We start from the raw sequence: 230686 nt of genomic DNA on the forward strand, positions 1-230686 counted from the left end.
GGGGATTGACCGCCTCTCGGAGTGGATGAGCAAATTTGGCTACGGCCACTACACGGGCGTGGATCTCTCGGAAGAGCGCTCAGGCAACATGCCAACGCGCGAGTGGAAGCTGAAACGCTTTAAAAAGCCGTGGTATCAGGGCGACACCATTCCGGTCGGTATCGGCCAGGGTTACTGGACAGCTACGCCAATCCAGATGAACAAAGCCATGATGATCCTCATCAACGACGGCGTGGTGAAAGTACCGCACCTGCTGATGAGCACCGTCGAAGATGGCAAACAGGTTCCATGGTCGCAGCCCCATGAAGCACCGGTGGGTGATATCCACTCCGGCTTCTGGGAAATCGCCAAAGACGGGATGTACGGCGTCGCCAACCGTCCAAACGGCACCGCCCATAAGTATTTTGCGGGCGCACCGTATAAAGTGGCGGCGAAATCCGGTACCGCACAGGTCTTCGGCCTGAAAGCCAACGAAACCTATAATGCGCATAAAATCGCTGAACGTCTGCGTGACCATAAACTCATGACCGCATTTGCGCCTTATGATAAGCCTCAGGTGGCGGTAGCGATTATTCTCGAAAACGGCGGCGCTGGTCCGGCGGTAGGTACGATTATGCGCCAGATCCTCGACCACATTATGCTGGGCGACAACAACACCGACCTGCCGGCTGAAACCCCAGCCGCCTCTGCGGCGGAGGACCAATAATCATGACGGATAATCCAAATAAGAAATCGCTGTGGGACAAAATCCACATCGACCCGGCCATGCTGCTGATCCTGCTGGCATTGCTGACCTACAGCGCCCTCGTTATCTGGAGCGCCAGCGGCCAGGATATTGGCATGATGGAGCGCAAGATTGGCCAGATCGCGATGGGGCTGGTGATCATGGTGGTGATGGCGCAAATCCCGCCGCGCGTCTATGAAGGCTGGGCGCCCTACCTCTATTTTATCTGTATTATTTTGCTGATCGCCGTGGATGCATTCGGGGCGATTTCGAAAGGTGCGCAGCGCTGGCTCGATCTCGGGATTGTGCGTTTCCAGCCCTCCGAGATTGCGAAAATCGCCGTTCCGCTGATGGTCGCACGCTTTATCAACCGTGACGTCTGTCCGCCGTCGCTGAAAAATACCGCCATTGCGCTGGTGCTGATCTTCCTCCCGACCCTGCTGGTTGCGGCGCAGCCCGATCTGGGAACGTCGATTCTGGTGGCGCTGTCCGGCCTGTTCGTGCTGTTCCTGTCCGGCCTGAGCTGGCGATTAATCGGTATCGCGGTGGTGCTGGTGGCCGCCTTTATCCCGATACTCTGGTTCTTCCTGATGCATGACTATCAACGTCAGCGCGTCATGATGTTGCTCGATCCGGAAACCGATCCGCTGGGCGCGGGCTATCATATTATTCAGTCTAAGATTGCAATTGGCTCGGGTGGTTTGCGCGGTAAAGGCTGGCTGCACGGAACACAGTCACAGCTGGAGTTCTTGCCGGAACGCCATACGGACTTTATTTTTGCCGTTCTGGCGGAAGAGCTTGGCCTGGTCGGTATTTTGATTTTGCTGGCCCTGTACCTCCTGCTGATCATGCGTGGACTGTGGATTGCCGCGCGCGCGCAGACCACCTTCGGTCGCGTCATGGCAGGCGGTTTGATGCTGATTTTATTCGTTTATGTCTTCGTAAATATTGGTATGGTGAGTGGGATTCTGCCGGTTGTAGGCGTGCCATTACCGCTGGTGAGTTACGGAGGCTCGGCACTGATCGTGTTGATGGCCGGGTTTGGGATAGTGATGTCTATCCATACCCACAGAAAAATGTTGTCCAAAAGCGTATAAAAATAAGGGGATCGCCATGCGTAAGCAGTGGCTGGGTATCTGCATCGCAGCAAGTTTACTTGCAGCTTGTTCAAGTGATGATGGTCAGCAACAGGCAACCATCGCGCCGCCGCAGCCTGCGGTCTGTAACGGTCCGGTTGTTGAAATCAGTGGCGCGGACCCGATTTATGAGCCGCTGAACGCGGGCGCCAATCAGAATTACGAACGCGACGGCAAAAGCTATAAGATCGTTCAGGACCCGTCCCGTTTCAGTCAGGCCGGTTTTGCCGCCATCTATGACGCAGAGCCAGGCAGCAACCTGACTGCCTCTGGCGAGACCTTCGACCCGGCGCAAATCACAGCCGCACACCCGACGCTGCCTATCCCAAGCTATGTCCGCGTCACCAACCTGGCGAATGGCCGCATGATTGTGGTGCGTATTAACGATCGTGGCCCTTACGGTAACGATCGCGTGATTTCGCTCTCCCGCGCGGCTGCCGATCGTCTGAATACCTCCAACAATACTAAAGTCCGCATCGATCCGATTATCGTGGCCCAGGACGGAACGCTGTCTGGCCCTGGAACCGTGTGTACGACCGTCGCCAAACAGACCTATGCCCTGCCCGCTCGTCCGGATTTGAACGGAGGAATGGGGAGCGCCTCTTCCCTGCCGCAAGACACCACGCCACCGGACAATGTGCGCGCCATCAGCAACGATACGCTGAAAAGTGACGACTCCACCGGTGCGCCGGTGAGCAGCAGCGGTTTCCTGGGCGCAGCGACACCGCTGGCCTCCGGCGTGCTGGAAGGCAGTGAACCAACACCAGCCCCCGTTGCGGCCACACCTGTCACTCAGCCAGCGCCGGTGACCGCGCCTGCCGCGGTGACGCCGCCAGCGGCGACCTCTGCCAGCGGCAATTTTGTGGTTCAGGTCGGTGCGGTAAGCGAGCAAGCGCGTGCGCAGCAGTATCAGCAGCAGCTGAGCCAGAAATTTGGCGTACCTGGTCGCGTTGAGCAAAACGGTGCCGTCTGGCGTATCCAGATGGGGCCGTTTGCCAGCAAATCGCAGGCCGCGTCGTTGCAGCAGCGTCTGCAAAACGAAGCGCAGTTACAGTCGTTTATCGCTGTTGCGAAGTAATGAATCGGCGGTATCCGAATTGTCAGTTTGTGTAACCAACGTTCACAATCTCATGCTGAAAGTCGGATGCCTGCCTGTATAGCATTTGCTATAGTAAGGCACTTTTTTTAATTCCATCACGGATGTCGTAGTTCTGACCATGAAGACCACTCTCTCCGCTCGATTCTTGCAGCGCATGGCGCTGACCACGGCCCTTTGCGCAGCCGCTCTCTCAGCCGCTCACGCCGATGACCTGAATATCAAGACCATGATCCCTGGCGTTCCGCAAATTGACGCGGAATCCTACATCCTGATCGACTACAACTCCGGCAAAGTGCTGGCAGAACAGAACGCTGATTCGCGCCGTGACCCTGCGAGCCTGACCAAAATGATGACCAGCTACGTCATCGGCCAGGCGATGAAAGCGGGTAAATTCAAAGAGACTGACCTGGTCACCGTGGGTAACGATGCCTGGGCGACCGGTAACCCGGTGTTTAAAGGCTCTTCCCTGATGTTCCTGAAACCAGGGATGCAGGTGCCCGTTTCTCAGCTGATCCGTGGCATTAACCTGCAGTCCGGTAACGACGCCTGTGTGGCCATGGCCGATTTCGCCGCCGGTAGCCAGGACGCCTTTGTTGGCCTGATGAACAGCTACGTTTCCGCGCTGGGCCTGAAAAACAGCCACTTCCAGACCGTACACGGCCTGGACGCAGACGGTCAGTACAGCTCCGCACGTGATATGGCGCTGATTGGCCAGGCGCTGATTCGTGACGTGCCGAACGAATACACCATCTATAAAGAAAAAGAGTTCACCTTTAACGGTATCCGCCAGACCAACCGTAACGGTCTGCTGTGGGATAACAGCCTGAACGTCGACGGCATCAAAACCGGTCATACGGATAAAGCGGGCTACAACCTGGTGGCCTCCGCGACTGAAGGCCAGATGCGTCTGATCTCTGCGGTGATGGGCGGTCGTACCTTTAAAGGCCGTGAGACGGAAAGTAAAAAACTGCTGACCTGGGGCTTCCGTTTCTTCGAAACCGTGAATCCGCTGAAAGCCGGTAAAGAATTTGCGTCAGAGCCAGTGTGGTTTGGCGACAACGACCGCGCATCCCTGGGCGTAGATAAAGATCTGTACCTGACCATTCCTCGTGGTCGCATGAAAGACCTGAAAGCCAGCTACGTGCTGAACACCAGCGAACTTCACGCGCCGCTACAGAAGAACCAGGTGGTGGGAACCATCAACTTCCAGCTCGACGGTAAAACCATCGATCAGCGTCCGCTGGTGGTGCTGGATGAAATTCCTGAAGGCAATTTCTTCGGCAAAATCATTGATTACATTAAATTGATGTTCCATCACTGGTTTGGATAAAAATTGAACACTTGAAAGTGTGATTTTGATCCCCATATACTAGGTATCCTGATAACTCCCACCCTCACGTGGGAGTTATTATTTTTTTGATGTAATGCCGGAGCTGACATGAAAACCAAACTTAACGAACTGCTTGAATTCCCTACCCCGTTTACTTACAAAGTAATGGGTCAGGCGTTGCCGGAGCTGGTTGACCAGGTGGTTGAAGTGGTACAGCGCCATGCGCCGGGTGACTACTCTCCGACGGTAAAACCAAGCAGCAAGGGCAACTACCACTCGGTTTCCATCACCATTACTGCCACGCATATTGAGCAGGTCGAAACCCTGTACGAAGAGCTCGGCAATATCGAAATCGTCCGTATGGTGCTGTAGTCCCCTCGTGGTTACCCGCTTTGCCGGGTAACCCGCTCCCCTCTCTGTGATATACTCCCCACACCCTTTTCTCGCTACCTCCCCCGGAGTTGCTGTTTTGTATCAGGATAAAATTCTTGTCCGCCATCTCGGGCTGCAACCTTATGAGCCTGTCTCTCAGGCTATGCATGATTTCACTGACTCACGCGATGACAACACGCCCGATGAGATCTGGCTGGTCGAGCACCTGCCGGTTTTCACTCAGGGGCAGGCAGGTAAAGCAGAGCATGTGCTGGTTCCCGGTGATATCCCGGTTATTCAAAGCGATCGCGGCGGGCAAGTGACCTACCACGGACCGGGTCAGCAAGTGATGTATGTCCTGCTGAATCTGAAACGCCGCAAACTCGGGGTACGCGAACTGGTCACGCTGCTGGAGCAAACCGTAGTGGATACGCTGGCAGAATACGGCATCGATGCCCATCCGCGTGCCGATGCGCCGGGGGTGTATGTCGGGGAGATGAAGATCTGTTCGCTCGGGTTGCGCATCCGCAAGGGCTGCTCATTCCACGGCCTTGCGCTCAATATCAATATGGATCTTTCGCCTTTCCTGCGCATCAATCCGTGTGGTTATGCGGGAATGGAAATGACCCAAATGCACCATTGGGTAGAAAATGTCACCCCAGATATTATTCGCCCGACGCTGGTAAGTAATCTTTTAGCGCTGCTAAACAATCCACCACACGAATATATTCCCGCTTAATATATTATACATGATGGTCCATTTATTTTATGGACCTTCGCGTATTTACCGCATTTACGCTTTACAATAATCCATTGTTTCTATATTTTCGAAGCGCTTGAGCAGGTTCACATATTTTGCTGCGTTTAATTTCAGTACGTGAATACCACCTTGCGAACTGGCCTTCATTTGATTGAAAATTACACAGTTAGTTGATTTCCCTAAACAATTGACATCCACAAAATACTTTACCAATCACTACAAGCACAATATATAAATTCAACTATCATTCATATTGTGAATGAATACGGAGTGACAGCGTGGATTATAATAATTTACCGGCTAAACGACTGAATGAGCCAGGCGGTCAGGACAAGCCGCAAGTTTTTCGGACTTTGCGTAATATTGACCTCAATTTATTGACGATCTTTGAGGCCGTATATGTCCATAAGGGTATCGTTAATGCTGCGAAAATTCTTAATCTCACCCCCTCAGCAATTAGCCAGTCAATTCAGAAATTGCGCGCTATATTTCCTGACCCGCTGTTTATTCGTAAAGGCCAGGGTGTCACCCCTACCGCTTACGCCACGCACCTTCACGAGTACATCAGCCAAGGGCTGGAGTCGATTCTCGGTGCACTGGATCTCACTGGCAGCTATGACAAACAACGCACCATTACGATAGGCACATCGCCTTCCGTCGGCGCGATGGTCTTGCCGATTATCTATCAGGCGGTTAAGCGTGAAGCCCCGCAGCTGATGCTGCGCAATATTCCGGTTAACGACACGGAAACCCAGCTCGCGCAGTTCCAGACTGACCTGATTATCGACAGCAATGCTTTTGGCGCACGATCGCTGGCCCACAGCGTGCTGTATGCCGACGGGCTGCTGCTGGTATGTCGCAAAAATCATCCGGCCCTCAGCCAGACGGCAACGGCTGAAAATCTGCGTGAGTATGAGTACGCCCTGTTCATGAATGACGGGCACAACCTGAATCAGCTGCACCAGCGCGTTAACGAACTGTTCCCGGATCGCCTGGTGAACTTCAGCAGTTACAATATGTTTACGATTGCGGCGCTGGTGGGCAACAGCGACATGATCACCATTATGCCTTCGCGCCTTTATACCCTGCTGCGCCAGTGCTGGCCACTGGAACAGATCCCCTACGCGCCGCTAAATGCTGAATCTATTGAGATTGCGCTGCATTACAATAAACTGAGCCTGCGCGACCCGGTTCTGGAAAACGTGATTAACATTATCCGTCAGGCGTTTTAAAGCCCCTTCCAGCGCAAGCCCCTGCCCCGCAGGGGACAAAGGGCACAAAACAACAACTATTTTACAATTTGGCGACCTCACAGGCTGCTTTATCGCCCTTATCAATGATATACTGCCTGTCGTTCGTTCAAAAATAGTTGATAAATACAACATTCCCTTGAATTGAAACGCTTTCCCTCGAATTTCGCAACTGGAACACGCACGCTATGAGTAAACCCATTGTGATGGAACGCGGTGTTAAGTACCGCGACGCCGATAAAATGGCCCTTATCCCGGTTAAAAACGTGGTTACGGAGCGCGAAGCGCTGTTAAGAAAACCGGAATGGATGAAAATCAAACTTCCGGCTGACTCGTCACGCATTCAGGGTATCAAAGCGGCGATGCGTAAGAACGGCCTTCACTCTGTCTGTGAAGAAGCGTCTTGCCCGAACCTTGCGGAATGTTTCAACCACGGTACGGCCACCTTCATGATTCTGGGAGCGATTTGCACCCGTCGCTGCCCGTTCTGCGACGTGGCACACGGTCGCCCGGTCGCCCCTGACGCCAACGAGCCGCTGAAGCTGGCCCAGACCATTGCCGACATGGCATTGCGTTACGTGGTGATTACCTCCGTTGACCGTGACGATCTCCGCGACGGCGGTGCGCAGCACTTTGCAGATTGCATCACCGCCATCCGTGAGAAAAGCCCGAACATTAAGATTGAAACGCTGGTGCCCGATTTCCGTGGTCGTATGGATCGCGCGCTGGATATTCTCACCGCCACGCCACCGGATGTGTTCAACCACAACCTAGAAAACGTGCCGCGCGTTTACCGTCAGGTCCGTCCGGGCGCAGACTACAACTGGTCACTGAAGCTGCTGGAACGCTTTAAAGAAGCGCATCCGCACATTCCAACCAAATCTGGTTTGATGGTCGGTCTGGGTGAAACAAACGCCGAAATTATCGAAGTGATGCGCGATCTGCGCCGCCATGGCGTGACGATGCTGACCCTGGGCCAGTATCTGCAGCCTAGCCGTCATCACCTGCCGGTACAGCGCTACGTCAGCCCAGATGAGTTCGATGAAATGAAAGCCGAAGCGATGGCGATGGGCTTTACCCACGCGGCTTGTGGTCCATTCGTTCGCTCTTCCTACCATGCGGATATGCAGGCGAAAGGCGAAGAAGTGAAGTAATAATTTATTACACTTCACCCATAAAAAAACCGGCTATTACGCCGGTTTTTTTCTTTCCAGAGAACTGGAAGGACAGTGCCATTACTCTTTGTGCGACAGCTTCTCAGCCGGGACGTCGCCCTCTGCCGTTTTCTTAGCAGTGGTGTCGTCATCGTTCATCGCTTTTTTGAAGCCTTTAATGGCTGTACCCAGGTCTCCGCCCAGAGTACGTAACTTCTTGGTACCAAACAGCAGGACGACCAGCGCCGCAACCACCAGCAGTTTAGTAATACTAATCTCACCCATAGATACCTTCTTCACTTAAAACAGGCTGCAAACAGCGCCAGAAAACCTGATGTTATTAACGGACATTCGACGCGCGCACACAATAGCAATCTGTAACAAGGTGAATCAAGCTCTGATGAAAAAAACATCACATTAATTGCGGTGGCGCAAACCGTCGGTTGGTCAGAACCGGTAATTGCCGCCGCGCCTGAGCGATTCGCTCAGAAGAGATCTCGGCCATAAATAGGCCTGGCGCTTCACCCGCTGCCGCAATCGTCACGCCCAGGGGATCAACAATCCGGCTCTGGCCGATATTCTTATTACCGCACTCTCCGGCGGCAACGATGTAGCAGGTGGTGTCCAGCGCGCGTGCGGTTAATAACGTCGCCCAGTGATGCTCTTTGAGCGGCCCTCTGACCCACGCGGCGGGCAGCACTAAGACTTCCGCCCCGGCCAGCGCCAGGTTCAGCGCCATCTCCGGGAAGCGTAAATCGTAGCAGGTCATCAGCCCCAGCTTGATGCCCTCGACGTCTATCAGCGGTGGGATCTGGCTGCCGGGATCAACCAGGCGGGATTCCTGAACAGTAAACGCATCATAGAGATGGAGCTTGGCGTAATCCGCGATGATTTTCCCCTCGCGCAGTACGACCAGGGTATTGGCTGCCCTGCCCTCGGTCGTCGGGACATGCACCGTCAGCACCGTGGTGAGCCGGTTGCGCTGGCTCTCATCCAGCAACAGCTGTAAAAAGCCGCCGTCCAGGGGCTGCGCCGACTTTACCGAAAGGTCCGGGTCCTGATCATGACGTGCCAGAAGCGCCTCCGGGAGAACCAGCAGCGCGGCTCCTTGGCGCGCCGCTTGTGCCATCAATGAGACACACTGTCGGGCGTTTTCCTCCCAGAATGGGCTAACCGCGAACTGTCCAACCGCAACATACATATTTTCCCCCTGCTTCACTTAGCGATACACTCAATACTTTGACTCATTCAATAGCAGGAATTGACAGTGTTACAACTCCTTTTAGCCGTGTTTATTGGCGGCGGCACGGGCAGCGTTGCGCGATGGTTTCTCAGCATGCGCTTTAACCCCATGCATCAGGCCATTCCGATGGGTACACTCGCCGCGAACCTGATCGGCGCGTTTATCATTGGTATGGGATTAGCGTGGTTTAACCGCATGACTCACATCGATCCGATGTGGAAATTATTGATCACCACCGGTTTTTGCGGCGGGTTAACGACCTTTTCCACCTTCTCGGCTGAAGTGGTATTTCTGCTCCAGGACGGGCGTTTTGGCTGGGCACTGACAAACATTGCCGTCAACATGCTCGGCTCGTTTGCGATGACCGCGCTCGCATTTTGGTTATTTTCTGCCGCCAGCGCGCATTAATCACTGGCATATTAATGTTAGCTTAATTTTTCTCTGTCACGCTTGTCGACAAATCGACCAGGGGTGATGAGATGAAAGAAAAAGTGATGAGCGCAGGCATGATGTTACTGAGCGTACTTATCGTCGCCAGCTTTCTGAAAATGTATCTGTTTTAGCTCTAAAAAAAGCACAAAAAAAACCCGCTCAATGAGCGGGTTTTGGAGTTCTTGCTGAACGGCTCGAATTACAGAGCAGTTACGTTAGCAGCAGAAGGACCTTTGGCACCGTTAGTGATTTCGAACTCAACGCGCTGGCCTTCAGCCAGGGTTTTGAAACCATTAGTCTGGATTGCAGAGAAGTGTACGAACACGTCTTTGCTGCCATCTTCCGGAGTAATGAAACCGAATCCTTTGGACTCATTAAACCACTTAACGTTACCTTTAATCTTAGACATCAAAATTACCTTTACATGAAAAATGGACACAAATGCTGTGTCGGGTATCAGTACAACAATTGTGGGCCGTTTTGTCCAGCGGTTCTTTGTTAAAAAGTGACAAAAGTCGCGTTAATTTTATCGACTGGCTGTTTGTGCTTTGCGATTCAAAAAGCGTGCATTTTTCAGCCAATCGACAGTTTTTTTTCAGTTAAAACTGGAAGCGCATCCAGGCGAAGTAAACGTTACCGTTGTTGTAGGTACCCGGAATATAAGTCATCTGGAATGTGGCCGGGCCGTAGCCGATTGACGCCAGCGGCAGCAGCACAGGAATCGGGATGTATTTCCAGTTATCACGCGCCGTAAAGCCCGCCGTGTACCCCAGGCCCATGTGGAAATTATCATCCGCCAGCGGACGCCAGGTCTTCTCCCACCCGTAACCACCAATCGGCTCCCATTTGTTATAGGAGTCTTTAAACGCCATCAGGTAAAGGCCGTGCCAGTTGCCTTTATCATCCCAGCGGGATTGACCAAAACCGGCCCCCCACGGGCGTTCGTTGTAACGATCCGTTTTCTCTTTGTCGTAAGCAAAACGGGCGTGCCAGGTGATTGCCGGAACATACAGGTCATAATGCTCAGGTTCGTTCCAGGTCTGCGCTACGTTGTCGGTGAAGGTTGAGAACCACCCTTTATCAGCCGTTTTCTCATCTGCCATCGCCGAAGCCGATAAGGTGAGCTGAGCAAAAACAAACAACATAACCAGGAAAATATTATTTCTTATCGTCACAATGAAATTACCATTTTTCGTATTCGGGGCGATTTTAACAAATATTAATTAAATGAAGACTGAATAACATCGCCCTTAATCCGAATTATTTACTTTCAAAAGTGGGAATATTCCTGGCGAATAACAGCAAAACGCCCCGAAATAATCGGGGCGCAAAGATTAATTAACGCTTATGTAACAATTTATACAAAGCAGGAATAACCAGCATGGATAATAAGGGTGCTGTGACCATACCGCCGATCATCGGTGCCGCAATGCGCTGCATCACCTCAGAGCCGCTTCCGCCGCCCCACATGATGGGTAGCAATCCCGCCATGATCGTGGCAACCGTCATCACTTTTGGCCGCACGCGCAGCACTGCACCTTCATGAATCGCACGCATCAGTTGCGTGTTTCCCCCCTCAGGATATTTATCCAGAGCCTGATTGAGATACAGCACCATAATAACGCCGAATTCCGCAGCCACCCCGGCGAGGGCTATAAATCCGACAGCACCCGCGACGGAAAGATTATATCCCAGCAGCCACAACAGCCATACGCCACCTATAAGCGCAAACGGTAAAGTCCCCATTATTAATAAGACATCCGCGATCCGCTTAAACGTCAGCCACAACAAAATAAAGATAATCATCAACGTCACCGGAAGCACCAGTTTCAGTTTTTCCGTGGCGCGTTCCAGATATTCAAATTGCCCGGACCACGACAGAGAAACACCCTGCGGCAATGTGACCTGTTCGGCGACGCGCTGCTGCATCTCTTCAACAGCGGACTTCAAATCCCGCCCGCGCAGGTCGACATAAATCCAGTTCGAGAGCCGTGCGTTCTCGCTTTTCAGCATCGGCGGCCCTTCTGTCACCTGGATATCCGCCAGTTCTCCCAGCGCGATCTGGCTGCCATTTGCCGTCACTACTGGCAGAACCCGCAGCTTATCGACGTTATCCCTAAGATCGCGGGGATAGCGCACGTTGATGGGATAGCGCTCGCGCCCCTGAATCACCTCTCCGATGTTGTCACCGCCCACCAGCGTCGAGACCATACTCTGCAGCTCATCGACGGAGACACCGTAGCGCGCCGCTTTTTGCCGGTCGATACGAATATCGACATAGCGCCCGCCCGCCAACCGTTCTGCCAGCGCAGACGTCACGCCCGGCACCTGCTTCACAATCGACTCAATCTGCCCGGCGACGCGTTCGATATCGGCAATATTGTTGCCGTTCACCTTAATCCCCACCGGACTCTTGATCCCCGTCGCCAGCATGTCCAGACGGTTACGAATCGGCGGCACCCAGACGTTGGCAATACCAGGGACCGAGACGGTTTTATCCAGCTCCTCCACCAGTTTTTCAGGCGTCATGCCAGGCCGCCACTGGTCGCGCGGCTTAAAGTGGATCGTGGTTTCTATCATCGTCAGCGGCGCCGGATCCGTTGCCGTGTCCGCTCGTCCGGCTTTACCAAACACGCTCGCGACTTCCGGTACGCTCTTAATCAGCCGATCGGTTTGCTGCACCAGACGACTGGCCTCGCGCGCTGAAATGCCCGGCAGCGTCGACGGCATATACAGCAGATCCCCCTCATTGAGCGGCGGCATAAACTCGCTGCCCAGCCGACTGAGTGGCCACAGCGTCACCAGTAAAAGCACCAGCGCCAGCGCCAGGGTTGTTTTGGGAAAGCGCAGAACGTTATCGAGCAGCGGCTCATACAGCCGAATCAAAAAGCGGTTTATTGGGTTGGCCTTTTCATCCGGGATTTTGCCGCGAATGAAATAGCCCATCAGCACCGGAACCAGCGTGATCCCAAGCCCTGCCGCCACCGCCATCGACCAGGTTTTGGTGAAAGCCAGCGGCGAGAACATGCGGCCCTCTTGCGCTTCGAGGGAAAAGACCGGGATGAACGACAGCGTAATAATCAGCAGGCTGCAAAACAGCGCCGGTCCCACTTCGACCGCCGCCCGCTCGGCCAGATGCCAGTAATCGCCGGAGGTAGGCTCCTGATCCGGATGATCGTGTCGCCACTGCTCCAGCACTTTGTGCATGTTTTCAATCATCACAATCGCCGCATCGACCATCGCGCCAATCGCAATCGCAATCCCACCCAACGACATAATATTGGCGTTGATGCCCTGGTAGTGCATCACCACGAACGCCCCCAGAATCCCTAAGGGTAACGAGACGATCGCCACCAGCGCCGAGCGGAAATGAAAGAGGAATAACGCGCACACCAGCACCACTACCGCAAACTCTTCCAGCAGTTTATGGGTCAGGGTTTTGACCGACTCTTCAATCAGCGTTGAGCGATCGTAAACCGGCACAATCTCCACCCCTTCCGGCAGCGTTTTTTGCAGCGCCTGGAGTTTATCTTTCACCGCATGAATAGTTTCCAGCGCATTTTGCCCGTAGCGCATCACCACCACGCCGCCCGCCACTTCACCTTCACCGTTTAGTTCCGCTACTCCACGACGGATTTCAGGCCCGTAGCCCACCGTCGCGACATCGCTGAGCAGCACCGGTTTGCCGTCACGCGACGTAAGCACCACATTGCGGAAATCATCCAGCGAGCGCAGATAACCGGTGGTGCGCACCATGTATTCCGCCTCCCCCATCTCCAGCAGCGCGCCGCCGCTCTCCTTATTCGCCGCCTGAATGGCACTCACCAGCTGACCGTGAGTGATATTCAGCGCACGCATTTTTTCGGGCGAGGCCACTATTTGATACTGACGCACCATACCGCCGATGCTGGCGACTTCAGAGACGTTCGGGACGGTTTTAAGCTCAAACTTTAAGGTCCAGTCCTGCAGCGCCCGCAAATCGGCGAGGCTGTGCTTGCCGGTGCGGTCGATCAGCGCATATTCATAAATCCAGCCGACCCCTGTCGCATCCGGCCCAAGAGAGACTTTCACTCCCGCCGGGAATTGCGACTGCACCTGGCTCAGATACTCCAGCACCCTTGAACGCGCCCAGTACAGATCGGTGCCATCTTCGAACAGCACATAGACATAGGCATCGCCAAACATTGAAAAACCACGCACGGTTTTGGCCCCCGGCACGGAGAGCATCGAAGTGGTGAGCGGCCAGGTCACTTGATCCTCAATGACCTGCGGCGCTTTGCCTGGATAGCTGGCTTTGACGATCACCTGCACGTCCGAGAGATCCGGCAGCGCGTCCAGCGGCGCGCGCTGGACCGCCCACCAGCCCCAGCCAGCCATGATCGCGGCTGCGAGGATCACCAGCAGCCGGTTGCGTAATGAAGCACGAATGACGGCGGCAATCATGGCGTCACCTCCGGCAGCGCGCTGCGCAGGCTCGCTTCCGAGTCGATCAGGAATTGCCCGGAGGTCACCACGATATCGCCCTCCTGCACGCCAGAGGTGATTTCGGTCCAGCCTTCAGCCGTCATTCCCGTTGTCACCTTAACCGGGCGGAAATAGCCATCGCCCGTTGCCAGCAAAACACGCTGCGATTCACCGCTGTTAATCACCGCCTCTTCCGGGACAGCAAGCACCGCAGCACCGCGCGTTTGCTCTGCGCGAGAAACATTCAGGAACATGCCTGGCTTCAGTTTATTGCCTGGGTTTTCCAGTACGATTCGCGCCTGAAGCGTGCGCGTGGTCGCTTCCATTTGCGGCAGCAGTTCGCTGACGGTGCCGTGAAAACGCTCGCCCGGCCAGCTTTCGGACGTGGCACTCATTTCGCTGCCCACCGTCAGGGATTGCGCCTGGGTTTGCGGATAATCCACAACCAGCCAGACCGTATCCAGCGCGGCGATCTCAAATAATGGCGCGGTGGCCGCCACCTGCGCCCCTTCCCGCGCGTCCAGCTTGACGACATACCCGGCGCGGTCGGCGCGCAGGGTTAATCGGGTTTGCGGTTTCCCGCTGCGCTCGACGGCGCGAATAGTCTCTTCCGGCATAAACTGTAGCGCCAGCCGCTCCCGCGCCGCGCGGGTGAGCGTCGCGTCCCCAAGCTGACGTACGGCCAGATACTCCTGCTGCGCCGTTGTCCACTGGGGAACCCAGATCTCTGCCAGCGGTTCACCGGCTTTGACCTGCTGCTGCTGCGCACGCACGTAGAGTTTTGCGATCACGCCCGCAGCGGGTGCCGGATAAATTGTCAGGCTGCGTTCATTAGTCGAGACCGTCGCATAGGCCGAGAAAGGCTGCGCCAGCGCGCGCTTCTGCGCTTTACCCGTTTTCATCCCGAGGTTTTGCTGCTGCTCGGCACTGATCCCCACGCCCGTCGCCGCTTTCTCTTCGTCGGCGTAACGCGGCACCAGATCCATATCCATGAAAGGCGATTTCCCGGGCTTATCGAAACGCTGGCCCGGCATCATCGGGTCGTACCAGTAGAGCACTTTGCGCTCGGCCGGTTTTGCCTCGTCGGGAGCGGTGTGCATCGTGCGCTGCCCCGCGTAATAGCCGCCGCCCGCAGCCAGCAGAACGGCCAGTGCGGTTGCGCTTAACGTCAGTATTTTCATTGTGTGATGTCCTGCGGGATCAGCCATTGAATTGCCGCCCAGGTCCGCGCCATCTCGCGCTCGGCCTGATTGGCAGCCAGTTCGGTATCGAGCACGCTGCGACGTGCCTCAAGGAGCGCCGGGAGTTCCGACTGCCCGGAACGGTACTGTGCGGCCAGCACCGCCAGCCGTTGATGCTGGAGCGGCAGAAGATCATCGCGCTGGCGCTGCCACAGGGTCTGCGCGGCCTGATATTGCGCCACCAGCGACTGCACCTGCGCGACATGCTCGCGCTGAATCAACGTCAGCTGATCCACGGCCTGCATCGATCGCGACACCTCGGCGGCATAGTCCTTGTCCTGTCGGCGCGACTGGAACAGCGGCAGATCGACGGTAAACATCACGCCCGCCATATCGTCATACCCTTCGGCGCGATGAGCGTAGAACACCTCCACATCAACGTCGGGGATCGCCGCTATCGCCGACTGGGCCGAGCGGGCTTTTGCCGTTTCCGACTCGCGCTGCGCGGCTTCCACTTCCGGATGCCGCACAATCGCCTCCTCCAGCGTCTTTTCGTCGGCAGGTAAACGTTGATAGCGCGGCAGCGGGCCTTGCACATCGGTAATAGCTTGCCCGGTGAGCTGGAACAGGCGGCTTTGCGCCAGCTGAACATCCCGGCTCGCGAGCGTCACTTTGTCGCGCATTGCGCTCAGAGTCATCTGCAACGAGAGCACGCTGTCGGGCGATGCACTTCCTGCGCCGACGCTGGCCTTTTGCACGCCCTGCTGACGCTCGGTTTCACTCACCAGATTTTTGGCGGTTGTGAGTGCCTGCTTTGATAACGCAAGATCGAGCCACGCCTGCGCCGTATCACGCTGGAGCGCGGCGCGAATGGCCTCGGACTTCGCCTCCACACCCCGCGCCTGGGCCTGTAACGTTTGCGATTTACGCTCCCGCTTTTCCGCACTCACGTAGCTTTGCATGACGCCAATGCGCTGCATCGTCATCCCTTCGCGGCTAAACCGCTGGTCATTACTCCCCTGCACCGGCACGTTTTCGATGCCGAATTTGAGTTTAGGGTCGGGCAGCTGAGTAGCGGAATCCGCCATCATATCCAGCGCCTGCGCTTCGTTGCGGCTGGCAGAAAGCTCCGCAGAATAGCGCTGGGCTTCGGTCAGGGTTTGCGCGAGCGTCCAGGACTGGGCCTGAACCGCTGAGCTTAAAAAGCCGAGCAGCACCCCACCGAGCCACAGGCTCAGTGTCTGATATTTCATGGTCTTCTCCCTTAGCGCAGCGGCGTCAGGGAGATAATCTGGAAGCCGTCACCCGCGCGTTCGAGCGTAAAGGTGACGCGATCGCCGGACTTCAGCGAAGCGGTATCCACATTTTTCGCCAGCACAAACGGCATGGTCATCGCGGGCCACTGCAGTTCAGGAATGGCCTGATGCTGGAGGATGATTTGGGGTGGTGCGATCTCCTGAACCACGCCCTGGCCTTGCCAGTGTTGGGCTGCAGATGACGGATCGGTGGCCTGAACGGAAAGAGAGATAAGGGAAAACAGCACGCCCGTAAGCGCAGAGACAAAAATTGCACGCATGATAAAACTCCTGTTAATCGTAAAAGAAAAATAAATTCAACGAATTAACAGAGAGCTATTCCCGGAACCGGCAAAAACGGATCGTTGCCGGCGGCCCCGCTGCGGGAGGGGTGAGTGACCATGCGGACGGCGAAACGTCGCTGCATGAAGGGGTGTTTAAGCTGATAGTCATGGTCGCAGGAAGCGCGACCACCTGCGTCTGCCCGGGATCTTTTTGCGCCTGATCCGGAACGCAGTGTTTTTCACACAGAGGCGAAATATTGCTGAGCTCGTGATGAAGCGGCGTGGTCATCATGTCCATATGCTGGATCATGGCGCTTTCGCCGCGCGGGCTCAGGGAGCAATCATGGGACGCAACCGCGACCTGGCTCTGAATCAGCAGCCAGCCGAACGCGAACAAAAACATCAGCAGATGTTTTTTTAGAAAGCGCAGGCGGTAACTCCAGCTGGCATGCATATTCGCGTCGTCGGGTGGCAAAATGAAGCCGAGTATAAGAACAGCGCGTGTTGAAATTAAAGCTATTTTAAATAGTTTTACGTTCTAAATCCTTTCACGGATAAAACCCTCTAAATATCACAACAATTAATTATCATTTTAATGACATATAATAATCATAGCTGCGGTCAATAGTGTGGTGACACAAATGACGTAGTGGTGGCAAAATATCGTTGATGGCCATTTTAGTAGTCATTTTATTGATTTTAGTCAGCAAGAACTGCCCATTTATTCGGCACATTTCAACACTTCATTTTTTTGATTTTCCGTGCTCTCTGGGGAGCGCACGTACAGGGGAAACCATGCTTACCGTTATCGAACTCCTCATCGGAGTGGTCGTCATTGTCGGCGTTGCGCGCTACATCATTAAAGGCTATTCCGCCACCGGGGTATTATTCGTCGGCGGTTTAACGCTGCTTATTATTAGTGCGCTAATGGGCCACCAGGTGTTACCGGCCAGCGAAACCAGCACCGGTTATACCGCCACCGATATTGTGGAATATATTAAAATTCTGCTGATGAGCCGCGGTGGCGATCTCGGCATGATGATTATGATGCTGTGTGGTTTCGCCGCGTATATGACCCATATCGGCGCCAATGATATGGTTGTCAAACTGGCCTCAAAGCCGCTGCAATATATTAACTCCCCCTACATTCTGATGATTGCCGCCTATTTCGTGGCGTGCCTGATGTCGCTGGCGGTCTCCTCCGCTACCGGTCTCGGCGTTCTGCTGATGGCGACGTTGTTCCCGGTGATGGTGAACGTGGGTATCAGCCGCGGTGCCGCGGCGGCGATTTGCGCCTCCCCTGCCGCGATTATCCTCTCCCCAACGTCCGGTGACGTGGTATTAGCTGCAAAAGCCGCCGAAATGCCGCTGATAGATTTCGCCTTTAAAACTACCCTGCCGATCTCTATCGCCGCCATTATCGGTATGGCAGTTGCGCACTATTTCTGGCAGAAGTATCTCGATAAAAAAGAAAACATCAGCCACGAGATGCTGGACGTGAGTGAAATCACCACCACCGCGCCATCGTTCTACGCCATTCTGCCGTTTACGCCGATCATTGGCGTACTGATTTTCGATGGTAAATGGGGCCCACAGCTGCACATTATTACCATTCTGGTGATCTGCATGCTGCTGGCGGCGGTGCTGGAATTCGTACGCGGCTTTAATACTCAGAAAGTGTTCTCCGGCCTGGAAGTGGCGTATCGCGGGATGGCTGACGCCTTTGCGGGCGTGGTGATGCTGCTGGTCGCGGCGGGCGTTTTCGCCCAGGGTCTGAGCACCATCGGCTTTATTCAGAGCCTGATCTCCATCGCTACCTCCTTCGGCTCTGCCAGCATTATCCTGATGCTGGTGCTGGTTGTCCTGACGATGCTGGCCGCCATGACGACCGGCTCCGGTAACGCCCCGTTCTATGCGTTCGTCGAGATGATTCCAAAACTGGCACACTCGTCCGGAATCAACCCGGCCTACCTTTCGATTCCAATGCTGCAGGCCTCCAACCTGGGCCGTACTATCTCCCCGGTTTCCGGCGTGGTGGTTGCGGTCGCCGGTATGGCCAAAATTTCCCCGTTCGAAGTGGTGAAACGCACCTCTGTTCCGGTGCTGGTCGGCCTGGTCATTGTGATTATCGCAACAGAAATCCTCGTGCCGGGTACGGTCGCGGGATAAAAGAATGGGCCTGGCGGCGCTGCGCTAGCCAGGCCTGCCTTACCCTCAGCCCGCGTCGCCGGGCACAAAAAGCGCCTGCGGGCGCTTTTTGTGCTTTAATAAGTTCCTGGAATTAATTTCCCTTTAATCATCAGGAATTCAAATGTTCAGGAAGGATATCGTTCTCCGGTTCAGTGCAACCGCCCTTACCCTGTGCGCCTTCTCAGCACATGCCGCGTCGCTTCAGGCCACTCAATATGCCGATTTTGATCGCTACGTCCTTGCCCTCTCCTGGCAGACCGGTTTTTGCCAGAGCATGCACGACCGCAACCGCAATGAGCCTGACGAGTGCCGCCTGCAAAAAGAGAGCACAACCAAAACGGATTTTCTGACGGTTCACGGCCTGTGGCCGAGCCTGCCCAAATCTATCGCCTCACGCGGAGTGGACGATCGCCGCTGGATGCGATTTGGCTGCGCCACTCGCCCCGTCCCCAACATGCCAGAAGCCAGAGCCAGCCGTAAATGCGCCGCTGCCGAAACCGGGCTTTCCTTTGAAGCCGCCGCAAAACTCAACGGCGTAATGCCGGGCGCGGGCGGAGAGTCTTGTCTGGAACGCTATGAATACGCCAAGCACGGCGTCTGCTTTGGGTTCGATCCTGACGCCTATTTTGGCACCATGGTGCGCATGAATCAGGAGGTGAAAAGCAGCGCGCTGGGGAACTTCCTTGCTGATCACTACGGCAAAACGGTTTCTCGCCGCGATTTTGACGAGGCCGTCGCCAAAAGCTGGGGCAACGAATCCGTTAAAGCCGTCAAGCTGACCTGCAACAATAACCCGGCGTATCTCACCGAACTGCAGCTTTCACTCAAGGCCACAACCATCAACGCACCGCTCTCATCGGCGTCGTTTGCGCCCCAGCCGCACCCTGGCAACTGTGGCAAACAGTTTGTCATTGATAAAGTCGGCTACTGATCCTCTGCCGGGGGCACCCGCACCCGGCGTTTCATCCTTTTCCCTTATATGACGATAAGCGTCACACTTCTGATCTCACGCCTCATCTCTCCAGCTAATGCATCATTTATCCGGTAAACAACCTGGAAACCTCCCCGCCATAATCGCGGTGTCATCTACAGGAGAATGTTCACATGGCTAAAAAACTGATTGCGTTGTGCGCCTGCCCGATGGGCCTGGCACATACCTTTATGGCGGCTCAGGCGCTGGAAGAGGCCGCGGTAGAAGCAGGCTACGAAGTCAAAATTGAAACCCAGGGGGCGGATGGCATCCAGAACCGCTTAACGCCACAGGATATCGCCGGGGCGGACATTATTATTCACGCCATCGCGATCACACCGGAAGACAACGAACGCTTTGAAACGCGGGACGTGTACGAAATTACCCTTCAGGACGCCATTAAAAACGCGGCGGGAACCCTGAAAGAAATCGAAGAAATGATTGCTGCAGAACAACAATAATCCTCCACCTCAGGGGTCCTGGTTATGGCAATTAAAAAACGCAGTGCGGTTCGGTCGGACGGTCACGAAGGCGATACCCTCGCACTCACCCCCGCGCCCGCCGCAACGGGCAATACCTTCTGGAAAGAACTTCCACAGCACATTATGTCGGGAATTTCCCGCATGGTACCTACGCTGATCATGGGCGGGGTGATCCTCGCCATTTCGCAGCTCATCGCCTATGTCTGGCTGGAGATCCCGCCGGACACCGTCATTCTGGATGCGCTGAACTCCGGCCACTTCACAGGTTTTAATCTGTCGATGCTGAAGTTTGGTTACCTGACGGAATCCTTCGGCGGGCTGCTGTTCAGCTTCGCGATCCCGATGTTTTCTGCCTTTGTCGCCAACTCTATCGGCGGCAAGCTGGCCTTCCCGGCAGGTTTTATCGGCGGGCTGGTCTCCACCCAGCCGACGCTGGTGCTAAATTTCGACCCGGAAAAACTCACCTGGCTTGCCACCAAACCTGTGCCTTCTACCTTTATTGGCGCGTTGATTATCGCTATTGCGGCAGGCTATCTGGTCAAATGGCTGAACAACAAAATTAACCTTCCTCAGTATCTGCTGGCGTTTAAAAGCACCTTTCTGATTCCAATTCTCTCCGCGCTGTTTGTGATGCTGGCGATGTATTACGTCATTACGCCTGTTGGCGGCTGGCTGAACGCAGGCATGCGCACGCTGTTGCTGGCTGCAGGCGAGTCTGGCTCGATGATGTACGCCATCGGCATGGCGGCGGCGACCGCCATTGATCTCGGTGGGCCGATCAACAAAGCGGCGGGATTTGTCGGGCTTGGGCTAACCACCGATCACGTATTACCGATCACCTCCCGCGCCGTCGCGATTGTTATCCCGCCGATTGGTCTGGGGCTGGCGACGTTAATCGACCATCGTCTGACCGGCAAACTTCTGTTTAGCCCGCAGCTTTACCCGCAGGGAAAAACGGCAATGTTTCTGGCGTTCATGGGTATCAGTGAAGGGGCAATCCCCTTCCTGCTGGAAAACCCGCTCGCCACGCTACCGGCCTATATGGTGGGCGCAATTGCCGGAGCGATGACGGCAACAGCGCTCGGTGCCGTGCAGTGGTTCCCGGAATCCGCTATCTGGGCATGGCCGCTGGTTACCAACCTGGGAGCTTACATGCTCAGCATTCTGGTTGGCGCGACGATCACCGCCCTGCTGGTGGTGCTGATACGTAACAACATGCATAAGCGCGGAAAACTGTCCGTCGATACGCTGTAACGAGGTCATGAGATGGAATTACTGACACAGCTGCGCGCCTGGCTTGCAGCAGAAAATCTGGACGGAGTGCTGATCTCCTCGCGCCAGAACAAGCAGCCGCATCTGGGTATTTCAACCGGTTCCGGTTTTGTTCTGATAACCCACAAAAGTGCGCATATTCTGACGGATTTTCGCTATTACAGCGACATCGCCTCCCGTGTGAGCGGCTATCACATGCACCTGCTGGATGCAGAAAACCCGCTCACCAGGGTAGTGAACCGGCTGATTGCCCGCGAAGGGATCGCCACACTGGGTTTTGAAGGCGAACAGGTCAGCTGGCAGACCGGAACCCACTGGCGTAATACGCTGGATGCGAAGCTTTGCAGTATCTCCCTCGACGTCTTACGGCAGATCAAAACCGCTGAGGAGATCGCCTCGATTCGCGCGGCCTGCCGGATTGCCGATAGCGCGGCGCAGCATATTCGTCGCGTGATTCAGCCCGGTATGCGCGAGCGCGAGGTGGCAGCGGAACTGGAATGGTTTATGAAGCAACAGGGGGCAGATAAACCCTCCTTCGATACCATCGTCGCCAGCGGAACGCGCGGTGCGCTGCCGCATGGTAAGGCCTCCGACAAAGTGATAAACGCAGGAGAGATGGTCACTCTCGATTTTGGCGCCCAACACCAGGGATATTGCTCGGACATGACGAGGACATTCCTTGTCGCCGGACACGGCCAGAAGCCTGAGGACCATCCTCTCTATTACGTGTATCAGACGGTGCTTGAGGCACAGCTCACCGCCATCGCCACCATTCGCCCCGGCGTCGCCTGTCACCAGGTTGATACTGCAGCCAGAACGATTATCGAACGCGCAGGGTACGGCCCGCAGTTTGGTCATAATACCGGGCACGCGATTGGTATCGATGTGCATGAGAATCCGAGATTCTCTCCCACCGACACCACCCTGCTTCAGCCCGGTATGCTGCTGACCGTTGAGCCGGGGATCTACCTTGACGGCCTGGGCGGGGTGCGTATTGAGGATGTGGTACTGGTGACGCCCACTGGCGCTGAGGTTCTCTACACCATGGACAAAACGCTACTGACAACAGGGGAACGTTAATGGACACAGAACTTCTGCGCAAACTGAGTGAGGCCGATGCCATCGCCGCCTCTGAACAAGAGGTGCGCGATATCCTGCTGGCTGAAGCGCAACGTTACGCGAAAGAGGTCCGGTTTGACGGGCTAGGCTCGGTGCTCATTCGCGTCAACCGCAGCGACGGGCCGAAGGTAATGGTGTGCGCTCATATGGATGAAGTGGGTTTTATCGTGCGCTCCGTGACAAAAGAGGGGGCCATCGAGGTGTTGCCTGTCGGCAATGTCCGCATGATGGCCCGCACTCTGCAGCCTGTCAGAATCACTACGCGCGACGGGCGGAAAATCCCCGGATTACTGGACGGCGAGACGAAAGGCGAGACGGTAGAGAATTTGCGCGTTGATATCGGGGCGACCTGCGCCGACGAGGTGCTGACGGCAGGCATTGATGCGGGCGATCGGGTGACTTTCGACACCCTTTTTCAGCCCCTTCCTCACGGCCGGGTGATGGGCAAAGCGTTTGACGACCGTCTCGGCTGCTATCTGCTGATTACCCTTTTGCGTGAACTGCACGCCATACCGCTGGACTGTGAAGTGTGGCTGGTTGCCAGCTCAAGCGAGGAGGTCGGGCTACGCGGCGGACAGACGGCATGCAGGGTCGTGAATCCTGACCTCGCCCTGGTGCTGGACACCGCCTGCTGGTCCAAAAACTTCGACTACAGCTCTGCAAATCACCGTCAGACGGGGGCCGGACCCATGCTGGTGCTGTATGACAAATCACACATTGCCCCGCCGAAGCTCACCGCTTTCGTTAAGGAGGTGGCTCTGGCTCAGAGCATTGCGCTGCAAAAAGATATGTTCAGCAACGGCGGCACCGACGCAGGCGCAATCCATCTTTGCGGAACCGGCGTCCCGGCGGTGGTACTCGGGCCGCCGACCCGGCACGGTCATTGTGCTGCATCCATTGCTGACATCCAGGATATTGACCATACCCACCAGCTGCTGGTTGCCCTGCTGGCTCGTCTGAATCGTGAGACCGTGGATCATCTGACGGACTTCAGATGCTGATCTCACGTTGAACGGAGGTAAACATGTTATCGATTGAATTTTGTTGTCCGTTGCCAAACGGCCTGCACGCTCGCCCGGCCTGGGCGCTGAAAGAGCAGTGCAGCGCATGGCGCAGCGACATCCGCTTTATCAACAAGCGCCTGAACACCCACGCGGATGCCAAAAGCTCGCTTGCGCTTATCAGTACCGGTACGCTCTTTAACGACAGCTGTGTGCTTGAAATCAACGGTAGCGACGAAGAGCAGGCCAGACGCGTGCTGGAGCATTATCTCAATGTCGCGTTTATCGATAGCGACAGCATCCCGTCGGGCGATGCGCCTCATATCGCGCATCCTCTTCCCCGCTCGCTGGTGCGGCTCAATCCCCATTTACGCGAGGCCATTACGCTTGCCAGCGGCATTGGCTCGGGCACCCTTCGCCGCTTGCAAAGCGATAACCTCGAGCGCTATCGCCAGCGTCCGGCAAGCCCGGAAGATATCACGCGGCTGGAGCACAGCCTGGCGACCCTCGCTGAACAGCTCAACCAGCGCCTGCGTGGGCTTGATGGAGAGAGTAAAACCATCATCAGTGCTCATCTGTCACTTATTCAGGATGACGAGTTTGGTGCGAATATCCGTCGTCTGATTGTCGAAGAACGCCTGAGCCTGGCGAATGCCATCATTCGCAATATGGAGCAGATCTGCGACAAACTCTCGCTTTCCGCCAGTGACTATCTTCGCGAGCGGGTCAGCGATATCCGCGACATCAGCGAACAACTGCTGAGTATTACCTGGCCTGAGCTTCAGCAAACAACCCCCTTTACCCTCGAGACGCCGACCATTCTGGCGGCAGAGGACCTCACGCCCAGCCAGTTTTTAAGCCTCGACACCCGCCAGCTTAAGGGGATGATCCTAGAGAAAACCGGGCGCACCTCGCATACCCTGATTCTGGCGCGTGCGGCATCAGTGCCGGTGATGAGCGGGATCACGGTGGCATCGCTGGCTGCGGATATCGGCAAAGAGGTGATTCTGGACGGCGTGTGCAGCGTGCTGGTGGTAGCCCCTGACGAGGCCGTCAGCCAGTACTACAGCGTGGCGCAGCGCCTCGCCGACAAACGTCATCATCAGCAGATCAAAGACGCCGGGCTTCCCGCAGTGACGCGGGATAATATCCCGGTGGCGATCGCCGCCAATATCGGCAGCGCGCTGGAGGCACCCGGCGCATTTGCCAATGGCGCGCAGGGCGTAGGACTGTTTCGCACAGAAATGCTGTATATGGATCGCGACGCCGCCCCGGACGAGCAGGAGCAGTTTGAAGCCTACCAGCAGGTGCTATTGTCTGCCGAAGGCAAGCCGGTCATCTTCCGCACCATGGATATCGGCGGGGATAAGCAGATCCCCTGGCTCAATATTCCGCCAGAGGAGAACCCATTTCTCGGCTACCGCGCGGTGCGTATTTACCCTGAGTTTGTCGACCTTTTCCGCACGCAGCTGCGCGCCATTTTGCGGGCCGGTGCGAGCGGTAACGCCCTGCTGATGATCCCCATGGTGCACAGCCTCGATCAGATTTTATGGGTGAAACAGGAGTTGCGAAACGTGCAGGAAGCGCTGAAAGCACAAGGGCTACGCCATACCTCCCACCTGCCGCTGGGCATTATGGTCGAGGTGCCTTCGGTCTGCTATATCATCGATCACTTCTGCGATGAGGTGGATTTTTTCAGCATCGGATCGAATGATATGACCCAGTATCTCTACGCGGTGGATCGCAACAACCCGCGCGTGTCGCCGCTCTATAATCCGATCACGCCTTCATTTTTACGCATGGTGCGCCAGATCGTTACCACCGCCCACCGCCACGGAAAATGGGTGGGAATTTGCGGAGAACTCGCCGGAGAACGCCGCTATCTTCCACTGCTTTTGGGGCTGGGGATTGATGAGTTCAGTATGAGCGGCCCGCGCATTCCGCCGGTAAAAGCGCAGCTACGCCAGCTTGAGAGCGGTGCCTGCCAGGCGCTGGCCGACAGTGCCTGCGAATGCCGCAGCGCCGAGGAGATAGAGACGCTGCTCGCCGAATTTACACCGCAAGAGCCGGCCCGCCCGCTGCTGGCGCTTCAGAATATCGTGGTGAACGAACCGCTCGCGTCAAAGGAGCAGGTTCTGCAGTTTCTGTGCGGCAATCTGGCTATTCAGGGGCGCACGGAGAATCCGCTGGAGCTGGAAGAAGATCTCTGGCAGCGCGAAGAAATTGTGACCACCGCCGTGGGCTTCGGCGTGGCCATTCCGCATACCAAATCCCAGTGGATACGCCACTCCAGCATTAGCATCGCACGCCTGGAAAAGCCCATCGACTGGGAGTCAGATATGGGCGAGGTGGAACTGGTGATTATGCTGACGCTTGGCGCGCAGGAAGGGATAAACCATGTAAAAGTCTTCTCTCAGCTCGCGCGAAAACTGGTGAACAAAGCATTCCGCGAATCTTTGTTTGCGGCAAATACCCCGCAGCAGATCCTCGATTTGCTCAATGCTGAACTCAGCTTCTGACCGCTACTGAAAACGTGCGCGGTACTCACCCGGCGTCAGGCCAAACTGGCGCCGGAACAGTCGACAAAAATAGTCGCTGTCGGGGTAGCCGCAGCGTTTCGCCACTTCGCCCACGGGCAGGTGGTACTTTTGTAAAATCGTACGCGCTTTTGCCATCCGCACCCAGCGCACATAATCGACAAAACTCATGGTTCCATGCTGCGAAAACAGCCGGGAGAGATGATTAGGGGTGATGGTAAACAGCGCGGCGACGCTCTCACGCGCTACCGGCCCGGCATAATTTTCCTGTACCCAGTTGCAGATGCTCTGATAGAGAAAATCGCCGCGCGATAAACCCGCCTCGGGCCTCGTGGACACCACCTTACGGCACCAGTGCAATACGCTCAGCGTCAGGGGCTGAATAATGGCCTGGTCCTGCGGCGAGGCGCTCAGATGAGTCAGCGCCATCAGCATCGCCGTGCGCTCGCCCCGCTCCGGATGCGGCAACTCTATTTTTCGCTGCGGATACCCGGTCTGCCCGCTACGGGAGTCGTGAAATGCCAGACCGAGCCAGGAAGGGGCAAAGACAATACTCAGCAGCATGACCGGCTTTTCAAACGTCGACATCGTCACGGCACGTGCGGGAAGAAACAGCATCTCCCCCTGCCCAATCAGCTTTTGCTCCGCGATAAGCCGGTTCTCGTATTCACCACGCAGCACCACCTCCAGCCGTGGCCACTCAATACTCACACTGCCCGCAGGCAGCGTGGCAGGTCGATGCGCGAACCAGACGCGGCCCAGCTGCTGCGGATTGAGTACCAGACCGCTCAACAGGTCGGCAAAAAACTGCTGGTCGGCAGGCAAGGGGCGCTCAGCCATACTATCCCCTGCGCGCATCCGGGCGCACCAGATCCAGGCGGTGGTCTTCGCTTATCGAATAGTAAGCCGTTGGGCCTCCCGCTCGCAGAATCGGGTTGGCCTTCGCGGTCTGAAAGATGCCCTCTTCCAGCAGCGACTCGGCGATATGGATCCCGACGACCTCACCCAGTACCAGCCAGCTATCGATCGCCGTTCCATCTGCGCCGGTCAACTGAATACATTGCGAAAGCCTGCACTCAAAGTTCACCGGACTTTCCGCCACGCGCGGCACCTTGACCAGCGTGCTATCGGCTTTTGTCAGCCCGGCAAAGGCAAATTCGTCTTCTCCGTGAGGAAGGCTGGCCGAGGTTTCGTTCATCGCCTCTGCAAGCTCACGTGTGGCAAGGTTCCAGACAAACTCTTTTGTCTCGACGATATTTCGCACGCTGTCCTTCCAGCCGCTGCTGGCAAAACCAATAATGGGCGGACGGTAATTAAAACAGTTAAAGAAACTGTAGGGCGCGAGATTGGTTTGCCCCGACGCATTCTGCGAGGCAATCCAGCCGATGGGCCGAGGGCCGATAATGGCGTTCAGAGGATCGTGCGGTAAACCATGTCCCTGCGAAGGCTGATAAAAGTACATTACGCTCTCCGGTGAGTAGTCAGAACCTCATTATGCCGTGAGATTTGGCCCGGTACAGCAGCCGCGATGAAATCATTCCAATCATAAAATTCATCTGCGCAACGAATGTGACATTGATCACTTCAAAGTTGCGTGCACAGCCAGTATCATCAGAACAGATAAAACCCTCGCTGCCAGACGGCGAGGGTTTTCTTTTGGATTGGTTTCTGCGGTACACGCAGCATTAACGACATGGAGTAATAAATGTCCAGACCCACAATTATCATTAATGAACTCGACGCAGAACGTATCGACCGCCTTCTGGAAAAACCAGAGTTTGCTTCACTGCCGGTTGCCGACGCCCTGAACGCGGAGCTGGACCGGGCACAGATGTGTACCCCGGAAACCATGCCGCATGACGTCGTGACGATGAACAGCCAGGTGAAATTCCGCGATCTGACCACCGGCGATGAGCGCACGCGTACCCTGGTCTATCCTGCGCAGATGACCGACAGCAGCACGCAGCTTTCCGTTCTCGCCCCCGTCGGCGCCGCGCTGCTGGGCCTGCGTACCGGCGACACCATTCACTGGGAGTTACCGGGCGGCGCCTCCGCGCATCTGGAAGTGCTGGAACTGCTCTACCAGCCAGAAGCGGCCGGCGATTACCTTCGTTAATCTCATCTGAATAAGCGCATAACCGCGTTTCCCAGAGGATGCACCCGCATCCTCTTTCCGTAAAATCACCTTTATTTCCTATAGAAGCCAAAATTATCTTCATCCAGGCTTAATCCGTTTCAACGGCCCAGGGTCTTCTATGGATGAGATAGAAGTCATTTCTCTTATCTATTTCATTTTACTGGCGATTATCGTCACGGCCGTGCTATATCTTGAACGTCACTGGTAACCTTTCCCCCCGCCTGAATTCCGCAAAGAAACGTCAAATAACGCCACGATATGAAAAGTGTCTGACAGATATCAGAAAACCATATTATTTTGTGATTGAATGAATCGAGCGTTTATAAACAAGGAGAAACGGGTATGTATCAGACAATTATTATGCCGGTTGATGTTTTCGAAATGGAACTGAGCGACAAAGCCGTCCGCCATGCTGAGTTTCTGGCGCAGCAGGATGGCGTGATTCACCTCTTGCACGTCCTGCCCGGTTCGGCCAGCCTGAGCCTGCACCGCTTTGCAGCCGATGTTCGCCGCTTTGAAGAGCATCTTCAGCACGAAGCCGAAGCGCGGCTGCAAACCATGGTCGGCCATTTCACCCTCGATCCGTCACGGATTAAAACCCACGTGCGTTTCGGCAGCGTTCGCGATGCGGTCAATGAAATGGCGAACGAACTGAAAGCCGATGTGGTGGTGATCGGCTCGCGTAATCCGTCCATCAGCACCCACCTGCTCGGCTCGAATGCCTCAAGCGTGATTCGCCACACCCATATTCCGGTGATGGTCGTTCGCTAACGCCCAAAAGAAAAACCCCGCTTGCGCGGGGTTTTGTCTGATGCAGGTGGTGCCTTACTTTCTTTTATTATGCTGTTTTGGTGCGAATCAGATAATCAAACGAGCTTAATGACGCTTTCGCCCCTTCGCCGGTGGCGATGATAATCTGTTTGTACGGCACCGTCGTGCAGTCGCCTGCCGCAAAGACACCCTTCACGCTGGTTTCACACTTGGCGTCGATGATGATTTCGCCCATACGGTTACGCTCAACGGAGCCTTCCAGCCAGGTGGTGTTTGGCAACAGACCAATCTGGACGAAAATCCCGGACAGCGGCACGCTGTGCACATCGCCGCTGACGCGGTCGCGATACTCGAGGCCGGTCACTTTGCTGCCGTCGCCTTTCACTTCCGTCGTCTGCGCGTTCAGCACGATATCGACGTTCTTCAGGCTGCGCACTTTATCCTGCAGCACCTGATCGGCTTTCATTTCCGGGGCAAATTCCAGCAGGGTAACGTGTTCCACAATACCCGCCAGATCGATAGCCGCTTCAACGCCGGAGTTACCGCCGCCAATCACCGCAACGCGTTTACCTTTAAACAGCGGGCCGTCGCAGTGCGGGCAGTAGGTCACGCCTTTGGTGCGATACTGATCTTCGCCAGGGACGTTCATGTTGCGCCACTTCGCGCCGGTGGCGATGATCACGCTGCGCGCTTTCAGCACCGCGCCGGAAGCCGTTTCAATCTGGTGTAAGCCACCTTCCTGCGCAGCCGGAACCAGTTTGCTGGCACTTTGGCTATCAATCACATCCACTTCATAATCGCTAACGTGCGCTTTCAGGGCACCCGCCAGCTTTTGACCTTCGGTTTTCGGGACCGAGATGTAGTTTTCGATGTCGACAGTGTCGAGCACCTGGCCACCGAAACGCTCACCCATCAGGCCGGTACGAATGCCTTTACGGGCGGAATAGACCGCCGCCGCCGCACCCGCCGGGCCGGAACCGACAATCAGCACGTCGTAAACATCGCGTTTATTCAGCTCTTCGGCCGCACGTTTTTCGGCACCGGTATCAATTTTGGCGACAATTTCCGTCAGCGTCATACGCCCCTGGCCGAACTCCTGACCATTGACGAACACCGCCGGAACACCCATCACGTTGCGATCGGTGATTTCGTTCTGGAATACGCCGCCGTCGATGGCCGTATGTTTGATGCGTGGGTTAAGCACCGCCATCAGGTTCAGCGCCTGCACCACGTCCGGGCAGTTATGGCACGAGAGCGAGTAATAGGTTTCAAATTCAAAATCGCCGTCGATGTTGCTGATTTGCTCCAGCAGAGACTGTGCCTCTTTCGACGGATGCCCACCGGTCCACAGCAGCGCCAGTACCAGGGAGGTAAATTCGTGCCCCAGCGGAGAACCTGCAAAGCGCGGCCCTTTGTCAGAACCTGGGTTAGTAATCAGGAATGACGGCTTGCGTACTGCGAGGCTGTTATCTTCTTTAAAGGTCACTTTTGGTGACAGTTCGGCGATTTCCGCCAGCAGTTCCTTGATTTCTGCCGATTTAGCGCCGTCATCCAGCGTGGCAATCAGCTCAACAGGTTTGGTCAGTTTCTCAAGGTAGGCCTTGAGCTGGGTTTTCATGTTGGTGTCGAGCATCGTTAATCTCCTGCTTTACGTTTCCTCATGTAAACCGCCTCTTTGCTGGCGGCCTTCGCGCCCCGGTCACTTATTCCTGGGATTCGCTTAGCGCCGCCGCGATGCGACTTACATGAGATAACGTAAAAATTTCAAAAAAGCGGGTGCCACAATGCACCCGCCAATCGTCGTCAATGTCCTTTGGATTTCGCGCCTGAGCGTGAAAAAGAGGGAAATCTTAGATTTTGCCAACCAGGTCCAGAGATGGAGCCAGCGTCGCTTCGCCTTCTTTCCATTTAGCCGGGCACACTTCACCTGGGTGAGACGCCACGTACTGTGCTGCTTTGATTTTACGCAGCAGGTCAGATGCATCACGGCCGATACCTTCAGCGGTAACTTCGATAGCCTGGATAATGCCCTGCGGGTCAACGACGAAGGTGGCGCGGTCAGCCAAGCCTTCATCTTCACGCATGTTGTCGAAGTTACGGGTCAGGGCGCCAGTCGGGTCGCCGATCATCGCGTATTTGATTTTCGCGATGGTTTCAGAGCTGCCATGCCATGCTTTGTGAGTGAAGTGGGTGTCGGTAGAAACAGAGTAAACGTCCACGCCCAGTTTCTGCAGTTCGTCGTAATGATCCGCTACGTCGCCCAGTTCGGTCGGGCAAACGAAGGTGAAATCTGCCGGATAGAAGAAGAACACGCTCCAGCGACCTTCGGTATCTTTCTCGGTCACTTCGACGAATTCACCGTTTTTGAACGCCTGGTTTTTGAAAGGTTTAATTTTAGTGTTAATCAAAGACATCTGTACTTCCTCCGTGTTTTCGTTGAGATGTAAGGTAACGAACTTTGACGGATGGGGCTAATGCGTTTGCCGTATCAAATCAATCAGTCATACCTTACAACCCGAACCGACAACGTTGTGAATGGTGTTGGGTAGCCCAAAAGTAAAAAGGCCGCCCCAACGGGCGGCCCTGATACCTGAATTCCCCGTAGGTACCTTCAGTGCCAGCCGGAGCTGGCGTTGCGTTGCGCTCTACAGAACCTGAGTCAGGTCGTAACAGCGGTATCGATTACACCACCCGCGCAGGCATTGAGCAATCCACGACCGGGTCATTCCTGTCTATGGCTGTGATAGGTTTTTCCGAATAACGATGTTGACGGTCCTTTCCCCTCTATTCTCGTGAGGAAATAAAATTACCCTTGATGCTGTATTTACCCATTTAAAAATACAAAATAATTATTAACACACCGCAATTCATGCAGCCCAATTATTATTAATAGTCAGAAACATTTTCATGGATGCATTTTATTTAACGCATATTGTGAAACATAATATTTCAGTCAGCACAAAACCGAGTGTTATCACAAAACACCAGGGCACTATCCAATCAAATTTTATTTAAGGACAACTTTCTTTTTACATGCAGGGGAATTGCTTTATTATCACCACGTCATTCCCGACGAAGTAATGATATGGCAGAAAAAGTCATAAAGAGATTGATTATGTCCATCTATAAATATCCTCTTAAACTGAATGTTCTCGACGCCGCAATAGAGAGAATCGACTGGACGCTCGAAAACTTATCGAAAGTCTGCGTCTCTTTTTCCGGTGGAAAAGATTCCACCATTATGTTGCATCTTACGGCGCAGCGGGCGCGTAAACAGAAACGGAAAATTAGCGTTCTGTTTATCGACTGGGAGGCGCAATTTACTTACACCATCGAACATGTCGAGAACATGCGGGCGCACTATTCCGACGTCATCGATCACTTTTACTGGGTGGCACTGCCCCTCACCACGCAAAACTCCCTGTCACAATTTCAGCCTGAGTGGCAGTGCTGGGAGCCGGGCACCGACTGGGTCCGCCAGCCGCCGGAAGACGCCATTACCGATCCCCACTATTTTGATTTCTATCAGCAAGGGATGACCTTCGAATCGTTCGTCAGAGCCTTTTCCGACTGGTATGCGCAAAAACGCCCTGCTGCCGTGCTGATCGGCATTCGCGCCGACGAGTCCTATAACCGCTTTCTGAGTATCGCCAGCGCCCGCAAACAGCGGTTCGCGGACGACAAACCCTGGACCACCTTCGCCCCCGGCGGCCACGCCTGGTACATGTATCCCATCTACGACTGGAAAACCGCCGATATCTGGACCTGGTTTGCCAAAACCGGCTGCAGCTATAACCCCCTGTACAATCTGATGTACCAGGCGGGCGTCCCCCTTCGCTATATGCGCATTTGCGAACCCTTTGGCCCGGAGCAGCGCCAGGGATTATGGCTCTACCATGTGCTGGAGCCGGAACGCTGGGCGGCGATGTGCGAGCGGGTCAGCGGTGTGCGCAGCGGAGGCATTTACGCGGGTCATGACAACCATTTTTACGGCCACCGTAAAATTCTCAAACCCGATCATCTTTGCTGGCAGGAATATGCCCTGTTATTACTCGACAGTATGCCTGTCGCCACGGCAGAACATTATCGCAACAAAATCGCCGTCTATTTGCACTGGTATCAAAAACAGGGCATGGAAAATATACCGGACACTCAGGACGCGGATATTGGCTCAAAAGACATTCCCTCCTGGCGGCGAATTTGTAAGGTACTTCTTAATAATGATTATTGGTGCCGGGCGTTATCATTTAGCCCAAATAAACCTAAGCATTACCAGCGCTACAGTGACCGAATGAAAACCAAACGCCAGCAGTGGGGAATTTTATGCAACAACGATTAATTAACGATATGGAGCACTATCTGCAATCGCTTTCTGAAGAAAAGAAAATAGAGGCCATCAACGCGTTTCGTCAGGCGATTCACCAGTTCAGCCCCTTTCACGAACAGCCCGTCGACTGCGTACTGTGGATTAAACAAGAAGAGATCAGCGCTAACGACTACAACCCCAATACCGTGGCCCCGCCGGAAAAACGCTTGCTCAGCAAATCGCTGGAGCTGGATGGTTTTACGCAGCCGATCCTGGTCACTGAAAACGGCCCGCATAATTACGAGATCGTGGACGGTTTCCATCGGCGTGAGCTTGGCAGCCACCGGGCGGCGTTAAAACGGCAGTTGAAGGGCTATCTGCCCGTCACCTGCCTGCGTAAAGAACGGCAGGAGAAGTTCGACCGGATGGCCGCCACCATTCGTCACAACCGTGCGCGCGGGCGCCATCAAATCCACTCGATGTCGGAGATTGTCCGGGAACTGGTGTTGCTCGGCTGGGACAATGAGAAAATCGGGCTGGAGCTTGGAATGGACAGCGACGAAGTGCTGCGCCTGAAACAGATCAACGGCCTGCTGGAACTGTTCGCAGACCGTCGTTATTCAGACGCCTGGACCGTTAAATAATCACAGCGCGTTCAGGTGCTCGGCCGCCGCTAACAGCGTCGATTCCTGCTTCGCAAAACAGAGACGAATCAGTTTATGCGGGAAGGGATCGGCGCAAAATACCGACAGCGGTATCGCGGCGACGCCCGCCTCTTTGGTCAGCCACTGGCAAAAACTGACGTCGTCCAGATCGGAAATCGCGCTGTAATCCGCCAGCAGGAAGTAAGTCCCTTCGCACGGCAGAATTTCCAGCCGACTGTTGCTCAGCGCATTCACAAACCGATCCCGTCGCGCGCGATAAAATGCCGGTAATTCACGATAGTGCTCCGGTTCGGCGCGGAGCATATCCGCCAGCGCCAGCTGCGCAGGGGTGTTTACAGCAAACGTCAGATACTGATGCACTTTACGCAACTCGGCGCTGATCGCCGCAGGCGCGACGCAATAGCCCACTTTCCAGCCGGTCATGTGATAGGTTTTACCAAACGATGACACCGCGATGGCGCGTTCGCGAAGCTGCGGATGGGCGAGCACGCTGGCGTGCCCCTCGTCTGCAAAACAGATGTGCTCGTAGACTTCGTCGCTCAGCACATAGATTTCACGTTCAGCAATCGCCTGCCACAGCGCCGCGAAATCCGCTTTGCGCCAGACGGTCGCGGACGGGTTGTGAGGCGTATTAAGGATAACCAGACGGGTTTTCTCACTCAGCAGCGCGGCGAAAGCCTGCCAGTCGGGGCGAAAATGCGGCGGCTGAAGCGCAACACGTTTGACCACGCCGCCGGAGAGTTCAATGGCTGGCGCGTAGCTGTCGTAGCTCGGATCGAAGCAAATTACCTCATCACCGGTACGCACCAGCGCGGTAATCGCCGCATACAGCGCCTCTGTCGCCCCCGCCGTCACCGTCACTTCACTGTTGGCATCCGGCTTGTAGCCATAGAGTTCAGCCGTTTTATCGGCAATCGCCTCCCGCAGAGGCTGCGCGCCCGTCATCGGCGCATACTGATTGGCCCCTTGCGCCACGTGGTGCGCCAGGCGCTCCTGCAGATAGGTTGGGCCGTCAAAGTCAGGGAATCCCTGCGAAAGGTTGATGGCGTTATGCGCCTGGGCCAGCGCGCTCATCTGCGTAAAGATGGTGGTACCGAGATTAGGGAGTTTGCTTTGCGGAATCAACGGGTTATTGCTCATTGTGTCGTGCCTGCATGTAATACTTATGTTGCTGCCACTATAACACGATGTTAGTCTTTGGCAATCAAGACGCTTAGACGTCTAAATCATATAATTATTCCTGCCGAGAGGGTAAAGGAAAATGACAGACCACCTGCAACTCACACAACTCGTCGACGCCTGCCGCTGGATTGGCGCCAAAGGCTGGGCCCCCGCGACGGGCGGGAACATGTCCGTGCGACAGGACGACACGCTGTGCTGGCTGAGCGAATCCGGCAAAGACAAGGGCAGCCTGACGACAGATGATTTCCTGCAAGTGGAGATCGCCACCAACCGCGCGCCGTCCGGGCGCAAACCGTCGGCGGAAACGGGCCTGCACACGCTGATTTATCGCCTGTTTCCGCAGGCCAACGCGGTGCTGCACGTGCATACGGTCAATGCCACCGTGCTATCGCGCCTGACCAAAACGGCCGAGCTGCGCATCAGCGGTTTTGAGATGCAAAAATCCCTCAGCGGGCAGACCACCCATCTGGATACCCTCGTTATTCCGGTGTTCGACAACGACCAGGATATTGACGCCCTCGCCTCGCGAATCGCCCATTACGCACAGGAAACCCCACTTAATTATGGTTTTCTTCTGCGCGGTCATGGCTTAACCTGCTGGGGACGCGATGTGGCCGAAGCCCGCCGTCACCTTGAAGGCCTTGAATTCTTATTTGAATGCGAAATGCGTTTACGACAACTGGAGAGATTATGATTCGCGCGATTGTGACGGATATTGAAGGGACCACCAGCGATATTCGTTTTGTCCACAATGTGCTATTCCCCTATGCGCGCGAGCGGCTGGCGGCGTTTGTCACCGCCCAGCAGTACGCCGAACCGGTGAAATCCATTCTGGACAATCTGCGTGATGAAATTGCCAGCCCCCACGCCAGCATCAGCGAGCTTATCGACACCCTGTTTACGTTTATGGATGAAGACAGGAAATCCACCGCCCTGAAGGCCCTGCAAGGGATCATCTGGCAGGACGGATACGTCAACGGCGATTTCACGGGCCATCTCTACCCGGACGTTTTGCCTGCGCTGGAAAAATGGAAAGCGCAAGGCATTGATCTCTATGTTTATTCCTCTGGCTCTGTCGCAGCGCAGAAACTGTTATTTGGCTACAGCGACGAAGGTGATATTACTCATCTGTTCAGCGGTTATTTCGATACCCACGTGGGCGCTAAACGTGATGTGCAGTCCTACACCACCATTGCCGCGCAGATCGGCGCCGCCCCGTCGCAAATCCTGTTCCTCTCGGACATTCACCAGGAGCTGGACGCCGCTGAGCAGGCAGGTTTTCGTACCCTGCAGCTGATTCGCGGTGATGACGATGGCGCGAGCCACCACCATCAGGTACACCAATTCGACGAGATTAATCCGGAGCAGATCCCTTCATGAGCGCTTTGACCATTTATTCCGACACCGACACCCGCGCCCCGCTGTGGCACAGCACCGATGCCCGTGATATCGCTGAAAAGCTCAACGCCCGCGGTGTGCGTTTTGAACGCTGGGAAGCCGACCGCGATTTAGGCCGCGATCCCGCACCGGAAACGGTGATTAATGCGTATCAGCACGCGATCGATAAACTGGTGGCGGAGAAAGGCTATCAGAGCTGGGATGTTATCAGCCTGCGCGCGGATAACCCGCAGAAAGAGGCGCTGCGCGCGAAGTTTCTCAACGAACATACTCACGGCGAAGATGAAGTGCGTTTCTTTGTCGAGGGGGCCGGGCTGTTTTGTCTGCACATCGAAGACCAGGTGTACCAGGTGCTGTGCGAGAAAAATGACCTCATCTCCGTACCCGCCGGCACGCCGCACTGGTTTGATATGGGTTCCGAACCTAACTTCACCGCGATCCGCATTTTCGATAACCCGGAAGGATGGATTGCGCAGTTCACGGGAAGTGAAATTGCGGATGGCTATCCGCGACTGGCTTAAGCGCATTGCCGGGCGGCGTCTACCGCTGACCCGGCTTGTTCAGCGGTAGATGCCTTCAGCGCTTCAGTCCGTTCGCATCAACAACCAGCCGCTCCAGCACGATGCCCCATCCTTCATGCATTCGAGCGTTAAAGCAGGATCACGGGTCACGTTTCTTTCCTCCCAAGGGGATGCCCTAAAGGATAACCGCTCTCAGGCGAATTCCCCTTTTGCCACCGCTTCCGGCCACACTACGCCCGTATCCAGCACCCACCCGCTGATCAGCGCCGCAGGCGTTACGTCAAACGCCGGGTTGTAGACTTTTGCCTCTTCCGGTGCCCACTGCACCGCGCCAAAACTGCCGGCAACACCCGTTACTTCGCTGGCCGCGCGCTGCTCGATAGGGATGGCATCGCCGTTCGGACAGTTCGGGTCCAGCGTGGTTTGCGGTGCTGCGACATAAAAGGGAATGCCGTGGAATTTCGCCAGTACCGCCAGTGAGTAAGTGCCGATTTTGTTCGCCACATCGCCGTTGGCGGCAATGCGATCCGCCCCGACCCACACTGCGTCCACCAGCCCTTTCGCCATCAGGCTGGCGGCCATGGAGTCGGTGATCAGCTGATACGGCACGCCCAGCTCGCCCAGTTCCCAGGCGGTGAGTCTGCCTCCCTGCAACAGCGGGCGCGTTTCATCCACCCAGACATTAGCGATTTTTCCCTGCTGATGGGCAACCGCAATCACGCCCAGTGCCGTACCGACGCCCGCAGTCGCCAGCCCACCGGTATTGCAATGGGTCAGCAGACGGCTTCCAGGCTTCACCAGTTCGCTTCCGGCGCGGGCGATGGCGTCGCAAAGCTGCTTATCCTCATCGATCAGCCGCAGGGCCTCAGCGCTCAGCGCAGGGACAAAATCCTCCTGCCACAGCGCCTGCTTCATGCGATCGAGATTGTTCATCAGGTTCACGGCCGTTGGGCGTGACGCCCGCAGGGTGTCGAGGGCCAGTGCCAGCTCGTCGCGGCTTTTCCCTGCCTCGGCCAGCAGCGCCAGCAAAAGGCTCGCAGACAGCCCAATCAGCGGTGCGCCGCGCACTCTGAGCGCGTGAATGTGGCCGACCAGCGCCTCTACCGTAGAGGCATCCAGCCAGCGTTTCTCCTGCGGAAGCGCCTGTTGGTCGAGAATAAATAGCTGATTACCCGCCACCCGCAGGCTTGTCGTCTGTAATGTCTGCATGTCGTTAATTCTCTGTTGCGTTGTTGTATCACATTGTGTCAGGATAAAATTCAGATGTATAGACGTCTAAATGTCTTTATTACCAGAACTGATGAGGAACAGGCAATGTCGCAATACCGTACCTTTACCGCCCAGGATGCCGTGGAATATGCAAAGCAGTTCGGCGGCCTTGATGACCCATCATCGCTGATGGAGGCGCAGGAAGTGGGCGACGGCAACCTCAATCTGGTATTTAAAATTTTCGATGCCGACGGCGTCAGCCGTATCATCGTCAAGCAGGCGCTGCCTTACGTGCGCTGCGTGGGTGAGTCCTGGCCACTGACGCTGGATCGCGCCCGCCTCGAAGCGCAAACCCTGGTCGAGCACTACCAGCACAGCCCGCAGCACACGGTCAAAATCCACCATTACGATCCGGAGCTGGCGGTGATGGTGATGGAAGATCTCTCCAGTCATAAAATCTGGCGCGGCGAGCTGATTAACGGCGTCTGGTACCCGCAGGCTTCGCGCCAACTGGGGGAATATCTCGCTCACACCCTGTTCCACACCAGCGATTTTTACCTCCATCCGCACGTCAAAAAGGCGCAGGTGGCGAAGTACATCAACCCGGAAATGTGTGAGATCACCGAGGATCTGTTCTTTAACGATCCGTACCAGATCCACGAGCGCAATAACTATCCGGCGGCGCTGGAAGCGGACGTGGCCGCCCTGCGCAGTGACGATCGGCTGAAAATTGCCGTCGCCTCGCTCAAGCACCGTTTCTTCTCGCAGGCCGAAGCGCTGCTGCACGGCGATATTCACAGCGGCTCGATTTTTGTCGCAGAGGGCAGCCTGAAGGCGATTGACGCCGAGTTCGGCTATTACGGGCCGATCGGTTTCGATATCGGCACCGCCATCGGCAATCTGCTGCTGAACTTCTGCGGTCTGCCGGGCCATCTGGGTATTCGCGATGCCGCTGCCGCCCGCGAGCAGCGCCTGACGGATATTCAGGAGCTGTGGAACACCTTCGCGGAACGTTTCCAGGCCCTGGCGCGTGAAAAAACCCGCGATGCGGCCCTGAGCGTGCCGGGCTATGCGTCAGAATTTCTGAAAAAGGTCTGGACCGATGCCATCGGTTTTTGCGGCACCGAGCTGATTCGCCGAAGCGTTGGGCTGTCGCACGTGGCGGATATCGACACCATTGCGGACGAAGCAATGCGCCACGAGTGCCTGCGCCACGCCATTACGCTCGGCAGAGCATTGATTGTGATTGCCGACCGAATCGACAGCGCCGAAGAACTCGTGGCGCGTGTTCGCCAGTACAGCTGATTCCGTAACTCTTGCCGGGTGGCGATGTCGCCTGCCCGGCCTGTCACACTTATCCCAGATACTCAATCACCGACAGCCCGCCGTTGTAATCCGTGCTGTAGATAATCCCCTGCGCATCCACAAACACGTCGCATGACTGAATCACCTGCGGGCGATGAGGGCGCGTGTCCATCATCTTCTCCGGCGCAGCCGGAACCAGCGCGCCGGTTTCCACCGGGCGGTACGGATTCGAAATGTCGTACGCGCGCACGCCTGCATTCTGGTAGGTGGCGAATATCAGCGTCGAACTGATAAAACTCCCGGGTCGGTTTTCATGCAGATTGTGCGGCCCGAAGTGCGCCCCTTTCGCCACGTAATCTGTCTCTTCCGGCTGCGGGAAGGTCGAGATACTGACCGGGTTCGACGGCTCGCGGATATCAAACAGCCAGATCAACTTTTCACCGTCCTCCTGGTTATCGAGCACCGCTTCGTCCAGCACCACCAGCAGGTCCCGGTCGGGCAGCGGCAGCGCGGTATGCGTACCACCGCCAAACGGCGGGCTCCAGTTGCGATGGCTAATCAGCTTCGGCTGGGTTCTGTCCTTCACATCCAGCAGGGTCAGCCCGCCGTCGCGCCAGCTGCCGTAGGCGGTATCGCCTGCGATGATCGCATGATGCAGCGCGTAGCGTTTGCCCTCCGGCCAGCCCGGTTGTTCGCCTGCCGCCTGATTCATCCCCGGCAGCCACCAGCGGCCTGCCACTTCCGGTTTGCGCGGATCGGCAAGATCGATAGTCAGGAAAATGTAGTCGGTAAAGCCGTCAATCAGCGCCGAGACATACGCCCAGCGCCCGCCGACGTACCAGATGCGATGAATGCCGATCCCGTCGAGTGACAAGAAGCTGATTTCACGCGGTTTGTCCGGCGTGGAGATATCAAAAATTCGCAGCCCTGCGCTCCAGCCTTTGTCCTGCACGTCGCTGACGGTGTGCCCTACCTGGCGGGTGTAGTAGACCTTTTCATCGGCAAAACGGGCGTCGGCAAACAGATCGCGGGCGTTGATGACCAGTAACAGATCGTCATGGGCCTGGAGATGCACATTCCAGGTGCCGGGCGGCGCAGCCACGTAGCCCGCCGCTTTGGGATTTTTCGGGTCACGTACGTCGACGATGGAAAAGCCCTGCGACACCATATGCCCGATGTAGGCAAAGCCGCGATGGACCATCAGCTGAACGCCGTCCGGGCGACCGCCCTGATCGCTGTGACCGATGAGCCGCATATTGCGGCTGTATTCCGGTGTAGGTAATTGAGAGGACATATCCGTTCCTTTTGCCGGATGGCGGCTACGCCTTCTCCGGCCTACAGAACGTAGGCCCGGTTAGCGCAGCGCCACCGGGCAATATTATTTGCTCTTCGCTTCCAGGGTCGCAAACCACGGCGCGACGAAATCTTCGGTCTGGCCCCAGCCCGGAATGATTTTTCCGAGTGATGCCACATTGACCGCACCCGGCTGGGCCGCCAGCAGCGCCTGCGGAATTGCCGCCGCTTTAAAGTCGTAGGTCGCTGGCGTGGTTTCACCTGCGATTTTATTGGCGATCAAGCGCACGTTTGTGGCGCCAATCAGTTTCGGGTCAACCGCCACGCTCACTTTCCACGGGCTGCCGGATTCACGCATCAGCTGCAAATCCTGGTTCGAAATATCGATGCTGTAGAGTTTGATCTCGGTGCGGCCATTCTCTTTCAGCGCTTTGTAAGCGCCCTGGCTGAAGGCATCCCAGGTTCCCCAGATCGCATCGATTTGGCCTTTCGGGTACTTCGCCAGCACCGCGCCCACTTTGTTCGCCGTATCGCCCTGCACGTCAGAGGACACCGCACCAATCGACTCCAGCTCTTTGATGCCCGGATACTCTTTTTGCAGCGCCTGGTACGCCGCCTGACGGCGCTCCATCGGCGGGAAACCCGCGACCCACAGCTTGATAATATTGGCTTTGCCGTTGAAATCTTTCGCCAACTGGCCGAAGGAGAGATTCGTCAGGGAGGCATCATCCTGCTGAGTGACGGTCACGCCCGGAATCTCACCGTTGACGGCCGTATCAAACACCGCCACTTTGATCCCGGCATCCACGGCCTTTTTCACCAGCGCCGTGGAGTAAGGATCGCGGCCCTGGGAGAGAATAATCCCGTCATATTTCTGGCTGATGGCCTGGTTGACGAAATCCTGGAATTTGGCGTCATCGCCGTTGCTTAAAAAGGTGCTGACTTTAAAGCCGAGCTTTTTCCCTTCCTGAATCGCGCCCGAGACAAACTGCGTGGTGTTGTCGTCGGAGCCAAGGTTGCGGATCACCGCGATACGAATCGGGCCGTCATGATTGGCAATCGCCGCCGGAACGGGTGCTGGGGTGGCCGCGTAACCCGGTAACGCGGTCAGTAACCCCAGCGCCACCAAAGAGAGTGCTATTTTTTTCATTCTGTTATCCCATTGTGTTGTTAACGTTTTTGTATGTAGGTAATCGCCAGTGCCACTGCCAGCACCAGCCCTTTTATAATGTCCATGGCGTAATACGGAACCGAGAGCATCACCAGCCCGTTCGACAGCACGCCTAAAATCACCGCCCCCACCAGAGTTCCCAGCGCGTTAGGTTTGCCGGAACCCGCCAGCGAGAAGCCAATCCACGCCGCGGCTACCGCGTCCATCAGATAACCGCCGCCCGCATTGACCTGAGAAGATCCAATGCGTGACGCCAGCAAAATGCCGCCTAAACCGGCCAGCAGAGAGGCAATCACATACGCCGCCACTTTGTAGCGCGTGGTGCGAATTCCAGACAGGCGCGCCGCTTCCGGGTTTCCGCCGATGGCGTACATGCGTCGTCCGTGGGTGGTCAGGGAGAGACCCAGTTGCGCCAGCACCGTCACCACCAGCATGATGATCACAATGGTCGGCACCTGACCGAGCAGCCCGAACGCCGCCGGAATGGTCCCTTCAGCCATGTCGCCGCTCGGCAGTACCATGTTTTCGGTAATCGATCCGCCGTAGCTGTAGGTCATCGCCACGCCCTGAATCACAAACAGACTGGCGAGGGTCGCCAGCATGTCCGGAATCCGCAGGATGACAATCAGGAAGGCGTTAAACAGCCCGACCAGCGTACAGAGCGCCAGGGTGATCAGAATCGATTCGGTGGTGCCGAAGCCGTGCCAGACGAAGAGTGAAATCACCAGCGCATTGGCCAGCGACGCCGTCGAGCCTACGGAGAGATCAAACCCGCCGACAGTCAGGGAGATCGACACCCCGATGGCAATCACCGTCACGATGGCGATGGAGCGTAAAATATTGATGATGTTAAAAGGATCGAGGAAGTTGTCCGATGCGATGCCAAAAATCGCCACCAGCGCGACAACGGTCAGCAACATGCCCCATTTGTAGAGAAAATCGAAAAACTGCTGACGGCCCGACGCCGTCGCATTCACTGAAAGGGCCTTGCTCACGACGCCGTACCTCCGGTTGAATAATAAAGTAATGTCTCTTCGCGGGCCTGTGCCCCGGCGACTTCCGCCACGATACGCCCGTCCCACAGCACGCAGATGCGATCGCACAATCCCACCAGCTCGGCGAATTCGCCGGAGGCATAAATCACCCCTTTGCCTTCGCGCGCCAGGCCATCAATCAGCTGGAACAGATCGGTTTTGGCCTTCACGTCCACGCCTTTGGTCGGCTCGTCAAAAATCAGTACGCTGGCGTTGCCGCGCAGCCATTTGCCAATCGCCACTTTCTGCTGATTGCCGCCTGACAGACGACGTAAAACCTGCCCCGGCCCCCGCGCACGAATACCGACGCGGGCGATCACCTCCTCAGCCCAGCGCCACGCCTGACGATGTCCAAACAGGCTCCAGCGCGAGAAGCTGTGATCTGCGCTAACGGCCAGATTCATGCTCACCGGCTCGTCGATAAAAATGCCCTCTTTGCGCCGCTCTTCCGGCACCAGCGCCAGCCCGCGCAGTACAGAATCCGCCGGATCGCGCGGCTGCCACGGCTGATGGTTCAGCTCTGCGCGATCGACACGGCTTTTCGAGGCGCCAAACAGCGCTTTGCACAGCTCGGTTTTACCCGCCCCGGCAAGCCCGGCAATGCCAAGAATTTCGCCCTTGCGCAGGTGCAGGGAGATATCTTTCAGCAGCGCTTCGTCGTGCAGCCCTTCCACGCGCAACAAAGTTTCGTCACTGTGCGGCGGTCGCGCAGGCGGATAGATGTCGCTCAGCTCATGGCCGAGCATCTTCTCGACGATATCTTCGCCGGAGAGTGACGCCATCGGCCCGGACTCAATCAGCTTGCCGTCGCGCAGCACCGTTAAGGTGTCGCAAATGGCTTTCAGCTCATGAATGCGATGGGAGATAAACACCACGCCGATCCCCTGCTGTTGCAGGCGTCGGACCACCGCGAACAGGCGCTCGCTTTCGTGCGTGTCCAGCGGTGCGGTCGGCTCATCCAGAATCAGAAAACGGCAGTGATGCGACAACGCCCGCGCCAGCAGAATTTGCTGCTTTTCGGCGAGGGTGCAGCTATCGATGGAACGACGGACATTAAGGGAGATATCCAGCTGCGCCAGGGCCTGCTGCGCCTGCTCGCGAATCGCGCGCCAGCGATAGCGATGACCCGGCTGCGCCAGATTATCGAGCATAATGTTTTCGGCGATACTCAGGCCCGGGATCAGCGCCACATCCACCTCCTGCTGCACCAGGTGAATGCCCAGCCGTTTGGCGTCCAGCGGTTCACGAATGGCCACCGGCTGATTGTTAATGCTGATTTCGCCCTCGTAGTGGTCATGCGTGCCGCAGAGCACCGCCATCAGCGTCGATTTTCCCGCCCCGTTGGCCCCCGTCAGCGCATGGACAGAGCCGCCCGTTAGGGTGAAATCCACGCGCGATAGCGCCTGAAAGCCGGAAAAGGCCAGGCTGATACCACGCATCTCAAGGCGACTGGAACCCATCCGCTGTCATTCCTTCTTATTTAATATTTTGATTTATGGAATTTTTCACAGCTCGGGTTGACTGGCAATGATAGAAAAGGCATAAGATAAAGCTAAATATTATTAGCCATCCGGATGTCCAGACATAACATCGGGTTAGCGCTTCGCAAAAAGGACACCCTCATGAGTCACACTGATATTCGCGTCGTACCCGGCCCGGCAAACTACTTCTCCCACAACGGCAGCCTCGCGCGCCTGAGCGATTTCTTCACCCCGGAACAGCTGTCCCGCGCGGTGTGGATTTACGGTGAACGCGCCATCGAAGGTGCCCGTCCGTTCCTGCCTGACAGCTTCCACGCCGCTGGCGCGAAGCATCTGCTGTTTAAAGGCCACTGCAGCGAGCGAGATGTCACCCATCTGGTGAATGACGCGGGCGATGACGTCAGCGTGGTGATCGGCGTGGGCGGCGGCGCAGTGATAGACACGGTCAAAGCCGTGGCGCGTCGTCTGGGTGCGCCGTTCGTCGGCATTCCGACTATCGCCGCCACCTGCGCGGCCTGGACGCCGCTGTCCGTGTGGTACAACGACGCCGGTCAGGCGCTTCAGTTTGAGATTTTCGATGACGCCAACTTCCTGGTGCTGGTCGAGCCACAGATTATCCTCAACGCCCCGGCGGAATACCTGCTGGCGGGTATCGGTGATACGCTGGCGAAATGGTACGAAGCGGTGGTGCTGGCACCGAAACCGGAAGCGCTGCCTCTGACAGTGCGGCTTGGCATTAACGGCGCGCTGGCGATCCGCGACGTGCTGCTGGAGAGCAGCGAGCAGGCGCTGGCCGATCAGGCGCGCGGCGAACAAACCCAGGCGTTTCGCGATGTGGTCGACGCCATTATCGCCGGTGGCGGGATGGTTGGCGGGCTGGGCGAGCGCTATACTCGCGTGGCGGCTGCACATGCGGTGCATAACGGTTTAACGGTTCTGCCGCAGACCGAAAAATTCCTCCACGGCACCAAAGTGGCCTACGGCATTCTGGTGCAGAGCGCCCTGCTCGGTCAGGACGATGTGCTCGCGCAGTTAATTGCGTCGTATCAGCGTTTTCATCTGCCAACGACCCTTCGCGAACTGGAGGTGGATATTAACAACCGCGCTGAACTGGATAAGGTGATCGCCCATACGCTGCGCCCGGTGGAGTCGATTCACTCTCTGCCGGTGACGCTTACGCCCGAGTCGCTTTACGCCGCATTGGTGAAGGTGGAAAACCTCAGCCGCTAATCGCTTCGACCGTCTATACCTAATGATGATTCTCACCACTCTCGCAACGAGGTCATCATGCAGATCGATTTAACGGGTAAGAAGGCGCTGGTTACTGGCGCCAGTCGTGGTTTGGGCCGTGCCATCGCGCTATCCCTGGCTCAGGCCGGGGCCGACGTGGTTATTACGTATGAAAAATCCGCCGATAAAGCCCAGGCCGTCGCCGCAGAGATAGCGGCGCTGGGGCGCAACAGCGAGGCCATTCAGGCAGACAGCGCCAGCGCAGAGGCCATTCAGGATGCCGTTACGCAGGCGGCACGCACGCTCGGTGGGCTGGATATTCTGGTCAATAACGCCGGGATTGCGCGCGGCGGTCCGCTGGAGTCCATGACGCTGGCGGACATTGATGCCCTTATCAACGTCAACATTCGCGGCGTGGTGATCGCCACCCAGGCCGCGCTGGTCCATCTGTCTGACGGCGGGCGCATCATCAATATCGGCAGTTGTCTCGCCAACCGCGTCGCCCAGCCGGGTATTGCGGTCTATTCCATGACGAAATCGGCGCTTAACTCCCTGACCCGAGGTCTGGCCCGCGATCTGGGACCGCGCGGCATCACCGTTAATCTGGTCCATCCCGGCCCTACCAACAGCGATATGAATCCGGAAGATGGCGAGCAGGCCGACTCCCAGCGCCAGCTGATCGCCATCGGTCATTACGGCCAGCCGGAAGATATCGCGGCGGCGGTCACCTTCCTGGCAAGCCCGGCGGCAGGGCAAATCTCCGGCACCGGTCTGGATGTGGATGGCGGCCTCAATGCCTGAGACTTTTTTGCCGCCCTGATTCCAGGTTTTTTGCACGCCTCTGTCGCCTGACGGAGGCGCTTGCGAGGGGTCTCGCAGCCTTCTATTTTGCCTCTTTCACCAGCAAATTCTGTGCCTTACAGTGCCCAAAAGAAATTCGGAAATTGTCTAATAGTCTTATTATTTCCTTATAAAAACTGTGGGTGTAAAGTGCGTAGATTCAAATCGATTTGTTGGTCAAAAAACGCAGAAAGAGAGCTCGCCAGGATTGAACCTCATGCGAAGAAACGCATTCTTCATAAGTTCTCTGAATTCAATGATCGATCGGCTCCCCCTCCGGACATCAGAAAATTAACGATTCCGGAAAATCACTACCGCCTGAGAGTGGGCAATTACAGGATTGTTTTCACCATAAGAGGTGATGCGTATGACGAGTGCCTGGTCATATCCGTTAAACGCAGAACCTCAACCACTTATCTGCATGAGGAGATTGTGCCCTATGGCTGTTCAGCTAATTCAGGATGATGAAGGAACAACGCAGTTTGTGGTGATCCCCTGGCATGAATATTCGCGCATGTGTTTACAGCTGTCGGAAAACGATGACGAGAGGGATAGCGATCTGGAAGATATCGAGTGTGAGCACGATACCTATGATGATGTCGAGCTACCGGGTGATGTCTGCGACGTGATGCATAAAGAAAATGTCAGTCTGCAGGCTGCATGGCGTATTTTGCGCGGCTTATCTCAACAGGACGTTGCCGACAAACTGGGCATCAGTCAGTCTGCCGTTTCACAGCTCGAGGCGCTCGACTCACGCCCGCAAAAGCGCACGCGTGAAAAACTTGCGGCCATTTACGGCTGCACGCAGGAGCAGATCAGTCTGTATCACCCGAAAGAGGGTTAACAGCATTTCGCCCCGCCTTTGCTGCCGTAACGGGCGTCCTGACGATCGCGGAAAAATTCCTCGTAGGTCATTGGCGTCTGGTCCGGATGCGTAACCCGCATATGCTCGACATAATTGTCATAGTCTGGCACGCCGATCATCATTTTGGCCGCCTGGCCGAGGTATTTCCCTGCTTTGGATAAGGTATCGAACATGATTCGGTTCCCGGAGTGGTGAAAATAGCAGGCCGGGTGAGCGCAAGCCCCACCCGGCATGATGATTAATGTGCCCCTTTTGCCTGAACCACAATCTCATCCAGATTTTCTGGCATCGGCTCGTATGGCGTCTCTTTCGCGGTCGGCTTGTCTTCTTTCAGTGCCGCCAGCGCGGTCTTCAGAGAGTACAACGCCAGCACAACAACCACCACCATAAAGAAGATTGTCAGCCCGGCATCCAGACGATTGTTAAACACCAGCTGTGACAGCTGCGACTCCGTGTACTGCGCCGGGATCTTGCCGCTGTCGATCATCGCCTGGAATTTATTGGCGATCGCGAGGAAACCGACTTTGTTGTCCGGGCTAAACGCTTTCTGCCAGCCTGCGGTGAGCGTACAGATCAGCAGCCACGCCGTTGGCAGCAGCGCCACCCACGCGTAACGCTGACGCTTCATTTTGAACAGCACCACCGCGCAGAGCATCAGCGCCATGCCTGCCAGCATCTGGTTAGCGATACCGAACAGCGGCCACAGGGTATTGATCCCGCCGAGCGGATCGACGACCCCCTGATGGAGGAAGTAACCCCACGCCAGCACGCACAGCGCCGTTGCCAGCAGGTTGGCGGGCAGCGAATCCGTGCGTTTGAGGTTCGGCGAAATCACCCCCAGCAGATCCTGCAGCATAAAGCGCGCCGCGCGCGTCCCCGCATCCACCGCCGTCAGAATAAACAGCGCCTCGAACAGAATGGCGAAGTGATACCAGAACGACACATCCATCAATCCGCCGAGCGCGCCGTGCAGAATATAGGCCATCCCCACCGCCAGCGTCGGCGCACCACCCGCACGGGAGATAATCGATTGTTCCCCCACTTCGTTAGCGATATGGGTCAGGGTTTCCGGTGTAATCGCAAAGCCCCAGCCGCTCACCACCTGCGCCGCAGAGGCTACCACGTCAACGGTTCCGGCCGGCGCCAGCACCGCCATCGGGCTGTTCATCGCAAAGTACACGCCCGGATCGATAATGCAGGCAGAGACCAGCGCCATAATCGCGACGAAGGACTCCATCAGCATACCGCCGTAGCCAATCAGGCAGGCCTGATTTTCATTGGCCAGCATCTTCGGCGTGGTGCCAGATGCGATCAGGGCATGGAAGCCCGAGACGGCACCACAGGCGATAGTGATAAACAGGAACGGGAACAGGTTACCGGTCCAGACCGGGCCGGTGCCGTCGATAAATTTGGTCAGCGCCGGCATCGTCAGGGTCGGGCGCATGATCAGAATCCCGATCGCCAGCCCCACGATCGTACCGATTTTGAGGAAGGTGGAGAGGTAATCGCGCGGGGCCAGCAGCAGCCAGACCGGCAGAACCGCCGCCACAAAACCGTAGCCCACCAGCATCCAGGTCAGCTGCACGCCAGTAAAATCAAAGTACGGCGCCCAGGTCGGGCTTTCCGCTACCCAGCCGCCGGAGATAATCGCGAAGACCAGGAAGAACAGGCCAATCACCGACACTTCACCAATGCGCCCAGGGCGGATATAGCGAATGTAGATCCCCATGAAAATCGCCAGTGGGATGGTAAAGGCTACGGTGTACGTTCCCCACGGGCTGTGGGTCAGGGCTTTCACCACGATCATCGCCAGCACCGCCAGAATGATCACCATGATCATAAAGGTGGCGATCAGGGCGATCACCCCGGCCGTTGCGCCCATCTCCTCTCTCACCAGCTCACCGAGCGAGCGCCCATCGCGGCGGGTCGAGACGAACAGCACCATAAAATCCTGCACCGCACCGGCCAGCACCACGCCCGCGAGGATCCAGATCATCCCAGGGAGATAGCCCATCTGCGCCGCCAGCACCGGCCCGACGAGCGGCCCCGCCCCGGCAATCGCCGCAAAATGGTGGCCGAACAGCACTTTTTTATCCGTCGGGACGTAGTCCAGCCCGTCGTTATGACGAACCGCAGGTGTCATGCGCGTGCCATCTACCGCCAACACTTTGTCAGCAATAAAGCGCCCGTAAAAACGATACGCGATCAGATAAATGCAGACGGAAGCGACGACAATCCATAGCGCATTGATCTGTTCACCACGGTTGAGGGCGATATAGCCCAGAGCAAATGCGCCCACAACGGAGAGCACTGCCCAGATGAGGTATTTCCCTGAGTTGTTCATAGTTGTTGTCCGTTAGCGTGAAACAGTGAGATGTTACATTTTGTTTCTAGATCACTGCTTAAAATTTAACAACTCTGAAACGCAATAATGTGTGGTCAAACCAGATATTTACGCCACAGTGTTAAGCGGATCACTTTCGTGCCTTCCGCGTACGTTTTCCTCTCTCCTCCCCCGTCACATTTTTGGTTTTTTCCTGGCAAAGCTCCCTGTCGAAATGATTTGAATCATCTTATCTGAGCAAATAATCAACAAAATACCCTTGTGTATTCGCACGTTAACAAGGAAAAGGATATGAAAAGTTCAATACCTCAGGACTATAAGGTAGGGCCCGGCGCCTATTTTGCGCTGGCTTTCGCCGCCGTTTTCTTCTCCGGCCTGTTAGGGGGAAAAGAGTGGTACGGCGTGTTTGATTTCACCACGCTCAACGGGGCTTTCGGCAAAGTGGTCAGCAAAGCCAGCCTCGAAGACGGTACCCTGACCACGGCGACCAGCGCCTTTCGCGGTACCGGCGGCAGCGGCGCGATGGACGGGTTTCTGTTTGCACTGGGGCTGATTCCGGCGGTGATGTTCGCACTCGGCATGATCAACGTGCTGGAACATTACGGCGCGCTGCGGGCGGCGCGTAAACTGCTGACCCCTCTGCTGCGCCCGCTGATTGGCATTCCGGGCACCACCGGACTGGCGCTGATCGGCAGCCTGCAAAGTACCGATGTCGGCGCGTCGCTCACCCGTAATCTCGCCGATGAAGGGCAAATCAGCGAAAACGAGAAAGACGTCTTTGCGATGTTCCAGTTCTCGGCCGGGGCGATGATCACTAACTTCTTCTCCTCCGGCGCCATTTTATTCACCCTGATCGCGATAGACGGCACCGCCGCCGTCCCGACCTCCATCGGCACTTGTGTCGCCGTGATGTTCATCATGAAAATCGTCGGCGCCAACATCCTGCGCCTGATCCTCTTACTCACCGGTAACAAAGCCGCCGTGGCCCAACAGGCAGAAGGAGAAGCCTCATGAGTGCACCGCAATCCAATCCCGTCATTACCGATGTTTTTGTCGAGGGCGCGCGTAAAGGCTGGAGCATCGCCACCAGCAGTACCCTGCCGAACGTGGTGATGGCTTTTATCATCATTAAAGCGCTGGAGATCACCGGCGCACTCAAAGGGCTGGGGATGATTTTCGCCCCGCTGATGGGGCTGTTCGGCCTGCCGGGTGAAGCGGCCGCAGTGCTGATTGGCGGCTGGATGTCGATGGGCGGCGGTATTGGTGTCGCTATCGGCTTGTTTGATAAAGGCATTCTGAGCGGCGAACATCTGGCGATCCTCGCCCCGGCCATCTATCTGATGGGTTCTCAGGTCCAGTATCTGGGCCGCATTCTTGGCGTGATCGGAACCCGCGCCAAACGTATTCCTCTGATGATTGCCATTTCGGTCATCAACGCCTTCTTAGCCATGCTGCTGATGCGCATTATTCTCTGAACAGGACGGAACCATGAATCTTGACCATTACATCAACGAACTGAAAACCCTGGTGAACGTAGACTGCGGGACCCAGACTCTGGCGGGCGTTGCCACCGTTGCCGGCATTATGGAATCACTGTGGCAGCAGGAGGGCTGGCACACCGAGCGGGTGAATCTTGGCGAGCAGGTCGGCCCCGGCGTGCTGGTCTGCAATAAACCCGACGCAGAAAAGCTGGATGTCCTGCTGGTGGGCCATCTGGATACGGTCTTTGCGCCGGGTACCGTCGCGGAGCGCCCGATGAGCGAGGATGATACTCGTCTGTACGGGCCGGGCGTCTCGGACATGAAAAGCGGGTTACTCAATATTCTGTGGGCGGTGCGCGAGCTGGATGCCGCCGACAAAGCGCGCCTTTCTATTGCCGTGGCGATGAATCCGGACGAAGAGACCGGCTCAGTTTACTCTCACGAATGGATCGGCGGGCTGGCGAAACGCGCCCGCTGCGTGCTAGTGTGCGAAGCCGCCCGCGCCGACGGTTCACTGGTGAAAGCCCGTAAAGGGATGGCCGGATATCATCTGACGTTTAGCGGCGTGGCGGCGCACGCGGGGAACGATCCGGAGAAAGGCCGTTCGGCGATCACCGCCCTCGCTAACAGCGTTATCGCCATCAATGCCCTGGCAGACTGGGATCGCGGCACCACCCTCAACGTCGGGGTGATCAACGGCGGAAGCGCGGCAAACGTGGTGGCGGAGAGCGCCGTTGCGGAGCTTGATGTGCGTTTCTGGGAAAATGACGAAGACACCCGTGTGCATCGCGCGCTCACCGCCCTGTGCGAAAACGGTTTTCTGAAGGGAGTGACGACCACGCTTACCCGCGTTAATCACAAGCCTGCGATGGCGGCCAGCGAAGCGACTCAGGCGCTGATGCAGCAGGTGGAAAAGGCTGGCAAAGAGGAAGGTATCGACATCACCTGGCAGGCCGTGGGCGGAGGCAGCGATGCCAACCATACGGCAGCACTCGGCATTCCGACTCTCGACGGCTTCGGGCCGATCGGTGCCGGTTTCCATAGCCCTGCCGAGTGGCTGGATAAAGCCTCGATTGAGCCACGCATTCGCCTGTTAAAGCGGGTGATTTCAATGCTGTAAGACGAAGATTGCCCGGTAGCAGTGCGCTTACCGGGCAATCCCACGCAACCAAATTACCCGAGCACCATCGTACTTAACCGGCAGGTACAGCAGCGCCGCCCCTGCTCGTCAAAGATCGCGATCTCCCAGCTTTGGTTCTGACGCCCGAGGTGCAGCGGCTGACACACACCGCGCACTTTGCCCTGTGACACGGCGCGATGATGGGTGGCGTTCAGCTCTGTACCCACCACGTTTTGCCCGTCGCGGGTCATCAGAAAACCGGCCATTGAACCGAGCGTCTCCGCCAGCGCCGCCGAAGCCCCGCCGTGCAGCAGACCAAACGGCTGATGCGTTCGCGCATCGACCGGCATTTCCGCTTCCAGCGTGTCGTCACCGATACGCGTGTAAACCATCCCGAGATGCGCCACCATGGTGTTGTGACTGGTGGCGTTCAGCTCTTCGAGGGACAAATGACGTTTCCAGATCATCTACGCCCCCAGGGTTGAACCGCCGTCCACCACGATATCCTGCAGCGTGATGTGGCTGGCCAGATCCGAGGCGAGGAACAGAATGGTGTTGGCAATTTCATGGGGACGCGCGATTTTACCCAGCGGAATGCCAAGCTTAAACTGCTCGCCAAACCCACGAATGCGCTGCTGCTCGGCGTCGTCACTCACCCACAATGTGCGTTGCATGTCCGTATCCGTCGAGCCAGGCGAGACAATATTGCAGCGCACGCCGCTGCCCGCCAGCTCCAGCCCGACCGTCAGGGCCAGGCTTTTCAGCGCCGCTTTCGACGCGCCATACACGCTCATGCCGATCCGCGGCGTATGCGCAGCGTCAGAAGCGACCGTCACAATTGTCCCGCCCTGCTGACGGCGGAACTGGCCCATCGTCTGCTGGAAAAGATTGAACGCCCCACCGACGTTAACCGCAAAAGTCTGCTGCCAGTCGTCCTGAGAGAGCTGATCCGTCGCCCCCATGCGCAAAATCCCTGCCGCGTTAACCAGCACGTCGAGGCGATCGATGGTCGCCAGCACGCGCCCGCAAACCTCGTTCACCTCGGTGGCATCCGCCACGTTCAGCACTTCAGTGGCAAACGGGTAATCCTGCTCGGGGAATGCGAGATCAAAGCCCGTCACCCGCGCCCCCGCGTCCACAAAGGCCTGCGCGGTGGCGTACCCGATGCCTTTTCCGGCCCCCGTCACCCAGACGGTTTTGCCGGTAAAATCGAATCCGGCCATCACTTCACCTCGCGGGAAAGCAGTGCCCACCAGGCATCAATGGTCGGGTTTTTCGCCAGCATCACGAAGTCGATATCGCCATGCACTTTGCGCCAGCGAGCCGCGAGAGCCATCATGCGCACGGAGTCCAGACCGTAATCGATCAGGTTTTCGTCATCCATCGGCTCGTCGGACTCATCCAGCAGCGGCAGCACGACGGCGCGCAGAGCCGCTTTGCTTGCCGGCACGGACGGCAGCAGTTCGTCAGTCATCACCACGCGACCGGTTCGGCCCGCCACGTATTTGAGGGACATCAGGTGCTCTTCGCGGCTGAAATCGGCCAGTGCATCCGCGATAAAGAACGGTTTGATATCGCGCATGAAAGCGTCGGTCGCGGTCGTCATACAACCGATGTGCGCGTACACACCGGTGATCAGCAGCTGATTGCGCCCCGTCTCTTTGAGCATCTGTTCCAGCGGCGAGCGGTGGAACGCGCTGTAGCGCCATTTCACCAGCACCGTATCGGCTTCGTCCGGGGTCAGCGCCGCGACAATGCGCTGCTGCTCCGGTGAACGGGTCAGGCCCGGTCCCCACATGTCGTTCAGCAGGGCGCGATCTTCATCGCTCTGCTCTTTCGGCTGCGCGGTGTAGTAGACCGGAATGTTGTGCTTTTTGCAGTAATCGCGCAGTTGGGCGATGTTCGCCACCACTTGCTCCATCATCGGGCAGTTATCGCCCCAGAAGTTGAGGAAATATTCCTGCATATCGTGGATCAGCAGCGCCGCGCGCTCCGGCTCAAACGCCCAGCTCACTTTGTTGTCTGGCAGATCGGCCGCCGTTGGCAGCGCATAACTGGTTAATTTTGGAATTGCCATTTTTAACTCCTCAGCCCTGGGCGCGTTCGGCCAGCCACAGGCGCAATTGTTTCTTGTCCACTTTTCCTACCGGCGTCAGCGGCAGCGCATCCACGCTTTCGACACGATCCGGCAGCTTGAAATCCGCCACGCCCTGCTCACGCAGGAAACGCCGCACCTCCACCGCCCGCAGCGGGGTTTTCACCACCAGATACGCGCAGCTTTTCTCGCCGAGCAGGCTGTCTTCCATGCTGACGAGCGCCGCATGAATGACCGCGTCGTGGCGCAGAAGCAGGTTTTCGATCTCTTCGGCGGCAATCTTCTCGCCCCCGCGGTTGATCTGATCTTTTTCGCGCCCCTGAACGGTGATGTAACCCTGTTCATCGATGGCGATCAGATCGCCGGAGCAGTAAAAACCGTCGGCGTCAAAGGCGCTGGCGTTGTGCTCCGGGCTGTTGAAATAGCCACGGAACGTGTACGGCCCGCGCGTCATCAGACGTCCCACTTCGCCGCTTGGCAGAGGATTGCCCTGTTCATCCGCCACCCACACTTCATCGTCCGGACACATCGGACGGCCCTGGGTGTTCATGATTTTTTCCGGGGAATCGTCGAGCGCCGTGTAGTTCACCAGCCCTTCCGCCATGCCAAACACCTGCTGCAGCTGGCAGCCAATCTCCGCCGGAATACGTGCGGCAAGGGTCGCAGACAAACGCGCCCCGCCCACCTGCAGCAGCGCCAGCGAGGCGAGCTGTGCATTGCCCGCCCCTTCGGCAATCGCCTGCAGCCACAGGCTGACCGCTGGAGGCACCAGCGAGGTGACGTTAATCTGATGTTTTTCGATCAGCGGGAAGCAGAGCGTGGCGCTCGGATCGTTGGCCAGCACCACGCAGCCACCCGCGAGGAACACGCCAAGGGAACCAGGGGAACTCATGGCGTAGTTATGCGCGGCAGGCAGCGCGTTCAGATAGCGCGTCTGGCTGTTGATGGCGCAAATCTCGTTGCTGCGACGAATGCTGTAGTAGTAATCGTTGTGCGTGCGCGGGATGAGCTTCGGCGTGCCGGTACTGCCGCCGGAGAGCTGGAAAAAGGCCACTTCGTCGGCCGGAGTTGGGCTGGCGATAAAGTTATCGGCCGGGCGCGCAATCGCGGCTTCCAGCGCATGTTCGCCCGTATCGCCGCGCAGCAACACCACGCGCACGGAGCGGTGCTGGTCGACAAAGGTATTCAGGAATTCATCGCCCGCGAACAGCGCGTGCTGGCGATCGGCAATCAGCAGCACCGGTTCAATCTGCGCGGCGTAGGCGTTCAGTTCGCTGCGCTGATGGCTGAACAGGGCATTTACGGGCGCAACGCCCACCTGCAGCAGCGCGAAGAAGGTCACGTAAAACTCGGCGACATTGCCGAGCTGCACCAGCGCCGTTTCACCGCGTTTCACGCCCTGCGCCTGCAACGCGGAGGCAAGATTGTTCACGGCCTGATGGAACTGTCGATAAGTGTACTGACGCTCGCCGTCAATAATCGCCGTCGCCTCGCTCCCGGCGTGGCGGGTCAAAATATCGGTCAGAGGCAGATCCTGCCAGTAGCCTTTTTCGCGGTAGCGCCGGGCAAAGTCTTCGGGCCAGCGGGTAAAGGGAATGCTCATGATGGTTCCTCAGTGCAGACCAAAAACGTTCAGCATGGTGGAGAGTTTCACCCCGGTTTCGCGCCACTCACCGACCGGTGAAGAGGCCGGGACAATGCCCGCGCCCGCGAACAGGCGAACAGAATTCTGATGAATGCGCGCGCAGCGGATCGTCACCACCCACTCGCCGTTACCTTCGCTGTCGCACCAGCCGACGATGCCGCCAAACAGTTCGCGATCGAACGGCTCCAGCTCCGCGATCAGCTGTTTCGCCGCCTGATGCGGGAAACCGCTCAGGGCGGGCGTCGGGTGTAGCAGGCAGGCCAGCGTCAGGGCATTTTCGTTGTCGTGCGCTTCGCCCTCCACCGGCGTCGCCAGATGCCAGAGCGTCGGCGTCGTCACCAGCTGCGGCGAAGAGGGCATGGTCAGATGATGGCTGCGTTTTTCGAGCACGGTTTTCATCGCCTGCGTGACCAGGTCATGCTCGTGGCGATCTTTTTCTGAGGCCAGCAGCTTGTTTCCGGCTTCGCGATCCAGCATGTCGTCCGGCTGACGACGCGCGGAACCGGCCAGCGGCAGAGAGCTAAAATGCGCCCCCTCTTTGCGCAGCAGCAGCTCTGGGCTTGCGCCCAGCAGCACGCCGCCGTCTTCGAGCGGCACGTGGAAGTTAAAACTCGCCGGGTTCTGTGCGATCAGGCGCTCGAGCAGCGCCCCGCTGTCAATCTTCTGGTCAGCGGCGATATCAATCAGGCGCGAAAGCACCACTTTATTGACCTGCGGCGTAGCGGTGAGCGCAGCGGCACGGGCCACCATCTCTTCGAAAACGGGCTGAGGGGGAATTTCGGTGCGTCGGGTGACGGACAGCTCCTGCGCCCCTGGGAGATAGCGCGCGGATTTTTGTCGCGCCGGGCGGGAAAAGGTCTGCCAGTTTTGCGGAATAAACAGTGACGACGGTTTGCGGGTATCGAACGGAATAGCGCCGACCATAATCGGATGGCTTATTCCGCTGTCTTTGGCATGCTGAAACGCCTGCGCCAGCTTTTGCTGGAAGGCACCTGCCGGATCGTCGCCGCCAACGGCGGATTCAGAAAAACGGGCAAAACAGCCTGACGTGGTAAAACTGCGATAAGGCGACATAAAGAAAAAGCTGTCTGATTGCAGCGTGGTCGCGGTGTGCTGAACTTCCTCAGCCAATGACGTATCCATATCATCCTCCTTAAAAATGATAAACGCAGTACGAATAATTATCATTTATATTTTCGATGGCTAACCTAATAGCAGAGCGCGACGGTGTCAACCGCCGACAGCGCATCTTGTGCGACTATCGCTTGCATCCCTTCGGCGCATTCATGAAAATGAGAAGCATTAACCTCAACAAAAACAGGATGCCGCTTTGTGAAACTCCCTGCCGTTTGTCGTCAAACCCTGCTTTTCGCAGGACTTTTTGTTTTAGGACTAACCTCAGCCACCGCCGCCGACTGGCCGCGTCAGGTGAGCGACAGCCACGGTACGCTCACCCTCGAAAGCAAACCGACCCGCATTGTTTCCACCAGCGTGACCCTCACCGGCTCGCTGTTGGCGATTGACGCGCCGGTCATTGCCAGCGGTGCCACCACCCCGAACAACCGCGTGGCGGATGCGCAGGGCTTTATGCGCCAGTGGGGCGATATCGCCAAAGCACGCAAACTCTCCCGCCTCTATATCGGCGAACCGAGCGCAGAAGCCGTGGCCGCGCAAATGCCGGATCTGATCCTGATCAGCGCTACCGGCGGCGATTCGGCCCTCGCGCTGTACGATCAGCTTTCCGCCATCGCGCCGACACTGGTGATTAACTACGACGATAAAAGCTGGCAGGAGCTGCTGACGCAGCTCGGCACGATCACCGGGCAGGAAAAGCAGGCTGCCGCCCGCATCGCAGAATTCGACACGCAGCTGGCGCAGGTGAAACAGAAAATGAAGCTGCCGCCACAGCCGGTAAACGCCATCGTCTACACCGCCGCTGCGCACAGCGCGAATCTGTGGACAACCGAATCGGCGCAGGGGAAATTCCTGCAACAGCTCGGCTTCCAGCTGGCTGAACTGCCTGCCGGGCTACACACGTCCAAAAGCCAGGGCCAACGCCACGATATTATCCAGCTGGGTGGTGAAAACCTGGCGACGGGTCTGAACGGACAAGGGTTGTTCCTGTTTGCGGGTGACCAGAAAGATGTGGATGCGATTTACGCTAACCCGCTGCTGGCCCATCTGCCGGCGGTGCAAAACAAACGCGTCTGGGCGCTCGGCACGGAGACCTTCCGCCTGGATTACTACAGTGCGATGCTGGTGTTGCAGCGTTTAGAGGCGTTATTCAAATAGCGAAGACGGTTGTGCCCGGTGGCAGTTACGCCTGACCGGGCACTGCATTTTATACTTCTTCAATCACAACGGGTTCCTGACGGAACCGGCGTAACTCTGCCAGCGTCATCAATAAAATCACCCCGACGATGGCCAACACAAAACCGCTGCTGCTCGCCGACGCCACCGGGGTCATAATCACCCCCAGCCCGCCTAGAATTGCCGCGCCAATTGCATCGCCCGTGACGTTCTGCGCGGTCCACAGGCCGTTGATCCGCCCGAGCATGCCTTCCGGCGTCTGGGTCTGAATCAGGGTATATTGCAGCAAAGAGCTCACCGCACTCAGCCAGCCAAACAGCGCCAGACACACCACGCCCAGCGCCCAGAATGGCATCAGGCTAAAGAAAGCGATGGCGATAAACGAGGCCAGCGTCGCCGACAACATGATGAGTCCAGGCCGCGCACTGTGCGCCAGATTGCCGCTGGTCAGGGCGCCAAACGCCGCACCGAGCGGGATCGCCGCGTACAGCAGGCCGATCTGCGAGGCGCTCATCTGCCACTCTATTGCCAGCGCCGGATAAAGCACGCGCACGGCGCTCGCCATCGTCAGCAGCCCGCCGAGGAGCGCGATCCCGCCAATCAGCGGATTGCTGAACAGAAAACGGATCGCCGCCATCAGCGATTTTAACGGGTGTTCGCGCGGCTGCGGCGGAGGGGGTAACAGCGGCAGACGCAGCAAGGTGAGCGTGGTAATAAAGGTCCCCGCCGCCGCCAGGCCGTAGTTCCAGGCAACATTCCCGGTCGCCAGCAGCAGGCCGCCGACCATCGGCGAAATCACCGAACCCAGACGCACGGTGAGCATCGTGATCGCCCCGGCCTGCATCAGATTTTCACGCCCAACCAGCGCTGGCGTCGCCGCCAGCAGTGCCGTCACACCCAGCGAGGCAAAAAAACCATCCCACAGCCCTAACGCGTAAATGGCGATAAGCGACGGCTCCGGCAGCAAGGCGTTCAGGCACAGCCCGACGAAGCCCACGCCGCAGGTGCCGCGCGCCAGCAGGATCAGTTTTTTACGCTCGTAGCGGTCCGCCAGCACGCCGCCGACCATCAGGCCGATAAACATTGCGCTGCCCGTTAATGTGACGGAAAGCCCGACCAGCCAGCTGGAGTGAGTCATGGCCTGGATCTGCACCGGTACGGCAACACCAAGCAGGCCAAGGGATAAAATGGAGATAAAACGGGCGATAAACACGGCGCGAAACGCCGGATGTGTTTTCAACAGGCTGAGGTTGAGCAGCCAGGATTTTTGATTCATGACAAGGCCTTGTGGTCTAACTTTCTACCAATTCCATGGCCGCACATGCTAACATAGCCAAATAAGATAGATAACGATAATTACTATCATTATCAAATCATGGATGTTGCTATGTCGTCTTCCTCTTTGACGGTGCGCGATGCTGCCGTGCCCGTTTTATTGTTGTTACTCATTCTTGCTGTTGCACTCAGCCTGCTGATTGGCGCGAAACCGCTGCCCGCATCCACGATCGTCGATGCCCTGTCCGGTACTTGCCAACGCGCAGACTGCATTATTGTGCTGGACGCCCGTCTGCCGCGCACCCTTGCCGGGCTGCTGGCCGGTGCGGCGCTTGGCCTCGCCGGTGCGCTGATGCAAACCCTGACCCGTAATCCCCTCGCCGACCCCGGCATTCTCGGCGTTAACGCCGGTGCCAGTTTTGCTATCGTCCTCGGCGCGGCGCTGTTTGGTTTTTCCTCCCCCGGCGAACAACTCCTGATGGCCTTCTGCGGTGCCCTCGCCGCGTCCTTGCTGGTGGCCTTTACCGGCAGCCAGGGCGGCGGCCAGCTTAGCCCGGTCCGTCTGACGCTGGCGGGCGTGGCGCTCGGCGCGGTACTCGAAGGTCTGTCCAGCGGCATCGCCCTGCTCAACCCGGACGTCTGGGATCAGCTGCGCTTCTGGCAGGCCGGTTCGCTGGATATTCGCACACTACAAACCCTGAAAGTGGTGACGTTGCCGGTGCTGATCGCCGCCACCATCGCGCTCTTCTCCAGCCGGGCGCTGAACAGCCTGAGTCTCGGAACCGACACCGCTACCGCGCTCGGCAGTCGCGTGGCGCGTACGCAGCTGCTCGGTTTACTGGCGATCACCGTGCTGTGCGGCAGCGCAACGGCAGTCGTCGGCCCGATTGCCTTTATTGGCCTGATGATGCCGCACATGGCGCGCTGGATTGTCGGGGCCGATCACCGCTGGTTGCTGCCGGTCACGCTGCTCGCTACGCCGACGCTGCTGCTGTTTGCCGATATTCTGGGCCGCGTGCTGGTACCGGGCGAACTGCGCGTCTCGGTGGTCAGCGCCTTTATTGGCGCGCCGGTGCTGATTTTCCTGGTTCGACGCCAGCGCGGAGGTGCCCTGTGATGGCCCCGTCCCGACGTTTAGTTTTCTCCTGCCTGCTGCTGGTGGCCGCCAGCCTGCTGATTGCCGTCTGGAGTCTGCGCAGCGGCGCGGTGCCCCTCGATTTCAGCCAGGTGTTTAACGCCCTCACCGGCAGCGCACCGCGCAATATCACCATGGTTGTGACGGAGTGGCGTCTGCCGCGCGTGATGATGGCGATTGTGGTCGGCGCCGCGCTGGGTGTGAGCGGCGCGATTTTCCAGTCTCTGCTGCGTAACCCTCTCGGCAGCCCGGACGTGATGGGCTTCAACACCGGGGCATGGAGCGGCGTGCTGGTGGCGATGGTGCTGTTTGGCCAGCATCTGACGGCCATTGCGTTTGCGGCGATGGCGGGCGGTATTCTCACCTCGCTGCTGGTCTGGGCGCTCGCCTGGCGCAACGGCATCGAAACCTTCCGCCTGATCATTATCGGCATCGGCATTCGCGCCATGCTGATGGCCTTCAACACCTGGCTGTTGCTGCACGCCTCGCTGGAAACGTCCCTCTCTGCGGGGCTGTGGAACGCAGGTTCGCTCAACGGCCTGACGTGGGCCAAAACCCTGCCCACCACGCCGATTATCGCCCTGATGTTTATCTGTGCCTGGCTGCTGGTGCGCCGAATGCGGTTGCTGGAGATGGGCGATGACAGCGCCTGTGCGCTGGGCGTCAGCGTGGAGCGTTCGCGCCTGACCCTGATGCTGGTCGCCGTGGTGTTAACCGCTGCCTCCACCGCCATCGCGGGCCCGATTTCGTTTATTGCTCTGGTCGCTCCGCACATTGCGCGACGCATCAGCGGCACCGCGCGCTGGGGCCTAACCCAGGCAGCCCTGTGCGGCGCATTACTTTTACTGGCCGCCGATCTTTGCGCCCAGCAGCTGTTTATGCCTTATCAACTTCCGGTGGGGGTGGTGACCGTCAGTCTTGGCGGGATTTACCTCATCGTCTTGTTAGTCCAGGAGTCCCGCAAGAAATGAATGCCATCACCTCCCGCTTGCGCGGCGAAAAACTGACCCTCGGCTACGGTAAAAAAATCGTGGTCGACGACCTGAGCGTCTCGATTCCTGACGGCCATTTCACGGCGATTATCGGCCCGAACGGCTGCGGAAAATCGACCCTGCTGCGCACCCTGAGCCGCCTGATGACGCCCCAGCACGGCAGCGTGTTTCTCGACGGCGAGCAGATCCAGAGTTTTGCCAGCAAAGAGGTCGCGCGCCGGATTGGTCTGCTGGCACAAAACGCCACCACGCCGGGGGATATCACGGTGCACGAGCTGGTGGCTCGCGGACGCTATCCGCATCAGCCGCTGTTTACCCGCTGGCGCAAAGAGGATGAAGAGGCCGTTGCGCGCGCGATGCAGGCAACAGGCATTACGGATCTGGCGACGCAGAGTGTCGATACGCTGTCCGGCGGCCAGCGGCAGCGCGCGTGGATTGCGATGGTGCTGGCGCAGGAAACCGCGATCATGCTGCTCGACGAACCAACTACCTGGCTGGATATCAGCCATCAAATCGATCTGCTGGAACTGCTGAGCGATCTGAACCGCACCCAGGGGTATACACTCGCGGCAGTTTTGCACGACCTCAACCAGGCGTGCCGCTACGCCACGCACCTGATTGCGCTTCGCGACGGGAAGATTGTGGCACAAGGTGCGCCGAAAGAGATTGTCACGCCGGAGCTTATCGAGCGGATTTACGGCATGCGCTGCATGATTATTGACGATCCGGTGGCGGGTACGCCGCTGGTGGTACCGTTGGGGAAACGCGCGGTCTGACGCCTCTCATTTCTGCCCTCTCCCTGAGAAGAGGGCAGAAACCTGTGCTTACCCTAAAATGCCCTTCAACACCGGCCCAATCTGCTCAAACGCCTGCGGAGAGATAATATCCACGTGGGCGCAATCCTGGCGATAGACCTCCAGCTCACCCACCCACGGGGCCCACGCCTGCTGCGGGTCCATGGTGCGCGTGCGTTCGGCGACAAACAGCGTCGCTTTGCCGTCAAAGCGTGAACTGTGGGCCGTGGTCAGGAGTCGCACCGCATCGGCGTAGTTCCCTTCGATAGCGCTAAACAGCTCGCCGGACGCCTGCCCCTGCTGGGCCGCCATGAACGCTTCGCGCTCGCGTTCGATCTCGGCCAGCACTTCCGGGTCCAGCCCGTTAGCCTCTTTTTCCGCCCAGTTTTGCGTTTCCGGCGGCCAGGTATCCAGCAGGCCGAGGAACGCTACCGCTTCGCCCTGCTCACGCAGACGTGCCGCGATACCCTGTGCAAGCGTTCCGCCGAGCGAGTACCCGAACAGATAATAGGGTCCCTTCGCCTGCTGAGTGCGTAGCGTCTGCAGATGATGTTCGATCACCGCATCGAGCGTCGCGCCCTGCGCCATCGGGCCATCGGGCCTTGGCGACTGGATACCGGTAATTGACCAGCGCGGGCTGAGGTAGCGCGCCAGCACGCTGAACTGCCAGGCAAAACCGGACGCCGGGTGGAAGCAGAACAGCGTCGGGCCCGTACTTTGGCGCAGCGGAAGGAGGGTTTCGTACCCCAGACGCTGAGCCTGCTCATCGCTGATGGTCGACTCCAGCAGCGTGCTGAGCTGATTAACCGTCGAGGCGACCATAATCTGCCCCGGCGTAACTTTGCGGGAGAACGCACGACTGAGCTGCGCCGCGAGACGCATCGCCAGCAGCGAGTGGCCGCCGAGGGCAAAGAAATCCGCTTCGATATCATTTACTTCGCAGCCGAGCAGCGAGGAGAACGCCTGCGCCACTGCAATTTCAGTGTCCGATTCCGGCGCGCGGCCCGAAGCTTTGCTGGTTAACTCCGGCAGCGGCAGTGCTTTGCGGTCGAGCTTCCCGTTGGCACTCAGGGGCAGTTCGCTGATTTGCAGCAGCACCACCGGCACCATGTGCGGCGGAAGCTGCGCTTTGAGTGCTTCGAGCAGGGCCTCGCGATCCAGCGGCAGGCCGGATTCGGAAACGACGTAACCCACCAGCTGACGCGCATCGCCACCCGTGGCGGCCGCCTGATTAAAGACACAGGCATGGGCCACCGCCTGCGCCACGTCAGGCAGCGCCTGCATCGCGCGGTCGATTTCACCCAGCTCAATACGCTGACCGCGAATTTTTAGCTGATCGTCGCTACGCCCCAGGTATTCCACCGCGCCGTTGTCCAGCCAGCGGGCGACATCACCGGTGCGATACATCCGCTCGCCCGGCGCAAAAGGATCGGCGATAAAGCGGCTGGCGGTCAGGTCCGGACGGCCCAGATAGCCCTGCGCCAGCTGGATGCCCGTCAGATAGAGATCGCCCGCCACCCCGAACGGCACCGGGCGCATCATGGCGTCCAGAATCCGCAGGCCGGTATTCCACACCGGGAAACCAATCGGCACGCTGTTGCCTGACACCGCCGCCAGCGCGTCGCCAAAGGCCGGATACCAGCTCACGTCCACTGCCGCTTCCGTCGGGCCGTAGAGGTTATGCAGCGGCGCATGCGTGAGCACTTCCCACTCGCGGCACAGATCTGTTGGCAGCGCTTCACCGCTGCAGAACACCTGCTTCAGACTCGCGCAACAATGCGCATTTTCCGGTGTTAACGAGGCAACAAATGCCGCCAGCATCGACGGCACAAAGTGCGTGGTGGTCACGCCGTAGTGGGCGAAGAAGTGCTGCATCGCCAGCGGATCGCGGTGGGCGTCCGGTTCGGCCATCACCAGTTTTGCCCCGGCAATAAACGGCCACCAGAACTCCCACACGGAGACGTCAAAGCTGCACGGCGTTTTCTGTGCGACCACATCCTGCGCGTCCAGCGGGTAGTGGTTTTGCATCCAAAGCAGGCGGTTAACGATGGCGGTTTGCCCGACCATCACCCCTTTCGGACGTCCGGTCGAACCGGAGGTGAAAATAATATAGGCCGTCTGTTCCGGCGTGCTCAGGTTCAGCGGTTCACTGCCGTTCGCAGGCAGCAGTGCGTCGTAGCACAGGCTATCAAGGCCCGGCACGTCGCTAAAACGCGGGAGCTGATCGTCGGTGGTGATGAGCAGCGATGGGCGCGCATCTTCCAGCATCATCCGCAGGCGGTCGTCGGGATAACCCGTATCGAGCGGCAGCCAGGCGGCTCCGGCCTCGACAATCCCATGCAGCGCCAGAGTCAGGAACACCGAACGCGGCAACGCCACCGCCACGCTGTCACCGGGTTTAACCCCGCGTTCACGCAGCAGCGTCGCCAGCGCGATGACCTGCTCGCGCATCTGACGATAGCTCAGCGCATGGTGGGCATCCGCCAGCGCCGGGGCGTCCGGCGTTTTGCGCGCCTGTTCTGCCACCAGCGCACTCAGGGTGGTCGCCTTGAGCATCACGCCTGTATCGTTGATCTGCGCCAGCTGCTGATACTCCGCTTCCGAGACGGTTTCCGCCTCGCCGCAGCCGAGTGCCGGATTGGCGGCAAACTGCGCCAGCAGCGCATTCAGGCGCGCCACGTGGCGAGTGAGCGTTGCCTGGTCATAGCGCTGTTTGTTCGCCAGAATTTCAATGCTCAAACCGCCCTGCTCGTCCGGGAACAGCGCCAGTTCGAGATCGTTCACCGGGCCGGTCGCCAGCGTATGGGTGACAGCCTCAACGCCATCAATATCCAGCTGATAATCAAAGACCTTCACGTTCAGCACCGGGCCAAACAGCGCTTCGTCTCCTGCGGCGCGGCCGCTGTCGCGCACAATCTGCTCGGCGTCGTAACGCTGATGGCGGCGCATCTTTTTCAGCTGATTCGCCAGGCGCAGGGCCAGCTCCGGCAACGTGTCCTGCGGGTTAATGTTGACCGCCATCGGCAGCACGTTCAGCACCGGGCCGGTGGCGGTGAGCGCCGCCGATCCCATGCGACGCATAAAGATAAAGCCCGCCGCGTAGTCCATGCGTCCGGTTAAACGCCCGAGCCACAGGGCCACCAGTGCGAGGGCCAGATCCGTGCGCTGCACCTGCGGGCAGGAGGCCGTCAGTTGGCTGAATGCGCGACGATCGGCGACCAGCTTCAGACGTAAAATATCGGTCGTGGCAGCACGCCCCGGCAGCGGCACGGGGGAGAGCGAAACGGGCGGCGGCAGCTGTTTACGCTGCTCGGCCCAGAATGCGCCGTCGCGCTGAAAAGCGTCGCTGTCGCGATAGCGCTGATACTCTTCCACCACCTCGGCAAAAGGTGTGAACGGCGTGGGCGGTGTCGGCTCGCCTTTCGACCAGGCCGCGTAAATGGCGGCGATCTGGCGCGTAATCGCCGGGAAACTGAAGCCATCAACCACTAAATGGTGATAGCGCTGATACCAGTACCAGCGGTGTTTATCCACCTGAATCAGGCACTGAAACGCCAGCGGCTGGCCGCTCTCGACGCGCAGGTTTTGCTGAAGATCGGCCTCCATCAGCGCCACGGCGGCGGCATGGGGATCGGCGCTGTCGCGCAGATCGACCCGTTGCGGCTCGGCGAACGTCATGGCGTCATCGATCCACTGCCACACTTCGCCGTTGTCTTCGCTAAAGCGCGTGCGCAGCGTGTCGGCCTGCATCATGCCTTCGACAATCGCTTTCGCCAGCAGCGGCGCGTTAATTTCGCCGTTGAGTTCAACGTAGTGCGCCACGCTCCAGGCATTAGGCAGCGTGGAGAGCTGTTCTGCCATCCAGATACCCGGCTGGGCGGCCACGAGAGGAAGATGCGTGCTCATACGTTCTCCTCGGCAAAAAAGGACGGGATCAGCGTCTGCCAGTTTTCTGCCAGCCAGTGCTGGCAGGCCTCCTGGGATTGCGGGGCGCACACTTCACGCCAGCCCGCAGGCTGTGCGCACTGCGCGGGCCACAGGCTGTACTGACCGTTTTCGTTTTGCAACACAGAGAACTGCCCTTGCGGATTGTCGAAGGGATTACTGAATTCCATACCAAACTCCTGTCGAAAAAAATCGCCTGCCTGGCGTTAGTGAATGAGTGGCTGCCAGAGAGTAATAAGCCCCTGCGTCAGCCCGCCACGCCAGCAAAGCGCATCATGTCCGCCGTCAACCTGACGCCAGAAAATCGACTGCTGTGTGTGTTGTAGTTGGGCGTAAATGGCCTGATTGGCCCGGAAAATCAGCGGCTCGCGCTGGCCCGCCTCAAGAACGATGCGAAGGTTTTGCGCGGATTTTTCACCCGCTTTGAGTTGTTCGATTAGCAGCCCGTCCTGCTGCGCGCCGCGATGCGGCCACCAGTAGGAGCCAGACTGGCTGAGCACGCAGCCAAAACGCTGCGGCCAGTTAAGCCCGGCGTACAGAGAGGACAGGCCGCCAAAACTTTGCCCGGCGACGACCGTGTGGTCAGCTCGTGGGCTGAAAGGCGCGATGGCGTGAATCTGCGGGAGTAATTCATCCTGCACCGCCAGCCAGAAATCGGGGTTGCAGGGCAGCTCGCGGCTGCGATGGGCGGTATCGATCACATCAATGAGCACGTAGACCGCCGGAGGCAGTTGCCCCTCGTTTGTCAGCGCCGTTAGGGCGGGCCAGACGGGCATACTTTCGGCCCAAAACTGGCCGTCGAGGAGAATTGCCAGCGGGCGCTCGGCTACGCGCTCCTCGCCCGTGGTGAAGATCCACACCCGGCGCGAATTCCCCAGACGCGAGCTGTGCCACTGAATGCAGTGCGGCGCAGAATACGGCGTTTCGGGATGATTCCAGCCAGGCTGAACGGGCGCATTCGGCATCTCCAGCGCCGACACCGGATGGCCGCGTCCGCCGCGCCAGCTCTGGGCATTCAGCGGATCGGCAATCGCGTTTGGCAGCAGTTTGCGCCAGCCCTCACGCAGCGCCATGCGATCGGGCGCGTCGGCGGTGAAGACGGTTTGGTCGAAATCCTGGGCGTTTTCGGAGGGAATAAAACAGTAGCTGCCGCGCCACTCAGGGCTGAATTCCCCCTGCCACTGCCAGACGTCGGTGTCGGGAAGGCGCGTGAGCGACTGGGGACGCGCATTTTGATGGTGATCCGTGACGCCAGTGATGTAGATCCACACCCGCTGCACCGTCGAGGTGAGTTGCGTTCCGCCGGGATCGCGCCACCAGAAAGTGACACGATAATTATCCCCTTCGCGGACCGCTTCCGGCCCTTTTTTTGACTGCCACCAGGCATCACTTCCCGTTGTTAGCGCCGTCACCCGTTTAACCTCATGTTTTTCGCGTCTTTTTTGTTATATGACAAAAATTATTGATAATATTATTGATAACTATTTGCATTTGCAATAGCGTAGTGCCCGCGCTGTGGGAAGCGCGCTCATAAAATAACCATGCCACGCATTGTGTGCGCTCGAGGACAGGGCTGCTTACGCAACGTGCCGGTGATAATTCATGCCGCCTCCTCTCCCGTTAGGGAATGGAGCCAAGGGGACGCGGCAACGAAAAGCAGGACGTACAATGAATAAGAAGATTCACTCCCTGGCCTTGCTGGTCAATCTGGGGATTTACGGCGTGGCCATGCCAGCCATGGCAGACGACAAAACCACCAGCAGTGCCGCGCACGAAGATACTATGGTGATCACCGCCGCCGAGCAAAACCTGCAGGCGCCGGGCGTTTCAACCATCACGGCTGATGAAATTCGTAAAAATCCTCCCGCTCGCGACGTGGCCGAAATCATTCGTACCATGCCGGGCGTTAACCTGACCGGTAACTCCACCAGCGGTCAGCGCGGTAACAACCGCCAGATTGATATTCGTGGCATGGGCCCGGAAAACACCCTGATTCTGATCGACGGCAAACCCGTCACCAGCCGTAACTCCATCCGTCTCGGCTGGCGCGGCGAGCGTGATACGCGCGGCGACACCGGCTGGGTACCGCCTGAGATGATCGAGCGCATCGAGGTCATTCGTGGCCCGGCGGCCGCGCGCTACGGTAACGGCGCAGCGGGTGGCGTAGTGAACATCATCACCAAGAAATTCGACAACCAGTGGCATGGTTCGTGGAACACCTACCTGAACGCGCCGGAGCATAAAGACGAAGGCTCCACCAAGCGCACCAACTTCAGCCTGAGCGGCCCGCTGGGCGGCGATTTCAGCTTCCGCATGTTCGGTAATCTGGACAAAACCCAGGCCGACGCATGGGATATCAACCAGGGCCATCAGTCCGACCGTACCGGAATGTATGCCGATACCCTGCCGGCCGGTCGTGAAGGTGTGGAAAACAAAGATATCAACGGCGTGGTGCGCTGGGACTTCGCGCCAATGCAGTCCCTGGAATTTGAAGCGGGCTACAGCCGCCAGAATAACCTCTACGCGGGCGATACCCAGAACACCAACAACGACAACAGCTCGAACGGGCTGGTGAAGAAGAATTACGGCAAAGAGACCAACCGTATTTACCGCCAGAACTGGGCGGTGACCTGGAACGGCGGTTGGGATAACGGCGTGACCACCAGCAACTGGGCACAATACGAGCACACCCGTAACTCGCGTCTCGGCGAAGGGCTGGCGGGCGGTCTGGAAGGACTGTTCAACAGCGACAAATTTACCGATACGGATCTGTCCGACGTCACCCTGCACAGCGAAGTTAACCTGCCGTTCGATTTCCTGGTCAACCAGAACCTGACTCTGGGGACCGAGTGGAACCAGCAGCGCATGAAGGATTACGCCTCTAACTCTCAGACCCAGCAGGGCGGCGCGATCCCTGGCATGAGCGACGATCGTAGCCCGTACTCGAAAGCGGAGATCTTCTCCCTGTTCGCCGAAAACAACATGGAGCTGACCGACAGCACCATGCTGACCCCGGCGCTGCGCTTCGATCATCACACTATTGTGGGTAACAACTGGAGCCCGTCCCTGAACCTGTCGCAAGGTCTGGGGGATGATTTCACGCTGAAGATGGGTATCGCCCGGGCGTATAAAGCGCCGAGCCTGTACCAGACCAACCCGAACTACCTGCTCTACAGCAAAGGCCAGGGCTGCTACGCCAGCGGCGACGGCGTCGGCTGTTACATGATGGGTAACGACGATCTGAAAGCCGAAACCAGCATCAACAAAGAAATTGGCCTCGAGTGGAAACGCGACGGCTGGCTGGCGGGTGCAACCTGGTTCCGTAACGACTATCGCGACAAAATCGAAGCGGGCTATGCGCCAATCGGCCAGACCTCTACCGGCAAAGTCTCCACCGATATTTACCAGTGGGAAAACGTGCCGAAAGCCGTCGTAGAAGGGCTGGAAGGCTCCTTAAACGTGCCGGTGACGGATGCTGTCAACTGGACCAACAACATCACCTACATGCTGCAAAGTAAGAACAAAGAGACCGGCGATCGTCTGTCGATCATCCCGGAGTACACGCTGAACTCAACCCTGAGCTGGCAGGTACAGCAGGATGTGTCGGTGCAGTCGACCTTCACCTGGTACGGCAAGCAGCAGCCGAAGAAATACAACTACAAAGGCCAGCCGGTGAGCGGGTCTGAAAAAGACGAAGTCAGCCCGTACAGCATCGTGGGCCTGAGCGCGACCTGGGACGTGACCAAATACGTCAGCCTGACCGGCGGCGTGGATAACGTCTTCGACAAACGCCAGTGGCGTGCAGGTAATGCCCAGACCACCGGGAATGCCACCACGGGCGCGTACATGTACGGTGCAGGTGCTTACACCTACAACGAACCGGGTCGTACCTGGTACATGAGCGTTAACACCCACTTCTGATAGACTGTAAGCCCTCTTCCATCGAAGGGGGCTTTTTCTATCAGGGGGACCGATGCACACCACACACAGCCTGCTGACACTCGGCGGCGTCTCGCTGCACCGCATTGATTTCGATCCCTCCACCTTTGATCACGCCGATCTGCTCTGGCTGCCTCATCACGCCGACCTCAGCCACACCTCTGCCAAACGCAAAGCGGAACACCTCGCCGGACGCATCGCCGCCGTCCAGGCGCTACAGCCCTTTGGCATCACCACGGTGCCCGGTATCGGCGCGAACGGCGAACCGCTGTGGCCAACCGGTTTTGCGGGCAGTATTTCTCACAGTAGCACCCAGGCGCTGGCGCTGGCGGTGCGCCGCGACAACGCACTGGTGGGGATTGACTGCGAAGCGCTGATTGCAGAAAAGGAAGCCGTAGAGATTCAGGACGGGATTATCAACGAGCAGGAAAAGCGTGTTCTGCTGGGCGCGGGATATCCGTTTGCCCTCGCCCTGACGCTGGTCTTCAGCGCCAAAGAGAGCCTGTTTAAAGCCCTGTTCCCGCGCGTTAACGCCTATATGGGTTTTGACAGCGCCTGCGTGACGGCGATGACTCGCAGCACGCTCACCCTGTCGCTGGCTCGCCCACTGGCCGGTTTTTCGCACAACCACGCTTTTCACTTTAACTGGTGCCAGCAAAACGTCGGCGTGATAACGCTGCTCTGCGAATAATTCGCCTCAGCGTTAACCCGCCTTCCCTGTTACTTTCAAAACCCGCTATTTATTTCTTCATAAAATTACATGGAGCCGTCGGGCAGTTTAACGGGGAATATCCTCCGCAACCCCTTGCCTGAACGCTTCCAGGCGCTGGATCTGCCGCCCTTCGCTGTCAAAGTTCTCCGCCGCCAGCCACGCGCGCAGCTCGGCGTCGCGCTCCGGCCACTCGGTATTAATGATGGAAAGCATATCGCTGTCGCGGTTGCGCCCTTTACGGATCAGTTTTTGCCGCAGCCGCCCTTCCCAGACAAACCCCAGCCGCTCTGCCGCGCGCCGCGACGCCACATTCATCGAATCGCATTTCCACTCCACGCGGCGGTAGTGATGTTCGAAAGCATTTTGCAGCAGCAGCCAGACCGTTTCCGTTCCCATGGGAGAGTTTTTCATCTGACGCGACCAGGTCACGTGGCCGATCTCCACCGACCCCATCAGCCGCTCAATCGCCATATAACTCACCACGCCAACCGCACGCTCTGAACGTAAATCAATGACCGCGTAAGGCACCAGCGCATCGTCCATCACCTTGCCCAACAGCCAGTGCGCGGTGGCGTCGATGCTCTCCGGCTGCGTGCTGGCAAGCCAGGTCCAGTCGCTGTCATCGCCCAGAGCATACGCGTCAAACAGATCCACGGCGTGCCGCGTGGCGTCCAGCGGCTCCAGACGACAGAATCGCCCGTTCAGCGGCGTGCGACGCAACACCGAGGCACCTTTCCAGTGGGGAACAATATCGTTTACGACTTGACCATGTTGATTAATTTCCGGCACGCCCGCGACTCCCTGATATGTAATGCAATTGTTATATCAGGACAAAAAGCAGGCGAAAAGCCCTGCGTGAAGGAAAGCGCTTAATAGCCAATCTGCATGCGTTATATCCCCATGGCATAAGCAAAGCAGAATTTAGACTTTGAGGATTTTCACGGCAGGCCTAACGTAGCGATGCCAAAAACAATCACAACACATTTTCTTTCAGGGATCGCTATGACGAAAAAACTGCTGCCGTTACTGGTATTGGCCGCGCTGTCAGCCGCCGCCAACGCCGCTACTCCGCCGAATACGCTGGTTGTCGCTCAGGGGCTTGATGATATCGTCAGCCTCGATCCCGCGGAAGCCAACGAGCTTTCCAGCATCCAGACCGTGCCGAGCCTGTACCAGCGTCTGGTGCAGCCCGACCGCGATAATCCGGCAAAAATCTCCCCAATTCTGGCGGAAAGCTGGGAAGCAGACGCAGCAGCGAAAACCCTGACCATCAAACTCAAGCCTGACGCCAAATTTGCCTCCGGCAACCCGCTGCGCCCGGAAGATGTGATTTTCTCCTACACCCGCGCCATCACCCTGAACAAATCCCCGGCCTTTATTCTGAACGTGCTGGGCTGGGAGCCGGGCAATATCGCCAGCCAGCTGAAAAAAGTGGATGACCACACGCTGCAACTGCACTGGACGGCTGACGTCAGCCCGGCGGTGGCGCTGAATATTCTCTCCACGCCGATCGCCTCTATCGTCGATGAAAAGCTGGTTTCAGCGAATGTGAAAGACAATGACTTCGGTAACACCTGGCTGAAAATGCACTCGGCGGGCAGCGGCGCGTACAAAATGCGCGTCTACCAGCCGCATCAGGCCATCGTGCTGGAAGCTAACGACACCGCCCCTGGCGGCGCGCCGAAGCTTAAAAGCATCATTATTAAAAACGTCCCGGACCCGGCCTCTCGCCGTCTGCTGATTCAGCAGGGTGATGCGGATGTGGCCCGCGATCTGGGCGCAGACCAAATCAGCGCGCTGGAAGGCAAAGCGGGTGTGAAGGTGTTAAGCATCCCGTCTGCCGAGCAGAACTACCTGGTGTTTAACGCCGGAAACAGCGCTAACCCGCTGCTGAACAACCCAGCGTTCTGGGAAGCGTCGCGCTGGCTGGTGGATTACGACGGGATCACTAAGGATCTGCTGAAGGGCCAGTATTTTGTGCATCAGAGCTTCCTGCCAGTCGGGCTGCCGGGCGCGCTGGAAGATAATCCGTTCAAATTCGATCCGGCCAAAGCGAAAGCGATCCTCGCCAAAGCGGGTATTAAAGATGCGCACTTCACGCTGGACGTGGAGAACAAACCGCCGTTTATTACTATCGCGCAGTCAATGCAGGCGAGCTTCGCCCAGGGCGGTGTGAAGGTGGATCTGCTGCCTGCTGCGGGCAGCCAGGTGTATGCGCGCGTGCGCGCCAAGCAGCACCAGGCGGCGATTCGCTTGTGGATTCCGGATTACTTCGATGCACACTCCAATGCCAGTGCCTTTGCCTGGAACGACGGAAAATCCAGCACCGTGGCCGGTCTTAACGGCTGGAAAATCCCCGAGCTGACCAAAGCCACGCTGGCCGCGGTGGCCGAGCCCGATCCGGCAAAACGCCTGGATCTGTACACCAAAATGCAGCAGGAGTTGCAGCATAATTCGCCGTACGTGTTTGTCGATCAGGGCAAAACCCAGATCGTGGTGCGCGATAATGTGAAGGGGTACCAGCAAGGGCTGAATGCCGATATGGTCTGGTACGATAAAGTGACTAAATAATCTGCCCTGATGGCCGGGTGGGGTTCGCCTCACCCGGCCTACAACACAGTGAAACGTCGGCCCGGCCAGCACAGCGCCACCGGGCAAAAGGAATAACGCTCTCTCCATGCCACCTCTATCTTCCCACGTGATGCGTGTTGTTCAGGGCCTTTTCACCCTGCTCCTCACGCTGTTCGGGCTGCTGCTCGTCACCTTTGCGCTCTCCGCATTTTCCCCCGTCGATCGTGTCTTGCAGATCGTCGGCGATCACGCCAGCCAGTCGACGTACGATCAGGTTCGTCACCAGCTCGGGCTGGATCAGCCCCTGCCGGTGCAGTTCTGGCATTACCTGCTGAACCTGTTTCACGGCGATCTTGGCACCGCCAGCGCCACCGGACAGCCGGTATTGCAGGATCTGCTGCACGCATTTCCCGCCACGCTGGAACTCGCCACGCTGGCGCTGATTATCGGCTCCGTGCTCGGAATTATTGCAGGAGTGCTGTGTGCGCGTTTTGCCGGTTCACCGCTGGATCTGATCATCCGCACCCTCACCCTGCTCGGTAACTCGGTGCCTGTTTTCTGGCTGGGACTGCTCATGCTGGCATTGTTTTACGCGAAGCTGCAATGGAGCGCCGGGCCGGGCCGGTTGGACGATATCTGGCAATACACCGTGGAGCCACGCACCGGTTTTGCGCTGATCGATACCTGGCTTTCAGGGGACCGCGAGGCGTTTAAAAATGCCCTCAGCCACCTGGTGCTGCCGGTGCTGCTGCTGGCCTACTATTCCCTGGCGAGCATCACCCGCCTGACGCGCTCGGCGTGCCTCAGCGAAATGAACAAAGAGTACATCCTGCTCGCGCGCGCCAAAGGTGCGGGAGAGATGGCCATTCTGCTGCGCCATGTGCTGCCTAATATTCGCAGCACGCTACTGACGGTGATCGCGCTGGCCTACACCAGCATGCTCGAAGGCGCAGTGCTGACCGAAACCGTCTTCTCATGGCCGGGCATTGGCCGCTATCTCACCACCGCGTTATTCGCGGGCGATACCACCGCCATCATGGGCGGTACGCTGGTGATTGGCGTCTGTTTTGTGCTGATAAATAATCTGACCGACCTGCTTGTGCGGGCCACCGACCCCAGGGTGCGCTGATGCCTTTTTATCTTTTTCTGCGCCGACTGCGCCGCTCTCCCGCTGCGTTCTGCGGGCTTATCGCAATCGTTCTGTTGCTGCTGATCGCGCTGTTTGCTCCGTGGCTCGCTCCGCTCGATCCGAACTGGCAGAACGCGGCGGCACGCCTGCAGGCACCGAACGCCACGCACTGGCTCGGCACGGACAGTTTCGGGCGCGATCTGCTCTCACGCCTGATCTACGGCAGCCGTCCCGCTCTTGGGCTGGTGGCGCTGGTGACGATCATCACCCTGCCCACCGGGCTGCTGATCGGGATTTTGTCAGGCTACTACGGCGGCTGGCTGGAGCGTGTGCTGATGCGTTTTACCGACGTGGTGATGTCGATGCCACGTCTGATCCTCGCCTTTGCCTTTGTCGCCATGCTCGGCCCTGGCCTTGTGAACGGCGCGCTGGCGCTGGCGCTCACCACCTGGCCGGCCTATGCACGTCAGGCCCGGAGTGAAATTCAGCGTCTGCGTCACAGCGATTATCTGGCGGCTGCCGAGATGATGGGCATTCGCGGCGGGCGTCTGTTGCTTGGGCATATTCTGCCGCTCTGCCTGCCGTCAGCGATTGTGCGACTGGCGCTGGATCTGGCGGGCATTATTCTGGCCGCCGCCGGACTGGGGTTCCTGGGTCTGGGCGCGCGTCCGCCGATGGCCGAATGGGGCGCGATGATCGCCGACGGCATGCAGGTGATTTTCGATCAATGGTGGATCGCCGCTATTCCTGGCGGCGCGATCCTGTTCGCCAGCCTGGCGTTTAACCTGCTGGGCGACGGCCTGCGCGACATTCTGGAGCCGCAACATGACTGACTCCCGCGTTATCGTCGATGCGCTGAATATCGACTACCCCGCCGCGCGTGTGGTGAACAACCTGAGTTTTACCCTCGGCAACGAACGGCTGGCGTTAGTGGGCGAATCCGGCTCCGGTAAATCCATGTCGGCCAGGGCGCTGATGGGCCTGGTACGCAGGCCCGGCGTGGTCAGTGCCCGGCAGCTTAACGTGCTGGGCCACGATCTGCTGACCATGAGTAATCGCGGCTGGCAGCGCCTTCGCGGCAACGGCATTGCGATGGTGCTACAGGACCCGCGCTATGCGCTCAACCCGGCCAAAAACGTCGCCGCGCAGCTCGAAGAGTCGCTGACGCTGCATCAGTCTCTCTCCCGCAAGGAGCGGCAGGAGCGTATTCGCGACATCATCCACGCCGTCGGGCTGGAGCAGAGCGTGCTGACGAGCTATCCCGGTGAACTCTCCGGCGGGATGGGCCAGCGGGTGATGATTGCCATTGCGCTCATCAATAATCCGCAGGTGCTGATTGCCGATGAACCCACGTCGGCCCTCGACGCGCGTCTGCGCAATCAAATCCTCGAACTGCTGGTGAAGCAGTGCGAGGAGCGTCAGATGGCGATGTTACTGATTAGTCACGATTTACCGCTGGTGGCTGAACATTGCGACCGCGTGCTGGTGATGTATCAGGGCGAAAACGTCGATGAGATGACCGCGCGGGAACTGCCGCAGGCCACGCATCCCTACACCCGCACGCTGTGGACCTGCCGCCCGGATGCCAGCACCTATGGGCAAATGTTACCGACGCTGGATCGCAAGGAGATACACCATGGCACTCGTTGATGTCCGTCAGTTGCAGGTGGCGTTCGGCGAAAAAACGGCGGTATCGTCGGCCAGCTTTGCCATCGAAAAAGGGGAAACTTTCAGCCTTATCGGGGAGTCCGGCTGCGGAAAATCGACCATTCTGCGCGTGCTGGCCGGGCTACAACGCCAGTGGCGCGGCGACGTGACGCTGCTCGGGGAAAACCTGAAACCCGACGCCCGGTTTACCGGCGCGCTGCGGCGCAACGTGCAGATGGTGTTTCAGGATCCGTGGGCGTCCTTGCATCCGAATCACACCCTTTCACGCACGCTGACTGAACCGCTAAAAATTCACGGTGAAACACAGATTGCAGAGAAAGTAGCCGACGCGTTGCAGCAGGTGGGGCTGTCGGCTGACGCGGGCCAGCGTTATCCGCATCAGCTGTCTGGCGGCCAGCGTCAGCGCGTGGCGATTGCTCGCGCCCTGTTGCTGCGCCCCCAGCTCTTGCTGCTGGACGAACCAACCTCGGCGCTGGATATGTCGGTGCAGGCGGAGATCCTGAATCTGCTGAACCGCCTGAAACAGCAGCACGGTATGACCTATCTGCTGGTGAGCCACGACGCGGATGTGATTGCGCATATGTCAGACCGCGCGGCGTTTATGGCGCACGGCGAGATTCAACGGGTATTTGATCGTGAAGCGATGCGAAACGGCGAGCACCGGATGGGGTAGGTTTCACGTGGGCCAGTGTCTGCCCTTTCAGACCGGCTACCGCCCGACAGGTGTTTTCTGGAAAGCGCCTCGCAAATCGAAAAGTAACCTTGTGAAACTCAGGGTTTAGCCTTTTATTTGCCCTTCCTCGGTCGTAAAGTGCCTGCGTTGCGGTTTATCCGCGACCGGGCGTAGGAACCCGTTGGCATAAAGCGATAACTTTTTTCGCGACAGCGCATACCCCGTTAACTTACGGTGGCGCTGGCGGAGCAGCAAACGCTGGCCGTTTTCTTTGTGCACGGTATTCCTACCTCCGTCAGCGCTGCCCCTCCCTGAGCGCAGGGACTTACAGGGTGGTCAATTAATTTCATGCATAATGAGGATGCCAAATGGCTACTATCCCAACCCTGTTTTACGCGCAATCTGACGAAAGCGTTATTCAGCAGCTTCTCACCGCCCCGCTCCCGCAAACGGCGGATTTATTCCAGGTGGCCGATCTCTGCGCCTCATTTGTGTGCGTGCTGGTCGAAACCCACGACAGCAAAACGCGCGAAGCCTTGTGCGAGCGTTTACTGCAAGCGCTCAACCAGCTGCGCGAACTGTGCGATAAAGATCTTCCACCGTACCTGATTGAGCAACTGATCAAGGGCGAGAAAATCAGCTCAAACGTGCCGGATCTGTGGCAAGAAACCGCCACGCTGTTGGATTACATTCAGGCGCTGACGAACGCCATTCTGGCAGGGACTCTGCCACCGAATGTGGCAAAAGAGTTAACGGGGCTGCTGCATGATATGGTCTGGCTGCTGACCGATTTTGTGAAGGAGCCGTACATCACGGCGCACTGAGGCAGGAGTGAGGCCGAAATTCTGCAGATGAATGGCACAGAATTTCGGCACAGGATCACTTGAGGAGTTTCACCGTGGCCTCGATGTCGATCTCATCTTCAGAGAAGATCAGCGTCGTCCCCTGGAAGGTGGTGATCGCCAGTTTCTTCACCGAGCGCATCTCACCCGGTTTCGCCGCAGATTTCGGACGGATATTGTTCAGCAGCAGGCCGACTGACAGCACCGCATTTTCTTTATCGATGCCCGAGTCTGCAGGCACTTCTTCGCTGTAGACCAGGAAAGATTTAATCGACGTCAGCTTAATACGCTCGCCCGCGATATAGATGTATTTGCTTTCCGGCACCACTTTCACCGCATACGCGGACAAGCCTTTGTTGTTGGTCGTCGGTTCAAACGTGACCGCCGCGTCTTTCTTAATCAGCTCAGGATTGGCAACTTTGATCACATGAAAATACCGGTTGTCACCGTTTTCATCTTTGATAAATCCAAAGCCTTTATCTTTAAACCACGTTGTGATCGTTCCGTTCATCGCCATTACCGCCTGATTAATCGTTTATCAACACAAATTTTGCAGCGCGCAGTGTAAAGCACATTGCCTGCGCAGACTACGTCTTTGGGTTAAGTCTGGACGATAAATTTGTGGGATGCGAGTCCATCGCCCGGTGGGAAAGTTGCTTACACGGGCCTACGTACCGCTTCGGTATTAGCCAGGTGAAGTGTAACCGTCAACCGGCGTTTCTTCTCTGGAACGCGCCTCGCAAACCGAAGATTAGCTTTAAAAAATAGGTAGTTATCGATTTACTCGCCATTACACTGATGATGTTTCCCCGAGGTGCCGGGCAGATAGAATCTGCTATAAAGGCGTTTATCTTGTAAATCGTAACTTATAGGATACAATAAATGAGTGTTAATCACAGGCTACAATCATGCCGATAGTGAAGCACTATAAAACGGCTGACGACCGTAACCCTTTTGACGAGTACTTTCGCAGTATCAAAGACCCGATAGCCAAAGCCATGATAGCGACACGCATCGCCCGAATGGCAACCGGCAACTACGGAGATTGTAAAGTGTGTCGCGACGGTATATCAGAGTTGCGGATCGCTCAAGGGCCGGGGTATCGGGTGTATTTTAGTTATGTAACAGACTCCAGTGATGGCAGCGTAAATCTGGTGTTGTTGTGCGGGACGAAGAAGAGTCAAAACGCCGATATTACTACTGCGTTAATCTATCTTAACGACTACAAAGCAAGGTAATGAGAGGAAATAATGGCTAAATCCATTCTCCACGATGATGCGATGGTACAACTGCTGAAAGACGATCCGGCATTTGCCCCTGTCTATCTTCACCAGGCATTAATTGAGATCGATGAAGAAGGGGGTTACGAGGCATTCATGCTGGCACTACGCCACGTTATTGAAGCCACTGGAGGCATGACTGCTGTCGCGAAGCGCGCGGGGGTTTCCCGTGAATCGCTCTACAAATCACTCTCTCCAAATGGGAATCCGTCTTTTAAACGCGTAGCCGCGCTGGCATCTGCTACGGGTTACCCTATTTCACGCATAGCCACCGCATCGGCCTAATCAGTGCCGCAAATCACGCCGCTTGCAGGAGATGTCTATACTCATTTCATCCCCGCAACCGGAGCGCGCCATGCCCCTACCCGACTTCCATGTATCCGACCCTTTTACGCTGGGTATTGAACTCGAACTGCAGGTGGTGAACCCGCCGGGGTACGATCTCAGCCAGGACTCTTCGGCGCTGATTGCCGCCGTGAAAAACGATATCAAGGCCGGTGAGGTCAAACATGATATCACCGAGAGTATGCTCGAAATCGCCACCGGCGTGTGCCAGGACATTCATCAGGCGGCGGCGCAATTTTCCGCGATGCAGCAGGCGATCCTGCGCGCGGCGGCGGATCAGCATATTCAGATCTGTGGCGGCGGCACACATCCGTTTCAGAAGTGGCAGCGTCAGGAGGTGTGCGACGACGAGCGCTACAACCGCACGCTGGAGATGTTTGGCTATCTGATTTTGCAGGCGACGGTTTTCGGCCAGCACGTTCACGTCGGCTGCCGAAACGGTGATGAGGCGATTTACTTGCTGCATGGTCTTTCGCGCTTTGTGCCGCACTTTATCGCCCTCTCTGCCTCGTCGCCTTACATGCAGGGCAGCGATACCCAATTCGCCTCCTCGCGGCTCAATATTTTCTCGGCGTTTCCAGATAACGGCAAAATGCCGTGGGTGAATAACTGGCAGGAGTTCGAAGGGCTGTTTCGCCGCCTTAGCTATACCAGCACCATCGACAGCATCAAAGATCTGCACTGGGACATCCGCCCCAGCCCGCATTTTGGCACCGTTGAGGTGCGGGTGATGGATACGCCGCTGACTCTGGCGCACGCGATTAACATCGCCGGGCTGATTCAGGCCACGTCGCACTGGTTGCTAACCGAACGCCCGTACAAGCACCAGCCGCAGGACGCCCTGCTCTATAACTTCAACCGTTTTCAGGCATGCCGCTATGGGCTGGATGGCCTGCTGACCGACGTGAACAGCGGCGAACAAAAAACCATTGCCGAGGATATCGAGTGGCTGCTGGAGCGCGTCGCGCCATCAGCCGATAAGGTGGGCGCGACAAGCGCGATTGCGGAAATTGCCCTGATGTTAAAACAGGGCAAAAGCGAGGCGCAGCGGATGCGGGATTTTATCGCCGACGGCGGTTCGCTGATCTCGCTGGTACAAAAACACTGCGAGCTGTGGACTACTCACCCGTAAGTGAGTGCCCCCACTCGCGCAGACGCTGGAACAGCACGAACAGCGCCGGGATAAAGACAATCCCGACCACGGTCGCCACCAGCATCCCGCTGAACACCGTGGTCCCGATGATGCGGCGGCTCTGCGCCCCCGCACCGGAGGCCAGCATCATCGGCAGCACGCCGATAATAAAGGACACGGCGGTCATCATGACTGCGCGGAAGCGGCGCGACGCCCCTTCGCGGGCGGCATCGACAATCGCCATGCCGTCTATGCGCCGCGCGCGGGCAAACTCGACGATCAGAATGGCGTTTTTGGCCGCCAGGGCGATAAGCAACACCAGCCCAATCTGCACGTACACGTCGTTGGCAAAGCCTGCAACCCACAGCCAGACCAGCGCGCCGCCGATGGCAAACAGCACCGAGAGCATCACGCTTGCGGGCAAGGTCCAGCTTTCGTACTGCGCCACAAGGAACAGCCACGCCATCACCACCGCCGCCAGCACAATCCAGATCGCCTGATTGCCCGTCTGCTGCTCCTGATACGACATACCGCTCCACGCGTAGTCATACCCGGCGGGCAGAGTATCGTTCAGCAACTGACCCATCGCCGCCATTGCCGTGCTGCTGCTCACGCCTGCCGCCGCCGAGCCGCTCACCGACACTGACGGGAACTGGTTGTACTGCTGTACAAACGGCGCACCGACGGTCGGGGTGATAGTCACCAGATTGCTCAGACGCACGCGCTCGCCGTTATTGCTGCGCACATAAAGCTCACTGATCTGCTCCGCACGCTCACGCCACTGCATCTCGTTTTGCATCACCACATGGTAAACGCGATTATTAATGCTGAAATCCCCGGCGCGCGTGCCGCCAAAGGCGGTTTGCAGGCTGCTGAAGATGCGGCTCACGGGCACACCCAGACGTGCTGCGCGCTCGCGATCCACCTCAAGGGTCAGCTGCGGTACGTTGCTGCTCCAGGTGGTAAACACGCGGGTGAGTTGCGGATGCTGGTTGGCTTTCGCCAGCACCTCGCGGGTGACGCGCTCCAGCTCCGCCGGGCTTTGCCCTGCCTGGGCCTGAATACGCAGATCGAACCCGGAGGCATTACCCAGCCCCGGTAGCGTCGGCGGCGCGAAGGTCATGATGGTCGCTTCCGGCAGGGCCAACAGCTGACGTTGCAGCCCGCCCATCACCTCGTCGAGCGGCGGGCGCTCGCTCCAGTCTTTCAGCATCACCGAGATAAATCCGCCGTTCGAGGCGCTGGTGCCGTTGAGAATATTAAAACCCGAGACCTGAATCACATCCGCCACCGCCGGATTGGCGGCAATCAGCTCGCGCGCCGTCGTCATCACCGCTTCGGTGCGCTCCAGGGATGCCGCCTCCGGCAGCTGGACGCTGGCGAAGAAGTAGCCCTGATCTTCCTGCGGCAGGAACCCTTTTGGCATGGCGGTAAAACTCAGCGCCACGATGGCCGCCGCACCGGCAGTCGCCAGCAGTGCCACCACAGGGCGACGGTTAAAGACCTCCACCAGACGGGTGTAAGCCTGCCGCGTGGCGTCCAGCGCGCGGTTAAAGCCGCGGAAAATCGCCGCAGGACGCCCGACGCGCGGGCGCAGCAATAAGGCGCACAGCGCCGGTGTAAGCGTCAGGGCCACAATACTTGAAAGGGTTACGGCGGTGGAGAGCGTGACCGCAAACTGGCGATACAGCTCGCCGACAATCCCCGGCAGCAGCGCCACCGGCACGAATACCGCCAGCAGTACCAGGGTGGTGGCGATCACCGGCCCGGCAATCTGACGCAGCGCGTTGGCCGTCGCCTCCGTGCGGCTTTGCCCTTCCGCCATCAGCGTTTCGACGCTCTCGACCACCACAATCGCGTCATCCACCACCATGGTGAGCGCCAGAATAATGGCGAACAGACTCAGGGTGTTCGCCGAATAGCCGAGCGTGTAGAGCACCGCGAAGGTGCCAATCAGCGACACGGGGATTGCCAGTACCACAATCAGCGTCGCGCGCCAGCTTTGCAGAAACAGGGAAACCACCACCACCACGGCAAGCAGCGTCAGGGCCAGTGAGACACCAATCTCTTTGATGGTCGCCGCCACAAACTCGGTGGTGTCGAACTTCACTTCCCAGGTCAGATCCGCCGGGAAGCGAGTGGAGAGCCGCTCAAGCTCGCCGCGCACCGCTTCGGCCACGCGCAGGGCATTGGCCGACGGCGTCGGATAGATGCCTAAGTACGCCGAATCGTGACCGTTCAGCTGCGCGCCAGAGCTGTAACTGCGCGATCCCAGCTCGATGGTCGCCACATCTTTCAGGCGAACCAGTTGCCCCATGTCACCGGCGCGAATAATGATATCGCCAAAGGCGTCGGCTTCGTTGAGACGCCCCAGCCCGTTGATAGTGAGCGTTTGCTGCTGCCCGTTGAAGACCGGCGGCGTCCCCACCTGGCCTGCCGCACCCTGCACGTTCTGCTCGCCCAGCGCCTGGGCCACATCATCCGTGGTGACGTTGAGAGCGTTCATACGATCCGGACGCAGCCAGATGCGCATGCTGTAGTCGCGCGCGCCAAACAACTGGACCTGCCCGACGCCCGGCAGGCGTGCCAGGGCTTCGCGCACCTGGGTGCTGGCGTAATTGCTGACAAACAGCGTTGAATGGGTACCTTCCGGTGAGTAAAGACTTACCCCCATCATCAGGTTAGTGGCGCGTTTTCGCACCTGGACGCCGTTTTGCTGCGCCTCGGCGGGCAACTGCGCCAAGGCCTGCGCCACGCGGTTTTGCACATCAATCGCCGCCAGATCCGGGTCGGTGCCTGCGGCAAAGGTGATGTTCAGGCTGTAGGCGCCTTCATCGGAGCTGGTCGATTCCATGTACAGCATGTGATCCACACCGTTAAGCTGGGTTTCCAGCGGCGTGGCGATGGCTTCTGCCACATCTGCCGCGCTGGCACCCGGCCAGCTGGCGCTCACATTCACCACCGGCGGCGTGATCTGCGGGTACTGCTCCACCGGAATCAGCCTCAGGGCGATGGCCCCGAGCAAGGTGATCACCAGCGCAATCACCATCGCAAAGCGCGGGCGTTTGATAAACAACGTCAGCATGGTGGCTCCTTAATTCAGAATCTGGACAGCAGCACCGGGCTGCAGTCGCGGTGCGCCGTCAGTGACCACGCGCTCATTCGCCTCAACGCCGCTTTGCACGGTGAACTGCTGGCCCATTTGTCCGCCGAGCGTAAGCGCGCGTTTTTCAGCGTTTCCGTCGGCGTTCACTACCCAGGTGAAAAATCCGTCGCCATTTTGTTGTACCGCAGCCGCCGGGATCACCAGCGAATCCTGCTCGCTCTGCGGTCGCAGCCAGACATTCACGTTGCCCCCCGGCAGCAGGCGGTGCTGCGGATTGGCGAATTCGGCGCGCAGCATTACGCTGGCGGTGCGCGGGTCGATACGGTTATCCACCGAGGTCAGGGTGCCGTTTTCACGCTGCTCGCCGTTCTGAATCTGCGCCAGCCAGGCCTGTTTTAGCGCCGTGATATCCGCATGCTGCCCGGCTTTCGCGGCAAATGCCCCCTCTTCCAGGGCGAAGGCAATGCGGATGGGGTCAAGCTGCACCACCTCCACCAGCGGGCCGCTCGATGGATTCACTACGCTGCCGACATGGAAGCGGCTGTGGCCCATACGCCCGTTGATGGGCGAGACTATCCGGGTGAAACCGAGGGTGACGTTTCGCGCCTCGAGACGGGCATTGGCCTGCTCCAGCGCCGCGCGAGCCACGTCGCGCTGCATCTGTGCATTGTCGACGTCATTACGGCTGATAGCGTTGCCGGTTTTCAGGCTTTGAAAACGCGTGAGTTGCTGCTGCGCCTGGCGCAGGGTGGCTTCGGCACTTTTCACTTCCGCCTGCGCCAGACGCACCGCCGCACGCGGCTCCGCGTCGTCGAGTTCGAACAGCAGATCGCCCTGTTTGACGTACTGCCCGTCGCGGAAATGGATTTTGGCAATCGCCCCTTCCGTGCGCGCCCGCAGCTCTACCGTATGGATCGCCTCAATGCGGCCAGGGATCTGGCGCTCAGCGGCGTGGGTGGTCTGCTCGACGCTGGCGACGCGTACCGGAATGGCGGCGGCAAGAGCGGTTTGCAGGGTGCAGGAAAGAAGTGCGACCGCCAGAGCGGTGCGCAGGAAGGTGGATTTCATGGGGAAGTCCTCAGGTGATTCTCTCCCTCACCCTGGCCCGCTCCAGTGGAGAAGGTCAGGATGAGGGTGAGGGCAAAAAGTTATGCAGCCTTACGGAACCTGCGGGTCAGTCGCTTCTCAATTTCGACGATGAAGAACATCACGCCAGCCAGCGCCAGGGTAACCCCCCAGTAGCGCAGCGGCAGGGCTTCGGTGCCGAACAGCATCTGCATAAATGGCAGGTAGATAATCGCCAGCTGCAGCAGGAACAGCACACCCGTTACCAGCCAAATCCCTTTGTTCGCCAGCAGACCGCGGTTCAGAGAGAAACCATCGCTGTTGCGGCAGTTAATCATGTACACCCACTGCGCACACACCAGCATCTGCAGCAGCACGGTGCGGATGAACTCGGCGCTGTGGCCGCGCGGCGCGAGCCAGGCTTCCAGCGCAAAGGCTGCAATCGCAATCATGGTGCCGACGAAGGCCACGCGCCAGACGGCGAAGGCATCCATCACGTGCTGACCGGTCTGACGCGGCGGACGCTTCATGATGTTGCGCTCGGCGGCTTCAAAGGCCAGGCCGAAGGAGAGCGTGGCGGAGGTCGCCATGTTCATCCACAGAATCAGCACCGGCGTCAGCGGAATAATGTTCCCCGCCAGCAGGGCAATCACAATCAGCAGACCCTGCGCCAGGTTGGTTGGCATAATGAACAGAATCGTTTTCTTCAGGTTATCGTAGACGCGACGCCCCTCTTTTACCGAGCTGGCGATGGTGGCGAAGTTGTCGTCCGTCAGAACCATATCGGCGGCTTCTTTGGTCACTTCCGTGCCTTTGATGCCCATGGCGATCCCGACATCCGCCTGACGCAGCGCGGGCGCATCGTTCACTCCGTCGCCGGTCATCCCGACGATTTCACCTTTCTCCTGCAGGGCTTTCACCAGGCGCAGCTTATGCTCCGGGCTGGTACGCGCAAAGATGTCGTACTCCACCGCCGCATCCGCCAGCTCGGCGTCGTCCATCTTCTCCAGCTGATAGCCGGTGACAGCCTGCGCGCTGTTGGTGATCCCCAGCATCTGCCCGATGCTCATTGCGGTCTGCGGGTGGTCGCCGGTGATCATCTTCACGCGGATACCGGCCTGCTGACAGGCGTGGATGGCATCGATAGCCTCCGGACGCGGCGGGTCCATCATCCCGGCGATGCCGAGGAAAATCAGACCGTTGTTCAGGTCGTCGTGGCTCAGCCCCTGCTGGTCGGCCGCCGCCGGTTTGTACGCGGCTGCTACCATGCGCAGCCCCTGGCTGGCATAACGCTCCATCTCGGTTTCCCACCAGGCGCGGTCAAACGCGTCCACACCGTGGCGAGTCTGCTGCTGGTCGCACAGGGCGAAAATCACGTCCGGCGCACCGGTGACCAGGATTTGCTCCTCACTGCCAATCTGGTAGTGGGTGCTCATGTACTTGTACTGCGAGTCGAACGGGATTTTGTTAATCAGGCTGGTGACGACCGGCGCAAGATTGGCTTTGGCGGCCAGCACTTTCAGCGCCCCTTCCGTCGGCCCGCCGGTGATACCCCACAGGCCGCGCTCGTCCTGAATAATCTGGCTGTCGTTGCACAGGTCGATGGTGCGCAGATAGTGCTCCAGCACCGTGCCCTGCTGAACGTGCACCGGCTCGTCGCTGCCGTCCAGATAGATGTTGCCCACTGGCTCGTAGCTGTTGCCTTCCACGCGGTAGCAGCAGTCGGCGGTGATAATTGCTTTAACGGTCATTTCGTTCATGGTCAGGGTGCCGGTTTTATCCGAGCAGACCACGGTCATCGCCCCCAGGGTTTCAACGGTTGGCAGCTTGCGAATAATCGCCTTTTTGCGCGCCATCGCCTGAACGCCGAGCGACAGGATAATCGAGATAATCGCTGGCAGACCTTCCGGCACAGAGGCCACCGCCAGGCTAATCAAAGAGAGCAGCAGCTCGCCCATTGGGATGTCGCGGAACACCAGGCTGAAGACAAACAGCGCCGCCATCATCGCCAGAATAATGGCGAAGATCGCTTTGCCGAGTTTGTCCATCTGCACCAGCAGCGGCGTACGGTGCTTTTCAATTCCGGCCATCATCTGGTTGATGTGACCAAGCTCGGTGTCCTGGCCGGTGGCGATAACCACGCCCACACCGCCGCCTGCGCTTACGGTGGTGCCGGAGAACACCAGGTTCGTGCGGTCACCCAGCGATAAATCGCCCTGCAATGGATTAGTATGTTTATCCACCACCGTCGATTCACCCGTCAGAATCGCCTCTTCGACGCGTAAATTATGCGCCTCGATCAGACGCATATCCGCCGGAATACGATCCCCGGCGCGCAGGACAATAATATCGCCCGGCACAATATCCGTGGTTGGAATGGTCTCATGGACGCCGTTACGAATAACACGCGCATCGCTGGAGAGCATATTGCGAATACTTTGCAGCGATTTCTCCGCATTACTTTCCTGCACATGACCAATTAAGGCGTTGATTACCGCCACGCCCAGAATCACCAGCGTATCCACCCAGTGACCCATCACGGCGGTTAATACGGCGGCGGCCAGAAGAACATAAATCAGGACGTCATTAAAATGGGCGAGAAAACGCAACCAGGCCGGTTTGCCTTTTTTCTCAGGCAGGGCATTTGGGCCATATTGCTGCAAACGCGCCTGGGCTTCTGCACGGTCCAGTCCGTTGGCATGGCTCTTTTTTTGCGCCAGTACCTGCTCGATGGTCTGCTGGTATGGCCGATTCTGGGAGTGAGTCTTTTTGGTCATTGATGCAATTCCTTCAATATCCGGTGGACGGAAGCCTGAATTCCTTTCTGGCTTTATTAAATTCATTTTTTATGGCGTTAATTCTTGCGGTGTAAATTGTTCTGCCGCAATATAATTAGCGCCGGCTTATTCAAAACACACATTCAATATTTCGATGAGATGATTTTTACAAAATATTTCTAAACGCAATCTAAACGAGGAGAGAGCATGTTTGGGATTTATCGCGGGCGCCGCCTGGCTTTGTACATAGTTGTTGCCATTGTTATTGCGACGTTAATTGGATACAGCACATATACGTTTGTAAAATTATTCACCTGATGATGACAGTTATTTACATAACCACAGAATAATTGAATTCATTCATTCGAGGTTTAATTAAATCAGGAATATTCCCGGAATAATTATTCTTTTTTTATCAGGAAAGTGAATTTCGGGATGATATTGCTTTACGTTGCAGGATGCCGGACAATAACTTTTTTAACTGACAATTAACATTGATATGAAACACCCGTTAGAATCGCTGTTAACGGCAGGAGGCATTTTGCTGATGGCACTGCTCTCCTGCCTGTTGCTTCCCGCGCCATCATTCGGACTGGCGCTGGCGCAGAAACTGGTCGCTCTGTTTCATCTGATGGATCTGAACCAGCTCTACACTCTGGTGTTCTGTCTGTGGTTTATCCTGCTCGGCGCCATCGAATTTTTCGTCCTGCGTTTCATCTGGCGCCGCTGGTTTTCACTGGCCGCGTAGCCCCGTGAAATCGCGCATTCCGTGGATCAGCGCTTCGCACCAGGCCGCGTAATCGTGGCCGCTGGACCACGGATGGAAGCTCACGCGATAGCCTTTCTCGCGTAATACCTGCTCAAACTTTTCCGTATTGCGATAGATCCCACCGCCCGGCCCGGAGGTTTCGAAGCGCCCGGCCTGCAGCCAGAAACGAATCGGATACGGCGGCGACTGCTGATACTGACGCGTGAGCCAGCCCGGTGCGTCCTCTTTCGGCGCCCACCAGTACGACCCAGACAAACTCAGCACATTGCCGAACAGATACGGATAGCGCAGCGCCACCCAGGACGACGCAATTCCGCCGTAGCTTGATCCCGCCAGCACCGTCTTTTGACGCTGCAGCACAATCCCCTGCCCGCGCAGCCACGGCAACAGCTCCTGCGCCATAAAATCGGCGTAATCCGGATTCGGCGGCAGCTCTTTACCGCGACGGGCGTGATCGAGGCTATCAATAAACACCACGTTAATCGGTGGCAGGTGATGGCGGGCGATCAGACCGTCGAGCACATTGGCAAAATGGTACTCATCCTGGTAAATCTGCCCGTCGAACAGGATCAGCGTCCAGCGTGCGGGCTGTGCGCCGCGCGGTTTGTAAATCATCACTTCCCGCGCGTTACCGAGGATATGACTGGTAAACGGCTGGCGCGTCAGTGAGCCATGGGTAAGCGGCTGCGCGGCGGCCTGCGCAGAACAGTAGCGCGCGGGGCTGAGATCGAGCAGCGAATAGCGGTTCCAGCGATCGGCCTGCTGATCGCCGTAGGTTCGAGGATTGAGCGGATCGGCCTGCGCGCTCACCAGAATGGCGCGGCGCTGATCGCGTGCGCTGCCCTCCACGCGCGGCACGTCCGGTGCCAGTTTGTACTGCATGATCGTATCCGCAGGCACCACGTAGCTGCGGAACCAGACGTCTGTTTTGCCAAGACGAAACAGCGGATCGTGATCGCCTGCGGGCGATCCGAGAAGAAAAACGTTATCCCGCGCGCCGCGCCATAAGAACGTCACGCGCTTGTGGCTGGCATCGACCGGCTCCACCATCGGCGTTCCCTGCCGAATTTGCGCCTGCCAGAACGCATGCGTATCTCCACCGGCAGCAACCGTTTTAGCCAGCGTTTGCAGCGTCGGGCTTTCTGGCTCGAGCATCTGCGTGCGCGGGAGTGGCGACGTCTCTTTCATCCGCCAGGTAAAGCGCCACGGCTTGCCCTCTTCCCCGTGCAGCACCAGAGACGTGCTCTGCTGCACCGGCAGCGCAAATAGCAGTGAGTGCTCGCCATCGCTGGGACCTTTTTCAATCAGTGTGCGAATACGGCGGTTTTGCCCGTCCAGCAGCCTGGCATCGGTTACACCGCTCAGCGTCGCGGAAACGTAGTTTTCATCGAGCGCGGGCAGGACGAAACAGACCTCGCCGCTGGCATCGAATTTCCCTTTCTGTTCGCCCTGAATGGAAGGATGCTCGCACGTTGCCGCCAGTGCTGGCAGCGTACTTATCCCTAACAGCAACCCACTCCACGCCCTTTTCATACCGACTCGTTCCCCTGCAAAATTTGTTAGCAACGCTAATGCAAATGGTAATAATTTGCAATATCATCTACGCCGTTATTAGGGTGTTTTTATGGCGATAGCAATTAAGGGATTTTAATAAAAATGTTTAAAAATAATAAGATAATGCAACTCTGGTTGCTGAGTCTGGCCAGCGTCAGCGTGGCGGCTCAGGCAGAAACAAATGAAGAAACCCTTCTGGTCACGCAGAGTGTCAGCCAGGAGCCGACCGCTCCGGTGAAGGGGATCGTGGCGACGAAAACCCTTTCGGCGACCAAAACCAGTGCCGATATTGTGAAAACGCCGCAGTCGGTTTCCGTCATTACGCGCGATCAGATGGAGCTGCTTGATGTCACGTCCGTGTCACAGGCCCTGCGCTACTCTGCCGGGGTGTTTACGGAATATCGCGGCTCGTCCAACCGTAACGATGAAGTGTTCGTGCGCGGCTTCAGCTACGTGCCGAAATTCCTCGACGGGCTGAGCTACGGCGCGACGGCCTCCTCGCAAACCGGCACCATGGATCCGTGGCTGCTGGAGCGCGTCGAGCTGGTGCGCGGCCCGGCCTCAGTGCTGTTTGGTCAGGTCAACCCAGGCGGACTGATCAGCATGACCAGCAAGCGCCCGACCAGTGAGCCAGTCCACAACGTGCAGTTCCGCACCGGCAATCACGATCTCGCCGAAGGGGCGTTTGATTTCGGTGGCCCGCTTAGCGACGATGGTCGCGTGCTGTATCGCGTGAACGGAATAGCCCGCACGCAGCATAACCAGGTGGACGATTACAAAGAGACGCGGATGGCGATTGCCCCGGCGATCACCTGGTACCCTAACGATCAGACACGCTTTACCCTGCTGACCAGCTACCAGAAAGATCCTGACGCGGGCTATCGCAACTTCCTGCCCGCTTATGGCACCGTGACCAGCGCCAACGGGCGCTACATTCCGCGCGACTTTAACGTCAGCGATCCGGATTACAACCAGTCCTGGCGTGAGCAGACAATGATCGGCTACGAGCTGGAACATCAGTTCGCCGATAACCTCACCTTCCGCCAGAACGCCCGCTACGCCTCGATCAAGCAGAAATATCGCTATCTGGTGTACGCCAACAGCGCGGCAGACAGCACGGTGCTGACCCGCCGCGCCCAGCATGAAGAGCGCACCACCAACGAGTTTGGTCTCGATAACCAGCTGGAATCCCTGTTCACTACCGGCGATGTGAGCCACACCCTGCTCGGCGGGCTGGACTACAAAACCAGCAAAGATAAGCAGTTGCTGGAACGCGGGATGGGCAAACAGTACGACCTCGACTGGACGAAGCCGGTATATGGCATCAACGTCGATGAGAGCACGTTCAGCACCGCGACGGACGAGCAGCAAAACCTCGACCAGATGGGCGTCTATTTGCAGGATCAGCTGAGCTGGAATAACTGGGAGTGGCTGGTGTCCGGGCGTTACGACTGGACCGAAGTGCGGACCACCGATTTCACCGGCGGCGCGCCGACCCAGCAGAACGATAACAAGTTCACCTGGCGCACCGGGCTGCTCTATGCGTTCGACTTTGGTCTCTCGCCGTACGTCAGCTACAGCACCTCTTTCGAGCCGAGCCTGCAAACTAACCGTGCACCGGGCGTGGCACCGTTTAAACCGACAACCGGCAAGCAGACAGAAATCGGCCTGAAGTATCAGCCGGTCGACTCCACGCTGATGACCCTGGCGCTGTACGATCTGACCCAGAGCAACGTGGCGACCTACAACAGCGCCCAGGGCTGGTTCGAAAACGCGGGCGAAGTGCGCTCTAAAGGGGTGGAGGCCGAGATCCACTCAACGCTGATGGAGAGCATCAACCTCATCGGGTCGTATACCTACACCGATGCGGAAACGCAGAGCACCACGGTGGCAGGCACCGAAGGCAAAACCCCGGCGCGTATTCCGGCACACATGGCGTCGGCCTTCGCCAGCTACACCGTGCCTGGCGGGGCGCTGAAAAGCCTGACGGCGGGCGTGGGGATGCGCTACATCGGCACCAGCTATGGCGATGCGAAAAACACCTTCAAAGTGGCCTCAGTAGATCTGTATGACGCGATGATGAGCTATGAGCTGGGCGAGCTGAACAGCAGCCTGAAAGGGGCCAGCGTACAGTTCAACGTCAATAACGTGGCGGATACCAAGTATGTGGCGTCCTGCGCCAGCGATACGGCGTGTTTCTACGGGATTGGTCGTACGGTGACGGCGACGGTGAATTATCGCTGGTAGTGAGCAATTGCCGGGTGGGGCACCGCCGCACCCGGCATACAAACGCACACGTCTTTTAATGCGTGCGGCTGTGATTCTCTTTGCGGTACGCACCCGGCGGCTGATTAAAGGTGCGGGTAAAAATCCGCGTAAATGTCTGCTGGGAATCAAACCCGTAGCGCAGACAAATGTCATACACCCGTTCGTCGGACTCGCGCAGATCCCGCGCTGCCAGCAGCAGTTTGCGCTCGCGAATGTACCGCCCCAGGCTTTCACCCTTGTACTGCATAAACAACCGCTGCAGATGCCATTTGGAGTACCCCGCGTGACGGGCGATCTCCTCAATGCGCAGCGGCTGATGTAGATTGTCGTCGATCCACTCAACGATGGTGTCGATGACCTGAGCGGAAATAGTCATGCTGCTCTCCCCCTCTACTGCTTGTCGGTTAAACATTATTCCCACCACTCACGAAATTGCTGCGTTGTATCATTCACCCTGACCGGCTCGCCCAGCTCCGGCGTCAGCAAACGATACTTTTTATCCAGGCTTGCGCGCGTCAGTTGAATTACCGGGTCGTTCCAGCTGTGTTTTGCCAGCACAAAGCGTCCGTAATGGCCCGGCACCACCGCTTTAGCGTTGATATCGGCGGCGGCCTGCGCGGTCTCTTCCGGCAACATGTGAATGTATTTCCAGTCCTGGTCGTACTGTCCGTTTTCCATGATCGCCAGATCGACCTCGCCGAACTGCTCACCAATGGCTTTAAAGTGCGGGCCGTATCCAGAATCGCCGCTGTAGTAGACCTTTTGCTCAGGCGTGACGAACATAAAACTGCCCCACAGGGTTTGATTGCGTTTGAGCCCTCGACCAGAGAAATGGCGTGCGGGCAGCACGTGTACCGTCAGCTCATCGCTGATACGCACCGACTGATTCCAGTCGCGCTCGTCGATAATCTGTGGGTCCATTCCCCAGTAGCGCAGATGCGAGCCGACGCCGAGCGGCGTGACCACACGCTTCACCTTCGGCATCAGCGCCTTGATGGTGGCGTAATCGAGGTGATCGTAGTGATCGTGCGAGATGATCAGCAGGTCGATCTCAGGCATCGTTTCCGCGCGCCACGGATATTCCCCGGCAAAGGCTTTGTTGAGGAACGAAAACGGCGCGGCGTAGTTGCTGAAGACCGGATCGATCAGAATGCGTTTGCCCGCCAGCTGCAGATACCACGACGAATGCCCGAGCCAGACCAGCGTCTCCTGCTCCAGTGGAATCGCCGCCAGATCGGTTTTCACCAGCGGCAACGGCTGAGCGGGACGGGCGTTTTCCGTTTTGCTGACCAGAAATTCCCACATCGCCACCAGCATATTTTTGTCGCCGTTGTAGCCCGGCGTCGGCAGCGTATTGTGGAACTGTCCGTCGCGATAATGTGGCGAGGCCTCCACTTCACTGAGCTGTGCGCCCTGCGGCGGCTGGCCGAATCCGGCATTTAACACAAAGGGCAAACTCGCCGCTGAAGCAATAATCATGACAAACACCACGCTAAGAAGAAGAGGCTTTTTCATATCCTGACCCGAATACGCGCCCCCTTCCGTTGGTTTGCGCGGGTTGAACTTGATTATGAGTGAGTAAGCACTCATTATAGATATGATGATAAAGTCGTCAAGACGTTTTCGATCTTTGACATTCCGCGTTGCAGCGTGGCAAAGAGCATGTTTCAATCAGGGTTTTACACATTGACAGGAGGGGAATTTTAGTGGCACGTCCGAAGAGTGAAGATAAAAGACAGGCGTTACTGGAGGCAGCAACCGCTGCATTTGCGCAGTCAGGGATTGCTGCATCGACGGCGCTTATCGCCCGTAACGCGGGCGTCGCTGAAGGCACGCTGTTTCGCTATTTTGCTACTAAAGACGACCTGCTGAATGCCCTCTATCTGCACCTGAAACAGGATCTCTGCCAGACCATGCTGGCAAACCTGGACCGCGCCATTAACACCCCGAAAGAACATACCCGCAATATCTGGAACAGCTATGTGGACTGGGGGATTCGCAACCCTGTCGCCCACGGCGCTATCCGCCAGCTCGGCGTGAGTGAAAAGATCAACGCCGAAACGGAACAGGCGGTGCATGAGATGTTCCCGGAACTGCACGAGCTGTGCCGTCGCTCCGTGCGCCAGGTGTTTATGTCCGATGAGTTTCGCACCTTCGGCGATGCAATTTTCTTATCGCTTGCCGAAACGACGATGGAATTCGCCACCCGCGACCCGTCCCGCGCGAGTGATTTTAAATCCCTTGGCTTTGAATCCATGTGGCGCGCGCTCGCCATCGAGGATGTGAATGGACAGTAAATCCCTGCAGGCCTGCGCCAAACGCGTCGCGCTGGAATTGCCCTTCACCGAGCACTGCTGGCCCTTTGGCCCGGAATATGACGTGTTTAAGATCAACGGGAAGATCTTCATGCTGATGGCGGTCGCCCACGGGCGGGCGCATGTCAGCCTGAAATCCGATCCGGAGAAATCACTGCTCAACCAGCAGATCTATCGCGGCATCGAACCCGGCTATCATCTGAACAAAAAGCACTGGATCTCCCTCTACGAAGCCGACGATATCACGCCAGAACTGGTGGCGGATTTGGTTCTCGACTCGTGGAATCTGGTGGTGGATAAACTGCCGAAAAAAGATCAGAAGCGCATTCGCCCTGCCTGATTGTTCACGTCAGACGAACAGTATAAGCGCATATCTGGCACTTATCTTTTCCCGCGAGTCCTTGTAATCTGCTCTCTTTTCTCGCCCGCAGATGGCGAATTTATTGACCAGGAGTTGTTATGGATATCATTTCAGTTGCCCTGAAGCGTCACTCGACCAAGGCATTTGATCCCACCAAAAAGTTGACCGCAGAACAGGCAGAACAAATTAAAACGCTGCTGCAGTTCAGCCCGTCCAGCACCAACTCACAGCCGTGGCATTTCATCGTCGCCAGCACCGAAGAGGGCAAAGCGCGCGTGGCAAAATCAGCGGCAGGCACTTACGTGTTCAACGAGCGTAAAATGCTGGATGCGTCCCACGTCGTCGTCTTCTGCGCAAAAACCGCGTTGGACGATGCGTGGCTCGAGCGCGTCGTGGATCAGGAAGAAGCCGACGGGCGTTTTGCGACCCCAGAAGCGAAAGCCGCAAACCACAAGGGCCGCTGCTACTTTGCCGACATGCATCGCGTCGATCTAAAAGATGACGATCAGTGGATGGCCAAACAGGTTTACCTGAACGTCGGTAACTTCCTGCTGGGCGTGGGTGCGCTGGGTCTGGACGCGGTGCCGATTGAAGGTTTCGACGCCGCCATCCTCGACGAAGAGTTCGGCCTGAAAGCGCAGGGCTTCACCAGTCTGGTCGTTGTGCCGGTCGGCCACCACAGCGTGGAAGATTTCAACGCCGCTCTGCCAAAATCTCGACTGCCGTTGAGCACGATTATTACTGAGTGCTAATCGACATGGGCACGCTGGTTTCCGGCGTGCCAAATTCTCTCCGCATAACGCCCAATCACCGCCAGCGACGCCGCCAGAATCAGGAAGAAAATCACTTTATTCATCCCGTCCCAGAAGTATTCGAAATAGCGGGTGTAGAGGTTGATGGCGAGAAACGTCAGGCCAAAACCGCGCAGCATGCCGTCGTCGGTTTTCAGGCTGATATAAATACAGACAATGGCGGCGACGGCGAAAAGCAGCGCCCACGGCAGCAGCGCGGCACGAGTAACGCCATACCAGCTGTCGATATCGTAATTACCAAAAATCGACATGATCCACAGGGCCACAAACAGGTACGTCAGCCCCATCGCTTTACTGGTGGTGTACAAGTGACGTTTGATTAACATTGCCCGCAGCAGCCAGCACAGCGCCAGCAGCGCCCCGCCGAAGAAGATAAACCGCACCGGGTAGTTCATTCCCAGCCAGTAGGCCCCCCACCCGGACATATACCCGGTTTCAGCCCCAAACCAGTTGCCGAGCGACAGCAGGAAAAAGAGCCACACCAGCCCCGAGCGCCCAAAGAAGCCCACCAGCCCGTAAACCACGCAGCCCGCAAGGAATAGCGGCGCGATATGCCCGCTGCCGTTATCCAGCCGCTCGCCCAGCTGCCAGAGCGCTATGGCGGTGAAGAGTACGCCGAGAAACAGAATTGCTTCGGTGCTGTAGTGCCACTGGGTTTCTCGCCGCTGGCGGCTGAATCCCCAGAGATAAAAGGCCACCGCCAGCACGGCGGGCAGCCCGATGCGGGCAACGAAAGAGAAGGAGAAAAAGGCGATGATACGTTCCATCAGCTCGCTGTCAGCAAACAGGCTGGCGAAGGCGATCATCACGCAGGCCAGTGCGGTCCAGAAGGCGTAACGGCTGAGTCGCTGCCAGTCCATCGCCACGCGTTTGAGGGTGCCCGCCAGCCGCTGGTGTTCATCGGCACTGAGCGCGCCCTCCTGCTCCCATTCGACGAGCGCCCGACGCAGCAGGCGTTCCTGTTTGCGAGTCACGTTCATGTTCTGTCCCTGAATGAGTGAAATTTAGTTGAGTATAACAGCCTGTTCCGCCAGCCACGTGAGCGCATGTTCGCCCGCGTCGTCCACCGGGAGATAAACCAGCAGCCGCGAGCCGTTGCGCGGAGCGGAGTACCAGTACATCTGCTGAAGCTGAAAATCCCCCAGCTGCGGATGACTAAAGAGTTTCAGCTGATTTTCCACGCCGCGCACGTCATAGCGCTGGTGCCACAGAGCCTCGAACTCTGCGGAGACGGCAAAGAAGCGCGCCAGCTGCGCTTCCCACTGCGGTTCGCCGCGATGCTCGGCCATTGCCGCGCGGAAGTAGGAGACGAAAATCGGCAGCACGTCATCGCGTTTGCCGAGTCGACTGCGCCACGCCGGATGGGTGAGAAAGAGGTAGATGCAGTTACGATCTTCCGGCGGAATGGCGTTGAAATCCACCCCCATCAGATGACCAAAACTGTCGTTCCACGCCACGATGTCGAAGTTCGGTTTCTGAATGCTGGCCGGTTTCGGCATCAGCGTATCCAGCAGACGCCGCGTACCTTCGCTGATCCCCTCACACACGGTCTGCTGCGGCGCTTCGCCCGGCGGCAGCCCCGCCAGCACAAATAGATGGCGGGTTTCCGTGGCGGTGCATTGCAGGGCTTTCGCCACCGCCACCATGACGGCGCTGGAGGGATTGACGTCCCTGCCCTGCTCAAGCCAGGTGTACCAGGTCACCCCCACATCCGCCAGCATCGCCACCTCTTCGCGACGCAACCCCGGCGTGCGGCGCCGACCGCTGCGCGGCAGGCCCAGCCGCTGGGGATCGAGGCTTTCGCGGCGCGCACGTAAAAAAGCCCCGAGCTGCTTGCGGTTGTCGTCCTGCAAAGAGGAAGTGGGTTCGGTCATCAGCGTCATACGGCCCCCTGCGTGGTAGTGCCAGTACCAGTATAAGCAAGAACTGGTACCCGTTTTTATTATCACCGATGCTACGTCCATCTGCTGAATGACGCAATGGAGTCACCATGAATACGTCTGTTGTTTCACCGGGTCGCGCAGGCCTGATATTGCTGCTTACAGGCCAGATGCTGCCGCTGATTGATACCTCAATCACCAACGTGGCGCTGGATTCGATCACCCACTCACTGCACGCCACGGCCACCGAACTGGAGCTGATTGTGGCGCTGTACGGCGTGGCCTTCGCCGTCTGTCTCGCGCTGGGCAGTAAGCTTGGCGATAACCTTGGCCGCCGCCGACTGTTTATGTGGGGCGTGGCCGCCTTTGGCGCGGCCTCGCTGCTGTGCGGCATGGCGGGAAGCGTGGAGCAACTGCTGGGCGCTCGCGTGTTGCAGGGCGCTGGCGCGGCGCTGATCGTGCCGCAAATCCTCGCCACGCTGCACGTCACCCTGAAAGGCACGGCCCACGCCAAAGCCATCAGTCTGTTTGGCGGCATCGGCGGAATTGCGTTTATTGTCGGCCAGATGGGCGGCGGCTGGCTGGTGTCGGCGGATATTGCCGGGCTGGGCTGGCGAAACGCGTTCTTTATCAACGTGCCGATTTGCCTGCTGGTGCTGGCCCTGAGCCGTCGCTACGTGCCGGAAACTCGCCGCGAAACGCCATCGCGCATCGACTGGCAGGGGACCACCCTGCTGGCAGTGATCCTGTGCTGCCTGCTGTTCCCGATGGCGCTCGGGCCGGAACTCCACTGGCCGCTGATGTTGCAACTGGCGCTGATCGCGGTGGTTCCACTGATGCTGTGGATGCGCGCCAGCGCGTTGCGTAAGCAGCAGCGCGGCGAACATCCCCTGCTGCCCCCGCGTTTGCTGAAACTCACCAGCATCCGCTTTGGGATGGTGATCGCCCTGCTGTTCTTCAGCGCCTGGTCAGGCTTTATGTTCTGTATGGCACTGACCATGCAGGCCGGGCTGGGAATGGCGCCGTGGCAGTCAGGAAATAGCTTTATCGCCCTCGGCGTGGCCTATTTTGTCTCCGCCTGGTACGCGCCAAAACTGATTGCCCGCTACAGCATGGGGCGCATTCTGATGACCGGCCTGACGGTACAGATCGCAGGCCTGCTGCTGTTGATCGCCACCTTCTGGCGCTTCGGTCAGGCAAATACGGCGCTGACGCTGGCCCCCGCCACAATCCTGATTGGCTATGGCCAGGCGCTGATCGTCAACAGTTTTTACCGGATTGGGATGCGCGATATCAGCAGCTGCGACGCAGGCGCGGGAAGCGCAATCTTGAGCACGCTGCAACAGGCCACGCTCGGTCTCGGCCCCGCCATTCTTGGTACCCTGTTCCTGACCTTTGCGCGTCACAACGGCGGCCATTACCCGCAGGCAATGATCGGTTTTCTGAGTATTGAAGTGGTGATGATGCTGGCGCTTGGCGGCATTGCCCTGTGGTTGCGCCACCGCCTGGAGGCCGGCCCGCTGCCTGCCGCGTCATAACAACACCTGCATAGCGTCGCGGGTTGCATAATAAACACGCAGCCGTCATGATAAAAGGAGGATATTCAGGAGACGTTATGCAGGAATTAATTGCTCAGGTTGAAGAGCTTGGAATTGAAATTAATCACACCACTTCGCTGGTGTTAATCTTTGGCATCATTTTACTCACCGCCGTTATTGTCCATCTGATATTGCACAAAGTGGTGCTGCGTCTGTTTGAAAAACGGGCGCAGGCCAGCTCACATTTGTGGCTACAAATCATTACCCAGAATAAGTTATTTCACCGCCTGGCCTTTACCCTTCAGGGGATAATCGTCAACGTTCAGGCGGCGCTGTGGTTACAAAAAGGCAGCGAAGCGGCTGAAATATTAACCACCTGCGCCCGACTGTGGGTCATGGTTTATGCCCTTCTCTCCTTCTTCTCGTTATTAGATGTGATCTTCAATTTGTCGCAAAAGCTGGCAACCGCCTCTCAGCTTCCGCTCAAAGGAATATTCCAGGGCGTGAAGTTAGTGAGTGCGATCCTCGTCGGCATTCTGATGATCTCCCTGCTGATCGGTCAGTCCCCGGCGATTCTGATCAGCGGTCTTGGTGCGATGGCCGCGGTACTGATGTTGGTCTTTAAAGATCCGATTCTGGGCCTGGTCGCCGGTATTCAGCTCTCGGCGAACGACATGCTCAAGCTCGGCGACTGGCTGGAGATGCCGAAATACGGCGCGGATGGCGCGGTGACGGATATCGGCCTGACCACCGTGAAAGTGCGCAACTGGGATAACACCATCAGCACCATTCCTACCTGGGCGTTGGTGTCGGACTCCTTTAAAAACTGGAGCGGCATGTCAGCCTCCGGCGGACGGCGAATTAAGCGCAGCCTGAGCATCGATACCACCAGCATTCATTTTCTTGATGAGCACGAGCAGCAGCGTTTAATTCAGGCGAAACTGTTGAAGCCCTATATGGCGGCGCGTCACGAAGAAATTCATCTCTGGAATCAGGAAAATGGTGAAGGGGAATCGGTATTAAATCTGCGCAAAATGACCAATATTGGTACATTCCGCGCGTACCTGAATGAATATCTGCGCAACCATCCGCGTATTCGTAAAGATATGACCCTGATGGTGCGCCAGCTGGCACCGGACGCTAATGGTTTACCCATTGAGATATATGCGTTCACCAATACCGTGGTTTGGGCGGAATATGAATCCATTCAGGCAGATATTTTCGACCATATTTACGCCGTGGTCGAAGAGTTTGGCCTGCGAATTCATCAGTCGCCCACCGGGAACGATATTCGCTCGCTGGCGGGCGCGTTCGCGAAATAATGCTCAGGTACTGGCGCGCGCCACGTAGCGCCAGTCCATCATCACCCTTTCCGTCGGCGCATCCGGGTTATCGATTTTATTCAGCAGCAGATCGACCGCTTTGCGCCCGATATCCCGCGACGGCTGTTCAATGGTACTGAGCGGCGGGGAAACCATCTCCGACAGCTCCGTGCCGTCAAAACCGACCACCGCGATGTCCTGCGGAACCCGCAGCCCGGCCTGTTCGATGGCGCGCAGAGCACCCGCTGCCAGGGTGTCCGATACGGCAAACACCGCATCCGGCGGGTTGTTCGCCAGCAGTTTATTCATTGCCGCCATGCCCGCGCTGGAGCTGAGATCGCTCGCATACTCCACTACCTGATACTCGAGATCGCGCAGATGCAGTACGCTTTTGTAGCCACGCTCGCGCAGACGGGCATATTTGTAGCTGAGATCGTGGTTAATGAGCGCAATTCGTCGACGCCCGCCGTCGGCCAGCTGGCTGACCACGTGCTGCGACGCGTCCACATCGTTAATGCCCACGCAGGAAACGGTACCGGAGTCGGCGTATTCCGCGCACTGCACCCAGGGCGCACTGCCGATGAGGGCGGAGAGTTCCGGCAGTTTCGAGAACGCGTCCATGGTGATGATGCCGTCGACGATTTTGCCCGACAGCAGGCTCAGGCCGGAGCGCGACCGTTGCAGATCCGAGCCGGAATTGCACAGTAAAATGCGATAGCCGTTTTTCTCGGCCTCTTCTTCGATACCTTTCACCACTTCGCCGCAGAACGGGTTGGCGATGTTCGAGACCATCACGAGGATCATGTAGCTGCGCGCGGTACGAAGCTGGCGCGCCAGCAGATTGGGCTGGTAGTTACTCTCTTTAATCGCCTGCAAGACGCGCTCGCGGTTCTTCGCTTTCACCGAGTCGCTGTTGTTAAGCACGCGCGACACGGTCGCCACCGAGACACCGGCGAGCTTAGCGATTTTCTGAATTGACATAACGACGGCACATCCTGCAGTTAGCGTTTTCATCAGGCTAACATAATTTTGCTGCCCGGCGAACCGGGCAACACGTTACCGCTCAACGCGTATCCAGCGCTGCTGTTGGTGGCTTTTAACAATGGCATCAATGATATGCATCACGTTCGCGCCGTCGTGGAAGGTCGCAAAAAGTGGCTTCTCGGGCAGGGCATTTGCCTGCACGGCACGATAGAACTGCGCCATCATATTCTTGAACGCATCGGGCCAGCCTTCGATGTGCCCGCCGGGGAAGTGGGCGCTGTCGGCGGCATCTGCGTTCATCAGGCCCGGATCGTCTGACAACGTCTGATTTGCCTGCTCGCGATACCCGATCCACAGCTGCTGCGGAATTTCCTGATCCCAGGCCACAGAACGCTCGCTGCCGTTGATTTCAAAACTGAGGCGGTTTTTGCGCCCGGCGCTGACCTGCGAGACGCTGAAACTGCCTTTGCTGTCGTCGTCAAAGCGGAACAGGACCGAGCCAAAATCCTCCGTCGTGACGGCTTTGTCCGCATACACGGCGTCGGCCTGGCGGGTAAAGGTCTGGTTGCCCGCCACGTTCGCTTTACGCGTCGGCCAGACGATCGACAGATCGGCCATCACCTCGACAATCCGTCGTCCGGTGACAAACTGCACCGTGTCGCACCAGTGTGAACCGATATCCGCCACCGCCCGCGAGGCCCCGCCGAGAGCGGCATCGACGCGCCAGTTGTAGTCGGTCTCCCGCAGCATCCAGTCCTGCAAATAGCTGCCGTGCGAGGCAAACAGCCGCCCCACACTCCCCTCGCGCATCATGCTCGCCGCCTGGCGCACCATCGCGAAGTGGCGATAGACAAAGCTCACGCCGTGGATCACCCCCGCCTGCCCGGCCAGATCCACCAGTTCCCGCGCCTCTTCCGGTGTCATACACAGGGGCTTTTCAGAGAACACATGTTTGCCCGCTGCCAGAATTTGCCGGTTAATCTGCGCGTGCAGATGGTTGGGCGTGCAGTTGTGAACCACCTGCAACCCCGGATGGGCAAGCAGTTCGTCCACGCTGCCGTAGGCATGCGGCACATTCAGCGCCCGCGCCTTTTCCTGCGCCTGCTCAAGCGAGCCGTCGCACAGGGCGACGACCTGCACAACACCCAGCCGACGCAGGGCCTCGATATGCGCCGGGCCGATAAAGCCGCTGCCGACGATCCCGACGTTAATCATGCGCGCCTCCTGCGGCGAAATCGTCAAATGCGCGGCCAGAGACCGGAATGATGTGGCGGCGGATGAACTCGCTGCCTTCGCTCGCCCCCACGTCACCGTCTTTCATGCAGCACTCCCACTCCAGCACCGCCCAGCCGTCGTAATCGTACTGCGTGAGTTTGCTGAAAATACCCTTGAAGTCGATCTGCCCGTCGCCCAGCGAGCGAAAACGCCCGGCGCGGTTAATCCACGGCTGATAGCCGCCGTAAACGCCGCTGCGTCCATTGGCGCGAAACTCGGCGTCTTTGACGTGAAACGCCTTGATGCGTGCGTGATAGATATCGATAAACGTCAGGTAATCCATCTGCTGCAGCAGCATGTGGCTCGGATCGTAGAGAATGTTGCAGCGCGGATGGTTGTCGACCAGCGCGAGGAAGCGTTCGAAGGTTACGCCGTCGTGCAGATCCTCCCCCGGATGCAGCTCAAAACAGAGATCGACGCCGTGCTCGTCAAAGCAGTCGAGGATCGGGCGCCAGTGGCGTGCCAGCTCTGCAAACGCATCGCGAAAACGCTGCTCGTTGTGCGGCGGCCACGGGTAGAAAAACGGCCACGCCAGCGAACCGGAAAAGGTGGCGTGGGCGGTTAATCCAAGCTTCGCCGACGCCGCAGCGGCCTGTTTCACTTTGGCGGTTGCCCACGCCTGGCGCGCCGCGTCGTTACCGCGCACCGCAGGCGGCGCGAAGTGGTCAAAGGCCTCGCCGTAGACCGGACTGACCGCTACCAGCTGCCCTTCCAGATGGGTGGACAATTCGCTGATGACAAGCCCATGCCCGGCCAGTATCCCGGTGATCTCATCGCAGTAGGTCTGGCTGTTCGCCGCCTGCTCCAGATCGAAAATCTGTGGATGGTTGCAGGGGATTTGCAGCGCTTTATAACCTTTCGCTGCCGCCCAGCCCGCCAGCCCGTCGAGGGAGTTAAACGGCGCGCGCTCGCCAATAAACTGCGACAGAAAAATGCCCGGTCCCTTAATCGTCCTCATAACACCTCCAGAAAATTACGCCTTATCTTCATCATATTTGAATGCGATAAGGAAAATCAGCGCGATCGCGGCGGCAGCTATCGCCGGGATCCACCAGAATGTGACCCACGCCTGCGGCACGGCCTGCCCCGCCACCAGGCTGTTATACAGTGCGCCAGAAATCTGCGAGCCGAGCAGCATGCCGATGCCGTAGGTGAACATCACCACCATACTCTGGGCCTGGCCTTTTACCTTTTCGCCCGCCACGCGGTCGGTGTAGATAAAGCCGACGACAAAGAAGAAGTCATAGCACACGCCGTGCAGCAAAATGCCGAGATAGAGCAGGAAGCGCCCCTCTTCGCTGACGCCGAGCGCAAAGAAGGCGTAACGCACAAACCACGCCAGCATGCCGATCAACAGCATGTATTTCACCCCGAGGCGGCGGAACAGCAGCGGGATGACCAGCATAAAGACGATCTCTGACATCTGCCCGAACGACATGGCGGTGCTGACATCACGGATACCGGCGTCGGCAAGATAGGAGGCGGTGTACGCGTAATAGGTGCCCAGCGGAACGGAGATCAGCATCGCGCACAGGGAGAAGATAAAGAAGTGGCGCGTTTTCAGGAGCGCGAAGGCATCCGCACAGAACAGATCGCGCACGGCAACGGGCATGCCTTTTGCCGGAGCTGGCGTGTGCGGCAGCGTCAGGCTATAGAGCGCCAGCAGAACGGAGCTTACCGCCGCGACCTGGAAAATGGTCACGCTCGACGCCACGCCCGTCACGCCGATGAAAATCCCGGCAACAATCCAGCCGATGGTGCCGAAGACGCGCACCACCGGGAACGTTTTGTCGACGTTCGCCAGGCTGTGAAACGCGATGTTATTGGTCAGCGCCAGCGTCGGCATGTAGCAGAGCGTATAGCCAAACAGCAGGCCTATCAGCAGCGCGCCGTTTTCCGCGATCAGCGCCCCAGGCACGAACCACAGAATCGCCGCGCCAGCGAGGTGCATCACTGCCATCACCTTCTGCGAGGCGAAGAAGCGGTCCACCAGCATCCCGAGCACAAACGGCGACAGAATCGAGGCAATGGGCCCGGCGGAGAACGCATCGCCAATCAGCAGGGACATGTTGTGCTGAGTCATCACCAGCCCGAGCGTGACCGACCAGCTTCCCCAGATAAAAAACTGTAAGAACATCATCAGCGACAGCCGCGGCACCAGCAGCCGATGCTGGGCTATCGCCTTTCCACTACTTTCAGTTGTTGACACCATGATAAGCCTCACCCTTAAAAAGTAATCGATTACAAACCACGTCAACTAAAAAGTAATCGATTACAAAATAAAGATCCTGCGGATCAAAACAGAACTGCGAGAACGGTCACGATCTTAATTTCCGCCCCCTTCTCCCACGCTTTCTCCGAATTTACACATTCAGTTACATTTGCCCGAAAAATTAGTCTGCGCTTAATTCATTAAATAATTATGATTCCGATTCTCATTCAAAAAATAACATAACAACTCTTCCGGACAGGAAACATGACCTCTTTTAATGGCAAGGAAATCACGAAACCGTTCGCGGTTTCACTTATCGCGCTGGCAATCCAGACCGTCGTTCACCCGGCACTGGCAGCAGAAAACAAAAGCGAACAGGAGATGGTGGTTTACGGCGACGCAAACACCACGGTGGATGAGCAGCAGGATTACGCGGTTAAAACCACGCGCGCAGGGACCAAAATGTTGCTCGCCCCGCGCGATATCCCGCAGTCGGTGAGCGTCGTAACGCAGCAGCGCATGAAGGATCAGGACCTGCAAAACATCGATGAGGTGCTGACCAACGCCACCGGTGTGTCGTCGCAGCAGATCGACAGCGAGCGCTCGAACTATTTCTCCCGTGGCTTTGAGATCACCAACTTCTCCTACGATGACATCCCGACGTCCATGGGCGACGCGTGGAACTTTGGCGATGCGACGGAAGATACGGCGATTTACGATCGTATCGAAGTGGTGCGCGGCGCGGCGGGACTGATGACCGGCGCGGGCGATCCGGGGGCGTCGGTGAATATGGTGCGTAAACGCGCCGACAGCAAAACCGTAACCGGCAACGTCAGCGCCAGCTATGGCAGCTGGAATAAGCAGCGCTACGTCGCCGATCTCTCTGCCCCGCTCAACGCTGACGGCAGCCTGCGCGGACGGGTGATCGCCGGTTATCAGGATCAGGACAGTTGGCTGGATCGCTACGGTAAACGCAAAAAATTTCTCTACGGCGTGATGGATGCGGATCTTACGGACCACACCACCCTTTCACTCGGCTGGGATTATCAGCAGACCAACACCGCCAACCCGACCTGGGGCGGCCTGCCGAGCCTCTACAGCAACGGTTCGCGCACCCATTACGATCGCAACGTCAACACCTCGGCGGACTGGACGGGCTATTCCATCGAATCCCGCAAGGTGTTCGCGAACCTCTCCCACAGCTGGGACAACGGCTGGTCGGTGCGTTTCAACGGCACCCACGGCGAGCAGAACTTTAACGATACGCTGCTGTATGTGATGGGCAATCCGGACGCGAATACGGGCGACGGCGCGAGCGGCTGGGGAAGCAAAGATCGCGGCAAACGTACCCTCGACTCCTTTGACTCCTACGCCAGCGGCCCGTTTGAACTGCTTGGCCGCCAGCACCAGCTGATGGCCGGGGCCAGCTACAGCCGCCAGCATAACGCCACCTTCAGTAAGGATGGCCCGATGGACAGCGTGGGTATCTTTAACAACAACTGGGATGGGAGCGTGGCGGAACCGGCGTGGGGCGACTGGTATCAAAACGCCGATGATATCGTGCGCCAGAAATCGGCCTACACGGCGACACGCCTGTCGCTGGCCGATCCCCTGTCGCTGATTTTAGGCGCGCGTTACACCCAGTACAGCACTAACGGCAGCAGTGGCGATATGCGTAAATACAACACCACTCCGTACGGCGGCCTGGTGTTCGATATCACCGACGCGCTTTCGGCGTACGCCAGCTACACCTCGATTTTCGCGCCGCAGACCAAGCGCAGCAAAGATGGCGCGTGGCTGTCGCCGGTGACCGGCAAAAACTACGAAACCGGCCTGAAAGCCGACTGGATGGACGGTCGCCTGACCACCAACGTTGCGATATTCCGCATCGAGCAGGAAAACGCAGCGGAGGCGATCAGCGGAGAGTTTGTCAATGGCTCCAGCGAGCAGGCCTATCGCGCAACAAAAGGGGCGGTGAGCAAAGGGGCCGAGTTTGAAGTGAACGGCGCCGTGACCGACGATCTGCAGCTGACCTTCAGCGCCACGCGTTACGTCGCCACCGATACGGATGGCCGCTTCAACAGCTATGCGCCACAGACCCAGCTCAAACTCTTCAGCCGCTATCGCGTGCCGGTACTGCCGGACCTGACGGTCGGCGGCGGCGTGAACTGGCAAAACCGGGTGTATAAAGACGTAACCGGGCCGGATGGCGAAACCCAGCGCCTGTACCAGGGCAGCTACCCGCTGGTCGATCTGTTCGCGAAGTATCAGCTGACCAAACAGCTGGCGGTGCAGGCCAACGTCAGCAATCTGTTTGATCGGGAATATTACTCGTATCTCGACGACTCGGCGGTGTATGGCGAACCGCGAAGTGTCTCAGTGAGTATGAGTTATCTGTTCTGATGAGATGATGTGAAAGCCCGCCTGCGGTTCCGCTGGCGGGCTTTTTGTTAGCGCGCTTTACTGCGCGATAAGGTAAAGGCCACAAACAAGAATACCACCCACACGGGCAGCAGGAACGCCGACAGACGCATGTCATCGATGGTGCACATCAGCACCAGAATCATGCCGAGAAACGCGATACACAGGTAGTTACCCGCCGGGTAGAGCAGCGCCTTGAACTGCGTCTCACGCCCTTTACGACGCATCGCCGCACGAAAACGCAGGTGCGCCAGGCAGATCATGATCCAGTTCAGCAGCAGGGTAGCCACCACCAGCGCCATCAGCAGGCCAAAGGCCTCTTTCGGCAGCAGATAGTTGATCAGCACCACCAGCGAGGTAATGCCCCCGGAGAGCAGCAGCGAATTGACCGGTACGCCGCGACGGCTGACGCGCGTTAAGAACTTCGGCGCGTTGCCCTGCACGGAGAGGCCAAACAGCATGCGGCTGTTAGAGTAGACGCCGCTGTTATAGACCGAGAGCGACGCCACCAGAATGACGAAGTTCAGCGCCGATGCCACCAGATTGCTGTTCATATCATGGAAAATCATCACAAACGGGCTGCTATCGGATTTCACCTCAACCCACGGGTAGAGGGCTAGCAGAACCACCAGCGAACCGATATAAAACAGCAGAATACGGTAGACCACCTGGTTGACCGCTTTCGGAATGCTTTTGTGCGGATCGCGCGCTTCTGCCGCCGTGATCCCAATCAGCTCCAGCCCGCCAAAGGAGAACATGATCACCGCCAGGGACATAATCAGCCCGTTCCAGCCGGTCGCGAGGAAACCGCCGTGTTTCCACAGGTTATCGATGTTCGCGCGCTCGCCCCCGTGCCCGGAGAAGAGTAGCCACAGGCCAAAGCCGATCATGCCGATAATCGCCAGCACTTTGATCAGCGCGAACCAGAATTCCGTTTCGCCATACAGACGCACGTTCACCAGGTTTACGGCGTTGATAATAATGAAGAAGACGGCAGCCCAGATCCACGTCGGGACATCCGGCAGCCAGTACTGCATGTAGATACCCGCGGCGGTGAGTTCAGCCATGCCGACCAGCACGAACATCACCCAGTAGTTCCAGCCGGACAGAAAGCCTGCAAACGGCCCCCAGTATTTGTAAGCAAAGTGGGCGAAAGAGCCAGAAACCGGCTCTTCGACGACCATTTCGCCGAGCTGGCGCATAATCAGAAAGGCAATCACGCCCGCAATGCCGTATCCCAGCAGTACCGCAGGCCCGGCCATTTGAATCGCTGGCCCGATGCCGAGAAACAGTCCGGTACCAATCGCGCCGCCGAGGGCAATTAATTGAATATGTCGATTTTGCAAACCACGTTGCAGCGTCGGTGTCTGTTCCGACGAGGCTTCAGAAACCGCATTGTCTGAAGCGGATGACGCGTCTTTCACGTCTGACCCCTGTGTATTTTTATTGGAAGGGGCACCTTTTAACACTTCGGGTCAGCAGGAGCAAGTTGCAGGCCCGGCTCAAATACCCATATGAATTTAAAAGCGCGGCTGGGTATGATATTGAGAACCCTACACTGACAGAGTGACCTATGACTGAGAAACAGTTCTACCCTATCGGTACGCCAGGCCAGCCATGGACTGCGGCGGAAAAACAGCAGTGGCGCGAGAACCAGACGCGTTTTCGCAGCTATCAGACGGACGTGCTTGACGCGATCAATGCCCTCAAGCCTCGCTACGACGTGAGTCAGTACGGCGAATTACATTACGGCGACCAGACTTTCCCGCTAATGGCCGTGAAATCACAAGACTGGAACGACAACCTTCCCGTCGCGCTGATTACCGGCGGTGTTCACGGGTACGAAACCAGTGGCGTGATGGGCGCGCTGAACTTCCTGGCGGAGTATCAGAATGAGTATGCGGGGAAAATCAATCTACTGGTGGTGCCGTGCGTTAGCCCGTGGGCCTACGAGCATATCACTCGCTGGACCTATGAAGCCGTGGATACCAACCGCCAGTTTTGGCCACAAGGGGAAGGCGAAGAAGCCCGCGCGCTGATGGCGTTAACCGCCCCGCTGAAAGGCAAATTCCTGCTGCACGTAGATCTGCACGAAACCACCGACAGCGATGAGAGCGAGTTCCGACCGGCGAAGGCCGCGCGCGACGGACTGCCGTTTGAGCCGGGGACAATTCCCGATGGCTACTATCTGGTGAGCGATACGCAGAATTCACGCCTGGATTTCCAGCAGGCGATTATCGACGCCGTGAAGAAAGTCACCCATATCGCCCCTGCCGATGAGAATGGCAAAATGATGGAGTTCATCGTCGTCAGCGAGGGCGTGGTGGAATATGACATTCATGCCTATCATCTGTGCGCCACCCTTACCGGTGCTCCGTTTACCACCACCACGGAAGTTTATCCCGACAGCCCCGGCACCACGCCAGAGGCCTGTACGCGCGCGCAGATCGTGACCGTTCACGCCGCAATTGCGTTTGCGCTGGCGCACGCTTAAGAAATGGATGGGGCATCCGTGCCCCTGATAACGAGGGTAAAACTTAGAACTCGTAGCCGACGGAAACTTTGAAGGTACGCGGCTCGCCCTGGAACAGGTAGGTTCCGGAATCGTCCACGCTTGCCCAGTAGTTTTCGTCCGTCACGTTGTCGATACCGGCACGCACGGTCATTTGATTCTGGTTCTGGTTTACCGCGAAGCGATAGCGCATGCCCAGATCCAGCGTAGTGTAGCTGTCGAGTTTTTTGCTGTTCGCCAGATCCGCGTACTGAGAGCCGGAGTGGTTCACGCGCGCGGTGGCCGTCAGGCCGTCGATCGGTTTGATGTCATATTCCGCACCCAGCACCGCATAGAAATTCGGTACGCCGATGACCTTGTTACCCTGATTCAGCCCGTTGTTGGTCTTGGTCATTTCTGCCTGCAGCCAGGTGGCGCTGGCGTTAAGACGCATTCCCAGCATCGGCTCGCCGAACACGTTCAGCTCCACGCCGCGGTTACGCTGCTCGGCATCCAGACCGTAGTGTTTGGTCACGCTGTCGAGGATCGCCGACGGCATTTTGATTTCGAACAGGGCCAAAGAGCCGCCCACCCGTCCGAAGTCTGCTTTCACGCCCACTTCGTTCTGCTTCGAGTGAACAATCCCGGTGCTTTGCCCGTAGTTAGTCGCGGTGTCTGGCGCGGTTTTACCCGGCTGCAGCGCTTCGGTGTGGTTAGCGTAGAGCGAAAGTTCGTCCCACGGTTTGTAGACCACGCCGTAGGTTGGCATCCAGCGGCTGCCGTCAAAACCATCGGCGTCGTTTTCCGCACCGGTGATTTTGTTGTATCCGCGAATCACCACTTTTTGATGGCGCGCGCCAGCGGTAAACAAGAGTTTGTCGTCGAGTACGCCAAGGGTATCGCTGAGCAACCAGCCCTGAGTGCGGGTGCGGCCGCTGGTCAACGGATCGCTGTAGTTACCGCCGGAGCCATTGAAGTTGCTGCTGTCAGGTTTATCCACACCGGTATTGTGATAGATGTTGGTGATCGGGTTATCCGCTGCCGCCGACATCTTCCACGCGATTTTTTCGTTTTTGGTCATTGCGGAGTAGCCCACGTTGACCTTGTGCGACACGAAACCGGTATCGAAGTTACCGCGAATGCCCGCCATGCCGCTCACGGCGTCGCTGATGCGATTGGTATCCAGACGTGTCGCCGTGGCGTTGCCGCTCTTATCCATCAGCTTCGCGCCGCTGTACAGCCCCTCTTCGTGGGCGTGCTGCGCGCCCAGTCCGGTGTAAGCCGTCCAGTTATCGGTGATGTCGTACTCGCTGCGCCACATGCCGAATTCGTTTTCGATATTGCTGTAGGCCCATTTCTGCGAGTAGTTACGATCGTTTTTCGGTGGCGTCGGCACGAAGTCGACCCCGGAAATGTTGACGCCCGTTTCGCTGCCATGGAAGGTTTTCTTCTGATAGCCCATGTCCAGGGAAGTGCGGAAGTTGTCACTTTTGAAATCCAGCCCGGTAGAGAGCAGCGTCGTGCGACGGCGGTCGTTGGCGACCGGTGCTTCGCCTTCGCGGTGGACCAGGTTCACGCGTGCGCCAAACTGGTCACTCTCCCCGAAGCGCCGACCGGCGTCCAGCGTGGTGCCAATCTGCGAATCAGAAGTGTAATCGACGCCAATTTTGGCCTGCGGCGTATCGCCCGCGTGTTTTGGCTCAAGGTTGATCATCCCGCCGACGCCGGAGCTTGCCGCGCCGTTCATCAGGGAGTTAGCGCCTTTGAAGATCTCAATGCGATCAACCATCTGCGTATCGACCACCTGACGCGGCAGCACGCCGGAGAGACCGCCAAAAGTCATGTCGTCGCCGTCGAATTTCAGGCCGCGAATGCGATAGCTTTCCGCGCTATTACCGTAGCCCTGCACCGACTGCACGCCCGCATCGTTGGCGACCACATCGGCAATGGTTTTGGCCTGCTGATCTTCCACCAGCTTCGAGGTGTAGCTGATGATGTTAAAAGGCACGTCCATCGCGTTCTGCTGGCCGAGCATTCCCATGCGGCCACCGTTGGCGACCTGTCCGTCAAGGAAGGCGGGCACCAGCTGATCGCCGCCCGGTTTGAAATCGCTGGCCGGCGCAGACTGCACCACGAGAGTCTCTTCTTTTGAGGTCTCCGCCGCAAAGGCGGAGTGCGTAACCGCGCCGATGGCGAGCGCCAGCAGCGTTTTGTTCATTCTGGTGTTGTTCATGATTAACTCGTTCAACATACGCGCAAAATGGCCCGTCGCCGGGCCTGAAAATTTATAAGAGGTTTATTTCAGTGAAATTCTGACAACGCTGTCCGGTCCGTTCGTGGAGTGGTCTTTGTTGAACGCCTGTTTGACGGTGACGTACAGCGTCTGGCCATCTTCGGACAGCAGCAGGCTGTTTGGATTCGGAGGCAGATCCCAGCTCTGTTTGACGGCATAGGTCGTGGCATCCAGGCTCAGCAGTTTTCCGCTTTCGCGCTGGGTGATGTACAGCTCGTTGCGTTTAGCGTTGAATTTCACCGCCAGCGAATCGCCCACATCGAGCTGCTTGATCACTTCGCCGGTGTGGATATCCAGCACTAGCGTGGTTTTGGCTTTGGAGTTATCGGTCACGAACAGACGACCCGTGGCCTTGTCTTCTGCCAGGTTAAGCAGCAGCGCCGGTTTGTCGCCGAGCGGTTTCCAGCGTTTTTCGATGCGATTGTTGCGCGGATTGATAATCAGGATTTCGCCGCCGCCGTTAGCCACGTATATGCGCTGAGTCTGCTCAGACCACAGCAGCCCCGTCACCCACTGCCCGGCATTTTTGATGGTTTTTTTCAGCTTGAGCGTTTCGGCATCCACCACCCAGACCACTGCCGGATCGGCGACACCGCCGATGTAAAGGGTGCCATCATGCAGCAGCACCTGGCGCGCCCCGTACGGGAAACCTTCTTTGTTGCGCTCGGTGAACAGCAGACGATTTTTCACTTTGCCGTCTGCGGTGCTGATGGCGCTGATACCGCCGTCCAGCGAGTTGGTCGCATAGACGGTGCTGCCATCCTTTGATATCGCCAGCGCAAAGTTTTTCAGATCCGTATGGCTGCGGCCAAGGGTTTTGAGCGTAGTGGGATCGAGTTTGTAGATCACCCCGCCCTGCACGTCCTTAAACCCTTCGGCACTTGCGACATACAGCGCATCGCCTTTCGGACTGAGCACCATTTCGTATAAGCCGTCGGCCAGTTCACGCTTCACCACGCCGGTTTCAGCAGGCGCGGTTACGGCGGTGTGGGCTTCAGGGGCAGGTTTGGCGGCATGCTGCGCGGCGCAGCCGGAAAGAGAGGCAGCCACAAGCAGCGCCAGCGCGGACAATTTTTTTGTCATCAGGAACATCCTTTACCGTTCAAAAAGAGAATCAGGCGGGAAACTGCGTCGCATGCTGCTGTGCGATTAAGGTTGTTTTACAGGCTGTGAGGCCAGTGCAGAGTCCACCGTTAACACTCAGTGTTCCGTGTGAGATCTGCGCTCACTGTTGATGCGGGAATCGTCCGTCGCTGCCCACAAACACTAAAGAGAATGAGAACTATACTCATTATCTTTATATGATCAAGCGTAAAAATGGGCAACAAGATAAAACAAGCAGGGATGAGAGAGCGTTAGGTCACCTCATCTACTCTTTTGCGCAATAAATAACAGGCGCGTTTCTGTAGATAATGAAATAGCTGGAGGCGTTCGCCGGCGTTATCTGAACTTTAAGGCCGCGATCGCGCAAACGGAAAAAGTCCGGGACATCCAACCTGAAGGCTTCATTTCTTTTTGGGCGTCCACTGGTGTCGCTGGACACCATAATAATATCCCCCGCTTCTCGCCAGTAATTAAACGCAATTTTATTACTGACTTCGACAGGTGGCTGGCCTTTCTGGGTATATTCCCCTGACGTTGCATAGCTACCCTCCCCGTTCATAAATGAATAATCCATCATGACGTCGAGAAGATAATTATCGTCTACCACCGTTACATGTGCTTCGCAGCTAAAGTGATTACGCTGGTAATGAATATACCACGCATAAAGCAAGGGTGCGGCAATGGCCAGAACGATAAACGTCCAGCGCAGCGTTATTTTATTCATCATCATGATTCTGCGGCCTGTAAATAATGGAATCACACTGCGCATTTTTGTCCTTTAGCGGACGGTCGCAAATAATGACCGAATGAGCCTGCTGCGAAAAACTGCTGGTCATCCAAAGTACCCCTCCGGGTTTGCACTGAATGGGATAGCGTTTCGCCAGTCCCGCCAGCATTTCACTGGTTTTCTCTTTATCCCGCCAGGATGAATATACGTCACATCCGTTAAATTGACTCACCGACTGATAATGCGTCAGAGAGGACTTATCCTCTTTAATCAGAAAGTACGATATCGCGCAGGAGAGCAGAAAAAGAATGCCTGCCACCCCATAGGCAAGCTTTGCCGGGAAAAAAGGGGGTTTGCGAATCACCTCAGAAACAGCCACCGCCGTAACCTCGGCGACGGGATATTCTTCGGGCAAAACCGAAACCAGCGCCGTTGTCTGCGGGCGAATAAACTCGTCCAGCTCCCCTTCGCGCAGCTGCGCAATCGACTTAAACCCCTCTTTAGGCAGGGTCTTAATGATGTTTTCTTCCAACCCCGCAAATTTCAGCGCCTTGCGGATTTGGGAAATGGTCTGGTAAAGGGCATTGGTACTGACAATCGCCCCCTGTTTCTCCCAAATGGAGGCAAACAGAACCCGCTGCGTCACAACCTGGTTGTTGTTTTCCAAGAGTAAAAGCAGGCACTCGCTCACCGGGCCATGAAGCGTGGTAGCCCTCTGGGGATACCCGTCCAGCGGACCGAGACGCCGCAAATCAGGTTCAAACAGCAAGGTATCGTTGATGACGTACACTTTTTTCATGGTGCGATCGATAGTTGACATAGAAAACCTGATTCAGAATTTAGTTATTATATATCAGCAGGTTGAAATAAACACCCTCATGCAAAAAACCGCTCTTCGCTCGCGCCTTAAGCCTCTTAATCAGTATAAATCATATAACTTCACTCACGTTTTTGTCAGGCAATTCTTAAAGTTGTGGCATCGGAAACCCATGGATGAAGGAATCGTGATCATCGACACTCACAATCAGCCATTGATGCTTGAAAACCAGAAAACTTCGCGACTTTATGTTGAGTGGTTGATTCATTACGCGTTTTTAGCATTAATCTCCAGAAATCATAAAAAACAAGGTACTTAGCACTACAGATGCAACTTATGTAAATAGAAACTCTATAAACAAATCGTCAACACAGGGTTTCTTATAGCGCATAGGGTTGTGTATTGGAAAGCACGAACGGCATACATATAATCCACCTTATAAAATGTATGGTTTATTAGAAAAGTGTATTTCCAGCGGCGTATGTCAGGTTGACTCTAATGCAGGAATAAAGAGATGGGCTATCGTCTATATGGCTTTATGATTGGTGATGAAATTCACTTCGATATTACAAATCGCAGACTGTACCGACTTACCGGTAGTCACAACGATAAAAGTGTGGCGTTTGCATCAATCTATTTTAACGAAACGATGTTACGGCTTTTCCTGTATCTGCTGGAACATGGTCGTAAGAAAGTCATCGCCAAAGAAGAGTTGTTCGAAAAGATCTGGGAGGACAATAACCTCAGTCCTTCGACCCAGCGTTTATGGCAAGTGCTTCATAACCTGAACAACAAACTGAATCTTCTTGGATTACCCGAGGACTTTATTCGCAATATTAGAGGGCATGGTTACATCATTAATTACCAGGATGTCGTCCCCGTATATTATAGAATGAGCGAACTCCCTGCTCACTCTGTTAAAAAAGAGGAGAAGTCTGATCCCCTGAGTGAGTGATGTCAACTCAGCGGTTTTGCCCTTCGTACCTGAGTGCAAAGGGCTTTTTTTTACTTCTTCAGTTTCATGTTTTGCATTCCATTAATGATGGCAACATAGCTAAAAATATTATCGCTCGGTAAAAACCGGCCCGGGAAAAATAGATGAGTGTAATGAATCGTTTTCAAAATTTAAAAGTCAGCCGAAAACTCTTGTTCGGCTTTTCGACTATTTTATTGGTGACACTGGCCATTCTGCTGTCGGGAATGCTGGGGATGGTGAGCATTCAGGATCGCGTCGAGAAAAATGAACATACCACCGGCCTGTTTAACGCACTGTCTGCCGTGCGACTGGCCCGTCTGAACTATCTGTATACGCAGGATCAGAAGTATCTCGATCAGACCAACGATGCCGCCCAGACGATGCAGGATATGATCGCCCGGCTTGAAACTTACACCTGGACGCCTGAGGGAAAAGTTTCCGTGGATAAGACGGACGCTGCGGTGAAAAACTACATCGCGTCCCTTACGCCGTTTACCAAAGCGGCGAGCGAAAAAACGGACAGCGAGCGCAAACTCAATACGCAATCCCTGTGCGATAACTCAGAAATCGCATCGAAATTAAGCCACAGCGCGGCGTTAACTCCACAGCAGACGCTGGTTGCGTCACAGGTGGCCTTCATCCTGAGCGATATTGACTCCCAGGTCTCTCTCTATAAGCAGCACCCGACGGAGGCGGCAAAGCAAAACGTCCTGACGCGTCTGGACGCGGCCAAAAACGGGATAACAGAGATGCTGCAGTTTGTGCCGGAAGATCAAAACGCCTGGCTGAACAGCACTCTTAAAGATATGCAGGCAATCGCTGCAGAACTCGACCACTACAAAGTTGTGTGGGCAGAACAATCGACCCTCTCAGACACCCTGACGGATAAAGCAGAGACACTGATTGAGACCATTCAGTCGATGTTCGCCAGACAGCAACAAAAAGTGGTTGAGACCGTTGATGGCGTCCGGCTGCAGATGAGCATTGTGGCTGCCATTGGTATTGCCCTTGGCCTGCTGCTGGCAATGGGGATCACCGCATCGATCACCCGTCCGCTGAACGAAACTTTGCGCGTCGCAGAGCAAATCGCCAAAGGCGATCTCACCAGTACGTTGACCAGCACGCGTCATGACGAACCTGGGCTGCTGATGCAGGCCGTTTCAACCATGAACGAAAACCTGAAAAGCATTATTAATGACGTGCGCGAAGGGGTGGAAAGCGTGGCCCGCTCCTCCACGGAAATCGCCGCAGGCAACATGGATTTGTCTTCACGCACCGAGCAGCAGTCTGCTGCCGTGGTGGAGACCGCAGCCAGCATGGAAGAGCTGACCTCCACCGTCGCGCTGAACGCGGAAAACGCTAACCAGGCGCGCCTGTTGGCGGAAGAAGCGTCGCAAAATGCCAGCGAAGGCAGCCTGATTTCGCAGAAAGTGATCGATACCATGAAAAATGTGCGACTCAGCTCGCACCGTATTTCTGAGATCACCACAGTGATTAACAGTATCGCTTTCCAGACCAACATTCTGGCGCTCAATGCCGCCGTCGAAGCCGCACGCGCGGGCGATCAGGGGAAAGGCTTTGCGGTTGTCGCCGCCGAAGTGCGCACCCTGGCGCAACGCAGCGCGCAGTCAGCAAAAGAGATTGAGAACCTAATTCACGAATCCGCCGTTCACGTCGATACCGGTTTTAACCTGGTGGAAGGCGCCGGTGCCGCGATGTTCAAAATTGAAAAATCGGTGGCTCAGGTGCGCGATATCATGAGTGAAATCGCGACCGCGACGGACGAACAGAGCCGAGGGATTTCGCAGATTGCGCAGGCGATGGCCGAGATGGATACCACCACGCAGCAGAACGCCGCGCTGGTTGAAGAGTCCTCCGCTGCGGCCAGTTCGCTGGAAGATCAGGCCGTGCAGCTAGAGAAGGTGGTGTCGATCTTCCGTGTATCGAATACCCCACGCCAGCTTAAGGAGAGCCGTCCGGCGGGCAAAGGGCATGTTATTGCGCTGGCTCCCGGCAAAAAAGAGAGCGTCAGCGACCAGGACGACTGGGTGAAATTCTAATCCAGCCAGTGATTCCCCCCTTCTCGTCAGGTAAACCTTCCCGGTTTGCCTGACGGAAACGCGATAAAAGTGACCTATGGAAAACACCCTTAAAAAAGATCCTACGTTTCTCAACGGGCTGGGATCATCGTTGATCCGCGGTCTGTCACGCTTTAAAACGATCCCCGCCCGGCCTGGGTTGAAAACCCTGAAAACGGCCATCGCGCAAAAGCAAATTACCCCTGTTTATCAGCCGTTTATCAACGCGCAGACCGGGAAAATCGCGGGCGTCGAAGTCCTCGCTCGCTGGCGGCATCCCACTTATGGCGATGTTTCACCCGACGTATTTATCCCACTGGCAGAACAACACGGCCTGATTATTTCGCTGACCCATCAGCTTATCCAGCAGGTGATTGCCGATCTCGAACACCCGATTCAGCACCTCCCGGTGGGAACTTACATTTGCATTAATATCAGCGCGCAAAATTGTCTCGATCCGAATTTCGAGATCGACACCTGCGAGCTGTTAAAGAAATGCGTCGCGAATCAGAGTCAGGTGGTGATGGAAATCACCGAGAGACACCCGCTGCATTTCACCCCGCAGCTGAGTAACTGGTTTGCTACCCTGCGGCGCGCCAACATCTCTGTCGCGCTGGATGACTTTGGCACCGGCTATTCGAACCTGTCCTATATTTCTGCCCTGAATCCGGAATTCATCAAGATCGATAAAATGTTTATCAGCCAGATTGGCGTCAGTGCCGATACACGGCTCGTGGACAGCATGATTGCGCTGGCCAAAAACATGCATCTGAAGATTATTGCCGAAGGGGTGGAAACACAGGTACAGGCGAACTATCTGCGTGCTAAACAGGTCGACTTCTTGCAGGGGTTTTATTTTTGCCGACCGCTACCGGTGGAGGAGTTGCTTAACGTGGTGATGGCGTGAGTAACAGCGACTTAATGGTACGCCCTGTAGGATTCGAACCTACGACCTACGGCTTAGAAGGCCGTTGCTCTATCCAACTGAGCTAAGGGCGCACGGAGAAGCGTGCACTTGCGGTGTGAAACGCCTGGAATTATACGGTCAATGGCTAGTGAGTCAATGCCTTTTAGCGCAATCGCCTGCCTTCTCACCATCCCCCTGTTTATCCCTCGTCAATACGTCTGTTTTTTCGACATTCCTCTCATTTTTCTGCCACTTGATGACTCTACGAAAAGGCTTAACGCCGTTTAAGTAACGCCTGGTATTTTCTGCCGACCATCGCTCTCACACTAGCCTCCGGTATCCCGGCGCCGAGGAGCCGGAAGATAACAGGACAGTGTAGTGACCCCCCCATTCCCGCTTAACCATTCCGGCTTGCCAGAATGCGATCTCCCCCCACTGCGTAGCGTCTCGCCAGAGATTATCGGCATCAAGCTGGAGCCCATCGTTGCCCTCTCCTCTTCGCGAGTGGTCGGGCGCGAAGTGCTTAGCCTTCTCGCCTCCCCTGAGCAAAGTGAAGCGTTTTTTCAGCAACAGTCGGTGAAACAGTCGCTTAGGTTGCTTGAACTGCAGCTCGCCATGTTAAAAAACACACTTTACGCTAAAAACCTTTTTATCAACCTGCCGATAACCGTATTGAGTGACCCAGAATCCTTCGCCCGAATCCTGCCGCTGCTTAACGCCGGCCAGAATATTGAAATTGTCGAACCCAGCGCACTCTTCAGACTTCCGGCTCCCATGCGTGAGCGCGTGACCCGCCACTGGTGGACGCTCGTCGAACGCGGATGCCATCTCTGGCTTGATGACGTAAACACGGCATCTGTTCGTCCATTTTTAGGCTGTCGTTTACCGTTATGTGGCGTCAAGATCGATAAGATGGCGTTCTGGCGGAAAAAAGGCTCGCCTGCACTAGCCCAGCTGGTAAATCTCTGCGCACAGGTCGCCAGCAATGTGCTGATTGAAGGTATTGAGTCAAACAAGGATCGGGAGTACGCGCTGCAGGCAGGAGCGGGATTCGGTCAGGGATATTACTGGCCGTCTGTAGGCTGGTCTGAAGAAAAAAGGACATTAGCCTGAGAGAGAATCTATGCGCATGACCGTACGCCGCTATCGGCGTCGTCGTAAAGGAAGCGATTCGCTGGGTTTTTCACATTCGCGTTCCAGCGCCCCTTTTTTTGATCGTCTTGTTTATTTGAGTCAATCCATCAACCAGACACGCAGACCCGACGCCCCCTTTATCGTTCTCGTGACCCACGATCGTTTCCTGCATGCAGGAATTCAGCACGGCCCATCCCCCCTGAAACACTGCTGCGGATATGACACGCTCGAATCGGCTTTCAGCGCGCTGGAAAACTGGCCCTCGGCCAGACTGGTTGTCGATATGGAGAGCCGCACGATGCCGCTGATGGAGATGCTCACCACGCTTCGACGTGCCATTCTGTATCCCCCCTACACTGCCGTGAGCCTGCTGATACGCGCTGATGACTATGATGCCCGGCTGTTTTGTAAAACCAGCGGTCCCTTTGATGTGCTTGAGCGCCAGCTCCCGGCTCAGGCGCTGCAACATGCGTTAGCGACGGCCCTCCCTCCCGTGAATAATCGCCACATCTACTTTTCCAGAGAAGAGTGGTTTGTCCTGCAATATCTGACACAGGGGGAATCACTAAGAAATATTGCGCTTTTTCGCCAGCGTCCTTACAGCCGCGTGGTTTATCGTCTGGGACGAATTCTCAGTAAATTAGGGTTAAACCATCGTCAGGAATTACTGCATCTGCTGCATCGCCTTTCTGTCTCCTCTTCCGAATAACCCCTTAATTCCTAAAGACCTTTAAGAAATTACTTACGCACAATATTAAAATTGTGTTTTAAATTAACATTTATGCAAAGATTACAACTATTCCTAATCCAGGATTTCTCGTGATGTTAATCTCTGCGTAGCGATCAAAAAACAGCATTTTCATCCAGAAGTTAAGTTTTAATCTCATCCGTTAAAAAGATGATAACGATGTAAAAACGTGAGTATTCAATGAGTCGCTAAAAACGCCATCCCTTACTGGCAGCAGATCCTTCTGCAACCGACGGCTTTTTTTGCTGAAAGGTGAACAGCACTTTCAAATGAAGGTGTCGCGCGGAAAGCGGCAATAAATCTTCCACCGTGATGGCCCAGAAGATTCCGCTTACCGTGGGTGAAATGGCAACATTAAATTAACATTGAGGGGATTCTATTATTTTTTGCAATTACATAAATAGGATAATCCACATTAAGAGGAATGTCTGGTGATTTAGCCCAAATTTAAAATAATCACTTTCCGTCTCCAGAAGATCATATTAATAAGTACACCCTGAATAATTTACAGGCTTTTCGGAGAAAACTTACACGGTATAATAAGCATGTTCCAAAGGAGAATAAGAAATACCTTTACTCTTTCCAAAATATTAATAAGCCAACGCGCTACTGCCATTTTTTATCAGAATGCAAACAAGGATGCTTACGCTTTTTCCAGGGAATTACCCCCGTATAAGGATCTGCAGAATTATCCTTCCGGCTTACCAGGCACTTTTGCAGAGATTGCAATTGCGCTTTCACAACCTGAGGCATAAAAAATGAAACCGGCATCCGTCATCATTATTGACGAGCACCCTATCGTCAGAATGTCAATTGAAGTCCTGCTCCAGAAAAACAAAAGCATTGAGATTAAACTCAAGTCAGGAGACAGCCATGAAGCACTCGACTACATTCGCAATCACCCTATCGATCTGGTGATCCTCGACATCGAATTACCTGGCACAGATGGGTTTTCATTGCTAAAAAGAATCAAGAACTTAGATGACAACATAAAAATTCTGTTTTTGTCTTCCAAATCAGAATCGTTTTACGCTGGCCGCGCCATGCGAGCAGGTGCAAATGGATTTGTGAGCAAAAGAAAAGATCTGAATGATATCTATAACGCCGTGGAAATGTTGCTCTCTGGATATTCGTTCTTTCCCTATGAGACCCTGAGCTTTATAAATCATCAAGGCTCACACCGGGGAGCAATAAATGACATGCCGTTATCAAACCGCGAGGTGACTGTTTTGCGTTATCTGGCCAATGGATTATCTAACAAGGAAATCGCGCAGCAATTATTACTTAGCAACAAAACAATTAGTGCGCATAAGTCCAACATCTACTCGAAATTAGGTGTGCAGACTATTGTAGAGCTGATTGATTATGCCAAAGCGCACGAGCTGCTTTAATCTGAAAGTCCTCCCTGAGACTCCAGTGAGTTTCAGGGAGGGTGTTTAGGCTTAATTATAATTAATCATAAAGGTCGCATCGGCATCTGCACGCCCCGGCTGGGGATTATTTGCCGTAGCGATATAATTCGCATAAAAATTCAAAACTGCATTTCCTTGCTCATCAACCACCACATTCTGGCTCGCCTGCTGTAATGGCAGACGCGTTTTATCCCGATCGCGTATTTCTACCGCAACATTCGTCGCCTGGCTGGCATCGTTTAAGGCCAGCAGTTCTGGGTCCTGCGGATCCGTTTTTCCAGAAAAGGTTATCGACGCCGCACCCGGTGGGCAGCCGGTCAGCTTTAGCGTAAACGGCATCGCCTGGGTTCTGCTGCCCGTGGTGCTGAGCTGTTTGGTCGGCCAGGTGCCCAGCGTCACCGATTTGTCGCTGTCGCTCCCCTCAGCCACACAGGTAAAATCGATAATATTGCCGTACAGTTCGATATTGATTTCGCCCAGTGGGCTTGCCGCCAGCACGCCTTTCACAGGCATAAAGGCTACGGCTACAGCGGCAACTAAAATCCCTATGCGCATCGCCCTCTCCTTAATCGTAATCCACGCGAAGATAGCCGCGTGAGGTGAAGCGCCCTTCGCTCGGTTTATTCCCGGTGACGCTCACCGGCCAGGCGGTGATCCCAATGACTGCCGAGGCGTTATCATCCAGGCGGAACGGGATCTTGCTGGCGAGATTATTGGGCGTCAGGGGCGTATTGTTCGTGCTGGCGACGATAAAACCGAGATCAGGATTATCAGAAACCAGCGCATTCCCGGACACTTTTTCCGTTTCCACTCGCATAGTCAGGTAGGCGTTGGCCTCCACGTTAGTGCATTTTATGGCGATGGTCTGGGTTTTAGGCGAGACGTTCTGCGGGCGATTACCCGCCCCGGCCTGGCTAAACAGCGAGGCGCCAATATCACCAAAATCGAATTCCACCACCTTCCCGGCGTTAATCGCACAGCTTTGCGGCACCTGAATGGTTCCGCTGTAGCTGATGGTATACACCGGGGTCGTCAGCGGGTCCGATGAGGTGGTCGTAACATAGACCCGGAACATCGTCTGACGCGGGATCTCCACCATATTGATAAACCGCCGCGTCACCTTCAGGCGAAACACCAGATTCGAGTCTTTCACCCCGAAAGGTTGATTTTTAGAGACGTTCGGGTGGCTCCCCATCTGAATAAAATTCTGCGGCGGGTAAAACACGCCAGAGTAGCTGTCGGTGATCTTCATCGCGCCATCCAGATACTCATTCAGCTTCAGATATTTGTAGCCATCAATGGTGCTGGTGATCGGGAAATCGGTCACGTAGCTGCGCTTGGTGGTGTTGCCCGATGTCCCTTTCGGGCAGACCGCGTTGACCCCCACCCACTGGGATTTCTCCGCAAGCGTGACAATCTGCCCAATCTGGTTATTGGAACTATTAAACTTATCCGTCAGATCGTAATAGATATCCGTCGGCACACCATTTTCGTTAGCACAGACCGTGGCCAGCGCCTGCGTGACAGGAAGCATTACCAGCAGCGCGACCATCAGGTATCGACTCTTAATCACAGCGAATCTCCTTCATCGTGATTGCCTGTTGCAGGCTCTTTTCAGGCAGGACGTACGGCGCGTGGCACTGGGCGCTGGCGCCGTTGCCCCACTGAACCAGCAGCTCGCCTTTAAGCGGCAGCCCGCTGAGGTAAATTTGTCCGTCATCGCCCACCATGCTGGTGACGCCGCTTCCGGTTTCGCGCACAACGGCACCGAAAGGCACCGGCTGATTGCCGCGCATGACGGTCAGCAGCGCACGAACGCCAATGCGCGTATCAAAGCTGGCACGCACCAGCGCACCGTTGGTCGGCACCACGCTGCTGACGTTGTTTTCGATATCGGTACTGTTGTTCATGGTATTGGTATCCAGCGCCACGCGGTTGTAGCGATAGACCGTGGCGTAAGGCATCACGGCGTAACCCCGCCAGTCGGTTTTCACCCCGGTCTGGTTTTCGACATTCACCCCGGACGCGCCCGGCGCTTTGATCAGCACGTTGGTATCCCCCAGCGGCTGGCTGAAGGTCACACCGTCCGCATGGCCCACCACGCCGCCTGACATTTGCCAGTTCAGATCGTGCTGGTCGCGGGAATAGTTGTACCCAGCGCCGAAGGTGCCATAGGTGGCCTGCCAGTTTGCGCTGGCGCTGCCGCTTGCACCGTTGGTGCTGGTGTGTCCCTGACTCACGCTGTAGTTCAGGTTTCGATCTTCCAGCAAGGTGCCGCTGACGCCGGTCTGCCAGGTGGTATCTCCGCTGCTGTTGCGGCTGGCGGAGGCCGTGGCGTAGGCGCGATCGAAGGCGCTGTCACGGCGATAACCGTGACGGGTAAACAGGCTGAACGGAACCGACACGTTGAACGAGGCCAGCTTGTCTGTGCCATCAATGCCCACCGCCTGATTCCACGACCAGGAGACGGAATAGCTCACGCCCCGCCAGCCGCCGGCATAACCCAGCTGATACCAGACGCTGGAATCGCTCGTTCCCCAGTAGGTTTGCTCGCTGCCCGACACATAGAGCGACCCGTAATCCCCCAGCGACTGAGAGATGTTCACCTGGAAGCGCCCTTTTTTGTTCCACGTCAGATTGTGATAACTCACCACATCCGACACGCCGTTCTCGTCCTTGCTGTCGCTGTACTGGTAACCTTCCATGGCTTTCCACGCCACATCATCCAGGGTGTAGAACCCTTTGGTGGAATAGCGATAGCCAAGCAGCTGGAAGTTAGTCCCGAATCCGTTCAGAGATTTGGCGTACAGGAAGCGTAAAGATTGCCCTTCGTGGCGACTGTCGTCAGCCAGCTGGCTGCGCGCCTGGGTGACATCGAGTGAAATCGCCCCCCAGTCGCCGAAGTTTTTCCCCGCACCGAGCGCGATGGCGCTGTAGCGCGAGGCGAGCTGGGTGCCGCCATACAGGGTGTAACCGTTGCTCAGGCCCGCAATCAGCGTGCCCTGGGTGAAGAACGGCGTGTCCTGATCGTCGTTGCCGCTGCGGTAATCCCCCGCCACCAGATCGTATTTCATGCGGCCTTCACGCTGCAAGAGCGGCACCGTGGAGTACGGGACCGTATAGCGCTGCGGGTTGCCGTCTTTCTCTTCAACCGTAACCTCAAGGTCGCCGCTCGACGACGTCGGGTTCAGATCGCTGATGGCAAATGCCCCTGCCTGCACGTAGCTCTGATAGATGACATACCCGTTCTGGCGGATCACCACTTTCGCTGGAGTGCGGGCAATCCCGCGCACGGTCGGCGCGTAGCCCTGCATGCTGTCCGGGTACATGCTGTCAGAGGAGTACATGCGCAGCCCGCGGAAACCGAGGCTGTCGAACACGTCATTCCCGGTGTTGCTGTCCCCGGCCACCAGCTCGCTTTTCAGGGGAATGATTGTCCGCTGGGCGGATGTGCTGATGTTCTGCCACTCGCGATGGCTTTCCCCGTTGCTCTCGGTATAGCGCCACGCCCCGTTGTTACGCAGCCGCCACGGGCCATAGTTCAGTCCGCTTTGCAGATTCAGGTAGTAGCTGTTGTCGGCGTCATTGCCTTTGTTGCCGCTGAAGCTGTAGTTCAGCAGCAGCGCCGGTATGCCTTCGTCCCACTGATCCGGCGGAATATAGCCGCGCGCGCTGTTCTGCATTGCCACCTGCGGCAGGCTGACGTTCAGGCGCAGCGAGGCAAAATTGAAGCCAATCTCCGAACCGGGGATCGCCGTCGCCAGCGGAACGCAGGTTTCGCCGGTCACGTTAAGCAGTTCAGGGAAGGCAGTAATGTTGACGCCAAAGCGATCCAGCATCGCGCGCGTGATGCACGGCGACAGCCCGCCCGCGACCGGAGGTGTATTTTCATCGCCGGCCTCAAAGCGGACATCCTGGGTACCGATAAACTCATCGTTACGCCAGATATCCACGCGATAGGTGCCAGGCGCCTGCTGATGCCCCTGCTCAAAGCGCGACAGATCCGCCACGCCCGCCGTGTCATCAGACAAAAACGCGGGGTTAAAATAGTTCTCAGACCAGGCTATCCCCGGGCAGAGCACCGCCATTATGGCCAGCACACACGGGCGGTAACGCCATCGTGAAGGATTCATCACTGTGACTCTGCTCAAAGACTGACGCGACGCGCGGGAGTAATCGCGCCGTAATCATTCACGCTCTGCCAGGAGAGTGTTCCGCTGGCCCCGTCAGGTAGCGCCTGCTGGGCTGAATTCTTCGGCGCAATCATGATATTTTCCAGCTTCTTGCCGCCCAGTTGCAGGTTCACCAGCGTGACGTAATAGGGTGAAGCATTGCTGACTTTCAGGTGATTGCCCGCGCGTTCAAAGCGCAGCTGCGAAAGCGCCTCTTCCGGCTGCATCGCCAGATTTTTTGGTCGCACAAACAGTTTGATACGCGACAGAATCGCCAGCTGCAGAACGTTTTTTCCTTCCAGGTTGGCTTTGTTCACCGAAGGAATGGCTTTCACGTTCATGTAAAACAGGGATTCGCGGTCCGTTGGCAGCGGCGGCCCCGCATAGATAATGCGCAGCGTGTTCTCGCTGTCGGGTTCGCTGACAAACAGCGGCGGCGTGACCGCGAAGGTTTTTTCTTTCTGCCCGCGATCGTTTTCAATCCACGCGTTAATTAAATAGCGCTCTTGTTTATTGCTGTTCGTGATCGCGAGCGATGTCTGTTTCGCGTCGGCCGGATAAATCACGCGCGTCGCCCCCAGAGCAATCCCACCGGATGCCTGAACGGGCAGAGAAATCATCATCAAAATAAGCGAAAAGATCAGTCCTGGTTTTATTAGGGAGTTCATCACAACAATACCTTTACTATTAAGTTCGCAGGCGTGTACGACGTTATGGATAAATCAACGTAAACCAGACATCCGACTGAATATTGCCCGGCACAAGGTGTTCTGAAATAGCCCGATAGCGCGCACTGAAATGAAAGTTCAGCTCGGGCGTGTCGATCGGCAGCATATTATTGGCGGTGGCGTTGGGAATAATCTGTCGCTTCTGCGAATCAAAAAGTGCCAGCCCAATCCCGCTACTGACGCGGCTGTTGCCGGGACGGGATGTTGCCAGAAAAACCTGCGGATCTTCAGCGGGCGTAATGCCCTGAAACATCATCCCGACCGTGCGGGAAACATCCACACTGCAATCCACCAGACGCAGGGTAAAAGGCACATCCACCGTCGAAAAACTGCCCACACCGTGAAAGGCGTTGGTGCGATACTGCCCCATCTCCACGCGCAGGCTTTGACTCTCGGGCGCCACGGCGCAACCGCCGTTGACCAGCTCACCTTTGAGATGTACCCGTCCGCCATCCACCACCACGCGGTGCGCCATCACAGGCTGTACGGCAGTAATCGTCAGCAGAAACAGAAGCCCAATTCTGGTCATCCTTAGCCCTCGATGTGGATCAAACTGGCCTCTTCCCTGAGGCCCGGTCTTCCCTGAAAAGCCGATTATTCGTATTTCAAGACGAAAGTGGCGTCCGCGTTCGCCTGACCAGGCTCAGTGGTTGCCGCAGTCGATTTGTAGCGTGCGGTGAAGTTCAGGGTGTTGGTCCCTGCGATCAGCGTTTTCGCTGCGGAGAAGGTTGCACCGTCTGGTGTCAGGGTGCTGGACGCGCTATCCAGGATCTCGATACCAACACCTTTAGCCGTGTTGTCGTTATCGCCTGCGGTTACAGCCAGCAGGGTTTTATCGGTCGCATCAATCTGGCCGGTGAAGGCAACAGCAGCGGTGGCAGCCACTTCTGGATCGCAATCATTCAGTTCAATGTTGAACGGAATATTAGAAGTGGTATCGCCCACTTTCGTGAATTTAGCGGTACGATATTGACCCAGAGTCACGATCTGATCCGCAGATTCAGTATTTACTGCGCATGCCGCATTAACTAATTCACCTTTAAAGTGAACGGTACCGCCATTGACGGAAACGGGATCTGCTGCATGAGCTGCACCCGCAACCAATACCAGCGAAGCAATGACGGAAGAAGCAATATTGCTAAGTTTCATATCTGTTCCTTTGGAATGTAAAAAGCCCTTCCCGGGTTAATTCGGGAATAAAAAACACATTCAATTGCGTAATTGAAAGTTTATTTTGGAAGCAACAAAGTAGCCCACGGACAAATATTAAAACAGGTCAAAACACTGCGATAATTCCAGGCTACATCCTAATTTCCCTTAGGAAAAGACCATTCAATGAGCAGGGTTTAGAGCCTGATTGTGGAAATCTCTCAATGGGTGACTGACAGCGGGCCTCGCTTCTGACAAAATATAGGCAATCCCCCTTTCAAACGTTACAGACGGAATCCTCTCTCTGATGGCAGCAAAGATTATTGACGGTAAAACGATTGCGCAGCAGGTGCGCTCTGAGGTCGCGGAAAAAGTGAAGGCGCGTACAGCGGCCGGAAAACGCGCTCCAGGGTTAGCCGTTGTGCTGGTTGGCAGCAACCCGGCATCGCAAATTTATGTCGGCAGTAAACGTAAAGCATGTGAAGAGGTGGGCTTCGTCTCCCGTTCCTACGATCTGCCCGAAACCACCAGCGAAGCAGAACTGCTTGAGCTGATTGACACCCTGAATGCCGACGACGCGATCGACGGTATTCTGGTGCAGTTGCCGCTGCCTGCGGGCATCGACAACGTGAAGGTGCTGGAGCGTATCGCACCGGATAAAGACGTGGACGGTTTCCATCCGTATAACGTCGGACGTCTGTGCCAGCGCGCACCGCGTCTGCGTCCGTGTACGCCGCGCGGTATTGTGACGCTGCTGGAGCGCTACAACATCGACACCTACGGTCTGAACGCCGTGGTGATTGGCGCATCCAACATCGTTGGCCGCCCGATGAGCATGGAGCTGCTGCTGGCCGGTTGCACCACCACCGTGACGCACCGCTTTACCAAAAACCTGCGTCAGCACGTCGAGAATGCCGACCTGCTGATCGTGGCGGTCGGTAAGCCGGGCTTTATTCCGGGCGAGTGGATCAAAGAAGGCGCCATCGTAGTGGACGTGGGTATTAACCGTCTGGAAAACGGCAAAGTGGTGGGTGACGTGGTATTTGAAGACGCCGCCGCGCGCGCGTCTTACATCACACCGGTACCGGGTGGCGTGGGTCCAATGACCGTAGCAACCCTGATTCAGAATACATTGCAAGCATGCGTTGAGTATCACGACGCAGAGGAAGCGTAAGATGGCAACATTTTCATTAGGTAAACACCCGCACGTTGAACTGTGCGATCTGCTGAAGCTGGAAGGCTGGAGCGAAAGCGGCGCACAGGCGAAGATTTTCATCGCCGACGGTCTGGTTAAAGTCGATGGCGTGGTTGAAACCCGCAAGCGCTGCAAAATTGTCGCAGGGCAGACGGTCACCTTCGAAAACCAGAGCATCACCATTACCGCCTGAGTCGCTTAAGGCCCGGCGGCGCTTAGCTTGTCGGGCCAATGACGCGTGGTTGGTGTTTGTAGACCGGGTAAGGCATTTCTGCCGCCCGGTATTTCCCCCCCTCTCAGCCCCCTGATTTCCCCTCAACCATAACGGTTAATTCTCGATCAACTTCAAAGAATCACTATTTCGTTTGTTGAAATGTGAAAATTAAGTTGCACGAATTTCAGGCTTCTCTCACGATAAGTAGAACGTTCTACTAAAACGTTCTACTTACAATAACAGCGCCTCTCAAAGCGCTTCTCGGGGGAAATCAGCATGAGTCTGATATCAGGGTTTGTTAAATCGTTGTCTAAGTTATCGATGATTGGCCGCGCGTTGATGCTGCCAATTTCACTGCTTCCTGCTGCGGGCCTGCTGTTAGCCTTCGGCGATAAATTCCACATGCCGCTGATGATGAACGCCGGTGGGGTTATTTTTGATAACCTGCCGATGCTGTTCGCCATTGGCTCTGCCGTAGGCCTGGCGTCTGAATCCGGGATCGCAGCCCTGTCGGCGGCGGTATCGGTGTTTGTCACTAACATCACCATCGGCACCGTTCTGAGCATTACACCGGAAATGGCCTCCCAGGGCGGGAAATACGCCATGGTGGTGGGTATTCCGACGCTGCAAATGGGCGTTTTCGGCGGGCTTATCTGCGGTATTCTTGCGGCCTGGTGCTATAACCGCTTCCACACCATGCAGCTGCCAGAGTTCCTCGGCTTCTTCTCCGGCAAACGTTTTGTCGCCATCGCCACTGCGTTTCTGTCATTCGTTCTCGGTTTGCTGCTGCCGTATGTCTGGCAGCACATTCAGGCGGGGATCGATGCCCTGTCGGTGATTGTGAACGGCGATAATCAGGCGGCCTCGACCTTTATCTTTGGTCTGGTTGAACGTGCGTTAATCCCGCTCGGCCTGCATCACATCTGGTATCCGTCGTTCTGGTATTCGTTTGGCGATTACACTACCCAGGCGGGCCAGGTGATCCACGGCGATCAGACAATCTGGTTCAAAATGCTGGAAGAAGGGACCAAATCCTTTAGCAGCGACACTTACCAGAACGCCGGTAAATTCATGCAGGGCGAGTTCCCGCTGATGTTGTTCGCGCTGCCTGCGGCCTGTCTGGCGATGTATCACGAAGCCCACACCAAGAATAAGAAAATCGCCTTCGGTATTCTGTTCTCGGCGGCGTTAACCTGCTTCCTGACGGGTATCACTGAGCCGGTGGAGTTCACCTTTATCTTCGTGGCCCCGATCCTGTACGTCTTTAACGCTATTATGGCGGGTCTGGCCTACATGACGATGTACCTTCTGCACGCTCACATCGCCAAATCTTTCTCTGCGGGCCTGATTGACTACATTTCGTTTGGTATCCTGCCGTCGTTCAACGGCTATCAGACTAACTTCCTCAACGCGGTGATCATCGGTATTCCGATGGCGCTGATCTACTACTTCACCTTCCGCTTCGTCATCCGCCGTTTCGACGTCAAAACGCCGGGCCGCACGGAAGTGACCGCCACCACGGATGACAAAACCGACACCGAAATCGCGACCGAAATCATCGGCCTGCTGGGTGGCGCGAAAAACATCGACTCCGTCGGCTCCTGTATCACGCGTCTGCGTCTGGAAGTGGCGAAGAGTGATGAAGTGGATAAAGACGGGCTGAACGGTCTGGGTGCGCGCGGCGTCGTCTTCGTCGGCGATAACGGTATTCAGGTGATTTTCGGTGCCAGAGCACAGTTTATCGCCCAGACCATGTCCACCATGATCGGTAAATAATAAGATGCCGGACCGGCACGTCTCCTGTACTCTGGGAGGCGTGTCTTATCTGGCTGATAATCGAGAAATTTCAGGGAGCGAGTTTGAAGAAAGTCAGCATTATTGATGTCGCAAAACACGCAGGCGTATCGGTGTCCACCGTCTCGCTGGTGTTACGTCAGAAAGGGAAAATCTCAGAGGCAACGATTGAGAAAGTCCACGCTGCCATCAATACGCTTGGCTACATTCATAACGTCGCTGCCGCCAATCTTCGCGCCAACACCTCCAATCTTATCGGCCTGATCCTGCGTGATTTCAGCGACAGTTTCTCCATCAAAGTGATGGCGAGCATCGTGCAGGAGCTGGAAAAGCAAGGCTATATGGTTTTCCTCGGGCAGCCGCTTAACGATCACGAGCATCTTGAGCGCTGCCTGCTTTCATTTAAACAGCAGGGCGTCGCCGGGGTGATCTATCTGGCGTCCGATACGCGAACCTCCACGCTTCCGGCGCAAATTCGCGAATGCCCGTTACCGCTGGTCGTGGTCTCCCAGTCCTTGCTGAATGAAACCTGCAATCTGGTGATGCGCGATAATCGCCAGGCGGCGAATCTCGCCACCCGTTATCTGATTGAACGCGGGCATCGTAATATCGCCTATATCGGCGGGCGGGAAGGCTGTCTGATCCGCGAGCAGCGCCTGCTCGGTTTTCGCAGCGCGATGACGCAATACGGCCTGGTGAACCGCGAAGAATCCGCCCCGGTCTGTAGCGACGATACCCAGGCGGCAGGGTTTATTACCCGTCAGCTGCTGGAAAAAAACAACACCATCACCGCCCTGCTCTGCCATTCGCCGGATGCGATGATCGGTTCGATTTCCGGGATTCATCAGGTCGGGCGTACCGTCGGGAAAGATGTGTTTCTGACGCAGCAGGTCGCGCTGGTCGGGTTTGAAGATATGCTGCATGTGAATCTGACCTCGCCGTCCTTCACCTATGTGTCGTCGGCGAGTGAAGAGACGGGCCGTCAGGCGGCCGGTTTAATGATTCGCAAGCTGAAAGAGCCGGATCTGCAAACGCAGCGGATCACCCTTTCCGGGCAGCTGATCGCGCGGGAGTCGGCCTAGAAATAGCAAAACGCCCGAACATGCCGGGCGTTTTATTGACTGTTTTACGGAATTGACCGGGTAACAGTGACCTACTTACGACGCCAGGTGGTGCCCTGCGGGCCATCTTCCAGGATGATCCCCATTTCGGTCAGGCGATTACGCGCCGCATCCGCCGCCGCCCAGTCTTTCGCCTGACGCGCTTCCAGACGCGCTTTGATCAGCGCCTCAATTTCTGCCACTTCGCCATCGTCCGCCTGTGCGCTGCTTTGCAGGAACACTTCCGGCTCCTGCTCCAGCAGGCCGAGCACCGCAGAGAGTTTGCGCAGATGAGCGGCCAGCGCGTTCGCGGCAGCCATATCTTCTGTTTTCAGGCGGTTCACTTCACGCGCCATATCAAACAGCACCGAGTAGGCTTCCGGGGTGTTGAAATCGTCGTTCATCACCTCGATAAAGCGTGCTTCGAACGCATCGCCCCCTGCCGGTGCGACAGATTTGTCGGTACCGCGCAGCGCGGTGTACAGACGCTCCAGCGCAGAACGCGCCTGTTTCAGGTTCTCTTCGCTGTAGTTCAGCTGGCTGCGGTAGTGGCCGGACATCAGGAAGTAGCGAACGGTTTCCGCGTCGTAATATTTCAGCACGTCGCGCACGGTAAAGAAGTTGCCCAGTGATTTAGACATCTTTTCGCGATCGACCATTACCATGCCGGAGTGCATCCAGTAGTTCACGTACTCGCCGCCGTGAGCACAGGTGGACTGAGCGATTTCGTTTTCATGGTGCGGGAACATCAGATCCGACCCGCCGCCGTGAATATCAAAATGCTTGCCGAGCTGCTTGCAGTTCATCGCCGAGCACTCAATGTGCCAGCCCGGACGCCCTTCGCCCCACGGGGATGGCCAGCTTGGTTCACCGGCTTTGGACATTTTCCAGAGTACGAAGTCCATCGGGTTGCGCTTCACGTCAACGACGTCAACGCGCGCACCGGCCTGCAGCTGGTCCAGATCCTGGCGAGAGAGCTGGCCGTAGTTCGGATCGGTCGGCACCGAGAACATCACATCGCCGTTGTCGGCAACATAGGCGTGACCGCGGGCGATCAGCTTTTCGGTGATATCGATAATTTCATGAATGTGGTGCGTGGCACGCGGCTCGCTGTCCGGACGCAGAATATTGAGTGCATCAAAATCTTTGTGCATCTCAGCGATCATGCGATCCACCAGCGCGACAAAACTCTCGCCATTTTCATTAGCACGTTTAATGATTTTGTCATCAATGTCGGTGATGTTACGCACGTATTTGAGCGTATAACCCAGGAAACGCAGGTAGCGAGAGACCACGTCGAACGAGACAAAAGTACGCCCATGACCGATATGACAGAGATCGTAAACAGTGATACCACACACGTACATGCCGACTTCCCCGGCATGGATAGGTTTAAATTCCTCTTTTTGGCGCGTCAGAGTATTAAAGATTTTTAACATCGAAGATTCCGTGTAGACGTGTGTGGATAATAAAGTCTGTATAATACCCATAATTCAGACCGGAATCAGCACACAATGCAAGATGATCCCGTCTTACGGTTATGCTATAACAGCCCTCTTATCTGTGACCTTACAGAGGTCGACGTACCACAATACCGGAACAGGATGCAAAAATGGTTACTTTCCACACTAATCATGGCGATATCGTCATCAAAACTTTTGACGATAAAGCGCCTGAAACAGTTAAAAACTTCCTGGACTACTGCCGCGAAGGTTTCTACAACAACACTATTTTCCACCGCGTGATCAATGGCTTTATGATTCAGGGCGGCGGTTTTGAACCTGGCATGACCCAGAAAGAAACCAAAGAAGCGATCAAAAACGAAGCGAACAACGGTCTGAAAAACACCCGTGGTACGCTGGCAATGGCGCGTACCCAGGCTCCACACTCTGCGACTGCCCAGTTCTTCATCAACGTGGCTGACAACGACTTCCTGAACTTCTCCGGCGAAAGCATGCAGGGCTGGGGCTACTGCGTATTCGCAGAAGTGGTTGAAGGCATGGACGTGGTTGAGAAAATCAAAGGCGTGGCAACTGGCCGCAGCGGTATGCACCAGGACGTTCCTAAAGAAGACGTTATCATTACCAGCGTGACCGTCAGCGAGTAATTGGTGGCGACACTCTTTATTGCAGACCTCCATCTGCAAACAGAAGAACCGGCGATCACCGCCGGTTTTCTGCGTTTTTTACAAGGCGAAGCCCGCTCTGCCGATGCGCTCTACATTCTGGGCGACCTCTTTGAAGCCTGGATTGGCGACGACGACCCCAACCCTCTGCACCGTGAAATCGCCGCCGCCATCAAAGCGCTGGTTGATTCCGGCGTTCCCTGCTTCTTCATCCACGGCAATCGCGATTTTCTGATTGGCAAACGCTTTGCCCGTGAAAGCGGCATGACGCTGCTGCCGGAAGAACAGGTGCTCGATCTCTACGGTCGCCAGGTGCTGATCATGCACGGCGACACGCTCTGTACCGACGATACCGGCTATCTGGCGTTTCGCGCCAAAGTCCATACGCCATGGATTCAGACCCTGTTTCTTGCTCTGCCGCTGTTTATCCGCAACCGCATTGCCGCCAAAATGCGCGCAGGCAGTAAAGCCGCCAACAGCAGCAAATCCCTGTCCATCATGGATGTGAATCCGCAGGCGGTTATCGAGGTGATGGAAAAACATCGCGTGCAATGGCTTATCCACGGCCATACCCATCGCCCGGACGTCCACACGCTGTGCGCTAACGGCGAGCCCGCGCACCGCGTCGTGTTAGGCGCCTGGCATACGGAAGGCTCAATGGTAAAAGTCACGCCAGACGGTATAGAACTGATCCCTTTCCCGTTTTAATCCCCCTCTGTTTGTTGCCGAAATCATCGCTACGCAATCGTTTTCCTGCTCGTAATTTAATGCTATTCTCTGTGCCCTCAAAGCAGTGTGTTCCGCACCAACAGGAGTTTTAAGACGCATGTCTTCCCGCAATAATCCGGCGCGTGTCGCCATCGTGATGGGGTCCAAAAGCGACTGGGCTACCATGCAGTTTGCCGCCGAAATCTTCGAAATCCTGAACGTTCCACATCATATTGAAGTGGTCTCCGCGCACCGTACTCCCGATAAACTGTTCAGCTTCGCCGAAGGCGCAGAAGAGAACGGCTATCAGGTGATCATTGCCGGTGCGGGCGGTGCTGCACATCTGCCAGGCATGATTGCCGCCAAAACGCTGGTGCCGGTGCTGGGCGTGCCGGTGCAAAGTGCTGCCCTGAGCGGCGTCGACAGCCTCTATTCCATCGTACAGATGCCGCGCGGGATCCCGGTCGGTACGCTGGCGATTGGCAAAGCGGGCGCCGCGAACGCTGCACTACTGGCGGCACAAATTCTGGCAACACACGATAAAGAGCTACATCAGCGTCTGGCAGAGTGGCGTAAAGCCCAGACCGACGAGGTGCTGGAGAATCCGGATCCGCGAGGTGAGGCATGAAACAAGTCTGCGTCCTCGGAAACGGCCAGCTGGGCCGAATGCTGCGTCAGGCAGGTGAGCCGCTGGGCATCAGCGTCTGGCCCGTCGGGCTGGACGCTGAGCCGGAAGCCGTGCCGTTTCAGCAAAGCGTTATCACCGCTGAAATCGAGCGCTGGCCGGAAACCGCGTTAACCCGCGAGCTGGCGCGTCATAACGCCTTCGTGAACCGCGATGTGTTCCCGATTATTGCTGACCGACTGACGCAAAAACAGCTGTTCGACAAGCTGGGCCTGGCGACGGCCCCGTGGCAACTGCTGGCGGATAAACGCGAATGGCCTGCGGTCTTCGAGACCCTCGGCGAGCTGGCGATCGTGAAGCGTCGCACCGGCGGCTACGACGGGCGCGGACAGTGGCGTTTGCGTGCGAACGAAACCGCCGAGCTGCCGGACGAGTGCTACGGCGAATGTATCGTCGAGCAGGGGATCAATTTTAGCGGCGAAGTGTCGCTGGTTGGCGCGCGCGCCCATGACGGCAGCACGGTGTTTTATCCCCTGACCCATAACCTGCATCAGGACGGCATTCTGCGCACCAGCGTGGTGTTCCCGCAGGCGAACGCCACTCAGCAGGCGCAGGCCGAAGATATGCTCTCAGCCATCATGCATGAGCTGGGCTATGTCGGCGTCATGGCGATGGAGTGCTTTATCACGCCAGCCGGTCTGCTGATCAACGAACTCGCCCCGCGCGTGCATAACAGTGGCCACTGGACGCAAAACGGCGCCTCTATCAGCCAGTTTGAGCTGCATCTGCGCGCCATCACCGATCTGCCGCTGCCGCAGCCGGTGGTGAACAGCCCGTCGGTGATGATCAATCTCATCGGTACCGATCTGAATTATGACTGGCTGAAACTGCCGCTGGTCCATCTGCACTGGTACGACAAAGAGGTGCGCGAAGGCCGAAAAGTCGGGCATCTCAATCTGAACGATGACGACGCTGGCCGCCTGAGCGCCACCCTCGAAGCGATGGTTCCGCTGCTGCCACCTGAGTACGCAAGCGGCATCGCCTGGGCGCAAAGCAAACTCAAATAAGGTCTAAATGCCGGGGAATTGATCTTTTCCTTCCCCGGCATCTTTCAACGCGCGTAAAATCCCCGCCTATTGCTGTTTTGTTTCCTTCAGGACTTCTCATGAACGATGGAACGGACTATCGCGCGATCCTTGCCGCCGATACCCCTTTACTCGACGTTCGCGCGCCGATCGAATTCACCCAGGGCGCCATGCCTGCTGCGCTCAATCTGCCGCTGATGACCGACGACGAACGCGCCGCCGTGGGCACGTGCTATAAACGCCAGGGGCCAGAAGCCGCGCTGGCGTTGGGCCATAGCCTGGTCAGCGGCGACACGCGGGAAGAGCGGATTAACGCCTGGCGCGACGCCTGCCTGGCTAACCCTGGCGGTTATCTCTGCTGCGCGCGTGGCGGGCAGCGCTCGCACATTGCCCAGGCGTGGCTAAACGCGGTGGGCATTGATTACCCGCTGATTGTGGGCGGCTACAAAGCCCTGCGTCAGACCGCGATCCAAGCCACTGCCGAACAGGTGCAAAAGCCGATGGTGCTGATTGGCGGCTGTACCGGCAGCGGCAAAACGCTGCTGGTTAAACAGCACGCATCGGCCATCGACCTGGAGGGGCTGGCGCGTCATCGCGGCTCATCCTTTGGCCGCACGCTTAACGCCCAGCTGTCGCAGGCCAGTTTTGAAAATCACCTGGCCGTTGCGCTGCTGAAAAAGGACGCCGCACGCTGGGTGCTGGAAGACGAAGGCCGAATGATTGGCTCCAACCATCTGCCGGAGTGTCTGCGCGAGCGCATGGCGGAATCGCCTATCGTGGTGGTGGACGATCCTTTTGATATCCGTCTTGAACGCCTGCGCGAGGAGTATTTCGCGCACATGTGGCAGGATTTTTCAGCCGCATTCGGCGAAGAAAAAGGCTGGCAGGAGTACACCGACTATCTGCACCACGGCCTGTTCGCCATCCGCCGCCGTCTGGGGTTACAGCGGTTTGCAGAGTTCAGCGCCTTACTTGATTCCGCGCTCATCGAGCAGCAGCGCACCGGACGTACCGAGGCGCACTATTCCTGGCTTGCGCCACTGCTCAATGACTATTACGACCCGATGTACCGCTTTCAGCTGGCGAAAAAAGCCGACAAAATTGTCTTTCGGGGCGATTTTAACGCGGTGGCCACCTGGCTGGTGGCCTGATTCTCTAACGGCGATCGCGCTTATCGGCGCGCTTCGCCAGCCAGTCGCCCAGCACCTGGACAATCTGCACCAGCACGATCAGCGCGATCACGGTGACAACCATCACCTGGGTTTCGTAACGGTAATAGCCGTAGCGGATCGCCAGATCCCCTACCCCACCGCCGCCGACAATTCCCGCCATCGCCGAGTAACCGATCAGGCTCACCAGCGTAATGGTCAGGCCGCGCAGCAGCCCGGCGCTCGCTTCCGGCAGTAAAACGGTGCAGATAATCCGCATCGGGCTAGCACCAAAGGCTTCTGCCGCTTCGATGATCCCCTTGTCCACTTCTCGCAGGGCGCTGTCCACCAGACGGGCGTAAAACGCAATCGCCGCCATGGAGAGCGGAACCGACGCCGCAATCGGACCGATGGTGTTGCCGAGCAGCAGCTGCGTCAACGGCAGCAGCAGAACCAGCAGGATCACGAACGGCACCGAACGGATAATGTTCACCAGCACAGAGCTCACCAGATAGACAGCGCGGTTTTGCCAGAACAGGTGGCGGTCGGTGACGAAAATTAAAAAGCCGAGCGGCAGGCCGCCAATTATCGCCAGCACCGTTGAGATGCCCAGCATCTGGAAGGTTTCGTTAAACGCAAGGCCCAGATCGGCCACTAAATCATCCACGGATCACCTCCACCTGGGCTGTACGATGACGAATATGTTCCACGGCAGACGCCACCACGGACGGGTCATCCGCCGTCAGTTGCACCACCAGAATCCCCAGCGCGCGTTCACCGATGTACTCGATTTTGCCGTGCAGAATATTCACCGCCACGCCAAATTTAATCGCCACATCCGAGAGCACGGGCTGCTCGGCGGAATCCCCGATAAACAGAATTTTCAGCAGTTGCCCCGGCAGGTGCTGCTGCAACCGCTCCGGCAGGGTCAGGTTCAGAGTATGGGAGACCAGTTGCTGCGTGAACGGATGCTGCGGATGGGCAAAGACGTCAAACACCTCGCCCAGCTCCACCACTTCGCCGCCGGACATCACCGCCACGCGATCGCAGATAGATTTGATCACGTTCATCTCATGGGTGATCAGCACGATCGTGATCCCCATCTGCTTGTTGATCTGCTTCAGCAGCGCCAGAATGGTGGCCGAGGTTTCCAGATCCAGCGCGGATGTCGGTTCGTCGCAGAGCAGGACGTCAGGATGGTTGGCAATCGCACGGGCGATCCCCACGCGCTGTTTCTGTCCGCCGCTCAGCTGCACCGGATAGCGATTCGCTTTGTCCGTCAGCCCGACCAGGGCGAGGATCTCCGCCACACGCGGGGCGATGTTGCTGCGCGCCCATCCGGCGGCTTTGAGGCTGAACGCCACGTTCTGCGCCACTGTGCGGGTATGCATTAAATTGAAATGCTGGAAAATCATGCCAATACGCTGGCGTGCTTTACGCAGATTCACGCCGTCGAGGGCTGAAATCTCCACGCCGTTAACATTCACGCGGCCCGCGCTCGGGCGCTGAAGCGCGTTAAGGGTGCGCAGCAGCGTGCTTTTCCCGGCGCCGCTGGTGCCGACAATGCCAAAAATCTCGCCTGCCGCAATCGTCAGGCTGACGTCGGAAACCGCGCGGGTGGAAGGTCCACGTCCTGTCTGGAAGTCGACGCATACCTTGTCTAACTCAATCATGACTACCTCAGAAATGCGAAAAGGGCAGACTCGGCTGCCCTGTCGATCGGTTACGCGATTACGGTTTTGCGGCCGTCATCCAGTCCGGTTTCTGGAAAGCGGTGTACACGTTTTTCGGATCGTCGATCACCGCGCGATAGGCCGGGGACTGCACCACCGCCACGATATCTTTCGCGAAGGGTTTATCCGCATCTTCCGTGCGTACGGCGATGATATTTTTCAGGTTTTCATCGAGATGCTCCTGCGCCAGAGCGCTGGAGAGATCCAGCCCGGCGGCAATCGCAAAGTTGCCGTTCACCAGCGAGGCCGTGACGCTATCAAGCGTGCGCGGCAGCTGCGCGGCTTCCAGCGGTTTGAAGACCAGCCCTTTCGGGTTGCTGGCAATATCGCGCTCAGAGGCTTTGGTTGGATCGATGTTGTCTTTGATGGTGATTAATTTCAGGGACTGCAGGAAACGCAGGCCGCGCGCGAGGTTGGTCGGGTCGTTTGACAGGGTCACAATATCGCCCTTTTTAAGCTGATCCAGGCTCTTGATTTGGCGCGAGTAAAAGCCCATTCCCGCAGTCGGCACGGTGAGTAATTTGGTCAGTTTCAGCCCTTTATCCGCCGTGAACTTATTAAAATAGAGCGAGTGCTGGAACAGGTTAGCGTCGATGCTGCCGTTTGAGAGCGCCATATTCGGCTGCACGTAATCACTGAATTCGCGCACCACGACGTTGTAGCCCTTCTCTTTCAACGAGGGGGCAATGGCCTGTTTAACCATATCGCCGTAAGGGCCTGGTGCGACGCCAAACACAATGGTGTGCGGATCGCTGTTAGCGTGGGCGGTCTGCAAACCGCAGAGCAGCAAAAGCGCACCGGCGGCGGCGCGAAGCGTGTGACGAATTCCCATGAGATCTCCATTTCAAAGCGGTGTGACGTTGTGATGCCCCGTACGATGCGGGGCAGAGTCTGTTTAACATGACACAGATCACAAGCGGCTGTCCTTGAAATTATTTCATGATGTTGCGGAATATGTCGTTGAATGTGCAGGAAATTGGGATATGCGTTTTATGGGAAAGGATAGACCGTGCGCGTATATGACCGGTGAGATCGGCACAGTTCGTCGCCCCGGCAGCAACGTGCCACCGGGGCCACGCGTTCAGACTTAGAAGTCGTAACGCAGACGTACCAGGTTCATATCACCCAGGTCGTCGGTGCTGGAGGTAAAGACGTGCTCGTAATCAACACGGAAACCGTAATCCAGCTGGAAGCTCACACCCACGCCATTATCGGTGCGCTGGTAGTTGCGGCCATTCACATACTCAATACGATCGCCCATCACGTACGGCTGAACGGATTTCAGCGCATACTGGCCAACCGGGATTTTGTAGCCCGCGAAGTATTCAATACCCCACGCATCACCGGCAAAGTAGTCGTTCACGGACACTTTTTTGGTGGTCATGAAGTTCTGATACCAGCCGCCGCCTGCGGAGAAGGTCCAGTTGTCCGGGGTCCAGCTCAGTGCCGTACCGAGGATATTCTGGTCGTAAGATTTGCTGTCGCCGTTATCCGGGTTACGCATATCCGCACGGGTGTAGTTCCACGCCGCGCCCCAGGTCAGGTCGGTAGTCAGGTGATAATCCAGACCCAGTGAACCGCCGCCTTTACGTTTGTAACGCAGGCCGTTACCTGGCAGGTATTCACCGTCTTCAAACAGGTAGGAGGCGTAGATATCGGCATCGCCCACGGTTTTCTTATATTTCAGCATTTTGCGTGAACGATAAGAGCCGTCGTAGTCGCCGTTGATGCCGTTACCCGGAGCCTGACCGATCATGTCGTAGTCCCAGATATCGGTTTTCGCGCCCACCACATCGTAATAGACGCTGTTCTGTTGACCGAAGGTCAGCGTACCCCAGGTATCGCTTTTCAGGCCGGTGTAGAGCATACGGCGAGAGGTGTTGTTCGCGCCTTCTGCGTAGTGATTATCCCAGTCGAACAGCGCCGGAATGTTCACACCCAGCTCGTAGTAGCTTATCCAGCTGATGTCATCGAACAGGTAGTAATCTGCGGCGAAACGGAAACGTGTACCGCCGTCGAAGCCGTTACGCTTGTAAGAACCTTTGTCGCCGTCGCCCGTCATCATGTTGAACTGAGGACGAATACTGCCGCCAACGGTGAAGTTAAGACGGCTCAGGGGGTTGCCCGCCTGCGGATCTTGTTTCAGTACGGTGATTTCCGCTTGTGCTGCGAAAGACGCCAATGCCACTGCCGCGCCGATCGTTGCCGCCAGCGCTGTTTTTTTTATGGTCATTATTATTCCTTGATAGACACGCTGCTAATTATTTAGCAGACAAATAATATCCGGAATTAAACGAGCCGTGGTGTTGGGTTTTTAATGTTTTGTGCTGCTAAAAGTGGGGGTATTATCGATTTGTGCTACTTAATGATTACACACCAGTATATAAACCGGTGCGTAATCATCACGTGAGGGAATTAACTGGCAAACTGACGGAACAGGGCTTTGCCTTTTAACAGACGCGTTCCCAGCCAGCCGCCGCACAAGGAGAGCAGCACTGCGCCGGAGACCGGAAGGATCAGCCACAGCCGCCAGTCCGGCTCCCACGGGAAGTCGAAGACTTTGGTCTGAAGCACGGCCAGCGCGGTTTCTGCACCGATGGCCGCCACCAGTCCCGACACCAGCCCCAGCAGCGCAAACTCGCACCACAGGGTTGTGCGCAGCAGGGATTTACTCGCGCCGAGCGTGCGGTACACCACCAGCTCCTGATGGCGCTGTCGCATCCCCACCTGCACCTGCGCCAGCAGCAGCAATAGGCCGCAGGCGGTGACCAGCACGACCATGACCTCCAGCGCACGGCTTACCTGCTCCAGCACCTGGCCGACCTGTTTCAGGATCGCGCCAATATCCAGCAGGCTCACCGTCGGGAACTCGCGGTTCAGCTGCGTCAGCATGCCGTTGCCGTTTTCCCAGCGGAAGCTGGTCAGCCAGCTTTGCGGCTGCCCGTCGAGCGCCCCGGACGGGAAGATAAAGAAGAAGTTCGGACGCAGGCTTTCCCAGTCCACTTTGCGCAGACTGGTCACTTTGGCGCTAAAGTCCTGGGTATCGCCAGTGAAGGTCACCGTATCCCCTAAACCGACTTTCAGCCGTGCGGCCAGCCCTTCTTCCATCGACACCTCACCCGCTTTTGGCGGCCAGTTTCCGGCGGTAATCGGGTTATGATCCGGACGCTTGTCCTGCCAGGTCAGATTCAGCTCACGGTTAAGCGCCTCGTCCTGATTCCCCTCCGTCGGCTTGCCGTTAATCTGCGTCAGCCGCGCGCGGACAATCGGATAGAACGACTCGGGCACAATCTGATGCTCAGACAGGAAACCCTTCAGCGGCGTGACCTGCTCCGGTGCGATGTTAATCAGGAAATAGTTCGGACTTTCCGGCGGGAGCTGCTGCTGCCAGCGGTCAAGCAGATCGCCGCGCAGCACCAGCAGCATCGCCAGCAGCATAAAGGAGAGTGAAAATGCCGACAGCTGGCTGAGGGTGGACCACGGCTGGCGCAGCAGACGATTAACCGCCAGACGCACGGGCAGGGATTTCAGCGTTAGCCCTTTCAGCACGTTTAGCAGCATCCAGCCCAGCACGCCGCACAGCAGCGCCAGCACAACGGCACCGGCCAGCACCGCCCACAGCAACATGCTGCCGCCCATCAGCCAGGCGAGCAACATCACGACCACTGCCACCACAACCGGCAGATAGAATTTCAGCGGCCAGACGCTGGCAACCACATCCCTGCGCAGCACCCGCAGCGGCTGTGTGGCCAACAGCAGGCGATAAGGGCGCAGCCCCACCAGCAGCGAAATTACCACCATCGCCCCCATGGCCCACAGCCACGGCCACAGGCTGGCTGGCGGAAGTGCGGCAGGCAGCACCGGTTTCAGCAGGATCATCAGCACTTTTTCAAACAGCAGCCCAATCGCCCCGCCGGTAATGGCAGACAACGCCAGCACCATCAGCCACTGGCCGACGATCAGCTTACGCAGCTGCGCCCTGCCCGCGCCGAGGGTTTTCAGGATCGCCACCAGATCGTAGCGGCTGCGGCAGTAGTGCCCCATCGCTACCGCCACGGCAGCAACCGCCAGCAGCATGGTCAGCAGCGCAGAGAGCAGTAAAAACTGCTGCGAGCGTTCGAGGGATTTCCCCAGCGCGCCGTCGTCCTGCTCCATGCCAATCCAGCGATGTTCCGGTTTCAGCTGCGGTTTCAGCCACTTTTCGTAGGCGTCGATCTGCGCAGGCGTGCCACCAAATTTGTAGCGCCAGGTGACGCGGCTGCCCGGTTGTACGGCTCCGGTTTTTGCCACATCAGCGGTATTCATCAGCAGACGCGGTGCCATCTGGAAGGGGTTAAAGCCGGAATCCGGCTCCTGCACCACTTCCCCGGCGATTTTCAGCGTGGCGTCGCCCACGTCGATGCTGTCGCCGGTTTTCAGGTTCAACAGCGCCATCAGCCGTGGGGCCAGTAGCACAGAGCCTGCTGTCGGTTTTAAGCCCGGCGGCTCGGTTTGCAGCTCGCCGTACATGGGATAGATGTCGTCGACCGCTTTCACGCTCGCCAGCTGGGGCGTATCAGCGGCGAAGGTCATGGTCTGGAAACTCAACTGCTGACCGACCTTCAGCCCCTGTTTACGCGCCTCATCGATCCACGCCTGCGGCACATCGCGTGAGCTGCTCAGGGTGCGGTCGCCCGCCATAAACTCGCGGCTTTGCTGACTTAAGCCCTTTTCCATACGATCGCTGACGCTGCCGAGCGCCAGCACGCAGGCCACCGCCAGACTCAGCGCCAGCCAGACAATCAACAGCGAGGGCGAGCGCCATTCGCGCCAGAACCAGCGTGCAATCATGCTTCCTCCTGCAATTGCCCGTTAACCAGACGCAGACGTCTGTCGCAGCGGGCGGCAAGCTGCGGATCGTGGGTGACCAGAATCAGCGTGGTGCCGTGCTCGCGGTTGAGGGAGAAGAGTAAATCGGCAATTTTATCACCGGTCTGCCGGTCGAGATTCCCCGTCGGTTCATCGGCAAACAGCACCTCCGGGCGACCGTTGAACGCCCGCGCCAAGGCCACACGCTGCTGCTCGCCACCGGAAAGCTGCGCCGGGAGATGATCCAGACGCTTGCCTAACCCAAGCTGCTCCAGCAGCGCTTTTGCACTGCTGCGGCTCTGACTGGCGTTTTCACCGCGCAGCAGACCCGGCAGCTCAACGTTTTCCAGCGCATTGAGGGTCGGGATGAGCATGAAAGACTGAAACACAAAGCCGATATGCTTTGCTCGCAGCGCCGCACGCGCCTCTTCATCGAGCTTATGCAGCGGCTGACCGACCAGGTTGACCTCCCCGCTGCTGCCATCGTCCAGCCCGGCCAGAATCGCCAGCAGCGTGGACTTACCGGAACCGGATTCACCAATCAGCGCAATGGTTTCAGCGCGTTTGACAACGAGTTCAACTCCGGTGAGGATGGATAGCTCGTGCTCACCCTGACCGACGGACTTCTTAAGATGATGAACTGCAACAATGTTTTCCGCTGGCATTTGCCCTTCCTGTTTCTGATTCTGATGACCTTTCGCGCCGCTGCGGCGGACACGTTACTGGTGCTGGGTGACAGCCTGAGTGCGGGCTACCGGATGGCGGCCACTGCCGCCTGGCCTGCGCTGCTCAACGATAAGTGGCAGACCCAAACGCCGGTGCTGAATGCCAGCATCAGCGGCGATACGTCCCAGCAGGGGCTTGCGCGCCTGCCCGCTTTGCTCAAACAACATCAACCGCGCTGGGTGCTGGTCGAACTGGGCGGTAACGACGGTCTGCGGGGATTCCAGCCGCAACAGACAGAAGAAACCTTACGCAAAATTATTACGGATATTCAGGCCGCCAATGCGCAGCCGTTATTAATGCAAATTCGTCTGCCTGCGAACTACGGACGCCGTTATAATGAGGCCTTTAGCGCCATCTATCCCAAGCTTGCCAAAGAATTCGATATTCCGCTGCTGCCATTTTTCATGGAGGAGGTCTATCTGAAACCGCAATGGATGCAGGATGACGGTATTCACCCCAATCGCGACGCCCAGCCCTTTATTGCAGACTGGATGGCGACTCGACTGGCTCCTCTAGTTAAACATGACTCTTAATTAAGCGGAGATCCTGACAGGTAAAGTTATGCAAAAATCGGTCTTAATTACAGGATGTTCCAGCGGAATTGGCCTTGAAAGCGCGTTCGAACTGAAGCGCCAGGGATTTTGGGTAATCGCCGCATGCCGGAAACAAGAAGACGTGGAACGCATGAACAGCAAAGGTTTTCAGGGCGTGTTACTGGATCTGGACTCGCCGGAAAGCATTGAACGCGCCGCCGCAGAAGTGATAGCCCTGACGGGTAATCGTCTGTACGGCCTGTTTAACAACGCCGGTTTCGGCGTGTACGGCCCGCTGCAAACCATCTCGCGCGAGCAGCTTGAGCAGCAGTTTTCCACCAACTTTTTTGGCATCCACCAGCTGACCATGGCGCTGTTGCCTGCGATGCTGCCCCACGGAGAAGGCCGCATTGTGATGACCTCGTCGGTGATGGGCCTGATCTCCACGCCGGGCCGTGGGGCGTATGCCGCCAGCAAATATGCGCTGGAGGCCTGGTCAGATGCCTTACGCATGGAGCTGCGCCATAGCGGTATTAAGGTCAGCCTTATTGAGCCTGGCCCGATTCGCACCCGTTTCACAGAAAACGTAAATCAAACCCAGTCCGACAATCCGGTCGAAAACCCTGGCATTGCCGCACGCTTTACCCTCGGACCAGAGGCAGTTGTCACCAAAGTGCGCCATGCTTTTGAAAGCGATCGCCCGAAAATACGCTACCCGGTGACCCTCGTCACCCACGCCGTGGGCTGGCTCAAACGTCTGCTACCGGGGCGCATGATGGATAAAATTTTACGCGGTTGAGTTGAAGCCACGCTCCTCATCCCCCATGTATTTGTCAAATTGATAAAAGAGAATGCCGTATGTCCGTACAGAATATTGTCAACATCACTGAAGCGAACCTGCACCAGACACTCGAAGTGTCGATGACCAAACCTGTGCTGTTCTATTTTTGGTCCGAGCGCAGCCAGCACTGTCTGGAGCTGACGCCGGTGCTGGAAAGCCTGGCGGCGCAGTACAACGGTCAGTTCCTGCTGGCAAAACTGGACTGCGACGCCGAGCAGATGGTGGCCTCCCAGTTTGGTCTGCGTGCCATTCCAACCGTCTATCTGTTCCAGAATGGTCAGCCCGTAGATGGCTTCCAGGGCCCGCAGCCCGAAGAAGCTGTTCGCGCCCTGCTCGATAAAGTGCTGCCGCGCGAAGAGGAGCTGAAAGCGCAGCAGGCGCTGGCATTGATTCAGGAAGGCAAACACGACGAAGCGCTGCCGCTGCTGAAAGAGGCGTGGCAGATGTCGAACCAGGACAGCCAGATTGGCCTGCTACTGGCGCAGACGCAGATCGAACTGCACCGTTCAGAAGAGGCTGAAGCGGTGCTGAAAACCATTCCGCTGCAGGATCAGGATACCCGCTATCAGGGTCTGGTTGCGCAAATTGAGTTGCTGAAGCAGGCGGCTGACACGCCGGAAATCCAGCAGTTGCAGCAGCAGGTAGCCGAGAACCCTGACGATGCGGCGCTGGCCAGCCAGCTGGCGTTACAGCTTCATCAGGTCGGGCGTAACGAAGAGGCGCTGGAGCTGCTGTTTAGCCATCTGAAAAAGGATCTGGCGGCTGCTGACGGCCAGGCGCGTAAAATGTTCCAGGAGATCCTGGCGGCACTGGGTACCGGCGATGCGCTGGCCTCAAAGTATCGCCGCCAGCTTTACGCCCTGCTCTACTAATCCAGTCTGAAAGCCGGGCAAGCGACATACTGCCCGGCAACACACCTGCACGTTACTCTGCTTTTTTCAATTGCGTCACCACCAGCTGATGCCGGGAGTTGTAGAATTTTCGATAGGTTAAATAGCAGGCGATAATGGTCGACAGGCTGGCCGTCGAGAGCAGCATAAACGTCACCATAATCTGATACTTAATCGCTTTCACGGGATCAATACCGGCAAAAATTAGCCCGGACATCATCCCCGGTAAACTCACCAGCCCGACCGTTTTCGCCGAATCGACCGTTGGGATCAGCGACGATCGTATACTCTCACGGATCAAACGCGCCGACGCCGTTTTTGGCGTGGCTCCCAGGCTGAGTTTCTCCTGGATCTGCTGCTGCTCGCTGCTAAAACGCTGGCCGAGATTGTTGTAGCACAACCCCACCGCCACCATCGCATTACCCGCAATCATCCCGGAAATCGGGATCACCTGCATCGGTGAAAATTCAATCGATCCCGACAGCACCAGCACTGCCAGCGTCAACGCCGTGCCGGTGGTAATGGCGATAAACGAAGAGATAAAGGCCTTATCGATGTATTTACTGCGTTTTTGCGCATTCCACGCGGCGTTAAAGCAGATAAACAGCACCATCAGCAGCGTCAGCACCGCGTGGTTGACGTTGAAAATATACTTCAGCACATAGCCGACGATAATCAGCTGAATGACCGCCCGGCAAATGCTCCACACAATGTCCTTTTCCAGACCGAGCTTCTCTCGATGGCTGACCAGAATCGCCACCAGGACCAGCACCATCGAAAGCGCCAGTGATTCGTTGGTAATATTATGCTCGTTCACGGTTTTCCTCCTTCATCTTCCCGCCCTGTGGCTGAAGGGTAATCACCTCATCTGCGTGGGCAATCTCACCGGCGTCGTGCGTTACCCACAGCACCGCAATGTTGTTCTCTTTGGCATAGCGATGAATGATCTCATTCACGTTGCGTTTGTTGTTTTCGTCGAGGGCGCTGGTCACTTCATCCAGCAGCAGCACTTTGGGCAGAAACTGCAGATTACGAATCAGCGAGACGCGCTGTTTTTCACCGCCGGAAAGTTCGTTTACGGACTTTGTCAGGGTTTCCGCTGGCAGACTAAAACGCGTCAGATCGGCAATGAATTTTTCCGGTTCGGGGGCTTTATCGCGGATCTGCCAGGGGAAGATCAGATTGTCGTACACCGTCTCACCAAACAGCGAAGGCGTTTGCACGCAGTAGGAGACCTGCTGGCGATAATGCTCGGGCGTGAGTGTCGTGATGTCCTTGTCTTCAAAGAAAATTCGCCCTTCCGTCGGGCTGAGGAGTGAGGCGATAATCTTCAGCAACGTGCTTTTACCACAGCCAGACGGGCCCGTAATGAGCCTGAATTCCCCTGGCTGTACGTTGAAGCTAATCTGCTGCAATATCGTGGTTTCGCCCACGCGAAAACCCACGTTCCTGAGTTCCAGAAGCGCATTATTATCCTTCATATTATTTCCCGTTTTTTAATTCAGCTTCGTTCCAATATTGTAACCACGTTAATGGATTGGAGGCGAACTTCCCTGCAATAGTCGATATACTTAAGTTCAACAAACGAGCAGTTTTTGCTGCTCCACGGAATGCAAAACAGGAGGTTTTCATGTTGATCGTCATCCCTATCCTTATTTTCGTCGCGCTGGTGATCGTCGGGGCAGGCGTAAAGATCGTGCCCCAGGGCTATCAGTGGACGGTCGAACGTTTCGGCCGATACACCAACACCCTCCAGCCAGGCCTGAGTCTTATCGTCCCGTTCATGGATCGTATTGGGCGTAAAATCAACATGATGGAACAGGTGCTGGATATCCCTTCCCAGGAGATCATCTCCCGAGACAACGCCAACGTCACCATCGACGCCGTTTGCTTTATTCAGGTGATCGACGCGCCAAAAGCCGCCTATGAGGTCAGCAACCTGGAACTGGCGATTATCAACCTGACCATGACCAACATCCGTACGGTACTGGGGTCGATGGAGCTGGACGAAATGCTCTCCCAGCGCGACAACATCAATACGCGCCTGCTGCATATCGTTGATGAAGCGACCAATCCGTGGGGGATTAAAGTCACCCGTATCGAAATCCGCGACGTGCGCCCACCGGCAGAACTGATTTCGTCGATGAACGCCCAGATGAAAGCGGAGCGAACCAAACGTGCGTACATTCTTGAGGCCGAAGGGGTGCGTCAGGCGGAGATCCTGAAAGCCGAAGGGGAGAAACAGTCGCAAATTCTGAAAGCTGAAGGGGAACGCCAGTCGGCCTTCTTACAGGCAGAAGCCCGTGAACGTTCCGCCGAGGCAGAAGCACGCGCCACCCAGATGGTTTCCGAGGCCATTGCGGCCGGTGATATCCAGGCAATTAACTACTTCGTGGCGCAGAAATACACCGATGCGCTGCAGAAAATTGGCTCAGCCAACAATAGCAAAGTGGTGATGATGCCGCTGGAAGCCAGCAGCCTGATGGGCTCTATCGCCGGGATCGCGGAGCTTATCAAGAATAGCGGAGATGAGCGCAAAAAATGATTGAGATGATTGCAGCACACCCTCATGTTTTCTGGCTCAGCCTGGGCGGGCTGTTGCTGGCGGCTGAGATGCTGGGCGGCAACGGGTATCTGCTCTGGAGCGGCGTCGCGGCGGTCATCACCGGGCTGCTGGTCTGGGTCGCACCTTTTGGCTGGGAGTGGCAAGGTGCCCTCTTCGCCCTGCTGACGCTGGTCGCCGCCTGGCTCTGGTATCGATGGCTAACGCGCCAGGTGCGCGAGCAAAAACCCGCCGATGCCGCACTCAATCAGCGCGGCCAGCAGCTGGTGGGTAAGCGCTATACGCTGGATACCACGTTAATCAACGGGCGCGGACATGTTCGTGTCGGTGACAGCACGTGGCCAGTGGTAGCCGATGATGACCTCGTGGCAGGGACTCGCATTGAAGTCATCGCGGTAGAAGGCATTACGCTTCGGGTGAAAGCCCGTTAAACGCTGGCCTTACGATGGCAGCAGCCGGAAAGATTATCAATAATCGGACAGTCGGCGCTGTCATCCCCCGGACAAGATTCGGCGAGTGAGAGCAGTTGTTCACGCATCGCCTGCAGCTCCAGGATATGGCGCTCGATTTCCGCGACCTTTTCCAGAGTTCTCTTTTTCACATCGGCACTGTGCCGTTTAGGATCGTTGAACAGATGGACCAGTTCACCGCACTCTTCAAGGTTAAACCCCACCTGCCGGGCCTGGCGTAAAAGCGTGAGTTCTTCGAGGTGCAGCTGCGTGTAACTGCGATAGCCGTTTTCGCTGCGCAGCGGCGGCGTGACCAGTCCTTTCTCTTCGTAAAAACGAATCGCTTTGCTGGTTAACCCGGTTTTTTTTGCCACATCACTGATATTCACATTTCCCCCTTGACCTTCCCCTTGATGGAAGGTTTAACCTTCATAACACTGTTCCAGAAAGAGTATGTTGGCTGAATAATCATACAGGAGTTTTGCTATGTCTCACACAATCAACCTGACGCTGGATGGCCTGACCTGCGGTCACTGCGTCAAACGTGTCAAAGAGAGCCTCGAACAACGTCCTGACGTTGAAAGTGCAGACGTGACGATCGAAAGCGCCGTTGTCACTGGCAGCGCCAGCGCCGACGCGCTGATTGATACCGTTAAACAAGCAGGTTACGGGGCGGAGCTAAGCCACCCAAAGGCTAATCCGCTGACAGAGTCATTAACCCCGTCGGAAGCACTGACAGCGGATACTTCTGAGCTTCCGGCAGCCCATGATATTGACGACAGCCAACAGCTGCTGATCAACGGCATGAGCTGTGCCAGCTGTGTCTCCCGCGTACAGAATGCGTTGCAGGCCGTACCGGGCGTCTCACAGGCGCGGGTAAACCTCGCGGAACGCACTGCGCTGATTATGGGCAGTGCGTCAGCCGCAGAATTAGTGCAGGCGGTGGAAAAAGCCGGTTACGGCGCAGAGGCCATTGAAGATGATGCCGAGCGCCGCGAACGCCAGCAAGAGACCGCCATCGCCACCATGAAACGCTTCCGCTGGCAGGCGATTGTCGCTCTGCTGGTCGGTATTCCGGTGATGGTGTGGGGAATGCTCGGCGACAACATGATGGTCACCGACGACAACCGCACGCTGTGGCTGGTGATTGGTGTGATCACCCTTGGTGTGATGGTCTTCGCCGGTGGGCATTTCTACACCAGCGCCTGGAAGAGCCTCAAGAACCGCACCGCGACGATGGACACACTCGTCGCCCTCGGCACCGGCGCGGCGTGGCTCTATTCCATGAGCGTGAACGTCTGGCCGCAGTGGTTTCCGATGGAAGCACGCCATCTCTATTACGAAGCGAGCGCGATGATTATTGGTCTGATCAACTTAGGCCATATGCTTGAAGCGCGCGCGCGCCAGCGGTCGTCCAAAGCGCTGGAGCGTCTGCTTGATCTCACGCCACCCTCGGCCCGCGTGGTGACGGACGAGGGTGAAATCGGCCTGCCGCTCGCCGAGGTGCAGCCAGGCATGACGCTGCGCTTAACGACGGGCGATCGCGTGCCGGTCGACGGTGAAATCACTCAGGGTGAAGCCTGGCTGGATGAAGCGATGCTGACCGGTGAACCGGTGCCGCAGCAAAAATCCGCCGGTGATGCAGTTCATGCCGGTACGGTGGTGCAGGACGGTAGCGTGCTTTTCCGCGCCAGTGCTGTCGGGAGTCATACGACGCTTTCTCGCATCATTCGCATGGTGCGCCAGGCGCAAAGCAGCAAGCCGGAGATCGGTCAGCTCGCCGATAAAATTTCCGCCATATTTGTGCCCGTGGTGGTCGGCATCGCGCTGTTCAGCGCCGCCATCTGGTACGTTTTTGGCCCGGCACCGCAGATTGTCTACACCCTGGTCATCGCCACCACGGTGCTGATCATCGCCTGTCCGTGTGCTTTAGGACTGGCGACGCCGATGTCGATTATTTCCGGCGTTGGTCGTGCCGCCGAGTTTGGTGTGTTGGTTCGCGACGCCGATGCCCTCCAGCGCGCCAGCACGCTCGACACGCTGGTGTTTGATAAAACAGGCACCCTGACCGAAGGCAAACCGCAGGTCGTGGCGGTGAAAACCGTCGGTGTCACGCAAGAAGATGCCTTACGTCTGGCCGCCGCGCTTGAGCAAGGCTCCAGCCATCCGCTGGCGAGAGCGATTCTCGAGAAAGCCGGTCAAGCAGTATTGCCGCATGTGAATAACTTCCGCACCCTGCGCGGGCTGGGGGTCAGCGGTGAAGTCGATGGCCACACGCTGCTGCTTGGTAATCAGGCACTGCTCAACGAAAACGGCATTGATACCGCTGCGCTGAGCGATGAATTAACCGCCCAGGCCTCTCAGGGCGCTACGCCGGTGCTGTTGGCGGTCGAGGGGAAAGCGGCAGCGCTGTTCGCTATCCGCGATCCGCTGCGGGCCGACAGCGTGGCCGCGCTGAAACGTCTGCATCAGGCTGGCTATCGTCTGGTGATGCTCACCGGCGACAACCCAACCACTGCCAACGCCATTGCCAAAGAAGCAGGTATCGACGAGGTGATCGCGGGCGTGCTGCCCGATGGCAAAGCCGATGCGATTATCAAACTGCAACGTCAGGGCCGACAGGTGGCGATGGTCGGCGACGGCATAAACGACGCCCCCGCACTGGCGCAGGCGGATGTCGGCATCGCTATGGGCGGCGGGAGCGATGTGGCGATTGAGACGGCGGCGATTACCCTGATGCGCCATAGCCTGATGGGTGTTGCCGATGCGCTGGCAATTTCGAAAGCCACGCTGCGCAACATGAAGCAAAATCTGCTCGGTGCGTTTATCTACAACGCATTCGGCATCCCGATTGCCGCCGGGATCCTGTGGCCGCTGACCGGCACCTTGCTCAACCCGGTCGTCGCCGGGGCAGCAATGGCGCTCTCGTCCATAACCGTGGTCAGCAACGCGAACCGGTTGCTGCGCTTCAAACCGAAAGAGTAAACCTGCAGGCCGGGTGGCGGCTTCGCCCAACCCGGCCTGGAGTTGCACCTTCAGCCACCACGCGCTAGCATGAACTTTTCCATCAATGGAGCGCGTATGAGTCTGTTTAGTCGTATAAAAACCACCTTCCGCGCTTTGTTTCCCCGCCGCTATCCCTGGCCGGGGCTGGATATTTCACTCCCGGGCGGGCAGCATCTGCACCTGGTCGGCAGTATCCATATGGGTACGCGCGATATGTCGCCCCTGCCACCGGCACTGATACAACTGTTGCGCAAAGCCGATGCGCTGATCGTCGAAGCCGATATTTCCGGCAGCGAATCGCCGTTCGCCAATCTCGATATCCCGCCGCCGCTGAGCGAACGTCTCAACGAAACACAGCGCGACGAGCTTGAACGTGTGGCCGATGAGCTGGGGCTTTCTTTATCCCTTCTGGAAACGCAGCCCCTGTGGCAAATCGCCATGGTGTTGCAGGCGACGCAGGCTCAACGACTGGGTTTGCGCGGGGAGTACGGTATCGACTACCAGCTCCTCAACGCCGCGCGCGCGCGTAATCTTGCCATTATTGAGCTGGAGGGCGCCGACAGTCAGGTTGCTCTTTTGCGCCAGCTTCCTGAGGATGGTCTGCTGCTGCTGGATGATACCCTCACCCACTGGCACACCAACGCGCGTCTGTTGCAGATGATGATCAGCTGGTGGCTGGAGACGCCGCCGACCAACGGCAAGCTGGAACTGCCCTCGACCTTCAGCGAATCGCTGTACGATGTGCTGATGCATGAGCGCAATCAGGCCTGGCGAGAAACGTTGCAGGCTCTGCCCGCCGGGCGCTACGTGGTGGCCGTGGGGGCGCTGCATTTGTATGGCGAAGGGAATTTGCCGTCACTGTTGAAATAAAAAAAATGGCCAATATTTCTATTGGCCCGTCAAAGAGGAATTTCATCGTTATTATTATGCCGAAGGAGACCTTCGGTCAGAGCCGATTGTCGCTCAAAGTAACCATCACTGCCAATACTATTGCGCAAGATGGTGCTATTTTTTAGACAGCTGTCAGGCGTATGCTGAGCGCGTAAATTGTCTGTGGTAAGAAGGATCATTATGACTCCCGCCGTTAAATTACTCGAAAAAAACAAAATTCCTTTCCGTATCCATACCTACGATCACGACCCCAGTGAAACAAACTTTGGCGATGAAGTGGTGCGCAAACTGGGCCTGAACGCGGATCAGGTCTATAAAACGCTGCTGGTGGCGGTGAACGGTGATATGAAGCACCTGGCCGTGGCGGTGACGCCTGTGGCCGGGCAGCTGGATTTAAAGAAAGTCGCCAAAGCGCTGGGCGCGAAAAAGGTCGATATGGCCGATCCGATGGTTGCGCAACGCACGACCGGCTATCTGGTGGGTGGAATTAGCCCTCTCGGGCAGAAGAAACGCCTGCCGACATTGATCGATGCGCCGTCACAGACCTTTGACACTATCTACATTTCCGGCGGTAAGCGCGGGCTGGATATTGAGCTGGCGGCGGGGGATCTGGCGAAAATACTGGATGCGACGTTCGCGGATATTGCGCGCCGGGATTAAACGCCCTGTCCGCTTAGCGGGCCAACGTTCAGGCGTGAATTTAGTCTCTACACCCTGACAGCGCAGGAACCCGCGTACACATCGTACATACGGATTCCTGGCACTGCTCGAGTTCAAAAAGGGCGAACAAAATAGCCCGTTACTGCCAGCTCACCTCGCCTTTCGGCTCGTAGGCATTCACATCCAGCGGAGAATTCTGCTGGATGTACTGCTTAAGCACTTCAGCGTCGATAAAGCCGGTGTTGACGTAGCCCGGTTTGTTGTCGATATGCGGATACCCGTCGCCGCCCGTGGCGTTAAAACTTAATGTTGCCATGCGGTAGGTTTTAGCGGGATCGACCGGCTCACCTTTGATTTTCAGATCGTTAAGCGTGCCGTTTTTCGCCGTAAAGCTGACGTTGGCAAACTGCGGATAGGCCCCGGAGTCCGGCTTCATTTGCGCAACGGCGGTCAGATAGTCGATCACCTCTTTTCCGCTCATGTCCGCATAGACCACGATGTTGCCGAACGGCTGAACCTTCAGCACGTCTTTGTAGGTAATATCGCCGCCGTCGATGGAGTCACGCACACCGCCGCCGCTCATGACGGCAAAATCAGCACCGGTGCGCGCCATTTGTGCCGCCAGCAGCAGACGGCCCATGTTGGTCTGCACGAAGCGGACCTTGCTGCGATCGCCTTCGAGTCGGCCATTCACCGTCCCGATTTTCACATCAAGCTGCGCTTTGCCTTTGTTCTGGAATGGCGTCAGCAACGACAGCATCTGGGCGTTCTCAGCAATTTCCGGGGTGTAAAGTACGCGCTCACTTTTCCCGTCGTCGTAGGTCACTTTCTTCTTCAGGTTTACCGGGATCAGCTGATAGCGCACCATTTTCATTTCGCCGTTGCGGAATTCAAAATCTGCGCGCCCCACGTATTTGCCCCACTCGTGCGCCTGAACAATCCAGATCCCGTTCTGGCGATCCGGGGCGCATGGCGTACCCGGCACGTAATCAACCTGCTTTTTATTCTCCGAGGCCATGCACACTGGGTTTTGTGAGTGACCACCCACAATCATCGCCAGCGAGCCTGCTGGCAGGCTGCGCGCCATTTCCACGTCGCCAGGTGCGTTCGAACCGTGCTCGCCGTTGTCGTAGTGCCCCATATGGGTGGTGGCGATAATCACGTCTGGTTTTTCGTTTTGATTCAGCTCCTGAATCACCAGCTTCGCTTCGTCAGCCGGTTTGCGGAATTCGATATCCGTGAAATATTCCGGATTACCGATTTTCGCCGTGTCGTCGGTGGTTAACCCGATCACCGCGATTTTCAGATCTTCGCGTTTGAACAAGGCCCAGGGTTTAAACAGGCGCTCGCCGGTACTCTTCTGATAAATATTGGCCGAGAGGAACGGGAATTTGGACCATTTTTCCTGCTGGCGCAGGACGGTTAGCGGGTTATCAAACTCATGGTTGCCGACGGCCATCGCGTCATAGCCGATTAAATTCATGCCGCGGAAATCCGGTTCGGCGTCCTGCAAATCGGATTCCGGCACGCCGGTGTTGATATCACCGCCTGACAGCAGCAGGACGCTGCCGCCCTCAGCCGCCACCTCTTTACGAATACCGTCCACCAGCGTTTTTTGTGCGGCCAGACCGTACTCGCCGTATTCGCTACGCCAGAAATGGCCGTGGTGATCGTTGGTATGGAGAATGGTTATTTTATAGGTTTTATCTTTTTCGTACGCCTGCGCAGGCTGGCTTGCCAGCGCCCATGCGGCTATCAGCGCCAGTGCGACGCCTCGCTTCATTAACTTCATATTCTCGCTCCCTGACCAAAAGACAAACGCAAAAATTACAATGAGTAAGAAGAATAGACAAATATGTTTTCAGAATTGCGACTTTCTTCAAATCTCGCGCACAGGTATGTTAGCGGGATAATAATGACATCCTGCACTTCTCCTAATAATAGACGTGGTATTTATGGCAATCAGTGAATCGACTCCGCCTGTTACGGGCACTCCGGCGTCCGCGCCGAAATCGCGCACCGCATTTGGTATTTTGGGTGCCATCAGTCTGTCGCATCTGCTTAACGATATGATTCAGTCGCTGATTCTGGCGATCTATCCGCTGCTGCAGTCAGAATTTTCATTAACCTTCGTGCAGATCGGGATGATTACGCTGACCTTCCAGATGGCGTCGTCCCTGCTCCAGCCGGTAGTCGGCTACTGGACGGATAAATATCCGATGCCGTGGTCGCTGCCTATTGGCATGTGCTTTACCCTGAGCGGGCTGGTGCTGCTGGCACTGGCAGGAAGCTTTGAGATGGTGCTGCTGGCTGCGGCGCTGGTGGGTACCGGTTCGTCGGTCTTCCATCCGGAGTCCTCGCGCGTCGCGCGTATGGCGTCAGGTGGACGTCATGGGCTGGCGCAATCCCTGTTCCAGGTCGGCGGCAATTTTGGCAGCTCCCTCGGCCCTTTGCTGGCCGCCGTGGTCATTGCCCCCTACGGGAAAGGTAACGTTGCGTGGTTCGTCCTCGCGGCGCTGCTGGCCATCGTGGTGCTGATTCAGATCAGCCGCTGGTACGCGGCTCAGCATCGGGTAAACAAGGGGAAACCTAAAGCCGTGATTATCAATCCGCTTCCGCGCGATAAGGTCATCCTAGCGGTGAGTATCCTATTGGTGCTGATTTTCTCGAAATACTTCTATATGGCGAGCATCAGTAGCTATTACACCTTTTATCTGATGGAGAAATTCGGATTATCGGTGCAAAACGCCCAGTTCCACCTGTTTGCTTTCCTGTTTGCGGTTGCGGCGGGAACCGTCATTGGCGGCCCTGTGGGTGATAAAATTGGGCGTAAATATGTGATTTGGGGCTCTATCCTCGGCGTAGCGCCTTTTACCCTTGTTTTACCCTATGCAAGTCTTGAATGGACGGGGATTTTAACCGTGATCATTGGCTTTATCCTCGCGTCCGCGTTTTCCGCTATCCTGGTGTATGCTCAGGAGCTGATGCCGGGCCGTATTGGCATGGTTTCCGGGCTGTTTTTCGGATTTGCGTTTGGGATGGGAGGCCTTGGTGCGGCTGTGCTGGGGCTGGTTGCAGACCACACGAGCATCTTCCTGGTCTATAAAATCTGTGCTTTCCTGCCACTTCTGGGGATACTGACCATATTCCTGCCTGATTATCGCCATAAGGCGTAGTTTCTCTGCGGTCAAAGTAAACTTTGGCCGCACCTCTCACCTACTGCCATAAGGCTTTCCTCTTCATCCCTCCGGTAATTTGTCCTAATCTGCTTTTTTTAACGCTTATTGCTGTTTTCTTCAAATTTCAACAATTATTCATAAACATAATGGCCGAAATTGTCATAAACTATTAATCGGCTTTTTGGTTTTTACGCCAAAAATGGAACACCCCACGACGAAAGGAGACGGAATGCATCACGCCACACCGCTTATCACCACCATTGTAGGTGGACTTGTGCTCGCTTTTATCCTTGGCATGATTGCCAACAAATTACGTATTTCTCCTCTCGTGGGCTATTTATTAGCGGGTGTGCTGGCGGGTCCGTTTACGCCGGGTTTTGTTGCGGATACCAAACTGGCTCCTGAACTGGCGGAATTAGGCGTGATTCTGCTGATGTTCGGCGTGGGCCTGCACTTCTCCCTGAAGGATTTGATGGCGGTAAAGCATATCGCCATACCCGGCGCAATCGCCCAGATAGGCGTGGCGACGTTGCTGGGGATGGCGCTTTCCGCTCTGCTTGGCTGGTCGCTGATGACCGGTATTGTATTCGGGCTGTGTCTCTCAACCGCCAGTACCGTGGTGCTGCTGCGCGCGCTTGAGGAGAGGCAGCTGATAGACAGCCAGCGCGGGCAAATCGCCATCGGCTGGCTGATTGTTGAAGATCTGGTGATGGTCCTGACGCTGGTTCTGCTGCCTGCCGTCGCCGGTATGGTTGAACAAGATAACGTCGGCTTTGCCACGCTGGCGCTGGATATGAGCATTACCATCGGCAAAGTGGTCGCCTTTATCGCCATTATGATGCTGGTGGGCCGCCGTCTGGTGCCGTGGATCCTCTCCCGCAGCGCCGCTACTGGCTCTCGCGAACTGTTTACGCTGTCGGTGCTGGCCCTGGCGCTCGGTATCGCCTTCGGTGCCGTCGAGCTGTTTGACGTCTCTTTTGCGCTGGGTGCGTTCTTCGCAGGTATGGTGCTGAACGAATCCGAGCTGAGCCACCGCGCGGCGCACGATACGCTGCCGTTGCGTGATGCGTTTGCGGTGCTGTTCTTCGTCTCTGTCGGCATGCTGTTTGATCCGCTAATTCTGATCGAGCAGCCGCTGGCCGTGCTGGGCACACTGGCGATTATTATCTTCGGTAAATCCGTGGTGGCATTCGGCCTGGTCAGATTGTTCGGCCACTCACCGCGCACCGCGCTCACCATCGCTGCCAGCCTCGCGCAGATTGGTGAATTTGCCTTTATCCTGGCAAGCCTCGGCATGGCGCTGAACTTGCTGCCACAGGCCGGGCAGAATCTGGTGCTGGCGGGGGCGATCCTCTCCATTATGCTCAACCCGGTGCTGTTTGCCCTGCTTGAGAAATACCTCGATAAAACCGAAACGCTGGAAGAGCAGACGCTGGAAGAAGCGATTGAAGAAGAGAAGCAAATCCCGGTGGATATCTGCAACCACGCTCTGCTGGTCGGTTTTGGCCGCGTCGGGAGTCTGCTCGGTGAGAAACTGATGGCGCAGGGCATTCCGCTGGTGGTGATTGAAACGTCACGCACCCGTGTGGATGAGCTGCGCGCGCGCGGCATCCGCGCGGTGCTGGGTAATGCGGCGAACGAAGAGATTATGAATCTGGCGCATCTGGACTGTGCGCGCTGGCTGCTGCTGACCATTCCGAACGGCTACGAGGCGGGTGAAATCGTGACCAAGGCACGGGAGAAGTGCCCGACTATCGAGATCATTGCTCGCGCGCATTATGACGATGAAGTGGAATACATTACCGAACGCGGAGCGAATCAGGTGGTGATGGGCGAACGTGAGATTGCCAATACCATGATTACATTGATTGAGAAGCCGCCAATTGAAGAGGCGGTAACGGGTTAAACGTCTTCAATCTGCCCCCCTCTCTACGCGAGAGGGGGAACAATCTTCCCTCACCGCCAGGGGGAGGGAAACCATCAACGATCCCAGTACGACTCTTCCAGACTGTCTTCCCGTTCCGGCAAGCCACGCGTTAAACGCGGTGAGTGCTGATTCAGCACCTGATAGCTCACGCGGTTCGCGTACTTACACACCTGCGCCAGCGACGAATAGGTCAGCCAGTTCAACTGGTGTTTGCTCGAATTAGGGACGTTGGTGCGATGATAGGCGTTCGCAGTGATGTCGTGCAACAGGGCGGCCAGCGCGCCATCGCCTGCGCCATTGGTGTTCATGATCTTCTCGGGTCCGCCCATGTACGGGGCAATGTGCGAGAAAATACGCAGCGGATTTACGCAATCTTTGTGGCGCATCGCGCGGCTAAACTCGTACTGGTTGAACTCGGCAATCGCCCCTGGTAACAGCGGGTGCTGGGTTTTGCGTTTGTTCTCTTCTTCGGTAAACCCGGCCATAAACAGCCCGATCGGGCCTGCGGTGCAGAGCACCAGGTCTACCCAGTCCAGCGCCTTATCGGCGGCCAGCAGCGGGTCACTTTCACCCGTCAGGGCTTCAGCCTCTTCTTCGTTCATCGCCAGAATCGAGACGTGCTCTTTCAGGAACGCCTGCCACCACTCCGGGTTATCGGCGATCACAAACTTGGTGCCCAGCGTCAGCACCACCGGCACGTTGTATTTCTTCGCGTACTCCACCGCCTTCATGGTCGCTTCCGGCATCGGTTCGCCGGGCTTGCAGCGTACCAGATAGGAGGTAAGCACCAGCGCGGAGGCACCGGCAATCACCTCTTCCGGAATACTTTCCGCGCGCAGTTTGTTCATGTGCCCAGGGCTGATGGCAAAGGTTCGCTCGCCGGCGTCGCTGATCAGCGTAAAGCAGCGGCCAATGGCGCCATCGACGCCCTGCAGGTAGTTCAGATCGGTACGGCTGGAGGTGTTGCAGAGGTAGCGGTAGGCGTAGCCACCGATTTCGATATTACGGCACATAACGCCCAGTAAGACTGAGCGGTCATCGGCCAGCACCGAATAGTTGTGCATGGTATTGCCGATGGTGCCACCAGCAAACTGATGCGTGATCAGGTTTTCGCGCACCAGCTCCTGATACAGGGCTTCGGCGACATCATCTTCGATCACCAGCGAATGCCCGGAACTCAGCCCATAACGTGCGACAAACGCATCATCCACTTTTGCTTCGATATCCACCAGCGTCTGATCGATACCGACCACCCAGGCTGCGTTAGTTTCTTTGACCGGCTGAATTTGTTGCAGCAGCGGATCGCGGGCATTGACGGGGAAATAGTGTTTGGACTTGCGTTTACCGGGAAATTTCATGATCAGGGCTGCGAGTGACTATTGGGCCGGAAATGGTAGCACAAACCCGGCCCAATGCGCGATTAGCGGCTGCCGGTCACCAGCGCCGCCATCATCTCAATATGTTCCGGTGAGTCGTTAAGTGCCGGAATATATTCATACTTCGTGCCGCCCGCTTCGAGGAAGAACTCCCGGTTTTGTACCGCGATCTCCTCCAGGGTTTCGAGGCAGTCCGCCGAGAAGCCCGGCGACATCACCTGAACATGTTTCACGCCCTTCTCGCCCAGCATTTTGAGCGTTTCATCGGTGTATGGCGTCAGCCACGGCTCACGGCCAAAGCGCGACTGGAAGGTCATCATCACCTTTTCCGGCGGCAGTCCGAGAGCAGAAACCAGCTCGCGGGTGGTGTCGCGACAGCGCTGTGGATAGTCATCGCCTTCATCGGCGTACCGCTGCGGAATACCGTGGTAGGAGAGCAGCAGCAGATCCGGCTCGCCGTGTTTTTCAAACGAGGCGCGCGCACTGCTGACCAGCGCCGCGATATACAGCTCGTTTTCGGCGTAATCGCGGATAAAGGTAATACCCGGAATACGGCGACGGGTGGCAAGAATGCGCGCCAGTTCGTCCCAGACGGCGGCCACCGTCGAGCAGGAGTATTGCGGATAGAGGGCCAGCACCACGATATGATCCACGTCCTGCGAAAGCAGTTCGTCGACCGCGCTTTCCAGCGACGGTTTGCCGTAGCTCATTCCGAGGGCGACGGGCATATCCGGTAAACGGGCGGCCAGCGCTTTTTCCTGACGACGGCTGTAGACCATCAGCGGCGAGCCCTCTTCCATCCACACAGACTGGTAGAGTTTAGCCACACGGGGGGAACGAATCGGCAGAATGACACCGCGCAACAGCGGCCACCACAGCAATTTTGGCGTATCCACCACGCGGGAGTCGCTTAAAAACTGTCGCAGATAACGTTTAACTGCCGCAGGGGTAGGTGCTTCTGGAGTGCCCAGATTGGCAAGCAGGATGCCGGTTTTCGCCTGACTCATTCACGCCTCTTAACCATTTGAATAGCTAATGATTGTAACTGAAAAGCGGGGAAACGGAACCCATTGCAGCAATAGGTGGAGCGGGGATTGTCGGAGGATGGCGTAAACGCCTATCCGGCCTACAGAATTCTAAGCAGGCCGGATAAATCGCACATTAGCCGAGGATTTTTTCCAGCTCTGCGCGCACGTCAGCCACGGCTTTGGTGCCGTCAACTTTCGCGTATTTGGTGTTACCGGACTGCGCCTCTTTCGAATAGTAGCCGATCAGTGGTGCGGTCATCTGATGGTATTCCACCAGGCGTTTACGCACGGTCTCTTCCTGATCGTCTTTACGCGTGGTCAGCTCTTCGCCAGTCACGTCGTCTTTGCCTTCCACTTTCGGTGGATTGAATTTGATGTGGTAAACGCGGCCGGAAGCAGCGTGAACGCGACGACCGATGATGCGGTCAACGATGAGTTCGTCAGGCACGTCGAATTCCAGAACGTAATCCACGTTGATGCCCGCTTCTTTCATGGCGTCAGCCTGCGGAATAGTACGCGGGAAGCCGTCCAGCAGGAAACCGTTGCGGCAATCTTCCTGAGTGATGCGTTCTTTTACCAGTGCGATAACCAGTTCATCAGTCACCAGTTTGCCCGCGTCCATAATGTCTTTCGCTTGTTTGCCCAGCTCGGAGCCAGATTTAACAGCGGCACGCAGCATGTCACCCGTAGAGATTTGCGGAATACCGTATTTCTCCATGATGAACTGAGCCTGAGTTCCTTTACCCGCGCCCGGAGCGCCAAGCAGAATAATACGCATTGCGAAAATCCCCTCAAAAGTTGGTTCAATATTTCAAAAAGCGCTAAACAATACCATCAGAACGGGTATCGCTCAAGGAAGGCGGGACGGCTGAAACGGTTAACGGGGGAGATTATTTAGGTTAGTGCGGTTTGGTGCCCTCACCCTGGCCCTTTCCCTCGGGGAGAAGGAGAAGACCAGGGGAGGCCGGGTGATTACGCCATCAACAGCGCATTCACACGTTTGATGAACAGGTTTGGATCTTCCAGTGTGCCGCGCTCGGCCAGCAGGGATTGATCCAGCAGCAGCTCAACCCACTCTTTAAACTGCGTTTCGTCCTGGGTATCCGCCGCGCGTTTAACCAGCGGGTGATCCGGGTTCAGTTCAAAGATGTATTTCACTTCAGGGATCGCCTGGCCCGCAGCGGCGAACAGTTTCGCCATCTGGGTGCCCATTTCATCCGCATCGGTGGTCACAATCGCCGGGGTATCGGTCAGACGGTGGGTGAAACGCACCTCTTTCACGCGATCGCCCAGCAGGGTTTTCACACGCTCAACGAATGGCTCCAGCGCCTTTTCCGCCTCTTTCGCCGTTTCGTCGACTTCATCCGCCAGCTTGTCGATAGATTCGTCAGCTTTCGCCACGGACTGGAAGGATTTACCGTCGAACTCGGTCAGGTAGTTCATCATCCACTCATCGATGCGGTCGGAAAGCAGCAGGACTTCGATGCCTTTCTTACGCAGCAGTTCCAGATGCGGGCTGCTCTTCGCGGCGGCATAGCTGTCTGCGGTGATGTAGTAGATCTTCTCCTGCCCTTCTTTCATGCGGGACACATACTCTTCGAGAGAGACCGTCTGCTCGGAAGAGTCAGTGTGCGTAGAGGCGAAGCGCAGCAGTTTGGCGATGGCTTCCACGTTCGACGAATCTTCCGCCGGGCCTTCTTTCAGCACCAGGCCGAACTGTTTCCAGAAGGTCTGGTATTTTTCAGCGTCGTCTTTCGCCAGTTTCTCGAGCATCTGCAGGGAGCGTTTGGTCAGAGCGTTACGCAGGTTACGCGTGACGGTGCTGTCCTGCAGGATTTCACGAGAGACGTTCAGCGGCAGATCGTTGGAATCTATCAGACCACGCACAAAGCGCAGGTAGTTCGGCATAAACTGCTCGGCGTCGTCCATGATGAACACGCGCTGCACGTACAGCTTCAGGCCGTGCTTGTGATCGCGGTTCCACATATCCCACGGCGCCTGGGCCGGGATGTACAGCAGGCTGGTGTACTCCTGCTTCCCTTCCACGCGGTTGTGGCTCCAGGTCAGCGGATCGGTAAAGTCGTGGGCGATGTGCTTGTAGAATTCGTTATATTCGTCGTCTTTAATCTCAGACTTGTTACGCGTCCACAGCGCCTGGGCTTTGTTAATTTTTTCCCATGAAACTACGGTTTCGCCGTCGACTTCTTCGGTTTTTTCGATCTCTACCGGCAGCGCGATGTGGTCGGAGTATTTGCCGATGATGGAGCGCACGCGCCAGTCATTCAGGAAATCGTCTTCGCCTTCGCGCAGATGCAGGGTGATCTCGGTCCCGCGATCGGCTTTGGTGATGTCATCAACGGTGTATTCACCTTCACCGTGAGATTCCCAGAACACGCCGTTTTCTGCGCTATCGCCCGCAGCACGGGTGCGCACGGTCACTTTGTCGGCCACGATAAAGGCGGAGTAGAAGCCCACGCCGAACTGGCCGATCAGCTGGCTGTCTTTCGCCTGATCGGAGCCCATGGACTCGAGGAAGGATTTGGTGCCCGATTTCGCGATGGTCCCGAGATGATCGATCACCTCGTCGCGGTTCATACCAATACCGTTGTCGGCAATGGTCAGGGTGCGGTTTTCTTTGTCAAAAGAGACGCGCACGCGCAGCTCGCCGTCACCTTCATACAGATCCGGATTGGACAGCGCGCGAAAACGCAGTTTGTCCGCCGCATCTGAGGCGTTCGAGATAAGCTCACGCAGGAAGATTTCTTTATTGGAATACAGGGAATGGATCATCAGGTGCAGAAGCTGTTTTACTTCTGACTGGAAACCACGGGTTTCTTGTCCTTTCATCTAGATCGACCTCAACAATGCCATTTAATGGGGTTTGAACACGTTGAGAGTGAGATGGGGATCGCGGGGAAGAATTTCAAGCGGAGGCCAGGGTTCCAGCCTCCGTTTGGTCAGAAAATAAGCTTGTGACGCCCAGCCAGAGAGTGAGACAGCGTGGTGCCGTCTACCATTTCCAGCTCACCGCCAACCGGCACGCCGTGGGCGATTCGACTGGCCTGCACGCCGTACTGCGCGCACAGTTCACCGATGTAGTTCGCGGTCGCTTCGCCTTCCACCGTCGGGTTGGTGGCGAGGATCACTTCGGTCAACGTCTCGGATTCCAGACGCTGCTCAAGGCGATCGAGACCGATATCGTCAGGGCCAATGCCATCCAGCGGAGAGAGATGGCCCATCAGCACGAAATAGCGGCCCGAAAACTGCCCGGTTTGCTCAATGGCGTAGATGTCCGCCGGACTCTCCACCACGCAAATCAGACCGTTTTCCTGACGACGCGGGTTCGAACAGATATTGCACACATCCTGCTCGGTAAAGGTACGGCAGTCCGCACAGTGACCGATTTCCGACATGGCGCGGGTGAGTGCCTGCGCCAGGCGCATCCCGCCGCTGCGGTCGCGCTGTAAAAGCGTAAACGCCATGCGTTGCGCTGATTTCGGGCCAACGCCCGGCAGGCAGCGCAACGCTTCCATTAACTGCGTGAGCAGCGGACTGGTTTGCATCAGAACGGCATCTTAAAGCCTGGCGGCAGCTGCATCCCGGAGGAGACAGAGGCCATTTTCTCTTTCTGGGTTTCGTCGATACGGCGCGCGGCATCGTTAAATGCGGCAGCGACCAGATCTTCCAGCATATCTTTGTCGTCTTCGAGCAGGCTTGGGTCAATTTCCACGCGACGGCAGTTATGCGCGCCGTTGATGGTCACTTTGACCAGACCTGCACCGGATTCGCCAGTGACTTCCAGCTGTGCGATCTCTTCCTGCATTTTCTGCATTTTGTCTTGCATCTGCTGGGCCTGTTTCATCAGGTTACCCAGACCGCCTTTACCACCAAACATAGGCTTCTCTCTTAAGTAGTCACGTTAAGGACAACGACCGGGAGTCTGACTCACGGTCAAATGGGACGGATACTCTCTTCATCCAGATCGGCGTCGAAGAAACGGCGCAGGGTCTGGATGTTGTTATCCGCAATAATCGACTCGCGCGCCTGCGCGAGCTTCTCTTCATAAATTGCCTGACGCCACTCCAGCGGCGTGCGCATCGCCGGATTATCATCTTCAATGATAGTCAATTCAACCGGCGCGCCCTGTAATGTGGAGAGCGCCTCAGCCAGCACCTGTTGTGCGCTGGCGGAATTAAGGTGACGCTGGCCCGGACGCAGATGCAGACAGATATGATTTCCGTCCTGCTCTTTCCAGGCGTTGAGCGCGACCTGCTCGACCAGTTTCGGCAGCTTTAACTGGCTGACCTCTGCGGCCCAGGCGTCACGCTCAAGGGATTCCGCCGCAAGTTTCGCGGAAAGCTCCGGCGTTTTATCATGCTCCAGCGCTTTCTTCAGCGCTTTTGGCGTGGCGACTTCTACCTTCACCTCTTCGGTGATGGTCGTCGCTTTCCAGCGGTAAGCCTCTTTCTTCGCCGGGGCTTTTTGTTCGAGCGCCGACGGTGACGGGCGCGACTGGACGCGCTCCGTTACCGATGCCAGTCGTTCGAGTGCGGCGTTGTTAACCGGCCGCGCTCTTCCTGGCGCTGCCGGTTCACTCTTTTTTGGTTTGGTTGCTCCCTGCGCACGCTGTAGCTGACTGCGCGCGGCGAGCACCGAACTGGTGGCATCCGGCAGCGGAACGTCCGGCCCAGGCGGTGGCGCTGCGTGTTGCGGCATCGGTGGCGGCGTCATCACCGCCGTCGGTGCGACGGGGGCGTAGGATTGTCGCGGCACTTCAGGCTCGGGGAGCGGCATTCGCGGATGGAACGCCAGGGCACGCAGCAGCGTCATTTCGACGCCCATGCGGCGGTCCGGTGCGAACGGCAGCTCTTTGCGGCCAATCAGTAACGTCTGGTAGTAAAGCTGTACGTCAGCCGGTGGAACCGTGCGCGCAAGCTCACGCATTCGCTGTTCAATCGTCGCCATGTCAGCGCCGATCGCCGACGGGGAAAGTTGCAGCATTGCCACGCGATGCAGCAGCGCCAGCATTTCGACCAGCAGTGCTTCCCACTCCACGCCGCGAGAGGCCGCGACGTTCACCAAAGACATGGCGCGTTCGCCGTTGGCTTCGATGATGGCTTCAATCAGCGACAGGGCCTGATCGTCGTCGAGGGTGCCGAGCATGGTGCTCACCGCCTCGGTCGAGAGCTGGCCATCGCCGCTGGCAATCGCCTGATCGGTCAGACTTAATGCGTCACGCAGACTGCCATCCGCCGCGCGGGCCAGCAGTTGCAGCGCACGCGGTTCGTGATTGATCTTCTCTTCATCGAGGATGTGCTCGAGCTGCGCGCGGATCTGATCGACATCGAGCGCCTTCAGATGGAACTGCAGACAGCGCGACAGGATCGTGACCGGCAGTTTTTGCGGATCGGTCGTCGCCAGCAGGAATTTAACGTGCGATGGCGGCTCTTCCAGCGTTTTCAGCAGGGCGTTAAAACTGTGGCGCGACAGCATGTGGACTTCATCGATCAGATAGACCTTGAAGCGACCACGCGCCGGCGCGTACTGCACGTTATCCAGCAGATCGCGGGTATCTTCGACCTTGGTGCGCGACGCGGCATCGATTTCGATGAGATCGACAAAACGCCCCTGCTCGATCTCCCGGCAGTTATCACACACACCACAAGGTGTGGCGGTGATCCCGGTTTCGCAGTTGAGGCCTTTTGCCAGCAAACGGGCAATAGAGGTTTTACCGACGCCGCGCGTGCCGGAGAAAAGATACGCGTGATGGATGCGTCCTAGCGATAAACCGTTCGCCAGGGCGGTCAGCACATGTTCCTGGCCGACGACGTCAGCGAAGGTTTGGGGTCGCCACTTTCGGGCTAACACCTGATAACTCATGGGCAGGCTCTGCAACGCTGGAAGGTGGATATTCAGGGGGGTAATGCTAACACAACCTCACCCATTGGGCGAGGTTGCGGGATGAGGGATTAATGACCCGGGAAAGGGACCAGGCTGTAGCTGGTGATACCCTGTTTTTCCAGGCGCTGTTCGCCGCCGAGATCGAACAGATTGATGATGAAGGCCGCATCGGTCACTTCGCCACCCAGACGACGGATCAGCTTCACGGTCGCTTCGATCGTACCGCCAGTGGCCAGCAGATCGTCCACCACCAGCACTTTGTCACCCGGCTTGATCGCATCCACGTGAATTTCCAGCTGATCGGTGCCGTACTCCAGCTCATAGCTCTCGGCAATGGTTTCACGCGGCAGTTTGCGCGGTTTACGAACCGGCACAAAGCCCACGCCCATTGCCAGCGCAACCGGTGCGCCGAACAGGAAGCCACGCGCTTCCGTCCCTACTACTTTGGTGATCCCGGCGTTTTTATAACGCTCAACCAGCAGTTCAATGCTGAGTGCGTACGCTTTCGGGTCTTCCAGCAAGCTGGTGACATCACGGAAAAGAATGCCAGGTTTTGGATAGTCCTGGATGCTTTTGATGCTGTTTTTCAGAAATTCAAGCTGCTGCGCAGTCGCGGTCATAAATGTATGCCTGGTTAAAAACGGTGTTACTCACGGCGCGCATAACATGATGGTCAAAGTAACAAGTGATTAACTTTTGACCAGGCGCACCTGTGCTCGAAAACGGTCGAATTTACTGGCTGCGCGGGATAATTGCAACAGCCATCATTGCACTTCAGTGCTTTTGTTGCTTTTCATCAACGACGGGGATTCGCCACATAAAGAAAAGCAGACAGGAGAGGATCACCAGCAGCAGGATTCGCACCCACATCATCTTCACCAGCCATAATGAAATAGCGAAGGTCACGAGGATCACCGCAATTGCGCGAGGCTTTGCGCCAGGCGGCATCGCCCGGTATTGTTGCCAGTGGCGCAGATAGCCGCCAAACCACGAGCGATAGAGCAGCCACTGGTGAAAGCGCGGCGACGAGCGGGCAAAACACCAGGCCGCCAGCAGAATAAAGGGCGTCGTGGGCAGCAGCGGCAAAACCACGCCAAGCGTACCCAGCACTACCGCAAGCCAGCCAATGATGATTAAAATAGTACGCTTCATAATGCGAATCGTTATCAAAACTGAACGGCTACTTTACCACTGGAGAGCGTATTGAAAACAGCCTTGCTTTTAGAGACGCTGCAAAATCAGCTGATTGCCCTGCGCGCGCAGGCATCACCGCTGCTGCAGCATGCGACGCTGAAACCACGCTTTGACCGGCAGCTGTTTCGTACACGCAGTACGTTGATAAAAGATTATCTCGATGAAGCCCAACATAATCTTGATGAGCTGCGTCACGCCGTGGAGAGTCAGCAACGCGAGCAGGTGGCGTGGCTGGCTGACCATCTAGTGGAACAGATAACCGCTCTGCACCGGGAGATGACCGCCTGGCCGCTTCGCGCGTGGGACACGCCCTCGCCTGGCGCGGCAAAATGGCAGCGCAAGCGGCTGGAGCATCAGGATTTTGAACGTCGTCTCTATGCGATGAAAAACGCACGCGAACAACAGCTGAAAGGGAGCGAAACCCTGGAAGAGCAGCAGCGTTTGATGCGGGAAATTTCCGCCCTGGAAGGACGACTCACCCGCTGCCGTCAGGCGCTGGATGAGATAGAGCGCGTAATTGCGCGTATGACCCGCTAAATGGAGCTGAACATGTCGCTTGAAAACGCCCCCGACGAAGTCAAACTGGCCGTCGATCTGATTATGCTGCTGGAAAATCATGATCTGCCGGCAGAGACGGTGCTGAAAGCGCTGGAGATTGTGCGGCGCGATTTCGAAGGGAAAGTGAGGGACGACCGCCCTCACCCTGACCCTCTTCCTTGAACTTGAAGAAGAAGGCGTTCGATTAGGCTGGTGTTGGATCGTCGCCTTTCATCTCGCGCTTCACTTCCGTATGCTCGTCGCCCTTCTCATTGCGCAGATGCACTTCAAGCTGGTTGAAGGCGATATTAATGTCGTTTTCACGGCACAGACGATCGATGGTGCGGTTCAGTTCGTCCACCGCATAGCTGCGATCGCGCAGCTCTCGCACGTATAAACGCAGCTCGTGATCCAGGGTGCTCGCCCCGAAGGTGGTAAAGAAGACGGACGGCGCGGGATCGTGCATCACTTTCGGATGTTCCGTTGCGGCCCGCAGCAGCACCTCTTTCACTTTATCCAGATCCGATCCGTACGCCACGCCGAGGCGGATCACCACGCGGGTGATGGTGTCGGAGAGCGACCAGTTGATCAGACGTTCCGTGACGAAGGCTTTGTTCGGGATGATCACCTCTTTGCGATCGAAGTCGGTAATTGTCGTCGCGCGGATGCGGATCTTGCTGACCGTCCCGGAGAACGTGCCAATGGTGACCGTATCGCCGATACGCACCGGGCGTTCGAACAGAATGATCAGACCGGAGACGAAGTTACCGAAGATCTCCTGCAAACCAAAGCCCAGACCGACCGACAGAGCGGCGGCCAGCCACTGCAGTTTATCCCATGAAACACCCAGCGAGCCGAAGACGGTCATCGCTCCGACCACCAGAATCACATAGTTTAAAATAGTGGTGATGGCGTAAGACGAACCCTGGCGCATATTCAGGCGCGACAGCACCAGCACTTCCAGCAGCCCCGGTAAGTTGCGAATTAACGCCCAGGCGACCACCGATGAGACCAGCGCGAACAGCAGGCTGCCCATGGTCACGCTTTTCATCACCGCCGCACCGGCTTCGGTGCCGTTGTATTGCCACAGCGTAATGCTGTCGAGATAGGCAAACACGGTGATTAAATCAGACCAGATCGCCCAGAATATGACGCCAAACAGCGCCACCATCACCAGCATGGTGATGCGTAGCGTCTGCTGGTTGACCTGCTCCAGCGCGATAGTCGGCTCTTCCTGTGGCTCCGCTCCTTCTGCGCCCTCCTTCACCATATTCTGACGACGCGCCAGCGCGCGACGATAGGCAATACGGCGCGCCGCGACGCTCAGCCCCCGCAGCACCGTCTGATAGAGCAGGTTCCAGAGGATCACCAGGTAGACGGTTTCAATCCAGCGGCCCGACAGGCGCAGTGTGGTATAGAAGTAGCCCGTTGCGGTGAGCACCATCAGCGCCAGCGGAATAATCGCCAGCACCGTGACGGTGATCAGGCGAATATTATGCGACTCTTTATCGCGCCAGCTGTCGCGGCACATTGGCCACATCAGCACGGCGATCAGCAGCAGGTTGAGGAAAATCGCCAGCTGACCCAGCACGTCATCCATCAGATGCAGCGGGGAAAGTTCAGCCACGACGGACCAGAAGTGCAGCGGCAGCAGCGCCAGACTCACGCGCACAATCTGGCGACGCCAGTGGCTGGTGAGCTGCTCCGGCATTGAGAAGTGACGCACCGCCACGCCGTCTTTTTCCAGCACTTTCCAGCACAGGCCAAACACCAGCCAGAACAGCGCCAGTTTTTTACTGAACGCCCACAGCAGATCGCTGATGTTGAGCTGCATCGTCAGCAGAATCAGCCCCGCCGCCAGAATAAACAGGCATACCGGCAGGGCGCGGATCAGATCGATGAGAATCGCTTTTGGCGTATGGAGCTGGCTGTCGTTGCGCAGTTGCCCGACTTCATGGGCGAGCTTCGCCTGATATTTTTTGAGCCAGCCGAGACGCCAGCGGATCAGCCCCGCAATCAGCAGCAGCGGCAGCCCGGCCAGGAAGGCAATCATCACCGCAGGCCAGGCTTTCTCCCAGTTCACGGTGATTTTCATGCTCTTAATCTGGGATTTCAGCGCCTCCGGGAAGGACTTCAGCCAGTCCCAGTCCATCGGTTTGTTGCTGTTAACCCAGAAGATTTGCTGGGTGAGGATCTCTTTCAGGCTTTTCGACACGCTCACCAGCTGCTGCTGGTTGATTTGCAGGTTAATCGCCATCATCAGCTGGTTGCCCAACTGTTTGTTGAGCTGGTCGAGTAGCTCGCGGCGCATATCCACCACCTGCAACAGCGCGTCGTGCACTTCGTCGTTCACTTCGCTGGTGTGGCCCTCTTCCACTTTGGCGACAAACGCGTCGCTCTGGAAAAGCGCATCACGCTGCTGGTTGATTTCAAACTGCTCCAGACGCAAATCCGCGATGCGGTTGGTCATGTCTTCCAGCTCGTCGGCGGAGGGCAGCGTCTGTTGTTGCTGATACAGAATGCGCGATAACAGCAGGCTGCCCTTGAGCACCGCAATCTGTTCTTTAATATTGCGTTCGGCCTGCAGGGCGCGATCCAGCCAGTTCTTCACTTTGATATTTTGCTGAACCAGCGAGTTACCGCTTTCGGTAGCCTGAATCAGGCGCTGACTGAGCTGATGGTTCACATCCAGCTCCTGCTTCACCAGCGGGTTGTTCTGAATGCGGGTGGTTTCATCCGGCGAGACGGCTTCCTGCGCGGTTTTTTCGGTTAGCGTCAGGCGCTTACTGTTGACCGCTTCCTGCAGGAGCTGGAGCTGGTGTTCCAGACGATTAATATTGGCGGTGACATAATCCCGTTGCTTTTGCAGCGTATCCTGCAAAATGGTATTGCCTTCAAGGCTTTTGCGTTGCTGGTCGATTTGCGCATTGAGCAGCGTCTGCTGGGCCAGCAGCAACGTTTGCTGAGTCGGGCGCAGCGCCCCCTCGCCGAGCGTGGTGCCATTCAGGCGGTTGCGGATCTGCTGGAGCTGCTGAGAGGCCGAGTACATGGCATTCTGCACGCGCTCCGGCTGGGTTTGCAGCGAGACCAGCTGGCTGTTGTAAGTGGCGAGATCGCTCTGCCCGGTCTGCAGGTCATCGAGCACCTGAGTCATGCGGGATTCAAGCTGGCGCAACGAGAGCGTGGCCAGGGTTTTGCGGGTTTCGTCGTCGTTATCGACGTCACTCAGGGCATTCAGCGCGGCGGTCGCCTGCCGCATTTTTTCCGGCGCTTCAGCCACTTTCTGTCGCAGCTGGGCGGTTTCGGTTTTAACACGCTCTATTTTATCAAGGGTTTCGAGCGTCTCGGTCAGATCGGCCTGAATCAGTTTTTCCTGCGGGGTCAGCTCTTTTTGTTTGTTCAGCGTATCGAGCTGAGACTGAACATCCGCACGCGTCGGGCCGTCGCTGTTATTCTCAGCGCGAGCGTAAACGGCAGAAGCCGTAGTGAAGAAAAAAAGCACGGCGAAGATCAGGACAAAAACAGGGTTTTGCGAGCGAGTGTAGTGCAGCATAGTGATGAATTTGATGTCAGAAATGACCGGGAATAGTCTGGTGCGAAGGATATCACGGCGGGTGAAAGCAGAATAGCGCGAAGGCAATCCTCCAGGAGAATTCCTGGTGCCGATCAGGCTGGCAGCGCGCCCGGGTCCATCCGCAACGTCGGGCAGAACTGGCACATCTCCAGCAAAATGGCGACGTAGCTGCGTGCTTCTTGTTTCAGGTCAAAGGACTGCGGGGCAAACAGCCAGTTTTCCATCAGCCCGGAGATATAGCTGCGCATCAGGATGGCGGTGCGGCGGGTCAGTAAATTTTCCGGCAGCATATTCGCCTGAATGCATTGATTCAGAGTATATTCGATGCGATCGTAGCTCTCCAGACACAGGCTTCTCTGCGCCTGTTGCACTACGGCCATTTCACCGACAAACTCACATTTATGGAAGATGATTTCCATCATCAGGCGGCGTCTTTCTTCAATGACCGTCGCCTCAAGGACATGGACCAGAATTTCTCTCAGAACTGAGAGTGGATCGTCAGGGAATTTTGCCCGATACTCAGTCTCAAGATCGGTAATACTGGATTCTGATAACTCCCAAATTTCACTGAATAAATCTGACTTATTTTTGAAATGCCAGTAAATCGCTCCCCGTGTGACGCCAGCGGCCTGAGCAATCTGCGCCAGAGAGGTTGAAGAAACCCCCTGCTGCGAAAACAGACGTAATGCCACATCCAGGATGTGTTGACGTGTCTCAAGCGCTTGTTGTTTGGTTTTTCGTGCCATACGTCAATGAATTTACAGGAGTCAGATTTACATACATTTATGAATGTATGTACCATAGCACGACGATAATATAAACGCAGCAATGGGTTTGCGGACTTTTGATCCATTGATCAATTTGAAATCGGACACTCGAGGTTTACATATGAACAAAAACAGAGGGTTAACGCCTCTGGCGATCGTTCTGATGCTCTCAGGCGGCTTAGCGCTTACAGGATGTGATGAGAAACAGGCTCAACAAGGAGCACAGCAGATGCCAGAAGTCGGTGTCGTTACGCTGAAAACTGAACCTCTTCAAATCACCACAGAATTACCAGGCCGTACAAGCGCTTACCGCGTTGCGGAAGTTCGTCCTCAGGTTAGCGGCATTATCCTGAAACGTAACTTCACCGAGGGTAGTGATATCAAAGCGGGTGTTTCTCTGTATCAGATTGATCCGGCAACCTATCAGGCTTCGTACGACAGTGCGAAAGGTGACCTGGCGAAAGCCGAAGCGGCAGCCAAAATTTCTCAGGTGACCCTGAACCGTTATAAAAAGCTGCTCGGCACGCAGTACATCAGCCAACAGGATTACGACACGGCGCTGGCCGATTCTCAACAGGCTAACGCTGCGGTACTCGCTGCAAAAGCCGCTGTTGAAACGGCACGCATTAACCTGGCGTACACCAAAGTGACCTCCCCTATCAGCGGTCGCATTGGTAAATCAGCTGTCACCGAAGGTGCGCTGGTGCAGAACGGTCAGGCCACTGCGTTGGCTACCGTGCAGCAGCTTGATCCGATCTATGTTGATGTTACGCAGTCCAGCAACGATTTCCTGCGTCTGAAACAAGAGCTGGCAAGCGGTGCGCTGAAGCAAGAAAACGGCAAAGCAAAAGTGGAGCTGGTGACCAGCGATGGCATCAAATTCCCACAGGCTGGCGCGCTGGAATTCTCTGACGTGACCGTCGATCAAACCACCGGTTCTATCACCTTACGCGCTATCTTCCCGAACCCTGACCACACGCTGTTGCCAGGTATGTTCGTGCGTGCCCGTCTTGAAGAAGGCACCAACCCAACCGCACTTCTGGTGCCACAGCAGGGCGTAACACGTACGCCACGCGGTGATGCCAGCGCGCTGGTTGTAGGTGCGGATGACAAAGTCGAAACGCGTCAAATCACTGCAACGCAGGCGATTGGCGACAAATGGCTGGTGACGGACGGTTTGAAAGATGGCGATCGCGTGATTGTCACTGGTTTGCAAAAAGTACGTCCTGGCGCGCAGGTGAAAGCGCAGGAAGTCAAATCTGACGATAAACAACAAGCCGCAGCCGGTGGCCAGTCAGAACAAACCAAGTCTTAACTTAAACAGGAGCCGTTAAGACATGCCTAATTTCTTTATCGATCGCCCCATATTTGCGTGGGTGATCGCCATCATCATCATGCTTGCAGGGGGACTGGCGATCCTGAAGCTGCCCGTAGCGCAATATCCAACGATTGCGCCGCCAGCAGTTTCGATCACCGCGACCTATCCTGGGGCTGATGCAAAAACGGTGCAGGACACCGTGACTCAGGTTATCGAACAGAACATGAACGGTATCGATAACCTGATGTACATGTCCTCCAACAGTGACTCAACCGGTACGGTTCAGATCACGCTGACCTTCGAGTCTGGTACGGATGCGGATATCGCGCAGGTTCAGGTGCAGAACAAACTGCAGCTGGCGATGCCGTTACTGCCGCAAGAAGTCCAGCAGCAGGGTGTAAGCGTGGAGAAATCCTCCAGTAGCTTCCTGATGGTTGTCGGCGTTATCAACACCAACGGCACCATGACGCAGGAGGATATTTCCGACTACGTGGGTGCCAACATGAAGGACGCCATCAGTCGTACTTCAGGTGTGGGTGACGTTCAGCTGTTTGGTTCCCAGTACGCGATGCGTATCTGGATGGACCCGAACAAACTGAACAACTTCCAGCTGACCCCTGTCGACGTGATTAGCGCGATTAAAGCGCAGAACGCCCAGGTTGCAGCCGGTCAGTTAGGTGGGACACCGCCGGTGAAAGGGCAGCAACTGAACGCCTCTATCATCGCGCAGACCCGTCTGACCTCCGCCGATGAGTTCAGCAAAATTCTGCTGAAGGTCAATCAGGATGGTTCTCAGGTTCGCCTGCGCGACGTTGCGAAGGTTGAGCTGGGCGGTGAAAACTACGACATCGTGGCGAAGTTTAACGGCCAGCCGGCTTCCGGTCTGGGGATTAAACTGGCGACCGGTGCGAACGCCCTCGATACCGCGACCGCGATCCGTGCTGAACTGGCGAAAATGGAGCCGTTCTTCCCGTCAGGTCTGAAAATCGTTTACCCGTATGACACCACACCGTTCGTTAAAATCTCGATTCACGAAGTGGTGAAAACGCTGGTCGAAGCGATCATCCTGGTGTTCCTGGTTATGTACCTGTTCCTGCAAAACTTCCGCGCGACGCTGATTCCAACCATCGCCGTTCCGGTCGTACTGTTAGGGACCTTTGCAATACTGGCGATATTCGGCTTCTCGATAAACACCCTGACGATGTTCGGGATGGTGCTCGCCATCGGCTTGCTCGTGGATGACGCCATCGTGGTGGTCGAAAACGTCGAGCGTGTGATGGCCGAAGAGGGGCTGCCGCCGAAGGAAGCGACGCGTAAATCCATGGGCCAGATCCAGGGCGCGTTGGTCGGCATCGCGATGGTTCTGTCTGCGGTATTTATCCCGATGGCCTTCTTCGGTGGGTCAACCGGTGCGATTTACCGTCAGTTCTCCATAACCATTGTTTCGGCAATGGCGCTGTCGGTTCTCGTGGCGTTGATTCTGACCCCTGCTCTCTGTGCCACCATGCTGAAACCTGTTCAGAAAGGCGGCCACGGCGAGCATAAAGGCTTCTTCGGCTGGTTTAACCGCATGTTCGATAAGAGCACGCACCATTACACCGACAGCGTAGGCAACATTCTGCGCAGTACCGGTCGTTATCTGCTGCTCTATATCATTATCGTCGTGGGCATGGCATTCCTGTTCGTTCGTCTGCCAAGCTCCTTCCTGCCAGATGAAGACCAGGGCGTGTTCCTGACGATGGCACAGCTTCCGGCGGGTGCCTCGCAAGAACGTACCCAGAAAGTGCTGGATGAAGTGACCAACTACTACCTCACCAAAGAGAAAGCGAACGTTGAATCCGTGTTTGCGGTTAACGGCTTTGGCTTTGCGGGTCGTGGTCAGAACACCGGTATCGCCTTCGTTTCTCTGAAAGACTGGAGCGAGCGTCCGGGCGATGAGAACAAAGTCGAAGCGATCACCGGGCGTGCGATGGGAACCTTCTCGCAGATTAAAGATGCGATGGTATTCGCCTTTAACCTGCCAGCGATCGTCGAACTGGGTACGGCGACCGGCTTCGACTTCCAGCTGATCGACCAGGGCGGTTTGGGTCACGAGAAACTGACTCAGGCTCGTAACCAGCTGTTTGGCGAAGTGGCGAAACACCCTGATCTGTTGGTCGGCGTGCGTCCTAACGGCCTGGAAGATACCCCGCAGTACAAGATCGATATCGACCAGGAAAAAGCACAGGCGCTGGGCGTGTCTATTAGCGACATCAATACCACACTGGGCGCAGCCTGGGGCGGTAGCTACGTCAACGACTTCATCGACCGTGGTCGTGTGAAGAAAGTGTACGTGATGTCTGAAGCGCAGTACCGTATGTTGCCGAACGATATCAACAACTGGTATGTGCGTGGCAGCGAAGGTCAGATGGTTCCGTTCTCCGCCTTCTCTACTTCACGTTGGGAATACGGTTCACCGCGTCTGGAGCGTTACAACGGCTTGCCATCGATGGAAATCCTTGGTCAGGCGGCACCAGGCAGAAGTACCGGTGAAGCGATGAACCTGATGGAAGAACTGGCGGCGAAACTGCCTTCCGGCATCGGCTACGACTGGACGGGGATGTCCTATCAGGAACGTCTGTCCGGTAACCAGGCCCCTGCCCTGTACGCCATCTCGCTGATTGTGGTGTTCTTGTGTCTGGCAGCATTGTACGAGAGCTGGTCGATTCCGTTCTCCGTCATGCTGGTGGTACCACTGGGTGTTATCGGTGCGCTGCTGGCCGCGACATTCCGTGGCCTGACCAACGACGTTTACTTCCAGGTGGGCCTGCTGACAACCATTGGCTTGTCGGCGAAGAACGCGATACTTATCGTCGAATTCGCCAAAGATCTGATGGATAAAGAGGGCAAAGGTCTCGTTGAGGCCACGCTGGAAGCGGTACGTATGCGTCTGCGTCCAATCCTGATGACCTCCCTGGCGTTTATCCTCGGGGTAATGCCGCTGGTTATCAGTACCGGTGCGGGTTCCGGCGCGCAGAACGCCGTGGGTACCGGCGTAATGGGCGGGATGATTACCGCAACCGTACTGGCTATCTTCTTCGTTCCGGTGTTCTTCGTGGTGGTACGCCGCCGCTTTAGCCGCAAGAATGAAGATGTGGAACACAGTCACTCAGTAGATCATCACTGATACCGGTTTCACATGCTAAAAAGGCCGCAAATTGCGGCCTTTTTCTTTATCTGACGAAAATCATAAATTACGCTTATTGTTCGTTTATTTATTTTATGTCACCGCATTGAACTTCTGTTGTTTAAAGTCATCGTTAATCCTTACGGCAATTATTTAATTATTTCGTGTGCCCTAAAGATATTAGGATTATTCCTGGCGGTTTTAGGTAATGAGGAAGATTTGGGATTCCACATTTCAGGTGTAAGTTTTAGCTAACATGATGAATCCTAAGGTAGCCGACAAAATTTCAGCCATGATTTAGATAAAATTGGCACCGTGAATGAAGGAGATTCAGAGACGAACGGCGGCTGACGTTTTAATTGTAATTTTTCGTAATAGCGCGGTGAAATCTTGATCAGCATGGCTTATAGTTAAAGACATCAGGAAACAGCACCCGTTAAGGTAAGCTAGTTGTATCCATCCCGACAGCGTTGCTCGGGTGAGTAAAGAATCACTCAAAAGGGGATGCGCTATGGACGAATACTCGCCAAAAAGGCATGATATCGCGCAGTTGAAATTTCTCTGCGAATCCTTGTACCATGACTGCCTTGCCAATCTTGATGAAAGTAACCATGGCTGGGTTAATGATCCGACCTCCGCAATCAATTTGCAGCTAAATGAACTCATAGAGCATATAGCAACCTTCGCACTTAATTATAAAATTAAGTACAATGAAGATAATAAATTGATTGAGCAAATTGATGAATATCTGGACGACACCTTTATGTTGTTCAGCAGTTACGGCATTAACACACAAGATTTGCAAAAATGGCGTAAATCGGGAAACCGCCTATTCCGTTGTTTCATCAACGCGAGCAGAGCTAACCCGGTCAGTCATTCATGTTAAAATTATTACAATTACTAAGGTGAATTTATGTCTGATAAACCATTAACAAAGACAGATTATTTGATGCGCTTGCGACGCTGCCAGTCACTGGACACCCTGGAGCGTGTTATTGAAAAGAATAAATATGAACTTCCCGATCATGAACTGGCTGTATTTTATTCAGCAGCCGACCACCGCCTTGCAGAGTTAACGATGAATAAACTGTATGACAAAATCCCAGTATCTGTGTGGAAATTTGTCCGTTAATACCTAGTGCTTTGTTTTGAGGTTATATCATTACCTTCTTACGCTGAATTCACCTTTCGATATACGATCCCTGCGTGGCAAACAGACCCATCGTTTCAAACGTGCACGTCGGCAACAATGTTGTGATTATCATCACATCAGCTTAATGGGAACGTTCCCTTTCACGATGAGGTTCTTTACGCTGTAGCGCCAGGACCATTCCCGTGAGGTTTCCCATGAGTGAAGAAAAACAGAAAATGATTGCCGGTGAGCTTTACCGCCCCTCTGATGACACATTGCGGGCAGATCGTCTGCGCGCGCGCCATCTGGTTCATCGTTATAACCATACGGAACCCGATGCTAAAGTTGAGCGTCGGGCAATATTGACGGAGCTTCTCGGCCAGGGAGAAGATGCCTATATCGAGCCAAGCTTTCGCTGCGATTACGGCTATAACATTTACCTCGGTAAATCGTTCTACGCCAACTTCGACTGCGTGATGCTGGATGTCTGCCCTATTCATATCGGTGATAACTGTATGCTGGCGCCAGGCGTGCACATCTACACGGCCACCCATCCCCTGGATGCCACAGAACGCAACAGCGGCGCTGAATTAGGCAAACCGGTGACCATCGGTGATAATGTGTGGATCGGTGGCCGCGCGGTAATAAACCCAGGCGTCACGATTGGCGATAACGTGGTGGTGGCTTCCGGTGCGGTGGTTACCAAAAACGTGCCGAGTAACGTGGTGGTCGGCGGTAACCCGGCGGAGATCATCAAAACGCTTTAAGTCAGAAACGGGTAACTGTTATGGTTTTTATGCCCATAACTGTTACTTCTTTCACCCCCACCGCTCCCCTAAAATAAGCAGATCCCCTGTATTTTGCAAAATTCATGAAGGTTAGAAATGACAGAGATACAGCGCCTGCTTACTGAAACCATCGACGATCTGAATGCCCGCGAAAAGCGCGATAATCGCCCGCGCTTTAGCATTAGCTTTATCCGTAAACACCCTGGCCTGTTCCTGGCGATGTACGCCGCACTGCTGGCGACGCTGGTCGTTATGCTGCTGTCAGAAACGCTGATCGACTCGGTCTGGCTGCTGGTGGTGCTTTTCGTCGTCTTTAACGGCTTTTTCTTTTTCGACGTTAATCCCCGCTATCGCTATGAAGATATCGATGTGCTCGATTTCCGCGTTTGCTATAACGGTGAGTGGTACAACACGCGCTATGTGCCGTCGGAGCTGATCAGCAATATTTTGCATTCGCCAAAGGTTGAAGACGAGCAAAAGGCGAAACTGCAGAAAATGATCTCCACCAAAGGTGAACTGTCGTTCTACGACGTCTTTACCCTCTCTCGCCCTGCCACTGCGTAATCAGGGTCTGCAAGCGCCTGATCCCAGGCGCAAACTGCGACGCTGACGTATTCCCGTATCCCAACACTAGCCCGGTTTGTCCCTGTTTTGTATCAAGGTAGTAACCGCTCAGGGCGGCCGGTGCGAGCTGAAAGGCTCTTGCCTGCTGCACAATCGCTTTATCATCCACACCATCAATAGCAACAGTCAGATGCATACCCCCCTCACCGGCCAGCACCCGATGTGGGATGTGCAGTTCAGCGGCCAGCGCCTCGCGTAGCTGTCGGTAGCGCTTGCGATATAGTCTGCGCATCGCTGCTAGATGGCGCGCGTAGTGCCCCTCTTCGATAAACAACGCCAGGGTGCGCTGTTCGGCGCGATGCCCACCGCGCAGCAGCGAGCCGATGGCCGGGTGCGCAGCGCGGGCTAGCGCCTTCGGGAGTACCATAAATCCGGTACGCAGCGACGGAAAGAGCGTTTTACTGAACGTCCCGAGGTACACCACCGGTGCGTTCTCCTGCATCCCCATCATCGCCGGAACCAGTTCGCCGCTGTAGCGAAACTCGCTGTCGTAATCGTCTTCGATAATCCAGGCATTGTGCTGACGGGCAAACTCCAGCAGCGCCAGCCGCCGGTTAATACTTAACACGCTCCCGTAGGGAAACTGGTGCGACGGCGAGGTGAATATCAGTTTGGGTGAGTGCGCATGGGTTTCCAGACGCATGCCCTCTTCATCGACGGGCAAACCGACCATCGTCAGGCCCGATTTGGCAAACACGCTTTTCGCCCCGGCATAACCCGGATCCTCAATCCAGGCAATATCCCCCGTTTCACTCAACAGCTGGGTACAAAGACTGACGCCTTCCAGCGCCCCTTCGGTGATCACAATCTGGCTGGCATCGCACTGGATGCCGCGCGAGAGCGCAAGATGACGGGCAATCGCCTCACGAAGCGTAAGCTCACCCGCCGGTGAACCGTAGCCCAGCAGCGCACTGCCCTCTTCGCGCAGAACCCGATCGTACAGACGCCGCCACAGAGGCAGCGGGAAATAGTTGATCGCAGGCGTACCGGGGGTAAATGCGGGCACCGGGGTACCACGCGGTGTCGGCGCAGGAAGATTCGCCACCCGGCGCGCAAGGGTGATATCCAGCGCTTGCGATGACTGCCCGGCGTGACAGTGCGCGAGATGCGCCACCCGCGTGCCTTGTCGGTTACGCAGCAGATAACCCTCCAGCGTCAGCTGTTCCAGTGCGCCATTCACCGTATTACGCGAAATCGCTAACTGTTGGGCGATCAGACGGGAGCCGGGTAACCGGCTGTCGGCCTGCAATCTGCCGCTCAGGATCGCCTCACGCAATGCCCGATACAGCGTGCGCTGGAGTGTTTCTGCCCCACGGCGTTGCAGCGCCTGGGTAATGAGTGTGTAAAAGTCGTCGCCTGGAATGTTCATCTCGCCCTCCGTGGTACCACCATAACACACTCATGTGGACCTTTTTACAGGGCCACATTTTTCTTACTCTGAGGCTCTCTTTAAGCCAACGGGAATCAAGATGAATCAATTCAACCAGTTTGGTCAGCCAGTGGGCGATGAACTTATCGACTGGCAGCCGCGACCGCATCCAGAGCGCGTAGAGCTGAACGGACGCTATTGCACCTTAACGCCGCTACGACCGGAACACGCCGCCGCGCTGTTCGCCGCATACCATCTGGCGGAAGATACCCGCAGCTGGACCTGGCTGTTGCGTGAACCGGATGCAAACGTAGAGGCGTTTACCGCGTGGGTCGAGAGCGTCTGCGCGCTGTCCGATCCGATTCACTTCGCGGTCATCGACAATCAGACTCAGGCTCCCGTCGGCACGCTAGCGCTGATGCGCATCGATCCGAAAAACGGCGTGGTGGAGGTAGGGCACGTCCATTTCTCCCCTCTGCTGAGCCGCACGCCGATGTCCACAGAAGCCCAGTATTTACTGATGCGCTACGTGTTTGAGGTGCTGGGCTATCGTCGCGTTGAGTGGAAATGCAACAGCCTCAATGAGCCATCACGGCGCGCGGCGCTGCGCTTAGGATTTCAGTATGAAGGACGTTTTCGTCAGGCGCTGGTGACCAAAGGCCACAACCGCGATACGGACTGGTTTTCAATCATAGATAAAGAGTGGGAGACGCGGGATAGCGCCTTTCAGAACTGGCTTGCCGCCGACAATTTCAGCGCCGACGGCAAGCAGATAAAGTCCCTGGAAAATTGGCGAATGCTGCAGAACTAACGTCTTTTCTTACGTCCCTGCACCGCTTTAAACCGCGGATTCGTTTTGCAGATCACGTACAGGCGGCCTTTGCGTTTAACAATCTGACAGTCCGGATGGCGCTGTTTTGCACTGCGCAGCGAGTTAAGTACCTGCATGATTAACCTCGCTTCGCATTAATGAAACCGCCAAAACGCTGACGGAAACGGGCCGCGCTGCCTTCGGTCGAGAAGGTTTTCTGCTTACCGGTGTAATACGGGTGCGATTTCGATGACACCTCGATGGTGATGTACGGAAACGTCTCGCCGTCGAGTTCGATTTCGCGGTCGGTCTTAATGGTCGAGCCTACTTTAAAATATTCGTTCGCACTGGTGTCATGGAAAACGACGGTGCGGTAGTACGGATGGATATCAGCTTTCATAGTCATCTCGGCGTGTTTCGTTATAACATAACAAAATGGTATCCGAGTCGCGAACAAAAAACAACCCCCGCCGTCGGGCGAGGGTTTAGCTTACTTTTCTTCCGCCTGTTCTTTCCCCACCAGCATGGTCGTCAGGACAAACGACAGCACCAGCGCTATCACCACGCCCGAGAGCGCAAAGATAAAGTAAGGCCCGATATAGGCCGGCAGGCTGAAAATGCTCGACAGAATGTAGCCGTAGAGACGAACGCCAAAGAACGCGATAAACGCTGAGGCCAGAGAGCTGGCGACGGTGGCGGCGATAAACGCTTTTTTGTAGCGCGTCAGTACCCCAAACAGCGCCGGTTCCGTAATCCCGAGCAGAGCGGAAATGGCGGCAGATAAGGTCACGGTGCGCTCCTGGCGATCGCGGCTTATACGCCAGATTGCAAAAGTCGCTCCGGCAATCGCCATGTTAGCCATAAACATCATTGGCATCAGCATGTCGTAGCCACGATCGCTGAAGTTTTGCAGCGCGATAGGCGTCATTGCATGGTGCATGCCGGTGAGGATCGCAACCGGACGAATCGCGCCGACCACCAGCCCGGCAAAACTCGCCGACACCCCAAACAAGCCTTCGATAAACAGCGCCAGTCCTTTACCGAGCCAGATGCCAATCGGCCCGATCACCACCAGCGCGGCCAGTGCGCCGAGGAACAGCGTCAGCGTCGGGGTAAAGACCGTTTTCAGCACGTCGGGCATGATGCTGTCCACCCAGCGGTGGATGTAGCTCAAAGCCAGAATAGAGAAAATTACCGGGATCACGCTGGAGGCATAGTTAAAGACCGACACCGGAATCACGTCCAGCAGCCAGATCGCGCTAACCGCCCCCTCCTGATGCGTGGCCAGCGCTTTCGCCGCTTCGATGAGCGACGGATACATCAGACAGGCCGCAACGGCCGCCGCCAGATATTCATTAGTCTTAAAGATTTTCGCCGCCGAAACGGCAAGGAAAAATGGCAGGAAGTAAAAAACGCCGCTGGCGATGAGATCGATCACCATCACCGTGTCGCTTTTCGCCGAAACAACTTTCAGGGCGATAAGCCCGGCCAGCAGACCTTTGATCATCCCCGCTCCGGCAATCGCCGGTACGATCGGGCCAAACACGCCCGACACCGTGTCCATAAACAGCGACACCAGGCTCTTACGCCCTTTTGTCGCCGCAGGTGTCGCGGTGTCGTTATTGCCCATCACGCTGAGCATTTGCTCGTACCAGCTGTTCACCTTCGGTCCGATAATCACCTGGAACTGATCGCTCTGCAGCTGCGCGCCCAGCACGCCAGGCAGTTTTTTAATCTCGTTTTGATCGACTTTATTATCGTCAATCAGATCAAAGCGTAAGCGCGTCATGCAGTGCCAGACTTTATTTATATTCCCCTGGCCGCCGACCAGACGAATAATATTATTGATGGCTTCTTGCGTCCCCATAAAGACTCCTGCCGGATGTTGTTGTCGTTTTAATGTTGCCATGAGGATAATTAAACCCTCACAACAAAACAAACCAATAAAATTTGATTCCGCTCACACTTAGCCATAACAAAAGCCTAAAAACCCTCATCAATCTAAAATTGGTATGTTTTTTAATTACTTTACCGTTAAATAACTGACCAAAATAAATAGTCAAAAAAACGGTTTACCCGCCAACATTTTTAGGGTGATGATATTCCCCATAACCTATTCCCACAGAGCCCCCAAGGAGTTATTTCGTGACGCCTGTGATGATTAAAAATATTGAATGTTTTATTACCCGCCCGGACCGACATAATCTGGTGACGGTACGTGTCACTACCGACCAGGGGATCACCGGCCACGGCTGCGCCACCTTTCAGCAGCGCCCGCTGGCGGTCAAAACCCTGGTAGATGAGTACCTCAAACCGCTGCTCATTGGTCGCGATGCGAACAATATCGAAGATCTGTGGCAGATGATGAACGTCAACGCCTACTGGCGTAACGGCCCGGTGATGAACAATGCGATATCGGGTGTCGATATGGCGCTGTGGGACATCAAAGGCCAGCTGGCAGGCATGCCGCTCTATCAACTGCTGGGCGGCAAATCCCGCGACGCGATCCCCGCCTACAGCCACGCCAGCGGCGAAACGCTGGAAGAACTGTTCGCTTCTGTGGATTCACTGCTGGCGCAGGGTTACCGGCATATTCGCTGTCAGCTTGGCTTTTATGGCGGCACGCCGTCGGCACTTCACGCCCCGGATAATCCAACGCCTGGCGCCTGGTTCGATCAGCAGGAGTACATGGCGAACACCGTCGAGATGTTCCGCGCGCTGCGGGAAAAATATGGCTGGAAGCTGCACATTTTACACGACGTCCACGAGCGACTGTTCCCGCAGCAGGCCGTTCAACTGTCAAAACTGCTCGAACCGTACCAGCCCTATTTTATTGAAGATATTTTACCGCCGCAGCAGAGCGCCTGGCTTGAACAGGTGCGCCAGCAAAGCTGCGTACCGCTGGCGATGGGGGAATTGTTCAACAACCCGGCAGAATGGCACGACCTGATCGTTAATCGTCGTATCGACTTCATCCGCTGTCACGTATCACAGATCGGCGGGATCACCCCGGCCATCAAACTGGCGCATCTGTGTCAGGCTTTTGGCGTGCGTTTAGCGTGGCACGGGCCGGGCGACATGACCCCTATCGGCGTGGCGGTGAATACCCATCTGAATATTCATCTGCATAATGCGGCGATTCAGGAGTTCATTCCCCGTTCGCAAACCACGGATGCGGTTTTCCCTGGCGCACCGGTGGCAAAAGAGGGATTTGTCTATCCGCCTGTCAACGCCGGAATCGGCGTGGGCTTCAACGAGGAGCAGGCCCTGGCGCATCCGGTTGTCTACCGCCCGCATGAGTGGACGCAGAGCCGCCTGCCCGATGGGGCGATTCATACACCCTGATTTTGCCGCCAGGTTAAGTTGTCGCGGTTGTAGGGAATGACGTAAGTACAGGTGTAGTTGATGTCGATAATATCGCTCACCTCGAACACGCGTCCTCCGTCGAGAATACCGCGATTATTAATATGCATCGCCGGGCTGCCCTTCTTGCAGCCCAGAATCACCGCCTGTTCGCGGCTGACGCTCACCGCGCGATAGGTGGTCAGCATGTGGGAAATGGTGAAACCTTTGCTCAGCACGTACTGCTGAATCGATCGCTCAATCGCCTGCTGGTTAAGGTCGGGAAAATCCGCCACCGGCATGCTGGAGATCTCCAGCTGCACCGGCGCATCATCGACGTAGCGCAGGCGGCAGAAGTGCCAGATAAAACTCTCCTCGTCTAGCCCAAAAATCTGCTGCGCGGCGCGGTCCGGGCGTGTTTTATGCAGGCTGATCATCCGGTAGCGGATCTGATCGAAGCGTTTCTCCGTGATCGAGTTATAGACCAGCGGATTATTGCGCGCCTGCTCGTTGATCCAGATCCCCGAACCCTGCACAATCCGCACCACTCCGATGCTGACCAGCTTTTCCAGCGCCTGGCGAATAGTAAAACGCGACACGCCGTACTCCTCGGCGAGCTGTCTTTCCGGCGACAGCTTACGCGGTCCAGGCGTCGTATCCTGGTAAATTTTGCTCAGCAGATCTTGCGTCACAAACTCTTTTTTTTTCATAAGCCTTACCTGAATGAAATCAAACTCTGCCGCATACTATAAGATTATTATTCAGCGGTAATGTAAATCAGCGGCTCAGAAAGGAAACCCTAGCATGACAACTCGCCAACTGGTCAGTCTGGTGACTGGTGTTCTGATCTTTGCCGTGCTGATCCCCATTTGTCTGAGCGTCTGGATGGCGCACCGCCAGGCAGAAGAGAATTTCGTCGAAGCGCTGGACCGGTACTCCTCACGCGTCTTGCTCCGGGCAGATAAAGTCGTAAGCCAGGGAAAAACCGCTTTAAAACAGCTCCAGCCCCTGCAAAGCCCCCCCTGTAGTCACGAACATCTTCTCGATATGCGCCGCGTGGCGTTCTCCCTGCGTTACGTCCAGGAAGTGATGTACGTCGTCGACCAAAAGCCGATCTGCTCGTCGCTTGAACAGGTCAGCAACTCCGTACCTTTTCCTGCGCCTGTGCGCACCACCGCCGATGGCTATCGCGCCTGGCTGACGACACAAAACGATCTGGACGTTAATCGTTTCATGCTGATGCTGGGAAAAGGCCACTACATGGTGGTGATTGACCCGTCATCCCTGATTGACGTTATTCCCTTTGGTTCCTGGCCGATTGATGCCGCGCTGGTCGGCGAGGACAGTAATCGGGTGTTCGCCAGCAGCAACCCGCTGGACCCGCTGATCTGGAAAAAGCTCCATACGCAGAATCTCACGCGCCTGCAGCATGATGGCTTCATGTATGTGGTCAAAGAGGTACCGGAATTACGCTATGCCGTGGTCGCCTGGGCCTCCCTGAAACCGTTAAAAGCGAGCTGGCACCAGCAGCTGCTTTTCTGGTTCCCGTTTGGTGCGCTCATCAGTTTACTGGCCGCCGCATTTATCCTGCGCATGTTGCGCCGTTTGCAGTCGCCACGCTATCGCCTGTTGGATGCGATCAACGCCCGCGAACTGGTGGTGCATTATCAGCCCATTGTGGCGCTGGATACGGGTAAGATTACCGGCGCAGAAGCCCTGGTCCGCTGGCCGCAGCCGGACGGCAGTATGCTGTCGCCAAACATCTTTATTCCGCTGGCCGAACAGACCGGATTAACCTCCAGGCTTACCCGTCTGGTGTTCGAGAAAGTGTTCGAGGATATGGGCGAATGGCTGCGCCACAATCCGGATCAGCATATTTCGATCAACCTCTCTCCCGCCGATCTGTTTTGCACTGAATTGCCGCCCCTGCTTAGCCGCCTGCTGAACCACTGGCAGATCACACCGCAGCAAATTGCGCTTGAACTGACCGAGCGCGGGTTTGCCGATCCCAAAGTGAGCGCGCCCGCTATTGCCAGCTTCCGACGCTCAGGCCACCCGATTCATATCGACGATTTTGGCACCGGCTACTCCAGCCTCAGCTATCTGCAGGATCTGGACGTGGACATCCTGAAAATTGACAAGTCATTCGTGGACGCACTGGAGTACAAAAACGTCACGCCGCACATTATCGAAATGGCTAAATCGCTGAAGCTGGCGATGGTCGCCGAAGGGATTGAAACAGAAGGACAGCTTGAGTGGCTGCGCCGTCACGGCGTGCAGTACGGGCAGGGCTGGTTGTACAGCAAGGCCTTGCCAAAAATTGAGTTCATACTGTGGGCAGAGAATAACCTCGATCCAGAGTAATGCCCGGCGAGCCTCGCCGGGCGCACGGATTACTCATCCAGCAGCGGCGCAAATCCGCCGTAGATCATCCTTTTACCGTCAAAGGGCATCGACTCGCCGAACTCTTTCATGCGCGGGTCGGCCATCATCTGCTGGTTCGCCTTATCGCGAACCTCTTTTGACGGATATTCAATCCAGCTAAAGACGACCTCTTCGCCCTCTTCCGCTTTCACCGCCATGCGAAAATCGGTGAGCTTTCCATCGGGAACATCGTCAGCCCAGCACTCCACGATCCGTGTCGCGCCAAATTCTTTAAACAGCGGGGCCGCTTTTGCTGCCATCTCGCGATAAGCCTCCTTATTTTCCGCGGGAACAGCGACCACAAAACCATCAACATACTTCATGAGTCAAACCTCCGAAGTGATCATGCGGCCACCTGGTGTGGCCGCCTCTGACGGATTTAAGTTTAGTCCTGTCGCCAGCTAAACGCGTAACGCAGTGAACGGTCTGCGAGGATAAACTCCGGCGAAACGCTTGGGCTCCACGAGTCATCCCCGCCCACGCCCATATGGAATGCGTCGAGAGACAGCCAGCAGCCCGGCTCCTCGATCAGCAGATGATGATGCGTGGTGTCGCGCAGCTGCTGCTGACTGTAGCGGCTGAGCGTAAAGTGGAAATGGCCCTGCAACTGGTGCGCGCCAAATGTCAGCTCGCGGGTATCGCAGCGCAGGCCGTTTTCCGTCGGGAAGATATAGGGCGTGTGCAGCGCCTCCAGCGGCAGCGTCCAGCGCCCCTGTCGCGCCGCCAGTTTTCGGTCCGGGTAGTTCTCATTCGGCCCGAGCCCCAGCCAGCTTGCGGACGCCGACGCCTCTGCCAGCTGGCAGCTCAGGCCAATGCGCGCCGGCTGTGGAATATCACTTGCCACCTGAATCTGCACATCACCTTGCAGCACACCGTTGCTGTCAATGGTCCAGAGTTTCCGGCTCATGAACAGCGTTTTGCCGTTAAACTCCCAGGCATGAAGCGTGGTAATCGCCACCTCTTGCGCACGCTGCTCGCCTTCGCACTGCAACACGCGCGGCGCGAGGTTATACATTCCCGCCGCTTTCCAGCGTTCCACCCAGGCATTCGGATCGATGCGCGTCGCTTCGCTGACGCCAATATCGTTATCCAGCGGCGCGCGGGTAAAGTTGTCGATCAGCGGCAAGCGCAGTGTTTGCGTACCGCGGTTCCACCACTGGACCAGATTTCCGCTGGCGCGATCGAAATGCCAGCATTGATCCAGGTGGCTCACTTCCAGCACTTCATCGTTAACCGTCAGCTGCGGTTTTACCTGTCCGGCAACCGGCACTGACACAGACAACGGCGCAGGCAGCGGGAATTGATCCCAGGCGCAGCGATGGTTGGCGGGCGACCAGCGGGTTGCAGCGGTCTGGAATACGTCGAGATTCAGCCAGACTTCGCCCGGCGCAGCGGCCTGTTCAGGCAAAGCCATTTCAATGCGCTGGGTGCCTTGCGGCGCAACGGACAGCGGCACTTCTCCGCTCGCCACTTCGTCGCCGTCGCGCATGATGCACCAGCGCAGGGATTCGTTATCGCTGTGACGGAACAGATAATCGCTGTGCACGTCCACCACCAGCGGCGAAGTGCTCACCAGCGTGAAAGTGAAAAATTGCTGGGCGCGCTGAGCTTCAAACAGCGCCGGGTGCGGCGTGCGATCCGGGAACACCAGCCCGTTCAGGCAAAACTGACGATCATTCGGCGTATCGCCAAAATCACCGCCGTAGGCCCAGAACGCCTGGCCATTTTCGTCTTTTTTGGTTAACGCCTGATCCACCCAGTCCCAGACGAACCCGCCCTGCAGGCGCGGATGGCTGCGGAATGCCTGCCAGTATTTGGCAAACCCGCCAAAGCTGTTGCCCATCGCGTGGGCGTACTCGCAGAGGATCAGCGGGCGCGTTTCATCCGGCATCCCGATCCACTTTTTAATCGACCATTTTGGCACCGCCGGGAACGGCTGATCCTGATCAACGCGGGCGTACATCGGGCAGACGATATCCGTCGCAGCGGTATTTGCCCCGCCGCCCTCATACTGAACCGGACGCGTCGGATCGGTGGTTTTGATCCAGCGATAGAGCGCATCGTGATTGGCGCCGTGGCCGGACTCATTGCCCAGCGACCAGAGGATGATCGAGGGATGATTGCGATCGCGCTGCACCATGCGCGTGACGCGCTCGCTCATGGCAGGTAGCCAGCGCGGATCGTCCGCCAGACGGCTCATCGGCACCATCCCGTGGGTTTCAATATTCGCTTCGTCCACCACATACAGGCCGTAGCGGTCGCACAGGCGATACCACAGAGGATGGTTAGGGTAGTGCGAGCAGCGCACGGCGTTAAAGTTATGCTGCTTCATCAGCTCGATATCGCGGCGCATGGTCGCTTCGTCCATCACCTGGCCGTTTTCGGGATGGTGCTCGTGGCGGTTCACCCCATGGATCAGCAGCGGCTGACCGTTGACTTTCAGCAGGCCATTGCTGATCTCCACGCGGCGGAAACCGACATCGCAGGCCTCCACTTCCAGCAGATTTCCCTGCCCGTCACGCAGAACGAGCGTCAGACGATAAAGCGCTGGCGTTTCGGCACTCCACAGCGCCGGGCGATCCACCGGCAGAGTGACATGTAAACGCTCAGTCCAGTTACCGCGCTCATCAACAATCGCAGAGCCAGGAGGGGCGGTCGTCGTCGCGACCGGTTCATCATCCTGCCAGAGCGTTAGCACCACTTCGCTGTCGGCCACTGCCTCGCCGCCGAGGGCCACTTCCACCTGCAATTTTGCGCGATCGTAATCCGCATTCAGTTCGGTGACGTAGTGGTAATCGGCAATGTGAGTGGCCGGTTTATGCTGGAGCGACACGTCGCGGAAAATCCCGCTCATCCGCCACATATCCTGGTCTTCCAGATAACTCCCGTCGCACCAGCGCAACACCAGCACCGCCAGGCGGTTACTGCCGGGTTTCAGCAAAGGTGTAAGATCGAACTCCGCCGGCAGGCGGCTGTCCTGGGAATACCCCACCCATTCGCCGTTGCACCAGAGATAAAATGCCGAGTTCACACCGTCAAAAACGATGCGCGTTTGGCCGCTCTTAAGCCACTCTTCATCCACCTCAAATGTGAGCGAGTAACAACCTGTCGGGTTCTCGGCGGGCACAAACGGGGGATTGACGATGATCGGGTAGGTGACGTTGGTGTAGATCGGCGTATCAATGCCCTGCATCTGCCAGTTTGATGGCACCGGCGTGGTGATAGCCTCTGCACACTCTTCGGTTATCCAGTGCTCAGGAACCTGCTCTGGCGCCGTGAAAAAGCGGAACTGCCAGTCGCCGTTCAGTAACCGCTTATGCGAAGGTGGCTGCTCATCGCGAGCCTGCATTTCATCGCGCCAGCTGTGAAACGGCGCGTGGGCATCCAGCCGATGCCATTGAGTGACGCCGGGGTTTTCCCAGTCGCGACGAGCTAAAACAGAATGAAGAGAGTGCGGGGATGCGACAGACATAATGACCTCTTTTACGAAGCGCTCACAATTTAAGTCACAATGCCCTGGTGAGAGAAATCGGTAAAGGATCTGACCACGGCGAAGCGAGCCAGATCACAAAAGGATCAGCGCCGCGCCAGCTGCTCAGCCAATAGCGCCAGGGATTTCAGCTGCTGTGCCAGCGCTTCGCGATCGGCCTGATCGGGCGCGTGACGGGCGCTGGAGTGGCGCTCCACCAGCGTGACAGGAAGCTGTGTTTGCCAGAGTTCATCCGTTGATCCGGAAAGGAGCCACTCGACGCTGCGCTCGCCAGCCACGCGAAACGCCTGGCGAATGGTGGTCAGCGGCGGGGAGAACCAGGCGCTGTCAGCGGTATCATCAAATCCCACCACCGACATCTGCCCCGGTACGGCTATCCCTTTTTCAGCACAGGCGCGCATCACGCCGAGGGCCATCTGATCGTTCGCCACCAGAATCGCATCCGGAAGGGCGCTAGCCGCCAGAAGCTGATGACCTTTTTCATACCCTGACGCCGCGCTCCAGTCGCCATGGGCCATCGCACACGGAACCAGATTGTCCTGCGCCAGCCGCGCCTGCCAGCCCGCGAGACGCGCGCGCGAGGAGACGGAACTCTCTGGCCCGCTGAGCAAGGCAATGCGTCGGTGTCCAAGCGCCAGCAGGTGCTCTGCGCCAAGCTTAGCGCCCTGCTCCGCATCAAAGGCCAGGCGATGAACTTTCGCTTCAGGGGAGACGTCGAAGAATAACACTGGCACCGGTGCGGCAAGCTGGCGGATCTGTTCGGCGAGGGGATCGTCGAGGGGAACGTTGACCAGCAAACCTTCCACGCGCTGGGCCAGTAACTCCTGGAGTGCCGCCTGGCAACGCTCAGGATGCTCCACCATCGAAATCAGCACGCTTGCGCCGCACTCGCCCGCGCGGGATTTTACCGCAGAGGCGATTTGCGAGGGCGCATGCAGCGCCAGGTCGGTGGTAATCAGCCCCAGCGTGCGGGTGCGTTTTCCGGCCAGTTGCTGCGCACCGCGATTGGGGACGTAGTGCAGTTCAGCCATCGCCTGCTGCACCTTTTCACGGGTCCTTGCGGAGACGTGCTCCGCGTCGTTTATTACGCGGGAGACCGTCTGATAGGAAACGCCCGCCAGGCGGGCAACGTCATAGAGAGTGATGGCTTTCATGCTTTCCGTATCGCAGCGAGAGATGCCGGTATTCTGGCACAGCGCGGCGGCTAAAGCATGTGAGCGCTTCGCAGTTTAAACAATTCGTTCCGGCTCTGGCACCAGCGTCACCTGCGGCCTCTGACGAAACCACGGCAGGCAGATCTGGATCAGCGGGCCGATAGCCAGCGCGTACAGGACCGTGCCCACGCCAAAGGTTCCGCCGAGCACGCAACCAATCAGCAATACCGACACTTCTATCGCCGTACGCACGCTGCGCACCGACCAGCCCGTGCGGGCGTTAATGCCGGTCATCAGGCCGTCGCGCGGGCCGGAGCCAAAGCCTGCGCCGATGTACATTCCGGTCGCCAGCGCATTGACCACCACGGCGGAGATGAGCAGCGCGCTGCGCGCCACCAGCGAACTCATCTCCGGGAGCAGCGACAGGGACGCATCGGCCGCCAGACCAATCACAATGACGTTACTGATAGTGCCGAGGCCAGGGCGCTGACGTAGTGGGATCCAGAACAGCAGCACCAGCGCGCCGGTCAAAATCATTACCGTGCCGATGTCCATCGCCAGCAGACGGGCGACGCCCAGATGGAACACGTTCCACGGATCGGCACCGAGATCGGCGCGAACAAACATCGCCGTAGAAAGCCCGTAAAATCCCAGTCCGACGTAAAGTTGCAGTAAGCGACGCAGCATGATGGTTCTCCAGAAAGTTATGCTTTCATCCTGGCTGAAAATGGCTCTATGATTAATGTCCAGTTTTCAAATAGTGGACTGCATATGTCATCTCGTCGCTTCGGTAGCCAGTCGCTGGTGCGCCTGTTAGGCCACTGGCAACAGCCCTCCTCCCGCACGCCTTTATGGCGACAACTGGCGGACGCCCTGCGCCTGTTGATTCTCGATGGCCGACTGGCCCTCGATACGCGCCTGCCCGGTGAGCGCGAACTGGCTACGGTGCTCAACGTGAGCCGCACGACGATTGCCAGCGCGCTCGCACACCTGCGCGACGCCGGGTATCTGGAGAGCCGCCACGGCAGCGGCTCCCGCATTATTCTCCCGGACAGCCACGCCGTCCCGACGCGAGCGGCCATCAGCACTGCGCTGGATCTCTCAACCGCCGCGCTCAGCGCCGGGCCGGAAATTCACCAGGCTTATACCCACGCGCTCACCGCCATGACCCAACACCTCTCTCATACGGGTTATGACCAACTGGGCTTACCGGAGCTGCGCGAAACCATCGCTGCACGCTATTCGTCGCGCGGGCTGCCGACGCGGGCAGATGAAATTATGGTGGTCAACGGTGCGGTCAGCGGCCTGGCGCTGGTGCTGCGCATGTTGACCGGGCCAGGCGATCGGGTGGTGGTGGATCATCCCACTTACCCGCTGGCGATTGCGGCAATCCAGGGCGCATCCTGTCGTCCTGTTGGCGTGGCGCTGCCGGAATCGGGCTGGGATACGGACGGCTTTGCCGCGACGCTGGCGCAAACCGCGCCGCGACTGGCGTACCTGATGCCGGATTTCCACAATCCCACCGGGCGCTGCATGGACATCGCCACGCGCCAGACCATCACCGATATCGCCGCACAAACCCGCACCACGCTGGTGGTGGATGAGACCATGGTTGACCTGTGGTTTGATGCGCCCCCCCCGCCGCCGCTGGCGGCGTTTAACCCGCAGGCCAACGTCATTACCCTCGGTTCGGCGGGCAAAAGTTTCTGGGGGGGATTACGCCTGGGCTGGATCCGCGCCTCGTCGCGCACCATTGCCACGCTGGCCCAGACGCGCGATACGCTCGATCTTGGATCGCCGTTGCTGGAGCAACTGGCCACCCTGTGGCTGATTGAGCACGCCGCCACTTTCCTGCCCGCAAGACGGCAGATGCTGACAGAACGCCGCGATCGCTGCAGCACGTTAATGCGTGAGCATTTTCCGGAATGGCGTTTTCACGAGCCAGAGGGCGGGCTGTCGTATTGGGTGGAACTGCCTGGGATGGTCGCCACGCAGCTCGGCGCGCGGGCGGAGACGCTGGGAATTCATCTCGGCACCGGCACACGCTTTGGGCTTTCCGGGGCGTTTGACCGCTATCTGCGTATGCCTTTCTCAATGGATTCGGCGCAGCTGGAAAATGCGCTACTGCGAATTAAACCGCTGTGGAACTCGCTGAACAGAAGTGAAAGTTATTTAAAACGTGGCGTAATATAACCAGCGGGAAATAAAAACTGCTGGCTGCACTAGATGCAGTCAGCAGTTTTCACAGGTTTGTCATCAGTGCTGAGGAGGAATCGGAAAACCTTTCAGAGAAATAACGAAATTTTCTCCTTCTTTCTTTATTTTCGCGCCCGTATCACACCAGTCAGACGCAATGCGAAAGAACTCATCACTTCCTACATTCCAGCCAAGACGTACGTGTTTTACGTAGCCTGAACGAAGCAGATCGCAGGCCTCTTTGTAGTCGTTGGCAGTAGACAGTTGTTGTTTCATTTTCTCTTCTTCAGAAGTTTGCGTAGAGCCTTGATTTCTTTAGGAGTAAAAGGAGTCACACTCTCTTCTTCCGTATGCTGATTATCAATATCCTCTTCCGTTACTCCCGCCTCTTCTACTGCCTCAAACGCCAGCAGCAGCAGTTTTTCTGTCGTCACGCTTAAATTCTCGTTATTCGCTTCGGCATAATGACGAAGTCTCTCTTTTAGCGCTTCATCAATTTTTACGTTTAAGACTGCAGTGCCCATGTTTGTCACTTCCCTTCGGAATAAGTTATTTAATTTAATACACGAAGTTACCGGGGCAATCCACTGATATATTTTTTGCTTATGACGGATTAAAAACACCCCGACATTAATTTGCCAGTCTATTATTACAGGTTTATGACAATATTATTTCATTGCAATGAAGGATATATTACATAACCTCTTTATATTCATGGGCAATATTTTTGAGGGGGAGAAATTTTGAGGGAGGCAGAAATGGGTGGGGGCCCTGCCAGCTACATCCCGGCACACACGTCATCTGCCTTGGCTGCTTCCTTCCGGATCTGACCTGGTAAACAGAGTAGTGTTGCGGGAGAACCAACAGAGCCCCCATTGAGAGCGTTGTTACCCAACGCGCTGGCGCATTATCCCTGCACAGGATCGCAATTGCAAGTTAACCGCGACCGGATGATGGTTTATTGCGCAAACTATGGAATTTATCCGGGATTATGCCCATCCCCGCATGAAATCCGCGCTGGACTGCGCGATTATGCCTGTCTACATTAGACCCGAACTTCCCGCCCTTGTTCCGGAAGAATCGATGACCCTACCAAAGGAGCGCCCCATGGATGAACATGACTCTTTCCCCCAACGGGTCTGGCAAATTGTGGCCTCGATTCCGGAAGGGTATGTCACCACCTATGGTGATATCGCCAGGCTTGCCGGTTCCCCGCGCGCGGCGCGTCAGGTCGGCGGCGTGCTGAAACGTCTGCCGGAAGGCAGTACGCTGCCCTGGTATCGGGTGGTAAATCGACATGGCGAAATTTCACTGACCGGCCCGGATTTGCAGCGTCAGCGCCAGGCATTGCTGTCTGAAGGTGTGCAGGTGTCAGGAAAGGGGAAGATTGATATGCAGAAGTATCGCTGGGTGTATTAACTGCCCTCCCCGCGAAGGAGAGGGCAAAGGTCAGACTTAGTACTGTGTCGGTGCAGGCACGGCAGAAGATGGGTTAACCTGCGTTGGCGACGTTGACGGAACCGTCGTCGCGGCACCACCGCCCTGCTGTAACGGCACGGCAGTCTGCTGAACCGGAACCAGCGTCAGGTCAGCTTTGGTCCCGCCCTGGTTGATCACCGGCTGTACCGTATCGGTAATGAACACCAGTTTGTCGTTCACGGTAATCGCTGCGCTCAGCAGGATACGCGCGTTCGGCTGGATTTCTGCCGGGTTAAATGGCAGCACGAAGCTGAACGGTGACTGTTTCCCTTCGGTACGTACCGCTTTCTGCGACAGCACTTTAGACGGCGCATCGGCCAGAGAAGCATCCGACAGGGTCACCGTTAAGACGGCGTCCGGCGGCAGGGCCACTTTCTGGCGGATCCACACCGTACCGGAAACGTTAGGTTGCTGCATGGTTGGCTGTGTCGTCGCTCCAGCGGCATTTGGGTTTGGCGCTGGCGTCTGGATGTCGGCACTTTTATCCGCACAGGCAGACAGAGCAACCGCTACCGCTAAACCACTAAGCATGTGCACGAGTTTCATTGAGTTCTCCTTATCTTCAATGCACCAGCGGGATCGATCCCGCCAAGAGTCGTTAGCAAATACATAACGTGACTAAGTGTGGCACATATCACTTATATATGCCTGGTTTCAGCCGCTTATTCAGATTATTGCACCCATCGGACCACTCTCCTTTTTACGTTATAATCATCCTATCTTTCGCCACGGCGTTTATTGAGGACCACTATGAGTCAAGCATTGAACAATCTGCTGACATTACTGAATCTGGAAAAAATTGAAGAAGGACTCTTTCGCGGGCAGAGCGAAGACCTTGGCTTACGCCAGGTTTTCGGCGGCCAGGTGGTGGGACAGGCGCTGTATGCCGCCAAAGAGACCGTGCCTGCAGACCGTCTGGTGCACTCGTTTCACAGCTATTTTTTACGTCCTGGCGACAGCGCAAAACCGATAATCTATGACGTCGAAGTGCTGCGTGACGGCAACAGTTTTAGCGCCCGCCGCGTCGCGGCAATCCAGAACGGCAAACCGATTTTTTATATGACGGCGTCATTCCAGGCACCGGAAAGCGGTTATGAGCATCAGAAAACGATGCCGCCTGCCCCAGCACCGGATGAACTGAAATCGGAAACGGACATTGCCCGGGCGCTGGCGCATCTGTTGCCGCCGCAGGTGAAAGAGAAATTCCTGTGCGATAAACCGCTGGAAATCCGCCCGGTCGAGTTCCATAACCCGATGAAGGGCCATATCGCCGAGCCAAAACGTCAGGTGTGGATCCGTGCCAACGGTGCAATGCCGCAGGATCTTCGCGTTCACCAGTATCTGCTGGGCTATGCGTCAGATTTCAACTTCCTGCCGGTGGCGCTACAGCCGCACGGCGTGGGCTTCCTCGAAAAAGGGATGCAGGTCGCAACCATCGACCACTCCATGTGGTTCCATCGTCCGTTCGACATGAACGAATGGCTCCTGTACAGCGTGGAAAGCACGTCGGCGTCGAGCGCGCGCGGGTTTGTTCGCGGTGAGTTCTATACGCAGGGGGGCGTGCTGGTTGCGTCAACGGTACAGGAAGGGGTAATGCGAAACCGGGGGTAATCTGTGCCCTCACCTCGCCCCTCTTCTCGTGACGGTCCGTGACTGAGGGAAAAAATAAAGCCTCCCATCGGGAGGCTTTTTGCTACAGGAGAAACTCAATCTGCTCAGGCGTTGTACGCATTCTCGCCATGGCTGTTCACATCCAGCCCTTCGCGCTCTTGCTCTTCCGGTACACGCAGGCCAACGGTCATGTCCGCCAGTTTGTAGCCGATGAAGGCCACAACACCCGACCAGACGATAGTGATGGCGATACTTTCAAGCTGAACCAGCAGCTGATGGCCCATGGTCACGCCTTCTGCATAGCCTACGCCACCGAGGGACGTCGCGGCGAAGATACCGGTCATGATGCAGCCAACGATACCGCACACGCCGTGCACACCGAACACATCACAAGGGTCATCGACACGCAGAACGCGTTTGAGCGCCGTTACGCCCCACAGACCCGCCAGACCGGCAACGATACCAATCAGCAGCGCGCCGCCGACACCGACATAACCACACGCCGGGGTGATGCCAACCAGACCGGCAATCGCACCAGAACAGGCGCCCAGCAGGGATGGTTTACCGCGTACCACCCACTCACCAAACACCCAGGAGAGGATTGCACCCGCGGTGGCTACCACGGTATTTACGAAGGCCAGCGCGGCGATTTCGTTTGCAGCACTGGCTGAACCGGCGTTGAAACCGAACCAGCCAAAATAGAGGATTGCCGTACCGGTGAAGACCATCGGCAGGTTGTGCGGTTTAAACGCCTCTTTGCCAAAGCCCACACGCTTGCCAATCAGGTATGCCCCGACCAGACCTGCAACCGCAGCGTTAATATGCACCACCGTGCCGCCTGCGAAGTCCAGCGCACCGTGAGACGCCAGCAGACCGCCGCCCCAGACCATGTGCGCAATCGGCACATAAGAGAGCGTCAGCCACACCACCACGAAGATCAGCACGGCGGAGAAACGAATACGTTCTGCCAGCGCGCCGACGATCAGGCCGACGGTGATACAGGCGAATGACCCCTGGAACGCCACGTGGATGTACTGATAGAAGCTCCCCATCAGGGCAGTCAGCTGGATATTTTTCAGCATCGCCCAGTTGAAGTTGCCGAAGAAGGCGTTGCCCTCGCCGAAGGCCAGCGAGTAGCCGTAAACTACCCACAGGACGCAGACCAGCGCGAAAGTCACTGCGACCTGCGTCAGCATGGACAGCACGTTCTTACCGCGGATCAGACCGCCGTAAAACAGCGCGATGCCCGGAATTGTCATGAACAGCACCAGCGCGGTGCAGATCATCATAAAGGCGTTATCCGCCTTGTCGGCTACCGCAGGAGCCGCCATCGCCAGGCCCGGCAGCAGTGCCAGAGACCCCAGAGCTGTTTTGATTGTTGCTTTCTTCATTTTCTCGATCCCTATCACTGTGTGCCAGGAGTTACTTACAGTGCAGCTTCGTCAGCTTCGCCCGTACGGATGCGAATGACGCGCTGCAATTCGGCAACGAAAATTTTGCCGTCGCCAATTTTTCCGGTGTAAGCCGCTTTGCTCACCACATCAATCACCTCATCGAGTTGATCGTCAGCGATAGCCACATCAATCTTCACTTTAGGCAGGAAGTTGACGCTGTATTCGGCTCCGCGATAAAGCTCCGCATGGCCCTTCTGACGCCCAAAGCCTTTCACTTCGGTAACCGTCAGTCCCTGAATCCCCATTGAAGACAGTGCTTCACGAACGTCTTCGAGTTTGAATGGTTTGATGACAACCGTAACCAGCTTCATAGTTCCTCTCCAGTCAGAATTCGATAATGGCCGCGTTTTACAACAGAGGTATTGCAAGGGGTGTGCCAGAGTTTGAAATGGCGAAGAAATCAGGCGGGAAAGGCAGGAAATGGCACTTCTGAAGAAATGGATAAAAAAAACGCACCATGACAGTGCAGGGTGCGTTTCATTTTTGCACCAACAGAAATCCCTGTTAGCGCAGTGCTTAATTTTGGTGCATCAGGCGCTCAGAGACTCCTCTTCGCGCGTGCTGGCGGCCAGCTCTTCTCCGGCCAGCTGCAGCTGGTACATTTGCCAGTAGCGTCCTTTCGCTTCCAGCAGCTCGCGATGCGTGCCGCGCTCGACGGCTTGCCCGCGATGCAGCACCAGAATGGTGTCGGCATCAACAATCGTCGACAGACGGTGCGCAATCACCACCAGCGTGGTCTTCTCCCGCACTTCCGCCAGCGCCTGCTGAATGGCCTGCTCGGTGCCAGAATCAATGCTGGCTGTCGCTTCGTCGAGAATGAGCACCTGCGGCGTTTCAATCAAGACTCGCGCCAGCGCCAGCAGCTGCTTCTGCCCCACGGAGAGGTTATTGCCCTGCTCGCCCAGTTTGGTGTAGATCCCATCGCTCATGGTGCGTGCCAGCTCTGCCAGCTGGACTTTCTCCAGCACCGCCCAGACCTGTTCCTCGCTAAACGGACGGCCCAGAGTGACGTTGGCAAAGAAGGAGTCGGCCATTACCACCGGGTCCTGCTGCACCATCGCAATCCCCTTGCGCAGCACGTCGTGGCTCAGGGTGGAGAGCGGACGACCATCAAGACGGATTTCACCGCTCGTAAGCGGGTAATACCCCATCAGCAGGCTGGCGAGGGTACTCTTACCGCTGCCCGTGTGACCCACCAGCGCGACAAAGCTGCGTGACGGGATATCGAGATGAATGTCCTGCAGCACCAGACGATCTTCGCGATAGGCAAAGGAGGCATGATCAATCTCGATCGTGCCGCTTTTCAGTTCGCGCTCGTCGTCGCCGTAGGTTTGTCGTGGACGATCCATCAGCTCGAAGACGCGTTCACCGGCGACCACCGCCTGCTGCAGAATGGATTGCTGTGTCGTCAGTTCGATCAGCGGCTCGTTCAGACGCCCGAGGTAGCTGATAAACGCGTACAGCACACCCACTTCAATCGTGCCGCCCGCGCCGAAACCAAACAGCATCAGCAGACCGCACAGCACCAGCGCCGAAAACAGGCTCAGCAGCGGACGCAAGAGGAAACCGTCCAGACGCAGGGTTTGCATGCGCGCCATATAGTGCGAGCGGCTCGCCTCGCCCATGCGCTCGCCAAAACGCGCCTGCTGGCGGAACTGCTGAATGACGCTCATGCCGTTGATGACTTCGTTAAAACCGTCGTTAATGTCCGCCAGATAAGCGCGAACCCGGCGCACAATCGGCGTGCTGTAGCGCTGGTAAATCACCATGACAATCAGCACTGCCGGGAAGATGGTGATTGCCACCAGCGCCATACGCCAGTCGAGGCTGAACATCGCCACCAGCATGGCGCCGACGAGCGCGGCACTGCGCAGCACCGTGGCGACCACGGTCACGTACAGGTCGCGGATCACTTCCGTATCGTTGGTGACGCGGGAGATCACCTGGCCGACGGGCTGGGTGTCAAACTCGCTCAAGGGCTGGCGCAGGGCCGCATCCATCACGTCGGTGCGCAGCTGTTGCACTACGCCGACCGCCGCCTGGTTAAACAGCAGCGACTGAGCATAGTGCAACGACGCCGCCAGCAGCTGAAGCCCGACATAAGCCGCGCCCAGCCCGGCAACCAGACCCAGCGGCAAATAGCTTTTGGCGACCATGTTGTCGATGAAATAGCTGATCAGCAGCGGGCCACTGACTTCGGCAATCGCCGCCACCCACAGCATCACCACCGCGATAGAGAGCGGTTTTCGCCACGGCGAACCGTAGGCCAGCAGGCGTTTCAGGGTCGGCCACAGCTGGGTAAACTTACGCATGGGTGGCCTCCTCGTTCAGATCTGGCGCGTCGTCCAGGGCCGCCTCCAGCTGTTGATAGCGGTGCATATCGCGATACCATCCGGGCTGTTCCGCAAGCTGATCGTGGTGCCCGCGCTGGGCAATATGCCCGTGCTGCATCACCAGAATTTCGTTCGCTTCCGTCAGGGCCGAGAGCCGGTGGGCGCTAATAATCACCGTCCGCCCTTCGCCCCACTGACGCAGGTTATGCAGGATCTGGTGTTCCGTGCGCCCGTCGACCGCGGAGAGTGCATCGTCGAGGATCAGAATTTCAGCATTCAGCAGCAGCGCACGCGCAATGGAAATACGCTGTTTCTGCCCGCCCGACAGCATCACGCCGCGCTCGCCCACTTCGGTGGCATAACCCTGCGGCAGGCGCAGAATATCGTCGTGGACGCTGGCCAGGCGCGCTACGTGCTCAATCTCTTCGTGCGTCGCCGTGGGATGGCCCAGCGCGATGTTGTTGGCGACCGTATCCGAGAACAAAAACGGCGTCTGGCTGACGACCGCCAGGCGGCTGCGCCAGGCGTCCAGCTGCAGGCGCGTCAAGGGAATATCGTGAAAACGAATGTCCCCCTGCGTGACATCAAAGTGACGCTGAATCAGCGACAGCACAGTACTTTTCCCGGCACCGGTTGGGCCGCAGATCCCCAGCATCTGTCCTGGGCGCAGCGTAAAGTTGACGTTTTCCAGCGTCGGGCGTTCGGTTTGCGGATACGAAAACGCCGTAATCGCCACCTCCAGCACACCGCGCCCTTCCGGCACGGATTCGCTGCCGTCGTTCACCACCGGTGCTTCCGCCAGCATCGCGCGAATACGGCTGTACGCCGCGCTGCCGCGTTCGACGATATTAAACATCCACGCCAGCGCCAGCATCGGCCAGATCATCAGCCCGAGATACATGGCGAAGCTGGTCAACTGACCGAGGGTCATGGAGCCGTTAACCACCATCCAGCTCCCGCCGCCGATTGCCAGCAGATTGGCGGTGCCAATGGCGATATAAATTGTCGGGTCAAAGCGCGCATCAATTCGCGCCACGCGCAGGTTTTTCGCGCCGGTGTCTGCGGCATCGGCGGCAAACTGCGCCGACTGGCGATCTTCAAGGCCAAAGGCTTTGATCATGCGGATGCTGGTCATGCTCTCCTGCGTTCTGTCGTTCAGAGAGGAGAACGCCGCCTGGGCCAGCTTGAAACGCTCGTGTAACTGTTCGCCGAAGCGGTTGATCGCCAGCGCCATGAGGGGCATTGGCAGCAGGGCCAGCAGTGTAAGCTGCCAGCTGATTTGCGTCGACATCACGATCAGCACCGCGCAGCCCATCACCAGCGAATCAACCAGGGTTAACACCCCTTCCCCGGCGGCAAATACCACGCGATCCACGTCGTTGGTGGCGCGTGCAATCAGATCGCCCGTGCGGTGGCGCAGGTAGAATTCAGGATGCTGGCGGCTGAGCTGACGATAAAAATCTTCGCGTAGCTCCACGGCGAGCTGATACGACGCGCCGAAGAGCAGCACGCGCCAGACGTAGCGCAGCAAGTAGACAATCACCGCAGTCAGGACCAGCGTGCCGATCCACATCATCACCCGTGCGGTGGTGTAATGTTGTTCTGTGACGCCGTCCACCACATATCCCACCACTTTCGGCGGAATGAGCTGGAGAATGGCAATAATAATAAGCAGGGCCACTGCGCCGAGATAGCGTCGCCACTCCCGGCGGAAGTACCAGCTTAACTGAGCAAATAATCGCACGCGGTAAATTCCTGAAGGTATTGTTCCGGCAAGGCCTGGAAGTTATTCAATGGGTAAAGCGGTGGTGTATTTAATCTGTTCCATGGCGAAGCTTGAGGTGACATCCGACAAGCCCGGCACGCTGTTGACCAGCCGTTTGTAGAAGTCGTCATAGCGTTTCATGTCCGCCACCTGCACGCGCATCAGATAGTCGTATTCCCCTGCCATGCGCCAAAAACCGAGCACTTCGGGCATATCAGAAACCTCGGTGACAAACCGGCAGTACCAGTCGCTGCTGTGGTGCTGCGTTTTTATCAGAACAAACGCGGTCAATCCAAGCCCCAGTTTTTCGGGATCGAGCAGCGCCACGCGGCCCAGTAAAACGCCGTCGTCTTCCAGTCTTTTTAGGCGTTTCCAGCAGGGTGTGGTGGTCAGATTAACGGCATCAGCGAGCGCCTGCAAAGAGAGGGTGCAGTCCTTTTGCAGCAGAGAGAGCAGCTTACGGTCAATTTTATCTAACATACCCCGCCTCACAGAGAATAATTTTCTCCTGACATTCTATTTTAAAGGCCAGATAGCAACAATTTTTTCTGTGCTTTTCGCTATCCTAGGCACAAAATGACAAATGGATACACACGATGAATAGCACCTGGGTCAAACACGCAATCAGCGAAATCAATGCCGACTATCAGCGCTCGGCGGACACCCATCTTATCCGCCTCGCCCTGCCGGGGTTTTCCGGAATTCAGCTCTACCTGAAAGATGAAAGCACTCACCCGACCGGCAGCCTGAAGCATCGTCTGGCGCGTTCGCTTTTTCTGTATGGGCTGTGTAACGGCTGGATCAACGAGGGCACCACGATTATTGAGTCGTCGTCGGGTTCGACTGCCGTGTCCGAGGCCTATTTCGCTCGTCTGCTTGGCCTGCCGTTTATCGCCGTGATGCCCTCCTGCACCGCAAAACGCAAAATCGAACAGATCGCGTTTTACGGCGGACGCTGTCATTTTGTTGAAAGCGCCTGCGAGATCTACGCCGCGTCAGAAATGCTGGCCCGCGAGCTGAACGGCCATTACATGGATCAATTTACCTTCGCCGAACGTGCAACCGACTGGCGCGGGAATAACAACATTGCCGACAGTATTTTCCGCCAGATGAAGAATGAACCGCATCCGGAACCGTCTTACATCGTGATGAGCGCGGGCACCGGCGGGACCTCTGCCACCATTGGCCGCTATATTCGCTGCCAGGGTTACGATACAAAACTGATGGTGGTTGACCCGCAAAACTCCGTGTTCCTCGACTACTGGCAAAACCGTGACGCCAGTCTGCGCAGCCCGGTGGGCAGTAAAATCGAAGGTATTGGCCGCCCGCGTGTGGAGCCGTCGTTTATTCCTGATGTGGTCGATGAGATGCTGCGCGTGCCGGATGCAGCAAGCGTCGCCACCGCTCACTGGCTGGAAACGCAGCTGGGCCGTAAAGTGGGGGCTTCCACGGGGACTAACATGTGGGGCGCGCTACAGCTGGCCGTGCGGATGCGCGAAGAGGGCAAGAGCGGTTCTATCGTCACGCTGCTGTGCGACAGCGGAGAACGCTATCTGGACACCTACTACAACGCGGACTGGGTGAAAGCTAATATTGGCGACATCGAGCCGTGGAAAGCGCGAATAGCGCAGATCACAAAATAAAAAAAGCCAGACCGATAAACATCGACGTCTGGCTTGCTGGAAGGGTCTCACTATTCGGGGGAATACGGGAGGTTTGGTTTATCCAGCCAATGAGTCAAAAAATGGGACACCGCTTCGTTACGGCAATGTCCGATAACCGGGAGATGCGACAGCTCAGCAATCAGCTGCGGCATCGCATTTCCCATAATCACACCGCGACCTACGCTGCCCAGCATTTCGCGGTCGTTCATGGCATCGCCAAATGCCATACAATCCTGCATTGTTAAACCGAGGTGGTCGCTCAGGACAGCCAGCGCAGACCCTTTGTTGCATCCCACCGGCAGCACTTCGAGACACTCCACTGCCGAGAAGGTCAGGTGCGCACGGTCGCCTAACGCTTCGTTAAGCTGAATGCGCAGACGGCACAGATCGTCGTGATCGCCGCAGAAACAGATTTTCGTCACCGAGTGCGCAGGGATACGGCGCAGATCCGTCAGCTGGTAGCGAAAACCGCTGTAGACGTGCGCTTTCAGCAGTTCAGGGATCTCTTCGCCCGTCAGCCAGCCGGTGTCGTTAAACACGTGAATACTGGCCTGCGTATCCCAGGTGCTGTGTAGCACCAGATCTGCCACTTCCGGGTCCAGATCCTGACGATGCAACATTTCGCCTTCCACCGAGTGAATGCGCGTACCGTTGCCGGTGATGAGAAAAGCATCCATCGACAGTTTGCCGAGCAGGTGGCGCATCTCCAGAACATGACGGCCCGTGGCAAACGTCAGGGTGATATCACGCTCATGCAGCCGCTTCAGCGTGCTCAGGGTTTTCTCTCCTAAGCGGTGATCCGGCATTAAGAGCGTGCCGTCCATATCAAATGCTGCAAGCCGCGCCATGATGACTCCGAAAATGTGATGGGGTTAATCTGGGTATCAGTATTGCCCGCGATATACGGAAGTAATAGTGAATAGATGATTATTATTGTTCCGGGTTTTTTACAGGCGTAAAAAAACGCTGCGGTTGCAGCGTTTTGATGGGGGAGAGTGTCAGGCGTGATTAAGAAGCAGGTGCTGAATAAATCCAACATGCAGTCTGACGCCCGTCTGCAACGCCGCTTCATCCAGACGGAATCGCGGATTATGTACGCCGTAGGTCGCCCCGATGTGCTCATTGCCGCTGCCGATAAACAAGAAGCAGCCCGGTACTTTTTGCTGATAGGAAGAGAAATCTTCGCCACCGAACAGGGGATGCGCAATCTCCCGCAGTGCCTGATCGCCGAGCGTCGCGCTAATCACTTTGCGGGCAATCGCACAGGCCTCGGGATGGTTATTGCCGCTGGCGTAACCCCGCGTCCAGTTTAGGGTAAACTGCGCGCCGTGCGCGGCGGTAATGCCCGCAATAATTTGCTCCATCTGCTGTGGCACCTGCTGACGCACGCTGTCGTGATGGGTTCGCAACGTCCCTGCCAGTTTGATGCGCTCCGGGATGACGTTATAGCTTTCGCCGCTCTGGAAGGTGGCGATGGTCAGGACCGGTACCTGAAGCGGATCGGTGCGACGTGACACCACATTCTGCAGGGCCGTCACCACTTCCGCGCCGATCACCACCGGATCAAGGCACAGATGCGGCATGGAGCCATGCCCGCCCTTGCCCACAATGGTGATATCAAAATTATCCGTTGAGGCGCAGAAGACGCCCTCTTTCAGCCCGACTTCACCCGTCGGGAAATTCGGCATCACGTGCAGCCCGAAGATTTTTTCCACCCCGTCGAGCACCCCGAGATCAACCAGCTCCTGCGCGCCTCCCGGCGGCACCTCTTCGGCGTGCTGGAAGATAAAGCGCACCGAGCCATGCAGCATCGACTGGCACTGTGTCAGCACTTTCGCCGCCCCGAGCAGCATGGCGGCATGCGCATCATGGCCGCAGGCATGCATTACGCCCGGCACCGTCGAACAAAAGGGTTCGTCGTTCTCTTCCTGGATGGGCAGCGCGTCAATATCGGCACGCAGCGCGTAGCATGGCCCGTCATACGCCCCTTTCAGATCGGCAATAACGCTGTTGGGCGTCAGGCGCGTCAGCGTTAAACCGCCAAAACTGGCCAGCGCATCGGCAATATAGTCCGCCGTTTTATGCTCCTGAAATGAAAGCTCTGGATGAGCATGAATGTGTCTGCGCCAGCGCAAAACGTCCTCTTTCACTTCAGCCAGCATCCCTTCAATCGTAAATGCCATCACATGTCTCCTCAGTTAAGCCGCATCGCTCAAAGCGGGGCGCGTTTTCAGCGCCAGCGGCAACATGGCAAGCCCGGCAACCACCATTGCCAGCGCCAGAAAAACAAACGTCGAGAGGTAGTCGCGACTGACGGTAATCAAATACCCCATTGCAATCGGGGCGACAAAACCGCCCAGCGTCCCACCGGTGTTGATAATCCCCATCGCCGCGCCCATCACCTCCGGTGGCAGTCGTTTCATGGGTAAGGTAAATACGGTCACGAAAGCGGCCATCAGGAAAACATAACCAAAGAACAGCAGCAGCCCGGCGGTGAACGCCGAAGTGGAGGTGTAGACCAGCCAGATGCAGACTGCGCTTAGCAATGCGCAGCAAAAAATCACTTTTGGCTCCCTCCCCTGCATATAGCGCCCCACCAGCCATCCCGTCGCCAGCGACGAGATCCAGATACCCAGCCCTCCGGCGGCCACCACCAGCCCGGAAATATCCAGCGACATTCCACGCTGCTGCACCAGATATTTCGGCAGCCACGCCATCAGGCCGTAGGACGGAATGTTGATGCAGAAGATCGCGACAAACAGCAGCACCACGATGGGATTTTTCAGCAGCTCACGATAGTCAGTGACTGCGCCGGAGTGCGGTTTGACCGGTGTCGGATTCGGCACCCACAGCATAATGGCGACGGCAATCGCAAAGGCCAGCAGACCGAGGATCGAAAAAGAGCCGCGCCAGCCGAGGGAATTCAGGCTGTAGACCGCAATCAGCGGCCCGGCGGTCATGGCGAAGCCAGCCGATGAGAGCAAAATCGACTGGGCGAAAGTTCTCTTCTCCAGGGAGAAGTTCGAGACCACCGCTTTGGCGCAGGAGCAGGGATAACCGGAATGCCCAATCCCGGATAAAAAACGAAAAGTGACCAGCAGCCCCAGGCCGAATCCCAGCATCCCAAAGCACAGGGCGAAGCCGCCGAGCAGACAGAGTGAGACGCTCAGCACTTTCTTGTAGCCGAAGCGATCGTTCAGCCAGCCTGCGGGGATTTGAAACAGGGAATAGGCGAGAAAGAAGATCCCGGTGATATAACCCAACTGCTCAGGCCGAAGATCAAATTCACGTTCAATGGGCAACAGCGCAAAACCCATCACCGTCTTGTCGAGATACACCACCACATAACCGACAAAGAGCAGGAAGATCATCAGGAAACGATTTTTCATAGCCGATATCCCTTTTGTTATCACCCCGCCAGAGAGTTGTCGACAGGTGAAATTAAAATGCGACATGCATCACATAACAGACTGAACAACAACAGATTATGTGGATTCTTCATCGACGTTAGCAGCTTTGCCACCCGGCCATAAGATACAATTTTTGTACAGGTGATACTTTTTACTGATAGGGGTACGGGTTGCGCTATCTGCCGAAATTACAGCAACTGAAGGTTTTCCAGCAGGTTATCCGCAGCGGCAGCATTCGCGGTGCGGCCAGAGCCTTAGGGCAATCTCAACCGGCGGTCAGCAGAACGCTGCGCGAACTGGAACAGACTCTGGAGACGCGCCTGATTGTGCGCGGGAATCAGGGGATGACGCTGACGGAAACCGGGCGGGCCTTTTCTCAGCGGATGCAGTTTATTCTGGAGGAGCTGGAGCGAGCGGCCGATGAAATTCGCCAGATCGATCAGTTTTCCCAGGGGGCGGTGGCGATGGGCATTTCCTCTCTGCTGGCCCTGACGGTCTTTCCGGCACTAAACGACGCCTTCCGGACACAGCTTCCTCACTCTACGCTGCTGGTAAAAGAGGGGCAGCTTTCGATGCTGTTGCCCGCGCTGCGGGAGGGACGACTGGATTTCGCCGTCGGGACGGCAGGCCCAGGCTTACCCCTGGACGATCTCGTGCGCGAGCCGCTGTTCAATGCCTCCTTCGGCATTATTGCCCGCAAAGGCCATCCTCTGGCGCAGGCCACCACCTTCGATGCATTGCAAAATGCTCGCTGGGTATTGCCGGAGACCGATATGGGGTATTACCAGCAGCTTCGGCTTTCAGCGAACGATTTTCTGCCACAGCTGGCGGAAACGCCCGTGCGCACGGACTCGATGATCTCAGGGCTGAGTCTGGTGTTACAGTCGGATTATCTGACCATTGTGGCGCGTGCGATGCAGGCTCCGTTCGGTTTACAGGATCAGCTCTGCCTGCTGAATATTGACGGCCTTCCGCAAGCCGAGTATCACGTGCTGTATTCGCAAAAATCGCCGCTGACGTTCGCGGCGCGCCGACTGCTGGATCTGCTGCGTCATCATTGTCAGGCGTATGACTGGCACTAACTTTTCAACGGGCACCGAAGATGCGTCAACTCAACAGACTGAATCAGTTTCAACGCCTCTGGCAGCCCTCTGCCGGTGAGCCGCAGCAAATTACCGTCGCGGAACTGGCGGAACGCTGCTTTTGCAGCGAGCGGCACGTGCGTACGCTGTTGCGCCAGGCGCAGGAGGCTGGGTGGCTGAGCTGGAGGGCACAGTCCGGGCGAGGCAAACGCGGCACATTAACCTTTCACGTCACCCCTGACCGCCTGCGCAATGAGATGATGGAGCAGGCGCTGATGCGCGGGCAACAGCACGATGCCCTAGAGCTGGCGCAGCTGGCCGCACCGGAGCTGCGCGCCTTACTGCACCCTTTCCTCGGCGGCCAGTGGCAAAACGATACGCCCACGTTGCGGATACCCTACTACCGCTCCCTTGATCCGCTCCATTCGGGCTTTTTGCCGGGACGCGCGGAACAGCACCTGGTCGGACAGGTCTTTTCCGGGCTGACGCGCTTTGACGACGACAGCCGCGAACCTGCCGGGGATCTTGCCCATCACTGGGAAGTGTCAACTGATGGCTTACGCTGGCATTTTTACATCCGTTCGACGTTGCACTGGCACAACGGCGATAAGGTCGAAACCGCACAGCTGCGCGCGAGCCTGCTCGAACTCTTTGCCCTTCCCGCCCTGCGACGGTTGTTTAACAGCGTGCTGAACGTTGAGGTAACGCATCCCCAGTGCCTCACCTTTGTATTGCATCAGCCTGATTACTGGCTGGCGCATCGCCTGGCGAGTTATTGCAGCCGCCTCGCCCATCCGGAGCGTCCCCTGACGGGCTGCGGCCCGTTCCGGTTGACGGTGTTTGAACCCGATCTGGTGCGCCTGGAAAGCCATGAGCAATACCATCTCAGCCACCCGTTGATCAAAGCCATTGAATACTGGATCACTCCGCAACTGTTTGAGCAGGATTTAGGCACCAGCTGTCGTCATCCGGTACAAATCGCGATAGGGCAGCCGGACGAACTGGCTAATCTGCGTCTGGTCAGCAGCAGCACCAGTCTTGGCTTTTGCTATCTCACGCTGAAGCAGAGTGGCCGCCTGAGTAAAAGACAGGCGCAGCGGCTCATCACGATTATCCATCACACGACGCTTCTGCACACCCTGCCACTGGATGAAAACCTGATTACCCCCGCGCACGAATTGCTGCCGGGCTGGACCATTCCCGAATGGCCGCAGTTGCGGGATGTTCCTCTCCCCGACACGCTGACCCTGATTTACCATTTGCCCGTTGAATTGCACACCATGGCTGAACAGCTCAAACAGTATCTGGCAAAGCAGGGTTGTACGCTCAACGTCATTTTCCATGATGCTAAAACCTGGGACGGCTGCGGCAATCTGGCCGAAGCGGATCTGATGATGGGTGACAGACTGATCGGCGAAGCGCCGGGATACACGCTTGAGCAGTGGCTGCGCTGCGATACCCTGTGGCCGCATCTGCTCAGCGCGCCTCAGTATGCTCATCTTCAGGCAACACTGGATGCGGTACAGACGCAGGTCAGCGAGCACACGCGGCACAGCGGTTTGCAGTCGATTTTCACCCACCTGATGGAGAATGCGGTTTTAACGCCTCTCTTTAACTATCAGTATCAAATCAGCGCGCCGCCGGGAGTGAACGGTATTCGCCTTAATACCCGCGGCTGGTTTGATTTTTCGCAGGCCTGGCTTCCTGCCCCGAACGCGTGAAGAAGCTGGTCGCCAGGTGTGCCAGACGTTACCATATTGTTTTTACCGATACTGTTGAGACCTATTTATGAAACGTGCCGTCGTCGTGTTCAGCGGAGGACAGGATTCCACCACCTGTCTGGTTCAGGCCCTGCATCAATATGATGAAGTGCATTGTGTGACGTTTGATTATGGTCAGCGCCATCGCGCTGAAATCGACGTGGCCCGCGAACTGGCGCTGAAACTGGGCGCACGTGCGCATAAAGTGCTGGACGTCACGCTGTTAAACGAACTGGCTGTCAGCAGCCTGACGCGCGACAGTATTCCTGTCCCTGACTATGAGCCTGATGCCAGCGGCATTCCCAATACCTTTGTACCGGGCCGCAATATCCTGTTCCTGACGCTCACCGCGATTTATGCCTACCAGGTAAAAGCGGAGGCGATCATCACCGGCGTGTGCGAAACCGATTTTTCCGGCTACCCGGATTGCCGCGACGAGTTCGTGAAAGCGCTTAATCACGCCGTGGATCTGGGTATGGCAAAAGAGATTCGCTTTGAAACGCCGCTGATGTGGCTCGATAAAGCCGAGACCTGGGCGTTAGCCGATTACTGGGGCAAACTGGATCTGGTGCGTAATGAAACGCTGACCTGCTACAACGGCATTAAAGGCGACGGCTGTGGGCAATGTGCCGCCTGTAACCTGCGCGCCAACGGTCTGAATCATTACCTTGCCGATAAGCCTGCAGTGATGGCGCTGATGAAGAAAAAAATCGGGCTGAAATAAGCCCTGGCGCGGCCGGGTGAAGGACATTCACCCGGTCGCAACATTATTCGATTAACAGATCGAGCTTCTCGCGTAACTCGCCTTCTAACGGTAGCGCTTTCTGCGTTTTTAAATCAATGCAGACAAAGGTAATCAGCGCATCAGCCACCACCTGCCCTTCCGGGTCCAGCGTCACGACCTGACTCAACACGCCGCTTTTACCGTTTAACTGCTGCAACTGGCTCGTCACCGTCAGGCGATCGCCCAGCACCGCAGGACGGCGGTAATTGATATTGATATTGGCAACCACAAAAGCGATGTTGTGCGCCGTGAGCCACTGGAAGCTTTCGCTGTTTTCCAGCCCGTCCCAGCGAGCCTCTTCGAGGAATTCGAGATAACGAGCATTATTCACATGCTGGTAAACATCGAGATGGTAACCGCGTACTTTGATCTGAGTCTGCATAGCGCACTAGCCCTGAAATTGTTATAGGATGAGAGGTCATAACTGGTATGACCTCTTTATCCTGGCAAAATTTTGCCACTGTGCAAGTTATTGTGTGATTACAGTGTCAGGTGCGTGAGGTTGCGCTCAACCAGCGCGTTACCGATCCCCGGTACCTGCTTCAGATCGTCGACGGTTTTAAACGGACCGTATTCGTCACGATAGCCGACAATGGCCTGCGCTTTTTTCAGCCCAACGCCATTCATGACGCGCGCCAGATCTTCTGCCGAGGCAGAGTTGATGCTGACCCGGGTACCTTCGTCGTCAGTCGCTTTAGTGCTGGCGGTCGCCTTAGGCTGGGAAGCTGCCGCGTCCGGCGTGGTGGCTTCAGCCGTCGTCGCAACGGTATGCGCTTTCGCTGCCGGTGTCGCCGCCAGTGCGCTAAAACTCATCCCCGTTGTGGCGATCGCAAGCGTCATTAAAAGTGCTTTGATTCCATGTTTCATGCTGTTTTCTCCTTGTTTGTTGACAGCGAAGCCACAATACCCGCCCTCAAAAACAACAACAAACAGCAGATTTCAGAAATGGAAAAGGCCGCGTAAGCGGCCTTTAAATATTGCAGTGCGTTGCGAAAATCTGCGAGCAGCGCCGTAATTACTGCTGCTGCGTGATGATATCGCCCAGCTTGATTTTGGCATCTTTGCGCAGGTTGCTCATCAGTGCTTCGAAAGCGATCTGGGCGTTGTTCTGGGTGATGCCCTGAACCATCGCTTTTTTCTGCTCTTCCGGCATGGTGCCTGCTTTAACTTCGTCAAGCGCCAGCAGAACGATGTTGCCCTGCATGTCAGACGCCGTACCAAAGCTCGGTTTGTCTTTCGCAGGCAGGCTCAGACCAAATGCCGCCTGACTCACCGGGTCCTGACCTGTACGGCTCAGGGTTTTCGCCTCACCAAAGCTCAGACCCGCCGCTTTCAGCGCCGCATCACCTTTACCTGCTTTCAGCTCCGCCAGCAGTTTTTCTGCATCCAGCTTCGCCTGCTGTTCAGCTTTGGTGTGTTTGACCAGAGTAGCAATCTGATCTTTCACAGCATCCAGCGGTTTGATGGTTTCGGCTTTATGCTCCGCAATACGCAGAACAAACGCACGATCGCCGTCAACGGTGATGATGTCAGAGTTGCTGCCCGGCGTACCGTTCTCTCCGACCAGACCACCGTTGAAGATGGCATCGGCAACCGGTTTGAAGTTCAGCTCTTCAGGCAGGTTGTCGTGACCGAACCAGCTCGTTTCTACGGCTTTCACGCCAGCAGCCTGCTCAGCACCCGCCAGAGATTCGTTGTCATTGCTCGCCGCGTCGCTCACTTTCTGCTGCAGCGCGTAGTACGCATCCAGCGCTTTCTCTTGCTTCACTTTCGCGGCGATATCATCGCGAACGTCAGCCAGCGGTTTGGTTTTAGCAGGCTGGACATCATCCAGACGCGCCACCAGGAAACCGACAGAGGATTTGATCACACCGGACAACTGGCCTTTCTCTTTCAGGCCCGCGTTTTTCAGCTCATCTGGCGTGGTAGCGTCTTCCAGCCAGCCCATATCACCACCGTTTTTCGCAGAGATGATGTCGGTGGATTTCGATTTGGCCAGTGTCGCAAAGTCGGCGCCTGTAGCCAGCTCGTCGACAATCGCCTTAGCATCGGCTTCAGTTTTGGTCTGAATGACGCTGTAACGGTTACGCTGCGCCTGAGTGAACTGATCCTGGTGCTGGTCGTAGTAAGACTGTACTTCGCTGTCAGACGCTGTTTCCGGCATAGCTGCGGCGTCCAGCTTGATGTAGCTCACGCGGAACTGCTCAGGTGCGGTGAAGTTGTTTTTGTTCTGCTCGTAGTAGGCTTTGATCTCGTCGTCGCTGACTGACTGTTTTGCCGCCAGTGCGTTGACATCAATTGTTGCGGTGCGAACGACACGCTGCTGAGCCACCAGGGCTGCCAGCTCGTCGGTTTCGCCCTTAAGCATGAAATCGGTACCGACTACCGCGTTAATCAGTTGCTGAGTGGTCAGCTGATTACGCAGCGCCTGAGCGTATTGATCCGGCGTCATCCCCATCTGATTAACGATGGCGGTGTAGCGGGAGTTATCGAATTTACCGTTAGACTGGAAAGCCTGGGTCGCGAAAATGGCCTTTTTGACCTGCTCATCGCTGATGCCCAGTCCCAGGTGTCGGGAATACTGATCGAGCAGCGCTTCGTCGATAAGACGATTCACGGTCTGCTGACGGAGGGTTTTCATGTAGCCTTCGTTCGCTGCAAGCTCAGAGAACTGTTCGCCCAGCTGTTGCTGCATGCGATTACGTTCCCCGGCAAAGGCATTTTCAAACTGCCCGCGGCTGATTTCCTGGCCATTCACTTTCGCGGCGTAGTTGCTACTACCGCCAATCAGGTATCCACTCACACCGGTCAAAATAAACGACACGATAATGATACCGAAAATAATCTTGAGCACGAGACTGTTAGCAGCCGTGCGTAAGTTGTCCATCATGGTGAAACCACACTCCGCTGTAGGTGACTGGTGACCTCACGCTGGGGAAAATCCTGACCGCAGCGCGTAAGGTTGTATTGTGACAAGAAACCGGGGTAAATGTCAGCCCACAACGCGCATAAACTCGCATAAAGTCGCGCTGGACAAACAAAAAAGGCACATCAAATGATGCGCCCTTGTACTTTTCAACTTCCCTTGAACGAGAAAGCGATCAGTTTACTGCGTCTTTCAGTGCTTTACCTGCACGGAAACCTGGCACTTTAGCGGCAGCGATGGTGATCTCTTTACCGGTCTGAGGGTTGCGGCCAGTACGGGCAGCACGCTCTTTAACAGCAAAAGTACCAAAACCTACCAGCGCAACGTCATCCCCGGATTGCAGAGATTCAGTTACAGAGGCAATTAATGCATCTAACGCACGTCCAGCCGCAGCTTTAGAGATATCAGCACCCGCAGCAATTTTGTCAATCAGTTGAGATTTATTCACTGTTCTCTTCCTCTCTTTATAATTTATATCGCGCCTGAATCCTTCACGACGCGACCGCGCAGCAGTTATATCAGGCCTGCCATGACCTTACAACACCCGTTGTTGATGGCTAACCCAATCAGCAATCTAAATTAGCTATACAAAAAAAGGCTGGCAAGTGAGAAATCACCTGTCAGCCTTGTTTTTCTTAGCGCTCTTTGCGCGAGGTCACTATTTTGCGGTTACGACCTGCATTCCAGAGGGCTCATTCTGCAGCGCGAGGCTCAGAACTTCCTCAATGCGTTTCACCGGATGGATATCCAGATCGGCGATAACATTGTCAGGAATCTCTTCCAGATCACGTTTGTTCTCATGCGGGATCAATACGGTTTTAATACCACCGCGGTGAGCAGCCAGCAGTTTTTCTTTCAAACCACCGATCGGCAGCACCAGACCACGCAGCGTGATCTCACCCGTCATCGCCACATCAGCACGCACCGGGTTACCCGTCAGACAGGAGACCAGCGCGGTACACATCGCGATACCGGCACTTGGGCCGTCTTTCGGCGTAGCCCCTTCAGGAACGTGGACGTGAATGTCGCGTTTTTCGTAGAAGTCAGGATTAATACCCAGCTTCTCCGCACGCGCGCGGACCACGGTCAGCGCTGCCTGAATGGACTCCTGCATGACTTCGCCCAGAGAACCGGTGTACGTCAGCTTGCCTTTGCCTGGCACACAGGCGGTTTCGATGGTCAGCAGATCGCCGCCCACTTCCGTCCATGCCAGACCGGTCACCTGGCCCACGCGGTTTTCGTTATCAGCACGGCCATAATCAAAGCGCTGTACGCCCAGATATTCGTGCAGATTGTCGCCGTTGATCTCGATGTGCTTCAGGGATTTATCCAGCAGAAGCTGTTTAACCGCCTTACGACACAGTTTAGAGATTTCACGCTCAAGGCTACGCACGCCCGCTTCACGAGTGTAGTAACGAATAATGCTGATAATCGCACTGTCGTCGACCGTAATCTCGCTCTCTTTCAGCGCGTTACGCTCAATCTGTTTCGACAACAGATGGCGCTTGGCAATGTTCAGTTTTTCGTCTTCGGTGTAACCGGACAGACGGATCACTTCCATACGATCCAGCAGCGGAGCCGGAATGTTCATGGAGTTGGAGGTCGCTACGAACATCACATCGCTGAGATCGTAGTCCACTTCCAGATAGTGATCGCTGAACGCCACGTTCTGTTCTGGATCTAACACTTCAAGCAGAGCAGACGCCGGATCGCCACGCATGTCCGAAGACATTTTGTCGATCTCATCGAGCAGGAACAGCGGGTTTTTAACGCCCACTTTCGCCATTTTCTGAATCAGTTTACCCGGCATGGAGCCGATGTACGTGCGACGGTGACCGCGAATTTCCGCTTCATCACGCACGCCGCCGAGCGCCATACGGATGTATTTACGTCCGGTAGCTTTGGCGATGGACTGACCCAGAGAGGTTTTACCCACACCAGGAGGCCCTACCAGGCACAGAATCGGGCCTTTCAGCTTGTTCACACGGCTCTGAACCGCAAGATACTCAAGGATGCGGTCTTTGACGCGCTCAAGCCCGTAGTGGTCGGTATCGAGGATCTCTTGCGCCTGACGCAGGTCTTTTTTGACCTTGCTACGGGCATTCCACGGTACCTGTACCATCCATTCGATATAGCCGCGAACCACGGTCGCTTCGGCCGACATCGGAGACATCATTTTCAGCTTCTGCAGTTCTGCTTCGGCTTTCTCTTTTGCCTCTTTCGGCATTTTCGCCGCGTCGATCTTACGCTTCAGCGCTTCGTTTTCGTCTGGGGCGTCGTCCATCTCGCCGAGTTCTTTCTGAATGGCTTTCATTTGCTCGTTCAGATAGTACTCGCGCTGGGATTTCTCCATCTGCTTTTTGACGCGGTTGCGAATGCGTTTCTCAACCTGCAGCAGATCGATTTCGGATTCCATCATCGCCATCAGATATTCCAGACGCTCGTTCACGTCTGACATCTCCAGCACGGACTGTTTATCAGCCAGCTTTAGCGGCATGTGTGCAGCGATGGTGTCCGCCAGACGCGCAGGATCGTCGATGCTATTAAGCGACGTCAGCACTTCTGGTGGGATTTTTTTGTTCAGCTTGATATAGCCTTCAAACTGGCTAATCGTCGTGCGCACCAGCACTTCCTGCTCGCGCTCGTCGAGCTGCGGCGACTCAAGGTACTCCGCTTTGGCAGAGAAGTGTTCGCCATCATCAGAAAGCGTAGTGATACGCGCACGCTGCAAGCCCTCTACCAGCACCTTCACGGTGCCGTCAGGCAGCTTCAGCATTTGCAAAATAGAGGCCACGGTCCCGACGGTGAAAAGATCGTTTACACCCGGCTCATCCGTTGATGCTTCTTTCTGCGCCACCAGCATGATTTTCTTATCATGATCCATGGCGGCTTCAAGGCAACGGATAGATTTTTCCCGCCCTACAAATAAGGGTATGACCATGTGCGGATAAACCACCACATCGCGCAGCGGCAATACGGGGATTTCAATGCGTTCAGAACGCTCAGGATTCATAGAGCTCTCTCTTAGTTTAGTGTCCGCCAGGTAAGCAGGTCATGTCACTGTGTTACACAACCATAAACATGTAACCAGTATATGGGGATGTTTCCCACACATTCAACGCTATGAATAAGGAAAAATAAAAGGGGAGATAAAATCCCCCCTTTTTGATTAACTGCTTGTATGATTTGGCTAATTATTCGCCAGACGCCTGCTGGGCTTCCGGTTTGCCATACATCAGCATTGGTTTAGATTGGCCGCTAATAACGGATTCGTCGATCACCACTTTTTCGACATCTTCCATGGACGGTAAATCGTACATGGTGTCGAGCAGCGCCGCTTCAACGATTGAGCGCAAACCACGCGCACCCGTTTTACGGACCATCGCTTTCTTCGCGATAGCGACCAGCGCTTCGTCACGGAACTCCAGATCCACGCCTTCCAGATTGAACAATGCCTGATACTGCTTGGTCAGCGCATTTTTCGGCTCTTTCAGGATCTGAATCAGCGCATCTTCACTCAGCTCATTCAGCGTTGCCACTACCGGCAGACGACCGATGAATTCAGGAATCAGACCAAACTTGATCAAATCTTCTGGCTCAACCTGCGACAGCAGTTCGCCTTCGTTCGCTTTCTCGGACTTGGCTTTCACCGTCGCGCCAAAACCAATGCCGGAGCCGGTTTCAACACGGTTGGCGATCACTTTATCCAGCCCTGCGAACGCGCCACCGCAGATGAACAGGATCTTAGAGGTATCAACCTGCAAGAACTCCTGCTGCGGATGTTTGCGTCCACCCTGCGGTGGAACGGCGGCAACTGTACCTTCGATAAGCTTCAGGAGAGCCTGCTGCACGCCTTCGCCCGATACGTCACGGGTGATGGACGGGTTATCGGATTTACGAGAGATTTTGTCGATCTCATCGATATATACGATACCGCGCTGGGCTTTCTGCACGTCGTAGTCACACTTCTGCAGCAGCTTCTGAATGATGTTTTCAACGTCTTCACCCACGTAACCGGCTTCGGTCAGCGTGGTAGCATCAGCCATGGTGAACGGAACATCCAGCAGACGTGCCAGCGTTTCGGCCAGCAGCGTTTTACCGGAACCCGTTGGGCCGATCAGCAAAATGTTACTTTTGCCAAGCTCAACGCCATTGCTGGTATCGCCGTTACGCAGACGTTTGTAGTGGTTGTACACTGCAACTGCCAGCACCTTTTTCGCCGGTTCCTGGCCGATAACGTAATCATCAAGATGATGACGGATCTCGTGCGGAGTCGGCAATGCGCTGCGCTCACGATGAGGCGCTACTTCTTTAATCTCTTCGCGGATAATGTCGTTACATAAATCGACACATTCGTCGCAGATATACACGGACGGCCCGGCAATCAGTTTTCGCACTTCATGCTGGCTTTTGCCGCAAAAAGAGCAGTACAGCAGTTTGCCCGAACCATCTTTGCGTTTATCTGTCATGAGTCCAAACCTCTTTTTAAGTTCTTTGTGCCGCACATGACGACGCAAATGCCATTCTCAGACGCAAGTTACTGTGAAGCAAAATGCCGCCTACCTTAGTATAGCGGCACACTCGCGCCGTGGGCATCAATTACGATGGGTCAAAATGGAGTCCACTAAGCCGTACTCAACTGCCTCTGATGCGGAGAGGAAGCGATCGCGCTCGGTATCACGCTCGATCTGCTCAAGTGATTGACCCGTGTGGTGCGCCATAAGTTCATTCATGCGCCCTTTCACTTTCAGAATTTCACGCGCATGAATTTCAATGTCTGTCGCCTGGCCCTGGTATCCGCCCAGCGGCTGGTGAATCATCACGCGGGAATTTGGCAGACAGAAACGTTTGCCTTTTGCCCCTGCGGTCAGCAGGAACGCACCCATCGATGCCGCCTGCCCCATACAAATGGTGCTGACGTCAGGCTTGATGAACTGCATGGTGTCATAAATGGACATCCCGGCAGTGATCACGCCGCCAGGGGAGTTAATATACAGGTAAATGTCTTTTTCCGGGTTTTCCGCTTCCAGGAACAGCATCTGCGCCACGATCAGGTTCGCCATATGGTCTTCCACCTGGCCGGTCAGAAAGATAACGCGTTCCTTGAGCAGACGGGAATAGATATCAAAAGAACGTTCACCGCGAGAGGTCTGTTCAATAACCATTGGCACCAGAGCCATATGGGGTGCAAAGTTATCTCGTTCGCCACTGTATGACATTTCCGTCTCCTGGATAAAAATTGGAAAATACCTGCTGTACTGATTGTAACCTTATGGACGGATTATCAGCCAGTCTCATTCATCGTGATTACACACTTATGGGGACGGCATCGCCATATTTCAAGCATAACAATCTTTTGTTGTAACGCTAACACCGAAAGGGCGTTTTAGCACTCTTCCTGGGCTATTACTGCGATAAAAAAAACCCGTTACCAAATGGCAACGGGTTTTTGTTCAAACTTTAAACCGTTGGGGCAGAATTACGCCTGCTGGTTCATCAGTTCGTTGAAAGAAGTGGCTTTTTCAGTCACTTTTGCTTTAGCCAGAACCGCTTCAACAGCCTGCTCTTCCAGGGCTACGTTGCGCATGTTGTCCATCAGCTCTTTGTTGCTGCCGTAGAACTCAACCACTTCACGCGGATCTTCGTAAGCAGAAGCCATCTCTTCGATCAGGCCTTTCACGCGATCTTCGTCAGCTTTCAACTCGTGGGTACGAATCACTTCGCCCAGCAGCAGACCGACTACAACGCGGCGTTTAGCCTGCTCTTCGAACAGTTCGCGAGGCAGTTCCAGCGCTTGCTGCTGGTTGCCACCGAAGCGCTGTGCAGCCTGGCGACGCAGAACGTCGATTTCGCTGTCAATCAGTGCTGCAGGAACGTCGATTTCGTTCGCTTTCACCAGACCTTCGATAGCCTGAGATTTCACACGGTTACGCACGGCGCCGTTCAGCTCGCGCTCCATGTTTTTACGCACTTCTGCGCGCAGACCGGCTACGGAGCCATCTTCAACGCCGAAACGTTTGATGAACTCTTCAGTCAGTTCTGGCAGTTCGCGCTCTTCAACTTTCTTCAGGTTGATAACGAACTTCGCTGCTTTACCTTTCAGGTTTTCAGCGTGGTATTCTTCAGGGAAGGTCACGTCGATGGTGAACTCTTCGCCCGCTTTGTGGCCTTTGATACCGTCTTCGAAGCCTGGGATCATACGACCCTGGCCCATCGCCAGTACGAAGTCAGTCGCTTTGCCGCCTTCGAACTCTTCGCCGTCTACAGAGCCGGAGAAGTCGATGGTGACACGGTCTTCTGCTTCAACAGCGCCGTCTTTGTCTTTCCAGTTCGCCTGCTGCTTACGCAGAGTATCCAGCATGCCGTCAACGTCGGTGTCGGTCACTTCAACGATTGGTTTTTCAACTTCGATGGTGTCCAGACCTTTCAGCTCAACTTCTGGGTAAACTTCGAACTCTACGGAGTAGGTGAAGTCTTCGCCCAGTTTGTATTCGCCCGGAACGTAGTTCGGTGCGCCGGCTGGATTGATTTTTTCTTTGATGATGGCATCAATGAAGTTGCGGCTCATCAGGTCACCCAGCACGTCCTGGCGAACAGAAGCGCCATAACGCTGAGCAACGACATTCATCGGTACTTTACCCTTACGGAAGCCGTCAATACGTACTTTTTTTGCTACGTTGACCAGCTCGCTTTTCACAGCAGTTTCGATGCTGTCAGCAGCGATAGTAATCGTTACACGGCGGCCAAGGCCTTGAGTGGTTTCAACTGAAACTTGCATCTTGTTACCTCAAAAAAATCACAGTGCTCGGTCAACTCTGAATTTGTCTCGCAATACCGGGATGCTCACTATTTAGCAGATTCACATTCCCTGTCGCCAGAATCATCCCGAAGACATTCATTAAGACGCGGCATTATAGCGGCATCACTTGGGTGAGTCGAGAACGGTTGGGGCATCTAGCTGCGGCTTTTTTCACAATTTAAGGCTATTTTTGGCCTAAAATTCGCCCCACACGTTCAAAACGCAGACAAAACAAAACGGCCCGCAGGCCGTCTTGACATCATTCTGTATGCAACATACTGGAAAAACTCCAGCGGTTGCAACCCGGATCGATTACGCGATGCTTCCCGCACCCCGACAAGGTGGTGAGGCGAAGATCGTATCCTGCAACCCTTCCCACTCCTTAATGGTGTAGGTATGAAGGGCCAGCGCATGCACTGTGGAGGAGAGTTCTTCCGTCAACGTTCCGTAGATCATACGGTGACGATTAAGGAAGCGTTCCCCTACGAAGCGGTCGCTAACCAGTACAACTTTGAAATGGCTTTCAGAACCGGCCGGCACGTTATGACGGTAGCTCTCATCGACAACTTCGAGGAACACGGGATTAAACGCTGTCCTTAGTTTTTCTTCGATCTGTTCACGTATCATCATGATATTACTCCTCTGACAACGCTGAGATGTCACCCATCCCTTTAAATGTTAGCCGCTTTTACCGCTTCCATTACATCAAGACAACAAATATTTAGCTTTCGTCTGATTTCCTCATTCAAATGGATGAAGTTCACTGTCTCCCTCATACGTTTTGTCCCTGGTGCAGTAAAGAAAATGTCAGTGGTGGTCAGATTTCAGACAAGACGATGAATTTACATGCGTTGACCACTTCCCCTTGCCGTTAGCGATGTTATGATGGCGGCAATTTTTCTCTGTATATGCTAACGATCCGTTGAGAACCTGAAATGTTAAAAAAACTCTTCTTTCCGCTGGTAGCTCTCTTCATGCTGGCTGGTTGCGCCACTCCGCCGACCACCATTGACGTTTCGCCAAAAATTACCCTGCCACAGCAGGACCCGAGCCTGATGGGCGTCACCGTGAGCATCAACGGTGCCGATCAGCGTCAGGATCAAGCGCTGGCGAAAGTGACTCGCGACAACCAACAGGTAACGCTGACCGCTTCCCGCGACCTGCGCTTCCTGCTGCAGGAAGTGCTGGAAAAACAGATGACCGCTCGCGGTTACATGGTTGGTCCAAGCGGGGCTGTTGATCTGCAGATCATTGTCAACAATCTGTATGCCGACGTTTCTCAGGGCAACGTGCGTTACAATATCTCCACCAAAGCGGATATTGCCATCATCGCCACCGCGAAGAACGGCAACAAGATGAACAAAAACTATCGTGCAAGCTACTCGGTTGAAGGTGCCTTCCAGGCCTCCAACCAGAACATTGCTAACGCAGTGAATAGCGTGCTGACGGATACCATCGCCGACATGGCGCAGGACACCAGCATTCACGAATTCATCAAGCAGAACGCGCGTTAATCCCGCACACTGACCCGGCGCTTCGCCGGGTCAGTCATATAGAAACATGTCCAGTCATTACTTGCGCATTTTCCAGCAGCCAAAATCAGCGATATTGCTGATCCTTGGTTTCGCCTCCGGTTTACCTCTCGCCCTCACGTCCGGCACGCTTCAGGCCTGGATGACGGTCGAGAATATCGATCTCAAAACCATTGGTTTCTTCTCCCTTGTCGGCCAGGCCTATGTCTTTAAGTTTTTATGGTCGCCGGTGATGGACCGCTATACCCCGCCATTCCTCGGCAGACGCCGTGGCTGGCTGGTGATGACTCAGATTCTGCTGTTGCTGGCGATCGCCGCGATGGGGTTCCTGGAGCCATCAACACAATTACGCTGGATGGCCGCCCTGGCGGTTGTGATCGCCTTCTGTTCAGCCTCGCAGGATATCGTTTTTGATGCCTGGAAAACGGATGTACTACCGGCAGAAGAGCGCGGGACCGGCGCGGCGATTAGCGTTCTCGGCTACCGCCTGGGGATGCTGGTGTCCGGCGGGTTAGCCCTGTGGCTGGCCGACCGCTATCTCGGCTGGCAGGGGATGTACTGGCTGATGGCCGCCCTGCTTATCCCGTGCATTATTGCGACCTTTTTCGCCCCTGAACCGAGCGATGTTATCCCGGTTCCCCGCACGCTCGAGCAGGCCGTCGCCGAACCGCTGCGAGACTTCTTTGGGCGCAACAACGCCTGGCTGATTTTACTGCTGATCGTCCTTTATAAGCTCGGCGATGCGTTTGCCATGAGCCTGACCACCACGTTCCTGATTCGCGGTGTCGGGTTTGATGCGGGTGAAGTCGGGGTGGTGAATAAAACGCTGGGGCTGTTTGCAACCATTTTAGGCGCGCTGTATGGCGGCGTGTTGATGCAGCGTCTGTCGCTGTTCCGCGCCCTGCTGATTTTCGGCATTTTGCAGGGCGTCTCCAATGCCGGTTACTGGCTGCTCTCTATTACCGATAAACAGATGTTCAGCATGGCTGCCGCCGTGTTCTTTGAAAACCTGTGCGGCGGGATGGGGACAGCGGCATTTGTCGCCCTGTTAATGACGCTCTGCAATAAGTCGTTTTCCGCGACACAGTTTGCGCTGCTCTCTGCCCTTTCCGCCGTCGGCCGTGTGTATGTCGGGCCGATTGCAGGCTGGTTTGTCGAAGCGCACGGCTGGCCGACGTTTTATCTGTTCTCCGTTTTTGCCGCGGTCCCAGGGATATTATTGCTGCTGGTCTGCCGACAGACGCTGGAATATACCCAGAAGACGGATCACTTTATGCCGCGCACAGAATATCAGGGCGCTTATCGTTTTGCCCTGCGGCTGTTGCTGGTCGGCTGTGTGATGTTGGCGCTGTGGCTGATCCTGTTGATTATCAACGCCTCCACGGCGCTTGAACTGCCGTTTGAAGCGATCCTGCTGGACGTCGGCGGGTTACTTGCTGTCATCGGGATTGTCACCGGGGGTCTTCTCGATTTCATGGCACTGCGTAAAACGCGGCTGACCTGAAGCTAAAACCGAAAGGTTATTTACCGTGGTAATAACGACACGAAATTATAACGGAGAAATAACCGACCTCGGCCCGGAAAAATATTTGTTGTTTTGTGCTGGATAGGTTCCAGAAATTATTGGAACCTCCCCTGCTTCGCTATTTTTCGTTAAACGATTCAGCTTCTGGCAGATTAAATTTTCGTATTTCAATTGTCTTTTAATTGATACTTTTTTGTTAATTTATTGTTTATTTTTAACAATGATTATACCAATTGCCCCGTTTACGGTATCCTTGTAAGCCCTTTCGTTATAACTCCCGTACCATCGGGCTTTTGTCTTAAAAATAGACATAATTTGCAACACATGTGACACGTGCGGCAGAACCCGGTAACACCTTCCTGACACAGGGCTAATGATGTTTACAGTAATGTAACCTTCCCGTAAAATGCCCCCACACTTTAAACGCCACCAGGTCCCCGTGGAATTGAGGTCGTTAAATGACACTTAGGAAATACAATAAAAGTTTGGGATGGTTGTCGTTATTTGCAGGCACTGTTTTACTCAGTGGCTGTGATTCTGCGCTTCTCGACCCCAAAGGACAGATTGGACTGGAACAACGTTCACTGATTCTGACAGCCTTCGGCCTGATGATGATTGTCGTTATTCCTGCCATTTTGATGGCTGTTGGTTTCGCCTGGAAGTACCGTGCGAGCAATAAAGATGCGAAGTATAGCCCTAACTGGTCACACTCCAATAAAGTGGAAGCTGTGGTCTGGACGGTGCCTATCCTGATCATCCTGTTCCTTGCCGTGCTGACATGGAAAACCACTCACGCGCTTGAGCCGAGCAAACCGCTGGTTCACGATGAAAAACCAATTACCATTGAAGTGGTCTCCATGGACTGGAAATGGTTCTTCATCTATCCGGAGCAGGGCATTGCTACCGTGAATGAAATCGCCTTCCCGGCGAACACTCCGGTGCAGTTCAAAGTCACTTCTAACTCCGTGATGAACTCCTTCTTTATTCCGCGTCTGGGCAGCCAGATCTACGCGATGGCCGGTATGCAGACAAACCTGCACCTGATCGCGAATGAAGCAGGCACCTACGACGGTATCTCCGCCAGCTATAGTGGCCCGGGCTTCTCAGGTATGAAGTTCAAAGCTATCGCGACGCCGGACCGTGCCGCTTTCGACCAGTGGGTCGCTAAAGCGAAACAGTCTACTAACACCATGTCTGACATGGCGGCATTCGAGAAAGTGGCAACACCTAGCGAATACAACAAGGTGGAGTACTTCTCTAACGTGAAACCTGATTTGTTTAAAGACGTTGTGAACAAATTTATGGACCACGGGAAGAGCATGAACATGACTCAGCCAGAAGGTGAGCACAGCTCGCACGAAGGTATGGAAGGCATGGACATGAGCCACGCGGAAACCTCTCACTAAGGGGCCGAGGAAGAAAATGTTCGGAAAATTGACACTGGATGCAGTGCCGTACCATGAACCGATTATCGTGGTTACGATTGCTGCAATTATCATTGGTGGCGCGGCCTTACTGGGCCTGATCACTTACTTCGGTAAGTGGAGCTACCTGTGGAATGAGTGGCTGACTTCGGTTGACCACAAAAAACTCGGTATCATGTACTGCATCGTCGGTATCGTCATGTTAATTCGTGGCTTTGCCGATGCAATCATGATGCGTAGCCAGCAGGCACTTGCTTCGGCAGGTGAGGCCGGCTTCCTGCCACCGCACCACTACGACCAGATCTTTACCGCGCACGGCGTGATTATGATCTTCTTCGTGGCGATGCCGCTGGTTATCGGTCTGATGAACGTGGTTGTGCCGCTGCAAATCGGCGCGCGCGACGTAGCGTTCCCGTTCCTGAACAACCTGAGCTTCTGGTTTACGGTTGTCGGCGTTATCCTGGTTAACCTGTCACTGGGTGTGGGCGAATTCGCACAGACCGGCTGGCTGGCTTACCCGCCGCTTTCGGGAATTGAATACAGTCCAGGCGTAGGCGTCGATTACTGGATTTGGGCGATTCAGCTCTCCGGTATCGGTACGACCCTGACCGGTATTAACTTCTTCGTGACCATTATCAAGATGCGTGCCCCTGGCATGACCATGTTCAAGATGCCGGTATTTACCTGGGCATCTCTGTGCGCCAACATCCTGATTATTGCCTCCTTCCCAATTCTGACTGTTACCGTCGCGTTGCTGACCCTGGATCGTTATCTGGGCACCCATTTCTTCACGAATGATATGGGCGGCAACATGATGATGTACATCAACCTGATTTGGGCATGGGGTCACCCTGAAGTGTACATCCTGGTTCTGCCGGTCTTCGGTGTGTTCTCCGAAATCGCCGCGACCTTCTCGCGTAAACGCCTGTTTGGTTACACCTCGCTTGTGTGGGCAACCGTGTGTATTACCGTCCTGTCGTTCATCGTTTGGCTGCACCACTTTTTCACCATGGGTGCGGGCGCGAACGTAAACGCCTTCTTCGGTATTACCACCATGATTATCGCCATCCCGACTGGGGTGAAGATCTTCAACTGGCTGTTCACCATGTATCAGGGCCGTATCGTGTTCCACTCAGCAATGCTGTGGACCATTGGCTTCATCGTCACCTTCTCTGTAGGTGGGATGACCGGCGTACTGCTGGCGGTACCAGGTGCTGACTTCGTTCTGCACAACAGTCTGTTCCTGATTGCGCACTTCCATAACGTTATCATCGGCGGCGTCGTCTTCGGCTGCTTCGCTGGCGTAACCTACTGGTGGCCTAAAGCGTTTGGCTTCACGCTGAACGAAACCTGGGGCAAACGCGCGTTCTGGCTCTGGATCGTTGGTTTCTTCGTGGCCTTCATGCCGCTGTACGTGCTCGGCTTCATGGGTATGACCCGTCGCCTGAGCCAGCAGATTGATCCACAGTTCCACCCAATGCTGGTTGTTGCAGCCTGTGGTGCGGTACTGATTGCAATGGGTATCGCATGCCAGCTGATTCAGTTCTACGTCTCTATTCGCGACCGCGAGCAGAACCGTGACCTGACCGGTGACCCATGGGGTGGCCGTACGCTGGAGTGGGCAACCTCTTCCCCGCCTCCGTTCTATAACTTTGCCATTGTGCCGCAGATCCATGAGCGCGACGCATTCTGGGAAATGAAAGAGAAAGGCGAAGCGTACAAGCAACCTGAGCATTACGAAGAGATCCACATGCCGAAAAACAGCGGTGCGGGCATTGTGATTGCCGCCTTCGCAACGGTATTTGGCTTCGCCATGATCTGGCACATCTGGTGGCTGGCGATCGCGAGCTTCGCTGGCGTGATCATTAGCTGGATTGTGAAGAGCTTTGACGAGGACGTGGACTACTACGTACCAGTCCGTGAAGTCGAAAAACTGGAAAACCAGCATTTCGATGAGATTTCTAAAGCGGGGCTGAAAAATGGCAACTGATACTTTGGCGCACCCAACTGCCCATGCGCATGACCACGCGCACCACGATACAGGGCCGATGAAAGTCTTCGGCTTCTGGATCTACCTGATGAGCGACTGCATTCTGTTCTGCTGTCTGTTCGCGACCTATGCCGTTCTGGTGAACGGCACAGCGGGCGGCCCGACTGGCAAGGACATTTTCGAGCTGCCGTT

At 56.5% G+C, this 230686-nt stretch carries 209 protein-coding genes, 1 tRNA gene, 1 other RNA gene, 1 pseudogene and 1 other annotated feature (2 of these 213 running past the window's edge); of the genes and pseudogenes, 104 read left to right on the forward strand and 108 right to left on the reverse strand.

Features of this window, described 5'->3' with window-relative positions:
- From mrdA to lipA, 8 genes are all read left to right on the forward strand, one after another.
- Nucleotides 1-706 carry the 3' portion of a peptidoglycan DD-transpeptidase MrdA gene (mrdA, locus tag F153LOC_RS05180; RefSeq protein WP_100777227.1) on the forward strand. 1196 nt of this gene lie to the left of the window's left edge, so 706 of the gene's 1902 nt are visible here — the last part of the coding sequence; its start codon lies off the left edge, out of view; the stop codon is at nt 704-706.
- A 2-nt stretch (nt 707-708) separates the two neighbouring features.
- Nucleotides 709-1821: a peptidoglycan glycosyltransferase MrdB gene (gene mrdB / locus F153LOC_RS05185; RefSeq protein WP_100777228.1), complete on the forward strand. Its 1113-nt coding sequence runs from the start codon at nt 709-711 to the stop codon at nt 1819-1821.
- A 16-nt stretch (nt 1822-1837) separates the two neighbouring features.
- Entirely contained in the window at nt 1838-2938 is a 1101-nt protein-coding gene (gene rlpA, locus F153LOC_RS05190; RefSeq protein WP_102104173.1) for an endolytic peptidoglycan transglycosylase RlpA, read from the forward strand.
- Between the two features lie 139 nt (nt 2939-3077).
- On the forward strand, nt 3078-4289 hold the full coding sequence (dacA, locus tag F153LOC_RS05195; RefSeq protein ID WP_095281215.1) for a D-alanyl-D-alanine carboxypeptidase DacA: 1212 nt from the start codon (nt 3078-3080) through the stop codon (nt 4287-4289).
- A 108-nt stretch (nt 4290-4397) separates the two neighbouring features.
- Entirely contained in the window at nt 4398-4661 is a 264-nt protein-coding gene (ybeD, locus tag F153LOC_RS05200; RefSeq protein ID WP_095281214.1) for a DUF493 family protein YbeD, read from the forward strand.
- 97 nt (nt 4662-4758) lie between these two features.
- Complete coding sequence (gene lipB / locus F153LOC_RS05205) at nt 4759-5400, forward strand: lipoyl(octanoyl) transferase LipB (RefSeq protein ID WP_102104174.1); 642 nt, start codon at nt 4759-4761, stop codon at nt 5398-5400.
- A 299-nt stretch (nt 5401-5699) separates the two neighbouring features.
- Nucleotides 5700-6653, forward strand: a complete 954-nt coding sequence (locus F153LOC_RS05210; protein WP_102104175.1) for a YbeF family transcriptional regulator — start codon at nt 5700-5702, stop codon at nt 6651-6653.
- Nucleotides 6654-6859: 206 nt separating this feature from the next.
- Nucleotides 6860-7825 (forward strand): lipoyl synthase, encoded by a 966-nt coding sequence (gene lipA, locus F153LOC_RS05215; RefSeq protein WP_102104176.1) that lies wholly within the window; start codon nt 6860-6862, stop codon nt 7823-7825.
- An 81-nt stretch (nt 7826-7906) separates the two neighbouring features.
- Here the strand turns inward: lipA and tatE are convergent, their stop codons facing one another.
- Together tatE and F153LOC_RS05225 are read right to left on the reverse strand one after the other, a co-directional pair.
- Nucleotides 7907-8110: a twin-arginine translocase subunit TatE gene (gene tatE, locus F153LOC_RS05220; protein ID WP_100777233.1), complete on the reverse strand. Its 204-nt coding sequence runs from the start codon at nt 8108-8110 to the stop codon at nt 7907-7909.
- Nucleotides 8111-8237: 127 nt separating this feature from the next.
- Entirely contained in the window at nt 8238-9026 is a 789-nt protein-coding gene (locus tag F153LOC_RS05225) for a deaminated glutathione amidase (protein ID WP_102104177.1), read from the reverse strand.
- A 66-nt stretch (nt 9027-9092) separates the two neighbouring features.
- Between F153LOC_RS05225 and crcB the strand changes: the two genes are divergently transcribed.
- Nucleotides 9093-9476, forward strand: coding sequence for a fluoride efflux transporter CrcB (crcB, locus tag F153LOC_RS05230; RefSeq protein WP_102104178.1), 384 nt, complete (start codon nt 9093-9095; stop codon nt 9474-9476).
- 223 nt (nt 9477-9699) lie between these two features.
- Here the strand turns inward: crcB and cspE are convergent, their stop codons facing one another.
- The 7 genes from cspE to F153LOC_RS05265 all read right to left on the reverse strand — a co-directional run bounded on the left by cspE (nt 9700) and on the right by F153LOC_RS05265 (nt 17178).
- Nucleotides 9700-9909, reverse strand: a complete 210-nt coding sequence (gene cspE, locus F153LOC_RS05235; RefSeq protein WP_000034826.1) for a transcription antiterminator/RNA stability regulator CspE — start codon at nt 9907-9909, stop codon at nt 9700-9702.
- A gap of 190 nt (nt 9910-10099) precedes the next feature.
- Nucleotides 10100-10645 (reverse strand): lipid IV(A) palmitoyltransferase PagP, encoded by a 546-nt coding sequence (gene pagP / locus F153LOC_RS05240; protein ID WP_102104179.1) that lies wholly within the window; start codon nt 10643-10645, stop codon nt 10100-10102.
- A 193-nt stretch (nt 10646-10838) separates the two neighbouring features.
- The gene (locus tag F153LOC_RS05245) at nt 10839-13943 is read right to left on the reverse strand and encodes an efflux RND transporter permease subunit (protein WP_102104180.1); all 3105 of its coding nucleotides are present in this window, start codon (nt 13941-13943) and stop codon (nt 10839-10841) included.
- Entirely contained in the window at nt 13940-15145 is a 1206-nt protein-coding gene (locus F153LOC_RS05250) for an efflux RND transporter periplasmic adaptor subunit (protein ID WP_102104181.1), read from the reverse strand. The genes F153LOC_RS05245 and F153LOC_RS05250 overlap by 4 nt, the downstream gene beginning before the upstream one ends.
- Entirely contained in the window at nt 15142-16398 is a 1257-nt protein-coding gene (locus tag F153LOC_RS05255; RefSeq protein ID WP_102104182.1) for a TolC family protein, read from the reverse strand. Before F153LOC_RS05255 ends, F153LOC_RS05250 begins: the two co-directional genes overlap by 4 nt.
- Before the next feature lie 11 nt (nt 16399-16409).
- Entirely contained in the window at nt 16410-16721 is a 312-nt protein-coding gene (locus F153LOC_RS05260; protein WP_102104183.1) for a copper-binding protein, read from the reverse strand.
- 55 nt (nt 16722-16776) lie between these two features.
- Complete coding sequence (locus F153LOC_RS05265) at nt 16777-17178, reverse strand: hypothetical protein (RefSeq protein ID WP_102104184.1); 402 nt, start codon at nt 17176-17178, stop codon at nt 16777-16779.
- Between the two features lie 341 nt (nt 17179-17519).
- Between F153LOC_RS05265 and dcuC the strand changes: the two genes are divergently transcribed.
- From dcuC to ptsP, 7 genes are all read left to right on the forward strand, one after another.
- Nucleotides 17520-18893, forward strand: coding sequence for an anaerobic C4-dicarboxylate transporter DcuC (gene dcuC / locus F153LOC_RS05270; RefSeq protein WP_102104185.1), 1374 nt, complete (start codon nt 17520-17522; stop codon nt 18891-18893).
- Between the two features lie 142 nt (nt 18894-19035).
- Nucleotides 19036-19845, forward strand: coding sequence for a ribonuclease I (gene rna / locus F153LOC_RS05275; protein ID WP_102104186.1), 810 nt, complete (start codon nt 19036-19038; stop codon nt 19843-19845).
- Nucleotides 19846-20018: 173 nt separating this feature from the next.
- Nucleotides 20019-20345: a PTS fructose transporter subunit IIB gene (locus F153LOC_RS05280; RefSeq protein ID WP_102104187.1), complete on the forward strand. Its 327-nt coding sequence runs from the start codon at nt 20019-20021 to the stop codon at nt 20343-20345.
- Between the two features lie 24 nt (nt 20346-20369).
- On the forward strand, nt 20370-21620 hold the full coding sequence (locus F153LOC_RS05285; protein WP_102104188.1) for a PTS fructose transporter subunit IIC: 1251 nt from the start codon (nt 20370-20372) through the stop codon (nt 21618-21620).
- Between the two features lie 12 nt (nt 21621-21632).
- Nucleotides 21633-22718 (forward strand): aminopeptidase, encoded by a 1086-nt coding sequence (gene ypdF / locus F153LOC_RS05290; RefSeq protein WP_102104189.1) that lies wholly within the window; start codon nt 21633-21635, stop codon nt 22716-22718.
- Nucleotides 22718-23758 (forward strand): aminopeptidase, encoded by a 1041-nt coding sequence (gene ypdE / locus F153LOC_RS05295; RefSeq protein WP_102104190.1) that lies wholly within the window; start codon nt 22718-22720, stop codon nt 23756-23758. The genes ypdF and ypdE overlap by 1 nt, the downstream gene beginning before the upstream one ends.
- Before the next feature lie 23 nt (nt 23759-23781).
- The gene (gene ptsP / locus F153LOC_RS05300) at nt 23782-26277 is read left to right on the forward strand and encodes a phosphoenolpyruvate--protein phosphotransferase (protein WP_102104191.1); all 2496 of its coding nucleotides are present in this window, start codon (nt 23782-23784) and stop codon (nt 26275-26277) included.
- A 3-nt stretch (nt 26278-26280) separates the two neighbouring features.
- On the opposite strand, the gene F153LOC_RS05305 is transcribed toward ptsP, so the two are convergent.
- Nucleotides 26281-27135: a helix-turn-helix transcriptional regulator gene (locus F153LOC_RS05305; protein WP_102104192.1), complete on the reverse strand. Its 855-nt coding sequence runs from the start codon at nt 27133-27135 to the stop codon at nt 26281-26283.
- Between the two features lies 1 nt (nt 27136).
- Nucleotides 27137-27757, reverse strand: coding sequence for a flavin reductase family protein (locus F153LOC_RS05310; protein ID WP_102104193.1), 621 nt, complete (start codon nt 27755-27757; stop codon nt 27137-27139).
- 243 nt (nt 27758-28000) lie between these two features.
- On the opposite strand from F153LOC_RS05310, the gene rnk reads away from it, so the two are divergent.
- The 3 genes from rnk to uspG all read left to right on the forward strand — a co-directional run bounded on the left by rnk (nt 28001) and on the right by uspG (nt 29203).
- Nucleotides 28001-28411 carry a nucleoside diphosphate kinase regulator gene (gene rnk / locus F153LOC_RS05315; RefSeq protein WP_100777244.1) on the forward strand — a complete coding sequence of 137 codons (411 nt, stop codon included), beginning with the start codon at nt 28001-28003 and terminating at the stop codon, nt 28409-28411.
- 139 nt (nt 28412-28550) lie between these two features.
- Nucleotides 28551-28640, forward strand: coding sequence for a small membrane protein YldA (yldA, locus tag F153LOC_RS21830; protein ID WP_304441773.1), 90 nt, complete (start codon nt 28551-28553; stop codon nt 28638-28640).
- A gap of 134 nt (nt 28641-28774) precedes the next feature.
- Entirely contained in the window at nt 28775-29203 is a 429-nt protein-coding gene (uspG, locus tag F153LOC_RS05320; RefSeq protein ID WP_100777245.1) for a universal stress protein UspG, read from the forward strand.
- 67 nt (nt 29204-29270) lie between these two features.
- Here uspG and ahpF read toward each other — a convergent pair whose 3' ends face one another.
- The gene (gene ahpF / locus F153LOC_RS05325) at nt 29271-30836 is read right to left on the reverse strand and encodes an alkyl hydroperoxide reductase subunit F (RefSeq protein ID WP_100777246.1); all 1566 of its coding nucleotides are present in this window, start codon (nt 30834-30836) and stop codon (nt 29271-29273) included.
- Between the two features lie 217 nt (nt 30837-31053).
- The gene (gene ahpC / locus F153LOC_RS05330) at nt 31054-31617 is read right to left on the reverse strand and encodes an alkyl hydroperoxide reductase subunit C (protein ID WP_100777247.1); all 564 of its coding nucleotides are present in this window, start codon (nt 31615-31617) and stop codon (nt 31054-31056) included.
- Nucleotides 31618-32318: 701 nt separating this feature from the next.
- On the opposite strand from ahpC, the gene F153LOC_RS05335 reads away from it, so the two are divergent.
- Nucleotides 32319-33542, forward strand: coding sequence for a phosphoadenosine phosphosulfate reductase (locus tag F153LOC_RS05335; protein ID WP_102104194.1), 1224 nt, complete (start codon nt 32319-32321; stop codon nt 33540-33542).
- Complete coding sequence (locus F153LOC_RS05340; RefSeq protein ID WP_102104195.1) at nt 33527-34153, forward strand: ParB/RepB/Spo0J family partition protein; 627 nt, start codon at nt 33527-33529, stop codon at nt 34151-34153. The genes F153LOC_RS05335 and F153LOC_RS05340 overlap by 16 nt, the downstream gene beginning before the upstream one ends.
- On the opposite strand, the gene F153LOC_RS05345 is transcribed toward F153LOC_RS05340, so the two are convergent.
- On the reverse strand, nt 34154-35314 hold the full coding sequence (locus F153LOC_RS05345; RefSeq protein WP_102104196.1) for a pyridoxal phosphate-dependent aminotransferase: 1161 nt from the start codon (nt 35312-35314) through the stop codon (nt 34154-34156).
- Nucleotides 35315-35435: 121 nt separating this feature from the next.
- On the opposite strand from F153LOC_RS05345, the gene F153LOC_RS05350 reads away from it, so the two are divergent.
- The 3 genes from F153LOC_RS05350 to F153LOC_RS05360 are packed head-to-tail and all read left to right on the forward strand — an operon-like array spanning nt 35436 to nt 37275.
- Nucleotides 35436-36050, forward strand: a complete 615-nt coding sequence (locus tag F153LOC_RS05350; RefSeq protein ID WP_100777251.1) for a methylthioribulose 1-phosphate dehydratase — start codon at nt 35436-35438, stop codon at nt 36048-36050.
- Entirely contained in the window at nt 36047-36736 is a 690-nt protein-coding gene (mtnC, locus tag F153LOC_RS05355; RefSeq protein WP_102104197.1) for an acireductone synthase, read from the forward strand. Before F153LOC_RS05350 ends, mtnC begins: the two co-directional genes overlap by 4 nt.
- Nucleotides 36733-37275, forward strand: coding sequence for an acireductone dioxygenase (locus F153LOC_RS05360; RefSeq protein WP_100777253.1), 543 nt, complete (start codon nt 36733-36735; stop codon nt 37273-37275). Before mtnC ends, F153LOC_RS05360 begins: the two co-directional genes overlap by 4 nt.
- 192 nt (nt 37276-37467) lie before the next feature.
- On the opposite strand, the gene mtnA is transcribed toward F153LOC_RS05360, so the two are convergent.
- Nucleotides 37468-38484 (reverse strand): S-methyl-5-thioribose-1-phosphate isomerase, encoded by a 1017-nt coding sequence (mtnA, locus tag F153LOC_RS05365; RefSeq protein ID WP_100777254.1) that lies wholly within the window; start codon nt 38482-38484, stop codon nt 37468-37470.
- 105 nt (nt 38485-38589) lie between these two features.
- Here mtnA and mtnK point away from each other — a divergent pair, with 105 nt between their 5' ends.
- The gene (gene mtnK, locus F153LOC_RS05370) at nt 38590-39789 is read left to right on the forward strand and encodes an S-methyl-5-thioribose kinase (RefSeq protein WP_102104198.1); all 1200 of its coding nucleotides are present in this window, start codon (nt 38590-38592) and stop codon (nt 39787-39789) included.
- 49 nt (nt 39790-39838) lie between these two features.
- Here the strand turns inward: mtnK and F153LOC_RS05375 are convergent, their stop codons facing one another.
- From F153LOC_RS05375 to F153LOC_RS05390, 4 genes are all read right to left on the reverse strand, one after another.
- Nucleotides 39839-41083, reverse strand: a complete 1245-nt coding sequence (locus F153LOC_RS05375) for an LVIVD repeat-containing protein (RefSeq protein WP_102104199.1) — start codon at nt 41081-41083, stop codon at nt 39839-39841.
- Between the two features lie 84 nt (nt 41084-41167).
- The gene (locus tag F153LOC_RS05380) at nt 41168-42232 is read right to left on the reverse strand and encodes a sugar ABC transporter substrate-binding protein (RefSeq protein WP_100777257.1); all 1065 of its coding nucleotides are present in this window, start codon (nt 42230-42232) and stop codon (nt 41168-41170) included.
- Between the two features lie 20 nt (nt 42233-42252).
- The gene (locus F153LOC_RS05385) at nt 42253-43248 is read right to left on the reverse strand and encodes an ABC transporter permease (RefSeq protein WP_102104200.1); all 996 of its coding nucleotides are present in this window, start codon (nt 43246-43248) and stop codon (nt 42253-42255) included.
- Complete coding sequence (locus tag F153LOC_RS05390; RefSeq protein ID WP_102104201.1) at nt 43245-44747, reverse strand: sugar ABC transporter ATP-binding protein; 1503 nt, start codon at nt 44745-44747, stop codon at nt 43245-43247. Before F153LOC_RS05390 ends, F153LOC_RS05385 begins: the two co-directional genes overlap by 4 nt.
- A 162-nt stretch (nt 44748-44909) precedes the next feature.
- Here F153LOC_RS05390 and F153LOC_RS05395 point away from each other — a divergent pair, with 162 nt between their 5' ends.
- The 4 genes from F153LOC_RS05395 (at nt 44910) to F153LOC_RS05410 (ending at nt 47682) form a co-directional block, all read left to right on the forward strand.
- Nucleotides 44910-45998 (forward strand): oxidoreductase, encoded by a 1089-nt coding sequence (locus F153LOC_RS05395; protein ID WP_102104202.1) that lies wholly within the window; start codon nt 44910-44912, stop codon nt 45996-45998.
- Between the two features lie 57 nt (nt 45999-46055).
- Complete coding sequence (locus tag F153LOC_RS05400; protein WP_100777261.1) at nt 46056-46799, forward strand: SDR family NAD(P)-dependent oxidoreductase; 744 nt, start codon at nt 46056-46058, stop codon at nt 46797-46799.
- 189 nt (nt 46800-46988) lie between these two features.
- Nucleotides 46989-47303: a type II toxin-antitoxin system RelE/ParE family toxin gene (locus tag F153LOC_RS05405; RefSeq protein ID WP_314523198.1), complete on the forward strand. Its 315-nt coding sequence runs from the start codon at nt 46989-46991 to the stop codon at nt 47301-47303.
- The gene (locus F153LOC_RS05410) at nt 47278-47682 is read left to right on the forward strand and encodes a helix-turn-helix domain-containing protein (protein WP_102104203.1); all 405 of its coding nucleotides are present in this window, start codon (nt 47278-47280) and stop codon (nt 47680-47682) included. Before F153LOC_RS05405 ends, F153LOC_RS05410 begins: the two co-directional genes overlap by 26 nt.
- Here the strand turns inward: F153LOC_RS05410 and F153LOC_RS05415 are convergent.
- Together F153LOC_RS05415 and cstA are read right to left on the reverse strand one after the other, a co-directional pair.
- Nucleotides 47679-47876 (reverse strand): YbdD/YjiX family protein, encoded by a 198-nt coding sequence (locus tag F153LOC_RS05415; RefSeq protein ID WP_100777263.1) that lies wholly within the window; start codon nt 47874-47876, stop codon nt 47679-47681. The genes F153LOC_RS05410 and F153LOC_RS05415 overlap by 4 nt on opposite strands.
- A gap of 65 nt (nt 47877-47941) precedes the next feature.
- Nucleotides 47942-50047 carry a pyruvate/proton symporter CstA gene (cstA, locus tag F153LOC_RS05420; protein WP_102104204.1) on the reverse strand — a complete coding sequence of 702 codons (2106 nt, stop codon included), beginning with the start codon at nt 50045-50047 and terminating at the stop codon, nt 47942-47944.
- A 291-nt stretch (nt 50048-50338) separates the two neighbouring features.
- Here cstA and F153LOC_RS05425 point away from each other — a divergent pair, with 291 nt between their 5' ends.
- From F153LOC_RS05425 to F153LOC_RS05435, 3 genes are read left to right on the forward strand one after another with little or no spacing between them, the layout of a single operon-like run.
- A complete protein-coding gene (locus tag F153LOC_RS05425) occupies nt 50339-51061 on the forward strand; it encodes a nucleoside recognition domain-containing protein (protein WP_100777265.1) in 723 nt (240 codons plus the stop codon).
- Entirely contained in the window at nt 51058-51522 is a 465-nt protein-coding gene (locus tag F153LOC_RS05430; RefSeq protein WP_100777266.1) for a YjiG family protein, read from the forward strand. The genes F153LOC_RS05425 and F153LOC_RS05430 overlap by 4 nt, the downstream gene beginning before the upstream one ends.
- Nucleotides 51523-51535: 13 nt before the next feature.
- Nucleotides 51536-52648: a M20 family metallopeptidase gene (locus tag F153LOC_RS05435; RefSeq protein WP_102104205.1), complete on the forward strand. Its 1113-nt coding sequence runs from the start codon at nt 51536-51538 to the stop codon at nt 52646-52648.
- Between the two features lie 53 nt (nt 52649-52701).
- Here F153LOC_RS05435 and entH read toward each other — a convergent pair whose 3' ends face one another.
- From entH to entC, 5 genes are read right to left on the reverse strand one after another with little or no spacing between them, the layout of a single operon-like run.
- Nucleotides 52702-53115: a proofreading thioesterase EntH gene (gene entH / locus F153LOC_RS05440; RefSeq protein WP_100777268.1), complete on the reverse strand. Its 414-nt coding sequence runs from the start codon at nt 53113-53115 to the stop codon at nt 52702-52704.
- Nucleotides 53116-53871, reverse strand: a complete 756-nt coding sequence (entA, locus tag F153LOC_RS05445; protein ID WP_102104206.1) for a 2,3-dihydro-2,3-dihydroxybenzoate dehydrogenase EntA — start codon at nt 53869-53871, stop codon at nt 53116-53118.
- Nucleotides 53871-54725, reverse strand: coding sequence for an isochorismatase (locus tag F153LOC_RS05450; protein WP_102104207.1), 855 nt, complete (start codon nt 54723-54725; stop codon nt 53871-53873). Before F153LOC_RS05450 ends, entA begins: the two co-directional genes overlap by 1 nt.
- Before the next feature lie 10 nt (nt 54726-54735).
- The gene (gene entE / locus F153LOC_RS05455) at nt 54736-56346 is read right to left on the reverse strand and encodes a (2,3-dihydroxybenzoyl)adenylate synthase EntE (protein WP_102104208.1); all 1611 of its coding nucleotides are present in this window, start codon (nt 56344-56346) and stop codon (nt 54736-54738) included.
- Nucleotides 56347-56355: 9 nt separating this feature from the next.
- Entirely contained in the window at nt 56356-57531 is a 1176-nt protein-coding gene (gene entC, locus F153LOC_RS05460) for an isochorismate synthase EntC (RefSeq protein ID WP_102104209.1), read from the reverse strand.
- 189 nt (nt 57532-57720) lie between these two features.
- Between entC and fepB the strand changes: the two genes are divergently transcribed.
- Nucleotides 57721-58680, forward strand: a complete 960-nt coding sequence (gene fepB / locus F153LOC_RS05465) for a Fe2+-enterobactin ABC transporter substrate-binding protein (RefSeq protein WP_102104210.1) — start codon at nt 57721-57723, stop codon at nt 58678-58680.
- 49 nt (nt 58681-58729) lie between these two features.
- On the opposite strand, the gene entS is transcribed toward fepB, so the two are convergent.
- Nucleotides 58730-59974 (reverse strand): enterobactin transporter EntS, encoded by a 1245-nt coding sequence (gene entS / locus F153LOC_RS05470; RefSeq protein ID WP_100777274.1) that lies wholly within the window; start codon nt 59972-59974, stop codon nt 58730-58732.
- Nucleotides 59975-60085: 111 nt separating this feature from the next.
- On the opposite strand from entS, the gene fepD reads away from it, so the two are divergent.
- Genes fepD through fepC form a run of 3 tightly spaced genes read left to right on the forward strand, consistent with a single transcriptional unit; the run spans nt 60086 to nt 62876 of the window.
- Nucleotides 60086-61090 (forward strand): Fe(3+)-siderophore ABC transporter permease, encoded by a 1005-nt coding sequence (gene fepD / locus F153LOC_RS05475; RefSeq protein WP_102104211.1) that lies wholly within the window; start codon nt 60086-60088, stop codon nt 61088-61090.
- Nucleotides 61087-62079 carry an iron-enterobactin ABC transporter permease gene (gene fepG, locus F153LOC_RS05480; protein ID WP_102104212.1) on the forward strand — a complete coding sequence of 331 codons (993 nt, stop codon included), beginning with the start codon at nt 61087-61089 and terminating at the stop codon, nt 62077-62079. Before fepD ends, fepG begins: the two co-directional genes overlap by 4 nt.
- The gene (fepC, locus tag F153LOC_RS05485) at nt 62076-62876 is read left to right on the forward strand and encodes an iron-enterobactin ABC transporter ATP-binding protein (protein ID WP_100777277.1); all 801 of its coding nucleotides are present in this window, start codon (nt 62076-62078) and stop codon (nt 62874-62876) included. Before fepG ends, fepC begins: the two co-directional genes overlap by 4 nt.
- 48 nt (nt 62877-62924) lie before the next feature.
- Here fepC and entF read toward each other — a convergent pair whose 3' ends face one another.
- The 3 genes and pseudogenes from entF to fes all read right to left on the reverse strand — a co-directional run.
- Nucleotides 62925-66800, reverse strand: coding sequence for an enterobactin non-ribosomal peptide synthetase EntF (gene entF / locus F153LOC_RS05490; RefSeq protein ID WP_102104213.1), 3876 nt, complete (start codon nt 66798-66800; stop codon nt 62925-62927).
- Entirely contained in the window at nt 66797-67009 is a 213-nt protein-coding gene (locus F153LOC_RS05495; RefSeq protein ID WP_100777279.1) for an MbtH family NRPS accessory protein, read from the reverse strand. Before F153LOC_RS05495 ends, entF begins: the two co-directional genes overlap by 4 nt.
- 36 nt (nt 67010-67045) lie before the next feature.
- A pseudogene (gene fes / locus F153LOC_RS05500) lies at nt 67046-68257 on the reverse strand (enterochelin esterase); the annotation flags it as partial.
- A 250-nt stretch (nt 68258-68507) separates the two neighbouring features.
- Between fes and F153LOC_RS05505 the strand changes: the two are divergent.
- Together F153LOC_RS05505 and entD are read left to right on the forward strand one after the other, a co-directional pair.
- Nucleotides 68508-70760: a TonB-dependent siderophore receptor gene (locus tag F153LOC_RS05505; protein ID WP_100777281.1), complete on the forward strand. Its 2253-nt coding sequence runs from the start codon at nt 68508-68510 to the stop codon at nt 70758-70760.
- A gap of 52 nt (nt 70761-70812) precedes the next feature.
- Entirely contained in the window at nt 70813-71469 is a 657-nt protein-coding gene (entD, locus tag F153LOC_RS05510; RefSeq protein ID WP_102104215.1) for an enterobactin synthase subunit EntD, read from the forward strand.
- Nucleotides 71470-71556: 87 nt separating this feature from the next.
- On the opposite strand, the gene F153LOC_RS05515 is transcribed toward entD, so the two are convergent.
- Nucleotides 71557-72279, reverse strand: coding sequence for a GNAT family N-acetyltransferase (locus tag F153LOC_RS05515; RefSeq protein ID WP_102104216.1), 723 nt, complete (start codon nt 72277-72279; stop codon nt 71557-71559).
- A gap of 213 nt (nt 72280-72492) precedes the next feature.
- Between F153LOC_RS05515 and F153LOC_RS05520 the strand changes: the two genes are divergently transcribed.
- The 6 genes from F153LOC_RS05520 (at nt 72493) to F153LOC_RS05545 (ending at nt 78355) form a co-directional block, all read left to right on the forward strand.
- Complete coding sequence (locus F153LOC_RS05520) at nt 72493-74061, forward strand: ABC transporter substrate-binding protein (protein WP_102104217.1); 1569 nt, start codon at nt 72493-72495, stop codon at nt 74059-74061.
- A gap of 106 nt (nt 74062-74167) precedes the next feature.
- The gene (locus F153LOC_RS05525; protein ID WP_102104218.1) at nt 74168-75190 is read left to right on the forward strand and encodes an ABC transporter permease; all 1023 of its coding nucleotides are present in this window, start codon (nt 74168-74170) and stop codon (nt 75188-75190) included.
- A complete protein-coding gene (locus tag F153LOC_RS05530) occupies nt 75190-76023 on the forward strand; it encodes an ABC transporter permease (RefSeq protein ID WP_102104219.1) in 834 nt (277 codons plus the stop codon). The genes F153LOC_RS05525 and F153LOC_RS05530 overlap by 1 nt, the downstream gene beginning before the upstream one ends.
- Nucleotides 76016-76840 (forward strand): ABC transporter ATP-binding protein, encoded by an 825-nt coding sequence (locus F153LOC_RS05535; RefSeq protein ID WP_102104220.1) that lies wholly within the window; start codon nt 76016-76018, stop codon nt 76838-76840. Before F153LOC_RS05530 ends, F153LOC_RS05535 begins: the two co-directional genes overlap by 8 nt.
- Nucleotides 76827-77531, forward strand: a complete 705-nt coding sequence (locus F153LOC_RS05540) for an ABC transporter ATP-binding protein (RefSeq protein WP_102104221.1) — start codon at nt 76827-76829, stop codon at nt 77529-77531. The genes F153LOC_RS05535 and F153LOC_RS05540 overlap by 14 nt, the downstream gene beginning before the upstream one ends.
- A 368-nt stretch (nt 77532-77899) precedes the next feature.
- Complete coding sequence (locus F153LOC_RS05545; protein ID WP_100777288.1) at nt 77900-78355, forward strand: hypothetical protein; 456 nt, start codon at nt 77900-77902, stop codon at nt 78353-78355.
- Between the two features lie 55 nt (nt 78356-78410).
- Here the strand turns inward: F153LOC_RS05545 and F153LOC_RS05550 are convergent, their stop codons facing one another.
- Nucleotides 78411-78890, reverse strand: a complete 480-nt coding sequence (locus F153LOC_RS05550; protein ID WP_102104222.1) for a cold-shock protein — start codon at nt 78888-78890, stop codon at nt 78411-78413.
- Nucleotides 78891-79281: 391 nt separating this feature from the next.
- On the opposite strand from F153LOC_RS05550, the gene F153LOC_RS05555 reads away from it, so the two are divergent.
- From F153LOC_RS05555 to F153LOC_RS05565, 3 genes are all read left to right on the forward strand, one after another.
- Nucleotides 79282-79611, forward strand: coding sequence for a type II toxin-antitoxin system RelE/ParE family toxin (locus F153LOC_RS05555; RefSeq protein ID WP_100777290.1), 330 nt, complete (start codon nt 79282-79284; stop codon nt 79609-79611).
- A 12-nt stretch (nt 79612-79623) separates the two neighbouring features.
- The gene (locus F153LOC_RS05560) at nt 79624-79938 is read left to right on the forward strand and encodes a DNA-binding protein (RefSeq protein WP_100777291.1); all 315 of its coding nucleotides are present in this window, start codon (nt 79624-79626) and stop codon (nt 79936-79938) included.
- A gap of 70 nt (nt 79939-80008) precedes the next feature.
- Nucleotides 80009-81130, forward strand: a complete 1122-nt coding sequence (locus tag F153LOC_RS05565; protein WP_102104223.1) for a YbdK family carboxylate-amine ligase — start codon at nt 80009-80011, stop codon at nt 81128-81130.
- On the opposite strand, the gene F153LOC_RS05570 is transcribed toward F153LOC_RS05565, so the two are convergent.
- From F153LOC_RS05570 to F153LOC_RS05580, 3 genes are all read right to left on the reverse strand, one after another.
- The gene (locus tag F153LOC_RS05570; protein WP_102104224.1) at nt 81117-84215 is read right to left on the reverse strand and encodes an efflux RND transporter permease subunit; all 3099 of its coding nucleotides are present in this window, start codon (nt 84213-84215) and stop codon (nt 81117-81119) included. The two genes, F153LOC_RS05565 and F153LOC_RS05570, sit on opposite strands and share 14 nt — an antisense overlap.
- Before the next feature lie 9 nt (nt 84216-84224).
- A complete protein-coding gene (locus F153LOC_RS05575) occupies nt 84225-85304 on the reverse strand; it encodes an efflux RND transporter periplasmic adaptor subunit (protein WP_100777294.1) in 1080 nt (359 codons plus the stop codon).
- Nucleotides 85305-85384: 80 nt separating this feature from the next.
- The gene (locus tag F153LOC_RS05580) at nt 85385-88078 is read right to left on the reverse strand and encodes a cation-transporting P-type ATPase (RefSeq protein ID WP_102104225.1); all 2694 of its coding nucleotides are present in this window, start codon (nt 88076-88078) and stop codon (nt 85385-85387) included.
- A 499-nt stretch (nt 88079-88577) separates the two neighbouring features.
- Here F153LOC_RS05580 and F153LOC_RS05585 point away from each other — a divergent pair, with 499 nt between their 5' ends.
- Nucleotides 88578-88826 (forward strand): DUF1158 domain-containing protein, encoded by a 249-nt coding sequence (locus F153LOC_RS05585; protein WP_102104226.1) that lies wholly within the window; start codon nt 88578-88580, stop codon nt 88824-88826.
- Here the strand turns inward: F153LOC_RS05585 and F153LOC_RS05590 are convergent.
- Entirely contained in the window at nt 88812-90380 is a 1569-nt protein-coding gene (locus F153LOC_RS05590) for an alpha/beta hydrolase-fold protein (RefSeq protein WP_102104227.1), read from the reverse strand. The two genes, F153LOC_RS05585 and F153LOC_RS05590, sit on opposite strands and share 15 nt — an antisense overlap.
- 123 nt (nt 90381-90503) lie before the next feature.
- On the opposite strand from F153LOC_RS05590, the gene F153LOC_RS05595 reads away from it, so the two are divergent.
- Entirely contained in the window at nt 90504-92648 is a 2145-nt protein-coding gene (locus F153LOC_RS05595) for a TonB-dependent siderophore receptor (RefSeq protein ID WP_102104228.1), read from the forward strand.
- Nucleotides 92649-92703: 55 nt separating this feature from the next.
- Here the strand turns inward: F153LOC_RS05595 and F153LOC_RS05600 are convergent, their stop codons facing one another.
- On the reverse strand, nt 92704-93045 hold the full coding sequence (locus F153LOC_RS05600; RefSeq protein ID WP_020885132.1) for a RamA family antibiotic efflux transcriptional regulator: 342 nt from the start codon (nt 93043-93045) through the stop codon (nt 92704-92706).
- A 35-nt stretch (nt 93046-93080) separates the two neighbouring features.
- Nucleotides 93081-94184: an MBL fold metallo-hydrolase gene (locus tag F153LOC_RS05605; protein WP_102104229.1), complete on the reverse strand. Its 1104-nt coding sequence runs from the start codon at nt 94182-94184 to the stop codon at nt 93081-93083.
- A 191-nt stretch (nt 94185-94375) separates the two neighbouring features.
- Between F153LOC_RS05605 and F153LOC_RS05610 the strand changes: the two genes are divergently transcribed.
- From F153LOC_RS05610 to nfsB, 3 genes are all read left to right on the forward strand, one after another.
- The gene (locus tag F153LOC_RS05610) at nt 94376-94966 is read left to right on the forward strand and encodes a TetR/AcrR family transcriptional regulator (protein WP_100777300.1); all 591 of its coding nucleotides are present in this window, start codon (nt 94376-94378) and stop codon (nt 94964-94966) included.
- Complete coding sequence (locus F153LOC_RS05615) at nt 94956-95324, forward strand: MmcQ/YjbR family DNA-binding protein (protein ID WP_100777301.1); 369 nt, start codon at nt 94956-94958, stop codon at nt 95322-95324. Before F153LOC_RS05610 ends, F153LOC_RS05615 begins: the two co-directional genes overlap by 11 nt.
- 119 nt (nt 95325-95443) lie before the next feature.
- Nucleotides 95444-96097, forward strand: a complete 654-nt coding sequence (gene nfsB / locus F153LOC_RS05620; protein WP_102104230.1) for an oxygen-insensitive NAD(P)H nitroreductase — start codon at nt 95444-95446, stop codon at nt 96095-96097.
- Here nfsB and F153LOC_RS05625 read toward each other — a convergent pair.
- Together F153LOC_RS05625 and F153LOC_RS05630 are read right to left on the reverse strand one after the other, a co-directional pair.
- Nucleotides 96094-97137, reverse strand: a complete 1044-nt coding sequence (locus tag F153LOC_RS05625; RefSeq protein ID WP_102104231.1) for a DUF2157 domain-containing protein — start codon at nt 97135-97137, stop codon at nt 96094-96096. The genes nfsB and F153LOC_RS05625 overlap by 4 nt on opposite strands.
- Nucleotides 97138-97161: 24 nt before the next feature.
- Nucleotides 97162-98040, reverse strand: coding sequence for a helix-turn-helix transcriptional regulator (locus F153LOC_RS05630; RefSeq protein WP_100777304.1), 879 nt, complete (start codon nt 98038-98040; stop codon nt 97162-97164).
- Between the two features lie 107 nt (nt 98041-98147).
- On the opposite strand from F153LOC_RS05630, the gene F153LOC_RS05635 reads away from it, so the two are divergent.
- Nucleotides 98148-99575 carry an MFS transporter gene (locus F153LOC_RS05635; RefSeq protein WP_102104232.1) on the forward strand — a complete coding sequence of 476 codons (1428 nt, stop codon included), beginning with the start codon at nt 98148-98150 and terminating at the stop codon, nt 99573-99575.
- 77 nt (nt 99576-99652) lie between these two features.
- Nucleotides 99653-100897, forward strand: a complete 1245-nt coding sequence (locus tag F153LOC_RS05640) for a mechanosensitive ion channel family protein (RefSeq protein WP_100777306.1) — start codon at nt 99653-99655, stop codon at nt 100895-100897.
- 3 nt (nt 100898-100900) lie between these two features.
- Here F153LOC_RS05640 and F153LOC_RS05645 read toward each other — a convergent pair whose 3' ends face one another.
- The 4 genes from F153LOC_RS05645 to F153LOC_RS05660 all read right to left on the reverse strand — a co-directional run bounded on the left by F153LOC_RS05645 (nt 100901) and on the right by F153LOC_RS05660 (nt 105368).
- Nucleotides 100901-101878, reverse strand: a complete 978-nt coding sequence (locus F153LOC_RS05645) for a LacI family DNA-binding transcriptional regulator (RefSeq protein WP_102104233.1) — start codon at nt 101876-101878, stop codon at nt 100901-100903.
- A 75-nt stretch (nt 101879-101953) separates the two neighbouring features.
- Nucleotides 101954-103096, reverse strand: a complete 1143-nt coding sequence (locus F153LOC_RS05650; protein ID WP_102104234.1) for a Gfo/Idh/MocA family protein — start codon at nt 103094-103096, stop codon at nt 101954-101956.
- Complete coding sequence (locus tag F153LOC_RS05655; RefSeq protein WP_102104235.1) at nt 103089-104114, reverse strand: sugar phosphate isomerase/epimerase; 1026 nt, start codon at nt 104112-104114, stop codon at nt 103089-103091. Before F153LOC_RS05655 ends, F153LOC_RS05650 begins: the two co-directional genes overlap by 8 nt.
- 15 nt (nt 104115-104129) lie before the next feature.
- Entirely contained in the window at nt 104130-105368 is a 1239-nt protein-coding gene (locus tag F153LOC_RS05660) for an MFS transporter (protein WP_102104236.1), read from the reverse strand.
- Nucleotides 105369-105632: 264 nt separating this feature from the next.
- On the opposite strand from F153LOC_RS05660, the gene fhuE reads away from it, so the two are divergent.
- Nucleotides 105633-107771, forward strand: a complete 2139-nt coding sequence (fhuE, locus tag F153LOC_RS05665; protein ID WP_102104237.1) for a ferric-rhodotorulic acid/ferric-coprogen receptor FhuE — start codon at nt 105633-105635, stop codon at nt 107769-107771.
- A 47-nt stretch (nt 107772-107818) separates the two neighbouring features.
- Here fhuE and pheP read toward each other — a convergent pair whose 3' ends face one another.
- Nucleotides 107819-109213 (reverse strand): phenylalanine transporter, encoded by a 1395-nt coding sequence (gene pheP / locus F153LOC_RS05670; RefSeq protein WP_102104238.1) that lies wholly within the window; start codon nt 109211-109213, stop codon nt 107819-107821.
- Between the two features lie 149 nt (nt 109214-109362).
- Between pheP and F153LOC_RS05675 the strand changes: the two genes are divergently transcribed.
- Nucleotides 109363-110283: a M14 family metallocarboxypeptidase gene (locus tag F153LOC_RS05675; RefSeq protein ID WP_102104239.1), complete on the forward strand. Its 921-nt coding sequence runs from the start codon at nt 109363-109365 to the stop codon at nt 110281-110283.
- 43 nt (nt 110284-110326) lie between these two features.
- Here the strand turns inward: F153LOC_RS05675 and F153LOC_RS05680 are convergent, their stop codons facing one another.
- The 4 genes from F153LOC_RS05680 to F153LOC_RS05695 form a co-directional block, all read right to left on the reverse strand.
- Nucleotides 110327-112513 carry a TonB-dependent siderophore receptor gene (locus F153LOC_RS05680; protein ID WP_102104408.1) on the reverse strand — a complete coding sequence of 729 codons (2187 nt, stop codon included), beginning with the start codon at nt 112511-112513 and terminating at the stop codon, nt 110327-110329.
- Between the two features lie 63 nt (nt 112514-112576).
- Complete coding sequence (locus F153LOC_RS05685; RefSeq protein WP_100777315.1) at nt 112577-113656, reverse strand: YncE family protein; 1080 nt, start codon at nt 113654-113656, stop codon at nt 112577-112579.
- A 286-nt stretch (nt 113657-113942) separates the two neighbouring features.
- Entirely contained in the window at nt 113943-114407 is a 465-nt protein-coding gene (locus F153LOC_RS05690; RefSeq protein WP_146003455.1) for a hypothetical protein, read from the reverse strand.
- Nucleotides 114394-115224, reverse strand: a complete 831-nt coding sequence (locus F153LOC_RS05695) for a transcriptional regulator (RefSeq protein ID WP_102104241.1) — start codon at nt 115222-115224, stop codon at nt 114394-114396. The genes F153LOC_RS05690 and F153LOC_RS05695 overlap by 14 nt, the downstream gene beginning before the upstream one ends.
- A gap of 511 nt (nt 115225-115735) precedes the next feature.
- Between F153LOC_RS05695 and F153LOC_RS05705 the strand changes: the two genes are divergently transcribed.
- The 3 genes from F153LOC_RS05705 to F153LOC_RS05715 all read left to right on the forward strand — a co-directional run bounded on the left by F153LOC_RS05705 (nt 115736) and on the right by F153LOC_RS05715 (nt 119182).
- The gene (locus F153LOC_RS05705) at nt 115736-116176 is read left to right on the forward strand and encodes a winged helix-turn-helix domain-containing protein (RefSeq protein ID WP_102104243.1); all 441 of its coding nucleotides are present in this window, start codon (nt 115736-115738) and stop codon (nt 116174-116176) included.
- A gap of 152 nt (nt 116177-116328) precedes the next feature.
- Complete coding sequence (locus F153LOC_RS05710; protein WP_158238456.1) at nt 116329-118257, forward strand: methyl-accepting chemotaxis protein; 1929 nt, start codon at nt 116329-116331, stop codon at nt 118255-118257.
- A 76-nt stretch (nt 118258-118333) separates the two neighbouring features.
- Entirely contained in the window at nt 118334-119182 is an 849-nt protein-coding gene (locus F153LOC_RS05715) for an EAL domain-containing protein (RefSeq protein WP_102104245.1), read from the forward strand.
- A gap of 15 nt (nt 119183-119197) precedes the next feature.
- On the opposite strand, the gene F153LOC_RS05720 is transcribed toward F153LOC_RS05715, so the two are convergent.
- Nucleotides 119198-119274 (reverse strand) — tRNA-Arg (locus F153LOC_RS05720).
- A gap of 286 nt (nt 119275-119560) precedes the next feature.
- On the opposite strand from F153LOC_RS05720, the gene F153LOC_RS05725 reads away from it, so the two are divergent.
- From F153LOC_RS05725 to fimZ, 3 genes are all read left to right on the forward strand, one after another.
- Nucleotides 119561-120295 carry an EAL domain-containing protein gene (locus F153LOC_RS05725; RefSeq protein WP_233210355.1) on the forward strand — a complete coding sequence of 245 codons (735 nt, stop codon included), beginning with the start codon at nt 119561-119563 and terminating at the stop codon, nt 120293-120295.
- A gap of 10 nt (nt 120296-120305) precedes the next feature.
- Nucleotides 120306-121025 (forward strand): response regulator transcription factor, encoded by a 720-nt coding sequence (locus F153LOC_RS05730; RefSeq protein ID WP_100777327.1) that lies wholly within the window; start codon nt 120306-120308, stop codon nt 121023-121025.
- Nucleotides 121026-121822: 797 nt separating this feature from the next.
- Nucleotides 121823-122455, forward strand: coding sequence for a fimbria biosynthesis transcriptional regulator FimZ (fimZ, locus tag F153LOC_RS05735; RefSeq protein WP_100777328.1), 633 nt, complete (start codon nt 121823-121825; stop codon nt 122453-122455).
- 51 nt (nt 122456-122506) lie between these two features.
- Here the strand turns inward: fimZ and sfmF are convergent, their stop codons facing one another.
- The 6 genes from sfmF to fimA form a co-directional block, all read right to left on the reverse strand.
- Nucleotides 122507-123031, reverse strand: coding sequence for a fimbria assembly protein (gene sfmF / locus F153LOC_RS05740; protein ID WP_102104246.1), 525 nt, complete (start codon nt 123029-123031; stop codon nt 122507-122509).
- 10 nt (nt 123032-123041) lie between these two features.
- A complete protein-coding gene (gene fimH / locus F153LOC_RS05745; protein ID WP_369804792.1) occupies nt 123042-124028 on the reverse strand; it encodes a type 1 fimbria D-mannose specific adhesin FimH in 987 nt (328 codons plus the stop codon).
- 13 nt (nt 124029-124041) lie between these two features.
- Nucleotides 124042-126609 carry a fimbrial biogenesis usher protein gene (locus F153LOC_RS05750; RefSeq protein WP_102104248.1) on the reverse strand — a complete coding sequence of 856 codons (2568 nt, stop codon included), beginning with the start codon at nt 126607-126609 and terminating at the stop codon, nt 124042-124044.
- Nucleotides 126610-126623: 14 nt separating this feature from the next.
- Nucleotides 126624-127316, reverse strand: coding sequence for a type 1 fimbria chaperone FimC (fimC, locus tag F153LOC_RS05755; RefSeq protein ID WP_100777332.1), 693 nt, complete (start codon nt 127314-127316; stop codon nt 126624-126626).
- Between the two features lie 43 nt (nt 127317-127359).
- Nucleotides 127360-127905: a type 1 fimbrial protein subunit FimI gene (fimI, locus tag F153LOC_RS05760; RefSeq protein ID WP_102104249.1), complete on the reverse strand. Its 546-nt coding sequence runs from the start codon at nt 127903-127905 to the stop codon at nt 127360-127362.
- 65 nt (nt 127906-127970) lie between these two features.
- Nucleotides 127971-128525, reverse strand: coding sequence for a type 1 fimbrial major subunit FimA (fimA, locus tag F153LOC_RS05765; protein WP_100777334.1), 555 nt, complete (start codon nt 128523-128525; stop codon nt 127971-127973).
- Nucleotides 128526-128832: 307 nt separating this feature from the next.
- Between fimA and folD the strand changes: the two genes are divergently transcribed.
- From folD to malI, 4 genes are all read left to right on the forward strand, one after another.
- Complete coding sequence (gene folD, locus F153LOC_RS05770) at nt 128833-129699, forward strand: bifunctional methylenetetrahydrofolate dehydrogenase/methenyltetrahydrofolate cyclohydrolase FolD (protein ID WP_102104250.1); 867 nt, start codon at nt 128833-128835, stop codon at nt 129697-129699.
- Nucleotide 129700: 1 nt separating this feature from the next.
- Complete coding sequence (gene ybcJ, locus F153LOC_RS05775; protein ID WP_100777336.1) at nt 129701-129913, forward strand: ribosome-associated protein YbcJ; 213 nt, start codon at nt 129701-129703, stop codon at nt 129911-129913.
- Between the two features lie 297 nt (nt 129914-130210).
- Nucleotides 130211-131710, forward strand: a complete 1500-nt coding sequence (locus F153LOC_RS05780; protein WP_100777337.1) for a PTS transporter subunit EIIC — start codon at nt 130211-130213, stop codon at nt 131708-131710.
- Nucleotides 131711-131793: 83 nt separating this feature from the next.
- On the forward strand, nt 131794-132810 hold the full coding sequence (gene malI / locus F153LOC_RS05785; protein WP_102104251.1) for a Mal regulon transcriptional regulator MalI: 1017 nt from the start codon (nt 131794-131796) through the stop codon (nt 132808-132810).
- 71 nt (nt 132811-132881) lie between these two features.
- Here the strand turns inward: malI and cysS are convergent, their stop codons facing one another.
- Nucleotides 132882-134267: a cysteine--tRNA ligase gene (cysS, locus tag F153LOC_RS05790; RefSeq protein ID WP_102104252.1), complete on the reverse strand. Its 1386-nt coding sequence runs from the start codon at nt 134265-134267 to the stop codon at nt 132882-132884.
- A 173-nt stretch (nt 134268-134440) separates the two neighbouring features.
- On the opposite strand from cysS, the gene ppiB reads away from it, so the two are divergent.
- From ppiB to mnmH, 5 genes are all read left to right on the forward strand, one after another.
- Complete coding sequence (gene ppiB / locus F153LOC_RS05795) at nt 134441-134935, forward strand: peptidylprolyl isomerase B (RefSeq protein WP_102104253.1); 495 nt, start codon at nt 134441-134443, stop codon at nt 134933-134935.
- 3 nt (nt 134936-134938) lie between these two features.
- Entirely contained in the window at nt 134939-135661 is a 723-nt protein-coding gene (gene lpxH / locus F153LOC_RS05800) for a UDP-2,3-diacylglucosamine diphosphatase (protein ID WP_102104410.1), read from the forward strand.
- A 118-nt stretch (nt 135662-135779) separates the two neighbouring features.
- Nucleotides 135780-136289, forward strand: coding sequence for a 5-(carboxyamino)imidazole ribonucleotide mutase (gene purE / locus F153LOC_RS05810; RefSeq protein WP_100777340.1), 510 nt, complete (start codon nt 135780-135782; stop codon nt 136287-136289).
- Nucleotides 136286-137353 (forward strand): 5-(carboxyamino)imidazole ribonucleotide synthase, encoded by a 1068-nt coding sequence (gene purK / locus F153LOC_RS05815; RefSeq protein ID WP_102104254.1) that lies wholly within the window; start codon nt 136286-136288, stop codon nt 137351-137353. Before purE ends, purK begins: the two co-directional genes overlap by 4 nt.
- Nucleotides 137354-137451: 98 nt before the next feature.
- Nucleotides 137452-138522, forward strand: a complete 1071-nt coding sequence (mnmH, locus tag F153LOC_RS05820; RefSeq protein ID WP_102104255.1) for a tRNA 2-selenouridine(34) synthase MnmH — start codon at nt 137452-137454, stop codon at nt 138520-138522.
- A 4-nt stretch (nt 138523-138526) separates the two neighbouring features.
- Here the strand turns inward: mnmH and F153LOC_RS05825 are convergent, their stop codons facing one another.
- The 6 genes from F153LOC_RS05825 to ybbA form a co-directional block, all read right to left on the reverse strand.
- Entirely contained in the window at nt 138527-139186 is a 660-nt protein-coding gene (locus F153LOC_RS05825) for a methionine ABC transporter permease (RefSeq protein ID WP_102104256.1), read from the reverse strand.
- Entirely contained in the window at nt 139179-140192 is a 1014-nt protein-coding gene (gene sfbB, locus F153LOC_RS05830; RefSeq protein WP_102104257.1) for a virulence-associated ABC transporter ATP-binding protein SfbB, read from the reverse strand. Before sfbB ends, F153LOC_RS05825 begins: the two co-directional genes overlap by 8 nt.
- Nucleotides 140193-140250: 58 nt before the next feature.
- Nucleotides 140251-141084, reverse strand: coding sequence for a MetQ/NlpA family ABC transporter substrate-binding protein (locus F153LOC_RS05835; protein WP_102104258.1), 834 nt, complete (start codon nt 141082-141084; stop codon nt 140251-140253).
- 255 nt (nt 141085-141339) lie between these two features.
- Nucleotides 141340-142491 (reverse strand): porin, encoded by a 1152-nt coding sequence (locus F153LOC_RS05840; RefSeq protein ID WP_194512930.1) that lies wholly within the window; start codon nt 142489-142491, stop codon nt 141340-141342.
- A gap of 176 nt (nt 142492-142667) precedes the next feature.
- On the reverse strand, nt 142668-145082 hold the full coding sequence (gene ybbP, locus F153LOC_RS05845) for a putative ABC transporter permease subunit YbbP (protein WP_102104259.1): 2415 nt from the start codon (nt 145080-145082) through the stop codon (nt 142668-142670).
- Entirely contained in the window at nt 145079-145765 is a 687-nt protein-coding gene (ybbA, locus tag F153LOC_RS05850) for a putative ABC transporter ATP-binding protein YbbA (RefSeq protein ID WP_100777348.1), read from the reverse strand. The genes ybbP and ybbA overlap by 4 nt, the downstream gene beginning before the upstream one ends.
- Between ybbA and tesA the strand changes: the two genes are divergently transcribed.
- From tesA to F153LOC_RS05865, 3 genes are read left to right on the forward strand one after another with little or no spacing between them, the layout of a single operon-like run.
- Nucleotides 145733-146359, forward strand: coding sequence for a multifunctional acyl-CoA thioesterase I/protease I/lysophospholipase L1 (gene tesA / locus F153LOC_RS05855; RefSeq protein WP_100780759.1), 627 nt, complete (start codon nt 145733-145735; stop codon nt 146357-146359). The genes ybbA and tesA overlap by 33 nt on opposite strands.
- 28 nt (nt 146360-146387) lie before the next feature.
- The gene (locus F153LOC_RS05860; protein ID WP_100777349.1) at nt 146388-147158 is read left to right on the forward strand and encodes an SDR family oxidoreductase; all 771 of its coding nucleotides are present in this window, start codon (nt 146388-146390) and stop codon (nt 147156-147158) included.
- A 59-nt stretch (nt 147159-147217) separates the two neighbouring features.
- Entirely contained in the window at nt 147218-148072 is an 855-nt protein-coding gene (locus tag F153LOC_RS05865; RefSeq protein ID WP_102104260.1) for a co-chaperone YbbN, read from the forward strand.
- Between the two features lie 52 nt (nt 148073-148124).
- Here the strand turns inward: F153LOC_RS05865 and fetB are convergent, their stop codons facing one another.
- Entirely contained in the window at nt 148125-148907 is a 783-nt protein-coding gene (gene fetB, locus F153LOC_RS05870) for an iron export ABC transporter permease subunit FetB (RefSeq protein ID WP_100777351.1), read from the reverse strand.
- Nucleotides 148894-149571 carry an iron ABC transporter ATP-binding protein FetA gene (gene fetA, locus F153LOC_RS05875; protein ID WP_102104261.1) on the reverse strand — a complete coding sequence of 226 codons (678 nt, stop codon included), beginning with the start codon at nt 149569-149571 and terminating at the stop codon, nt 148894-148896. Before fetA ends, fetB begins: the two co-directional genes overlap by 14 nt.
- 149 nt (nt 149572-149720) lie before the next feature.
- Here fetA and F153LOC_RS05880 point away from each other — a divergent pair, with 149 nt between their 5' ends.
- Nucleotides 149721-150635 (forward strand): SPFH domain-containing protein, encoded by a 915-nt coding sequence (locus tag F153LOC_RS05880; RefSeq protein WP_100777353.1) that lies wholly within the window; start codon nt 149721-149723, stop codon nt 150633-150635.
- Nucleotides 150632-151084: an NfeD family protein gene (locus F153LOC_RS05885; RefSeq protein WP_102104262.1), complete on the forward strand. Its 453-nt coding sequence runs from the start codon at nt 150632-150634 to the stop codon at nt 151082-151084. The genes F153LOC_RS05880 and F153LOC_RS05885 overlap by 4 nt, the downstream gene beginning before the upstream one ends.
- Here F153LOC_RS05885 and cueR read toward each other — a convergent pair.
- Entirely contained in the window at nt 151081-151491 is a 411-nt protein-coding gene (gene cueR, locus F153LOC_RS05890; protein ID WP_100777355.1) for a Cu(I)-responsive transcriptional regulator, read from the reverse strand. The two genes, F153LOC_RS05885 and cueR, sit on opposite strands and share 4 nt — an antisense overlap.
- Before the next feature lie 97 nt (nt 151492-151588).
- Between cueR and copA the strand changes: the two genes are divergently transcribed.
- The 3 genes from copA (at nt 151589) to ybaK (ending at nt 155659) form a co-directional block, all read left to right on the forward strand.
- Nucleotides 151589-154087: a copper-exporting P-type ATPase CopA gene (copA, locus tag F153LOC_RS05895; protein ID WP_102104263.1), complete on the forward strand. Its 2499-nt coding sequence runs from the start codon at nt 151589-151591 to the stop codon at nt 154085-154087.
- A 96-nt stretch (nt 154088-154183) separates the two neighbouring features.
- Nucleotides 154184-154978 (forward strand): TraB/GumN family protein, encoded by a 795-nt coding sequence (locus F153LOC_RS05900; protein ID WP_102104264.1) that lies wholly within the window; start codon nt 154184-154186, stop codon nt 154976-154978.
- Nucleotides 154979-155179: 201 nt separating this feature from the next.
- Nucleotides 155180-155659, forward strand: coding sequence for a Cys-tRNA(Pro)/Cys-tRNA(Cys) deacylase YbaK (ybaK, locus tag F153LOC_RS05905; RefSeq protein WP_102104265.1), 480 nt, complete (start codon nt 155180-155182; stop codon nt 155657-155659).
- A 139-nt stretch (nt 155660-155798) separates the two neighbouring features.
- Here ybaK and ushA read toward each other — a convergent pair whose 3' ends face one another.
- Nucleotides 155799-157451, reverse strand: coding sequence for a bifunctional UDP-sugar hydrolase/5'-nucleotidase UshA (gene ushA / locus F153LOC_RS05910; protein WP_102104266.1), 1653 nt, complete (start codon nt 157449-157451; stop codon nt 155799-155801).
- 163 nt (nt 157452-157614) lie between these two features.
- Between ushA and F153LOC_RS05915 the strand changes: the two genes are divergently transcribed.
- Both F153LOC_RS05915 and ybaL read left to right on the forward strand, forming a co-directional pair.
- On the forward strand, nt 157615-158835 hold the full coding sequence (locus tag F153LOC_RS05915) for an MFS transporter (RefSeq protein WP_100777360.1): 1221 nt from the start codon (nt 157615-157617) through the stop codon (nt 158833-158835).
- A gap of 232 nt (nt 158836-159067) precedes the next feature.
- The gene (ybaL, locus tag F153LOC_RS05920) at nt 159068-160744 is read left to right on the forward strand and encodes a YbaL family putative K(+) efflux transporter (RefSeq protein ID WP_100777361.1); all 1677 of its coding nucleotides are present in this window, start codon (nt 159068-159070) and stop codon (nt 160742-160744) included.
- Nucleotides 160745-160818: 74 nt separating this feature from the next.
- Here the strand turns inward: ybaL and F153LOC_RS05925 are convergent, their stop codons facing one another.
- The 9 genes from F153LOC_RS05925 to F153LOC_RS05970 form a co-directional block, all read right to left on the reverse strand.
- Nucleotides 160819-162123 carry an inosine/guanosine kinase gene (locus tag F153LOC_RS05925; protein ID WP_100777362.1) on the reverse strand — a complete coding sequence of 435 codons (1305 nt, stop codon included), beginning with the start codon at nt 162121-162123 and terminating at the stop codon, nt 160819-160821.
- Between the two features lie 62 nt (nt 162124-162185).
- Nucleotides 162186-163148 carry a ferrochelatase gene (gene hemH, locus F153LOC_RS05930; protein WP_102104267.1) on the reverse strand — a complete coding sequence of 321 codons (963 nt, stop codon included), beginning with the start codon at nt 163146-163148 and terminating at the stop codon, nt 162186-162188.
- A 154-nt stretch (nt 163149-163302) separates the two neighbouring features.
- Entirely contained in the window at nt 163303-163947 is a 645-nt protein-coding gene (adk, locus tag F153LOC_RS05935; RefSeq protein WP_100777364.1) for an adenylate kinase, read from the reverse strand.
- A 194-nt stretch (nt 163948-164141) separates the two neighbouring features.
- Nucleotides 164142-166016, reverse strand: coding sequence for a molecular chaperone HtpG (htpG, locus tag F153LOC_RS05940; RefSeq protein WP_102104268.1), 1875 nt, complete (start codon nt 166014-166016; stop codon nt 164142-164144).
- A gap of 110 nt (nt 166017-166126) precedes the next feature.
- The gene (recR, locus tag F153LOC_RS05945) at nt 166127-166732 is read right to left on the reverse strand and encodes a recombination mediator RecR (RefSeq protein WP_100777366.1); all 606 of its coding nucleotides are present in this window, start codon (nt 166730-166732) and stop codon (nt 166127-166129) included.
- Nucleotides 166732-167064: a YbaB/EbfC family nucleoid-associated protein gene (locus F153LOC_RS05950; protein ID WP_052283815.1), complete on the reverse strand. Its 333-nt coding sequence runs from the start codon at nt 167062-167064 to the stop codon at nt 166732-166734. Before F153LOC_RS05950 ends, recR begins: the two co-directional genes overlap by 1 nt.
- Before the next feature lie 56 nt (nt 167065-167120).
- Nucleotides 167121-169049 (reverse strand): DNA polymerase III subunit gamma/tau, encoded by a 1929-nt coding sequence (gene dnaX / locus F153LOC_RS05955; protein WP_102104269.1) that lies wholly within the window; start codon nt 169047-169049, stop codon nt 167121-167123.
- Nucleotides 167727-167791 (reverse strand) — a sequence feature (DnaX frameshifting element). (Overlaps the previous gene by 65 nt.)
- Nucleotides 169050-169138: 89 nt before the next feature.
- Entirely contained in the window at nt 169139-169690 is a 552-nt protein-coding gene (apt, locus tag F153LOC_RS05960) for an adenine phosphoribosyltransferase (RefSeq protein WP_010428187.1), read from the reverse strand.
- A gap of 154 nt (nt 169691-169844) precedes the next feature.
- Complete coding sequence (locus F153LOC_RS05970; RefSeq protein ID WP_100777368.1) at nt 169845-170222, reverse strand: DUF454 family protein; 378 nt, start codon at nt 170220-170222, stop codon at nt 169845-169847.
- Between the two features lie 51 nt (nt 170223-170273).
- Here F153LOC_RS05970 and priC point away from each other — a divergent pair, with 51 nt between their 5' ends.
- On the forward strand, nt 170274-170801 hold the full coding sequence (gene priC, locus F153LOC_RS05975) for a primosomal replication protein N'' (RefSeq protein ID WP_102104270.1): 528 nt from the start codon (nt 170274-170276) through the stop codon (nt 170799-170801).
- Between the two features lie 12 nt (nt 170802-170813).
- Nucleotides 170814-170984 (forward strand): pleiotropic regulatory protein RsmS, encoded by a 171-nt coding sequence (rsmS, locus tag F153LOC_RS05980; RefSeq protein WP_100777370.1) that lies wholly within the window; start codon nt 170814-170816, stop codon nt 170982-170984.
- 22 nt (nt 170985-171006) lie between these two features.
- On the opposite strand, the gene mscK is transcribed toward rsmS, so the two are convergent.
- Complete coding sequence (gene mscK, locus F153LOC_RS05985) at nt 171007-174360, reverse strand: mechanosensitive channel MscK (RefSeq protein ID WP_102104411.1); 3354 nt, start codon at nt 174358-174360, stop codon at nt 171007-171009.
- A gap of 107 nt (nt 174361-174467) precedes the next feature.
- Nucleotides 174468-175121: a multidrug efflux transporter transcriptional repressor AcrR gene (gene acrR, locus F153LOC_RS05990; protein ID WP_102104271.1), complete on the reverse strand. Its 654-nt coding sequence runs from the start codon at nt 175119-175121 to the stop codon at nt 174468-174470.
- 142 nt (nt 175122-175263) lie between these two features.
- On the opposite strand from acrR, the gene acrA reads away from it, so the two are divergent.
- From acrA to F153LOC_RS06020, 6 genes are all read left to right on the forward strand, one after another.
- Entirely contained in the window at nt 175264-176457 is a 1194-nt protein-coding gene (acrA, locus tag F153LOC_RS05995) for a multidrug efflux RND transporter periplasmic adaptor subunit AcrA (protein ID WP_100777372.1), read from the forward strand.
- A gap of 22 nt (nt 176458-176479) precedes the next feature.
- On the forward strand, nt 176480-179626 hold the full coding sequence (gene acrB, locus F153LOC_RS06000; RefSeq protein ID WP_100777373.1) for a multidrug efflux RND transporter permease subunit AcrB: 3147 nt from the start codon (nt 176480-176482) through the stop codon (nt 179624-179626).
- Nucleotides 179627-180137: 511 nt separating this feature from the next.
- A complete protein-coding gene (gene tomB / locus F153LOC_RS06005) occupies nt 180138-180512 on the forward strand; it encodes an Hha toxicity modulator TomB (protein ID WP_100777374.1) in 375 nt (124 codons plus the stop codon).
- A gap of 27 nt (nt 180513-180539) precedes the next feature.
- Nucleotides 180540-180758, forward strand: coding sequence for an HHA domain-containing protein (locus tag F153LOC_RS06010; protein WP_012016344.1), 219 nt, complete (start codon nt 180540-180542; stop codon nt 180756-180758).
- Between the two features lie 215 nt (nt 180759-180973).
- On the forward strand, nt 180974-181525 hold the full coding sequence (gene maa / locus F153LOC_RS06015; RefSeq protein ID WP_102104272.1) for a maltose O-acetyltransferase: 552 nt from the start codon (nt 180974-180976) through the stop codon (nt 181523-181525).
- 117 nt (nt 181526-181642) lie between these two features.
- The gene (locus F153LOC_RS06020) at nt 181643-182110 is read left to right on the forward strand and encodes a YlaC family protein (RefSeq protein WP_100777376.1); all 468 of its coding nucleotides are present in this window, start codon (nt 181643-181645) and stop codon (nt 182108-182110) included.
- Here the strand turns inward: F153LOC_RS06020 and F153LOC_RS06025 are convergent.
- A complete protein-coding gene (locus F153LOC_RS06025) occupies nt 182082-183539 on the reverse strand; it encodes a PLP-dependent aminotransferase family protein (RefSeq protein WP_102104273.1) in 1458 nt (485 codons plus the stop codon). The genes F153LOC_RS06020 and F153LOC_RS06025 overlap by 29 nt on opposite strands.
- Before the next feature lie 100 nt (nt 183540-183639).
- Here F153LOC_RS06025 and F153LOC_RS06030 point away from each other — a divergent pair, with 100 nt between their 5' ends.
- Nucleotides 183640-184350: a GNAT family N-acetyltransferase gene (locus F153LOC_RS06030; RefSeq protein WP_102104274.1), complete on the forward strand. Its 711-nt coding sequence runs from the start codon at nt 183640-183642 to the stop codon at nt 184348-184350.
- Here F153LOC_RS06030 and ykgO read toward each other — a convergent pair.
- From ykgO to F153LOC_RS06045, 3 genes are all read right to left on the reverse strand, one after another.
- On the reverse strand, nt 184347-184487 hold the full coding sequence (gene ykgO, locus F153LOC_RS06035) for a type B 50S ribosomal protein L36 (protein ID WP_005125190.1): 141 nt from the start codon (nt 184485-184487) through the stop codon (nt 184347-184349). The genes F153LOC_RS06030 and ykgO overlap by 4 nt on opposite strands.
- A 2-nt stretch (nt 184488-184489) precedes the next feature.
- A complete protein-coding gene (locus F153LOC_RS06040; protein ID WP_095281030.1) occupies nt 184490-184750 on the reverse strand; it encodes a type B 50S ribosomal protein L31 in 261 nt (86 codons plus the stop codon).
- Between the two features lie 90 nt (nt 184751-184840).
- Nucleotides 184841-186217, reverse strand: a complete 1377-nt coding sequence (locus F153LOC_RS06045; RefSeq protein WP_102104275.1) for a PTS transporter subunit EIIC — start codon at nt 186215-186217, stop codon at nt 184841-184843.
- Nucleotides 186218-186495: 278 nt separating this feature from the next.
- Between F153LOC_RS06045 and F153LOC_RS06050 the strand changes: the two genes are divergently transcribed.
- Nucleotides 186496-187695 carry an enolase C-terminal domain-like protein gene (locus tag F153LOC_RS06050; protein WP_102104276.1) on the forward strand — a complete coding sequence of 400 codons (1200 nt, stop codon included), beginning with the start codon at nt 186496-186498 and terminating at the stop codon, nt 187693-187695.
- On the opposite strand, the gene F153LOC_RS06055 is transcribed toward F153LOC_RS06050, so the two are convergent.
- Nucleotides 187683-188402 (reverse strand): GntR family transcriptional regulator, encoded by a 720-nt coding sequence (locus tag F153LOC_RS06055; RefSeq protein WP_100777381.1) that lies wholly within the window; start codon nt 188400-188402, stop codon nt 187683-187685. The genes F153LOC_RS06050 and F153LOC_RS06055 overlap by 13 nt on opposite strands.
- Nucleotides 188403-188496: 94 nt before the next feature.
- Here F153LOC_RS06055 and F153LOC_RS06060 point away from each other — a divergent pair, with 94 nt between their 5' ends.
- Nucleotides 188497-190056 carry an EAL domain-containing protein gene (locus F153LOC_RS06060; RefSeq protein WP_102104277.1) on the forward strand — a complete coding sequence of 520 codons (1560 nt, stop codon included), beginning with the start codon at nt 188497-188499 and terminating at the stop codon, nt 190054-190056.
- Between the two features lie 29 nt (nt 190057-190085).
- Here F153LOC_RS06060 and F153LOC_RS06065 read toward each other — a convergent pair whose 3' ends face one another.
- The 4 genes from F153LOC_RS06065 to F153LOC_RS06080 all read right to left on the reverse strand — a co-directional run bounded on the left by F153LOC_RS06065 (nt 190086) and on the right by F153LOC_RS06080 (nt 195447).
- Nucleotides 190086-190439 carry a DUF1428 domain-containing protein gene (locus F153LOC_RS06065; RefSeq protein ID WP_102104278.1) on the reverse strand — a complete coding sequence of 118 codons (354 nt, stop codon included), beginning with the start codon at nt 190437-190439 and terminating at the stop codon, nt 190086-190088.
- A 62-nt stretch (nt 190440-190501) separates the two neighbouring features.
- Nucleotides 190502-193588: a beta-galactosidase gene (locus tag F153LOC_RS06070; protein WP_102104279.1), complete on the reverse strand. Its 3087-nt coding sequence runs from the start codon at nt 193586-193588 to the stop codon at nt 190502-190504.
- Between the two features lie 104 nt (nt 193589-193692).
- Nucleotides 193693-194760, reverse strand: coding sequence for a LacI family DNA-binding transcriptional regulator (locus F153LOC_RS06075; protein ID WP_102104280.1), 1068 nt, complete (start codon nt 194758-194760; stop codon nt 193693-193695).
- A 75-nt stretch (nt 194761-194835) separates the two neighbouring features.
- Entirely contained in the window at nt 194836-195447 is a 612-nt protein-coding gene (locus F153LOC_RS06080) for a YitT family protein (protein WP_102104281.1), read from the reverse strand.
- 84 nt (nt 195448-195531) lie between these two features.
- Here F153LOC_RS06080 and F153LOC_RS06085 point away from each other — a divergent pair, with 84 nt between their 5' ends.
- Nucleotides 195532-196953 carry a PLP-dependent aminotransferase family protein gene (locus F153LOC_RS06085; RefSeq protein WP_102104282.1) on the forward strand — a complete coding sequence of 474 codons (1422 nt, stop codon included), beginning with the start codon at nt 195532-195534 and terminating at the stop codon, nt 196951-196953.
- 63 nt (nt 196954-197016) lie between these two features.
- On the opposite strand, the gene F153LOC_RS06090 is transcribed toward F153LOC_RS06085, so the two are convergent.
- From F153LOC_RS06090 to ffs, 3 genes are all read right to left on the reverse strand, one after another.
- A complete protein-coding gene (locus tag F153LOC_RS06090; RefSeq protein WP_014069144.1) occupies nt 197017-197232 on the reverse strand; it encodes a hypothetical protein in 216 nt (71 codons plus the stop codon).
- On the reverse strand, nt 197229-197480 hold the full coding sequence (locus F153LOC_RS06095) for a hypothetical protein (protein WP_100777388.1): 252 nt from the start codon (nt 197478-197480) through the stop codon (nt 197229-197231). Before F153LOC_RS06095 ends, F153LOC_RS06090 begins: the two co-directional genes overlap by 4 nt.
- 245 nt (nt 197481-197725) lie before the next feature.
- An RNA gene (gene ffs / locus F153LOC_RS06100) (signal recognition particle sRNA small type) lies at nt 197726-197822 on the reverse strand.
- 217 nt (nt 197823-198039) lie between these two features.
- Between ffs and F153LOC_RS06105 the strand changes: the two genes are divergently transcribed.
- Nucleotides 198040-198375 (forward strand): MGMT family protein, encoded by a 336-nt coding sequence (locus F153LOC_RS06105; RefSeq protein WP_146003456.1) that lies wholly within the window; start codon nt 198040-198042, stop codon nt 198373-198375.
- Nucleotides 198376-198411: 36 nt separating this feature from the next.
- Here the strand turns inward: F153LOC_RS06105 and F153LOC_RS06110 are convergent, their stop codons facing one another.
- The gene (locus tag F153LOC_RS06110; protein ID WP_100777390.1) at nt 198412-198981 is read right to left on the reverse strand and encodes a YbaY family lipoprotein; all 570 of its coding nucleotides are present in this window, start codon (nt 198979-198981) and stop codon (nt 198412-198414) included.
- A gap of 204 nt (nt 198982-199185) precedes the next feature.
- Here F153LOC_RS06110 and tesB point away from each other — a divergent pair, with 204 nt between their 5' ends.
- Nucleotides 199186-200046, forward strand: coding sequence for an acyl-CoA thioesterase II (gene tesB, locus F153LOC_RS06115; protein ID WP_100777391.1), 861 nt, complete (start codon nt 199186-199188; stop codon nt 200044-200046).
- A gap of 104 nt (nt 200047-200150) precedes the next feature.
- Here the strand turns inward: tesB and amtB are convergent, their stop codons facing one another.
- From amtB to F153LOC_RS06140, 5 genes are all read right to left on the reverse strand, one after another.
- The gene (gene amtB, locus F153LOC_RS06120) at nt 200151-201437 is read right to left on the reverse strand and encodes an ammonium transporter AmtB (RefSeq protein ID WP_100777392.1); all 1287 of its coding nucleotides are present in this window, start codon (nt 201435-201437) and stop codon (nt 200151-200153) included.
- 35 nt (nt 201438-201472) lie between these two features.
- Entirely contained in the window at nt 201473-201811 is a 339-nt protein-coding gene (gene glnK, locus F153LOC_RS06125) for a P-II family nitrogen regulator (protein WP_012016323.1), read from the reverse strand.
- Nucleotides 201812-202030: 219 nt separating this feature from the next.
- Entirely contained in the window at nt 202031-203812 is a 1782-nt protein-coding gene (locus F153LOC_RS06130) for a SmdB family multidrug efflux ABC transporter permease/ATP-binding protein (protein WP_102104283.1), read from the reverse strand.
- Entirely contained in the window at nt 203805-205577 is a 1773-nt protein-coding gene (locus tag F153LOC_RS06135) for a SmdA family multidrug ABC transporter permease/ATP-binding protein (protein ID WP_102104284.1), read from the reverse strand. The genes F153LOC_RS06130 and F153LOC_RS06135 overlap by 8 nt, the downstream gene beginning before the upstream one ends.
- A 42-nt stretch (nt 205578-205619) precedes the next feature.
- Nucleotides 205620-206078 carry an Lrp/AsnC family transcriptional regulator gene (locus F153LOC_RS06140; RefSeq protein ID WP_102104285.1) on the reverse strand — a complete coding sequence of 153 codons (459 nt, stop codon included), beginning with the start codon at nt 206076-206078 and terminating at the stop codon, nt 205620-205622.
- A gap of 116 nt (nt 206079-206194) precedes the next feature.
- Here F153LOC_RS06140 and F153LOC_RS06145 point away from each other — a divergent pair, with 116 nt between their 5' ends.
- Nucleotides 206195-207241 (forward strand): PLP-dependent cysteine synthase family protein, encoded by a 1047-nt coding sequence (locus tag F153LOC_RS06145; protein ID WP_102104286.1) that lies wholly within the window; start codon nt 206195-206197, stop codon nt 207239-207241.
- A gap of 50 nt (nt 207242-207291) precedes the next feature.
- Here F153LOC_RS06145 and cof read toward each other — a convergent pair whose 3' ends face one another.
- From cof to F153LOC_RS06160, 3 genes are all read right to left on the reverse strand, one after another.
- The gene (gene cof / locus F153LOC_RS06150) at nt 207292-208110 is read right to left on the reverse strand and encodes an HMP-PP phosphatase (protein WP_102104287.1); all 819 of its coding nucleotides are present in this window, start codon (nt 208108-208110) and stop codon (nt 207292-207294) included.
- 150 nt (nt 208111-208260) lie between these two features.
- Complete coding sequence (locus F153LOC_RS06155) at nt 208261-209445, reverse strand: amidohydrolase (RefSeq protein ID WP_102104288.1); 1185 nt, start codon at nt 209443-209445, stop codon at nt 208261-208263.
- A 15-nt stretch (nt 209446-209460) separates the two neighbouring features.
- Nucleotides 209461-210651: an MFS transporter gene (locus F153LOC_RS06160; protein WP_102104289.1), complete on the reverse strand. Its 1191-nt coding sequence runs from the start codon at nt 210649-210651 to the stop codon at nt 209461-209463.
- A 191-nt stretch (nt 210652-210842) separates the two neighbouring features.
- On the opposite strand from F153LOC_RS06160, the gene F153LOC_RS06165 reads away from it, so the two are divergent.
- From F153LOC_RS06165 to queC, 3 genes are all read left to right on the forward strand, one after another.
- A complete protein-coding gene (locus F153LOC_RS06165; RefSeq protein WP_100777398.1) occupies nt 210843-211754 on the forward strand; it encodes a LysR substrate-binding domain-containing protein in 912 nt (303 codons plus the stop codon).
- Between the two features lie 20 nt (nt 211755-211774).
- On the forward strand, nt 211775-213475 hold the full coding sequence (locus F153LOC_RS06170) for an SgrR family transcriptional regulator (RefSeq protein WP_102104290.1): 1701 nt from the start codon (nt 211775-211777) through the stop codon (nt 213473-213475).
- 67 nt (nt 213476-213542) lie between these two features.
- A complete protein-coding gene (gene queC / locus F153LOC_RS06175; RefSeq protein ID WP_102104291.1) occupies nt 213543-214238 on the forward strand; it encodes a 7-cyano-7-deazaguanine synthase QueC in 696 nt (231 codons plus the stop codon).
- Between the two features lie 43 nt (nt 214239-214281).
- On the opposite strand, the gene F153LOC_RS06180 is transcribed toward queC, so the two are convergent.
- The 9 genes from F153LOC_RS06180 to bolA form a co-directional block, all read right to left on the reverse strand.
- Nucleotides 214282-214680 (reverse strand): YbgC/FadM family acyl-CoA thioesterase, encoded by a 399-nt coding sequence (locus F153LOC_RS06180; RefSeq protein WP_095281007.1) that lies wholly within the window; start codon nt 214678-214680, stop codon nt 214282-214284.
- 98 nt (nt 214681-214778) lie between these two features.
- Nucleotides 214779-215165 (reverse strand): helix-hairpin-helix domain-containing protein, encoded by a 387-nt coding sequence (locus F153LOC_RS06185; RefSeq protein WP_102104292.1) that lies wholly within the window; start codon nt 215163-215165, stop codon nt 214779-214781.
- A 148-nt stretch (nt 215166-215313) separates the two neighbouring features.
- Nucleotides 215314-217188 (reverse strand): peptidylprolyl isomerase, encoded by a 1875-nt coding sequence (gene ppiD, locus F153LOC_RS06190; protein ID WP_102104293.1) that lies wholly within the window; start codon nt 217186-217188, stop codon nt 215314-215316.
- Between the two features lie 211 nt (nt 217189-217399).
- Entirely contained in the window at nt 217400-217672 is a 273-nt protein-coding gene (gene hupB, locus F153LOC_RS06195; RefSeq protein WP_010428111.1) for a nucleoid-associated protein HU-beta, read from the reverse strand.
- A 210-nt stretch (nt 217673-217882) separates the two neighbouring features.
- Nucleotides 217883-220237 carry an endopeptidase La gene (gene lon, locus F153LOC_RS06200; protein ID WP_102104294.1) on the reverse strand — a complete coding sequence of 785 codons (2355 nt, stop codon included), beginning with the start codon at nt 220235-220237 and terminating at the stop codon, nt 217883-217885.
- 181 nt (nt 220238-220418) lie between these two features.
- The gene (clpX, locus tag F153LOC_RS06205) at nt 220419-221693 is read right to left on the reverse strand and encodes an ATP-dependent protease ATP-binding subunit ClpX (protein ID WP_095281003.1); all 1275 of its coding nucleotides are present in this window, start codon (nt 221691-221693) and stop codon (nt 220419-220421) included.
- 126 nt (nt 221694-221819) lie between these two features.
- Complete coding sequence (gene clpP, locus F153LOC_RS06210; RefSeq protein WP_003021624.1) at nt 221820-222443, reverse strand: ATP-dependent Clp endopeptidase proteolytic subunit ClpP; 624 nt, start codon at nt 222441-222443, stop codon at nt 221820-221822.
- Nucleotides 222444-222703: 260 nt separating this feature from the next.
- Nucleotides 222704-224002, reverse strand: coding sequence for a trigger factor (gene tig / locus F153LOC_RS06215; RefSeq protein ID WP_100777404.1), 1299 nt, complete (start codon nt 224000-224002; stop codon nt 222704-222706).
- 333 nt (nt 224003-224335) lie between these two features.
- Nucleotides 224336-224653 (reverse strand): transcriptional regulator BolA, encoded by a 318-nt coding sequence (gene bolA, locus F153LOC_RS06220; protein WP_100777405.1) that lies wholly within the window; start codon nt 224651-224653, stop codon nt 224336-224338.
- A gap of 305 nt (nt 224654-224958) precedes the next feature.
- Here bolA and F153LOC_RS06225 point away from each other — a divergent pair, with 305 nt between their 5' ends.
- The 5 genes from F153LOC_RS06225 to F153LOC_RS06245 all read left to right on the forward strand — a co-directional run.
- On the forward strand, nt 224959-225537 hold the full coding sequence (locus F153LOC_RS06225; protein WP_100777406.1) for a lipoprotein: 579 nt from the start codon (nt 224959-224961) through the stop codon (nt 225535-225537).
- Nucleotides 225538-225583: 46 nt separating this feature from the next.
- Entirely contained in the window at nt 225584-227059 is a 1476-nt protein-coding gene (gene ampG / locus F153LOC_RS06230) for a muropeptide MFS transporter AmpG (protein WP_102104295.1), read from the forward strand.
- A 479-nt stretch (nt 227060-227538) separates the two neighbouring features.
- A complete protein-coding gene (gene cyoA, locus F153LOC_RS06235) occupies nt 227539-228486 on the forward strand; it encodes a cytochrome o ubiquinol oxidase subunit II (RefSeq protein WP_100777408.1) in 948 nt (315 codons plus the stop codon).
- 16 nt (nt 228487-228502) lie between these two features.
- Entirely contained in the window at nt 228503-230494 is a 1992-nt protein-coding gene (gene cyoB / locus F153LOC_RS06240; RefSeq protein WP_100777409.1) for a cytochrome o ubiquinol oxidase subunit I, read from the forward strand.
- A protein-coding gene (locus F153LOC_RS06245) for a cytochrome o ubiquinol oxidase subunit III (protein ID WP_095280996.1) crosses the window boundary here: on the forward strand, nt 230484-230686 show its beginning. The gene runs 412 nt beyond the window's last position; the window shows 203 of its 615 coding nt (coding positions 1-203); it begins with the start codon at nt 230484-230486; its stop codon lies off the right edge, out of view. The genes cyoB and F153LOC_RS06245 overlap by 11 nt, the downstream gene beginning before the upstream one ends.

The organism is Lelliottia sp. F153 (genome assembly GCF_002870005.1).
Lineage (GTDB): Bacteria > Pseudomonadota > Gammaproteobacteria > Enterobacterales > Enterobacteriaceae > Enterobacter > Enterobacter nimipressuralis.

Coding starts and splice junctions, on each gene's coding strand:
- ampG (WP_102104295.1), top strand. CDS start 225,584: ATGTCCAGTCATTACTTGCGCATTTTCCAGCAGCCAAAATCAGCGATA.
- F153LOC_RS05310 (WP_102104193.1), bottom strand. CDS start 27,757: ATGTACTTTTATCAGCCTTCGCAGGGACATGGTTTACCGCACGATCCT.
- tomB (WP_100777374.1), top strand. CDS start 180,138: ATGGACGAATACTCGCCAAAAAGGCATGATATCGCGCAGTTGAAATTT.
- F153LOC_RS05860 (WP_100777349.1), top strand. CDS start 146,388: ATGCAAAAATCGGTCTTAATTACAGGATGTTCCAGCGGAATTGGCCTT.
- tatE (WP_100777233.1), bottom strand. CDS start 8,110: ATGGGTGAGATTAGTATTACTAAACTGCTGGTGGTTGCGGCGCTGGTC.
- ybaK (WP_102104265.1), top strand. CDS start 155,180: ATGACTCCCGCCGTTAAATTACTCGAAAAAAACAAAATTCCTTTCCGT.
- F153LOC_RS06040 (WP_095281030.1), bottom strand. CDS start 184,750: ATGAAAGCTGATATCCATCCGTACTACCGCACCGTCGTTTTCCATGAC.
- fetA (WP_102104261.1), bottom strand. CDS start 149,571: ATGAAGGATAATAATGCGCTTCTGGAACTCAGGAACGTGGGTTTTCGC.
- F153LOC_RS05590 (WP_102104227.1), bottom strand. CDS start 90,380: ATGAAAAGGGCGTGGAGTGGGTTGCTGTTAGGGATAAGTACGCTGCCA.
- F153LOC_RS05640 (WP_100777306.1), top strand. CDS start 99,653: ATGCAGGAATTAATTGCTCAGGTTGAAGAGCTTGGAATTGAAATTAAT.
- entD (WP_102104215.1), top strand. CDS start 70,813: ATGCACACCACACACAGCCTGCTGACACTCGGCGGCGTCTCGCTGCAC.
- clpX (WP_095281003.1), bottom strand. CDS start 221,693: ATGACAGATAAACGCAAAGATGGTTCGGGCAAACTGCTGTACTGCTCT.
- folD (WP_102104250.1), top strand. CDS start 128,833: ATGGCAGCAAAGATTATTGACGGTAAAACGATTGCGCAGCAGGTGCGC.
- F153LOC_RS05900 (WP_102104264.1), top strand. CDS start 154,184: ATGAGTCTGTTTAGTCGTATAAAAACCACCTTCCGCGCTTTGTTTCCC.
- maa (WP_102104272.1), top strand. CDS start 180,974: ATGAGTGAAGAAAAACAGAAAATGATTGCCGGTGAGCTTTACCGCCCC.
- F153LOC_RS05525 (WP_102104218.1), top strand. CDS start 74,168: ATGCCACCTCTATCTTCCCACGTGATGCGTGTTGTTCAGGGCCTTTTC.
- cspE (WP_000034826.1), bottom strand. CDS start 9,909: ATGTCTAAGATTAAAGGTAACGTTAAGTGGTTTAATGAGTCCAAAGGA.
- F153LOC_RS06110 (WP_100777390.1), bottom strand. CDS start 198,981: ATGAAACTCGTGCACATGCTTAGTGGTTTAGCGGTAGCGGTTGCTCTG.
- F153LOC_RS05645 (WP_102104233.1), bottom strand. CDS start 101,878: ATGTCAATTCAGAAAATCGCTAAGCTCGCCGGTGTCTCGGTGGCGACC.
- F153LOC_RS06105 (WP_146003456.1), top strand. CDS start 198,040: ATGACCCTACCAAAGGAGCGCCCCATGGATGAACATGACTCTTTCCCC.
- F153LOC_RS06070 (WP_102104279.1), bottom strand. CDS start 193,588: ATGTCTGTCGCATCCCCGCACTCTCTTCATTCTGTTTTAGCTCGTCGC.
- F153LOC_RS05630 (WP_100777304.1), bottom strand. CDS start 98,040: ATGACGCTGATGACCGAACCCACTTCCTCTTTGCAGGACGACAACCGC.
- ypdE (WP_102104190.1), top strand. CDS start 22,718: ATGGACACAGAACTTCTGCGCAAACTGAGTGAGGCCGATGCCATCGCC.
- acrR (WP_102104271.1), bottom strand. CDS start 175,121: ATGGCACGAAAAACCAAACAACAAGCGCTTGAGACACGTCAACACATC.
- fhuE (WP_102104237.1), top strand. CDS start 105,633: ATGACCTCTTTTAATGGCAAGGAAATCACGAAACCGTTCGCGGTTTCA.
- F153LOC_RS05225 (WP_102104177.1), bottom strand. CDS start 9,026: ATGTATGTTGCGGTTGGACAGTTCGCGGTTAGCCCATTCTGGGAGGAA.
- F153LOC_RS06075 (WP_102104280.1), bottom strand. CDS start 194,760: ATGAAAGCCATCACTCTCTATGACGTTGCCCGCCTGGCGGGCGTTTCC.
- fimH (WP_369804792.1), bottom strand. CDS start 124,028: ATGGTCGCGCTGCTGGTAATGCTTCCTGTCACGCAGGCGCTGGCCACG.
- F153LOC_RS05695 (WP_102104241.1), bottom strand. CDS start 115,224: ATGTCAACTATCGATCGCACCATGAAAAAAGTGTACGTCATCAACGAT.
- purK (WP_102104254.1), top strand. CDS start 136,286: ATGAAACAAGTCTGCGTCCTCGGAAACGGCCAGCTGGGCCGAATGCTG.
- ppiD (WP_102104293.1), bottom strand. CDS start 217,188: ATGATGGACAACTTACGCACGGCTGCTAACAGTCTCGTGCTCAAGATT.
- F153LOC_RS05865 (WP_102104260.1), top strand. CDS start 147,218: ATGTCCGTACAGAATATTGTCAACATCACTGAAGCGAACCTGCACCAG.
- ykgO (WP_005125190.1), bottom strand. CDS start 184,487: ATGCAGGTACTTAACTCGCTGCGCAGTGCAAAACAGCGCCATCCGGAC.
- mnmH (WP_102104255.1), top strand. CDS start 137,452: ATGAACGATGGAACGGACTATCGCGCGATCCTTGCCGCCGATACCCCT.
- F153LOC_RS05595 (WP_102104228.1), top strand. CDS start 90,504: ATGTTTAAAAATAATAAGATAATGCAACTCTGGTTGCTGAGTCTGGCC.
- entS (WP_100777274.1), bottom strand. CDS start 59,974: ATGAATCAAAAATCCTGGCTGCTCAACCTCAGCCTGTTGAAAACACAT.
- tesB (WP_100777391.1), top strand. CDS start 199,186: ATGAGTCAAGCATTGAACAATCTGCTGACATTACTGAATCTGGAAAAA.
- F153LOC_RS06160 (WP_102104289.1), bottom strand. CDS start 210,651: ATGAAAAATCGTTTCCTGATGATCTTCCTGCTCTTTGTCGGTTATGTG.
- F153LOC_RS05505 (WP_100777281.1), top strand. CDS start 68,508: ATGAATAAGAAGATTCACTCCCTGGCCTTGCTGGTCAATCTGGGGATT.
- F153LOC_RS06020 (WP_100777376.1), top strand. CDS start 181,643: ATGACAGAGATACAGCGCCTGCTTACTGAAACCATCGACGATCTGAAT.
- clpP (WP_003021624.1), bottom strand. CDS start 222,443: ATGTCATACAGTGGCGAACGAGATAACTTTGCACCCCATATGGCTCTG.
- F153LOC_RS05885 (WP_102104262.1), top strand. CDS start 150,632: ATGATTGAGATGATTGCAGCACACCCTCATGTTTTCTGGCTCAGCCTG.
- F153LOC_RS05395 (WP_102104202.1), top strand. CDS start 44,910: ATGAGTCACACTGATATTCGCGTCGTACCCGGCCCGGCAAACTACTTC.
- rsmS (WP_100777370.1), top strand. CDS start 170,814: ATGTCGCTTGAAAACGCCCCCGACGAAGTCAAACTGGCCGTCGATCTG.
- ushA (WP_102104266.1), bottom strand. CDS start 157,451: ATGAAGTTAATGAAGCGAGGCGTCGCACTGGCGCTGATAGCCGCATGG.
- F153LOC_RS05625 (WP_102104231.1), bottom strand. CDS start 97,137: ATGAACGTGACTCGCAAACAGGAACGCCTGCTGCGTCGGGCGCTCGTC.
- F153LOC_RS05375 (WP_102104199.1), bottom strand. CDS start 41,083: ATGTCCTCTCAATTACCTACACCGGAATACAGCCGCAATATGCGGCTC.
- F153LOC_RS05570 (WP_102104224.1), bottom strand. CDS start 84,215: ATGCTGACGTTGTTTATCAAACGCCCGCGCTTTGCGATGGTGATTGCG.
- F153LOC_RS05565 (WP_102104223.1), top strand. CDS start 80,009: ATGCCCCTACCCGACTTCCATGTATCCGACCCTTTTACGCTGGGTATT.
- dacA (WP_095281215.1), top strand. CDS start 3,078: ATGAAGACCACTCTCTCCGCTCGATTCTTGCAGCGCATGGCGCTGACC.
- F153LOC_RS05600 (WP_020885132.1), bottom strand. CDS start 93,045: ATGACTATTTCCGCTCAGGTCATCGACACCATCGTTGAGTGGATCGAC.
- F153LOC_RS06225 (WP_100777406.1), top strand. CDS start 224,959: ATGTTAAAAAAACTCTTCTTTCCGCTGGTAGCTCTCTTCATGCTGGCT.
- F153LOC_RS05425 (WP_100777265.1), top strand. CDS start 50,339: ATGAAAAGTTCAATACCTCAGGACTATAAGGTAGGGCCCGGCGCCTAT.
- cstA (WP_102104204.1), bottom strand. CDS start 50,047: ATGAACAACTCAGGGAAATACCTCATCTGGGCAGTGCTCTCCGTTGTG.
- F153LOC_RS05400 (WP_100777261.1), top strand. CDS start 46,056: ATGCAGATCGATTTAACGGGTAAGAAGGCGCTGGTTACTGGCGCCAGT.
- F153LOC_RS05560 (WP_100777291.1), top strand. CDS start 79,624: ATGGCTAAATCCATTCTCCACGATGATGCGATGGTACAACTGCTGAAA.
- cyoA (WP_100777408.1), top strand. CDS start 227,539: ATGACACTTAGGAAATACAATAAAAGTTTGGGATGGTTGTCGTTATTT.
- ybaL (WP_100777361.1), top strand. CDS start 159,068: ATGCATCACGCCACACCGCTTATCACCACCATTGTAGGTGGACTTGTG.
- F153LOC_RS05430 (WP_100777266.1), top strand. CDS start 51,058: ATGAGTGCACCGCAATCCAATCCCGTCATTACCGATGTTTTTGTCGAG.
- F153LOC_RS06155 (WP_102104288.1), bottom strand. CDS start 209,445: ATGGCATTTACGATTGAAGGGATGCTGGCTGAAGTGAAAGAGGACGTT.
- F153LOC_RS05450 (WP_102104207.1), bottom strand. CDS start 54,725: ATGGCAATTCCAAAATTAACCAGTTATGCGCTGCCAACGGCGGCCGAT.
- ybeD (WP_095281214.1), top strand. CDS start 4,398: ATGAAAACCAAACTTAACGAACTGCTTGAATTCCCTACCCCGTTTACT.
- F153LOC_RS05635 (WP_102104232.1), top strand. CDS start 98,148: ATGAATACGTCTGTTGTTTCACCGGGTCGCGCAGGCCTGATATTGCTG.
- F153LOC_RS05685 (WP_100777315.1), bottom strand. CDS start 113,656: ATGACAAAAAAATTGTCCGCGCTGGCGCTGCTTGTGGCTGCCTCTCTT.
- queC (WP_102104291.1), top strand. CDS start 213,543: ATGAAACGTGCCGTCGTCGTGTTCAGCGGAGGACAGGATTCCACCACC.
- tesA (WP_100780759.1), top strand. CDS start 145,733: ATGATGAACTGCAACAATGTTTTCCGCTGGCATTTGCCCTTCCTGTTT.
- F153LOC_RS05535 (WP_102104220.1), top strand. CDS start 76,016: ATGACTGACTCCCGCGTTATCGTCGATGCGCTGAATATCGACTACCCC.
- F153LOC_RS06030 (WP_102104274.1), top strand. CDS start 183,640: ATGAATCAATTCAACCAGTTTGGTCAGCCAGTGGGCGATGAACTTATC.
- F153LOC_RS05585 (WP_102104226.1), top strand. CDS start 88,578: ATGAAACACCCGTTAGAATCGCTGTTAACGGCAGGAGGCATTTTGCTG.
- F153LOC_RS06065 (WP_102104278.1), bottom strand. CDS start 190,439: ATGAAGTATGTTGATGGTTTTGTGGTCGCTGTTCCCGCGGAAAATAAG.
- fimC (WP_100777332.1), bottom strand. CDS start 127,316: ATGAACTCCCTAATAAAACCAGGACTGATCTTTTCGCTTATTTTGATG.
- acrB (WP_100777373.1), top strand. CDS start 176,480: ATGCCTAATTTCTTTATCGATCGCCCCATATTTGCGTGGGTGATCGCC.
- F153LOC_RS06170 (WP_102104290.1), top strand. CDS start 211,775: ATGCGTCAACTCAACAGACTGAATCAGTTTCAACGCCTCTGGCAGCCC.
- F153LOC_RS05540 (WP_102104221.1), top strand. CDS start 76,827: ATGGCACTCGTTGATGTCCGTCAGTTGCAGGTGGCGTTCGGCGAAAAA.
- F153LOC_RS05615 (WP_100777301.1), top strand. CDS start 94,956: ATGGACAGTAAATCCCTGCAGGCCTGCGCCAAACGCGTCGCGCTGGAA.
- entA (WP_102104206.1), bottom strand. CDS start 53,871: ATGGCCGGATTCGATTTTACCGGCAAAACCGTCTGGGTGACGGGGGCC.
- F153LOC_RS05260 (WP_102104183.1), bottom strand. CDS start 16,721: ATGCGTGCAATTTTTGTCTCTGCGCTTACGGGCGTGCTGTTTTCCCTT.
- hemH (WP_102104267.1), bottom strand. CDS start 163,148: ATGAGTCAGGCGAAAACCGGCATCCTGCTTGCCAATCTGGGCACTCCA.
- F153LOC_RS06095 (WP_100777388.1), bottom strand. CDS start 197,480: ATGGGCACTGCAGTCTTAAACGTAAAAATTGATGAAGCGCTAAAAGAG.
- F153LOC_RS05390 (WP_102104201.1), bottom strand. CDS start 44,747: ATGGGTTCCAGTCGCCTTGAGATGCGTGGTATCAGCCTGGCCTTTTCC.
- F153LOC_RS06010 (WP_012016344.1), top strand. CDS start 180,540: ATGTCTGATAAACCATTAACAAAGACAGATTATTTGATGCGCTTGCGA.
- ahpC (WP_100777247.1), bottom strand. CDS start 31,617: ATGTCTTTGATTAACACTAAAATTAAACCTTTCAAAAACCAGGCGTTC.
- F153LOC_RS05360 (WP_100777253.1), top strand. CDS start 36,733: ATGAGCGCTTTGACCATTTATTCCGACACCGACACCCGCGCCCCGCTG.
- ppiB (WP_102104253.1), top strand. CDS start 134,441: ATGGTTACTTTCCACACTAATCATGGCGATATCGTCATCAAAACTTTT.
- ybbA (WP_100777348.1), bottom strand. CDS start 145,765: ATGCCAGCGGAAAACATTGTTGCAGTTCATCATCTTAAGAAGTCCGTC.
- ypdF (WP_102104189.1), top strand. CDS start 21,633: ATGGAATTACTGACACAGCTGCGCGCCTGGCTTGCAGCAGAAAATCTG.
- F153LOC_RS05710 (WP_158238456.1), top strand. CDS start 116,329: ATGAATCGTTTTCAAAATTTAAAAGTCAGCCGAAAACTCTTGTTCGGC.
- F153LOC_RS05435 (WP_102104205.1), top strand. CDS start 51,536: ATGAATCTTGACCATTACATCAACGAACTGAAAACCCTGGTGAACGTA.
- F153LOC_RS05750 (WP_102104248.1), bottom strand. CDS start 126,609: ATGAATCCTTCACGATGGCGTTACCGCCCGTGTGTGCTGGCCATAATG.
- fimA (WP_100777334.1), bottom strand. CDS start 128,525: ATGAAACTTAGCAATATTGCTTCTTCCGTCATTGCTTCGCTGGTATTG.
- F153LOC_RS05550 (WP_102104222.1), bottom strand. CDS start 78,890: ATGGCGATGAACGGAACGATCACAACGTGGTTTAAAGATAAAGGCTTT.
- F153LOC_RS05340 (WP_102104195.1), top strand. CDS start 33,527: ATGCAACAACGATTAATTAACGATATGGAGCACTATCTGCAATCGCTT.
- ahpF (WP_100777246.1), bottom strand. CDS start 30,836: ATGCTCGACACCAACATGAAAACCCAGCTCAAGGCCTACCTTGAGAAA.
- F153LOC_RS05280 (WP_102104187.1), top strand. CDS start 20,019: ATGGCTAAAAAACTGATTGCGTTGTGCGCCTGCCCGATGGGCCTGGCA.
- sfbB (WP_102104257.1), bottom strand. CDS start 140,192: ATGATTGAGTTAGACAAGGTATGCGTCGACTTCCAGACAGGACGTGGA.
- F153LOC_RS05915 (WP_100777360.1), top strand. CDS start 157,615: ATGGCAATCAGTGAATCGACTCCGCCTGTTACGGGCACTCCGGCGTCC.
- purE (WP_100777340.1), top strand. CDS start 135,780: ATGTCTTCCCGCAATAATCCGGCGCGTGTCGCCATCGTGATGGGGTCC.
- lon (WP_102104294.1), bottom strand. CDS start 220,237: ATGAATCCTGAGCGTTCTGAACGCATTGAAATCCCCGTATTGCCGCTG.
- uspG (WP_100777245.1), top strand. CDS start 28,775: ATGTATCAGACAATTATTATGCCGGTTGATGTTTTCGAAATGGAACTG.
- ybbP (WP_102104259.1), bottom strand. CDS start 145,082: ATGATTGCACGCTGGTTCTGGCGCGAATGGCGCTCGCCCTCGCTGTTG.
- rnk (WP_100777244.1), top strand. CDS start 28,001: ATGTCCAGACCCACAATTATCATTAATGAACTCGACGCAGAACGTATC.
- copA (WP_102104263.1), top strand. CDS start 151,589: ATGTCTCACACAATCAACCTGACGCTGGATGGCCTGACCTGCGGTCAC.
- dcuC (WP_102104185.1), top strand. CDS start 17,520: ATGCTTACCGTTATCGAACTCCTCATCGGAGTGGTCGTCATTGTCGGC.
- F153LOC_RS06085 (WP_102104282.1), top strand. CDS start 195,532: ATGTCATCTCGTCGCTTCGGTAGCCAGTCGCTGGTGCGCCTGTTAGGC.
- tig (WP_100777404.1), bottom strand. CDS start 224,002: ATGCAAGTTTCAGTTGAAACCACTCAAGGCCTTGGCCGCCGTGTAACG.
- F153LOC_RS05415 (WP_100777263.1), bottom strand. CDS start 47,876: ATGTTCGATACCTTATCCAAAGCAGGGAAATACCTCGGCCAGGCGGCC.
- amtB (WP_100777392.1), bottom strand. CDS start 201,437: ATGAAGAAAGCAACAATCAAAACAGCTCTGGGGTCTCTGGCACTGCTG.
- mtnA (WP_100777254.1), bottom strand. CDS start 38,484: ATGCAGACATTACAGACGACAAGCCTGCGGGTGGCGGGTAATCAGCTA.
- F153LOC_RS05580 (WP_102104225.1), bottom strand. CDS start 88,078: ATGACCAAAAAGACTCACTCCCAGAATCGGCCATACCAGCAGACCATC.
- F153LOC_RS05285 (WP_102104188.1), top strand. CDS start 20,370: ATGGCAATTAAAAAACGCAGTGCGGTTCGGTCGGACGGTCACGAAGGC.
- F153LOC_RS05730 (WP_100777327.1), top strand. CDS start 120,306: ATGCGCATGACCGTACGCCGCTATCGGCGTCGTCGTAAAGGAAGCGAT.
- F153LOC_RS05705 (WP_102104243.1), top strand. CDS start 115,736: ATGGGCTATCGTCTATATGGCTTTATGATTGGTGATGAAATTCACTTC.
- F153LOC_RS05650 (WP_102104234.1), bottom strand. CDS start 103,096: ATGATTAACGTCGGGATCGTCGGCAGCGGCTTTATCGGCCCGGCGCAT.
- F153LOC_RS06060 (WP_102104277.1), top strand. CDS start 188,497: ATGACAACTCGCCAACTGGTCAGTCTGGTGACTGGTGTTCTGATCTTT.
- F153LOC_RS05305 (WP_102104192.1), bottom strand. CDS start 27,135: ATGGCTGAGCGCCCCTTGCCTGCCGACCAGCAGTTTTTTGCCGACCTG.
- ybcJ (WP_100777336.1), top strand. CDS start 129,701: ATGGCAACATTTTCATTAGGTAAACACCCGCACGTTGAACTGTGCGAT.
- fepD (WP_102104211.1), top strand. CDS start 60,086: ATGTCGTCTTCCTCTTTGACGGTGCGCGATGCTGCCGTGCCCGTTTTA.
- lipA (WP_102104176.1), top strand. CDS start 6,860: ATGAGTAAACCCATTGTGATGGAACGCGGTGTTAAGTACCGCGACGCC.
- F153LOC_RS05250 (WP_102104181.1), bottom strand. CDS start 15,145: ATGAAAATACTGACGTTAAGCGCAACCGCACTGGCCGTTCTGCTGGCT.
- F153LOC_RS05950 (WP_052283815.1), bottom strand. CDS start 167,064: ATGTTTGGTGGTAAAGGCGGTCTGGGTAACCTGATGAAACAGGCCCAG.
- F153LOC_RS05380 (WP_100777257.1), bottom strand. CDS start 42,232: ATGAAAAAAATAGCACTCTCTTTGGTGGCGCTGGGGTTACTGACCGCG.
- F153LOC_RS05530 (WP_102104219.1), top strand. CDS start 75,190: ATGCCTTTTTATCTTTTTCTGCGCCGACTGCGCCGCTCTCCCGCTGCG.
- F153LOC_RS05715 (WP_102104245.1), top strand. CDS start 118,334: ATGGAAAACACCCTTAAAAAAGATCCTACGTTTCTCAACGGGCTGGGA.
- entC (WP_102104209.1), bottom strand. CDS start 57,531: ATGGATACGTCATTGGCTGAGGAAGTTCAGCACACCGCGACCACGCTG.
- entH (WP_100777268.1), bottom strand. CDS start 53,115: ATGATCTGGAAACGTCATTTGTCCCTCGAAGAGCTGAACGCCACCAGT.
- F153LOC_RS05575 (WP_100777294.1), bottom strand. CDS start 85,304: ATGAAATCCACCTTCCTGCGCACCGCTCTGGCGGTCGCACTTCTTTCC.
- F153LOC_RS05660 (WP_102104236.1), bottom strand. CDS start 105,368: ATGGTGTCAACAACTGAAAGTAGTGGAAAGGCGATAGCCCAGCATCGG.
- F153LOC_RS05970 (WP_100777368.1), bottom strand. CDS start 170,222: ATGAAGCGTACTATTTTAATCATCATTGGCTGGCTTGCGGTAGTGCTG.
- fimI (WP_102104249.1), bottom strand. CDS start 127,905: ATGACCAGAATTGGGCTTCTGTTTCTGCTGACGATTACTGCCGTACAG.
- F153LOC_RS06080 (WP_102104281.1), bottom strand. CDS start 195,447: ATGCTGCGTCGCTTACTGCAACTTTACGTCGGACTGGGATTTTACGGG.
- F153LOC_RS06025 (WP_102104273.1), bottom strand. CDS start 183,539: ATGAACATTCCAGGCGACGACTTTTACACACTCATTACCCAGGCGCTG.
- bolA (WP_100777405.1), bottom strand. CDS start 224,653: ATGATGATACGTGAACAGATCGAAGAAAAACTAAGGACAGCGTTTAAT.
- pagP (WP_102104179.1), bottom strand. CDS start 10,645: ATGTTGTTTGTTTTTGCTCAGCTCACCTTATCGGCTTCGGCGATGGCA.
- nfsB (WP_102104230.1), top strand. CDS start 95,444: ATGGATATCATTTCAGTTGCCCTGAAGCGTCACTCGACCAAGGCATTT.
- ptsP (WP_102104191.1), top strand. CDS start 23,782: ATGTTATCGATTGAATTTTGTTGTCCGTTGCCAAACGGCCTGCACGCT.
- F153LOC_RS05690 (WP_146003455.1), bottom strand. CDS start 114,407: ATGATGATGAATAAAATAACGCTGCGCTGGACGTTTATCGTTCTGGCC.
- acrA (WP_100777372.1), top strand. CDS start 175,264: ATGAACAAAAACAGAGGGTTAACGCCTCTGGCGATCGTTCTGATGCTC.
- F153LOC_RS05680 (WP_102104408.1), bottom strand. CDS start 112,513: ATGAACAACACCAGAATGAACAAAACGCTGCTGGCGCTCGCCATCGGC.
- F153LOC_RS05335 (WP_102104194.1), top strand. CDS start 32,319: ATGTCCATCTATAAATATCCTCTTAAACTGAATGTTCTCGACGCCGCA.
- mrdB (WP_100777228.1), top strand. CDS start 709: ATGACGGATAATCCAAATAAGAAATCGCTGTGGGACAAAATCCACATC.
- F153LOC_RS05265 (WP_102104184.1), bottom strand. CDS start 17,178: ATGCATGCCAGCTGGAGTTACCGCCTGCGCTTTCTAAAAAAACATCTG.
- F153LOC_RS05245 (WP_102104180.1), bottom strand. CDS start 13,943: ATGATTGCCGCCGTCATTCGTGCTTCATTACGCAACCGGCTGCTGGTG.
- adk (WP_100777364.1), bottom strand. CDS start 163,947: ATGCGTATTATTCTGCTTGGCGCTCCGGGCGCGGGTAAAGGAACTCAG.
- dnaX (WP_102104269.1), bottom strand. CDS start 169,049: ATGAGTTATCAGGTGTTAGCCCGAAAGTGGCGACCCCAAACCTTCGCT.
- fepC (WP_100777277.1), top strand. CDS start 62,076: ATGAATGCCATCACCTCCCGCTTGCGCGGCGAAAAACTGACCCTCGGC.
- F153LOC_RS05835 (WP_102104258.1), bottom strand. CDS start 141,084: ATGGGAATTCGTCACACGCTTCGCGCCGCCGCCGGTGCGCTTTTGCTG.
- F153LOC_RS06130 (WP_102104283.1), bottom strand. CDS start 203,812: ATGCGTAAGTTTACCCAGCTGTGGCCGACCCTGAAACGCCTGCTGGCC.
- F153LOC_RS05555 (WP_100777290.1), top strand. CDS start 79,282: ATGCCGATAGTGAAGCACTATAAAACGGCTGACGACCGTAACCCTTTT.
- rna (WP_102104186.1), top strand. CDS start 19,036: ATGTTCAGGAAGGATATCGTTCTCCGGTTCAGTGCAACCGCCCTTACC.
- rlpA (WP_102104173.1), top strand. CDS start 1,838: ATGCGTAAGCAGTGGCTGGGTATCTGCATCGCAGCAAGTTTACTTGCA.
- F153LOC_RS06055 (WP_100777381.1), bottom strand. CDS start 188,402: ATGAAAAAAAAAGAGTTTGTGACGCAAGATCTGCTGAGCAAAATTTAC.
- F153LOC_RS05545 (WP_100777288.1), top strand. CDS start 77,900: ATGGCTACTATCCCAACCCTGTTTTACGCGCAATCTGACGAAAGCGTT.
- htpG (WP_102104268.1), bottom strand. CDS start 166,016: ATGAAAGGACAAGAAACCCGTGGTTTCCAGTCAGAAGTAAAACAGCTT.
- F153LOC_RS05880 (WP_100777353.1), top strand. CDS start 149,721: ATGTTGATCGTCATCCCTATCCTTATTTTCGTCGCGCTGGTGATCGTC.
- F153LOC_RS05255 (WP_102104182.1), bottom strand. CDS start 16,398: ATGAAATATCAGACACTGAGCCTGTGGCTCGGTGGGGTGCTGCTCGGC.
- F153LOC_RS06145 (WP_102104286.1), top strand. CDS start 206,195: ATGAATAGCACCTGGGTCAAACACGCAATCAGCGAAATCAATGCCGAC.
- F153LOC_RS05350 (WP_100777251.1), top strand. CDS start 35,436: ATGACAGACCACCTGCAACTCACACAACTCGTCGACGCCTGCCGCTGG.
- F153LOC_RS05495 (WP_100777279.1), bottom strand. CDS start 67,009: ATGGAATTCAGTAATCCCTTCGACAATCCGCAAGGGCAGTTCTCTGTG.
- F153LOC_RS06140 (WP_102104285.1), bottom strand. CDS start 206,078: ATGTTAGATAAAATTGACCGTAAGCTGCTCTCTCTGCTGCAAAAGGAC.
- mtnC (WP_102104197.1), top strand. CDS start 36,047: ATGATTCGCGCGATTGTGACGGATATTGAAGGGACCACCAGCGATATT.
- glnK (WP_012016323.1), bottom strand. CDS start 201,811: ATGAAGCTGGTTACGGTTGTCATCAAACCATTCAAACTCGAAGACGTT.
- F153LOC_RS05605 (WP_102104229.1), bottom strand. CDS start 94,184: ATGAAAAAGCCTCTTCTTCTTAGCGTGGTGTTTGTCATGATTATTGCT.
- sfmF (WP_102104246.1), bottom strand. CDS start 123,031: ATGCGCATAGGGATTTTAGTTGCCGCTGTAGCCGTAGCCTTTATGCCT.
- recR (WP_100777366.1), bottom strand. CDS start 166,732: ATGCAAACCAGTCCGCTGCTCACGCAGTTAATGGAAGCGTTGCGCTGC.
- mtnK (WP_102104198.1), top strand. CDS start 38,590: ATGTCGCAATACCGTACCTTTACCGCCCAGGATGCCGTGGAATATGCA.
- F153LOC_RS06090 (WP_014069144.1), bottom strand. CDS start 197,232: ATGAAACAACAACTGTCTACTGCCAACGACTACAAAGAGGCCTGCGAT.
- entE (WP_102104208.1), bottom strand. CDS start 56,346: ATGAGCATTCCCTTTACCCGCTGGCCCGAAGACTTTGCCCGGCGCTAC.
- fimZ (WP_100777328.1), top strand. CDS start 121,823: ATGAAACCGGCATCCGTCATCATTATTGACGAGCACCCTATCGTCAGA.
- F153LOC_RS06180 (WP_095281007.1), bottom strand. CDS start 214,680: ATGCAGACTCAGATCAAAGTACGCGGTTACCATCTCGATGTTTACCAG.
- yldA (WP_304441773.1), top strand. CDS start 28,551: ATGGATGAGATAGAAGTCATTTCTCTTATCTATTTCATTTTACTGGCG.
- cysS (WP_102104252.1), bottom strand. CDS start 134,267: ATGTTAAAAATCTTTAATACTCTGACGCGCCAAAAAGAGGAATTTAAA.
- F153LOC_RS05675 (WP_102104239.1), top strand. CDS start 109,363: ATGACTGAGAAACAGTTCTACCCTATCGGTACGCCAGGCCAGCCATGG.
- apt (WP_010428187.1), bottom strand. CDS start 169,690: ATGACCGCGACTGCGCAGCAGCTTGAATTTCTGAAAAACAGCATCAAA.
- entF (WP_102104213.1), bottom strand. CDS start 66,800: ATGAGCACGCATCTTCCTCTCGTGGCCGCCCAGCCGGGTATCTGGATG.
- F153LOC_RS06185 (WP_102104292.1), bottom strand. CDS start 215,165: ATGAAACATGGAATCAAAGCACTTTTAATGACGCTTGCGATCGCCACA.
- F153LOC_RS05520 (WP_102104217.1), top strand. CDS start 72,493: ATGACGAAAAAACTGCTGCCGTTACTGGTATTGGCCGCGCTGTCAGCC.
- F153LOC_RS05780 (WP_100777337.1), top strand. CDS start 130,211: ATGAGTCTGATATCAGGGTTTGTTAAATCGTTGTCTAAGTTATCGATG.
- F153LOC_RS05345 (WP_102104196.1), bottom strand. CDS start 35,314: ATGAGCAATAACCCGTTGATTCCGCAAAGCAAACTCCCTAATCTCGGT.
- cyoB (WP_100777409.1), top strand. CDS start 228,503: ATGTTCGGAAAATTGACACTGGATGCAGTGCCGTACCATGAACCGATT.
- F153LOC_RS05925 (WP_100777362.1), bottom strand. CDS start 162,123: ATGAAATTTCCCGGTAAACGCAAGTCCAAACACTATTTCCCCGTCAAT.
- F153LOC_RS06045 (WP_102104275.1), bottom strand. CDS start 186,217: ATGGGGACGCAAGAAGCCATCAATAATATTATTCGTCTGGTCGGCGGC.
- cof (WP_102104287.1), bottom strand. CDS start 208,110: ATGGCGCGGCTTGCAGCATTTGATATGGACGGCACGCTCTTAATGCCG.
- F153LOC_RS05655 (WP_102104235.1), bottom strand. CDS start 104,114: ATGAGGACGATTAAGGGACCGGGCATTTTTCTGTCGCAGTTTATTGGC.
- F153LOC_RS05410 (WP_102104203.1), top strand. CDS start 47,278: ATGGCTGTTCAGCTAATTCAGGATGATGAAGGAACAACGCAGTTTGTG.